Below are 225,948 nucleotides of genomic sequence, written 5' to 3' on the forward strand. Positions count from 1 at the left end.
CAGTTACTAACTGAACCTAGGAGCACTAAATGGGATCCCTCGACACCGGCTCGCTCAGCACCGAATCGCTCGAAGACCTGAACCTCGGCAAGATCAGCGAGCTGCTCAAGCTCGGCATCACCGCGGTCAGCTTCATCACGGCGCTGAACTCGCTCAGCTGAGCCTCGTTTCGGTCGACGACCGAAACACCGAAGGGCCGGACTCCCGCGGAGTCCGGCCCTTCTGCTGTGAATGAACTGTGAAGACTCGACTGCTACGACTGGGTACTGCTCGCCTCGGACAGGTTCTGGTCGCTGCCTGCCTGGTCGCTGCCTGCCTGGTCGCTGCCTGCCTGGTCACTGCCGTGGTGGGAACTACCCGACAACCATCCGAATCCGCCGTCCTCGAGCACGACGGTGTGCGGATCGCCGTCCACGGCCACAACAGGCTCGGTCCGGAGGTCGGGCCATGAGGAACCGAAGCCCGGATGCAGCGGCAGTGAGTCGACGTCGGCTTCGCGTACCCACCGCAACTCGGTGCTCTCACCATTGGCAACCGTCGACAGTGGATGCGCCGCGTCAGCCACGACGGTGGTGTAAGTCCACCCGCTCTCGGCGCGCATCGTCACTACTTCCCCGCGGACACGGACGGCGTCCTCGGCGATACCTGCTTCTTCGTGTGCCTCCCGGACGGCAGCGTGCGTCGTGCTCTCGTGTGAGTCCCGCGCTCCGCCGGGCAGTGCCCACGTTCCGCCCTGATGGCTCCACGCCGCACGATGCTGCAGCAAGACCATGGGTGATCCGTCCGAATCGGGGGCACGCAGTAGCAGTCCTGCGGCTCCGTGTTTACCCCAATGCCGAGTACCGTCCGATCCGATGGACCAACCGTCACCGTCACCACGCATCGACTACCTCGCTCCGCCTGCTCTCGCCGTTGTCCCACACTAACCGTTTCAATCTGCTCCAGGTGTAGGTGATGCTTATATGCTCGCGAAGATGCCCTGAATCATTTCTCGGCGGCATCATTTCTCGGTAGCCCGCCTACAGCGAAGTGAGGTGCTCGATGGTCGACCGTGTCGTCCCGTCCATCGAACCCCGGTCGCTGCCGCCCTCCGAGGCCACATCAGTGTCGGCGGAGGACGAGCAGGCACTTCTGCGGCGCGAACTGCAGGCCTTCATGTCCTCGACGCCTGGCCGGTTGACCGTCGTCGGACTGATCCTGATCGCGATCACTTTGATCGCCGGACTCCTCGCCACCGCAGCGATCGAGAATCGCCAGGCGAACCTCGACCTCCTCCTCGTCGAAACCGAGCCTCTCGCCAACTCGGCCCAGAATCTCTACAGTGCGTTGTCCTTGGCAGACGCCGCCGCGGCCACCGCCTTCATCTCCGGCGGCCTCGAACCCGCCGAAGTCCGCGACCGATACACGCAGTCGATCGGTGAGGCCTCTGCGGAGATCGTCCAGGCGTCGGCCGGTCTCGACTCGACTGATCTTGCCGGTCACAGCGCGTTGACCACTATCTCGACCGACCTCTCCGTCTACACCGGGCTGGTCGAAACTGCACGGGCGAACAATCGCGTCGGAAACCCGGTCGGGGCAGCATATTTGAGCGAGGCCTCCCAGTTGATGCAGACCTCGCTGCTGCCGATGGCCCAGCAACTGCACGCCTCGCAGGAGACGCTGGTCTCACAAGTACAGCGCGATTTCGAGACTCCACCGTGGTGGCCGATCGTGGCGTTCGTCTTCGTGCTGTGCGCGCTGGTGGCGACACAGATGTACTTCTCCCGCAAGAGTCGCCGACGCTTCAATCTCGGGTTGATCCTTGCCTCGCTGGCGGTCGCTGCAGCTCTGCTGTGGCTGCTCACGGTCGGACTGGTCTCCGCACTGGCCACCGGGCGCGCGCTCGACGCCGGGGCCGAGCCACTGCACGAACTGACCGAGGCACGAATCATGGCGCAGCAAGCACGCACCGTGGAAACCCTCACGCTGGCGAGGCGGGATTCGACCGCCGAGGACAACGTGACGTTCACCCGCAAGGTCGATGCTCTGCGGGACATCCTCGAGGGCCTGCAAAGCGACGAACGCGCCCGAGTGAACAGCGAAGTGCTGACCGCCGCACTCGACTCGCGCCAGCAGTGGGTGGCTGCGCACACGCGCATGTACGACCGTCTCGGAAACGGCGACTTCACGTCCGCCGCAGCCATCACCATCGGCGCCGGAGAACAGGATTCGGCCGCGGAGTACGGAAAGCTCGATCACGAACTCTGGCAGGGAATCGTGGATTCGCGCACGAATCTTCGGTCCGACGTCTCGTACGCCTCCCGGGTGTTGGCTGCCTCTGCACCGGGCATGTCTGTATTGGCAGTTCTCGGAGTTGCCGGAATCTTCATCGGATTCTGGCCTCGACTGCGGGAGTATCAGTGACGGGAGTACCGGTGATGCGGAGGAAGAGCCCGGCCGTATGTGTCGCGGTTCTGGCAGCGGCCATGCTGATGCTCGCCGGTTGCGGTGCGGATCGAGCCGAAGACTTGGACAACGCAGGCGCCACGTCGTACACGGAACCGCCGCTGCCGGCCGAGGCCACCATCGCTCCCAGCCCGACACCGACGACTACCGCGTCGTGCACCAACCTCACCGCGAGCCTGCGGCCCACCCCCGCAGACGCATCTCCGCAGCCACCCACGCCGAGCCTCGACGCCATCCGCGCCCGCGGGCGGCTGATCGTGGGCCTGGACACCGGTTCCAACCTCATGAGCTTTCGCGATCCGGCCACCGGGCGCCTCGAGGGTTTCGACGTGGACATCGCCCGCGAAATCGCCCGAGATCTGCTCGGTGACCCGGAGAAGATCGAGTACCGAATCCTGACGTCGGACGATCGGATCGCCGCACTCCAGGAATCGATGGTCGACGTGGTCGTCAAGACCATGACCATCACGTGCGAGCGGCGCGAGAAGGTCGACTTCTCGACGCAGTACTTCTCCGCTGAACAACGAATTCAGGTCTTGCAGGGGTCATCCGTCCGCGGCATCGACGACCTCGCAGGCAAGCGGGTCTGCGCTGCCCGGGGAACGACCTCGGCGACTCGAATCCAGCAACTCCAACCCGAAGCCACCGTCGTCACCGTCCCGATGTGGTCCGACTGCCTCGTCGTCCTCCAGCAGGGGCAGGTGGACGCGATCAGCACCGACGACACGATCCTCGCGGGCCTCGCCTCGCAAGACCCGTATCTGATGATGGTCGGTGGCTCACTGGGCGTCGAACCGTACGGAATCGGAGTGAACAAGGACAACCCCGACTTGGTCCGATTCGTCAACGGAACACTGGATCGGATCCGGAGCGACGGGACCTGGAACCGTATCTACGACCGCTGGCTCAGCGTCCTCGGTCCTTCGCCCGGTCCCCCGCCGGCCGTCTACCGGGATTGAGGCTGACATGACCGAAGAAACCGGCCCCGAGCCCGACGCCACGCAGGCTTCCCTGCGTCCCGAACCCGAAGCCACCGGCGCCTACGAGCGGCCCGAGCCCGAAGCCACGGGCGCCTACGAGCGTCTCGAACCGACCTCGGCCCAGATACGAGGAACCACGCCGTCCGCATCCTCCTCCCCGACCGGCCGCTCCACTCGATCCCGCCGCAGCCGGTCGGGACGAAAGCTGCGCCTCGGCGGCGGCCTGGTCGAGGTTCCCCCCGTCCCTCAGATCGACCCCGCATCTGCGGTGATGAGTGACCCGACCGTCCCCGAGCGGAAACGGTTCTGTTGGAAATGCAACGAACCAGTCGGTCGTAAGAGCGCAAGCACCAAGGCAACTCAGCACGGCACCTGCCCCAAGTGCGGTTCCACTTTCGACTTCCGTCCACTCCTCGAAGAGGGCGAATTGGTGTCCGGTCAGTACGAGGTTCAAGGGCCCATCGCGCACGGCGGCCTGGGATGGATCTACCTCGCGATCGATCGCAATGTCAGCGACAGGTGGGTAGTTCTCAAGGGGCTCTTGCATTTCGGTGATTCCGAAGCGCAAGCCGTTGCGGTGGCCGAGCGTCAGTTCCTCGCCGAGGTCGCCAACCCCAGCATCGTCAAGATCTTCAACTTCGTCGAGCATCCGCGCCCGGATGGCACACCCATGGGGTACATCGTCATGGAGTACGTGGGTGGGCGATCATTGCGCGAGGTGCTGGCCGAATTCCCGGACGGCAAGCACATGCCGATCGAGCAGGCAATCGGCTACGTACTGGAAATCCTTCCGGCGCTGAGCTATCTGCATTCCACCGGCCTGGCCTACAACGACCTCAAACCCGAGAACGTAATGGTCACCGAGGATCAGTTGAAGCTGATCGATCTCGGCGCCGTGTCCGGAATCGAAGACTACGGATACCTGTACGGTACCGCCGGCTATCAAGCACCCGAGATCATCGAGACCGGTCCGACCATCGCCTCCGACATCTTCACCGTCGGAAGAACACTCGCGGTTCTCACCCTCGACATGCCCTCGAAGCACGGACGGTACCTCGACGGCCTTCCCGAACCGGAGGACGAGCCACTACTGCGCGACCACGAGTTCTTTCACCGTCTACTGTTACGCGCCACCGACCCGGATCCGAAGAAGCGATTCCAGTCCGCCGAGGAAATCGCGGGACAACTCACCGGCGTTCTGCGAGAAATCCTCGCCGAGCAGACCGGGCAGGAGAATCCCGGACTCTCGCTCGTGTTCAGCAGGCAGCGAACGTCTTTCGGCACCGATGAATTGGTCGGGCAAACCGATGTGTACGTGGACGGTGTCAGCCACGACGCCGCTCTCGATCCGCGCGAAGTTGCGCACGCACTTCCCATTCCGTTGGTCGACCCCACCGATCCCAGCGCGCCGTTGCTGGCAGCGGCGGTGCACAGCGAACCGTCTCAGACTCTCGATGCTCTCAAGCATGCCCGCGAGAACGGAATCGACCGAACGTCAGGCACACCGGCGGCCGCCGTCTCGGGCGAAGTTCGACTGGCCGAGGCCAAAGCTCATCTCGATCTCGGTGATCCGGAAACCGCACTGACAGTTCTGGGCGAACTCCAGCAGAACATCGGGGACCACTGGAAGATCGAGTGGTATCGAGGACTTGCGGCGTTACAACTGGACCGATTCGAGCCCGCTTTCAGTCACTTCGAGGCAGTTCTCACCGCACTGCCCGGCGAGGCTGCCCCCAAGCTGGCGTTGGCAGCGACGGCAGAACTGATTCTCCAGCACTGGGAGAGCGACGACCCGGACCAATGGTGCCGATTCTCCGAGAAGTACTACCGCACCGTCTGGCGGACCGAACGAAACTACGTGAGCGCAGCATTCGGGCTCGCCCGACAACTCGCCGATCACGGCAACAAGAAGGCAGCCATCGCCGCCCTCGACGAAGTACCCACGTCTTCCCGGCACTACAACGTCGCACGGATGTCCAGCGCTCTGACGATGCTGTCCGGCGTTCCGATCGCCGAACTCGACGAATCGACTCTGCGGGAAGCCGCCCGTCGTGTTCGGGCGCTACCTGCTGAAGAGAGCCGAAGCCTGCAGATGCGAACCCTGGTGTTGGGCACGGCACTCGATTGGATTCGCTACGGCAATCGCTCGCACACCGAACTCGAACCCATCCTCGACCTGCCCTTCACCGAGCAAGGTCTGCGCACCGGAGCCGAAGCCTGCCTTCGCGCCCTCGCTCGCGCCACGACCTCCCGCACGCACCGCTACGCCCTCGTGGACCGGGCGAATGCGGTGCGTCCGCGCAGCAATTTCTGACGGACGCCCCGAGGTTTACAGTGCTGCAGAAACCTATAGTGCGGCCACCAAAGCCTTCGCCGCGCGGGCGATCGCCAACTCCTCGTTGGTGGGGACCACCAGCACCTCGACGGCCGACGAGGATGCGGAGATACGACGCTCGTCGCGACTCTTCGCCTCGTTGAGAGCCGGATCGACCTCGATACCGAGACGGGAAAGCCCGGCCAGGCTGTCGCGTCGTACGTCGACGTTGTTCTCCCCGACGCCGCCGGTGAAGGTGATGACGTCGACGCCACCGAGTTGAACGATGAAGGCGCCGATGTACTTACGGAGCATGTGCACGTAAACGTCGTACGCAAGTTGTGCGTCTTGGTCGCCGCCCTCGATCAGTGCGAGCAGGGCACGGAAATCGTTGACTCCCGACAGTCCCTTCAAACCGGAGCGCCGGTTGAGGAGGTCGTCGATCTCGTCGACCTTCATTCCCGAGTTGCGGTTGAGGTGCAAGATGATGCCTGGATCGATGTCGCCGCTGCGGGTGCCCATGACAAGACCCTCGAGCGGGGTGAGGCCCATCGTGGTGTCGATGGCCTTGCCGCCCTTGATTGCCGAGGCCGAAGCGCCGTTTCCGAGGTGCAGAACTATCTGATTCAGCTCGGCCGGATCCTTGCCGAGGAACTCCGCGACCCGTCCAGACACGTATTCGTGTGAGGTCCCGTGGAAGCCGTACCGGCGAATCTGGTTGGCCTTGGCCACATCCCGATCGATCGCATAGGTGGACGCCGCCGCGGGCAGTGTGTGAAAGAAGGCGGTGTCGAACACTGCGACGTGCGGAACGTCTGGCAGTTCTTCGCGCGCCACCTCGATACCGATCACGTTGGCTGGATTGTGCAGCGGCGCAAGGTTCGACAAATCCGCGATGGCTTTCACGACGCCGTCGTCGATGAGAGTCGGCGAATAGAAGATGTCACCACCGTGCACGACTCGGTGACCGACTGCGATGATTCCGGCCTCACTCAGCGGCCGCCCGACCTCGGCGACGATGTCGAGCACCATCTTCAGACCTGCGCGGTGATCGGCGATCGGAAGGCTCCGGTCTTCGACTCCGGTGCGGTGGTTGTAGACGATGTGGCCGTCGGGCTCACCGATGCGCTCGATGAGACCGTGCGCCACCGATTCCGCCGTATCCGGATGCACGAGTTGAAATTTGATGGATGACGAGCCGGAATTGATGACCAGTACGGTGCCGTCGCTCACGCTTGCGCTCCCTGTGCCTGTATTGCCGTGATAGCCACGGTGTTGACGATGTCCTGGACCAACGCTCCACGCGAGAGGTCGTTGACCGGCTTGTTCAGTCCCTGCAGAACCGGCCCGACGGCGATAGCACCGGCGCTACGCTGCACTGCCTTGTACGTGTTGTTGCCGGTGTTCAGGTCCGGGAACACGAACACCGTTGCTTTGCCCGCCACCAGCGAATCCGGCATCTTCTTGTCGGCGACACTCTGCTCGACGGCGGCGTCGTACTGAATGGGCCCTTCCACCAACAGATCCGGTCGACGCTCGCGCACCAAAGCGGTCGCGGTGCGAACCTTGTCGACGTCGGCTCCGCTGCCCGAATCCCCGGTGGAGTACGAGAGCATCGCGATGCGCGGATCGATCCCGAACTGCGACGCCGTCTGTGCGGACGAGATCGCGATGTCCGCCAACTGCTCCGACGTCGGGTCCGGAACCACGGCGCAGTCACCGTAGGAGAGAACGCGGTCGGCCAGGCACATCAGGAAGATGCTCGAGACCGTCGAGACACCGGGGGCGGTCTTGATGATCTCGAACGAGGGTCGAATCGTGTGAGCGGTGGTGTGTGCAGCGCCGGACACCATGCCGTCGGCAATTCCCAAGTGCACCATCATCGTTCCGAAGTACGAGATGTCGGCGATCACCTCGCGGGCCCGCTCGATGGTCATGCCCTTGTGAGCACGCAGCGCGGTGTATTCCTGTGCGAAGCGCTCGGTGTACTCGGACTGCGCGGGTGCGAGTACCTGCGCGCCACTGATGTCGACGCCGAGTTCCGCTGCGCGTCGACGCACACTGGGTTCGTCACCGAGGATCGTCAGGTCGGCAACCTGGCGCTGCAGCAACCGGCCGGCCGCGCGCAGGATCCGGTCGTCGTCACCCTCAGGCAGGACGATGTGCTTGCGATCGCGTCGAGCACGGTCGATCAGCTTGTACTCGAACATCTGTGGGGTCACGACGGACGGGATCGGCAGTGCCAGTCGGTCCATCAGGACGTCGGCGTCGACGCGCTGTTCCATCAAGCTCAACGCGGTGTCCACCTTGCGCTGCGAACCGACTGCCACGCGTCCGCGGGTTTGGGCTGCGGCGCTTGCGGTGTCGAAAGTGCCGAGGGTTGTCGTGAGAATCGGAAGACGCTGTTTGAGGCCGGCCATCAACGCCGCGATGGCCGGGTGCGGCGTGATCCCGCCATTCATGATGATGCCCGCGAGCGACGGAAATCCCTCCGCCTCATGCGCATTGAGCAACGCGAGCAGCACGTCCGAGCGGTCACCCGGTGCGATGACGACCATGCCCTCGACCAGACGCTCGAGGATGTGCTCGGCGGTCATGCCGCCCACCATCACCTTCAGCGCTTCGCGGTGCAGCAGTTCCGGGTCACCCGAATACAACTCGCCGCCGGTGGCCTCCATCAACTCGGCCATCGTGGGCGAGACGAGCAACGGAATCTCCGGCAGGCTCCACGTCGGAACACCGATGTCGGACAGCGCTGCGGTGACCTCGTCGAGCTTGTCGGGATCGCAACGATTGGCGACGACCGCGAGCAGATGAGCGTGGTTGGCGGCCAACTCGGCGGCGCATAGATGCGCGAGCTGGGCGACCTCCTCGACACTGCGCCGAGCGCCGCGTACCGCCAGCAGAACCGGCGCGCCGAGGTTCACGGCGATGCGGGCGTTGAAGCTCAGCTCGCTCGGGCTTGCTACGTCGGTGTAGTCACTTCCGATGATGACGACGGCGTCGCACTGCTCGGCCACGGTGTGGTACTTCGCGACGATGTCGGCCAGCGCGGCTTCAGGATCGGCGTGAACCTGCTCGTAGGTGACGCCGAGTGCGTCGGCGTAGGAGAGATCGGCGGTGGTGTGCTCGAGCAGCAGTTCGAGGATGTAGTCGGTTTCCTCGGTAGAGCGGGCGATCGGGCGGAAGACACCGACCCGGGCGACGGTCGCGCACAGCATCTGCAGCACGCCAAGCGCGATGGTGGATTTTCCGGTGTCACCTTCAGGAGAGGCAACGTAGACACTCGACACGGCAGCGGGCGCTTCTGGCATGCCCAACAGCCTAGTGTGGGCCGCCGCCCACCTTGCCACTGATCGTGGTCACGCTCACGCTCGTGCCGACAACCGGCGGCTACGAGAAAGACGAACGGTGCCTGCCACACGTCGAGTGGCAGACACCGTTCAGTTGATCTCGAGGATCAGCCCAGAGCACGCAAGCGAGGCGCGAGGTCACGCTCGAACAGTTCGAGGAACCGGCGCTGATCATGGCCCGGTGCGTGGAACACCAGGTGATTGAGACCGGCATCGACGTAGGCCTTGACCTGCTCGACGGCGTCGTCCGGATCGGAAGCGACGATCCAACGCTTGGCCACCTGCTCGATGGGCAGAGCGTCGGCAGCGGCTTCCATTTCGATCGGATCCTCGATGCTGTGCTTCTGCTCCGGCGTCAGGGACAGCGGAGCCCAGAAGCGGGTGTTCTCGAGTGCAGCCTCCGGATCGGTGTCGTAGCTGATCTTGATCTCGATCATCTTGTCGATGTCGGCGACGTCGCGCTCGGCCTTGGCTGCGCCCTCGGCAACGGCTGGAAGCAGCTTCTCGGTGTAGAGCTCCATGCCTTTTCCGGAGGTGCAGATGAAGCCGTCACCGGCACGTCCCGCGTACCGGGCGACAACGGGTCCGCCGGCCGCGATGTACACGGGAATGCCGCCCTCGGGAACGTCGTAGATCGACGCGCCCCGAGTGGTGAAGTACTCGCCTTCGAAGTCGACACGATCGCCCAGCCACAGCTCACGCATCAACCGCACGGACTCACGCAGCCGCGCGAAGCGTTCCTTGAACTCGGGCCACTCGCCCTGGAAGCCGGTGGCGATCTCGTTGAGAGCCTCACCGCTGCCGACGCCGAGCATGATGCGTCCCGGGTAGAGACATCCCATCGTCGCGAACGCCTGAGCGATGACTGCCGGGTTGTAGCGGAACGTCGGCGTCATCACGGACGTGCCGATCTGCACGCGCTCGGTGCGCTCACCGACGGCGGTCATCCAGGCGAGCGAGAACGGTGCGTGGCCACCGTTGTGGCGCCACGGCTGGAAATGATCGCTCACCGCAACGGAATCCATGCCGTGCTGCTCTGCCAGAACTGCCAGCTCTACCAGTTCGCGAGGGCCGAATTGCTCAGCCGATGCCTTGTATCCGAGCTTGAGTTCCTGCGCCACCGTGCACTCCCTTGTCGTCTGTTTCGTTTACTTCTCTGACATGCTTCACGTTCTTTGCAGACTATCCAGACACCGCTGGGACTTCTCTGCGTATCTCAGCGAGCGAGGCTGGTGACCACCGTTGCCACGCCGGCTGCGACGGCAACCCCGGCCAGTGCCAGTGCAAACAGCCACAATGCGTGCGGTTCCGGCATCGCCGCTCCGTCCTCGAGCGCCTTCTTCACCTGTAGCCAGCGTCGCATACCTACCAGTGCGGCTGCCGCCGCGAGTGCGATCAGGGTCAGACCGAGAGTCGTGCGAACCCACCCGGTACTCCATTCCGGTACCAATTGGACGACGGCGATGCCTCCGGCCAGCAGGGCGAGTGAGCTACGCATCCAGGCGAGGAAGGTGCGCTCGCTGGCAAGGGTGAAGCGCTCGTCCGGGCGGTTCGGTTCACTCATGCGTGCTCACCTCCGTGCGGTGCCACCAGATCCGGGTCCTGACGCCAGTCGTAGACGACCTCGGTGCGCAGAACGATGTCCTGCAACGAACGTCGTCGTCGATCGACCGCCGACCACAGCAATCCGAAGGCGAAGAGCACGCAGAGCACCGCACGGATGAAGGCCAACGGCCAGCGCACGAGGCGATGCCCGGACGTGATCACCCGCAGCCCCATCACGAGGGACCCGACGGTCCGACCGGTGGTCGCCCAGCAGGCGGTCAGATACGCCACCGAGACACCGAGAAATGCCGTCGTGGACAGGAAGATTCCCGGTTCCGAGAAAGTGAAGCTCTGTGGCGAGAAGAGCAGTCGGACGAAGGCGAAGCCCACGTACACGGAACCCATCAGGAGCAGGACGACGCCCAGGTCGATCAGTCCGGCGAGTCCACGGGTGACGATGCCGGCTGGGCCGGAACTCTCCTGGGCCACTAGCGTTCGCCTGCGTTCGTCTTCGGATCGGTCTCTGTCGACGGTTTTTCTGGTGACGGTTTATCTGATGACGGTGCGTTGTCGCGGCCGAAGAGTCGCCCGACGAAGCCGGCGACAGCGTCGTCCGCCTGCATGCCCTGCACTCGAGCTCCGTGCACGGCTTCCGTGGAGAGTGAACCGGTCGATTCACGAATCATCTGGGGCAGGTCGACGCCCTCGATGACCTGGTCGGCGATCTTGACGAGGTCGATGCGGTTGACCTGGCGTTCGAGGTCGACCGTGTCGACTATCCCGTCGAGATCGAGGCGATCGATCACCGCTTTGACGTCGAGGCGGCTTGCGATCTCGTCCACGTCGACCCGGTCGATGATCGGTTCGAGCGAGACCCGTTCGGCAATCTTGTCCACGTCGATGTTCTCGGCGATCTTGTCGATGTCCACGTGGTCGACGACGATCTTGGTGATGTCGACTTCGGACAGAGCAGCGTCGACGACAGCTTTGATCACCGTCCGCAAGGTCGAGTCGGCGAACTCCACGGTCGAGTGCATCGCTTCCGTGCCGCGAGTGGTGACCTGGGTGATCGCGCCGTCGAGTGCGTCACCGACGACAGGGATCCGCTGCACGGAATCAAGTGCGAGACCAGCGGTTCTGCGCGCCGCACCAGCCGTGATCGCGGCCAGCCCGAAGGCCAGCCGAATCACGTCGGATTCGGGGTGGTGCGACTGCGATCCCACGCAATTGTCTCCATCTTCTTATACGACTGTTACCCGGACATTCGTCACTCCTCTTCGCATTGTGCCACTGTTGGAAGGCACAAATACGCTGTCCGGCTTGCGCCTGGGGGGAAATATGAAGACACGTCGTTTCACGGTTCGGCTGACGATGGCGGTGGCCATGGCCGCCGGCTTTCTCGGCCTCAGCGCGCCGACCGCGAGCGCGGATTCCGTGGTCAGTCGCATCGACGTCTACTCCCCCTCGATGGACCGCTGGATCGCCAACGACGTGATTTCGCCGGCCGGAGGAGGCCCGGCCCCGACCTTCTATCTGTTGACCGGTGTCGGCGGCGGCGAGGACGGGATCTCGTGGTTCAACAACACCGGAGTTCGTGACTTCTTCGACGACAAACACGTCAACGTGGTCATGCCGGTCGGCGGCAAGTTCAGCATGTACACCGACTGGAACGCCGACGATCCGGTGCTGGGCCGTAACAAGTGGCAGACGTACCTCACCAAGGAACTACCGGCGGCGGTCAACGCTCGGTACAACACGACCGGTGTCAACGCACTCGGCGGTGTGTCGATGGCCGGCGGACCGGTTCTGGACCTCGCGATCCAGTCGCCGGGCACCTACCGCGCAGTCGGCTCGTACAGCGGCTGTCCGCGCGCCGGCGACCCGCTCGGCCAGGCAGCGGTGCGCTCGATGGTCGAGATACTCGGCGGCGGCAACGCGGCCAACATGTGGGGGCCGTGGGGTAGCCCGCAGTGGGCGGCGCACGACCCGTTGATCAACGCCGAGAAACTGCGTGGCACAGCGCTGTTCATCTCGACCGGCAACGGCCTCCCCGGCCCGGTGGACGGAATCAACTCGCTGGCTATGGCCGCCGGCGTCGTTCCCGGCGCGGTCCTCGAAGGCATCACCAACATGTGCACCGCTGCCCTGCAGGGGCGATTCGGTCAGCTCGGCATTCCCGCGACGTTCAGCTTCCGACCCGAAGGCACCCACACCTGGGGGCTCTTCGAAGCCGACATGCGCGCGTCGTGGCCGATGATCGCGGGCGCTATCGGGGCGTGAGCCTCACGGCCCTCCTTACAAGCCATGGCGTCAGGTGAGACTGCGCGCCCAGTCCCGCATCCCGGCGGGGCCAGTGCCGGTGGCGTATTCAGCGAACCACACCCGGGTCACACCGAGCGTGATCGCGGCACCCATACACATGAGACATGGTTCGAGATTGACCGCCAATGTCAATTCACCGGACGCTCGAGTAATTCCGAGAGCCTCGTCGGCCTGCAAGAGCGCTTGAAGGTCCGCATGGACTACCCGTCGGCCGAGTGCCCGTTCTTGCGTATACGCCCGCCCGAGCACACGGTCGTCGTCGAACACGACTGCGCCGATCGGCATCTCCCCGAGCTCCATGCCCTCACGCGCTACGTCAAGAGCAACCGCAAGGGCATCTCGAGGTGAAAACATCACTCGACACTAATGGACCAAGGCAAACTCACGCTGCCAGTAGTGCGGGTAGTCCCCATTCCTTGGCAAGCAGCTCGTACGAGCGCAGACGATCCTCGTGCCGATGGGTCACCCCGGTGATTACCAATTCGTCCGCTCCGGTGAGCTTCTGCAAACTGTCGAGCCTGTCGGCGACGGTAGACGGTGAACCGACGAACTGCGTGATCAGCCGATCCTCCACCACTGCTGTGTCGGCGTCGGAAAGTGGGAGCGCTGTGGCCGGATCGGGGTACGGGATGGCGCCGTGTCCGCTGCGAATGCTGTGCGTCCAGTGCGCGAAGGTCGACGCCAACTCTCTCGCCGTCGCATCGTCTTCCGCAGCAACAACATCCGCGGACACGACGACATACGGCTCCGACAGGACGTCCGACGGACGGAATGCTGTGCGGTATGCCTCGACGGCATCGAGCGTACTCGACGGCGCCACATGGTAATTCGCACCGAACGGCAATCCGAGTCGTCCGGCGAGCTCGGCACTGGGGCCCGCGCTGCTTCCGAACACCCACAGTTCGACGTCGGCATTCTCGCCGGGACTGGCGTGCAATTCGATGCCGTCGCGGGTTCTGTAGGTACCGTTCAGGAGCGAGCGTATGTCGTCGACCTGCTGCTCGAAATCGGGCGCCTGCGCGCCCGGAAACGCCAATGCCTCGAACGACGCCTGCAATCGCGGTGACGTGAGAAGACCGGTTGGATCGAAGGGCGCCGGGATCACGACGCCGTCGCGTACGACGTTCTCTCGCTTCGATTCTGCCGGCGCAGGCGTTCCGGCAGCGACCGCGCGAAGTGCCTCCACCCGACGCTGTCCGCTGCGCCCGATGCCGAGATCGATACGACCCGGATACAACGCTTCGACGGTACCGAAGGCCTCGACCACCTGAGCCGCCGTGTTGTTGCCCAGCAGCACGGCGGCCGAGCCGACGCGAATGGTGTTGGTGGCGGCCGCGATCAGCCCGACAAGCACTGCTGGCGACGAAGAGGCAACACCGACGAAGTGGTGTTCGGCGACCCAGTAACGCTTGTATCCCCACGCTTCGGCAGAACGAGCGAGGTCCAGCGAGTTCCGCAAAGCCTGGCGGGCCGTTCCGCCCTCACTGATCGGCGAGAGGTCGAGTACGGACAGCGGCGCGCTCACCTCGGTCCGCTTTCGGAGCGGGTGTCCGGTGTCTTCTCGCCGGCTTCCACCGCGAACGCCAGGCGGTTCTCGGCGGGGGCCACCGGGCACGTCGCGTAATCGGTGAACGCGCAGGGCAGGTTCGACGCCCGATTGAAATCGAGGACTACCGCGCCACCGGGTTCAGGTGCGCTCACGTGCAGCGAGCGGGCGGCCGGGTAGGTGGACACACCACTGGTCGCGTCGGTGAACAGGATGTGAAAGCCGTTGTCCCTGCCCGCGAACGCAATCAGCGTATGCGTTGCACCGTCGTGTTCGAAGCTGATGGTTCCGCGGGCGTCGTGATGATGCTCGAGGCGCTCGACGACCGCACCTGTCGTCACCGTGCGAGCCTCCTCGAAAGCTGTGAAGACACCCTCGATGCGCCACTGCGGGTTCGGCTCGAAGGTCGGGATACCACTGAACTGCGCCAAAGCCGGGGCCGACGAATCGTGGATCCGCAGAGCCACCTCGCCGGTGCGGCGGATGACCTCGACCAACCGCGCGCCCTGCTTGACGATCAGTCCCGGCGCCCCCTCGATCGGATTCAGAGTGGCCGAACCGTCTACTGCGACGCCGTCGATCGAGAGGTCGTCGGCCGGCGTCGCGGTGACGACAACGGCATTCGCGTCGGCGCGCCATGCACCGGGCAGGTCCGCGAAGGTGGAATCGGTATCCACCAGCCAATGCAACGCAGTCAGGCTCAGCCAGCCGAGGGGTTCGCCGAAGGTGGCGTCGCGTGAGGCGTGCCAGGCATTCCAATCGCCGGTGAAGGTGCTGGTGGAAGTGTCGGTAACGGTCATGATGCGCGGACTCCTTCAGCCTGCTCGTGCGGGTGGCGCAGCCCGAGATGGCTGCGCAGGGTGGTTCCTGAGTACTCGGTCCGGAAACTGCCGCGGTCCTGAAGTTCCGGTACGACGGTGTCGATGAACTCGTCGAGGCCCGCGGGGGTGATGTGGGGAACGAGGATGAATCCGTCGCTTGCGTCGCCCTGGACGTAGCTGTCGATCTCGGCAGCGACCTCGGCGGCGCTACCCACGAACTGTTGGCGGGCAGTCACTTCGATGATGAGTTCACGGATGCTGAGGTTTTCGGCCTCGGCCTTGGCACGCCACTGATCTGCGACCGCTCGCGGATCCTTGACGTGGCGGACGCGTCCACGGGTGATGTTGACGTCGTCCGACGGATCTTCCTTCGGCAACGGGCCGTCGGCGTCGTACTGGGAAAGGTCTCTGCCCCAAACCTGTTCGAGAAAAGCGATGGCAGTCTGGGGTCCGACCTGCTGCCGCCGGATGTGATACGCCTTCTCCTGTGCGTCCGCGGCGTTGTCACCGAGCACGAAGGTGGCGGCGGGGAGAATCTTGAGGTCTGCGTGCGTGCGTCCGTACTTGGCCAGGCGTCCCTTCACGTCGGCGTAGAACGCCTTGCCTGCTTCGAGCGTTCCGTGCCCGGTGAAGATGGCATCGGCCTTGGCCGCGCCGAACTCGCGTCCTTCGTCGGAGTCACCGGCCTGCAACAGAACTGGGTGCCCCTGCGGACTCCGTGGAACTTCGAAGCGTCCGGCGATGTCGAACTGCTTACCGGAGTGCTGGAACTGGCCGACCTGCTGGTTGGTGGCGAAAACACCGCGCTCACGGTCGACGATCGGACGGTCGACGCTCCAGCTGTCCCACAGCGTCCGTACTGCGTCGACCAACTCGTTGGCGCGTGCATACCGCTCGGAATGCTCCAGATAGCCACCGCGGCGGAAGTTCTCGCCGGTGAAGGCGTCCGAGGAGGTGACCAGGTTCCAGGCGGCGCGGCCGTCGGAGAGATGATCGAGCGTCGAGAACTGCTTGGCCAACTCGTACGGTTCGTTGAATGTGGTGTTGATCGTCCCGGCCAGGCCGAGATGCGTTGTCACACCGGCAACCGCATTGAGAATGCTGAAGGTGTCCGGGCGACCGACTACGTCGAGGTCGTGAATTTTGCCCTGATGCTCGCGTAGGCGCAAACCCTCTGCGAGGAAGAAGAAGTCGAACAATCCGCGTTCGGCACTGCGGGCGAGATGCTCGAACGAGCTGAACTCGATCTGACTCTTGGACGCCGGATCGGTCCACACCGTGGTGTTGTTCACGCCGGGAAAGTGAGCGCCCAGATGGACTTGCTTGCGAATCCTGTTCTGTGTCATCGGTGTTCCTGTTCTCTACTCGCGCTACGCGAACTGATTGACGGGCAACTGGAAGCCCAACCGCTCGCGCAGCGTCGGGGCGGTACTCGGTCGCGGATTGAGAGTTGGCACTACGTCCGTCGCGATCTTCTCCACGGCGGCGGCCAGCGCCAGTGGACGCAGAACCACACCGTCGATCCCGGCGAGCCCACCGATCTCACGCAGCAGCGCAGTCAAACCCGCGCTGTCACCGCGATAGAACAGCGAGTGCGGGGCATACGGCGCTCCCGCCCATTCCTCGAGTTCCGCCAAAGCGTCGTCGGCGGCACCGCGATCGGCGCCGAGGAGCACGTCGACGTCGAGGAGAACCCGCACGCTGCGCCCGAGGGCGGCGGCACTCGCGTGGACCAGCTTGGCCGTAGTTTTGGCCTCGGCGAGATCGGTTGCCGAGATCCGAATCAGATCTCCGCGCGCAACCGCGAGTTCGCGAGCCTCCGGCCTGCTCGCGTCGACGGCGATCAGCGGCTGCCCCTGCGGGGAGCGCGGCGTGATGGACGGGCCCTTGACGGAAAAGTTCTTTCCCTCGAAGTCGATGTAGTGCAGCTTGTCCCGATCGATGAATCGTCCGCTCGCAGCGTCACGTATCTCGGCGTCGTCCTCCCAGCTGTCCCACAGCCGACTGACCACCTCGACAGCCTCGGACGCTTCCTCCCACGCAGACTCAGGACCCTGCACTGTCTTTCGGCCGAACAACGCCGCCTGCTCGGCGGTGTCGGACACCGCGACCTGCCAACCGGCCCGCCCAGCAGACGAGTAGTCGATACTCGCGACGGCCTTGGAGATGTGGAACGGCTCGGTGTGCGTGACTGTCGCAGTGGGGATCAGACCGATGCGCGAGGTCACGGCACTCAGCCGCGCCGCAGTTGCCACCGCCTCCAATCTCCCGCGCACTGCGTGCCGGCCTTCGGATTGCAGTCCGAACGAGTCAGGGAGGAACGCCAGATCCACCCCACCCCGATCCGCGGTGGTCACCAGGTCCACCCAGTACGACGGTGTGAACAGATCTTCGGCGCGTGAGTCCTCGCGTCGCCAGGAGTACGGATGAGCTCCGGTGCCCTCGAATTCGAGACCGACCAGGAATGCTCCGGAACTACGCTCGGACATGTTCGGCCTTTCGTGTCGAATGATCCCGCCCGGGGATCGCCTCGAGAAGTGTGCGTGTGTACTCGTTTCGGGGATTGTCGAAAATCTCGGTGGTAGTGCCGATTTCGAGCAATCGCCCGGCCTGCATGACGCCGACGACGTCGCTGATCTGGCGAACAACCGCCAGATCGTGGGAAATGAAGAGATAGGTCAAGCCCAGTTCTCGCTGCAATTCGTCGAGTAGCGCCAGAATCTGCGCTTGCACCGAGACGTCGAGAGCGGACACAGGTTCGTCGAGAACGAGCAGGTCCGGCTTCAAAGCGAGCGCACGAGCGATCGCCACCCGTTGACGCTGGCCGCCCGAGAGTTCGTCCGGTTTGCGGCTCAGGAACTGCTCGGGAAGTGCAACCTGATCGAGCAACTCTGCTGCACGACTCTGCTGCTGGCTGCGTCCACCAACCTTGAAGGCCCGCAGCGGCTCCGCAACGATGTCCTGGACGGACAATTTCGGGTCGAGTGATGCATAGGGGTTCTGATACACGAGCTGGATCCTTCGGCGCAGCTCACGCAGGTCGCTGCCCTTGACCTTCGTGATGTCCTGGCCGTCGAAGGTGATGGTGCCGGCATCCGCCTGCTCCAATCGCACGACAATGCGTGCGGTGGTCGACTTGCCGGAGCCCGACTCCCCCACCAGCGACACCGTCTGACCCCTCGGAACAGTCAGCGACACTTCGTTCACCGCGGTGATCGAACTCCCGCGTCCGACGTTGAAGTGCTTGGTGATTCCCGTCAGGGTCAGCAGCGGGCTGGTGTCCTGGCGGACCGGGCGAACGACTGGTCCCGAGGACAGGCTCGGCGCAGAGCTCAGAAGTTTCTTCGTGTACTCGTCTCGCGGGTTGTCCAGAATATCCGCGGTGCGGCCGGATTCGACGATCCTGCCGCCCTGCATCACCAGGATCCGGTCCGCGCGGTCTGCGGCCACACCCAGGTCGTGCGTGATCAGGAGCACGGCGGCACCGGATTCGGCAATCCGCTCGTCGAGATGGTCGAGAATGCGCCGTTGAACCGTGACGTCCAGAGCACTGGTCGGCTCGTCGGCGATTACGAGGGCCGGGGTCGCGACAAGCGCGATACCGATCAGAACGCGTTGCCGCATACCGCCGGAGAGCTCGTGCGGGTACTGGCGTGCTCGGATTTCCGGCCGGTCGATACCCGCGCGCTCGAGCACCTCGACGGCGTCCAACCGGGCTTTGCGACGGTCTGCGAGGCCGTGGATCCGGAGGACTTCTGCAACCTGGTCGCCGATCCTCGTCACCGGGTTGAGCGAGGTCGTCGGATCCTGCGGCACCAAACCGATACGCGCGCCGCGGATTCGCTGCCACGCACGGTCGGAATACGAGTCGATCTGTTCACCCTCGAACTCGACGGTCCCGCCGGTGACGTGGCCACTGCCGGCGAGCAGACCCAATATCGCGTGGGCCGTGGTCGACTTACCGGAACCCGATTCCCCTACCACCGCAACTACTTCGCCCCGACCGACGGTGAAGCTCACGCCGGATACCGCGGGCTCGGCGCCGTAGGCGATCTGTAAGTCGGTGACGGAAAGCAACTGTTCCTCGGTCGTGCTCATCGCCGGTTGTTCCTTTCGATCTCGTGGCCGATACGGTGTGCCGAGATGACCACGGCGACAATCGCGAGACCGGGAAGTGTGGTCATCCACCAGGCATTGGCGAGGAAATTACGTCCCTCGGATACCAGCGATCCCCATTCCGGGGTAGGCGGAACGGCGCCGAATCCCAAGAAGCTCAGAGCCGACACCGCCAGTACTGCCTGCCCGAACTCGACAGCGGACAGCGCGACCACCGGCGCGTAGGAGTTGGGAAGCACGTGCCGACGCAGGACACCGAGCCACTGCACACCCGAACTGAACGCGGCCTCGACGTACTGAGCTCCGCGCACCCGCATCACTTCGGCACGCATCACTCGCGCGAAATTGGCGACCATACTGACGCCGACAGCAATGGCGACGTTGATGGTGCCGAAGCCGAGTGCGGTCACCAGTGCCAACGAGAGCAGCAGCGCCGGAATGGACAGCAGCACGTCGACGATGCGCATCAGCACGGCGTCGACGACGCCACCGACAAAGCCCGCGAGCAAACCGATTATCGATCCCGCCACCAATGCGATTCCGACCGCCACCAAGGTTGCGGTCAGGGACAGCGCGGCGCCGTGCACGAACCGTGTGTACAGGTCACGACCGAGATTGTCGGTTCCGAACCAGTGAGCCAGGCTCGGGCCCTGCAGTTTGTCCGCCGGGACACCGGACAACGGATCGCCGCTGGCAAAGAATCCGGGTGCGACGGCAAAGCCGATGGCAAGCAACACGATCAACACCGGAATCACCAAGCCGGGCTTTCGGATCCAGCCGATGGCCGTGGACTTTCGGCGCGAAACAACAGGTGCCTTCGCCTCGACGGTCGGATCGAGGAGTAGGGGTTCGATCAATGTGTCAGACATGAGCCGGCTCCAGATCGGTCGAGCTTTCGGTATTCGACTTTTCGGTGTGACTCTTCTTCGTCTGGATGATCCGTGGATCTATCAAGGGGTAGAAGAGGTCGACCGCGAGGTTGACGAGCACGAACACGAGAGAGGCGAACACAACGACTCCCTGCACCACCGGGATGTCCTGCGCCATCACCGACGTCTGTGTCAGACGGCCGACGCCCGCGCGGGAGAACACCGTTTCCACAACCACCGAGCCCGCCAGCAGCGTGCCGACCAGCACACCGGCAATGGTGAATGCCGGAATGCTCGCCAGTCGCAACGCGTGACGGGTCTGCACGCGCCAACGGCTTGCGCCCTTGGCGTACGCAGTCTCCACGTGCGGCGAACGTAGCGTCGACTGCAGGCTGGTCGTGAGCACCTGCGCGATCACCGCGCCGGTCGGGATCGCCAAGGTGATCGCCGGAAGAATCACCGTTGCGAATCCCTTGTCTCCGAAAGCGGGGAAGATGTGCAGACGGAACGAGAACAGCTGCAGAAGAATCAGGCCAACCCAGAAGGTAGGCACCGCCACACCCAGCGGCGGCAGCGAGAACAACAGATTCGCGAGCCACCGCTTGCGGGTGTAGGCAGCGAAGAACGCGATCGCCACTCCGAACAACACGGCCAGAACCAAAGCGGTGGTTGCCAAGACCAGAGTGCTCGGCAGCGCCGAGAAGATGGCATCCGTCACCGACTGACCGGTGGAGATGGACGTACCGAAATCGCCGCGAAGAGCATTCGTCAGCGACGTCCAGTACTGCACCCACACCGACTCGTCCAAGCCGTACCGTGCCCGAAGCTGATCGAGCGCAGCCTGATCCACTGCAACACCCTGACCGGACGAGTCGGCAGCCATGCTGACGGGATCACTCGGCAGGAGGAACAGAATCACGAACGAGATGGTGAAGGCGGCCCACAGAACCACTGCGGCCTGGCCCAGTCGGGTGAGTACGTATCGAGTCATGATTACTTACCCGACAACCATGCGTCGTAGAACTGCAGGCGCGAGGAGGCTTCGAAGTTCAGGTCCTGCACACTCGATCCGGCGCCGATGGCCTGCGAGAGCTCGATGGTGGGGATGGAGAGTCCACGGTCGAGGATCAATTCCTGTGCGGTGGATACCAGTTCGCCGCGTTGGCCGTTGTCCGTGGCTGCAAGCTGGTCTGTGAGTACCTTGTCGAGCTCCGGATCTGCGCCGCGACGGTTCAGGTTGCGGCCTTCGGTGCTGAACGATGCCCGCAAGATGTCGGCGTCCGCGCGAGTGCTGTTGTAATACAGCGAATCGTAATCACCCGATACTCCCTTCTCGGTCCATTCACCGTTCGAGACCAAGTTGAGCTGCAGGTCGACGCCGACCTTCTTGAGCTGCTGCTGCACGAGCTCGAGGATGGCCTGGTTACCCGAGAACACCGGACTGAAGGTGACGCTGAAAGTGAGCTTCTGCCCGTCCTTCTCGCGGATACCGTCGCTGCCGGTCTTCCAACCAGCCGCGTCGAGGAGTTTCGCCGACTTGTCGGCGTCGTACGTCACGACACTGGATTCGTCGCTGTAGAGCGGAGTGGTGTGAGCCAGCGGGCTCGTGGCCGGGAAGAACGACGGATCCAGAACGGTGTCGACGAGTTCTTGGCGGTTGATCGCGGGAATGATGGCCTGACGAACAGCCTGATCAGCGAGAACGCCGCGACTGACGTTGGGCTGGAAGAAGAAGCTCACACCCGGGTTCGGCCTTGTGAGGATTCGTCCACCCGCGCCCTCGATTTGCGGCGCATCCTGCGGAAGCGCATCGCTGACCGCATCGAGCTGGCCGGAGGCCACGCTGCCCGCCCGCACACCGGATTCGGGAACCACCGTGAAGTCGACGCCATCGAGGTACGCCTCGCCCTGATGCGCGACCGCATCCGAGGCCCAGTTGTATCCCGCACGCTTGGCGATCTTGACGCTCTTGTCCTGCTGCCAGTCGGTGTACACGAACGGTCCGGAGGCGATCACCGCTGCACCGGGGCAGCGCTGCTCGGATGCCAGCGCGGTGGTGGAATCGGCGAGGATTCCGAGCTGTGGCGTCGAAGTTGCTTGCAGGAACTGAACATTGGGTCCGGAGAAATTGATCTTCGCCGTGTGAGCATCTACGACGTCGGTACCGGTGTACGAGGACAGGTAACTCTTCGCCAACGACGCGTTCGGTCCCAGGTTCTTGACCGAGTCGAAGGTCTTCTTCACCGAATCCGCCGTCACCGGTGTGCCGTCACTGAAGGTGGCGTCGTCGCGAAGGACGAACGTGAAGCTAGCGGCGTCGGGGCTGATCTCCCAACTCTTGGCGAGCCACGGGGTGATCTCTCCGGTGTCGGGATTTTGATCGGTAAGCGAATCCACCACTGTCCGAGTGACATACACGGTCTGGTTACTGCCGGCCTGGGCCGGATCGGCGCACGTCGGCGCCTGCGACAGACCGTAGCGAAGGGTTCCGCCGGACTGGGCGGGGCCTGCGTCGGCAGCACTGTCACTCCCGCTGCTGCAGCCGGCGAGGACGGTGCCGAGAACCGAGACAGCACCGATACCGGCGATTACGGTCGCGCGTTTGCGGGCACCGAATGAGGGCGAAGACACCAAGAACTCCTAAAGAGGCATGCCGAAGAGCGCACCCGTCGCCTGAGACGAAAAAGGCGATCGAGCACGAATCACTTGTGAGAGAAGAGAAAACAGACTTGTCGACGACTCGCCTGAGTGTGAATGACTGACCGAGAGGTCAGTTGGTACAGAAAGATCCCGCGGTGCGGCACAGGTCTACGTGACGACGCGACCAGGCGGTATCGAAACCGCCTTCGACTGCCTTCATTTCGTGTTCCTCCATCGGTCCTGGCGGTAGCACCCGCACCCGATCACTCGGGGGGTTGCTGCGACGTCAATGAGCCAGGTCTCTCGGTCGCTCTGGATGGTCGTTCGCAAGTGTACGAGGTCAAACCCGGGTGTTGTCAACCCGGTCGGTAGGAATTGCTGCTCGAGTCACATTTTCGAGCACCCGAAGTTGTTTCTCGAACGGGTGGACGCCCACCTCTTCGGGCGAGAGTGAAGCGTCGTAAAGCGGTGTGTATCCACTGGACAGATACAGCGCGACGGCCTCCGGCTGCCGAGGACCCGTCGTGAGAAACACACGGTTGTATCCACGAAGTTCGATCTCTCGTTCCAACTCGCGAACGACGGCCTTGCCGAGGCCGCGCTTCCGATAGTCGACCGACGTCCAGATTCTCTTCAGTTCGGCAGTGGTGGAATCGAATTGACGAAACGCACCACCGGCGATCGGCAGACCGTCGTGGGTGAGCACCAGAAGCGCACCCTGCGGGTAGGCAAATTCTTCTGCCGGATACGTCGTGAGATCATCGAGCATCGCTTCGCGAGTCCCGCCGTAACGCGAACTGTATTCGAGTGCCAACTCCGCGATCAGTGGAGCTGCCAAGGGATCGTCCTGCGATACCGAATAGACCTCTACCGCTCCGACACCCTCGAGCTGTCGAGTTCCGAGCTCCAGTGCCACAACACTTTCCTCCATGAATCTGGTCAACGCTCCCCCAGCCTGAAAACTTCCGGAGCGAGGGTGGTTCCGTCGACGAGGTCCGCCACAAGTTCACCCAAGGCCGGACCGAACTTGAACCCGTGCCCCGAGAATCCCGCCGCCACCGTGACGGCGCCGACTCGGTCGATGACGAAGTTACTGTCCGGCGTGCTCGTGTACAGGCACGTGATCGACTCGACACGGGTGGAATCGACGCCGGGCAACCACGACTCGGCGTACTGGGCCAATCGCCGCTCTCCGTCGACGTCAGGGGTGTAGTCACGGGTCTGCGGAGTCACCACCGGCCCGGTCGCGTGTTCGCCGATCTTGATCCCGTCCTCGGAACCGAGCCCGTAGATCCCCGCGGTCTCCAATTCTGCGCCGGTGTGGTGAACGAAACTCGGCCACTCGACTCCGGGATCGAGCGGTGCGAAGTGTGCTGGTTGTTCCTGTGTCGTGCGCAGTGTCGGCAATACGATCTCGGAGCCGAGACCGCTGTCTGCGATCAGGTCCGCAGTCCACGCACCGGCCGCGATCACGACCTGACGAGCTGCGAGCGTTCCACTGTCCGTCACCACGTCCACGCCGTAGGACGCCCGCGCGAGTGCCAACACCCGAACATCGTGACGGACCTCGGCGCCCGCAAACACCGCTCCTGCCTTCAGAGCGGTCACTGCGCGGTCCGCGTGCAACCGGCCTGCGTCGGGATGATGGAGCACCGTGGTGTCGAATCGCAGCCCCGGCCAACGGGCGGACGCCTCGGCAGGAGTGAGGATCTCACCCTTGATGCCCGCCTCGCGAAGTATCTTCGCCTTGGACTGCACTGCCTGCGGCAGGCCGTGATCGACGGCACCGGTGAGTTCCAGGAACCCGATGTCCGTCGTGGTCTCCAACTCCCGCCACAGCGGCAGCGCGCCGGCCGCCAAACCTGTGTACAGGTGATTGTCGTACGCCTGCCGGTAGATACGCGAAGTACCGTGCGACGCACCGAGCTTGTGACTCGGCCCGAACTGTTCCAGCTGAACTACGCTACGTCCGCGTGCCGCGAGCCGCCATGCGGCGGAGGACCCGACGAGTCCTCCGCCGATGACGATCACATCGAGAATCTCACTCATGGACGAGAGCTCACTTGGTCTTCGGAAGGCCGGGCGGGTTGATCAGGGACGTGTCGACGGCTTCGCTGGTGATGTTCCAGCGCTCGAGGATCTGCTGGTACGTGCCGTTCTCGATCGTGTGGTTGATCGCGTCGTTGATCGCCTTGATCAGGCCGTTGTCCTTCTTCACCAGCACCGCGATCTGCCCCTGCAGGGTGTCGCCGGCCCCGGAGAACTCACCGACAACCTCGGTCTCCCCCGACTGCTTGGCGTGGAACTGCGACGACGGGTTCGGGCCGAAGTAGGCGTCGATCCGGCCGGACTGCAGCGGGAGGTAGTAGTCGGTGGTGTTCTGGTAGTAAGAGATGTCGGTAGGCGCCAGGCCGGCCGCGACGTTCTGCTCACTCCACTTGACCAGCAGCGCTTCCTGATTGGTGCCCGAGGAGACGGCGATCTTCTTGCCCGCGACGTCCTTGGGTTCCTTGATGGAGATTCCGGCACCCTTCTTGGCTTCGAAGGCGAGGGTGTCGAGACGGTAGGTCGCGAAGTCGTACTTCTCCTTACGCTCTTCTGTGACAGTCACATTGGAGAGGAAGGCGTCGGCCTCACCGGAGTCGATCCGGACGAAGTTCTGTGCCCAATCTGCTGTCTGCAGGTCGACCTTCAAGCCGAGAACGTCACCGATCAGATAGGCGAAGTCGGTCTCGGAACCGATGAGGGTGGTGTCGTCGTCGGCGTAGAAACGGAGCGGCGGAGCGGAACCGGCACTACCGGTGACGCGCAGCGTGCCACGATCGCGGATGTCCTGAGGTAGCTCGGCGGCGATGGAATCCACCTTGTCGGTGGTGATGCGGTTCTGATCGGCCGTGAGGTTGTAACCCGCAGCAGCGGTGACCTGGGCGCCGTCGGACTCGGCGTCCGCGCTGCTGCATGCGGCGCTGAGCAATCCGACGGTGGCAAGCGCCGAGATCAGAAAAGTCGCGCGACGGGATGTGGAGAACATCAATTTTTCCTTCCGGGAATGAGTCTGGGTCGCGTCAGAGGACGCGGGAGAGAAAGGCTTTGGTCCGTTCGTGGACCGGATTGTCGATCACCTGCGAAGGCGGGCCCTGTTCGACGATGACGCCGCCGTCCATGAAGACCGCAGTGTCCGCCACTTCCCGAGCAAATCCGACCTCGTGTGTGACGATCACCAAGGTGGCGCCGTCACGGGCCAGCTGAGCCAGGACTTCGAGAACCTCGCCCACCAGTTCCGGGTCGAGCGCCGACGTCGGCTCGTCGAAGAGAATGACCGCCGGCCGCAGTGCCAGCGCTCGCGCTATCGCGACGCGCTGTTGCTGTCCACCGGAGAGTTGGCGGGGATACTCGTCCGCCTTGTCCCCCACTCCCACTCGCTCGAGCAGTGCGCGGGCCTCGCGGTACACCTCGTCACGATCACGCTTCTGGGCCGAGAGCGGCGCTTCCACCACGTTTTCCAACGCGGTCAGGTGCGGAAACAGGTTGAAGTTCTGGAACACGAATCCGATGTGCGAACGCTGTTTCAGGATCTCGCGGTCACGCAGTTCGTGGAGTCGATTTCCCTTGCGCCGGTATCCGATCAGCTCTCCGTCGATCCGTACGGTTCCGCGGTCGACTTTTTCGAGGTGATTGAGGGTGCGCAGCAAGGTGGACTTACCGGAACCCGACGGACCGAGAATGACGGTCACTTCGCCCTTGCGAACCAGGAGATCAACGCCGGCAAGTACTTCCAAGGCACCGAAAGACTTGTGAATTCCGCGTGCTTCGACGGCGTACACCGTATCTTCGGCCAGTTCTGCGGTCATCGGGTCGCACCTCTCGGAATATCGAGACGCGCATCGCGAATCTCTTCGAACTTCTTGCGCGCCTTCTGTACCGGAGTCAACGGAAGCGCACGGGCGGATCCTCGTGCATAGTGGCGCTCCACGTAGTACTGACCGATCGAGAGCAATGTCGTGAGGATGATGTACCAGATCGTGGCGACCATCAGCAGGGGCACGACTCGTCCGTTGCGGCCGAAGATGACCTGCACCTGGTAGAACAGTTCGGCGATTGCCATGGTGGAGACGATCGACGTTCCCTTGAAGAGTCCGATGACCTCGTTGGCGGCGTTGGGGAGGATCGCCCGCATTGCCTGAGGGAGAACGATCTTGAAGAACTGGCGACTGCGCGGAATACCGAGCGAGTGAGCAGCTTCGATCTGACCGTGATCCACCGAGATGATTCCGGAGCGAATGATCTCGGCCGAGTATGCAGCCTGGTGCAGCGCCAAACCGATGACTGCTGCGGTGAATCCGCCGATCACACCGCTGACCTGGAAGGTGAAGAACTCGGGACCGAAAGGTATTCCGAGAGAAAGTGTCTGGTACAGGTAAGTGATGTTGAACCAGAAGAGCAGCTGCACGATGAGTGGAATCGAGCGGAAGGCCCAGATGTAGGTCCAGGCGATCACCTGCAGGACCGGATTCTTCGACAACCGACCGAGTGCCAGGAAGACACCGAGACCGAAACCGAGGATCGTCCCCCACAGGGTCAGTTTGATCGTCATCCACAACGCGGCGAGCACTGATTTCGCGGTGAAGTACTGCGCGAACGTCGGCCAGTCCCAGCCGGGGTTGACGACGAGTCCGTGGATGAACTGAGCAAGCAGAACCAGCACGACCGCACTGATCACCCAGCGCAGCGGGTGCCAGGTGCGAGCAACGACAAGCTCCGAGTCGGGAAGTTGCGGCTCGGACACCGACTTTTCGGGGCGGACATCGGTGGGCGCGCTCACGGCGCGCTACCTGACGGAGTGGACATCACGAATAGACCTTTCGGGGAAATGGGAACGCAGCTGTGTCCTCGAGTTGGTGTGCTCGAGTTGCGAAGACGACGAGAGTTCGGTCAGCGACAGTGACACGAAGCGGTGCGGCACAGATCGATGTGACGTCGCTTGTGCGCAGCGTGCGAAGTGGTACCCATGTGATGCCTTCCATCGGTCCTGGCGGTAGCACCCGCTCCCGATCACTCGGGGGGTTGCTGCGACGTCGACGAGCCAGGTCTCTCGGTCGCTCTGGATGGTGAGCAAAGACTAGACGCGAAATGTCGAGTCGTCAAATGTTGTATTTCCCTGCACTGCAAGGGAAATGAAGGGTCCACGATGTTGAAATCGCATTGATTCCAACGGTGTCCGCAGCCGCGTTCGGCGTGTTCAATGGAGCGTTCGAATGAAGACCGGGACCGCCGTCCGGACTGACTTTTCCTCTGCCGTACCGTCTGCGGAGTGAGTGGACTCGACGCTTTCTTCATCTTGTTGGCCGGTATCGGCGCGGGCGCGATCAACGCCGTGGTCGGCAGTGGAACGCTGATCACGTTCCCGACGCTGGTCGCCTTCGGCATGCCGCCCGTGACCGCAACCATGTCCAACGCGGTCGGGCTCGTCGCCGGCGGAGTTTCGGGTACCTGGGGCTACCGACGTGAGCTGTCCGGACAGTGGGATCGACTGAAGTGGCAGATTCCGGCGTCACTCGCCGGGGCACTACTCGGTTCGTGGTTGCTCATGCATCTACCCGAGAAACTGTTCGAGACCATCGTTCCGGTGCTGCTGGTCCTCGCTCTCGCGCTCGTCCTCCTCCAACCACGCATCCAGGCGTGGGCCAAGAAGCGTTCCACCGAAGAAACGACGCTGTCCACCAAGAGGCTGATGCTCCTGACCGCCGGCACTTTTGCAGTCGGCATCTACGGCGGGTACTTCACTGCCGCGCAGGGCATCCTTCTCATCGGTGTGATGGGTGCCATCCTCCCGGAAACCCTCCAGCGCATGAACGGCGCGAAGAACCTGCTGTCGCTGCTCGTCAACATCGTTGCAGCAGGGATGTACATCACTCTGGCATTCGATCAGATCAATTGGGCAGCAGCCGGTTTGATCGCTGTCGGGTCACTCGGTGGTGGCGTTCTCGGCGCCCGCTACGGACGGCGCCTGTCCCCCACTGCATTGCGATACACGATTGTCGTCGTCGGCCTGATCGGACTGTGGCGCCTTCTCGCTTGACCGCCCACATCGGGCGCCACCCGCACATACTGGAGTAATGACCAGTACAGAAGATCAGACCGGTTGGACCTACCTCATGGACATGGACGGGGTTCTCGTCCACGAGGAGCACTTGATACCTGGAGCGGACACGTTCCTGGCAGAGCTGGCGTCGAACGACATCCCGTACATGGTGCTCACCAACAACTCCATCCGCACCCCGCGTGACCTGCGAGCACGCCTGCTCAATTCGGGACTCGACATCCCGGAGAAGTCGATCTGGACGTCAGCGCTCGCAACCGCGACGTTCCTGGCCAACCAGCGGCCGGGCGGCAGCGCCTACGTGGTCGGCGAATCGGGCCTGACCACTGCCCTGCACGACATCGGTTACGTCCTGACGGACAGCGACCCCGACTACGTCGTCCTCGGCGAGACGCGAACGTACTCCTTCGAGGCAATCACCACCGCCATTCGCCTGGTCGAGCGTGGATCGCGGTTCATCGCCACCAACCCGGACGCCACCGGACCGTCGCGAGACGGCTCGCTGCCGGCCACCGGCTCTGTCGCGGCACTCATCACCAAAGCGACCGGTCGCGATCCCTACTACGTCGGCAAGCCCAACGCCTTGATGATGCGCTCAGCCCTGCGGTCCATCGGCGCTCATTCCGCCAATACGTTGATGATCGGCGACCGCATGGACACCGACATCGTCTGTGGCCTCGAAGCCGGACTGCAGACGATTCTGGTGATGACCGGGATCTCGACCCGCGCGTCGGTAGAGCTCTATCCCTACCGCCCGACCATCGTCCTCGAGTCGGTCGCCGATCTTGTGGGAACAACAACCGATCCATTCCGTAGCAACACAAACAATTGATTCAAATTGCAAAACAAAACCGAAACTCGGTAATTAACTGGTAAAAAACAGCAGATTTGCCAAGTTCCGACTCGTCCGCTTTGTCCAACTGAACAAACCAACGGTTTTATTCGCACCAAACTTACAAACGAGTAGTTAGACGCAGGTCAAAGATCATTTCGACACCGAGTGACAGTTGGACTCCAGTCGTAAAATTGATTTTTCGAAAAGTGGTAACGAATCGTTTGCCGTGTCTGATACTCATGTCTGAATGGCCCCATTTCGGGTCCCAGACATGAAATGAGATTTTCATGAAGAAGCAGACCAAGGGTGCGATCGCTGCTGCGGCGGCCGGTGCCCTCCTCCTCGGCGGTGCCGGCTCGCTCGCAGTCTGGAGCGATTCGGCCGACGTCAGTGGCGGCGGGCCCGTCACGTCCGGCGCCCTCGACCTGAGCTCTTGCGCACCGGTCGGCGGGGGTTGGAACTCCCTCAACCCGACGAAGACCGCGATCACCAACATTTCGGCCTACCGCATCGTCACGACCGAAAGCATCGAATACACCTGCGACGTCACTGTGACCGCAGTGGGCGATCGTCTCGCGGCTGTTCTGACCGCTGATACGGCCGGAATCGTTCCGGGTGCGAACAGCGCCGAGCTTGCCGCTGCTGTCGTGCCCGTGACGACAATCAAGGACACTGGTGGCAACCCGATTTCGCAGATCACCAAAGCCCAGAACGGAACGATCGTCCACGTCGGAGTCCGGCTGAACTTCAACGAGGTGGCCAATCAGGTCGCGCAGAACCAGTCGCTGAACTTGTCGGCGATGAAGTTGGTCGTCACTCAGACAGCACTGACACCGGCCCCGTAATTTCATGAGGAAAAAGGTCTGGGGAGCGATCGCAGTCGCGGTGGCTGCTGTAGCGGTGTTTGCATCGTCACAGCAGTCGCTCGCGCTGTGGTCCGATTCGGCGAGCGCGAATGGCGGTACGGCGACAGCCGCCAGCGTCAACCTCACGGTTGGTACAACTGCCGGAACCAGTGCGGCGTACACCCTGGCGAACTTGACGACGGCCGCGACGCCCGTTGTCCCGGGAAACACGGTGCAAGCACCGCTCACCGTCAAGAATTCGGGGACTGATCCTCTGCAATGGCGAATGCAGTCGACGACCGCACTTACGGGATTCACGTTGACCACGTACGGAGTCGCCAACGAAGGCGCCTGCCCGACCGGCGTGAACACGGCAGCTCCTGCCGTTCCATCCCTGATGTCAGCACCGATGACCGCGTCGCTGCAGCACCCGGTTTCACCGGCGTACATGCCGGATCCGCTCGTGCCTGGCGGCACCTACGTCTTGTGTCTGCGGCTCGCGGTGGACTCTGGTGCGGTCTCCGGTCAAACGAACAAGGCCACCTTCACGTTCCAGGCAGGTCCGGTATGACAAAACACTCGACCAAACGCGGTGAACGTACCGGCCCTCTGTGGTGGGTCACCTCGATTGTCAGCTGGACACTGCTGCTGGCAATTTCGGCAGTCATCGTCGCAACCATTGTCGTTCCCTTCTTTGCCGGAGCGCAGCGCTTCACGATTCTGACCGGTTCGATGCGCCCGACGTACAACCCTGGATCACTGGTAGTGGTCAAACCTGTCGATCCGTCCGAACTGGGGATCGGTACACCTATTACGTACCAGCTGGAATCGGGTCAGCCGACCGTCGTCACGCACCGGATCATCGCCACAAGTGAAAACCAGAAGGGTGAAAGAACTTTCATCACCCAGGGCGATGCGAACGGTGAGCCTGACGAGAAGGAAGTACGGCCGGTGCAGATCCGGGGAAAGGTCTGGTACAGCCTGCCTTATCTCGGTTACGTGAACACCTGGCTGACGGGAGAGCAGCGCACCGTGATCGTGGTGATAGTCGTGACCGCTCTACTGCTGTACGCGTCGTACATGATGATCAGCGGCATCCGTGACGGCCGGAAGGAGCGAGCTCGAGCCCGATTGGCTCCTGACCCTGCAACTTTCGCGCCCGCAGACTCCGCCCAGATCGAGAAAGGCCAGCACGATGCCCTCGCGCCCTGACCGTCCGGCCCATCGGATTCGTCACCTGTTGACCAGCACGCGTTTTCGCGCGCTGCTCGCGCTGGGGATGGTGCTTGGTGTCGGCGGAGTGACCACGCTCGCGGCCTGGACGTCTTCCGCCACGGCAACCTCGGGCAACATCACGACGGGTTCTATCAATCTGCAGTTGAACAGCACCGCCCAGCCCACCCTGACCAAGTCCCTGAATTTCAGTGAGCTTGGCAAGTCCGGAATGATTCCCGGTGATTCGAACACCGCTCTGATCAAGGTCAACAACCTGGGCACAGCGTCAACTGTCCCACTGAAGTACACGATCACGTCTACGAGTGATGGTGCGTTGACGACTTCTCTACGAATGACGGTTTCCTCCAACGGAACTGTTGCCAACAAGTGCACTGACGGCACCAACGTGGTGTCCTCGCTCGCGCTGACACTCACCGCGAATCAAGCCATCGGTAGCCCCGACCGCCCACTGGCGGTAGGGGCTACCGAGAATTTATGTGTCTCGGTGCAGCTTCCGACGACACCGACACCGCCGACGAACAGCACGTCGAACATCGTCCTGACCTTCACGGCAAAGGTGTGATGGCAATGGCTCGACACACGAAAAAACATGCAAAGGCCTCGATGCCGAACCGGGTACGGGAAGTCCTGCTCAGTCTGGGAGCCCTCGCAGGCTTGGTATCCATCATCATTTTCATCGCCGGTCTGGCTTTCGGTATCACCCCGCTGATCTTTCGGAGTGGATCGATGTCACCCACGATCGATACCGGTGCTCTCGCGTTCGCGCGCACCGTGCCTGCTTCGGAAGTGCTGGTCGGTGACATCGTCAGCGTCTCCGACAGCCAAGGCACGCGCATCACCCATCGTGTGGAATCAATAGATCAGCAGGGCAACAACCTTGCCGTCGCACAACTGCGTGGTGATGCAAATCCGATCGCCGATCCCGATCCCTACGTCATCACCGAAGCCGATCGCGTCTTCTTCAGCATCAACCGCCTCGGATACGTGGCAGTCTGGCTGTCCGGACCGAGTGGGCTTGTGCTTGGTGCGATTACCGTCGGAGGACTGCTGTACATCGCATTTCGCCCACGAAAAAGACCGGATGAAGGGGAACCCAGCCTGGATCGTCAGGACGCGCACGGCGATTCCCACGCCTTCAAGGCAATCGTCGCATTGGCAACGGTCGGCCTCACTGTTGTCGGTGCGTCCCAGATCGGTGGCACCAAGGCGGGGTACACCGACACGGCCACGGCAACAAGCATTCAGTTCGGCACTGCTGCAACCTTTCCCACGTCTCCAAGCACAGCCAGTTGCGCGGTGAATTTTGCGCTCGTTGTTCCGGTCGCGGTGACAATCACCTGGCCCGCGACTGTCGGAAGCTCATACCGTCTCATTGCCCGCGATAGCAACGGATCCTGGTTGGGATCGAATGACTACACCGCAACGTCTACTACAGGCTCCATGAGATACGGCTCGGGCGGTACAACAGTCGCGTTCCCGCTCATCGTCGGCACCTACAACATCGAAATCCATGGACTGAGCGGCACGTCGGTCACGCCGTCGTACTCCGGCTACCAATTCAGCATTCTCGTCGGCCTGCTCTACTCGTGTGGCGGTCCGATCAGCGGGACATCTGCTCTCAGTCGATCGGCAGCGCCGGCACTGGCGGCAGACGCTCCGAGCACTCCTACCACGGCCGTCACTTCCACGGCCGTCACTTCCACGACCGCCTCATCCACCACGCCCACCACGACATTGGCGCCGGCTGTGACAACCACCAGCACAACTGCACCGTCGACAACCACCAGCACAACTGCACCGTCGACAACCACCTCGTCACCGGCTACAACTACGGCGCCCCAGACGACGACCGCTACAACGACAACGACAACGGTGCCACCAACTACGACCACCCCGAGCGAGGTTCCCGTCGACGCCCCGGTGACCACTACCGGTCACAGTGCACAGAAGCTCTCGACTTCCACTGGAACCGTTGTGTCCGTGTCGAATTCATCAGGTACTGAAGTCTATCGAGGTACCGTCGACAGCGACGCTGTCCTGCATTGGCTCACCGGTACCGATCAGCTATACGTAATCACCCCTTCCGGAGTCGCCGTCATCGACACGTCAACGGGAGTCTGGGCCGAATCTCCTACCCCGAGCGAACTGCCGGACGAGATCAAGGCGCTGGTGCCGTGATGAGAAAGACAACGAAAGCTGCCATGGCAGTTGCCGCGGCCGGAGCCGTATTGCTCGGCGGTTCGGGCACATTGGCGAAGTGGACCGACAGTGCGACCCTGACAAGCGCCGCTGTCCAGTCCGGGACCCTGGATCTGGGAGCATGCGTGACCACGAGCGGCGGGGGCTGGTATTCGCAGGTCTACGTCAACGCGCCCACCAATCCGAATCCACTCGTATATATCCCGGACATCACTACCTACCGGCTCAAGCCCGGATTCAACTACACGTATTTCTGCGATTCGAAGGTGATGGCCACCGGCCCACGTCTGAAAGCGAACGTGACAGTCGACAAGACCAAGTTGAGCGGCGGGCTCGCGGCCGCCAACATCGACCTTCGCACGTACGTCACGGATCAGAGCAACAATCTGCTGTACGACAGCACAGCACCGACGCCGAACCTCATCGCGGTCACGTCGGCCCTGAACAACACCAATCTGACGGCGCAGGTGTTGTTCACGATCTACCCCACCGACACGACAAGCTCAGGTCTCACACTGAATACGACGGCGTTGACGATCGACGTCAAACAACTGGGTCTCACGCCCGCACCGTAGAACGCCTTGCCGCCGGAAGTTCGAGGCAAGGCGCTCCAGCGATTCAGCCGAGTGCTCGCTTCAGATCAGCCAACAGATCAGCCGTGTCTTCGAGCCCGACGGACAGTCGGACAACGCCGTCTGTAAGACCCACTGCTGCACGGCCTTCCGGACCCATGGCCCGGTGCGTCGTCGTGGCGGGGTGAGTGATCAACGACTTGGAATCTCCCAAGTTGTTGGAGATGTCGATGACGCGCAGACCGTTGAGAACCTCGAACGCCCGCTTCTTGCCCTCTCCGTCAGGCGCATCGAGCTCGAACGTGACAACCGTTCCGCCACCGCTCATCTGAGACTTCGCGAGCTCGTGCTGCGGATGCGACGTCAGGTACGGATACTTGACCCACTTGACGCCGGAGTGTCCTTCGAGGAATTCGGCGATCTCGAGTGCCGAAGCCACGGAGTGCCGAATACGGACCGGCATCGTCTCCAGGCCCTTGAGCAGAGTCCACGCATTGAATGGACTGAGCGCAGGACCGGTGTGCCGCATCAGTTCTCGAACGGGACCGCTGATGTATTCCTCGGTACCGAGGATCGCGCCACCAAGCACGCGGCCCTGACCGTCGATGTGCTTGGTGCCGGAGTACACCACGACGTCGGCACCCAGATCGAGGCTGCGCTGCAGAAGCGGCGTCGCGAAGACGTTGTCCAGCACTACCTTTGCACCGGCTGCATGAGCAAGCTCCGACACCCGTCGAACGTCGACGAGAGATTGCATCGGGTTGGACGGCGTCTCGAAGAACACTGCCGTGGTAGGCACGGACAGCGCCTCTTCCCACTGCGCGTTGTCCTCACCGTCGACGAAGACGACCTCGACTCCCCAGCGCGGAAGAATCTCGTTGCACACGACGAAGCAGGATCCGAAGAGGCTGCGCGCAGCCACCAATCGGTCGCCGTTGGCCAACAGTGCGCCCAACGCCGTGAAGACTGCCGACATTCCGCTGGCAGTCGCAAAGCAGGCTTCCGCGCCTTCGATGAGACGCAGACGCTCTTCGAACATCTTGACGGTCGGGTTGCCGTAGCGGGAGTAGACAAAATGATCCACCTCGCCGGTGAAGGCTTGTTCGGCGGCTTCTGCACTCTCGTAGACGAATCCGGAGTTGAGGAACAGCGCTTCGGAAGTCTCCTCGAACCCGGTACGCATCAGTCCGCCGCGAACACCGAGGGTGCCGAGACCGACGTCGTCCGGCAGCGCTCGTTGAAATGCGCCACCCTGGGGAATTCCGCTCACTGCTGCCTCCATGGCAAGCCGATGGCCCGCCAACCTACAAGTCCGCGATGTCCGTCGGCACCCAATGCGCCTTCGAACCCGTCGAGCACGTTGTACGACGGGCCGATGCCCGCCGCAGTCGCAGCTTCCGCCGCACCGATGGAACGCTGTCCGGATCGACACAGGAAAATCACCGGACGCTCCGACCCGGAGGAATCAGCAGTGATGCCGGCTTCCTTCAACTGGTCGACGAAGTTGTCATTGCGCGCGCCGGTCGGGTGGCTCACCCATTCGATCAGTGCGGCCTGCTTGCCGAGGGAGGACACATCGGGGACGCCGACGTACTTCCACTCCGCATCGGTCCGCACGTCGACCAGCACGGCGTCGGGGTTTTCGCGGAGCAGCTCCCAGGCTTGCTCCGGCGTCAGATCGCCTGCGTAACTCACGTAGTCCATGTTTTCACAAGACTGCCGTGAGCGCCTGAGCGGGCCGTCAGTTGCAGACGACCCAACGGTTGCCGTCACGGGTCAGGGCCCAGGTCGAGACTCGCTCGCCCGCTCCGCCACCGGTGATCGTCACGTCGGCCCGGGCGCGATCGCCGTTGACCGCGACCCCGTCCACACCCTTCAACTCGACCGTCCCGTCGACGCCGGCCATAGGACCGTTGCTCGAATTGAAGCTCGCGCAGGTCAGGGTCTTGATCGTCTCCGCGTCATTCCGATTCTCGGCATCGACGTAGTCGGTGACGGAGCGGCTCACGCGGTCCGACTCGGTGACGTTCTCCTCGGCCGGCGAGATCCACGAGGCGACGAAGATTCCACCCAGGATCAAGGCGACGATGGCGACAGCCAAGAGGAACGGCCCCGCAGACGCCTTCTTGCCATCGATGTTGTCGGATTCGCGCAGCTCGTCACTCATAACGCCAATAGTCCCCCACAACTTGAAATTGTGGCCCGTCAAGGATCAGGCCCCTACCCCGGATACCCGAGACAACATGAGAATGGGAGGAAAGAATAGGTTTACCCACAACCGATCGAGTGAGAGTGTGGATCCGTTCGGCCGCAACCGAGGCACTGTGCTTAGGTTCGGCTAAATTGGATACTTGTCGATATGTTGTCCGAACTTCGAAGAAGGTAGCTGTCCTCACGATGACTGACTCCAACCGCCCACTCCGGGTCGCGATCGTCGGCGCCGGCCCCGCCGGCATCTACGCCGCCGACGCCCTCATGAAATCCGACACCGCAGTTTCCGGCCGCGGCGTCAGCATCGACCTCTTCGAGCGCATGCCCGCGCCCTTCGGCCTGATTCGTTACGGCGTCGCGCCCGATCATCCGCGCATCAAGGGCATCATCACCGCCCTGCACAAGGTGCTCGACAAGCCTCAGGTACGCCTGCTCGGCAACATCGACTACGGCACCGACATCACCCTCGACGACCTGCAGTCGTTCTACGACGCGGTCATCTTCTCCACCGGCGCCAACGCCGACCGTGCGCTCGGCGTCCCGGGCATCGAACTCGACGGCAGCTACGGCGCGGCCGACTTCGTCTCCTGGTACGACGGCCACCCCGACGTACCGCGTACGTGGCCGCTCGAAGCCGAGAAGGTCGCCGTCCTCGGCGTCGGCAACGTTGCCCTCGACATCGCCCGCGTTCTCGCCAAGACCGGCGACGAACTGCTGCCGACCGAGATCCCCGCCAACGTCTACGAGGGCCTCAAGAACAACAAGGCCGTCGAGGTTCACGTCTTCGGACGCCGCGGCCCGGCCCAGGCCAAGTTCACCCCTCTCGAACTGCGCGAACTCGACCACTCGCCGACCATCGAGGTCATCGTCGACCCCGAGGACATCGACTACGACGAGGGTTCCGAGCAGGCTCGCCGCAACTCCAAGCAGGTCGACATGGTTGCGAATACGCTGCAGGACTGGGCAATTCGCGACGTCGGAGCCCGTCCTCACAAGCTGTTCCTGCACTTCTTCGAATCTCCCACGGAGATCCTCGGTGAAGACGGCAAAGTCGTCGGCCTGCGCACCGAGCGCACTCAGCTCGACGGCACCGGCAACGTCAAGGGCACCGGCACGTACAAGGACTGGGATGTCCAGGCCGTGTACCGCGCCGTCGGTTACCTCTCGCAGAACATCACGCAGTTGCCGTTCGACGACCAGGCCGGCACCGTCCCCAACGACGCCGGACGCGTCGTCGCCGACGACAACGCCGAGGGCGCAGCCCGGTTCATGCCGGCCACCTACGTCACCGGCTGGATCAAGCGCGGCCCCGTCGGCCTCATCGGCCACACCAAGGGTGACGCCAACGAAACCGTCGCGAATCTTCTCGAGGATTCCGTCGACTTCGCGGGCGCCGCGAACCCCGACGAGAACGCCGTCATCGAGTTCCTCGAAGGCAAGCAGGTTCCGTACACGACCTGGCAGGGCTGGTACCGCCTCGACGCGCACGAGCGCAGCCTGGGCGAGCCCGAGGGCCGTGAGCGCATCAAGGTCGTCGAGCGTCACGACATGCTGAAGGCATCCGAGCCCGACCGCGCGAACTGAGTGCGCGGAAGTAACTGAACAGAAGCCCTCCACCGGCCCGACGCGACCCAGGTCACATCGGGCCGGTGGTGTGTGCAGGGACCCAAGGCAACAGGGCAAAATAGACCCCGTGTTTGACGCCCATGTGCATATCATCGACCCGCGCTTCCCGCTGGTCGAGAATCACGGGTACCTGCCTGAGCCCTTCACCGTGGCCGATTACCGGGCCCGGATTGCCTCGCTGAAGGGCCTCAGCGTTGACGGCGGCGCGGTGGTGACCGCGTCGTACCAGGGCAATGACCAGGAATACCTGAAAGCTGCCTTGTCCGAACTCGGCGAAGGCTGGGTGGGCGTCACTGCTTTGCCGCTCGATGCGACGGATGAAGACATCGTTGCCCTGGACGCACTGGGAGTGCGTGCCGTCCGGTTCAACCTGCGCCGCGGCGCCACCGACCTGCGTCTGCTTGCCGATCTTGCCAACCGCGCTTTCGATCTGGTCGGCTGGCACGCCGAGTTCTACGTCGATGCCACGCTGTTGCTGTCGTTGGAACCGGTCTTCGCCAAATTGCCCGCGGTGAGCATCGACCATTTGGGAATGTCCACCCGCGGACTGCCGTATCTCCTCAACCTCGTCGACCGCGGAGTGCGCGTCAAAGCCACCGGGTTCGGCCGCACCACCATCTCCGACGTCAGCGATGTGCTGCGCCAGATCCACGCGGTCAATCCCGCTGCGCTGATGTTCGGCACCGATCTACCCGGCACACGGGCACGTCGAGCGTTCGAGGTCCACGACCTGGACGTGATCGCCGACGCTGTCGGCGACGACCTGCCCGCGGTCATGTGCGACAACGCCCGCTCCTGGTACCGCTGCGCTCAGGTGAACGCAACGGCTCCCAGCCACAGCCCCGCCGCGATCAGCGCTCCGAACAGTTCCACCAGCATGGACAATCCGACTGCCTTCACCGCGTGAAGCGTCGACGACCAAGCGATGTCGTAACGGCGCAGCCGCGCTAGTTCCGCGAAATACGTTCCGACGATGAATCCCAGGAACAAGCCCACGACCGGAATCACGAAGAACCCGATGATGCCGACGACGCCGCCGACCACAACCGACAGGTTGGGCACTCCCCCGGACTTCATCCGCTTGCCCGGCCACGTGTACTTCACGATCCCGGTGACCACCAGTGCCAGCGCGGACAGCGCGAACACCGTCCACGCCGTGGCACCACCGGTCATGATCGCCCACACCAGAATTGCACCGAAAACGAGAAGCGTCCCCGGGAGAATCGGAACGACGACACCGATCAGACCGACCAGGATGACCAGCCCGACGAGGACCTCGGCCGCTGGACTCATCCGACGGGACGCACCTTCGACGCAGCCTCGCGAGCACGGTCGCGTGCAGTAGGCACATCGGCGGCCGTCGACACTGCAACACCCATGCGACGACGCGTGAAGCTCTCCGGCTTGCCGAAGAGCCGCAGGTCCGTCTCGGGAACCGCGAGCGCCTCGGCGACGCCGTCGAATCCGATCCCCTTTGCCTCCACTCCGCCGTAGATCACTGCCGATGCTCCCGGAGACGTGAGCGTCGTGTCGACCGGCAAGCCCAGGATCGCGCGGGCATGCAGTTCGAACTCCGAAAGTCGCTGCGTCCGCAGAGTCACCAATCCGGTGTCGTGCGGCCGTGGGCTCACTTCGGAGAAGAAGACGTCGTCGCCCTTCACGAATAGCTCGACGCCGAAGATGCCTCGCCCGCCCAGAGCCGTGGTCACCTTCTCGGCGACGTCTCGGGCCGAGGCGAGGGCAACCGCGGACATCTGCTGCGGCTGCCACGATTCGATGTAGTCTCCGGCCTCCTGCAGGTGCCCGATCGGTTCGCAGAACGACGTCTCGACCTGACCGCTCTCACCGACGGCTCGAACTGTCAATTGCGTTATCTCGTAATCGAAATCGACAAAGCCTTCGACGATCACCCGGCCGTGATTCACACGACCTCCGGCCATCGCGTAATCCCATGCGGCGTCGAGATCTTCGGCGGATCGAACCGTCGACTGTCCCTTCCCCGACGAGGACATGACTGGCTTGATGACGCACGGGAAACCGATTCGGTCTGTCGCTGCCTGCACTTCGGCAAGCGAGTCCGCGAAAGCGTACGGCGAAGTGGGCAGGCCCAACTCCTCGGCCGCGAGCCGACGGATTCCCTCACGGTTCATCGTGAGCTGGGTGGCTCGGGCGGTCGGAATGACCACCGCACCCCCGCGTTCTTCGACGAGTGCAAGCGCATCCGTCGCGATGGCCTCGATCTCGGGAACCACGAAGTGAGGCTTTTCCAACTCGATGACGGCAAGCAGTGCTTCCGGATCGGTCATGTCGACGGTATGAGCACGATGAGCCACCTGGTGCCCAGGGGCATCGGGATACCGATCCACCGCAATCACTTCGACGCCCAGACGCTGCAGCGCGATGACAACTTCCTTGCCCAACTCGCCTGATCCCAACATCATCACGCGGATGGAGTTCTCGGTCAGTGGGGTTCCGAATCGGAGCGGAAGCGTCGGCAGGGGCGAAGGCGTCGAATCAAGCTGCATGGGTGCGACTATATGCCAATCCCGATGCAGGTCAGCGCGGTTATCGGCCGTCCACCACACCTTCGCGGCCAAATCCTCGCCGGATCGTTCGGGGTAGCGCAGGTTTGCGATAGGTGCGGGTGGCAGTGTCCGGCTCGGAATTCCGTTGCGGCACGGTGTCGTTGCCGACGCGGTGCACTTTCACGAGGTTGCGCCCAGCACGCTTGGCGTCGTACAGAGCCTCGTCTGCGACGCTCATGAGGGTCGACAGCGCCGGCGTCGCATGATCGACCCACGCGACGCCGACGCTGACGGTGCTCGTCACATCTGATTCGGCCGAGTACTCGACTTGCGCGCCGCGGACCGCCTCGGCGACATCGATTGCTCGCGCGTAGCTGCAGTCCGGAAGCAGAACGGCGAACTCCTCGCCGCCGAGCCTTCCGATCAGATCGCCGTCCGACAATCGGTCAGCGGCCCGCTCGGCGAAGTTCGCGAGAACGCTGTCACCGGTCATATGTCCATGCGTGTCGTTGATGCTCTTGAAGTGGTCCAGGTCGAGCATCAGCAGGCCGACCGGAGATTGTGTGCGAGCCGCGTCGGCAAGTTCCGCTTCCGCGTGGCCGAGGAACGCACCACGCGAGAGGACCCCGGTCAGATGGTCGAATTCGACGGCAAGGAAGAGCTCACGCTCGGCAGCACGGCGTTCCTCGGTCGCACAGGCAACCGCTATCGGCCCCAACGCGATCAGTGTGACCGCTATGGATGTGATGACGTCCTCGTTCCACGTCGAGGCGGCTTGATCTCCGATGTCGAGTCGACCGCTACCCGCCATCATGAGTGACCACACCGACCAGACCACTGAAACGAAGGCAGTGCTCGGAACCGAGATGCGAGTGGCACACCAGAGGAGAGCTGGAATCGGCAAGACCAGCGCAATCGGCCCTTCGATACTGAGGGCGATCGGCACGCAGGCTGCAGTGGCGAGTAGCGGAACGCTCAGAGCGGCGACAGTTCTGGCGGTCAGTTTCCTGCGGAACTCGGCAAGGCTCGACGGGATGGTGAGAGTGAGAATGAGAGGAAGGACCAGCAGGTACGCCATGACCTCGGTGGCACCCCAGTGGAAAAACGTGTCGGCAAAGGACTGACCGCGTAAGAGCCGGTCCAAGGCGCCGGCCGTGGCCGCGGTACCAGTCGCCGCCACGAACGAGACGAAGACCATCCATACCAGCGACTGCGAATCGACCAATCGGAACGGTGTGCGCTTCAAGTAGTACAGAACGAGAACACCGAGCGTCACTCCGGCGAGGTTGGCCCCGTTCAGCTGCAGGGCAAGCGACAGCGAGTTGCCCGTAATCAGGTCAGCGCAGACGTATCCGACGGCCGCGGCGATCCACGTCCGCCATTCGATCAGGACCGGCCATCTGACCATCATTCCCAGCAGAATGGCGTTGGCGCACCAGAATGTCGCGAGCAAACCTGGTGGGCGCGTGAGGATGCCGATCAACGATGCCGCAAGTACGACGGCCAGCACTAGGAGAAGGCGCAGAAAGCGACTCGTCCCTATCATGCGTCACCTCGCGGTCGGCTACCTCTGAATTCGGGAGCACCGGACGTCGCGGTGACCGTATGCCGATGTCGTCGAACCATCGTACGCAGGTGCTGCCACTCGCAGTTCTGTGTTCACATGCCAAAACGGCAGCTGCGACCATCTCCGCAAACGCGAGTGCCCTCCGGCCACGACAGTGGACAGAGGGCACCTGCATGCAATCCGATCGGCAGAGCCGAATGGACCTGCCGGAAGGGATGACTACTCGGCGGATCCGCTGGACAGACCCGAGAGTGAACCGGTGGACGAGCCCTCGCCCTTGCCGGACAGCGATTCGGTGGGAACGGACTTGAGGAAAGCTCCGAGCGCGGTGAGCAGGGGTCCGAGGGTGCTGAGTGATCCGAACATAGGAGGTTCTCCTGTATGTGAGGTGGTGTGATGTTCCAGCGCCATTCCGGCCGCAGGCGGTGGCCGAGATGGTTCGGGAACTTCTGCCGCACGGATGGCTGAACCGCCCCCCGAACAACATCCCGAGCTGTGATGTAGCGCACTTACTTGGCGCTGCCTGCATTTATAGACCGGCTTTCCACACTTGTCTAGCTACCTAATAGCTATCAATGCGGACTTTCGGTCACACCTTTACGGATAATTGCAGTTCAAAGCGCAAATTCACCCTCTAGAATGTCCCATAATGTGATTTAGCTCACAGCGAAAAGCCGAAAAGTGTGACCCGCAGACAACTGCGAGCCACACTTTCGGACAAACTGGACTTACTTATCGGCCGCCGATCCCGTCCCAGGGGTGAGAGAGCCACCACCGAGTGCCGTGAACAGGTCCTTGAGCACCGGAATGAACGTCTTGACGACGCCGCTGAAGTCTTCGAATGAACCCATGTCGGGCCTCCTTTTGTCGGAATGCAGTTGAGTTGAAGTGAGGACCGAGAACTACTCGGCGGCCGAACCGGCCGAACCCGAGCCGTCTGCCGATCCTGCGTTCAACTTGGTCACGAATGCAAGAACGCTCTTGAGGAAGGCGTCGAGATTCTGAATCGAGGTCATGCGACTACTCCTGTGTTGTTTCGGAAGATTTCTCGAGGTCGAACGTCAGGAGTTCGAGCTCGCGGTGTCCAGCCCCTGAAGGGTTTTGAGCATGTTGACCAGGGGAAGAAGCTGGAGAATGCCCCAGCCCATGCCGTTGGCCTTGAGAAGGTTTCCGAGGGATCCCATATGTGACTCCTTGCATGAATATCTATGACGCGGCGCACGTTTTGTTCGCTCCACGTCTTTGTAGCCAAGCTAAATACGTACGTCCAGTTTGTTTCTGTCCAAGCGAAAACGTGACACATTGGATGAATATGTAAACCTGCAGTTCAGGTGCTGTGACCTGAATCCAATCTCGAATTCGAGTGTGTTCGAGATCACAGCCAATTAGGACAAAAGGATGCAATCGTCAGAGTCGGTGCCAACCTCGACCGCGATCTGTCATACCGTGTGCGTGTGATCAATCGCGAACGAGCGGCAACCGAGGCAACTCACCGGGAACCGTCGTGCTAGCAAAACTCCTCAAGACGTACCTGCCGCCGTACCGCTGGTTGCTTGCCGGGGTCCTCGCACTGCAACTCTTCGGGGCCATCGCGTCGTTGGTCCTCCCCACACTCAACGCGCGGATCATCGACGACGGCGTCGCCCGAGGCGACACCGGATTCATCATGTCCACCGGCGGGATCATGCTCCTGGTCTCGCTTGCGTCGATCATCGCGTCGGTCGCATCGACCTATCTGGCTGCAAAATCGTCGATGGGCTTCGGCCACGACGTTCGAGGCGCCTTTTACAAGGCAGTCGGCAGTTTCTCGGATCGCGAATTCAACAGTTTCGGTGCGCCGACGCTGATCACACGCAACACCAACGACGTCCTGCAGATCCAGGCCCTGGTCATGCTGACGTCCTCGATGCTCGTCAGCGCCCCACTTATGTGCATCGGCGGCATCATCATGGCTCTGCGCGAGAACCTGCAGATGTCCTGGCTCCTGACGATTTCGGTACCACTGCTCGGCATCACCGTCTCGGTCGTGGTGGCCAAGCTGATCCCGCATTTCCGGACGATGCAGACGCGGATCGACAACATCAATCGATCACTGCGCGAACAGCTCACCGGTATGCGTGTCATTCGCGCCTTCGTTCGCGAACCCGACGAAACGATCCGCTTCGACAAGGCCAACAAGGAACTGACCGACACTTCGCTCCTCATCGGCCGGTACCAGGCGGTTCTGCTGCCCACCGTCATGTTGATCGCCAACCTGTCGAGCGTCGCGGTGCTGTGGTTCGGCGCGCATCTGGTCGATACCGGAGACATGCAGATCGGACAGATCAGCGCCTTCCTCGCCTACGTCATGCAGATCCTGATGTCGGTGGTCATGGCGACCATGTTGGCCGTCGTGATCCCCCGCGCCGCCGTGTGCGCCGACCGCATCACCGAAGTACTCGACACCGAGGCGACCGTGCCCGCGCCGGCCCAGCCCCTTCGCCCGACCAGCCCATACGGCGTGGTCGAGTTCGGTGGAGCCGGATTCACGTATCCAGGAGCAGAAACGCCGGTTCTGTCGAATGTTTCGATGCGATGCATGCCAGGCACGGTCACCGCGATCGTGGGCAGTACGGGCAGTGGCAAATCGACCCTCGTCTCACTCATCCCCCGGCTCTTCGACGTCACAGCCGGCGCCGTCCTGGTCGACGGCTTGGACGTCCGTGGCTGGGATCAGGACGAACTCTTCGCCAACTTCGGATACGTGCCCCAGAAGGCCTATCTGTTCGCCGGCACGATCGCGAGCAATATCCGCTACGGAAACCCGACCGCCACCGACGACGACATCTGGGCAGCCCTCACCATCGCCCAGGCAGACGACTTCGTCCGGGAGCTGTCCGACGGTCTCGAGTCACCGATCGCCCAGGGCGGCGGCAATCTCTCGGGCGGACAAAAACAACGTCTCGCCATCGCCAGAGCGGTGGTCCGCAGACCCCGGATCTTCGTCTTCGACGATTCGTTCTCCGCTCTCGACATGCATACGGACGCCGCGGTCCGACGCGAACTCCGGACGGTTTCGACTCATTCGACGGTCATCATCGTGGCTCAGCGCGTCGCATCCATCATCGATGCCGACCAGATCATGGTCCTCGAAGACGGTGCGCCGGTCGGCCTCGGCGACCATCAGTTCCTTCTGGCCAACTGTCCGACGTACCAAGAGATCGTGGCTTCCCAGATTCCCGCGGAGATGAGCGCATGACCAGCCCGCAGGACCCGACATGGGGCGGCCCCAACAGCCAGTACTTCGACGATGCCCCGACGGTGGTGTTCGCCAAGATCCCGAGCGAACCTGAATCCGCGGACGGGGATGCGAAGTCGAGTAACCCCGAGACCCCCGACAAAGAGCCGAAGCCCGCGCTGACCGCGACTGACACCAAACCTCGCCACTTCAAGGCGACGATGAAGCGGCTTCTCTCGCTTCTGCAGCCGCACAAGTTTGCGGTCTTCTGTGTCGTCGTTGCGACGATCGCCAGCATCGCGCTGTCGGTCGCAGTGCCGAAAATCCTCGGTCACGCGACAGACCTCATCTTCGCCGGGTTCATCGGCAAGAGCCTGCCCGCCGGACTGACCCGCGAGCAGGCCGCAGACGCCATCCGGGCATCAGGGAATTCGACGTTCGCCGATCTTGTCGCCAACTCGACCGACGTCGTTCCCGGTGTGGGTCTGAACTTCGACGCCATCGGCAAGGTCGTCATGCTCGCGATCGGCGTGTACTTGCTCTCGTCGCTGCTTGCCTGGTTGGAAGCATTCCTCCTCAACATCATCGTCCAGAAGACCATCTACAACCTGCGTGCCTCGGTGGAGGCGAAGCTTCACCGTCTCCCCCTTCCGTATTTCGACAAGACACCGCGCGGCGAGATCCTCAGCCGCGTCACCAACGACATCGACAACATCTCGTCGACGCTGTCGTCGACGTTGACCTCGCTCCTGACGTCGGTGCTCACCGTCCTCGGCGTCCTGACGATGATGTTCGTCATCTCTCCGATGCTCGCCCTGATCGCACTGATCGCGGTGCCGGTATCGGTGCTCCTCGTTGCCAGGGTCGCCAAGCGAGCACAGGTGTTGTACAAGGCTCAGTGGACCGAGACGGGCAAGATCAACGCGCAGATCGAGGAGAACTACAGCGGTCGCGACCTGGTACGCGTGTACGGGCATCAGGCCGAAGCCGAGCGTGAATTCGCCGAGCAGAACAAGAAGCTCCTCGACGCGTCCTTCGGCGCACAGTTCCTCTCCAGCCTGATCATGCCGGTCATGAACTTCGTCGGAAACATCACCTACGTGCTGCTCGCTGTGGTCGGCGCTCTCAAGGTCGCCAGCGGCAACATGTCACTCGGTGACGTTCAGGCCTTCATCGTCTATTCGCGCCAGTTCAGCCAGCCACTGACGCAGATCGCGTCCATGTCGACCAGCCTGCAGTCCGGAGCCGCGTCGGCGGAGCGGGTCTTCGAGCTTCTCGACGAACCCGAGCAGTCGCCCGACATCGACGTGCCGCTCCTCCCCGAGCCCGCCGGACGTCATCGCAACGTCGGTCACATCGAGTTCGAGAACGTCTCGTTCCGGTACGAGCCGGACAAGCCGTTGATCGAGAACGTGTACCTCACGGCCCGGCCCGGGCAGATGGTCGCCATCGTCGGGCCCACCGGTGCCGGCAAGACCACCTTGGTCAACCTGCTCATGCGCTTCTACGAAGTCGACTCCGGCCGAATCACTCTCGACGACGTCGACATCTCGCAGATGCGCCGCTCCGACTTGCGCAAGCACGTCGGCATGGTTCTGCAGGACACCTGGCTCTTCGGCGGCACGATCCGCGACAACATCGCATACGGCCGACTCGACGCCAGCGAATACGAGATTCACGAAGCCGCACGCGCTGCCTTCGTCGACCGCTTCATCCACACCCTCCCGGACGGGTACGACACCGTGCTGGACGAGGAGGCGTCGAACATCAGCTCCGGCGAGAAGCAGCTCATCACGATCGCTCGTGCATTCCTGTCGGAGCCGTCGCTGCTGATTCTCGACGAGGCGACGAGCTCGGTCGACACACGTACGGAACAGCTTGTGCAGCAAGCAATGTCCGCGTTGCGCGTCGGGCGGACCAGCTTCATCATCGCGCACCGGCTCTCCACCATCCGTAACGCCGATCTGATCGTCGTGATGGAGGCGGGCAAGATCGTCGAGCAGGGCACACACGACGAACTCATCGCAGCGGCGGGCGCGTACTTCCGTCTCTACAACGCTCAGTTCGAGGGTGCCGCCGTCTAGTGATCGGCGCCTCCCTCGGCGGACACAGTGCCCCGGAGCACACCTGATCGATTCGACACGTTACCGTCGGGTCAGAAGTGTTGTCACCGTCTGAATTGGGAGTGCGTGTGTCTGCAGAAGCTGTGGAGAAGAAGGGCCCGCTCGCGGGCATTCGGATCGTGGAATTCGCTGGATTGGGACCGGGCCCGCACGCCGCGACACTGTTGGCGGACATGGGCGCCGACATCGTCATCGTGCAGCGCGCAGGGCAGATTCCGCAGGACTCGAACGCAACCGACCAGATCAAGCGCGGCCGCCGCATCGTCGAGGCCAACCTGAAGGACCCGGCCGACGTCGCGAAAGTGCTCGATCTCCTGGGCCGCGCCGACGTCCTCATCGAGGGTTTCCGCCCCGGCGTCATGGAACGCATGGGACTCGGACCCGACGTGGTCTCGGAGCGCAATCCGCGCCTCGTCTACGCCCGTATGACGGGCTGGGGACAGGAAGGACCGCTCGCCAACGCCGCCGGTCACGACATCAACTACATCTCACTGACCGGTGTCCTCAACGCCATCGGACGCAAGGGTGAACGTCCCGTCCCGCCGCTCAACATGGTCGGCGATTTCGGCGGCGGTTCCATGTTCCTGATCTTCGGCATTCTGTCGGCTCTCGTCGAGCGCTCGACGTCCGGTAAGGGCCAGGTCGTCGACGCGGCAATGGTTGACGGAACCCTCGCGCTCTCCCACATGATGTGGGCATTCCGCGGTCGCGGCGTCTGGTCCGACGAGCGCGGCGTCAATCTCCTCGACACCGGCGCTCCGTTCTACGACACCTACGAGACCTCCGACGGCAAGTACATGGCCGTCGGATCCATCGAACCCCAGTTCTACGCATTGCTGCTCGAGGGCCTCGAACTCGATCCCGCGACGCTCCCTCACCAGATGGACACGTCCAAGTGGGACGACATGACGAAGCTCTTCACCGAAAAGTTCCTGTCCAAGACTCGCGACGAGTGGGCCAAGATCTTCCTCGGCACCGACGCCTGCGTCTCCCCTGTCCTGACTTTCGCCGAGGCTCCGTCCAACGAACACATCGCGGCTCGCGGTTCGCTCATCGAACTGGACGGCGTCACCCAGCATGCTCCCGCACCGCGCTTCTCGCGCACGCCCACCACGACGCCTGCTGCGCCGGCGCGTGAGGCGACGGATATCGATACGGTCTGGACCTAGGGCCTTCGGCCCCTGTGCGCCTTTTTGGTAGTTACTGCAACCAAAAAGGCGCACGGGGTGTCAGCCCAACCTGTAGAACCTGAACATCTCGTGCTCGATCGGCAGCACGTCCACCCGCTCGAAACCTGCCGCCTTGGCATAGCTTTCGAGTGTCGAGTGCCTCATCACCGTCCCGGTGGCAATGCTTCCCGGATGCGAAAGACTGTCCGGTAAGCAGCAGGTCAGCGAAAATCCGTACAGCAATTGCTCGATCGGACCCGCCTCGGGATCGAACTCATCCGCCGTTCGTTCGTCCATCACGATCACCGGAGCGCCCGGCTGGGCAATCGCCCGAGCCGTGGAAAGAAAACCCACCGGATCCGGAACGTCGTGAAGGCACTCGAAAGCGAAGACGGCGTCGTAGGTCCCGGCATCGGCTCGCCCGGCCTCAGGAGCCTGTCCGGCGACGTCGACCAACGAGAAATGCACGCGGTCGTCCACCCCCCGATCATGAGCGTTACGACGGGCAGCGTTCACCGACGCCGCGTCGACGTCGAAGCCGTGCACTTCGATCTTCGGGTATCCGAGGGCGAGCGCGATCGACGACCAGCCCTCCCCCATCCCGAGATCAGCGACCTGCCCGCCGTCCGAAAGTGTGGCGTGCAGGTCGGTGACTACCGGCAGAAACTGCTGACAGAGCTGATGGAGATACATCGGCCGATTCAGTAGCGCCTGACCCTCGCGAGCATCGGGGCCCATCGATTCCCACGTGACTCCCCCACCGTGACGATAAGCGTCGAGTAGACGTGGCATCGACGACGTCGTCGCGACGAACAGCCTCGCCAGCGGCGCCAGGAAAAGTAGGTTCTCGTCGTCGACCAGAACATCGGCGTGGGCCTGCGGCAGGCTGTACCGGCGATCGGCATCCGAATTGACGTCCACATAACCGGCGACGGCCTGCTGCTCGAGCCACTCCCGCGCATATCTTTCGACGGTCCCTGTCCGGTCCGCCAGCTCCGTCGACGTGAGCGGGCCGTGATCGCTCAGCGCGCGGTACCAGCCCAACCGGTCGCCCAGATACACGGACTGCAGCTCCGATGCCCCGAGCGTGGCCGCGAACAATCGTTCTGCGAGCGCTTCCGCCGCACTGGTTCCCGCTGCGCCTGTACCGTCTACCGCCGTCATGCCCTACCTCCTGGTTTCACACCACTTTCAGGGTGTGTACCCAGTTCTCAGACGACGACCATTCGTTGGTCTGCCGTGTCGCGATCCGTCGCGAGAGTGTCGTACGCAGCGGCGATGGACGCAACGCCGCGAATGAGGTCCTCGGGAGAACGTGCGTACGGCACGCGGATGAATCGTTCGAACGCACCTTCTACGCCGAAACGGGGGCCGGCGGCAAGGAGTACGCCGAAGTTGGGTGCCACCGCCGCCAACGCCGTCGAGACGGGCGCGGACATTCGCATCCAGACCGACATTCCGCCGGAACCGATGGTGGGACGCCAGTCCGGCAGATGCTCGGCCACCGCACCGAGGAGTACCGCACGCTGTTCTCGCAGAACTTCGCGACGCTGTTCGAGCAACGAGCGGTCGTCGGCGAGCAAGTAGGCGGCTGCCAACTGATCCATGACGGGAGTACCGAGGTCGACCGCGGCACGCGCCCCCACCAACTGGGTGATGAGCGCGGCATCGGCGCGAATCCAACCGACACGTAGCCCGCCCCACAGCGACTTCGCGGTCGAACCGAGCGTCACCACTTCGGTTTTCGCTGCGCCTCGCCCATGTGAGGCGACCGGCGCCGGCGGTGGTGCGTCGAGCCACAGATCCACCATCGTCTCGTCGACGACCAGAGTCATTCGCGTTTCGTGCGCAATCTTCGCAAGCTCGGCGCGGCCGGAAGAGTCCATGCAGAGGCCGGTCGGGTTGTGAAAGTCGGGGATCAGGTATGCCATTCTGGCAGCGGTTTGCCTTGCTGCACTACGAATCCCGTCGAGATCCCAGGCTCCGGCTGCTGCGAACTCCGGTCGGACCGGAACCGGTACGGGCCGAGCGCCGTTTCGCCGAATCGCTTCCAGCGCATTGGGGTACGTCGGATGATCGACCAGCACTCGCTCGCCGGGTGAGGTGAGCACCGACAGCAACAATCGAAGCGCGTGCTGCGCACCCGAGGTCACCATGATCTGTTCGGCGGTGGTGGGAAGACCCCGCGCCGTGTAGCGCTGCGCGATCACGTCACGCAAGTCGGCGATCCCGACCGGTTCCATCCCGTGCGTGGGCAGGAAGTTCGGAAGTTCCTGCAGCGCAGACGCATACGCCAGTTCGACCTGAGCGGCGGGAGCTGCCATCGCCGCGTAACTGAGGTCGACGACGGGTCCACTCGGCCCGGGTTGATGGGAGCGGAACATCAACCCGTTCGGCCGCGCGCCGGCAGGCAATGCCACGGTGCTTCGCGAACCCTGCCTGCTGATCAGGTACCCCTCGTCGCGCAGCACCGAGTACGACGACGTGATCGTGGTCCGACTGAGTTCGAGTACCGCCGCAAGTTCACGCTCACTCGGCAGTGCGACCCCCAGCGGAACGCGACCGTCGTGCACAAGCAGGCGGATACCGTCGGCGAGCGCACGGTACGCGGGCCTGCGTCCGGACTCTTCCTGCCAGGATCCCAGATCGCGCGCAAGCGAACGGGCACCGAGAACTCGAGTCATCATGCAGTCCAGTATCGACAACTTGGCTATGTAACTCAATACCAGTCAAGTTGATCATATGTCCATGACTACCTTCGCAACCCTGATCGGCATCGGACTCTTCGTGGCACTCGTCTACTTCTTCGCGCCCGCCGAAGGTGAAGGTACATACATTCGTTTGGAGCAGTTTCGCCTGGCAGCACCCCTCGGCGGCATCTTCCACGACAAGACTTCAGACCGCGAGAACGACGCTGTCAGACCCCCGTGCGATTGTGATCAGGGGGAAGAATTCACTGATCTCAGTCCAGTTGCGTAAAACTGGACTCTTTCGCACTCAGAAAGTCTCCAGAGAGGGTTCCCATGCCGGCTTCCAAAAAGATTCTCTACGTCGATCTCGACAACACCTTGGTCAACTTCCAGTCGGGCATCGATCGCCTGACCGACGGCGTCCGAGAGAAGTACAAGAACGACCTCGACGAAGCGCCGCACATCTTCTCTCGCATGGATCCTCTCGACGGCGCTATCGACGCCTACCACCAACTGGCACAGCAGTTCGACACCTACATCCTCTCGACAGCGCCGTGGAAGAACGCCACAGCCTGGCACGACAAGGTTCTGTGGGTACAAGAGCACCTCGGAATGGAGGAAGGCAGCGTCGCGTACAAACGTCTGATCCTCTCGCACCACAAACACCTCAATCGGGGCGACTACCTCGTCGACGACCGCGGAGCAAACGGAGCAGATCGATTCGAGGGCGAGTGGATCAAGTTCGGCAGCACCAAGTTTCCCGACTGGAAGACCGTCACCGCACACTTGTCGAAGCTGGCTTGAAACACGAAATCCCCGCTCATGCTTGCATGAGCGGGGATTTCGAGGGAACGAACTAGCGGACGATCTCGCGCCGGACGATCGTTTCGTCGCGGCCGGGGCCGACACCGATGCAGGAGATGAACGCACCCGAAAGCTCTTCGAGACGAAGCACGTAGTTCTGCGCATTCTGCGGCAGTTCCTCGAAGGTGCGAGCCTCCGAGATGTCTTCCCACCAGCCGGGCATCTCTTCGTAGATGGGCTTGGCGTGGTGAATGTCGCTCTGTGACATCGGCATTTCGTCGTGGCGGACACCGTCCACCTCGTACGCGACACAGATCGGCACGGTGTCGAGGCTGCTCAGCACGTCCAGCTTGGTGAGGAAGTAGTCGGTGATGCCGTTGACGCGCGTCGCGTAGCGCGCGATGACAGCGTCGAACCATCCCGTACGACGAGCGCGTCCGGTGGTGACACCGACCTCGCCGCCCTGCTTCGCTAGGTATGCGCCGTGATCGTCGAACAGCTCCGTCGGGAACGGACCGGAACCGACACGCGTCGTGTACGCCTTCAGGATGCCGAGCACGGTGGTGATCTTGGTGGGGCCGATTCCCGAACCGACCGCCGCACCACCCGAAGTGGGGTTGGACGAGGTCACGTACGGGTACGTGCCGTGGTCGACGTCCAGCAGAGTGCCCTGCGAACCTTCGAGCAGAACGGTCTCGCCGCGCTCGAGGGCGAGGTTGAGTTCCAGGCGCGTGTCCGAGATGCGGTGCTTGAAACCCTCGGCCTGCGTCAGTACTTCTTCGACGACCTGCTGCGGGTCGAGTGCCTTGCGGTTGTAGATCTTGACCAGCACCTGGTTCTTGAATTCGAGTGCTGCTTCGACCTTCTGGGTCAGGATCTTCTCGTCAAGGACGTCCGCGGCACGGACACCGACACGGGCGATCTTGTCCTGGTAGCACGGGCCGATACCGCGGCCGGTCGTGCCGATCTTCTTCGCTCCCAGGAAGCGTTCGGTGACCTTGTCGATGGCCACGTGGTACGGCATGATCAGGTGCGCATCAGCAGAAAGCAGCAGGCGGGACGTGTCCACGCCGCGCTCTTCCAGGCCTGCCAATTCGGTCAACAACACACCCGGGTCGACGACGACACCGTTACCGATGACGTTGTTGACGGCGGGGGTGAGGATTCCGGACGGGATGAGGTGCAGTGCGAACTTGTCACCGTTCGGCAGAACCACGGTGTGTCCGGCGTTGTTACCGCCCTGGTATCGCACGACCCACTGAAGCTGCTCGCCCAGTAGATCTGTAGCTTTGCCCTTACCTTCGTCGCCCCACTGGGCGCCGATCAGGACGATTGCCGGCATGACGTTGTCTCCTACGGTCGACGTGCAGCAGTTGTCCCGCCGCATTGGTACTGCCTGGCTTCCGCGCACATGATGCAGCGCCGAACTGTTGCAGTGACCGAAGGAGCAGTCTAGCCCAGAGCACCAGACCAGACCTGACGGTCCAGAATTTGGCCGGTGACCATCACGATTGCGAGTCGACACAGAGACTCGCACTAAGATCGTCGGCAGTGATTCGGACGGCCATTTCGGGGAAGGGTGGCGAGGTCCCACTACCCGAAAAGAAGTCTGATCGAGCTAGGAGTGGCTTTGACCCCTGTGGTGCTCAAATGTGGCGATTCGCCGGTTCCACTCCCCCTGGGTGAACTCACGTCGTTCACTGTCCCTGAACTTCCGGAGAAGCAAGACTTCGACGAGGCACTGTCCCAACTGCAGGTCGTGGCGGAGCCGCGCTTGATCGTCGTGGGCAACGACGGCGCGTTTGCCGCGGCATTGACGCGGTTGATGCGATTGGAGCGACTCAACGTCGAACTCGCCTACGTCACCGAGAACAGGTCCGACGCAACCGACGCGTACAAACTCGCGACCGGTGCACGAGCTGCGCGCACGGCCTTGAAAGGCACAGTTCACACCGTGCCGCTCATTCGCGACGACGCCGGAATCGCGCTGGTAGGTGCAGCAACTGTCACGGGTCCGGCGGATGCAGACGAACTTATCGGCGAGGCCTACGTCGACGACAACAAGCTGTTCTCCGGCACAGTCCCCGGCATCCGGATAGTGCCGAGCCCCAAGCTCCCCGGGATCAAGGCATCAGTCGACCGCAAGAGCCGCTGGAGCGGGCGACGCTGGCTGGAAGGCCGAGCCATTCAACTGGGCTCGCCGGCAGCGCGACTGGTTCGCGACGGGGTGGCCAACCCACGCGATCTCAAGCGTTCGACCTTCTACCGGCACGACAAGACTTGGTTGTTGGTCAGGTGAGAACCGGAGCAGCACGGTCGGCGGTTCGGCCGAGCCCTGTCTTCCTCGGCGTCGTTGCGATCACTGTCATCGCCGGAATCGTCGCTTGGAACTCGACGTGGGGTTCCATCGCGGGCCGCGCGGGTGTTTTTGTCCTCGTGGTTGCCGGCTGGGTGGTCACGCTCTGCTTGCACGAATTCGCGCATGCCTATCTGGCGTGGCGTCATGGAGACACCGACGTCGGGGCTCGTGGCTACCTGACGCTCAACCCGCTCAAGTACAGCCATCCGATGCTCTCGATCGGTCTGCCGGTGCTGTTCATCGCATTGGGCGGCATCGGGCTTCCCGGCGGCGCCGTGTACCTGCGCACCGGGATGTTCCCGCCCAAGGTGCAGGCCCGAATATCGCTCGCCGGTCCGTTCACGAATGCCGTCGCCGCCGTGATCCTCCTCGTCGTCATACGTACGTACGGCTCATCGGCCGAGCATCTGACGTTCTGGGCCGGCCTCAGTTTCCTGGCTTTCTTGCAGGTCATGGCAACAGTTTTGAACCTGCTCCCAGTCCCGGGTCTGGACGGTTACAACGCGCTGGAGCCCTACCTCGCACCCAATACACGGCACCAACTCGACCAGTTCAAGCCGTACGGACTGCTCCTGCTGGTTGCGCTCCTGTTCGTCCCACAGATCAATGTCGTCTTCTTCGACGCGATCTACTGGATCTTCGAATTGAGCGGTGTGTCCGACTACTACGCCATGCTCGGTAACGCCCTCATGCGTTTTTGGACGTGATCGAGTGCGCTGGAGGAGACTCGTGAGAGTCTGACATTTCAGACATTCATTCTTCTTCAGGGGAGCATCGATGATTGCGACGTCATTTCAGTCCGGCGGAGTGGAGTACACCCTCACGCGGGCCGAGATTCGACACGTGGAGGCACTGATCGACTTGCTCGCCGACGACCCGATCGGCAGCACCCGGGAGACGACCAACCCCGAAGCCCGAACGATCTACGAGGACGCGTTCAAGCGAATCGACGAGGATCCGGCTCAACTTCTCGTCACCGTTCTGGTCGGCGACGCGGTAATCGGCACAATGCAATTGACCTTCATTCCGGGTATGAGCCGGATGGGTGCCACGCGACTGCAGATCGAAGCTGTTCGCGTCCACGAGGACTACCGAAGTAAAGGCATCGGCAGTTCGATGATCCGATGGGCCTGCGAAGAAGGTGCCCGGCGCGGCGCGTTCCTGGCGCAGCTCACCTCGGATCAAACTCGCAAGGAAGCTCACGACTTCTACGAGCGACTCGGATTTGTGGCCTCCCATATCGGGTTCAAGAAGTCACTGAGCTGACGCCCTGCCACAAAACTCCCAAGCGCGGGGACTCCCAAACGCGAGCTCGAGCACCGGGGCGTAGAGGTGCCCCGGTGCTCACGTCTTCAGTTGTCGCGGTTCACGCCGCGGTGGGTGGGCTGTTCCCGCCGATCGGCTGTTGATACGGATCGATCGACATCGGTGGATAGAACACCGATTTCCGATCCGGTCCGATCTCCACCCGCCACTCCGTGTGGTGCAGCGTCCGATGGTGATGACCGCACAACAGAATCAGATTATCGAGATCCGTTGGGCCACCATCGTTCCAGTGAACAATATGATGGGCATCGCACCACCCCGACGTAGTCCCGCACCCCGGAAACGCACACCCACCATCACGAACCGCCAACGCCCGCCTCTGCGGCACCGTCGCCGTTCGCGCTTCCTTACCGCACTCGAGCGGAACACCACTCTCGTCCAACAAGATCCGGGTGACCGTGCAGTCGCACGCCAACATCCGGGCCGTGTCGATACTGATCGGGCCCACCCAATCCGTCCACGCGAACCCCAACTCCTCCGTGGACGGCAGGAGGTCCTTCAACGCCTTGAGGTCCGTCATGTCTTTCGCAGACACAGTCACCGTGACGTGCGGTTTCACCCCGCCCTCGATCGGACCCAACCCCGCCCGCTCATACCGCCGCAACAACTCGCAGAACCCGTCCGCCCGCCGCAGTGCCGGCGTGCGGGTGTCCTTGACCCCGTCCTTCTCCGGCGTCGGCGCAGACAGGCTCGACAGCAACGTGATCAGACGGGCCCCGTTCACAGCATCCAAGTCACCCTTCACAGTGACCCGCCCGTACAAGCCTTTCGACGCGTAGAACTCGTTACGCTCCGAATCCTCGCCGACCGGAACGCCGTCCTCACGCTTGCCGTACTGCTTCTCGATCCGCCGAATCGCCGCCCGCACCGCATCACAATCGGCAATGTTCTGCGACGCCAAACCCAACAGAATCCCGCGAGCCTTGTCCACATCCGCCAGGGTCATGTTCTTGGGTGGATGCTGACAAAACGACGCCACCTGACGGGCTTTCAACGCATCCACGTCACCACGATGAAACGCATCCGCGACAACAGGTTCGAGCATCAACAACCGCGCCAACCCGACCAGCAGACTGCACTCACCGATCTCCAAATTCGTCGAACCGTGCAACCACTGCGCGATCGCCCGAAAACCCTTCCCACCGAGAACGTCCCGGGAAAACATCTCCACGATCAGCAACACCATCCGCGACTGCAACTCGTGCCGGGCGCGCACCAGATCCAGAACCTCACCCTTGAGGTCCTCGCCATCCAGCTGCCACGCATCCCGACTGTCCATGCCCAAAGTTTAATCGAACATACTTTCGATAACCAGAGACAAACCGGACAACTTCAAGAAGACCTACACTCGAGAGCTGTTGAGATGCATCGCTATTCGCGCAACCGCCGACGCGATTCGTTGACAGAGACTCGCAACTCCCCCAAAGGCACTTCACGACCCGACTCACTGCGCACCTCGACGCGAACGCGCTCACCAGTAGCGTCGTCGGCCACCTCCAACGGTCCACCTTTTCCGCCGTGCAGATACTTGTCGCCCCACTGCATCAGCGCGAGAACCGCCGGCAGCAGGTCACGGCCCTTCTCGGTGAGCACATACTCGTGCCGCGTCCGCTTTCCAGGCTCCTTGTACGGCACACGCTCGAACAGTCCCGCCTCAGTGAGTTCTCTCAGCCTCGCCGACGCAACCGCCTCGGTGATGCCGACTCGCGACGCGAAGTCGTCGAAACGCGTTGTGCCGTAATAGGCCTCTCGCAGAATGAGCATCGCGGATCGAGTGCCGACCACTCCCATGGCCCGCCCGATCGAACAGTGCGTGGCCCGCCAGGCGTCGCGATCTTCGAGCACTCCGGTCAGTCGTACAGCGTCCATGCAATTCACCATACCCCCTGGCTTGCCATAACCATAGCCAGAGTCTAGATTGCTGACTATGGAACTTCATAGCCAGCCGGTGCGGATCGGACCCCTGCTCGCGATACTGTCGGGGGCGCCGTTTGTCGCCAGCCTCGATCTTTTTGTGGTCAACGTGGCCTTCGGCGACATCGCCAAGAGCTACCCGGGTCACTCGCTCGGCGAGTTCAGTTGGATCCTCAACAGCTACGCGATCGTCTACGCCGCACTGTTGATACCCCTCGGACGCTGGGCGGACAGGATCGGGCACAAGCGCGCCTTCATCGCCGGCCTCGCACTGTTCACCCTCGCCAGCGCCGCCTGTGCCTTCAGCCCGTCCTTGTGGGCACTGGTGGTCTTCCGTATCGTCCAGGCAGTCGGCGCCGCAGCGCTCACCCCGGCCAGCCTCGGGCTTCTGATCAATGCGCTTCCCGCCGCGAAACGTCAATCCGGCGTTCGCATCTGGGCAGCCGCCGGCGCTGCAGCAGCTGCATTCGGCCCTGTCGTGGGCGGCATCCTCGTAGAGGCCTCGTGGCGCTGGGTCTTCCTGATCAATGTTCCAGTGGGCATCGTGTTGCTCTACTTCGCAGTCCGACTCGTACCGGATACAACACACAAGGATCCCGATGCCGGTATCGACTTCGTCGGCGCTGCCCTCCTCACCGTCGGAATCGGCTCTCTCGCCCTGGCACTCGTCCAGGGTCCGGACTGGGGATGGACCGACAATCGCGTTCTGATCGCCTTCGCCGTGGCTGCCGTGACACTACTCTCGTTCTGGTGGAGCAACTCTCGTCACCGGACTCCGTTGATTGCTCCGGATCTTCTGAAGATCCGCTCGTTTGCCTGGTCCAACGTCACCGCCATCCTGTTCAGCGCAGCATTCGCCGCGGGTCTTCTCTCGAACATCCTGTGGCTCCAGGAAGCCTGGGGATACTCCGCTCTGCGAACCGGTTTCGCCGTCTCACCGGGTCCGCTTCTCGTTCCGCTGTTCGCCATCGCCGGCGGATCGCTGACGCGCAGGTACTCGGCGGGACGCGTCGCCGCACTCGGCAGCCTTCTGTGGGCAGTCGGAACCGTACTCGTTCTCGTCTCGGTTGATACGACGCCCAACTACGCGACCGGACTCCTACCAGGCTGGATCATCGCCGGGATCGGTGTCGGCCTTGCCCTGCCGACCATCCTGTCGCAGGCCACGGCGGATCTGGCACCTGCCAGATCGGCCACCGGTAGCGCAATCGTCAGCATGAGCCGACAGATCGGAACCGTTCTCGGCGTGAGCGTTCTGATCGCGGTTCTCGGCTCTGCTGTCGACTACGACACCTTCCGCCAGGCCTGGTGGGTGATCTTTGGCGTCGCGCTTGTGTCTGCCCTGGCATCACTGGGAATGACGCCTGCGACCACACCCACCCCGGTTGTCCCTGCTGAATCCGCCATCCCTGAAAGGAATTTGTCATGAGAGACGCAGTTATCGTCGAAGCCGTTCGCACTCCGATCGGCAAGGGAAAGGCGAACGGCGCCCTGCACGGCATCAACGCCGTCGACCTCCTCGCCCACAGCCTCAAGGCGGTAGTCGAACGCACTGGAATCGATGCAGCATTGATCGACGACGTCATCGGTGGAGCGGTAAGCCAAGTCGGTGAACAGAGCCAGAATGTCACTCGCACTGCCCTTCTCGCCGCAGGCTACCCTGAGTCGGTACCGGGAACCACCGTCGACCGACAGTGTGGAAGTAGCCAACAAGCAGTTCATTTTGCCGCTCAGGGCGTCATTGCCGGTGCGTACGACATCGTTGTCGCTGCCGGAGTCGAGTCGATGAGCCGAGTCCCTATGGGCTCGAGCAGCATCGGGCGCGAATCACTCGGCGTGGATTTCGAAGAGCGCTATCCGGACGGTCTGGTACCGCAGGGCATCAGCGCCGAATTGATCGCTGCCAAGTGGGGACTGAGCCGCACCCAACTCGACGAGTTCTCGGCGTCGAGCCATCGGAAAGCCGCGCTGGCAACCGAGAGTGGTTACTTCACCAAGGAACTCGCCACGCTCCCGCAGCTGTCGGTCGACGAGGCAATCCGCCCCGGCACCACGGTCGAGACCCTGGCCGGCCTACGGACCGCCTTCGAATCCGACTACTACGCACAGCGATTCCCACAGATCGACTGGTCCATCACCGCGGGCAACAGCAGCCCGCTTTCGGACGGCAGTTCGGCGGTGATGATCACGACCAGTGAGATCGCCGCGAAACTCGGCCTCACCCCGAAGGCACGATTGCACAGCTTCGCAGTTGCCGGCGACGATCCGCTCTACATGCTCACCGCGGTCATCCCGGCTACGCAGAAGGTCCTGGCCCGTGCGGGATTGACGGTCTCGGACATAGATCTGTTCGAGGTCAACGAGGCCTTTGCCCCAGTGGTCCTCTCGTGGGCAGCGGACACCGGCGTCGACCTGTCCAAGGTCAACGTCCACGGCGGCGCCATCGCGCTCGGCCACCCACTGGGCGGCAGCGGAACGCGGATCATGACCACCCTGGTCAACGCGATGGAGCAGCGCGGCGCGCGCTACGGACTCCAGACCATGTGTGAGGCAGGTGGGTTGGCCAACGCGACCATCCTGGAGCGCCTGGGCTGAGCAATCCCCGATGGACGGCATTCCGACATCAGTGACCGAGTGCCGTCCATTCGGGATCCGGCTTGCGCGCAACGACCCGAAACACGATTCCGCCCCGGCCGCTGCGCTGCACCTCGTCGATCAGGAAACCGGCGTTTTCGAGGTATTCAACCGGTTCACGGGTGAGATGATCGGCACCGAACCGAACAAAAAGCGGTTCGACGACCTTCATCAACGTACGAGCAACAACGTTCTTGCTCGGTCCGTGCTCGGCGAGGACGAATCGACCACCGGGTACCAGGACTCGAAATGCTTCGCTCGCAACTCGGTCCGGATCGGGGATCGTGCAAAAGGCGTAGGTCGAGACCAACGTGTCCACGCACTCGTCGGGAACATCGAGTGCTTGCACGTCTCCGAGTCGTAGGTCGACTTCGGTCTTCACTCCTTCGGAGACCTTGAGCCTGGCCTGATCGAGCATCGCAGTCGAGATGTCCACGCCGATGACGTAATCGACGTCGTCTCCGTAGAGAGGCAGGTTCAGTCCGGTACCCACGGCGATCTCGACCACGCGGCCATGCGCCTGGTCCACGGCCCATTTCCGGGCGTCACCGAGCACAAAGCGTTCGAAGCGCCCGATCTGTCGGTCGTAGTGCGCCGCCATTGCGTCGAAAGTCTTGGCGACCTGTGCAGTGTCTGGTTCACGCATAGTGCCCCGTTTCGATCGATCTTCTGTGCAGTCTTACACGCGAGCACCGGGTCGGGAAGACCTTTCGTGACGAAGGGCAACCGACCTCGCGAGGTCGTCCCTGACGGATGCCCCCGGTATCGTTCCAGGTGACCTGACCTCACCTACGACGATCATGGATAGAGACCTCGTGCGATCAAGTAACTGCGTCACCGGTTCGGTCCGGCCACCTTTTTCCACTGATTCCACTGGAGGTCTGTGATGGCCGGCGGACTCTTCGCCCTGCTCGACGACGTCGCAGCCCTGGCTCGCATGGCTGCCGCCTCGATCGACGACGTTGCCGCCGCAACCGGTAAGGCGACCGCCAAAGCGGCCGGCGTGGTGATCGACGACGCAGCCGTCACGCCGCAGTACGTCCGTGGGCTCGCAGCCGAACGCGAGTTGCCCATCATCAAGCGCATCGCCATCGGATCGCTGCGCAACAAGCTGCTGATCATCCTTCCGATCGCTCTGCTGCTGAGTCAGTTCCTCCCCTGGCTGCTGACGCCACTGTTGATGGTCGGCGGCTGTTACCTCAGCTACGAAGCGGTTCACAAGATCTGGGGTGCAATCTTCGGCCACGGTGACCACCACGAGGCCGCTGACGAGCATCCTCGCGACGAAGAAGCAGTGGTTTCGGGCGCCGTCCGCACCGACCTGATCCTGTCCGCCGAGATCATGGTGATCGCACTCAACACCATCGCAGGCGAAGGCTTCTGGAGCCGATTGGTGATCCTTGCCGTCGTGGCGGTCGTCATCACCGTGGTCGTCTACGGCGTCGTCGGACTGATCGTGAAGATGGACGACATCGGATTGAAGATCGCCGAGACGTCGTCTGGCTTCACCCACAAGGTCGGCCGAGGCCTCGTTCGCGGCATGCCTCACGTGATGTCAGTGCTCTCGGTCGTGGGTACCGCCGCGATGCTGTGGGTCGGTGGCCACATCCTGTTGGTCGGCATCGACGAACTGGGCTTCCACCCGCTCTACGACGCCGTTCATCACGGCGAAGAAGCAGTCAGTGACATCGCCGGAGTCGGTGGCGTGCTGGCGTGGATCGTCAACACACTTGCCTCGGCAGCACTGGGCCTGGTGGTTGGCGCCGTTATCGTCGCCGCTCAACTGGGTATCACCCGCATGCTCGCAAAGCGTTCTGCGACGGCTTAGCTGTCGTGCCCGTGGCGGAGCACCATCTGCTCCGCCACGGTGCGTATCCCTTCACGCAAAGACGAGGGTTCGAGCACCTCGACGTCGGCTCCCAGCCCGATCAGCTGCGAGAGCGCGACAGCTTCGCTCTCGAGTTTCAGCTCGGCACTGACCCATCCGTCGTTGTCCTCTGGCCCCACTTCGACTGCAGCGGCAAGCTCGCCCACCACATCGGGGAGCCGGCGCCTGCCCTCTGGTGTCAATCGCACGCGACACTCGAAGCGAAGCAGCGACCGGTCGAACTCGGCCATCGACGCCGCCCACCACGACGGCAGGTCGAAATCCACCGGCCGAGTGAACGAATCATCTTCTACCACGGCATTTTTGATGCGGCCGACTCGAAACGACAGCGTTCGACCGTTCATCCCCGCCACCAGATACCAAACACCGGCTTTGATGACCAGACCCAGCGGTTCGACCGTCCGCTCGCGATCGCGATAGACGAAGCGCAGTCGACGCGAGTCCAGCACAGCGGATGTGACGATCGGAAGCGCAGAGATGTCGTCGACGCCGCCGAACCAACCCGGAACGTCCACGAGAATGCGGTCCTGCCACAGTCGTGCACTCTCGCGCAGGGGACCGGGCAGGGAGCGGAGCAGTTTGGCCCCCGCCGAACCGACGGCGTCGGATCGCCCGAGATCTGCAGCGATGGACGGCACACCCAACAGCATGAGTGCGGACGTCTCGTCGTCCGTCATGCCGGACAACTTGGACTGCCATCCGTCGAGCAGACGGATGCCACCACCAGGGCCGCTCTCGGTCCAGATCGGCACACCGGCAGCCGACAACGAGGCCACGTCGCGGTAGATCGTCCGCACTGACACACCGAACTCGTCGGCCAACTGCTCGGCGACGACGCCGCGACTCCCCTGCAAACGCAGCATGAGTTGGAGTAACCGCGCGGATCTCATGGACCGAACATTACCGAGAATCACTGACAGAAGTTGTCAGGAATAGGGGTGCACAATGACCGTCATGGTCACCTGGAAGCAGTTCTCCGAAGAAGTACCCGCTCTTGCCGACGCGGTCCAAGCACGATTCAAAGCCCACAAGCATCACGTCCTCGCAACGCTGCGCAAGGACGGTTCACCACGGGTCAGCGGCACCGAAGTCGAAATCCTCGACGGGCGTCTGGTGCTCGGTTCGATGTTCGGCGCACTCAAGGCGAAGGACCTCATCCGTGACGGGCGCTACGCCCTCCACAGCAATCCCGGTGAGCACACCATGGAGGGCGGTGACGCGAAGATCGCCGGAATCGCACGCGAGGTGACCGGCGACGAGTTCGAAGCCGTGCTCGCAAGCTACACCTACGAGGTTCCGAAGCCTCTGCACCTCTTTGTCCTCGACATCGATGAGGTGGTGCACACGACTGTCGACGACGAACACATGTATGTCGACCTCTGGAAGCCGGGCAAAGATATCACCCGCTTCACCAAGTGACGTTCTTCTCGCAGTGCTCTCCGTTGGCACACGATTCCACCTGGACGGTGGCGTGAGAAAGACCGTGACTCTCGAGGACGGTGCGCGCGGATTCCAGAACGTTCGACGAATTCGCGTCACTGGTCAGGTGGACCGTCGCGACATCCATGCCGGTGGTGAGCGTCCAGACGTGTAGGTCGTGAACACCCATCACGCTCGGCAGCGCCGCCAGGTCGGCCTCGACTGCTTCGACGTCGACGTCGGCCGGCGACGCCTGCGTCAGAATGCGCAGCGATGCTGCGGCCAGTTTGATCGCGCGCGGCACCACCCAGAGCGAGATGAGAACACCGACGACGACGTCTGCCCACGTCCAGTTGAACAGCAGGACAAGGCCACCGGCGATCAGAACGCCGACGCTACCGACGGCGTCGGCAAGCACTTCGAGGTAGGCGCCACGCACGGCCAGGCTGTCCTTGGAATCGCCGCGCAGCATCAGCATCACGACGATGTTCGCGGCCAGGCCGGCGGCCGCCGTGATGATCAGGGCGCCGCCCGGGATCTCGGGTTCGTTACCGATGCGGCCGATTGCCTCGTAGAAGACCCAGGCGGCGACGGCCAGCAGCATCACCGCATTGGCCATGGCGGTCAGCACTTCGGCGCGGTGCCAACCGAAGGTCCTGGCCGCGGTGGTGCTGCCCCTCTTCGCGAGCAGCAGCGCCGTCAGTCCCATGGCCATACCCACCACGTCTGTGAGCATGTGACCGGCGTCGGCAAGCAGAGCCAACGAGTTGATCAGGATGCCGACCGTGGCCTCGAGCACGAGGAACGCAACGAGGATCGCAAGCGCGATCGCCATTTTTCTGATGCGTTGCGGTGACGGTCCTACGCCGACCGAATCTGCTGCCGAGTGGCCATGTGAATGACCGTGCCCTGCTCCCATTTGTCCTGTTCCCTCCCAAGTCCTTCTCAGAGCATATGCATACATTCGCATACATACAACGAGTTGCTCAGTGAGCGGGAAACGGCAGAGGTCAGTGATCCGGCTCGTAGGCGGGATGAGGCACGGTGGGCGGCAGAGTGGCGATCGACGAGATTCGCTTCATGCCCGCGACCTGCAACAGGTCGACGACCAGCGATCGAATCTGGGCGAACACCACCGTCGAGGACAAGCCCGCGTTCTCCACTATCGCCGGTTTCAGTTCCTTCGCGACCGAGCGCAGGACGCGCGCTGCTTCGGCCTGATCAGGCTGCTCCCCCGGCTCCGCCAGGATCATGTCCTTGAGAACTTCGACGGCTTTCGACAAGCGCTCGACCTGAGCCACCAGACGCGGATCGAGGATCTCGTCGTCCCTGACCAACGTCAACGAACGACGCGCGAGCACTCGAATGTTGCGCATCGCGTTGTCGATGGGATCGGCTGTCGCCATGAGCCTTTCGAGGCGAGGCCGACTGTTCCAGTACAGCGGGGAGATTCGGCTGATCTCGCGACCGCCGAGAAGGTTACTGCGCAACCCGTCGATGGCACCCTGAGTTGCGCGCGCCTTCTGCAGTGCCTTGACGATCGGGTCCGGGTCATTCGCGACGAGGCCGTCTGCCACCAATTGCAGTACCTCGGAAGCTGTTCCGAGGATCGATGCAGCATCCTTGCGCGCGCGTCGTACCGGGTGGGTGGGGATGATCGCGACCACCGCGATACCCACCAGACCACCGACAAGGGCATCGATCATGCGATCGGGACCGCCGCTGCCGCCCGGCGGGATCAGCGTCGCCACCAGCACAGCCGAGTTTCCCGCCTGCATGGAGAAGATCGGCCCGCTGTTGAGAAGCACCGCGACGGACATCGCCAGCACGACAACCAAACTGATCTGCCACGGTCCGCTCCCGATACCGGAGATGATCAGATCACCGATTCCGATACCGACCGTGACTCCCGCAACCAACTCGAACGAGCGTCGTAGTCGTGCACCCAACGACAGACCGAGCGAGACCACAGCGGCAATCGGCGCGAAGAACGGCGCGTGGTGCCCGATCACCGTGGTGGCAACCCACCACGCCAATCCGGCCGCCAAGGCACATTGAATGATCGGTAGCGCCGACGTCTGAAGCCGACGCACCGATTTGCGAGCCCGGTCCTTGATGCCGGCCCGGCTCGGACGGAAACTGCTAACCGAGGCCAAGCGCTTCGGCGGCGTTGGGATCGCAGTCTTCGAGCAGATCGAGGCAACGCGCGTACTCGTCGGCTTCACCGATCGTCTTCGCGGCCTTGGCCAGGACTGCGACGCAACGCAGGAAACCACGGTTCGGTTCATGGCTGTAGGGCACGGGACCGAAACCCTTCCAACCGTTGCGACGCAGTTGGTCGAGTCCGCGGTGGTATCCGGTACGCGCGTAGGCGTAGGCCGTGATGGTTTCGCCCTTGTCCAGGGCAGCCTCGGCCAGGTAGGCCCACGCAATGGAGGCAGTGGGGTGGTCGGCCGCTACCTGGGCCGGTTCAGCGTGGTTGAGCAGTGCCGATTCCGCGTCGTCGTCGCCGGGAAGCAGAGTGGGCTTGGGTCCGAGCAGGTCACCGAATTGGGTCATGCGCTCATTGTGCCCGCTACGCCTTTCTGCCACAGGACCGCCTCGCCGACGGTCGGAGTTATGCAGGCTACATACCGGTCGTTACCCTGACATGGTCATTGCTGCATAAGACCGAAGGGTTACCCGTGCCGGACTCGAAAGACGACAACTCGAAAAAGAGCGCAGCACCGAAGGGTGCGCCCGAGAAGTCGGCCCCGACCGAACCTGCGACTGTGGCGATCCAGAAGACAGACAAGGCCTCGAAAGCGGACGGCGACGCCAAAACTGCCAGCGCACCAACCGTCGCGATCCCCAAGGCAACTCAGGCAACCACAGCAGCACCGACACCCCGGCCCAAGCCGGAGCCTGCCACCGTCGCGATTCCGAAAGCCACGCAGCCGACACCACCACCCCGGCAGGCTCCGACCCCACCACCACCGCAGCGCGCCGCGCCTCAACCACCGCAGCGCGCCGCGCCTCAACGTGTGGGTGTCGCAGCGACCCCACCGCCGGCTCAGCCGATGCCGACTCGCATCGAGCCCGCCGCGCCGGAGAAGACCAAGCGCAGCGGCAAGGGCTGGTACATCGCGGCAGCAGCGGCCGGCGTCGCCGTCCTCGCGGCGATCGGCGTCGCCGTATTCGTCTCGTCCAACAGCGGTAGCGGTGAAAGCTCACCCGAAGCTCAGGTCCAGACCGCCATCTCGACGTATGTCGACGCTCTGCAGACCGGCGATCTGGCAACGCTGCGAACGTCGACCTGTGGGGCGTTGGGCGAGTACTACCGCACCATTCCCGACGCAGCGTTCGCTCAGGTCCACGACAATGCCGTCGCTCAGAAGACGATCCCGCAGGTCGGAGCCGTCGACGCGGTGCGCATCACCGACGACACCGCGATCGCTCAGGTCCAGGCGAGTTTGCCGAGCACGGGCGAGCAGTCGTGGCGCACGTTCGACCTCGAGCGCCAGGACGGCACGTGGAAGGTCTGCGATCCCAGCAAGTAGGTACCTGAACAGAAAATGCGCGCCGGCGAGAATTTCGCCGGCGCGCATTTTGTTCTGTGAAGCGCAGTTGTGAAACCGATCAGCCTGCCGACACCGAGCGTCCGGCCGACTTCAGGTCGTTGCACGCCTCGACGACGCGAGCCGTCATGCCGGCTTCGGCCTTCTTGAGGTAGCTGCGCGGGTCGTATGCCTTCTTGTTTCCGACCTCGCCGTCGACCTTGAGGACGCCGTCGTAGTTGGTGAAGAAGTGTCCGGCGATCGGACGGGAGAACGCGTACTGGGTGTCGGTGTCGACGTTCATCTTGACGACGCCGAAGTTCAGCGAGTCCTCGATCTCCGACTTCAACGATCCCGATCCACCGTGGAAGACGAAGTCGAAGGGCTGCGAACCGGAAGCCAGGCCGAGCTTGGCGGCGGCGACCTTCTGGCCCTCTTCGAGAACCTCGGGCTTGAGCTTGACGTTGCCCGGCTTGTAGACGCCGTGGACGTTGCCGAAGGTGGCGGCAAGGAGGTACTTGCCCTGTTCGCCGATGCCCAGAGCATCGACCGTCTTCTCGAAGTCTTCGCTCGAGGTGTAGAGCTTGTCGTTGATCTCGGCTTCGACGCCGTCTTCTTCGCCGCCGACGACACCGATCTCGACCTCGAGGATGATGCGTGCAGCCTTCGAGAGGGCGAGCAGTTCCTTGGCGATGGCCAGGTTCTCGTCGATCGGGATAGCCGAGCCGTCCCACATGTGCGACTGGAACAGCGGGTTGCGACCGGCGTCGACGCGCTCCTGCGAGATCGCGAGCAGCGGACGCACGTAGGTGTCCAGCTTGTCCTTCGGGCAGTGATCGGTGTGCAGCGCGATGGTGACGTCGTACTTTGCCGCGATCACGTGTGCGAACTCGGCGAGCGCAACAGCGCCGGTGACCATGTCCTTGACGCCCAAACCGGAACCGAACTCGGCGCCGCCCGTCGAGAACTGGATGATGCCGTCACTGCCGGCGTCCGCGAAGCCCTTGATGGCTGCGTTGATGGATTCGGAGCCGACACAGTTGATGGCGGGGAAGGCAAAGGAATGCTCCTTGGCCCGACCAAGCATCTCGGCATAGACCTCGGGAGTTGCGATAGGCACGGCGGGAGTCCTCCATATACGTGTCGTTCGGAGCGCTCGGCGATGTGAAAGCGCTTCGTGTGGTCCTAGCAGTATGGCAAGTCCGACTCGTCACGTCTCTTTGCGGTCTCGGCCCGCCGCCACCGACGCGATGACCTGCGGTGGTGGGAAACACTCAGATTCGGCCGGTACTCTGGCCACCGTGAATGTGCAGGCAGCAACTGAATCCGTGACGAACCTGGCCTTGCTGCCCGGCTTCCTCGATCCCGTGAACCTCTTGAATTCCTTCGGAACGTGGGTTCTGGTGGGATTGCTTCTGGTGGTCTTCATCGAATCAGGCCTGCTGTTTCCGCTCTTGCCCGGCGATTCGCTCCTCTTCACCGCAGGGCTGATCGCGGCGTCCAAGTCCACCGAGATCGAACCGTTCGCGCCGCTGTGGGTGCTCCTGGTGACCATTCCGATCGCCGCGATTCTGGGTGACCAAGTCGGGTTCTACATCGGCGCCAAGGGCGGAACTGCCCTGTTCAAGACGGACGACGCGCGGTTCTTCAAGAAGAAGTACATCGACGAGTCACACGCCTTCTTCGAAAAGCACGGCCCGATCACCATTATCCTGGCTCGGTTCGTGCCGATCGTGCGTACTTTTGCTCCGGTTGTCGCCGGCGCTTCGAAGATGAAGTACTCACTGTTCCTGACGTACAACATCGTCGGCGGCATCCTGTGGGGTGCCGGCGTGACTTTGCTCGGCTACCTCCTGGGGCAGATCGAATTCATCCGCGACAATGTCGACTACATCTTCATCTTGATCGTCCTGGTGTCGGTTCTGCCGATCGTCTTCGAAATCGGGAAACGAATTCTGGCGTCGAGACGTGGTGAAACGGCGAATACTTCCACTACGGACAATTCGACGGTGACAGTCCCCGAAGACCCCACCCCCTGATTGCAGAACGAGGCGAAGAACTGACGACGATGACGCTCGCATCCGGCAGTTTCTCCCCGCTCGAGACTGCCGGGCCTCTGTTGGTCTGGATCATCGTCGTCACGTTCGTCTTCATCGAGTGCGCGATCATCCTCGGGTTGTTTCTCCCCGGTGATTCGCTTCTGATCACAGCCGGAATCGTTCTTGCCGGCCACGAATCCGGCGCGGGCCACGTGTGGGCGTTGTCTGTCGGTGCGATGATCGCGGCCATTGCCGGCAACCAGGTCGGGTACGTCATCGGCCACCGGACCGGCAATCACATCAAAGCCCGTAAGGGCGGCAAGTACTTCACCGAGAAGAACCTGCACCGCGTGAACATCCTGTTGGAAAAACACGGGTTCTGGGCGGTCCTGATTGCTCGCTGGGTTCCGTGGGTGCGCACCCTGTGCCCGATGGTCGCGGGCGCAGCCAAGATGAACCACACGCGCTACACCATCGCGAGCACCATCGGCGCGATCATCTGGGCGCCCGTGCTCCTGCTACTCGGTTTCTACGGTGGCTCGTTCCTCGATCGCGTGCCGTGGTTGCTGCCCGCCGTGCTGATCGTGATGATGGTCAGCTTGGTCATCGGTACTGCGCTGGGAATCTGGCAGTACCGCAAGGAGATGGCCCGACCGGCCGAAGACGTCGAGGTCGAAGAAGTCCTCGACTAGAAGCTGACTGCTCAGTGCAGGTGGCTCTGGTCCCACGCCGGCAGCGGGTCTTCGTAGCGAGTCCATGCCCGCGGTCCTTCACGTAGTTCGTCATCGGTCAGCAGAGCCGGATCGAGGATTCGTGACGGCTCCGCCGGGTCCAGTTTCACTCCGATGAACACGATCTCCTGCCCTGGCACCTCCGCCGCCGACGCCCACAGTTGAGCCGGTTCGATGACGAGGTTGGGGCCTGCCTGCGACCAGATCGCGGCGAACTCGGGCCGACTGGCGATCCAGCAGAATCCCTTGCTCCGCAGGAGTCCGGCGAACTGACCGAGCGCGGCCTCGAGTCGCGCCGGATGAAAGGGTCGCGAGGCGCGGTATGTGACGCTGCGTATTCCGTATTCCTCGGTTTCCGGGGTGTGCCCACCGGCCAGTTCCTCGTCCCAACCGGGTACCTGCGCAGCAAGTTCCGGGTTGTAGAGACCGGTTTCGAGGACACGGTCGAGGGTGACGTTGCCGTGATCTGTTCGAATCAGTTGAGCGGTGGGGTTGAGCCTACGAAGCGTCGCCTCGACGGTTCCTGCCGCCCGCGGGCTCACCAGGTCGGTTTTGTTCAGCAAGATGACGTCGGCGAACTCCACCTGATCGACCAGGAGATCGGAGATGCTGCGTCCGTCCCCCTCCCCGGCTTCGAGGTTGCGCTCGTCCAGTCGTTCGCCTTTTGCCAGCTCGCCGAGGAAGGTCGACGCGTCCACCACGGTCACCATGGTGTCGAGCTTCGCGAGCGAGCCGAGGCTGAAACCGTCCTCGAATTCCCAGTCGAAGGTGGCCGCCACCGGCATCGGTTCGGAGATGCCGGTGGACTCGATCACCAACTGATCGAATCGCCCCTCTCGGGCCAGGGCGCCGACGGCGTCGATCAGATCCTCACGCAGCGTGCAGCAGATGCATCCGTTGGTCAGCTCGACCAACTTCTCTTCCGTGCGGTCGAGATGACCCTGGCCCGCGACGAGGGCCGCGTCGATGTTGATCTCGCTCATGTCGTTGACGATGACGGCGACCCTACGGCCATCGCGATTGGCGAGAATGTGGTTGAGGAGTGTGGTCTTGCCTGCGCCCAGAAATCCGGACAGCACGGTTACCGGTAGCTGCTTCATTCCTTAATGGTAACCATTGTCATTATCGACAACAGCAGGCGGGCCTACTGCGCTGCAGAGGCACTACCCGAGAACTGGCTCTCGGGCCTCGGCAAACCGAAATGATCACGAAGGGTCGTACCCGTGTATTCAGTCCGGAAAAGACCGCGATCCTGCAGGATCGGGACCACACGCTCGGTGAAGATCTCGAGCCCACCCGGGTAGTACGGCGGCATGACGTTGAAGCCGTCAGCAGCACCGCTGGTGAACCATTCCTCGATCGTGTCAGCCACCTGCTCGGCGGTTCCGGCAAACACCCGGTGTCCGCGCGCACCCGCCAAACGATGAAGCAGTCCCCGAACCGTCGGACGCTCACGCTCGACGATGCCGGCGATCACCTGCAATCTACTTTGCTTGTTGTCGGTGACATCACCTGCCGCCGCGAACAATTCGACGGGAACCGGTGCATCCAGTTCCAGATTCCGAACATCGGTCCCGGTGAGTGCACCGAGTTGCGCGAGCCCGTACTCCGGCGAGGTCAACTCGTTGAATTCTCGCTCGAGCGCCTTGGCTTGTTCCTCGGTGTCACCGATGAACGGGCTGATTCCCGGCAGAATCTTGACATGATCGGGGTTGCGCCCGAACTGCGCAGCCCTCGACTTGATGTCGGTGTAGAACGCCTGCGCATCGGAAAGTCTCTGGTGCGCTGTGAAAATCGCCTCCGCATACTGACCGGCAAACGCGCGACCGTCGTTGGACGCACCGGCCTGCACCAGCACCGGGTATCCCTGCGGCGTTCGCGGTGCGTTGAACGGTCCCCGCACCCGAAGATGCCGCCCGACGTAGTTGATCTCGTGAATCTTGTTTCTGTCCGCGTAGATTCCGTTCTCCCGGTCCAGACTGATCGCGTCGTCCTCCCAGCTGTCCCACAACCGCACCACCGCGTCGACGAATTCCCTTGCACGCGAATACCGGTCCCCGTGATCCGGGTGCTTGGCCAGCCCGAAGTTGGCTGCCGCCAGATCCGTACCCGTGGTGACGATGTTCCACCCCGCGCGTCCGTTCGAGATGTGGTCGAGCGAGGCGAACAGCCGAGCCAGGTTGTACGGCTCGTAGTACGTGGTCGACGCCGTCGCGATCAATCCGATTCGCTCGGTCACCACTGCAATGGCCGTCAACAAGGTGATCGGCTCCAATGTCCCTGCGGGACCGTGCTCGACGTCGCTGCGCAACGCGGGACCGTCGGCGAAGAAGATTCCGTCGAACTTCGCCGCCTCAGCAGTGCGAGCGATCTCCTGGAAATACGTGACGTCGAACAGACGTTCCGGGGTTGTCCACGGATGACGCCACGCCGCTTCGTGATGACCGGCGGGGTGGATGAACGCGTTGAGGCTCAGTTGGCGCGGAGAATCAGACATGCCTGAATGCTGGCAACTGCCGCCGCAGTCCGACAGGGTTAGGGTTCGCGTGATTCCAACTCAGGGTGGGCAGGTCGGTATCGTCACATGGGTGAGCCGCGTAGTTGTAGCCGAGTTCGTACCGTCCGGAGCGACAGCAACTGTTCTTCATCAGTGGTGTGAGGTGTTCGCCGAAGGCCAGCGTCACCTGTCCGGGACTGCGCCGACAGCGACTGCGCTGATGGAAATGATCGAGGCCGAGGACAATTCGGCCGATGTACGGCGTTGGATTGCACGCGACGCCGGCACCGACGAGGTCCTCGGCATCGCCCAGGCACGACGCAACTCGGCCGAAGCCGATCTCGCAGAGTTTCGGATGTACGTGACACCCCACGCGCAGCGACGAGGGGTAGGACGAGCGCTTGCCGAACTCGTCGAAGTCGACATCGCCGGGTTCGGCGTGCGAAGAATCAGAGTGACGGCGCTCGTCGGAAGCGCAGCCGAGCATTTCCTGCGATCGTTCGACGGTCACCGCGTGTTGCTTCGGTTGGCCAACCAGGTTCAGCACCTCAGCCCTCCCACCGCACACAGCACCCGCCCCGGCTATCGAATCGTCAGTTGGCGCAACCGAACCCCGGACGAGCTGATCCACTCCTTCTCGGAGGCATTGAACCGACTCCTCGACGCGCCGGGCGCTGAACTGCAGGTGCCCGAACGTAATTGGGGAGCCGACGAGGTCAGATCGTGGGAACAGAAGATGACGGGTGGCTCTCAAGTACTCCTGGTGTGCTGCGCGGTCGACGACAGCGTCGGCGAAGTAGCCGCAGCGACAGTGGTGACGGTGGACGAACATGACAGCACCCACGCATCGCAGCACGACACCGTGGTACTTCCCCAGCACCGCGGACACGGTCTCGCTCAGTGGGTCAAGGAGCAACAAGCGTCTGTGTTGGCAGCTGAATTTCCCTCCGTGCGAAAGATTTACACAACGGTGAACGCGGAGAATCACCCGATGCTGACCGTCAATCGGAGCCTGGGATACCAGACCGTCGCGGAGCGGATCCTGGTGGAAATCAGGAGAGCCGAGAGTGCGCAGCACAAGCCTCGGTGACGATCTTCCTCCACAGGAGCGGGTGAGACTGCCAGAAGTTGTGCGCGACACCGTCGACGACCTCGAAACTACCGTTAGGCACGAGCTCGGCCAGTTGCTGCAACGGCCACGACGGGCGAATGTCGTCGGCCGCCGCGAGAAATGTCATGGGCACTGGTGAGTCGGCCAACTGCCGAAACAGCTGTGGTTCATGGATCCATTCGATGAACGATTCTTGAAGCGATTGCCAGACAACAGGTTCCCAAGGTATCTGCGGGTCCGGCTCGATTCCCGCTTCGTACTGCTTCGACCATGTCCGGTCCTTGTGGAGGCCGTGCCCCGCGATGCCGACGACGCCGGACACCGATTCCGGACAGTCGAGTGCGTACCGCACCGCCAAGTCGGATCCCCACGAGTGCCCCAGCACGACCCAGCTGTCGATCTCGAACGTGCGTCGGACGAGTTCGAGGTCCGCAACGGCCTGCGCCATCGTATGAGCGCCGCCACCGGACCGGCCGACTCCGCGTGGCTCAGGGCACCACGCGCGCATTCCTTCCGGAACCAGCTCGTCGTGAGCAAGATAGTGAACGCATCCCGGGCCGCCGGAGAGAACCAGAACGTCCGCCCCTGCCCCACCGACATCGATGTGAAGACGTACGCCGTCCGTGTCGACCACGTGCCGGGATTCCATGAGGGAAAAGCCTAACGCTTACGCGGGTATCCAGCCGCCGAGACGACAAATGCCGCCTCCATGAGCATCCACCCACCTACCTGCACCGAGAGGTCTCGCTCGGGCACGCTCGACGAGCGCACCGTTCCGGCGGCGAAGGTGGCGATGTCGCCGGACAGACTCGGCAACTGAGCATCCTTGGTCCAGTCGTGCCCGAACAGCGGCAGACCTTCGATCTGCAGTCTGTTGTTCCAGGCCGCTTCCGCGGAGGACAGAACGATCTGCGCTGCGAGTTCGCGCGCTCGCAGGTCCTCGTGAGTCTCCCAGGACAGGTTCACCACCACGAACGCGAGGTAGCGAGCCAGGATTGCGTTGAACAGTCCGCCGTCGCCTCCGCCACCGCCCGTGATGACTCCGTACTCGGTCATGCCGTCGTACACGGCGTCGACGAGTTTGTGGACTCGCTCGCGGTGACGCGGCTCGCCCAATCGCGTCGACAACTCGGTTTCCAACCCCAGCGTGACGCCCTGACAGTACGAATAGATCGCGCGCTCGAGGGTGCCGTCGCGGCGGATACCGTCGAAGATCAGTCCGGAGTCCGGATCCCGCAGTGTCTCGTCGATCCAGTCGGCCGTTGCCTGCGCACGCCAGAGTTTTCCGGTGCGCGCCAGCATGATTCCGGCGGGTCCGTTTGCCGGTGTGTTGTAGAAATCGGAGCCTTTGCACCACGGAATACCGCCGCCGTCGGCCGGGGACCACGAATCGAAGAGTTGCGATTCGAGCGCCTGAACCGCGGTTCGGTGATCGACCGAGAACATGCGTTGCGCACGTTCGAGCGAGAGGCCCAGCCACGCCATGTCGTCGTAGTAGTTGTTGGTCCACGCCGAGACGTTGCGGACCCGCACACTGCGGGCAACCTTCGCGACCCGGCGACGACGCTTGGGGGTCGGGTCACGTTCGAGTGCGTCGATCGCAGTATCGAGCAGGTGCGCTTGCCACCAGTAGTGCCACGGCTTGAACATCCGCTCGCGTCGAACAGCAGGCCAGGCAACCACGCCGAGTGCTGTCCGGGGCATTCCCCACAGGCGCCGAAGGTGACGACTGACTATCGCGCCCTCAGCCGCATCGGCCCGCTCTGCCCACACTTCCTGCATAACTACCTATCCTGTCTGGTCGAGGCGCTACACGCTAGCCGGAATTCGCGAGCGAGATCAGCGGGAATCGGCGAGATCGGCATGCTCACGTACCCACGCGTGCATCGCGATGCCGGCCGCGACACCGGCGTTGATGCTGCGAGTCGAACCGAATTGTGCGATCGAGACCGTCATGGACGCAACCTCTTTCGCATGATCGGTCACTCCGGGGCCTTCTTGACCGAACAGCAGGATGCACTCCCGCGGCAGGCTTGCCGTTTCCAGCGGCACCGACCCCGGGGTGTTGTCGACGGCCACGATCGTGAGTGAATTCTCACGGGCGTACTCGACGAGTTCGCCGATGTCTGCATGGTGAACGATGTGTTGGTATCGATCGGTCACCATGGCGCCCCGCCGATTCCAGCGCCGACGCCCCACGATGTGGACCGCGGCCGCGGCAAACGCGTTGGCCGTGCGGACCACCGTGCCGATGTTGGCGTCGTGCGCGAAGTTCTCGATGGCGACATGCATCGTGTGACGGCGCGAGTCGATATCCGCGACTATCGCTTCCCGCGTCCAGTACCGATACTCGTCCAAGACGTTTCGACGATCACCCTCGGCCAGAAGTACCGGGTCGTAGCGCGCGTCGGTCGGCGGTTCCGTGTCGTGCTCCTCGGCCCAGGGTCCGACGCCGTTGGGATTCTCGCCCCACTCGGTGGGTCCCGGTTCACCGGCTCCGCCGGACACGTCGTCGGCTGCGACTTCGGACATCAGAACACCTCGTTGGAATCTGCAGCCACGGTGAAGCCGTGCGTGGTCTGATCGTTGACACACGAGACGTCTGTCGCGGTGGTCGTACAGGTGAAACCCAGTTTGCTCAGCGGTTGACCGGCCGCCAACACCGGATCGGCGTCGGGGCCGCCAGAGGTGTACACCTCTCCGCCCGAACACATGAAAGCACCCTCACCCTCGTCGGTGACGCGAATACCGTTGCCCCAGTTGACCATGCAGCTCTCCGGCCGCGGCGGAACGGGAGTGGTCGTTCCCTCGCACCCGGCTTCGATTCTGGTGGGCAACTTGATGATGCCGCACTGGAAGTTTCCGTCTGGAGTGGTGAAGTAGTACGACTCGTTGCGCTCGAACTGCACGTCCGTGAGTGTCGTCGTCGGTGGCAGCGTCGTGGTCGGTGGTTCGGTGGTCGTGGGGACGACGGGCGCGACGGTGGTGGTCGTCGTCGGCACTGCGGTAGTGGTGGACGAACTGGGCTGCGCCGCTACGGTCGGCGCTGAATCCGCCTCCCCGCTGCACCCTGCGAGCACGAGCGCCGACCCGACGCCCAACAAGACGAACCCCACCCGAACACGAACCACCCGACTACCTCCACACACGTCATCTTGGCCCAGCAACAGCCGACAGTGCACTCTATCGTGTGGTCGACTAAGTGCTGGTGACGCGCTTGTTCATCAGCCGTGAGAGCCACGCGGGCGAGAACCGCGACGCGCTGAGGAAGAGCTTCGCCTGAGTTCCGACCGGGTAGTGAACCTTGTGCATCCGTCCGGCGCCGCGTGTGGCCGCCCACAGTTCCTGCGCGACGTCGGTTGCAGTCAGCTTGATACCCAACGATCTGGTGGCTCCGGTGTCCATTCCAGTGACCATCGCGGTCTGGACGAACAACGGCCAGAGCGCGAGAACACGGATGTCGTGCTGTGCCCATTCCAGATCGAGCGCCTCGGTCAGGCCGCGGATCGCGAATTTGGTTGCACCGTACGTCGCCAGTTCGGGCTGGCCGTAGATCGCCGAAGCGGAGCACAGATTGACCACCTGGGCGCCGACGGTATCGCGGAGGTAAGGGAAAGCCGTGTGCGTGCCGTTGAGGGTGCCGGTGATGTTGATGTCGACCATTCGGCGATGCGCCGCAAGAGAAATATCCTCGAACCGTCCCGACGAGAGCACGCCCGCATTGTTGATCAGGATGTCCAGACGCCCGGACTCCCCGGCAAAATCGGCCAGACGCTGCGCCCATCCCGCCGGATCGGTGACATCCAGGACACCCGTCACGACACTGCCGCCGAAACCGTCGATCTCGGCCTTCAGGGAGGCAAGGCCGGCGTCGTCGATGTCGAACGCGCCGACGCGGTATCCGTTGCGCGCGAACAACAGCGACGTCTCCCGCCCGATTCCAGCCGCAGCACCGGTGATGAAGACGTTCGGTTCGCTCATCCGGTCAGGCTATCCTGGATGTGGAGGAAATCTGATGAATCACCGTCGCGTCGTACACACCGTGTGTTTCATCGCGGTGGGGTATCTGATCGTGCTCGCCGTGTGGCTCGGATGGCTGGTCGAGCACACTCCGCCTGGCACGCTGCCCTATCAGATCGGCGGGCTGCTCGCCGCTTTCGGCTCGGTTCTCGGATTCGGAATGGCATGGGCCAACCGCCCGACCCGCGCCGAGCGCAAACTCGAAAAGCACGGCCTCGAAGGGTGGGCACGAATCGACACCGTCACACCCCTGCGCCGAACCGTCGACGGCGAATTGGCCAAGCTCGCACTCCACCTCACGGTTCCAGGTTCCGATTCGTACTCGGGCCGGATCGAGTACGAGATCCGACCCGAGTACAAAGACAAGATCACTCCCGGATCCACGGTCACCGTCATGGTGGACCCGAAGAACCGAGACCGAATCATGCTGTGCCCGTGAAAGACTAGACGCTCTTCTTGCGCCCCAGCGCCAACATGCCCTCCACCAGCATCAGCTGCGCTCCCGCGTACGACGCCAGGATCACACCCTCGGCAGCAGCGCGGCCGGCGGTCCCGCGGATGAACAGACGACGCACCACGATCAGTCCGTCGGATGCGGTGAAGAGCACTCCGCCCAATCCGAGCCAGGAGCGTCGATCCTTGTTCGGGACGACCACGTCGAGCACGGCCTTGGACTGCGGTGCCAGAGCGGGGTCCGCCGACAACGTCGAGGTGGTTCCCAACATCAATCCGTATCCGGTGAGCGGCGTCGACACGCTCGGGGCCTTGGCACGGAGCAGTCCGGACGCCGTCGACCAACCGCTGATGCGGGGCCGCAGGGCAGCGCGGGTCGGCCGAGCGCCGCGGCGCAGCAGGAGCGCCGAGTAACTGGCCTGCATCACCGCGAACGAGGACGCGCCCTTGATCAGACGAGCATCGTTGTCCGGGTCGATCATGAACACGTCGCCGACAGTTGCAGCGGCGAGACCGGCCAGAAGCAGTGCGGTATCGGCAGTTTCCGTCTCCGAGCGCTTGCGCAGCACTCGGGCGGCCAGAGCGGGTGCGATCAACGGCTTCGCGATCTGCTGAACCCGCTCGTTACCGACTACTGCCCCGACCACTGTCGCTGCCGTCGCCGCCGCAAAAACTGCGTGCTCGATGCCCCACTTGCCCGCCATCACAATCCTCCTGTTGGTTACACGTCCAACAGCGACCGTACTGGGTCACTCAGGCGGCATCGCCGGATTTGACGTCCGCGCCGTAGACATCGACGTATTCCTGCCCCGACTGGTCACAGAGCACTGCCATCAATTCGTCCGTCGCCGCACGCACGACGGCCTGGTAGCCACGAAGTTCGCGGTACCGAGAGAAGTCGATCGGCTCCCCTACCGTGATCCGGACCTTGCTGAAGCGCCACATCCGCGTACCCGGCGGGTTGACTGCGTCGCCGCCGTGTACGACGACGGGAATGACCGGCGCCCCGGTTTCCAATGCAACTCGAATCGCTCCGGTCTTTCCCTTGTACAGGCAACCGTCGGGTGATCGTGTTCCCTCGGGGTAGATCCCCCAGACACCACCCTTGTCGAGAATCCCGATGGCCGTGTCCAACGCCGCACGGGAGGCGTCGGCGCCGCTACGGTCGATCGGCACCTGACCGGCCCCACCGAAGAACCAGCGCTGCATCGCGCCCTTCACACCGGTCCCGGTGAAATATTCACTCTTCGCGACGAAGGTGATGCGTCGGCGCACCATGAGAACCAGGAAGAACGAGTCGACGACTGCCCGATGGTTGCCGGCGAGAATCACCGGCCCTTTCTTGGGGATGTGGTGCTGACCCTCGATCGTCGGCCGCCCGAACAGCCAGAGGACCGGGCCGATCAGGACGTATTTGAACAGCCAATAGAGCACAGGGCATCACCTTTTCCGTCTAGTAGACAGTGTCTACGACGAGAATAGTAGACACTGTCTTCCATGACTGTCAGCAGCCTTCGCGAAACACTCGTCGCCACCGGCGTCGAGATTCTCGATGCCGACGGCGCCACAGAACTGACGCTACGGGAGATAGCGCGTCGGGCGGGCGTGTCGCACGGCGCCCCGCGGAGATACTTTCCGACCCACAACAGCCTGCTAGCCGCAATTGCCTCACACGGCCTGTGCGATCTCGCCGACAGACTCGATCCCGTCCTCGCCGGCAAACAACCCGCTCGTAGCCGATTGATCTCGGCAGCAATCGAATACGTGTCATTCGCCCAGGAGCGACCGGCGATGTTCGAGTTGATGTTTCGCCACGACCTCCTCGAGGGCGCAGGCAGCAACCTCCGAGAGTCTTCACTCCCGCTCTTCGCCGCCCTGCAATCCCTGACCGAAGAGGCCGACGCCTCCGATCCCACCACATCTGCGTTGAACATCTGGACCGGAACCCACGGCATCGCAGTGCTGGCGGCAAATCGAAGCCTCACACTCGTCGCACCCGACCTCGATGTGCCGTCGCTGGTAGCCACCGCCGTGACGGACCACCTTCCACGGACTCGTTGATTTACATAGTTAACCTATGCAATAATATTCTTCGTGACAGACGAAGAACAGCAACTGCACGAACTACTCGTCGACCTCGTGAGCAATACGCACCGCTTCGCGAAGCTGGCAGGCTCCTTCGCGTCTGATCAGTACCCACGCGCCTGGCTGCGCGCACTCTCGCTACTCGAGGAATACGGCGAAATGCGGATCAGCGACTTCGCTCGACTCGACAGAAGCTCGCAGCCCTCTGCCACTGCACTACTGCGCAAACTCGGCGAGAACGGTTACGTCGAACGCCGCGCCGACCCCGAGGACGCCCGGGCAGTTCGAGTGGCCATGACGGACAAGGGACGAAAGATCTTGAACGACGGCCGAAACGAGATCGCCGACGCTCTAGTCCCCCACTTCGTCGAACTCGGGCCCGAGCAGATCAAGAAACTGGCCGACGGATTGGCCGAATTGCGTTCCATCATCAAGACTTCCGATCCCAGCTGAAACACCCACCACTGAAAAAGGAGGTGGCCGTGAGCAACACGACCGCGACATCAACGCACCAGAACGAGGCTCCGCCGAGCCTCCTGAAACAACCGAAAGCGGTGTGGGCGGTAGCCTTTGCCAGCGTCATCGCCTTCATGGGCATCGGATTGGTCGATCCGATCCTCAAACCGATCGGCGAACAACTCGACGCCACACCGTCGCAGGTTTCGCTGCTGTTCACCAGCTACATGCTCGTCACCGGCGTGGCCATGCTCATCACCGGTGTGGTGTCCAGCCGCATCGGCGCCAAGAAAACACTTCTTGCAGGCCTTGCCATCATCATCGTGTTCGCTTCTCTGGCAGGCGCTTCCAGCACCATCGGCCAGATCGTCGGATTCCGTGCGGGCTGGGGACTCGGCAATGCACTGTTCATCGCAACGGCGCTCGCGGCAATCGTCGGCGCGGCCAGCGGCGGCGTGGCACGGGCGATCATCCTGTACGAGGCTGCACTGGGAATCGGTATCGCAGTCGGACCGCTGGTCGGCGGAGTTCTCGGTGACATCAGCTGGCGCGCACCGTTCTTCGGCGTCGCAGCCCTGATGGCGGTCGCCTTCATTCTCATCGTCGTGATGCTTCCGAGCGCACCCAAGCCCGAACACCACACGTCCATCGCTGCGCCCTTCCAGGCGTTGCGGCACCGCGGGCTACTCACCGTTGCCATCACCGCGCTGCTCTACAACTACGGATTCTTCACGCTGCTCGCGTACACGCCGTTCCCCCTCGACATGGGGGCGTACCCGATCGGATTCATCTTCTTCGGTTGGGGCCTGATGCTGGCGATCTCGTCGGTTTTCCTCGCCCCTCGCCTGCAACGACGCTTCGGCACCCTGCCGATGATGATGCTGGCACTGACCCTGTTCGCACTCGACCTGGGCATGATGGCGCTGTTCACCGAGAACAAGATCGTATTGATCGTCGGTGTCGTCCTCGCCGGTTTGTTCCTCGGCGTGAACAACACACTCATCACCGAAACCGTCATGATCTCAGCTCCCGTGGAGCGGTCGACCGCCTCGGCTGCTTACAGCTTCGTTCGATTCGTCGGCGGCGCCGCTGCTCCGTGGGTAGCCGGCAAGCTCGGCGAATCCAACGTCCACATGCCGTTCTGGGTCGGCGCGGTGCTCACCCTCGCCGCCGTATTCGTCCTGTCGAGCGGACGTAAGGTTCTCGCTCACGTCGACGACCACGATCCCGCGCCGCACAGCGTCGACGAAGCACTCGCCGTCACCGTAGGCGACTGACCCATGTGAGTGGTTGAGGAGCGCAGGGACTCCTTAACCACTCACGGGGCGTCAGCTCAGGTTCAGATCTTCCAGGCCCAGCAGCGAGCGGTACTCGACGCCCTCGGCACCGATCACCGCATCCGCACCCGTGGCGCGATCTACGACCGTAGCGACTCCGACCACGGTGGCCCCTGCCTCGCGCAGGGCCTTCACTGCTGTCAACGGCGAATTGCCCGTCGTGGTCGTGTCCTCGACAACCAGGACACGCTTGCCGACGATGTCCGGGCCCTCGATCTGGCGCTGCATCCCGTGGGCCTTCGCAGCCTTGCGGACGACAAACGCATCGATCGGTCGGCCGGGAGCGTGCATCACCGCCATGGCAACCGGATCGGCGCCCATCGTCAAACCACCGACGGCGTCGAAATCCCAGTCCGCGACCAGTTCACGCAGCAGCGAGCCGATCAGCGGCGCTGCCTTGTGGTGAAGTGTCGCGCGGCGAAGGTCGACGTAGTAATCGGCTTCCTTGCCCGAGGACAACGTCACCTTTCCGTGTACAACAGCCAATTCGCGCACCAGCGCAGCCAAATCCTCACGATCGCTCATGAGTGCTCAGCCTACCGACCACTGCCTTGTGTTCGGCTTCTGCCTCTGGGCTACGTCCGGCTTCCGCCTCTGGGCTACGTCCGCCCGCGGCCTCGTCCGACGATGTTGGTCAGCCGGCGAACCAGCCCCTTGGGAACGAGACGCCCGGCCGTCGTGAGGACCTTGTACTGGAATCCCGGAATACTGATGACCTTGTCGTCACCGAGATCCTTCATCGACGCCGCAACCACCTGGTCGACGCTCAGCCACATCGGCTTGGGGATCGTGGACATCTCGATGCCCGCGCGCTCGTGGAACTCGGTGCGAATGAAGCCCGGGCACAGCGCCTGCACGCGCACTCCCGTCCCGGCCAACCCGCCGGACAGCCCTTCGGTGAACGAGATGACATAGGCCTTGCTTGCCGAATACGTCGAACCCCGCCCGGACAGCAGGCCCGCGACGCTCGCCACGTTGACAATCGTTCCGTGCGCCGACGCGATCATGCTGGGCAGCGCCGCACGGGTCAGCCGCATCACGGCGGTGACGTTGACGTCGAGTTGAGACTGAAGGAGCGCCGGATCGGCGGTCCAGAACTCGCCGGAGGTACCGAATCCGGCGTTGTTCACCAACACCTCGACGCCTTTCTCCAGACGAAGCGCGACCGTGTCGCGTCCGGCCTCCGATGCGAGATCGGCAACCAGAATCTCCGACTCGGTGCCGAACATCGTCTTCAACTCGGACGCGAGGTCGTGCAATCTGACCTCGTCACGTGCGACGAGAACCAGGTCGTATCCGAGGGAGGCGTATTTCTTGGCGAAACCGGCGCCGAGACCAGAGGTGGGTCCGGTCACCAGGGCAACGGGACGCACAGGGCGATCCGAGTGGGAAGTCGACATACCGGCCACGCTAGTGGTTATCGCGCCTGGACGGGAACCTTAAAGGTCAGTCGACCGGGCGAATTGTGCCCGAGCGCTGCGACGCCGGGCGCTGAGCCGGCTTGTCAGCCGCCTCGGGCTTGCGCAGCGATTGATCCGGACGTGGCGCAGATTCCCGCGGTGCGGGCTCACGCGGTGCGGACTCACGCGGGGCAAATTCACGCGGCGGAGCGTCACGGGGCGGCTGCTCTTGACGCGAACGGGGCTGTTCTACCGGATCCGGAGTTGGGCGAGACTTCTCGGCGCCCGGCCGCGGGCGGCTCGGATCGTGATCGACCTCGAGTTCGTTGGGATCGGTGACGGGAGGCAGGACATGCAGAATGCCGGACAGGCGCGCAACCGACTCGATTGCCGCGTCCCAGTCCCGGCCGTTACTGGTCACCGGAAGCGAACCGAGCGTCCACTGCCCTTCGCTCCACAGCATGCTGATCGACGGCGGAACCGATTCGGTGAACGCCACCATGCGCTGATCACAGACACGACGTGCGATCTCGAGATCGGTCGCGAAGACGACTCGTGAACCGATCGCACCCAACAGGTTCAGGTCGCCGTCCTTGGGCGGAGCCGTCGACTTCAACCGAAGATCGATGTCGACGTCCGACCCGATCTCGCGGCGAACAGCCACGATGGTTGCGGTCTCCTCCAGGTCGAACAGCACGAACTGCTCTCCGCGACGGCGGCCGCGGACGACGTCGGTAGCAGTCAGGTAGTCCTGCTTGGCCATGACCGCGCGGTGCCATTCGCCTGCCAGCTGATCGTCAGTGGCCGTGTACGTGTAACCCTGCGCCTTGGCCCAGATCTGACGCACTCGCCCGGATTGATCTCGCCTCGTCCTGTCGACGTACAGAAGCGCACCCGCGCCTGCGAGTGCAATTGCTGCCAGTCCGAACCACATTCCAGTCATCACCCTCCAGGGTAGCGACTCGCGGCCTCAACCTCCCGCGACACCCTGGTGGACTCGCCCGATGTGTCGTGAACGACTCAGTTGCCGAACTTCGGCAGCGACGTACTCAGAATCGTGTTGGCGGTCATCGTGCCGTTCTCCACCGGCGTGCCGTCGACGACGATGTTGTCTCCCGGTTGCAGATCGGCGATGGTGGCGCGGTTGAGCGCGATGAGCGTGGTGTCCGCGGTGGTCAGAATCGTCACCTGCGAACCCCCGATCGAATCGATGACCAACGTGCCGCCGTCGTTCGACTTCACGGTGCCGACGGCTCCCCCGGCGTCACCGATGACTTCGCCGAGCCCGCCTGGAAGCTGGCTGAGCGGAGAATCCGTCGTCGGAGTCGGCGCCGTGGTGCTGGCCTTCGGCGGTGTCGTGGTGGGCGCCTGCGTCGTGGTGGTCGGGGGAACGAAAGCGGTCTGGGTGCCCTTGTCGTTCGAGCCGAACGCCGAGAACGCGATGATCGCGATCACGGCGACCAGGATCCCGACCACACCGGCGGCCACCCACGTCGCGAGCTTGCGCTTCTTACCGCCGCCCGACGATCCATCGTCGATGAACGGCTGTTCCGGCGGAACTCCACCGCCACCACCGGCAACCGGATACTGCTGTGTATTTCCGTACTGCTGCGTGTTCCCGTACTGATCCGGGTTCCCGTACTGCTGAGCGGTGTACGGCGGATAGGCCTGCGTCGCACCAGGCGGCGGGGCCTGCGGATCGAACTGCGGGTTGTAGGCAGGGAACGCCTGAGTGGGATTCGGCTGCTGCCCCTGCTGCCCCAAGTACTCCGTGTTCTGATCCGGTCCGCCGTAGGGATACTGCTGTGCCCCCGGATACTGCTGTGCCCCCGGCGGCTGACCGAAATACTCCGTCGGCTGGTTCGGATTCTGGCCGGACACCGTCCCGTACTGCTCCGTCGGCTGGTCGGGCGTACGCCCCCACACCTCGGTCGCCTCGGGATCCTCACGGCGCGGCCCACCCGAGTTACGCGGATCGTTCTGATCGGTCATGCCTGGCTCACCTTCGGTTGGGACGAAAGAGCGTCGGAGTCGTTCGGAGAGGCGCGGGTGCACTCGTCCCCGGTTCGAGCATCCAGCCATCCAGGGTAGAACAAAATGCGAATGCCCCGCCGATCCAAGTGGATCGACGGGGCATTCCGCTTACCGAATCAGGAGAGAACCAACTGATCCGCGTCCTCGCTGACACCGACGTGCACGGTGTCGCCGTCCTGGACCTTGCCGGCCAGGAGCAGCTTGGCGAGCTGGTCGCCGATCGACTGCTGAACGAGTCGACGCAATGGCCGAGCGCCGTACAGCGGGTCGTAGCCGCGCACTGCGAGCCACATCCGAGCCGCACCGTTCACCTCGAGGGTGAGACGACGCGCAGCCAGACGCTTCTGCAACTGCTCGAGCTGGATGTCCACGATGTGCTCCAACTGCTCCTCGGAGAGCGAGTCGAAGATGACCACGTCGTCGAGACGGTTGATGAACTCCGGCTTGAACGCGTGGCGTACCGCATCCATGACCTGCTCCCGCGTGCCACCGGATCCCAGGTTGGAGGTCAGGATCAAGATGGTGTTGCGGAAGTCCACCGTGCGGCCTTGACCGTCGGTCAGTCGGCCTTCGTCGAGTACTGCGAGCAAGACGTCGAACACGTCGGGGTGTGCCTTCTCGACCTCGTCGAAGAGGACCACCGAGTACGGGCGTCGTCGAACTGCTTCGGTGAGCTGGCCACCGGCTTCGTAGCCGACGTATCCCGGAGGAGCACCGACGAGTCGGGCCACCGAGTGCTTCTCACCGTATTCGCTCATGTCGATGCGGATCATCGCGCGCTCGTCGTCGAAGAGGAAGTCCGCCAAGGCTTTGGCGAGCTCCGTCTTGCCGACGCCGGTCGGGCCGAGGAACAGGAAGGAACCGGTGGGCCGATTGGGGTCGGCGACACCTGCTCGGGCGCGGCGAACCGCATCCGAGACGGCGACGACGGCGTCGGTCTGGCCGACGACGCGCTTGCCGAGTTCGGACTCCATGCGGAGTAGCTTCTCGGTTTCGCCTTCCATCATCCGGCCGGCGGGGATTCCGGTCCAGGCTGCGACCACGTCTGCGACGTCGTCGGGCCCGACCTCTTCCTTGAGCATCACGTCACCGTCGGAGGCAGCTCCGGAAGCGGCTGCTGCCTCTTCCAGTTCCTTCTCGAGCGCCGGGATACGGCCGTAGCGCAACTCGGCTGCCTTGCCCAGATCGCCGTCACGCTCAGCGCGTTCGGACTCTCCTCGCAGGGTTTCGAGCTGTTCCTTCAGCACGCGCACCGAGTCGATGGCCTGCTTTTCGTTCTGCCAGCGGGTGCTGAGCTGATTGAGCTTTTCGCGGTCGTCCGCGAGTTCCTGACGCAGCTTCTCGAGCCGAGCCTTGGACGCGTCGTCGGTTTCCTTCTCGAGTGCCACTTCTTCGATTTCGAGTCGGCGAACCGTGCGTTCTACCTCGTCGATCTCGACGGGACGCGAGTCGATCTCCATACGAAGTCGCGATGCGGCTTCGTCCACGAGGTCGATGGCCTTGTCCGGCAGGAACCGCGACGTGATGTAGCGGTCCGACAGCGCGGCAGCCGCCACCAACGCGGAGTCGGTGATGCGCACGCCGTGGTGCACCTCGTAGCGCTCCTTGAGGCCGCGCAGGATACCGATGGTGTCCTCGACCGAGGGCTCACCGACGAGCACCTGCTGGAAACGACGCTCGAGTGCTGCGTCCTTCTCGATGTACTTGCGGTACTCCTCGAGTGTGGTCGCACCGACCAGCCGCAGCTCACCACGGGCGAGCATCGGCTTGATCATGTTGCCTGCGTCCATCGCGGATTCACCGGTGGCTCCGGCGCCGACGATGGTGTGCAACTCGTCGATGAAGGTGATGACCTGTCCGGCACTGTTCTTGATGTCGTCGAGGACAGCCTTGAGGCGTTCTTCGAATTCACCGCGGAACTTGGCACCGGCGACCATGGACCCGAGATCCAGGGACACGACGGTCTTGCCTCGCAGCGATTCCGGGACGTCACCCGCGACGATGCGTTGGGCAAGGCCCTCCACGATCGCGGTCTTGCCGACGCCGGGCTCACCGATGAGTACCGGGTTGTTCTTGGTACGACGCGAGAGCACCTGCACGACACGGCGAATCTCGGTGTCGCGACCGATCACCGGGTCGAGCTTGCCGCTACGTGCAGCTTCGGTGAGGTCGGTGGAGTACTTTTCCAGCGCTTGGTAGGTGCCTTCGGGCTCCGGGCTGGTGACGCGAGCGCTACCGCGGACGGTGGTGAAGGCTTCACGCAATGCGTCCTGGGTGGCGCCGTGCCGTACGAGCAACTGTGCGACGTCGGAGTCGCCGCCGGCCAGTCCGTAGAGGACGTGCTCGGTGGAGACGTATTCGTCGTCCATCTCGGTGGCGAGGTGCTGAGCAGCAGTGAGTGCCGCGAGTGCCTCACGCCCGAGTTGCGGGGTGGAGCTTGCGCCGGTTGTCTTGGGTAGGCGATCGACGATTGCCTGTGCTTCACGGTGTACGACCGTGGGGTCGACGCCTACAGCTTTGAGTAGTGGGGCAGCGATGCCGTCGGTCTGGTCGAGCAATGCGACCAGCAGATGGGCAGGCCGGATATCGGGGTTACCCGCCGACGACGCCGACTGCAGTGCAGCCGTCATCGCAGCCTGGGTCTTGGTTGTTGGTGTGAACGAGTCCACTTGTCACCTTTCTGGCGAAGTCGAACGGGAAGAGCCGCGACCGGTTGGTATTGCGACTGTGTCAATATGCTCAACGCGGACAAACTTGAGTCTATTCCGCTCAAGTTTGTTTTCGCCAGGCCGAGTTGGTTTCGTAGGTCACATTTTCAGCCGTACTAGAATTGTGGCGAGAGTTGCAGCTGGTGCGAAAGGGGGATGGATTGGATCCGACAGTGATCGCCCGTCTGCAATCCAGCCTCGATTCTCTGACCGACGACGAAGAGAGCCGTGCGCACTTCTCGGCAGTGTTCTACACCGGCCTCTTTGCGGAACATCCTCTGTACCGCTCATTGTTCCCCGCCGGGATGGAATCGCAGGGCCACCGTTTCTTCAGAGCCATCGAGTTCGTCGTGAAGAATCTGCCCCAGCATCGCCGAATCCGGAAGTTCCTCACCCAACTCGGCCGCGACCACCGTCGCTACGGCGTCGAGCGTGAGCACTACGAGGCCGCCGGCGTCGCTCTGAAGCGTGCGGTTCGGTCGATGTACGGCACGAGCGCGCACAGCCGCTACAAGTGGACGCCGGAGCTGGACGAGGCCTGGTCTCAGTTCACCGACCTCGTCGTCGGCACGATGGCCGACGGCGCCGAATCCGATACGACCCCGGCGCTCTGGGGCGCAACCGTGGTCAGCCACGAACGAGTCCTCGACGATCTGGCGATTGTGCGCCTCGAAGCCGACCCACCCATTCCGTACGGAGCGGGGCAATACGTAGGTGTTCAGATTCCCCAGCGCCCGAAAATGTGGCGGTACTACTCACCGGCGATTCCGACCAACCCTTTCGGTCAGCTCGAGTTCCACATCCGCAAGGTGTCGGGAGGATGGGTCAGCCCCGCGATCGTCAGCGAGACCAACGTCGGTGACCGCTGGGTCATGTCCACTCCCCTCGGCGGTCTCGAGGTCGACTTCACCAGCGACCGTGACGTTCTCATGATCGGGTCCGGCACCGGTATCGCTCCACTGCGGGCACAGGTGATGGAAATGTCTCAACGCGCGCACAACCCGCGCGTGCACCTGTTCGTCGGCGGCCGCTATCCGTGCGATCTCTACGACCTCGAAACCCTCTGGCACATCTCGCTCAGCAACCCGTGGTTGACCGTCGTGCCGGTTTCCGAAGAACCCGAAAACCCTTGGTGGCACAACGGACCGGTGCTCGAACCACCGTTCGGAATGCACAGCCGGCTGATCGGACCGATCGGAAAAGTGGTCGCGCAGTTCGGTTCGTGGGCCGACCGTCAGGTGCAGATCTCGGGGTCACCGTCGATGATCAAGACAACCGTCTACGCCTTGCGTGCCGGCGGAACTCCGCTCGACCAGATCCGGCACGACCCGCTCTACTGACTACAGGAGAACTTTCATGGCCCAGCGAACCTGGTCGAGCACAGTCGTCGAACATCACCGTCTCCGTGAGGATCTGGCGGTTGTTCGTCTTGTCGGCGACGTCGTCCCGTTCCGACCGGGCCAGTACGTCGACGTCAGCGTCCCGCAGAATTCGCGGTTGCTCCGTCGACTCTCCCCCGCACTGCCTCCCTCACACGACGGGAAGTTGGAGTTTCACGTCAAGACGGTTCCCGGTGGTTGGGTCAGCGGTTCGATAGTCAAGGACACCCAGCCTGGTGACGTCTGGCAGATCCTCGACCCGCGCGGCAACCTGTCCGTCGACGAGAACGGCCCCACCGTCATCATGGTCGCGGGCGGAACCGGTTTGGCCCCACTCCGGTCGATCATTCTCGATCTGGCTCAGACCCCGAACCCGCCGCAGGTGTACCTCTTCTTCGGTGGCCGAACGCTTCGTGATCTCTACGCTGCGGACATGCTGTGGCTGCTCGCCGACCAGTTTCCGTGGTTGCAGCCCATTCCTGTCGTCGAAGATCTCTCCGACGGCGGCCCGCCCGACGGATGGTTCGACCGGTTGAACGTCGACATCGGATTCGGCGACGATCATCTCATCGAAGGCACGCTCGCCGACGTCGTCGCGTCGTACGGTGCGTTCACCGAACATCAGGTCCTGGTGTGCGGATCGGCGGCCATGGTTCGGTCGACGCGTGATCGATTGATCGAGGCCGGAACGCCGGCCGAGGTCATTCAGTTCGATCCGTACTGACGGTCAGTACGTCGGGTCGTTGCGAACGGTGTCGACGTCGATGCCCACTGCGCGAAGCCTGAATTTGGTGCTGTTGACCATGGATTCGCTGCCGACGACCTGAATGTCGTAGCCCGCCCAGTCCCCGAACGAGGTCACGACCTTACCGACCTTGCCGACGATGCGCCGCTTCATGCCGATCGGCGGCAGTGGCTCCGCTTCGGTGTGCCACCAGGGATTCTCGTCTTCTTCGGAGACCGGGATGATCGTGAGCCACGGGTACTTCTCGGCCAGCTTCCACAGATGCGGAAGGTCGTAGAGATCGCACGGATGCTGTCCGGAGTAGAACAGTTGGACCTTGCGAGTGTTGCCGCGTCGGATCAGTTCGAGGATCTGAGCGCGAAGAGGCGCGACACCTGTTCCCGACGCGATCATCAAAAGGTCCTTGGAGTTCTCCGGAATCCCCAAGGCGCCGATGGGCGAACCGACCACCCAGGTGTCACCGACAGCGGTCTGGTTCACCATGACCGGGCTGACCCACCCGCCGGTGACCTGGCGGATGTGGAACTCGAGGATTCCGGTCCCGTCGTACGGCGCGGCCGGAGAGAGGTAGCGCCACATCCGTGGCCTCGCGGCGACCTGCACGCTGACGTACTGACCGGCGCGGTACTCCATCGTCTGGTCGAGTTGCAGCCGCACGACGGCGACGCCCTTGATGACCGGGCGGCATTCGATGACCGTGGCACTCCACGCGGGCGGACCGTCTTCCGCGTTGGCGGCATCCATCATCGCCGCCGAGATGATCGCGAGCGCGTTACGCCACGCGCTGTCGACCTCGTCGGTCCACATTTCGGCGCCACCGAAGGTCTCGAGTGCTTCGATCAAGGCATTGCCGACTGCCGTGTAGTGCTCGTCGGTGACGCCGTACTTACGGTGATCGCGGCCGAGCTGTGCGAGGTACTCGAGTATCGCGTCGGACTCGTCGAGGCGTTCGACGACGTGAGCGATAGCGCTGACAAGCCGGTCACGCTGCACATCCATCGCTGCCGGAAAGAACTCCCGGGTTTCGGGCGATCGAGCGAACAGGATCGAATAGAAGGTACGGGCGAGCCGTTCCGGACCATCTTCTACCGCAGCGACGGATTTGAAGCTCGACCGGACCAGAGAGATTGCTTGCGAATCCACGCTCATCCTCGTCCCGACTAGACGCGGCAAGACCCGCCGCGGAATTTCGTCTGCAGCTTATGTCACAAATGTCTGACTCGTAAATCATTCTGGACAAGTGTCACAATGCGACCCCATTTCGCGGTGTGACCGTCCCTTTCTTATTCTTGCGTGCAAGATAAACAAGAGCTTCGACACTCTCGATCGCCGAGCTAACGTTCAGCGAAATCTCAACCAGCCAAACAGGAGTCGTGCCGTGGATTTTGTTCGACAGGACGAATTGCCCACCGATAGCGGGCTTACGTCCCAGATCGCCTCCACTACCCCGACGCTGACCGAGCTTCAACGTCGGGAACTCGAGTGCGTCGAATTTTTCGACTCTCCGGAACTGGGCCACCTCCCGACGTCTCGGCGGCGTGAGGCCTTGCGTGAACTCCATCGGACCGGCACCTACACGCACACAGCGGAGGAATTGCTCGTCGGCGCCAAACTCGCGTGGCGAAACCACGCCAGGTGCGTCGGTCGCGCGCATTGGCGGACCCTCAAACTCATCGACGCGCGCGATGCCGTCACGGCTTCCGCTCTCGCCGAAGCATGCTGGGAGCACCTGCGACTGTCGACCAACGGCGGCGCTCTGCAGTCGGTCGTGACGGTCGGACCACTCCCCCGCGAGGACGGTCAGGAGTACCGAATCCTCAGCCCGCAACTGATCCGCTACGCCGGCTACCGGCAGCCTGACGGCACCATTCTGGGCGACCCGTGGCACGTCGATCTGACTGCTCAGGTCACCGCGATGGGGTGGAAGGGCGCCGGTACGCCGTTCGACGTTCTCCCCGTACTGATTTCGGTTCCCGACGAACCCCTGCAGTACTTCGACGTCCCGACCGACCTGGTTCTCGAGGTCGAGATCGAGCATCCCGAATACAGCTGGTTCGCTGATCTGGGGCTTAAATGGCATGCCGTCCCTGCGGTCTCGGACATGAACCTCGACATCGGCGGAATCGTTTATCCCTGCACGCCGTTCAGTGGTTGGTACGTCAGCACCGAGGTAGGCGCACGCAACTTCAGCGACACCGATCGCTACAACATGTTGCCCACCATCGGAGCGATGATGGAGCTCGACATGAGCCACGACCGCACGCTCTGGAAGGACCGCGCACTGGTCGAACTGAACCGTGCAGTTATCCACAGCTACCGCAAGGCCGGCGTCATCATGGTCGACCATCACACTGTCGCAAAGCAATTCATCGATCACATCGCGCGTGAGGACAAGGCCGGGCGCAAGTGCCCGACCGACTGGTCATGGGTGAACCCGCCCATGTCCAGCTCGCTCACGCCGACGTTCCACCGCCTGTACGACGAGCCCGATCTCGACATCCGGCCCAATTTCGTGACAAAAAAGAAGAAGGGCACCGACCAAGGCCGGTGCCCCTTCCACAACTGATCGCGCTCAGAAGGGGATCTGCCCCAATCCGACGCCGACCACGAGCATCGTGATCGAGATCAGGCCCGCTCGCCACAGAACCTTCTTGTGGTGATCCGCCAGAGAAACACCGGCGAGTGTGACCAGTAGCAGGATCGCCGGGACCAGCGGGCTCTGCATGTGCACGGCCTGCCCGGTGATCGAGGCGCGCGCCATCTCCACCGGCTCGATGCCGTACTGCGCTGCAGTCTCGGACAGCACCGGCAGCACACCGAAGTAGAACGCGTCGTTGGTCATGAAGAACGTGAGCGGGATACTCAGGACGCCCGTGATGACGGCGAGGTGCGGGCCCATCGCGTCGGGGATGACCTGAAGCAGCCACTCTGCCATCGCCTCGACCATGCCGGTTCCCTGGAAAACGCCGGTCAGCACCGCTGCTGCCAGCACCATCGCGACCACCGAGACGATGCTCGACGAATGGCGTGCGATTGCTTCACCCTGATCCTTGACCGCCGGGAAGTTCACCGCGAGGGCGATCGACGACGCGATCATGAACAGCACCGGGATGGGCAGGATGTCCATCACGAGTACGACGAGAAGGATCGTCGTCAGCGCAGCGTTGAACCAGAGCAATTTCGGCCGCAAGGTGTCCCGCTTGGGGTCGAGGCCGTCGATGAATCGTCCGGTGTCGCCGCCGTCGTCCTCGGAGTCGTTCGAGCCGCCGGTGCCGGCGCTACCGGTGCTGGAACTTCCACCGTTTCCGACCTTTTCGAGGATGCGCTCAGAAGTCAGGACCAAAGTCCCGATCCTGCGGCGCTCCATGATCCCGAGGTGAATCGCGAATCCGAGCACCATGATCAGGCCGACGATCAACGACGGCACCATCGGCACGAACACGTCGGAGGGTGAGAGTCCCAGCGCGCTCGCGGCCCGGACGGTCGGGCCGCCCCACGGAATGATGTTCATCGTCGCGTTGGACAGGCCGGCGATCACCGTCAGAACGACGGGACTGACACCGAGTTTGAGGTAGAGCGGAAGCAGCGCCGAGGTCACGATGATGAAGGTCGTCGAACCGTCTCCGTCCAGCGAGACCACCATCGCGAGCACTGCGGTTCCGACCACGAGCCTCATCGGATCGTCTCGCACCATCCGCAGGATGAGCTTGACCAGCGGATCGAAGAGGCCGACGTCGATCATGATTCCGAAGAAGATGATCGCGAAGAACAACAGCGCCGCGGTGGGTGCGAGCGACTTGATGCCGTCGGTGATCATGTCGCCGATTCCGAGGCCGGCCCCGGCAAGTAGTCCGAAGGCCACCGGAACCAGAGTCAGTCCCACCACCGGGGTCGCGCGTTTGGTGAGAATCAGGAACATGAACACCGCAACCATGAGGAAGCCGAGTGTGACGAGCATGATGAACTCCTTTAGTGCTGAATTGCCGAGAAAAACGGCACGGCAAATCGAGCCGGTGACCTTCGTGGAGGTGAAACGAAACTTCGGTAGTGCTCAGTTGATGCCGGGCGGATCGAGTGTTGCGTCGACGAACCGGGATTGATCGGTGAGGAATGCGGAGAACTCGGGTTCGGTGAGAACTGCACTGTTCCAACCGTTTCGGCGAGACAGCTCGTTCCAGCGCGGGCTTGCCGCCAGATCCCGCACCAAATTCTGCAAGTGCTGACGCTGATCGTCCGTCAGGCCCGGCGGCGCCATGAGACCCCGCCAATTGGTGAACGTGACGTCGACGCCAGACTCCGCCATCGTGGGCGCATCCACCGCCGGGGTACGGGCCGGCGAACTGACCGCAAGGACCCGAACCGTGCCTGCCGCAATCTGATCGAGGTATTCACCGATACCGGTGGCGGCTACGTCGACCTGCCTCGTGAGCAGTGCGGGAAGCAGTTCGCCGCCGCCGTCGTAGATGCGGTACGGGGAGCGCGACGGATCGACGCCGACCGCCCGTGCGAACAGAAGGCGGAACAACCCGTCCGGTCCACCTTCACTCGAACCACCGCCGATCGAGATCGACGACGGATCCGCCACCCAGGCCTGCGTCAGATCGGCGAGAGTTTTGTACGGTGAATCTGCTGGAACCAGTAGCGCTTCCGGTTCTTCGACGAGTCTCGCAATCGGTGTCACGTCGGCAAGTGTGTGCTCGGACGGCAGTATCTCGAGCGAACCGAGAACTCCGAGCCCCATGACCATGAGTAGGTCGGGATTCCCGCTTTCGAGAGCCAACCGGTTGAGTCCGACGATGCCGCCCGATCCGGGCAGCACAACGACGTCGGCGTCGACGGTCCCTTCGTCGGCCAGTGCTTGCACCATGGTCCGGGCGGTCAGGTCGTAACCACCACCGGCCACCGAGGGCACCAGTACGCGCAGTTCTTCGGAACTCTCACCCGCTCGGCCACCGGCGAAGAAGGACTCGACCGGAGTGCATCCGGTCGAGAGCACGAGAGTCATCGCGCAGGCACCGAGCAGGGCGATATGCCTGCTCAGCCGCTTCGATGTGCTCATGGCTTCGTCCTTGTCTGCCGGTACCGATGTGTGAACAGGTTTCATACTGACGCACTTTGTGACTGGGGTCACCATTGGGAAAGCAAATTGATTTGTGCTCATTGTGCTCACGAACGGCCACTTTCCCGGCATCGAACTGAAGGCTAGGGTCTGGCTGGTGTCCTCAGGAAACGAGCAGGCGGAGCGAGAGAGCAAGTCGTCTCTGTTTGCCCGACTGTTTCGCCGCCGGCACACTCTGGCGACACAACTTCTCGAACTGCAACTTCTGATCGTCGTTGCAGTTCTCGTGTGCGTCACCGCCCTCTCCCTCGCACAGTCGTCCGCGAGTTTCCAACGCGAGGAGGGACGTCGCGCACTCTCGGCAGCGGAATCGCTCGCAGCCAATCCGGCAGTACGCGAGCTACTCCCCCAGGCGCAGACCCGTCTCCGCTCCGGACTACAAGGTTCGGTCGACTCGGTACGCGCCATCTCGGGCGTCACCTACGTCTCGCTTGCCGACGCCGACGGCAGTGTCGTCATTTCGACGCGTCCCGGTGATGTCGGCATCGACGCACGTCAGACGGAGGATCGGTCGTGGACGGGTTTGGTCGACACGCCCTCCGGCAAGGCCGTGGAGGCGCACGTTCCGATTCTCGGCAGCGAAGGAGCGATTACCGGAACCGCGATCGTCGGCATCGAGTACCCCTCGATCTGGACACGGCTGCTGCAGTCTGCACCGAATCTCCTGGTATACCTCGCGGTGGCATCCCTTCTCGGCGGCGTCGGGTCGATCCTGTTGGCCCGCAGGGTAAAACGGCAAACCCTCGGCATGGAAGCCGGCGAGATCCTGGACCTGGTTCGCCAACGTGAAGCAATGCTGCGCGGTCTCAAGGAAGGCGTCATCGCATTCGACGCGCAGGGAAAGGTGGTGCTGATGAGCGACAGTGCCCACCAACTCCTCGACATCCCACGCGGCAGCGCCGGTAGATCGGTGCGGGACCTCGGTCTCGACGACCGCCTCCAGAGTGTACTGACCTCCGGCACAACCGAATCCGATCAGTTGGTTCTTGTCGGCGATCGCCTGCTCGTCCTCAACACCGTCTTGATCGAATCGAAAGGCCGCACCATCGGGTCGGTCACCACTTTCCGCGACCGCACCGAATTGCGCTCCGTGGAAGAAGAACTCGACGTGACCAAAACCAGCACCGACGCACTACGCGCCCACATCCACGAGTTCGACAATCAACTGCACACCATCTCCGGCCTCATCCAGCTCGGCGAGTATGACGAGGTGGTCGGCTACGTCGAGGGTCTGACCATGGAGCGCGCGCAGGTCAGCGCGACCGTGACCGAGAAGATCGCCGACGTCGGCACCGCCGCACTCGTGATCGCCAAGATAGGTGCTGCTGCACAGGGGTTGGTCACGGTCGAGCTGGCGGCGGACACGCATCTGGAACCGGTGGACCGCAGACTCGGACGAGATCTCGTGACAGTGGTCGGAAACCTCGTCGACAATGCCGTCGACGCCGTCGGTGAGATGCCGGAAGCCGCGCGCCGCAAGGTTCGGTTGTCGATTCGGGGCCGCGGCACCGCGGTCGAAGTGCGGGTCGAGGACGCCGGCCCCGGTATCGCGCCGGAGAATCGCGACAGGGTGTTCGGCCAGGGTTGGAGCACCAAGGGACAATCGAGTGACGGACACGGTTTCGGTTTGGCGCTGGTGCGCCTGACGTGTCGTCGGCGGGGCGGCGACGTCACCGTGAGCACTCGTTCGGCAGAGGACATCGAGTGGACTGTCTTCAGCGCAGTCCTACACGACGGAGAGGGCGCATGATCCGGGTACTGGTGGTCGACGACGACTTCATGGTGGCGAAGGTGCACAGCGGATTCGTCTCACGGATAGACGGTTTCGAAGTGTGCGGCGTTGCCCATTCGGCCGAGACCGCGCTGGCCGCAGTCGGTGAGTTGCAACCCGACCTGGTGCTTCTCGACGTCCACCTGCCCGGCACCACCGGACTCGATCTGATCGCCCCGTTTCGCGAGCTGGCACCGGAGCTGGATGTTCTTGTCATCACTAGTGAGCGCGAGGCCGGCTCGGTCAAGAAAGCGCTGCGCAGCGGCGTCGTGCATTACCTGATGAAGCCCTTCACGTTCGAGGTTCTCCGTGAGCGTCTCGAGCGTTACCGATCGACATATGCGAATCTCGACAGCTCCGGCGAAGCAGAACAGGAGGCGGTGGACGAGGCTTTCGGCGTGGCAGGTGGCGCGACAACGGCGTCGTCCCTCAAGGGTCTACCGAAAGGACTCAGTCCTGAGACCCTTCAGCTGGTCGAGGCAGCACTACGAGACGAAACCGAACCCGCCTCGGCCACAGATATTTCCGAGAGGGTCGGCATCTCACGCGCGAGCGCGAGGCGCTACCTCGAATACCTCTACGAAACCGGGCGGTCCACCACTTCGCTGAAATACGGAGTGGTGGGCCGCCCGGAACGTCGTTACGTCTGGAAACGCTGACCCTTCGCTACACGACGCTGGTTCCTAGACCGCGCGGGCGCTGGTCTCCCAGTACCGCGCGCGCAGCGCCTTCTTGTCCAGCTTGCCCAGCGGTGTCAGCGGGAGTGATTCCACGAAGTCGATGCTCTTGGGAGCGTGAACCGAACCCTTGGCTGCCTTCACCTTGTCGACCAGTTCCTCGGTGTCGACGGTCAGTCCGGCACGAAGTACGACACAGGCCTTGACGGCTTCGCCCCACTTGTCGTCCGGCACACCGACTACCGCCACCGACGCGACGGACGGATGCGCCGAGATCACGTCTTCGATTTCGCGGGGGAACACGTTGAAACCACCGGTCACGATCATGTCCTTCTTGCGATCGACGATGGACATGAACCCGTCCTTGTCCTTGCGCGCGATGTCGCCGGTGTGCAGCCAACCACCCCGGAACGCCTCGGCGGTTTCGGCCGGCTTCTTCCAGTAGCCCTTCATGATCAGCGGGCCACGGACGCAGATCTCACCGAGTTCTCCCTGCGGCACCTCGTTGAGGTCGTCGTCGAGCAACCGGACGTCGAGCCACGGCACCGGACGCCCACACGTGGCGAGGCGGGCCGGATCGTCGGCGAGGTGTTCTTCCTTGCGCAGCACCGAGATAGTCATGCCGCACTCGGTCTGACCGTAGAACTGGAAGAAGATCTGACCGAACTTCTTGATGCCCTCCTGCAGTCTGGCGGGAGACATCGCGGACGCTCCGTAAAACAGCGTCTGCAAACTCGAGACGTCCCGCTTGGGCAGATCGGGGTGGTCCATGAGCATGTAGATCATGGTGGGCACCAACATGGTTGCCGTGATCTTGTGCTTCTCGATCGCTTCGAGCACAGCACCTGGCTCGAAGGCAGGCAGGACGATCAACGCACCGCCGCGCAGCAAGGTCGGGATGAAGAACGCTGCACCTGCGTGTGAGAGTGGCGTGCAGATGAGGAAGCGATTGTCCTCGGGCCACTGCCACTCCGACATCTGGATCTGATTGAGCGCAGCACCCGAACGGAAGGATCCGACAACACCTTTGGGCTTGCCGGTCGTTCCACCGGTGTACACCATGCTGCTGGCGTCTTCGGCGTCGACGTGCGCTGCCTTCAGCGGCGCGGGCTCGAACGTGGCAGCCAGCGCGAGGATGTCGATTCCCACCTCGGACGGCCCCATCGAGAGCACGTTGGTCAACGAGGGTGACGACGCCTTCAACTCGGCGGCACGCTCTTCGAAGGCATTGGGATCGAAGATCAGCGTCTCGATCTCGGCGTCGTCGACGATGTACTTGTGGTCGTCGAGCGATCCCATCGGGTTCAAGGCGCTCGCCCGGCAGCCGGTGATCATGGTCGCGCCCATACTGATCAGAACCTCGGGGCGATTCTTCGACAGCATCGCGGTGCTGGTGCCCTGAGTGATTCCCAAAGACGCGAGCGCCTGGGCGAAGCAGCTGATCTGATCGCGCATCTGACCGCCGGTGAGGATCACGTCGCCGAGGTACAGCGCGGGCTTGTCGTGATTGCGTTCCAGAGCGGTGATGAGCAGGTCCGGACCGTATACCGGTCGGTGCAGGTCAGCGAACTCGTCTGTCATCTGGTCTTCCTTCTGCTCGGCGCGTGCAGTCATCGAGATGTGCTCCCGGTCACGGATACGATATCCAGAATTGCACAAAACTGGAACAGGTTCCACCTCTTCGATCGAATCCGAGAATGCTCCCGATCAGCGGGAAGCCCGTCGTCACCCGCGAGAGCGGTGGTTAGCGTCGATGTACCCACCGAGACGACAGCGTCTCGGTCGCGTCCAACGGAGAGTGTCATGACTACCAACCTCGGTACCGCCCACTTCACGGCAACTGCTCCGCGTACTGCCACCACGCTCCTCTCCGATTTCGACTCGTTGTACGGCACCGTGCGCTCGGCACCCGACGGGGCCGTCGTCGAGCAGGACGTCGTGTTCTTCGGACGCCCCGATCCCGGCGCACTGCTCACCGGATCCGTGAGGGCGTTGAGTTCGACACTCGAGCGGATCACCGAATACCACGACCAGACCGGCCATCTGGTGGCCGAGGTCTTCGTCCGGGAAGCCCCGACAGCGGGCACCGGAACCGATTCCGTTGCCGCCCTTGCTGATTTCGCTGCTCGTCGTTACGGCTCGGCGTCACTACGACGCTTCCGCGGACGTTGCACCGCGACTTCCACGGGAACAGATCTGCACTGCTCCGTGACAGTGCTCGCGACGTACGAGAAGGACCACGAGAGCGTGGCCGACGTAGCTCTGGTCGCCACCGATCCCGCTGGGGTGGTCACTGCCCGGGCCTGGGCGACTTACGCGATCGACGATGTGGCGACACTCGCGAGCTGAATCTCTGCAGGTCACCGAGTAGGCGTTCCATCCAGCGGGAACTGCCGTATCTCCAGCGGACGCTTCGTCGTTGTATGAGACGGATCACATCACTGGAGCGTCGCAAGACGCGGCTCGGAGGAAGACATGGCACTCGGAACCGGCCCACTCACCACTACGGACACCCCGACGCAGACGGGCGCCGGCGAGGAAATTCGAGAAATCGAAGCGGCAGCGCCTCCCGCACGGTTCGCACGTGGATGGCACTGCCTCGGACTGAGCAATACCTATCGCGACGGTCAGCCCCACCAGATCGAGGCATTCGGCACCAGCCTTGTCGTCTTCGCCGACAGCAAGGGCGACATCAAGATTCTCGACGCATACTGCCGCCACATGGGTGGCAACCTTGCTCACGGAACCGTCAAGGGCGATTCGATCGCCTGCCCGTTCCACGACTGGCGTTGGGGCGGTAACGGAAAATGTACGGCGATCCCCTACGCACGACGCGTTCCGCCGCTGGCCAAGACGCGGGCATGGATCACTCTCGAGAAGAACGGTCAGCTGTTCGTCTGGCACGATCCCCAGGGAAATCCCCCGCCCGCCGAGGTCACGATCCCCGACATCGAGGGCTTCGGAAGCGATGAGTGGAGCGCCTGGAGCTGGAACACGCTCACCATCGAAGGCTCTCATTGCCGCGAGATCGTAGACAACGTCGTGGACATGGCCCACTTCTTCTACGTTCACTACTCGTTCCCCAAGTACTTCAAGAACATCTTCGAAGGTCATGTCGCGAGCCAGTACATGGAATCGGTGGGACGTGAGGACGTCATCAGCGGCACCAACTACGGCGATCCCAACGCTGTGCTCCGTTCGGATGCTTCATATTTCGGACCGTCGTACATGATCGACTGGATCAAGAGCGAAGCCAACGGGCAGATCATCGAGACCGTCCTGATCAACTGCCACTACCCGATCTCGAACAATGCGTTCGTCCTGCAGTACGGCGCGATGGTCAAGAAGCTACCCGGTATGGACGACGAGTCCACTGCCGCGATGGCCGCGCAGTTCACCGAGGGCGTCGAGATGGGATTCCTTCAGGACGTGGAGATCTGGAAGAACAAAGCTCCGATCGACAACCCCCTGCTCTCCGAGGAGGACGGCCCGGTTTACCAGTTGCGTCGCTGGTACAACCAGTTCTACACCGACGTCGAGAATGTCACGGAAGACATGACGAAGCGCTTCGAATTCGAGATCGACACCACCCGCGCAGTGGAGAGCTGGAAGCGGGAAGTCGCCGAAAACGTTGCCGCACGCGACGCCCAGGCACTCGAGACAACCTCCTGATCCGCAGTCGAAAACACTGCTGAGACAACCAGACTGGATGCAAGGAACAACATGACGTACGAAGTGCTCGAACAGATCAACGCGATGGCCGACGACATCTTCGCCGAAGGCATCGAGGCCGAGCGGATCGGCCGGGTGGCCGACGACACCGCCAAGAAGATGAAGGCAATCGGTTCCATCCGCATGCTGCAGCCCAAGGAGCATGGCGGCATGGAGGCGCATCCGCGCGAATTCGCCGAAACCGTCATGCGCATGGCTTCACTGAACCCGTCGGCCGGCTGGGTCCACGGGATCGTCGGAGTTCACCCGTGGCAACTCGCGTTCGCGGATCCCAAGGTGCAGCAGGAGATCTGGGGATCCGATGCCGACACCTGGATGGCATCGCCGTACATGCCCGGCGGAATGTGTATCCCCACCGACGGCGGCTACAAGTTCTCCGGCCGCTGGCAGTTCTCCTCCGGTACCGACCATTGCGACTGGGCATTCCTCGGCGCGATGGCGTGCGACAAGGACGGCAACATGGAGATGCCGCCGCGCATGCTCCATGTGATCATTCCGCGCACCGACTACGAGATCATCGAAGACTCGTGGGATGTCATGGGACTTCGCGGCACCGGCTCCAAGGATCTCGTAGTCAAGGATGCGTATGTCCCCGATTACCGCGTCATGGACTGCGACGAGGTCATCGACGGCACGGCAGTGCGCAAGTACGGGCGCACCGAGACGCTGTACCTCATGCCGTGGTCGAACATTTTCCCCCTCGGAATCACCGCCGCCACGATCGGCATCTGCGAGGGAATGCTCTTCCACGCCAACGAGTACCAAGCCGATCGCATCAACGCGCAGGGCACGGCGATCAAGGACGACCCGTACACCTTGTTCGCCATCGGTCAGGCAACCGCCGACATCCGGGCTGCGCGCGACACCCTGCTTGCCAACGTCGACCGCATGTGGGATCGAGTGGACGCTGGCAAGGAAGTGACCTTCGAGCAGCGCGCGGAGGGACGTCAGACTCAGGTACAGGCCGCCTGGCGCGCCGTCAACGCAATCGATCAGGTCTACCCACGCTGCGGTGGCAACGCATTGCGGATGGACAAGCCGCTTCAGCGATTCTGGCGCGATGCTCATGCTGGACAGCATCACGCAATTCACGTGCCGAGCACCGTTTTCCACGCCGCATCACTGAGCCGTCTCGGCGCAGACCCGCAGGGTCCGCTGCGGGCGATGATCTGATCAGACTTCGACACAAGAAATCGACAGGAAAAAGACACGATGACACGCACTGACATCAAGGGACTTGGCTACGTCAAGATCTCGACCAACGACATGGCACGTTGGCGCACTTTCGCTTTCGACGTTCTCGGCTTCGCCAAGGGCAGTGGGCCGGACGAGAACGCGCTCTACCTACGACTCGACGAGCGTGCTGCTCGCATCGTCGTCGTCGAGGGTGAGCGCGACGAGATCGTCAACATCGGTTGGGAGGTCGCCGACCACGCCGCACTGCGCCGCGTTCAAGAAGCACTCGAAAAGAACGGCACCGAGGTCGAGCAGCTTTCGCTCGCCGAAGCAGATGCTCGACGGGTCGAAGAGGTCATCGCCTTCACCGATCCCGGCGGAGCAGCCATCGAGGTCTTCCACGGAGCGATCCTCGACCACAGCCCCGTGGTGACGCCCTTCGGCGCTCGATTCGTCACCGGCTCACAGGGTCTCGGCCACGTCGTACTCCCCGTCATGGACAGTGCTGCGAGCTTCGACTTCTACACCGAGGTGCTCGGCTTCTACCCGCGCGGCGCCTTCCGCCTGCCGGCCCCGCCTGAATTCGGGCCGCTGCGAATCCGTTTCATGGGCGTCAACGAGCGTCACCACAGCTTGGCCCTGTGCCCGGCACCGCACGGCGGCGCACCCGGCCTGATTCACATCATGGTCGAGGTGGACACCCTCGACGCCGTCGGCCAGGCACTCGACCGCGTGATGAAGGACGGATTCTCCGTGTCGTCGACCCTGGGTCGTCACACCAACGACAAGATGATCTCCTTCTACGTCCGCGCACCCGGCGGCTGGGACATCGAGTTCGGCACCGAGGGCGCGAGGGTGGATCAGGACTCGTACTCCTCCGAGGAGATCACCGCTGACAGCTACTGGGGCCACGACTGGTCCGGAAGCGAACCACTGGCAGCTATGTAGTACCCGCCGGTGGCGATCAATACCTGCCGGTGGCGATGTAATACCTGCCGGTGGCGATGTAATACCTGCCAGTAGTTAAACGACGAGGGGGTTTGCGCGAGCATTCGCGCAAACCCCCTCGTCGTTTCCACCGCGACGCGCCCGAAAACAGACCGGTGATCCACTTCACAAATCCGTAACTCTATGACACTATTTCTAATTGAAATAGCCAGTTCACTGGTTGTGGAGCTCTAAGAGAAGTGAGGTACACGATGACACTGCAGGCTGTGGATGCTTTAGGCGCCGATTCGGCCCCGACAGCAATTCTCGATCGCGTCTCGCTGGTTCTCGACGCCTTCGACGGTCCCGGCAGGTTGACGCTCGCTCAAGTCGTTCGGAGCACAGGCCTTCCCCGCTCGTCTGCCCACCGCATGCTCGAACGTCTCGTCTCGATGCGTTGGCTGCGTCGCGACGGCCGTGACTACGAACTCGGTATGCGCCTCGTCGAACTGGGATCGCTCGCGGTTCATCAGGACCGCCTCCACGCTGCAGCCATGCCCCTTCTCCATGAGCTCTACCGAGTCACCGGATTCGTGGTTCACCTCGGCATCCTCGACGGGCCCGATGTGGTCTACATGGAGAAGATCGGCGGACGCCTCGCCGCCGCAGTGCCGACGCGTGTCGGTGGTCGACGCCGCGCCGAGACCACTGCGATCGGTCAGGCACTGCTCGCGTTCGGTTCGCCGAAGTCCTCGGGCTACGCACTGCCCCACCTCGCCAGAATCCGCGAGTCCGGGGTGGCCTTCGAATCCGGAAACGGCCTACCGGGATTCAGCTGTCTTGCGGCACCGATCGGCCCCATCGGCCGCGCCGTCGCCGCGGTATCCATCTGCGCGCCGTCGAAGGCCCTCCGCCTCGACCACGTCAGCGCAGCGCCGGTCCGTATGGCGGCCGCTGCCATTTGGCGAGGCATCGACGGCGGATCGCTGAGCGTCACTCCGACTTTGCAACGTCGTCATTTGCTGCGCAACATGCCGACCGCAGCCGGGGCCTGACTCAGATACTCGAACCGTTGCCGGTGAGCCCGGCTTGCTCGAGCGCCAACACGTACTCCTCGACGTTCTTCCATCTGCCAGGCGTCGAGGGCAACGGTGATCCCAGTCGGTCGTGCTCGGCGACGTTCGCGAACTCGGCGGTCGCACGATCGATGTCGTCGAGCAGTTCGCGAGCAAGTTCGATCTCGGCTCGGAAGTACCGTTCCGACCATCGCAACGTCATGACCGGGAACGACCAGGCCGGCTCGTTCTCGGCATGATCTGCGTGGAGTTTCGCGCGTCGAATCTGCTCTTCGACATTGGCGATGTGGGCTTCCACCAGCGCCTTCAGTCGCTCGGGCTCGTTGAGGTGTCCCATCCACAGACGCAACATCACACCGTGCTTGAGCACCGGAACTTCCACCGGTGCCTCCCGTGACCACGTCCGGACGGCGTCGGTTCCTGACTGAGTAATGGAGTAAAGGCGCTTGCCTCGCACCCCTGGTTCGGAGACGACCCGGGACTCCACGAACCCGATGCTTTCGAGCTTCTTCAGTTCTGCGTACACCTGGCTGATGGACGGGCTCCAATAGAAGAAGCCGACACTCCAGTCAGCCCACTTCTTCAAATCGTTTCCGGTCAGCTCCTCCCCGAACGTCAGCATCCCGAGCACTGCCCAGCTGGTAGCGGGAAGTCCTCGGGACACGTCATCAGGTTCGGACATGCCCGAAGTCTAACAATCACTGGTCATTTGCTGGTTTCGTAGAATCCGAACGGACCGCTGAGCGGGATCAAATTTGCTCGAAACCCCTCCACCTGCCACTCGGTCGGTCCTGACCCGTGCCGAGAAGCCATTGCTGCCATTGAGTGGGACTGCCGCTGGATTACGGCCGCGGCGCCACACATCGTTGCTTCTGAAGCTGTTTGCAGAGTTTTGAACAAAAGATTTGAACAAGGAGACGACATGACCGTGGAAAACGCCGAGCCACCAGTTCTGGACGGACGCACACTTCGCAACGTGATGAGCAATTTCTGCACCGGCGTCACCGTCATCACCGCTCACGACGGAAATTCACCCCTCGGTTTCACCTGCCAGTCCCTGGTCTCGGTATCGCTTGATCCCCCGTTGCTCTCGTTCTGCCCGGCGAAGACGTCGACAAGTTGGCCGAAGCTTCGCGAAACGGGAACTCTCTGCATCAATGTTCTCGCCCACGATCAGCAGGACATGTGTTCGGCGTTCGCGCGCGGCGGGACGGACAAGTTCCTCGGCGTCGAGTGGGATGCCGCCGGCAACGGTGCTCCGGCGCTGAGCGGCGCGCTCGCCCGCATCGAAGCAACGGTCGAGCAGGAGCACGACGCCGGTGATCACACCATCGTCGTCGCGCGCATCACCGATCTGAATGTGCTGCGCCACGACGGTCCGCTTCTGTTCTACCGCGGCGGGTTCGGACGCTTCGACGCCTGAGTGCTCAGGCTGTCCCGCTGCGTGGGAGATGCCGGCGCCGAATCGAGCCCGCACCGATAGCGTCCGAAGTAGTTGTCAGACCCTGAACTTCTCGACTGATCGGACTAACTCGATGACCACTCTCGAACCAGACACCACGGCCGCGATCACGGCGACGGTTACCACCTACCTCGACGCCGTGGCTCGCGGATCGTCAGCGGACATCGCCGCCCTCTACGCCGAGAACGCGACGCTCGAAGACCCGGTCGGCAGCGAACCCCGCGTCGGCAAGGCCGCGATCACCGAGTTCTACGGCGCTCTCGAGGGCGGTTCGCAAGAGACAGAACTGCTTACCTTGCGGGTGAGCGGATCCAGCGCGGCCTTCCACTTCCGCGTCGTCACACCGGTGGGCGATCAGGTCTACGAGGTCGAACCGATCGACGTCATGACTTTCGACGAGGACGCCAAGATCACGAGCATGCGCGCCTTCTGGTCACCGGCCGATCTGATTGCACGCTGATGCGTCAGGTCAGTTGCCGCAACTGCGGAAATCGCGTCCTCGTCGAGAAGTACAGCGAAGCGCACACCAGCGTCCAATGGCTCGAAGAGTCGCAGGAAGTGTGCCCGGAGTTGGGTCGCGTGAACAGCCGTGCCAACGCTCAACGGACGTGTGGCGCTCTGCGCCAGACGATCAACGACCTTGCCGACGCCGGTGAGCTGGAGATGAGCCTGCGCAGCTACCCGGTGCCGGGCAAGCTGTCCTGAACGCTTCCGCGTAGCATTTCGGCGAACATGCGCGCCGATTCCAGGTCGTCGGCGTTCGGCCGCCCCTTCCGGATACCGCCGAACGGCTTGAACGGGAGATAGGTATCCCACGCACGGGACGAGAAGGCTGCGACCACATCGAAGCCCTTCTGTTCGAGCAACTGAACCAGTGGACGCGAGAAGCGATGAATCCCCTTGTCAGGAAAACCACTGGTGGCGAAGACAAAAGCCTTGGATCGCCGTTCTTCGGGGAGTGCCTCGACGAACGAGCGTAAATCTGCGTGGTACGAGCGTAGGTAGATGCCGGAGCCGAACCCCACGAGGTCGTAGTCGGCGAGCTGCGCGGCGTCGATGTCACCGGGCTCGACCACGCGAGCATCGAGAACTTCTCCGATGACGTCGGCGATCAGCTTCGTATTGCCATGGGAGACAGAGGTACACACGATGATTGCTTTCATCGGCTGAGTTCTCTCATTTTGGACATACGCATCCCTCCGCCTGGTTTGTCACTGACAGTTCCAGGATAGAGGCCCCGGCGAAGCTACGGAGAAGGGTGGCGATGGGGAATGATGCCGGTATGTCAGCACGATTGAAGGGGCGAAGACGTGCGGTGAACGCGCTGCTCGTCGACGTCGAACGATGGGCCGCTGAGCACGATGACGTCAAAGCTGTAGCGCTGGTCGGGTCCTACGCGCGCGGCGCGGAGCGTATGGCGAGTGATCTTGATCTGATGATCCTGGCCGACGACGCGAACGCGCTCGCAAATGAAGACTGGTTCGACCGGCTCCGCCCCGACGCGCGATTCATCAGAGCCGCCAACTGGGGACCAGTCCGAGAACGACGCTTCCGCCTACGGTCCGGTCTTCTCGTCGAACTGAATTTCGCGAGCGAGAGCTGGGCCGACCTTCCGCTCGACGCGGGCACTCGACGCGTCCTCGAAGACGGCCACCGAATCCTGTACGACACCGGGCCTCTTCGCGTCGCTACGAGCGCGGGAAGAACTGCTCGATGAGCACCAAGACGGTCTTCGAGACCTTGGCCGCCGAAATAAACGCGCTGCGCGGCTCTCCCGTCGTCGCGATCGACGGCGTCGACGGGAGCGGCAAGACGACATTCACGAAAAGTCTTGCAGCACAGCTGAATGAACGCCCCGCCATTGTGATTCACGTCGACGACTTCCTCAATCCGCCGGAGATTCGCCATCGCAGAGGTCGGCTGTCACCGGAAGGCTTCTGGCTCGACAGCTACGACTACGACGCCCTCGAGCGTCATGTTCTCGCCCCTCTGAGACCGGGAGGTAACCGCGAGTACCGACCACGACGGGACAGCGACGCGTACTTGCATGCAGCCGACGGAGCCGTAGTCCTCGTCGAGGGACTCTTTCTGCATCGGGACGAACTTGCTTCCCGATGGGACTATTCGATCTTTCTCGACGTGCCCTTCGAGATCACCGCCGAGCGAATGAACCTTCGCGACGGAACGAACGCGGATCCGGAACACCCGTCGATGAACCGTTATGTCGGCGGCCAACGTCTGTACTTCGCGGCTGCAGAGCCCTGGACCCGCGCGGACAGTGTCATCGACAATTCAGACCCGAAACTGCCTCGAATCACGACACATGCCGCCCACTGGAGTTGGCAGTCCGCATCGCCGGCCCCGCGTTTCATCGGTGCGCTGTGGATGTGAATTGGAAGGTTGCGGCATCCACGATCTCAGCGGGCGTGATGTCGATTTCGCCGTTGAGCCAGGCCGTCACCAATTCGGACAGGCCGCCCACGAACAGTAATCCGTTGATCTCACCCTGATGGGGAGGCCAAGCTCGATCGCCGTACAAGAGCGCAGCCTCGTCGGCCACCATCTGCGCGAACCCACGCAGCGCTCCCCGCCGGTGAGTGCGCAGCGGCTCGTAAGCCACCGACTCGACCATCGCGACACGCCCTTTTCGAGGATCGTCCGTCAGGATGTTGACGAACGAAGCAATGGCGCTCCGCACGCGCTCCTCCCGTGTCCCCTCGGTCGTTCGGAGTGCAGCCATTCCGGCCACGCGCACCTCGTCGACGATTCCGTCGAAAACCTGCTGGAGGAGTTCGTCCCTGCTGGCGAAACTCTCGTAGAAATATCGCTCTGTCAGCTTGGCATGCGCACAGATGGCGGTCATGGTGGCACCCTGCCTGCCCGCGGCCGCAAACACGTCCAGTCCTGCTGCGAGCAAGCTTTCACGCCGAAGCGCGGCCCGCTGCTCACCACTCAGACCGGCATATCGACGGGGTGTGGGAGAAGCCATGAGTCGATCTTGACAGACGACGCGACTGTGACGCAGACTACCCCCATCTGACAGGCGCCACTGTCAGATGCAAACGGAAGGCAGGTACGTGATGTCGAAAATCCTGGCCGCTCCACCCATCCGGTCGCAGTTGCGTCCCATCTCAGGCAACTCGGGACTACCCGGAATAGGGCAAACTTTCGAATACATCCGCGACCCTCTCGCTCTGATGCAAAAACGCTGGGATCGTTACGGCGAAGTCTCGTGGTTCTCGATGGCCGGTAGACGATGGGTCGCAGCCCTCGGGCCCGACGCATGCCAAGAAGTTCTCCAGAACAAGGACCGCGCTTTTGTCAACAGCGACGGGTGGTCAGTGCTCATCGGTCCCTTCTTTCACGGGGGTCTGATGCTTCTCGACTCCGAAGAGCACCTACGACAACGACGCATCATGCAACAAGCCTTCACGAGATCGCGTCTCGAAAAGACCGTGGACGTGCTGAATCCCGCGATCGCCTCCGCGCTCGACGCCTGGACTCCGTCCGATGGCTTCCGCGCCTACACCGCTCTCAAAGCTCTCACACTCAACCTCGCGACCGACATCTTCATGGGCGGCGCGGAAGGGACCACTGAAAGCGAAATCGACTCTGTGAAAAAAGCTTTCGTCGATTGCGTGCAAGCTGCAACCTCGGTGATCCGTTATCGAGTTCCCGGCACCAGATGGAAGCGCGGCCTCGACGGGCGCCGAACCCTCGAAAACTTCTTCCGCCGCTACCTACCTGCGCGCCGTTCACGCGAAACCGACGACCTGTTTTCCGTTCTCTGTCACATCGAATCAGACACCGGACAGCGCTTCAGCGACGGCGAGGTGATCGATCACATGATCTTCCTGCTGATGGCCGCACATGACACCTCCACCATCACCATCTCGACAATGATGCAATATCTCGGCCAGAATCCTCAGTGGCAGAACAGATGTCGGGCGGAATCACTCGCACTGAGTACGTCGACGCCGAGCTATGCCGAACTCGACCAACTCGCAGGCTTGGACCTGGTGATGAAAGAATGCCTCCGACTCGTCGCTCCCGTGCCGGTCATGGCTCGCCGAGCGGTGTGTGACACCCAGATACAGGACCACTTCGTACCCGCTGGGACCTACGTGTCAGTGGTGCCACATTTCACTCACCACATGCCGCAGTACTGGCCCGACCCCGAACATTTCGATCCCGAACGTTTCGCGGACCACCGACGTGAAGACAAGGTGCACCGGTATGCCTGGGAACCGTTCGGTGGAGGCGTGCACAAATGCCTCGGCATGCACTTCGCCGGCGTCGAAATCAAAGCGATCATGCACCACCTGCTCACACGCTTCGATTGGCAGGTCGCGCCCGGCTACACCGCCCCTCTCAACTACATGTCCTTGCCGTTCCCCTCCGACGGACAGCCGATCGATCTGAAACCACTCACGACTTCTCATGACCGGTAGCGACCGAACAGACGTCAGGATCAACTCGCACATGACTACCGGCACAGACGCTTTCGAAATCCAGAGGAAAACATGAGCACTCGGCCCGCCCGAAACCGGCATGCACGCGCTGCTCCGAAACCAGAGGTCGTCTCAGCGGCGGAGTTCCTACTCGCAGAATCCGACGCCCATGTCTTCCGTCGCCGCTATCTCGAACTGCTCACCCACACCACAGCACCGGATGGCGCAACCGTCACGGACTACACGGTCGCCGAAAGGTATCTACTCAACTCTGCAGCAAAGAGACGTGCTGCGCGGCGCCCGGCCAATCCTTAGCCACGATCGCCGGTCGGGCAGCGCTCGCGGCGAACGTCGAGAACCTCGGCACCGGTTTCACGAATTCGTCGTGGGGTAACGACGAAGAATAGAGTGCGCTGCCTGGGTGACGGCGGTGCGATCGTAGGTTTGCACGAAGTCGAAGGTCCGCTCGAGATCTGGACCGTTGTCATGAAGATCTCGCGCCGACAGCATCGCCGCATGGTGCGGTCCCAGAGTGACGACCGTCCACTCGTTGACGAGATCATCACCCGGGTCGAGCGGCGCGTGTTGAACTTTACCGTCGAGCATCACGGACAGTCCGACACCGTAGACACCGGCAAACCCTACGGTGTCGGCGAGGTGACGCCACCGTGCTGTTGTGGATGCGGTGAAATGCTCGGCTTGTTGAAAGGTGCCCAGAACAAGCATCGAGGAACCCGATGTGGCGGCTTGCGCTTCGAGGGACTTGCTCAGTTGGATCAACAGACGCTTGGTACCGCGCCGGATCCGGCTGTGAGCAGACACGATCGAGTAGGGAGTGCCCACCTCGGGGATGGGATCACTCCACACCGGACTGTCGGGCATCGCGACGACCGGTTCGGACAACAGTGAACTCGGATCGTCGACTGCGGGATACAACTCACCCGTTCCGTATGTGGCTCCGATGGTGATTGCGGCAAGACGGGACGATTCCGAGTCGACACCCTCGGCAAGGATAATCGCGTTCGATCGCTCGACGTAGGCGCCGAGCGCGTGCACCGTCGTTCCCACTTCGAAATATGCCGCCTTGGAAAGCAATTCAGCGGAAGTGATAATGATGTCGGGTTCGACCAAAGACAGAAGTGTCGCCGAGTGCCTGTCGATGCCGACACCGTCGAGTGCAATCAGACGCCCGCCCGCGCGGGCTTCTCTGATCACTGCCAGAGAGTTGTGGGGATCGGTAAGCACCGATGCGCTGTCAACCGTGATGACGATCCGTTGCAGATTTCTCGTCGCTCCTTCGATACCAGGAGCGTTCAGAGCTGCTCGGGAAGCCGAGTCGACTGCCACCAGCAACGGCAGGCGATCCGCGACGGTGCATGCGAGTGCAGTACGGGACATGGCCAGTTTGTGACTGTCGAATTCCGAGCGTTGCTGCATCAATTGCGAGGCGCGACGAAGGGCATGCGCCGAACACAGAGAGGAATTGTCAGGCCCACGCAATTGCAACTCGGCGCCTGCAAGTGCGTGGTCGTCGAGGCGGCGTATCGGTGCGAACTGCATGCTTACTTCCAGACCAATCACATCGGAGAACTGGGTGATCGGAGAATTCGACGATGTCGAACCGTTGCTGGTGTCATACGCCATGGTGTGGCTCTTCACTACGAGTCGGGACCACCAAGCGTTCATGCGGCCGGACGCGTCGATGGCAGCGCCGGCTGCTCGACACCGAACGAGACTACCGCAAATCTCGGCGCAACCCGGTGACGACAACCTGACCCCGCGCCGCAAAGTGCACATCGACACGCAGATCAGACCAGAAACCAAGTCAACGCGTATCGAGCACTGCTCACTTCACATCGTTCGTGGGAGTTGTTTCCGGCTCAAGCACCGAGAGCATCAGCAGTCGACGTGGCATCGCCCGCAATGAGTTCGGAGGCGCCGAGAGCCTGAAAGATCATGGAGACCGCTCGCGTCGGGGCAAACAAGCGAATGCGGTTGTTGCCACGCCCCGCAGCATCGACAACGGCATTCGCCACTCCGGACGACATGAAGGTCACGCCGGAGAGATCGACGTGAATATCGGTTCCGACCAGGAGAAGTCGGTCGAGCGCGTGCACCAATTCCACCCGCTGACCCATGTCCAATTCTCCGGCAAGTCTCAGTACCGCATACGAAGGGGTGTAGCTTTCCACGTCGATACTGTACCGATGCCCTTCTCGGCCGGCGCTGTCAAAGAGATCGAGAACATTTGCAGCTGAAGAACGTTCGTTGATCGTAGTCATGAAAGCCTCTTGTCTGGACTCGGCGTGCCCCACCGCCCGAATCAGCGATGAATCACTGTGCGTCGGATAACCAACCGTGTCGGTCACTGCGTTCCAGACGAACTCTGCCACCGGCAGGTTTCGCCGACACAACCACATCTATAACGCTAGGGTCTCGAAAACGTCACAGCGCGATATCGCACTTTTGGCGCCACCCCCGACGCACTGAACCGCTACCTCGCCTGGCCCCCGACGTGCCTGCGGGGCGACGTCTCTGCGGCGTCGACCACTGGCTTTCTCGCTCATCGGGAAGGTGGGTTCGCCGCACCACCATTCCGCAATACCTTCTGTGACATGGATAACATTGTCGACGTACTCGTCATCGGATCGGGCGCTGCTGGATCGGCCGCAGCGCTCCAAGCGCACGCCGACGGCGCATCGGTCGTGATTCTGGAAAAGAGCGGACCTGATTCCGCGGGCGGCAACACTCGACTGTCCGGCAGTGGATGGTTCGTCAACCAGGACCCCGCTGCCGCCCGAACCTTCCTGCGTTCGTTGAACGGGGAGTTCCCCGTTGCCGAGGACGTCATCGATGCCTGGGCCGAGAACACTCACGGACTGTCCGACTGGATCCGCAGTCTGGGTGCAACTGTAGCGATGACCGGCGATTTCCATTCCACGGCAGAGTTCGCCGAACTTGACGGAAGTTCTTGTTACGCAGGGATGGACACCGTCGAAGGGAAGATGGGCAATGAACTTCTCTACCGGTTCCTCGTCTCCGCTCTCGCTGAACGCGGCGTCACAACACTATTCGACACCGAAGCCACCGGACTGCTGACGGATGAATCCGGAGCGGTGACCGGAGTCGAGATCCGTTCGGGTGAAAAGACTTCGCAGATCCAGGCACGCCGGGGCGTCATCCTTGCCACCGGAGGATTCGAAGCAAATCCGACGATGGTGCGCGACTACTTGCGTCTGGAGAATCCGAAGATCTGGGGCTCACCATCGGCAACCGGCGACGGTCACCGCATGGCACAGGCCGTGGGCGCCGATCTGTGGCACATGAACAACATGATGACCATTACGGGAATTCCCGGCGACCTCGAAAATCCGACTGGATTCTTCCTCGCACTGTGGAACGCGCACAACTATGTGTTCCTCAGCCGGGAAGGTAGACGCTTCACCGACGAGTCAGCCGAAATGCGGCATGGTCATGTGTTCAGAGAGGGTTCTTACCAACACTTTCCGGTGCAACCGATGAACGTCGTCTTCGACGAGACGATGAGGTTGGCCGGACAGCTGAGCCCCGGCCGCGACGCACTGCCCGTCGGCCACAGGGTTCTCGACGAAGGGTACGAGTGGAGCTCGGACAATCAAGCCGAGATCGACAAGGGATGGATCCTAAAGGCGGACACGCTCGCCGAACTCGCCGAGAAACTCGGACTGGACCCAACAGTCGTGGAAACGAGCGTGCGACGCTACAACGAGGCGTGCGCGGACGGCATCGACCATTCGTTCGGCCGCAATCCCGAAACTTTGGCCCCGGTGGCCACCGCTCCGTTCTACGCCGTCTCCGGGTCGCCACTGCTGGGATGGAGTAGCGGTGGGCCGCGCCGCGACGGTCATTCCCGCGTACTCGATACTGCCCGCAATCCGATTCCTGGCCTCTACGCCGCGGGCGCGGTCAGTTCCACCTACAGCGCGGCGAAGGACGGCGGATTCCACATTGCCGACGCCTTCGCATTCGGCCGTGTCGCCGGGGCCCATGCCGCCGCGCGTAAAGCTTGATATCGCCGGCCTTTCGACTGACTAGCCACGCACGATTACGTGGCTGGTCAGTTGTGGTCGATCGTCACGCAGATGAATCCTCTGCGCCGGATGAAACCGGGATTCGTACCGGGACGCTATCGTGGCAGCGTACGACATGCTCGCCGAGAGAATCCGAATCATCCGCGCCGAAGGTCTTCTGCCGATTCACACCCGAGCAGCCTTGACCTCGTCGAAGAACGCGATGACGGCTGCCTCGTTCTCCGGCGGAACAGTCAGCGATGCCCGTGGACCCGCTACCGCGATCGAGTCGTCGGCGAGCCTGTTCCCGATGGTGAGTTTCAGTCCCGACTTCGACGGTTTCGCCTTCACCGCAATGTGTTCGACATGCCAACGAGCCACTTCGCTCGTGCTCGCGGCGGTGCGGTCGAAGACCTCCACCGTGCGGTGGTCGAGGACCATCACGATGTTGATCCCGACGGTGACTTCCAGATAGCGCCGTTCCGCCACGGTGTACGCCTTTCGGTTAGGTGAAACCGACGCTACACACCGTGGCGGAACTCAGCGTGTCAAAACCTCAGCTGTTCAAGATTTCAGCTGTTCGAAACCTCAGCGGGACGAACTTCCTGCATCCACCGGCAGGGCGACCGACGTGATGTAGCGAGCCTCGTCGGAAGACAGGAACAGAGCAGCGTTCGCTACGTCCACCGGTTCGATCCACGGAATGGCGAGCATGTTCATCGTCATCGCTGCGGCAGCAAATTCTTCGCGCGTCGGGTTCTCGAGATCGGGGCGGAACTTGCCGCGCACCAACGGGTTTTGAATCATGAGGGTGTCGACGTTGGTGGGATGGACCGTATTGACGCGTACGTTGTGCGGAGCCAGTTCCTTTGCCAGCGAACGCATCAGACCAACGACTCCATGCTTGGCTGCGGTGTAGTGCGCGACTCCGACCAGCCCCCGAAGTCCGGCGATGGAGCTTGTGAGTGTCATCGATCCCCCGCCCCGCGCGATCAAGTGCGGAGCCGCGACGGTCGTGGTGTGCCACACGCCGGTCAGATTGACGTCCAGCATGGTCTGCCACATCGTTTCCGACATGGTCAGGGCCCCGTCGGAGGACGTGATACCAGCTGTAGCGCAGACGATGTCGAGACCACCGAGCATTCCGACGGCCGAGTCCACGGCACTGCGTAGTGCCTCGAGATCCCGAACGTCCACTACCGCAGATTCGACCTTTCGCCCCAGCGCCCGGATCTGCGCCACTGTCTCATCGAGATCGGCCTCCGTCGCGGGCGGCGTGACTGTGGTTTCCACCGAAGTGCACACGTCGACCGCGATGATGTCCGCGCCCTCTTCGGCAAAACGCACGGCCTGAGCCCGCCCGATTCCTCGTGCCGCACCCGTGATCAGCGCGATCTTGCCTTCCAATCGAGAAGTCATCAATTCATACTTTCTGGGTCAGGCCGGCGTCGACAACCAACTGACAGCCGGTCATGTAGCGGGACTCCGCGGATGCGAGAAACAGGACCGCATTACTGACGTCCACCGGATCGACCCAGGGAACGGGCAGCAAGTTGCGAGCGCTGAGCACTGCAGCAGCGTCTGCTTCGGTGGGATTCTCGATGTCCGGGCACAGGTTCGCGAACACTCGCTCGTTGATGATCATCGGGGTACGTACCGAACCCGGATGCACGGAGTTGACGCGGATACTCTGCGCCCCCAACTCGTTGGCCAGCGTTCTGGCCAGGCCCACCACGGCATGCTTGGCTGCGCTGTAATGACTTGCTCCGGCAATACCTTTGATTCCCGCTGTCGAGCTGACCAGAACGACGGATCCACCGTCGCCGAAGTGCGGAACGCAGGCCTTGACGGTGTGCCACGCGCCGGTCAGATTGACGTCCAGCGAGCGGTTCCACACTGCAGGATCGATGGTCCACGACGGTCCCGGCGTGTCGTAGACGCCTGCATTCGCGACCACGACGTCCAACCCGCCGAGTTCGGTAACGCACTCGGCCACGACGGCGGCCAGACCGTCGAAGTCCCGAATATCCGCCACACCGGTGACCGCGATACCGCCTCGATCACGCACTGCCTGAGCGGTTTCCGCCAACCCCGATTGTGCCTGTTCGACATCCAACGCGATCACGGACGCGCCTTCCTCGGCGAGCCGCTCACAGTGTGAGCGTCCCATTCCTCCGGCAGCACCCGTCACGAGTACCCGCTTGCCCTCCAGCCGGCTCATGCGTGCACCGCGCTGTTCAGTTCGAAGCCTCGGTATCCCGCTGCTGCCACGTCTGCACAGATGTCGGAGTAGACACCGAAGCCTCCGATGAAGGGCATGAATATCCTCGGCTTTCCCGGGATGTTGGCTCCCATGTACCAGGAGTTCGCGGATGGGAACAATGTTGCCGACGCCCGGCGTGAGCACTCCTCGAGCCAGTTGTCCACGGCTTCGGCACTCGGCTCGATGGTGTCGATCCCCGCCGAATCGAGGTGGTTGATCGCGTCGGCGATCCAGTCGACGTGCTGTTCGGCAGCGAGAATCATGTTGGACAGCACACTCGGGCTACCCGGCCCGGTGACGATGAACAAGTTCGGGAAGCCGTGAACTCCCAAACCAAGATAGGTTCTCGGACCCGCATGCCAGTTCTCTCGCAAGGTCTCGCCGTTGCGGCCACGGATCTCGATGCGATCGAGTGCCCCGGTCATCGCATCGAAGCCGGTGGCGAACACCAATGCGTCGAGTTCGTAGTGCGAGTCGGTCGTCTTGATCCCGGCCTCGTCGATTGCCTCGATCGGTGCGCTCTTGAGATCGACCAGGCTCACGTTGTCACGGTTGTAGCTCTGGTAGTAGTCGGTGTCCGTCACGATCCGCTTGGTCCCGATGGGGTGGTCGTTCGGGATCAGCAGGTCGGCGATGGCCTGATCTTCGACCACCGATCTGATCTTGGCCTCGGCAAATGCGGCCGCCGTCGCGTTGGCGTCGATGTTGCTGGTCTGGTCTGCGAAGGTTTTGGCGAACAGAACACCGCCGAGCTTCCACCGCTCCTCGTAGGCCGCGTTCCTCTCGGCCTCGGACACCTCGAGCGCGCTGCGAGGATCCGAAACGAACGGAGATCCACCGCCACTGCGCTTGGACAGCGCTCGACGCTCGGCGTAGTCGGCCTTGATCTCTGCGCGTCGTTTGTCATCGAGAGGCGTGTTTCCCGCCGGCACACTGTAATTCGCGGACCGCTGGAACACGAAGAGGTGATCGGCCTGCTCGGCGATCAACGGAACGGACTGGATGCCCGACGATCCGGTGCCGATCACTCCCACTCGCTTGCCGGTGAAATCGACGCCCTCGTGCGGCCAGAAGCCGGTGTGGAAGACCTCACCGCCGAAAGTCTCGCGACCTGCAATGTTCGGAACGTTCGCGGTCGAGAGGCTGCCCGTGGCGCACACCACGAACCGCGAGGTGACGTCATGACCACCGTCGGTGTGCACTCGCCACGTCGACGAGTCCTCGTCGAACTGTGCGCTCAGGACACGGGTATCGAAAGTGAACCCACTGCGTAGGTCGAAGCGATCGGCGACGTGATCGAGGTAGGACAGGATCTCCGGCTGCGCGGCGTACTTCTCGCTCCAGTCCCAATCCTGTTGCAACTCTTCGGAGAACGAGTAGGAGTAGTCGAAACTCTCGACATCGCAGCGTGCGCCCGGGTAGCGGTTGAAGTACCACGTGCCGCCCACTCCGGAGCCCGCCTCGAAGCCGTGGACACGCAGCCCCTGCTCGCGAAGTCGGTGCATGGCGTACATGCCGGCGACGCCGGCGCCGATGACTACGACGTCGAGTGGTGCGGTGGAGAAGTCAGGATCGGTCATGGTGGCCACGCTACGAGTGGGTTGAATGGTAGAGGAACAGGTTCTCCCGCTGGGTGGGCGGAGCCTCCACCCCATGACGCTGGGTGGGCGAAGCCTCCACCCCATGACACTGGGTGGGCGAAGCCTCCACCCCATGACACTGGGTGGGCGGAGAGCGCTGTGTCCACCGATCGGGGGACAGCGATGTCGTCCAGCACTCGGACCCGTAGGTGGACAGACCCGAAGGGATTTCGGGGCCATAGTTGTCTCATCACAGAAACACACGGTCACCGAGACCGACAAATCGAGGAGAACATGATGAGCACCAACACAATTCGACCTGAAGCACTTTCCTTCTCCGGCCTCAGCATGGCAGCTCTGGTTGCCCGCTCCGCCGGTGCGAACACGGTGAAGTCGATGACCGACACATCCGTCACGACGGCGATGATCAGCAATTCGGGTCGCGGGGCCCTGTATCTGGTCCACGCGTCCAATCCGAACGGCGACTGGGTCGTCCCGCCGGCGGACTACATCCTCCCCAACATGAACGTGAACGTTGTGGCCACGAGCAAGAACCAGAACGACTTCCCCATCGTGCTCACGTACCGCTCCGACGACGGTGGAGTGTTTGTCTTCAGTGCCACCAACTCGAAGACCAGGGCGGATGCCGGCGGTACGTACGCCCCCGACAGCCACGACGTCACGGTGACGATGACCTCGGGTTACCCGGCCATGAACGTCACGTACGTGCTTCGGTGACGCTTGCTCACTCCAACAATCCCTGCCGCATTGCAGCGGCGACGGCGGCGCCTCGATCGTTGACTCCGAGTTTCTCGTAGAGGCGCTGCACGTGGGTTTTGACGGTGGAGGGCGCAAGAAAGAGTTGTGAGGCAATGGCCGGGATGCTGGCGCCCTGCGCGATCAATCCGAGAACCTCACGTTCGCGCGCGCTGAGCGTCGGACCGGACGGTTCACTACGACGCCGAACCTCTCGTACCAATCCGGCGGCGATACTGGGCGGCAACACATCTCGTCCCGCAGCACAGTCGAGCACGGCACTCACGATCTCGGCGCGAGTGGATTCCTTCGGCAGGAATCCGGCAGCACCGGCTTGCAGGGCCTGGTACACGACAGACGATTCGTCGTGAGCGCTGAGCAGAAGCACACGCGTCGGAAGCTCGTCTCGAACGACTGCGGCGGCGACCTGAGTTCCATCCAGGTGCGGCATCCGGAAGTCGAGCAGCGCGACCTGCGGGCGTAGTTCGCGGATCATTGCGAGCGCTGCTGCGCCGTCGTCGGCCTCGCCCAGGACGTCGATGCTGTCACTGCCGGTCAGAGCCCGAACCACGCCCTCACGGAACAGTGGGTGGTCGTCGCCGACCACCACGGAAACCTTGCCGGCCAGCGGCTTCGTGCCTTCGCGCATTGCTCACTTTCTCACGCCCGTACCAGCAATGCGAGCACTTACGCCTCCCCCGATCGGGGGACATGAGATTCAACCCCGCCACGGCCCCGTCGGCGGACATACAGCAGCACTCCTTCGCGACAAGATTGATTCATCGCCGAGAACGGCAACCACACACCATCCCAGGAGCAGACATCATGCGTACCAACACCACTCGCTTCGTAGCAGTCACCGCAATCGCCCTCGCTGTCGGCGGAACCGCACTGGGAACCGCAGCGATCGCCAACGCCGGCACCATGCCCACCGACGGCCCGACGGTTGCCATGACCATCACCAACAACACCGACAACCCGATGCTGCTGGACAGCGCGTCCAACCCCTACGGACAGTGGATCAACGGCCCCCGCTCCTACCTGGCCCCGCACACCACCGAGATCGTCACCGCCTACAGCAGCGATCCCCGCGGTATCGGTGTCGACGTCACCTACAACGTCGCCGACGGCGTCCAGACGGTCATGGCTGCCAACAACTACGTCGGCAACCCCACCCTCGACGGGACTCGCATCATCGGCGACCCGACGCACGTCATCCTCACCGACTACATGGCCACCGGCTACCCCACGATGAACGCCTCCTACGACGTCTTCACGCAGAACTGAACCAAGCGTTGATGCAACCACGAACTTGATCCGCTACGGCCCACGACCCGGTATCCGCATGGATGTCGGGACGTGGTGTGCGCTGACCAGCTCAGACGCGTTCGACCAACACGCAGCGGGCGCCACTGAAGATCGTGGGCATGCACTTGTTGCAGTGGATGCACAGTGATTGGGTATCGGATTCGGCCGCGATCCGATTGATCAGATCCGGTTCTCTGAGCAGCGCCCGTGCCATGGCGACGAACTCGAACCCTTCCGCCATTGCGGTATCCATGCCCGCTTTGTCCGTGACACCCCCGAGCAGCACGAGCGGCAACTTCACCGCAGCACGAATCTGCCGAGCCTCTTCCAGCATGAACAACGGCTTGTACGGATAGGTATGCAACATGCTCTTCCCCACCAACTGCACACCGAGTCGAACAGGTTGCGGCATCGCGGCGGCGAACTCGCGGATCGGCGCATCGCCCTTGAACAGGTACATCGGGTTGAGCAGTGAACTGCCCATCGTCAACTCGAGCGCGTCGACGCTTCCGGATGCTTCGAGCCACTGCGCCACCTGGATTGCTTCGTCCACCCAGAATCCGCCTGGCACACCGTCGTCCATGTTCAGCTTGGCCAAGATCGCGATCTTGTCACCGACGGCATCGCGCACACTGCGTGCAGTTTCGAGTACGACGCGAGCCCGGTTCTCCAGCGATCCGCCGTAGGAGTCCTTACGACGGTTGAGTTTCGGGCTCAGGAACGAGCTCGCGAAATAGTTGTGACCGAAGTGGATCTCGACGGCGTCGAATCCTGCCTCGACGGCAAGTCGCGCAGCGCTCCCGTGCGCCGCCGCAATTCTGGTGATGTCCGCTGTCGTGGCAGTGCGAATCATCCTCATGCTCAACGGATTGAACGAACTCGACGGTGCCAGCGCGGGCAGTCCGGTCGACTTCTGATTCGCCACGGGACCGGCATGGCCGAGCTGCGCCGACGCAGCAGCACCTTCGGCGTGAATGGCATCGGTGAGCCGCCGAAGCCCGGGGAGGGCATCGGGCCGCATCCAGAGCTGGCCGTATTCGGTGCGCCCTTCCGGTGCGACGGCGCAATACGCGACGGTGGACATCCCGACTCCGCCGGCGGCTGGGCGACGATGGAACTCGATCAGCTCGTCGGTGACCAGGGCGTCGGGAGTTTCGCCTTCGAATGTCGCGGACTTGATGATTCGATTTCGAAGGGTCACCGGGCCGAGCTTCGCCGGGGCGAGCACGTCGGGAGCAGTGGTCATCGAGTTTGCCTCTCGCGGGAGTTGTTTGCAGGACGGTAGATCGATGGCCCCGAGCCGGCTAGGGCCCGTGCCACGGAGCGGGAAACGGCTTCAGCCCGGCCGAGGAGGCCGGGCTGAAGTCGTCATTGCCGTTCAGACGCGTCCGAAGTACGCATCCTTGAGCACTGCCAGGTCGTCGATGTCCTTGGCATCGGCGTCGAGAACCACCTTGCCGATGTCGAGGACCGTGACATGATCGGCGACGCTCATCGCGGCCTCGACTGCCTGCTCGACCAGTAGAACAGCCAGGCCGGTTTCCTTGAGTTGTTGGACGCGGTCCATCACCTCACCGACGATCACGGGAGCGAGACCGCCCGAAGGTTCGTCGAGAAGGAGCAACCTAGGCTGCGCCATCAGCGCTGCGCCGATCGCGAGCATCTGCTGCTGACCGCCCGACATGGAACCGGCGGGAAGCGAACGCTTCTCCCCCAGGATCGGGAACATCTCGTACAAAAATTCGACGGATTCCATAAGCTCGCCGCGCTTTGCCTTGCGGGTGTACCCGCCCAGCAGGAGGTTCTGCTCGACGGTCTGCTTGTGGAAGACCCGCTTGCCCTCCTGCACGTACGCCATCCCCTGTCGTACCCGTTTGTGCGCGGGGACTCCGGTGATGTCGGCGCCGTCCATCTCGACGGTTCCGGAGGCCACCTTGTTGAGGCCGGACAGGGCACGGAGCGTGCTCGTCTTGCCTGCGCCGTTGCGTCCGAGCAGGGCGGTCACCTGACCGGGATAGACGTCGAACGAGACATCCCAGACGACGCGCAGATCGCCGTACCCGGTCTGCAAGTTTCGGACCTTCAGAATCGGTTCCATCACTTCACCTCACTGGTCTGATGGTCTACCGCGCCGATTTCTTCGAGAAGTGCTTCTTCGTCACCGGACTTGACTCCGAGGTACTCGCTCAAGACGCGTGGGTGATGTTCGATGGTTGCCGCATCGCCGGTGGCGATCACCTGCCCTTGCGCCAGCACGACTATCTCGTCGGCCAGCGAGAGGACGAGGCGGAAGTTGTGCTCCACCAACACCACTGTCGCCCCGGCATCTCGCAGTACCCGGATCAGATCTGCCAGGCGTTCGAGTTCGTCCTCGTCGAGTCCGGATGCCACCTCGTCGAAGAGGACGACCCTCGGTTCGGCGATGACGGCGCGAGCAACCTCGAGCATGCGACGCATCCCCAGGGGCAGCGACGTCGCGATCTCGTTGCGCAAGTGCGACATCCCCACGAGTTCGAGGACACGCTCGGCCTCGACGATGTCGGCCTTCGCGATCCTGCGGAAGCTGGGCAGGCGAAGCACAGCCGACGCCATCGACGCTCGGTGCACCGAATAACGTCCGGATGCAACAGCTTCCAGAACCGTGATGTTTTCCGGAATCGTCGGAGTTTGGAACGTGCGCGCCACACCCACGCGCGCCACCTTGTGCGGCGACGACTGCGAGACCACCGTGTCACCGATCGTGATCACGCCCGCATCTGCGGTGTAGAAGCCGCAGATCATGTTGAGCATGGTCGTCTTACCCGAACCGTTGGGCCCGATCAACGCGGTGACCTTACCGGCCTCTGCGGTCAGGGTTGCCGCATTGAGCGCCTGGTTGCCACCGAACGCTTTGGACACTCCGTCGACCACCAACCGTGCTCCGTTGATCGGCGCCAGTTCCGGTGTCCCACCGCTGTTTTCCTTTGCAGTGACTACGCCCAGGCCGGCCTTGCGATCGAGTTTCGAGACGATCGCTCGCCCGACCTTGGTCAAACCCCCGGAGAGAAGCACACCGCCGATGATCAGGAAGCCGCCGTAGAAGATCAGCGAATACTCCTGGAACGCCGTCGACTGGTTGGGACCGAGCTGCATGATCGCGGCACCGACCACGGCGCCGTACACACTTGCCGCACCGCCGAGGATCGACGCCGCCAGAACTGCTGTGGCAAAGGTGAACCCGAAGGCTTCCGGCGAGATGAACAGGTCGGTGTTGGCGAACAGCGCACCCGCCAGACCGGCGGGGAACGCACCGATGGCATAACCGAGCAGCTTCATCCGGAACACCGATACACCCTGCGACGACGCCAGAACCGGCGACTGCTTGAGCGTGCGGAACGCGATGCCGTGCCGCGAGACCACCAGGTTACGCATCACCGCGAACCAGAGCACGGTCACGACGACGACCACCATGTAGTACTGCTGGGTGTCGAGTTCGGAACCGAAGAACGTCGGCGGCTCCATACCGGTGAGGCCGTTTCGGCCGCCGGTCTTGCCACCGAAGATCGCCAGTACGTCCGGTACCAGCAGAACCAGGAAGAACGACGTCATCGCCAGGGACCAGTTGCCCAGGCGCAGACCGGGAACACCGGTCAGGATTCCGACCGCCAGTGCCACTGCTCCGGAGGCAGCAAGCTGAAGCAGAATGTCGGTGTGACCTGCCTGGGACATCAGACCCGCGGTGTAGGCACCGGCCGCGTACATCGCTGCCTGGCCGAGTGCCAGTTCACCGGCAAAGCCGAGGCTCAAGTTCAGGCCACTGACCACAAGTGCCAGGATGCAGGCCAATTGAATCTGACGTGATGTCGACAGGTCGAGTCCCATCACGGGCAGCAGCAGGATCACCACGGCCAGGACGAGTGGGATGATCCAGCTCGGTAGGGAACGGAAAGTCCGCCACGCACTTACCATCTCACACCACCCGTTCTCGGACATTGCCGAACAGTCCAGCCGGTTTGACCATCAAGATGACGATCAGCACCGTGAAGACGGCGATATTGCTGTACTGACTTCCCGCCCACAGGGCGGTGAACGATTCCACCAGGCCGACGGTCAGACCGCCGATCAAAGCGCCAGGCAGAGAGCCGAACCCGCCGATCGCCAACGCCACGAATCCCTTGAGGGCCAACGCTGCACCCAACGTCGCAACTGCAAACGTCTTGGGGCCGACGAAGAGTCCGAGGACACCGGCCAAGGCACCCGAGAAGGCAAACGCTCCCAGTGCCAACCGTCGTACGTTGACTCCTCGCAGCATCGCCGCTTCACGATCCTCGGAGATGCCGATCAGAGCCAGACCCGTCATCGTTTTCTTCGAGACGTAACTCAACCCGACGACCAGTGCGATCGCCGCAACCAGCAGAGCGATCTCGACCGGGTAGGTACGGCCGCCGAGCAGGGTGATCGGTTCGTTCGATCCGAAGAACGGAACCGTGAGAGGTTCACTACCCCAGATCAATTGAGTGGCGCCGTTGAGCAGAGTTGCGACACCCAACGTCGTGACCAACTGGTTCTGGTGATCGGCCACCGGTCTGATCGCGACGATCTCCTCGACCGAGGCGAGGAGCATCACGGTCACGGTAGCCATGACGGCCACCACGAGAACGGGGAGTTTCAGGGTCACCAGACCCGTGTAGGCGACAAAGGTGCCCACCATCATCAGCTGAGCTTGAGCGAAGTTGAATGTGTTGGAGGAAACGAAAACGATGTTGTACCCGATGGCAACCAGCACGTAAACCGCGCCGAGCGCCAATCCGGACCACAGAATGGTCATGACGCAGCCGGGTTTCCGAACTGACCGTTGAGGATCTTCGTCGGGCTGATGAACTTCAGCTCGCTGGTGTCCGGGTTCGGGCCGTGGTTGTCGGAGCTGAAGTTGTAGCGCGAGAGGAATGCGGTCTTGGCATTCTCCTGGACCTCAGTGGTTTCCAGTGCTTCGGCGAGCTTCTTCGGATCGGTCGAACTGCCGACCTTCTCCGCTGCCGCCGCGACGAGGGGGAATGCGTCGTAGTTGTCCGCGAGGATCAGCGTCGACGGGATGGAGCCCAGCGAAGCCATCGTGTCCACCATCGTGTTGACGAGTGCGTTGTTCGGATCGAACACCGTGCTGCTGAACACCTGCGTCACCAGGTTCTTCACCTGCGGGGTGCCGAGCACACCGGCGGGCGGATCATTGGCGATGAGGTTGGTGGCAGACACCGAGGTGTTTCCGACCAGCGGCACGTCCCAGCCGAGTCGCTCGAGGCTTTGCAACACGTATCCGAGAGGAGCGCCGTACGCATCCAAGGCGATTGCCGCGGCGCCCGAATTCTTGAGCGACTGCAACTGCGCCGTCATGTCCAAAGCGGCGGCGTCGTACTCCTCGTTACCGGCGGCCTTCAGACCTGCGGATTGCAAAGCACTGGTCATTTCTTCGCCGAACAGCTCACCGTAAGCGGTGCTGCCGTGCAAGACTCCGACGCTGCTGTAACCCTTGGACTTCGCGTACTCGGAAATTCCGCGAGCGGTATCGGTCGCACCCGGAGCCAGATCGAAGTTGAGCGGGAACTTCGAGGGGTCCGTCGAATCGGGAGAGGGAGCCATGCTCATCGAGAGAATGTTGTTCTGCTTGAGGATCGGCAGAACCGCAGCCGCGATCGACGACGGACCCGAGTTCAGGTAGAGGTCAGGCTTGTTCCCCGAATTGATGGCTTCGCGCAGCTTGGTGACGGCGATGGTTGCGTCACCCGCGTCGTCCACCGTAGTGAGCTCGATCTGACGGCCACCGATCCCCCCGGCTTCGTTCTGGACCTGAACGCCCGCCTTGGTGGCGAGCAGCGAGGTCTGCGAATTAGCCGCGAGGACTCCCTGTGCACTGATCCCGCCGGTCAGCAGCACACGGTAGGGCGAGTCCGCACCTCCGTCGGACTCCGAAGAACCACTGCACCCTGCAAGAGCCAGAGCCGTCACGGCAACTGCCGCAACAAGAATGGGCCGACGATTCATGTCTGCACTCCTAGAACACATGTATGCACCGAACGTCAGGCGAATACCTGACGAAAGAATGATCGGCCGGTGGACGTGCCTGATTTCGAGCACCAGCCAACCAAGCACCCGCTTGATGATCTAGCAAGCAGTTGCTTGGGATGGAGCATAGAATGTGATCTGGATAACGTCAAACGCTGAAAAGTGGAGTCATGGAAGCGGACGCTATGCACATTGAGGCGGCGTCGACAGATCTCTTCCCGCTGGGTGGAAACGCCGAAACGGCTCCACGCCCTGGCGGATTCGACGAAATGAATCCGACAGGGCGTGGAGCCGTTTGTGTAAAGGTCCGACTATCGCTGGTTGCGGGGCTTCCAGACCACCAACGCGTTGTTGCGCGGAATCGGCACGAGATCCCGGCGATAGCCCGCATGGACTTTCGCGATCTCCTCGGCCAATTCGCGGACGCGATGCTGCAGAGCCTCGACCTGGTTGGTCAGTTCGATGATTCGTTTGATTCCGGCAAGGTTGACTCCCTCGTCCTGCGAAAGCCGTTGTACTTCACGAAGAAGCGCAACATCGCGCGGGGAGTAGCGTCGTCCGCCACCGGTGGTTCGATGCGGGGTGACCAACCCGAGTCGGTCGTAGTTACGCAAAGTCTGCGCGTGCATTCCGGCCAACTCGGCTGCCACCGAGATCACGAAGATCTGAGCGTCAGGATCGACCGTCGCATCCCATTGATTCTGCGGTCGCTCTGTCATCATGCACCGGCCCACCCGGCCCGTGGATCGAACCCGCTCGCCTTCTCGGCTTCGAGATAGGTTTTCAGCGCTTCGATCGCCGGGTCGTCCAACTTCTGCGGAACGGATACCTTGACCGTGACCAGAAGGTCACCGGCACCGTCCGGCCGCTTGGGGATACCGCGTCCGCGAACTCGCAGAATGCGTCCGTCCACCGTTCCAGCCGGAACCTTCACTCCGACACGGCCTTCCAAAGTCGGCACGGACAGTGTCGTTCCCAGCACCAGCTCGCCGTAGCTCACCGGAACCGTCAGTGTCAGGTCGTCGCCGTTGCGTCCGAAGACACTGTCCGGCTTGACGCGGATGTTGACGAACAGGTCGCCGGCCGGAGCGCCGCGGAGTCCCGCTTCGCCCTTGCCCTTGAGTCTGATCTTCTGACCGTCGCTCACACCGGCAGGCACGCGAACCGTGATGGTCCGTGTGCGATTGGTGACTCCGCTACCGTGGCAGTCTTCACACGGCGAGTCGATGATCGAGCCGGTTCCCCGGCAATCGTCACACGGCTCACTGAATCCGAAGGCGCCCTGGTTCCGGCTGACCACGCCGGTTCCGTTGCAATGTGGGCACACTCGCGGGCTGGTGCCTGGCTTTGCGCCGCTGCCGTGACACGTGGTGCACGACGTAGGGCTGGTCAGACGAAGAGGGACGGTGACACCGAGCGCTGCTTCACGAAAGGCGAGCGTCGTCTCGGTCTCGAGATCCTTGCCTCGACGCGGGCGGTTGGGCGCAGCTGTTCGCTGGCCCGCTCCCCCGCGGTTGAACAATCCGCCGAAGATGTCTCCGAGACCCGAGTCCTGCCCACCGGCCCCGCCGCCGAACAGGTCGTTGATGTCGAAACCACCAGCGCCGGGGTTGAATCCGCCGCCGCCCTGCGCGCGGGGGCCGAAGCCGCCGCTGGCAAAGAGGCGCCGAGCCTCGTCGTACTCCTTGCGCTTGTCCGGATCAGACAGAACGGCATGAGCTTCACTGACGGACTTGAAACGCTCTTCGGCCTTCGCATCGTCAGGGTTGGCGTCGGGATGAAGATCCCGAGCCAGCTTGCGATACGCCTTCTTGATTTCGTCGGCCGTCGCGGTGGACGAGACGCCCAGCTCCTTGTAGAAGTCCTTCTCGATCCACTCCCGTTGACTCACTGGGCGTCTCCTCCTCTCACTCTTACTTCGCTTCTTGTTCCGAACCGTCTGCAGGCTTGTCGCCTACCCGGTCCGTCACGGCCACCATTGCGGTCCGAAGGACCCGGTCGCCGAGCTTGTATCCCTTGCGCATGACCGTCCCGAGTACCGGGTCGTGGCCTTCGCCTTCATGTTGCACCGCTTCGTGGAGTGCGGGATCGAAATCGTCACCCTCGCTACCGAAGTCGGTCAAACCCAGACCCGTCAGAGTCGTGTTGAGTTTGTCTGCGAGTGCACGCAGTGGACCCGATTCGAGGTCACCGTGTGCCCGAGCGCGATCCAGGTCGTCGAGAATTCCGATGAGCTCGGTGATGACCGAAGCCCGCGCGGTTTCCTTGATGACCTGCTTGTCACGCTCGACGCGACGACGGTAGTTGGTGAACTCCGCCTGAAGTCGCTGCAGATCCGCAGTCCGTTCGGCGAGCTGATCGGTGGCGGATGCTTCCTCCACGATCGACTCTGCTTCCTGAACTACCCCTGTGTCTTCCGAGTCGAGCGGCGGCAGGGATTCCCCCGCCGCCTCTCCCTGTGCACCGGTCTCGGGGTCGACCGGGTTGTTCTCGGGGTTGTCCGAGGTCACTTCTTGTCCGAGTCGGTGGGCTCGTCGACAACCTCGGCGTCGACGACGTCGTCGTCATTGCCTGCGCCGTCGGTGTTTCCGGCCTCGTTTGCAGCGGAAGCCTCGTAGATGGCCTGGCCCAGAGCCTGCGACTCGGTGCCCAGCTTCTCCACTGCGGTCTTCACTGCAGCGATGTCGGTGCCTGCCAGGGCGTCGTTGACGTCCTTGACCGCTGCCTCGACCTTGGTCAGGATCTCCTCGGAGACCTTGCCCGCGTTCTCACCTTCACGCTGCTCCTTGACGAACTTCTCCGTCTGGTGGACCAGCGACTCGGCCTGGTTGCGAACCTCTGCCTCTTCGCGACGGGCCTTGTCTTCCTCGGCGTGAGCCTCGGCATCCTTGACCATGCGCTCGATCTCTTCCTTGGACAGACCGGAGCCGTCCTGGATCTTGATCGTGTTTTCCTTGCCGGTGCCCTTGTCCTTCGCCGTCACGTGCACGATGCCGTTGGCGTCGATGTCGAAGGTGACCTCGATCTGCGGAACGCCACGCGGGGCGGGCGGCAGATCGGTGAGCTCGAAGGAGCCGAGCAGCTTGTTGTGCGAAGCGATTTCGCGCTCACCCTGGAAGACCTGGATCTGCACCGAAGGCTGGTTGTCGTCAGCGGTGGTGAAGGTCTCGGAACGCTTCGTGGGGATCGTGGTGTTGCGCTCGATGAGCTTGGTCATCACGCCACCCTTGGTTTCGATGCCGAGGGAAAGCGGCGTGACGTCGAGGAGCAGAACGTCCTTGACCTCACCCTTGAGCACACCGGCCTGGAGTGCGGCGCCGACGGCGACGACCTCGTCCGGGTTGACGCCCTTGTTGGGCTCACGGCCACCGGTCAGTTCACGAACCAGATCGGAGACGGCCGGCATACGGGTGGAGCCACCGACGAGCACGACATGGTCGATGTCCTTGACGGCGATTCCGCTGTCCTTGATCACTGCCTGGAACGGCGCACGAGTGCGATCGAGCAGGTCCGAGGTGATCTTCTGGAACTCGCTGCGGGTGAGCTGCTCGTCCAGGAAGAGCGGGTTCTTGTCCGCGTCGACCGTGATGTACGGGAGGTTGATGGAGGTGCTCTGCGAGCTGGAGAGCTCGATCTTCGCCTTCTCCGCAGCCTCACGCAGACGCTGCAGGGCCATCTTGTCCTTGGTCAGATCGATGCCGTTCTGAGCCTTGAACTTGTCGACCAGCCAAGCGACGACGCGCTCGTCCCAGTCGTCGCCACCGAGGTGGTTGTCACCGGAGGTTGCGCGAACCTCGACGACACCGTCGCCGATTTCGAGCAGGGAGACGTCGAAGGTGCCGCCACCGAGGTCGAAGACCAGAATGGTCTGCTCGGTGTCACCCTTGTCGAGTCCGTATGCCAGTGCAGCCGCGGTGGGCTCGTTGACGATACGAAGGACGTTGAGGCCGGCGATCTGGCCGGCTTCCTTGGTTGCCTGACGCTGTGCGTCCTCGAAGTACGCGGGGACGGTGATGACGGCGTCGGTGATGTCTTCGCCGAGGTAAGCCTCCGCGTCACGCTTGAGCTTCATGAGCGTGCGGGCGCTGATTTCCTGCGGCGTGTACTTCTTGCCGTCGATTTCCACGTTCCAGTCAGTGCCGATGTGGCGCTTGACGGAGCGGAGGGTGCGGTCGACGTTCGTGACTGCCTGGTTCTTCGCGGGCTGACCGACGAGAACCTCGCCGTTCTTGGCAAATGCGACCACCGAGGGGGTGGTACGTGAGCCTTCGGCGTTGGCGACCACTACGGGCTCGCCGCCCTCCAGCACTGCAACTACCGAGTTGGTCGTACCGAGATCGATACCGACTGCACGAGCCATAGTGTTCCTACCTTTCGTTCTGCGGTTCTCTGCCCGAGTGGTTGATCTCGAACATGACCGCGAGTTTTTCGCTTGGTGAGCGTCCTCCGCTCAAGTTTGCCTCCGACCGTGGCCGGGAGTCAACTTGAAGTTGAGCCGAGGGCGCTCAAGCTTGTCGAAATGGTCAACTACAGCCCACGTAGATTTGTTCCCGCCTTCCCCGAAAAGCCGGAAAAGTGCGCCACATCACTTCCGTATCTCTCCGAATGGCTACGATCGGCCGGTGACCGATCCCGACAATTCTCCCGCGCGACCTCCTCGCCCGTCACCTCCACGCCCGGCACCCGAGCGACCCGACGTCTCGGTTCGGCCGCTCCGACCTGCAGCGAGCGACGAGACACCCAAAGCCGTGACATTGTCTACCTCTGCCTGGATCGGCTCGTTCGTCGTCCTGGCCGGAATCGCCGGAGTGGTAGTCACCAGCCTCGACGACGTCCGGTCGGCTCTCGAAGAATCGACTGCGCGCGACAATCCCGGATACTCGTCCACCGACATCTCCGATGCCGTGACCGTCGTACTCGCGGGCAGCGGCGGCGGCGCTCTCGTCCTGGTCCTGCTCGCACTCATGAGCCTTCAACTCCTCCGCGCACGCAAGAACGCCGGGCGGGTGATGACGGCGATCGTGGGAGTCGTGAGCATCGCGGCCGGACTCGGCTTCATGTCTCTGGTCGACGGCGCAGCAGACATCGGCGCCGGAGTTCTGAGATGGGGCCCGATTCTCTACTGCGCCCTGGTCGCGGTGGCGGCGATCGCTCCGTTCGCTCCCGGTGTCAGCACCTGGCTGCGGGGACGCCGATGAAGGTTCACGTACAACTGGACTCCGCGCCGGGCGCGGGCGCTGCTCGTAGCCGTGAACTCGCGGAGACCGGCGCCGGTGGCCTGTTCACGTTCGAGGGACCACACGACGTGTTCTTCCCGCTCGTCGAAGCAGCATCGGCCGTCGACCTCGACCTGATGACCAACGTCGCCATCGCATTCCCCCGCAGTCCCATGCATCTGGCGCATTCGGCCAACGACCTGCAGTTGCTCAGTCGCGGCCACTTTCGACTGGGTCTCGGATCGCAGATCAAACCGCACATCGAAAAACGCTACAGCGCAACGTGGTCGCGTCCGGCGGCCCGCATGAAGGAGACGGTCGCAGCGGTCAAGGCGATCTTCACTGCGTGGGAGAACACCTCGACGCTGAACTTCCGCGGCGAGTTCTTCACCCACACGTTGATGCCTCCGACGTTCGATCCCGGCCCCAACCCCTATGGGCCGCCGCCCATCCTGATGGGTGCGCTCGGACCGGTGATGACCAGGACGGCTGCCGAGGTGGCCGACGGACTACTGGTCATGCCGTTCCACACGCAACGTCATTTCCTCGAACGAACACTTCCGGCCGTCGATGCCGGTCTTCGCGAATCCGGCCGCACCCGAGACGAATTCACGATCATCCCGCAAGTCATCGTCGGCGTCGGCCGCGGCGACGATCAACTTGCCGCGGCCGCCAGAGGCGTCCGAGCCCTGCTCTCGTTCTACGGTTCGACGCCCGCATACCGTCCGGTGCTCGACGTCGAAGGGTGGGGCGAGGTCCAACCGGAACTCAATGCCCTGTCGAAGCGAGGTGGCTACACCGAGATGGCGTCGCTGATCACCGATCCGATGCTGACCACACTCGCCGTCGTCGGCACTCCCGAAGAGTGCGCCACCGAGATTCGGCGGCGGTTCGGCGAACATGCCGACGAAGTGTGCTGCTATTTCCCCGGTTACGACGTAGAACCGTCAGACGTGGCGTCGATGATCTCGTCTCTCACCTGAACCCGGTCGAACTTCTTGATCAGGCCCCCAAGGTACGGGCCAGCTCGGTCAACGACTCCCGGGCAGCACGCAGGCTCGCGTCACCCTGCTCGATCAGAGGTGCCATCGCCGGAATACGTTGCGCCAAAGTCAGTTCCGCGGTGATGACGGAGACATCCATTCCCATCGACACCCCGAGCACCTGAACGAGTGGCGGGACGGTGTGATCGTTGGCCTCGTTTCCCGAGCCCGGCGCATAGGTGTTTCCGCGGCTGGAGACGATCACCACCGGCTTAGCTGCCAGAGGCTGAGTACGCGTGTCGAAAGGCACCGTAGTCCCCAGGACGTGTACGTAGTCGATCCACGCCTTCAACGTGGACGGGATCGACCAGTTGTACATCGGCGCACCGATCACGACGACGTCTGCAGCGGTAAGTTGCTCGATGACCCGAGCCTGGAGTGCTTCCGCTGCGGGATCCGGAATCTCGCCCTCGACTCGCAAGCGTGGTGCATAGTGCAGGGCCGCGTCCGCGAGGTGCGGCAAGGGATCCCGGTGCAGGTCCAACGTCACCGTCGTGTGATCCGGGCTGTTCTTCGACCACTGCTGAGCGAACAGTGCGGTCAGATCACGTGAGGTCGAGTGGTGGAGTTCGGCGGACGAATCGATGAGAAGTAGCTGTGGCATCCCTCATCACTACCAGAGCGCGCTCAACTCTTCTCCGCGGCTAGATCGGATTCCGCCGCGTACTGCGCCAGCAGGACTCGTTCGCGCTCGCGACGCGGATAGAAGAACGTCACCACCGCGGCACCGGCACACACGATGATGATCGCCGCGATGTAGGCGTTTGTATCCCCGTCCAGGAAGGCGTTTTTGGCGGCGGTCATGATTTGCTCCGCGTATTGCGGGTAGCGATCCGCCAGAACTTCGGCGCTGGAGAAGGATTTGGTGAGCGCGGCCTGAGTTTCGGGAGTCACTTCGGATGCGTTCGGCGAGGACGAGATCGCATTTCCCAACGATTTTGCGTACCCGGCCGTGAGTATTCCGCCGAGAATCGACTGCATGATGGCGCCGCCCAGGTCGCGTTGCAGGTCCGAGGTTCCCGACGCCATACCAGCGCGGTGCACGGGAACGGATCCGGTCAGCGAACGCGATGCCGGTGTGCCGGCCAGACCGACGCCGATGCCGACAAGCGCATAGGCCAGCGCGACCTGCCAATACTGTGTGCTTTCGTTCCACAGGAACAGCGCGACGAACAACCCGAGAACCACGAACAGGTAGCCGGCGAGCAGCGTGACGCGGGCGCCGTACCTTTCGATCATGGTCGCCGAGCGCGGCGCAACGATCACCATCGCCAGCGCAGCCGGAATGATCGCCGCACCGGCTGCCAGCGTCGAGTACCCGAGGACGTTCTGCAGGAACTGCTGGCCGATGAACATCGCGCCCATGAGCGAACCGAACACGACCAACCCACCCACCGCCGCGACCCAGAAGGTCGGGCGCGCAGCTACGTGAAGATCGAACAGCGGATTGACCGCGCGTCGCTGTTGCAGGAAGAACCCGATACCCGCGACAACTGCTATCGCCCCGAGCACCAGAGCCAACGTGCCCGAACCCTTCACCGGCGCAAAGTTGATGGACAATACCAGCGCCCCGATGAAGACGATCGACACTATGCCGCCGAGGTGATCGACTCGCTCGGTCGTCTCGTTGACGTGAGCGGGAACCAACACCAGGGAACAGATCAGTGCCACAAGGGCCAAGGGAAGGGTGACGAAGAAGACCGAACCCCAGTGAAACTGCTCGAGCAGCGCCCCCGAGACGATCGGACCGAGTGCTGAAATCGCGCCACCGATTGCCGACCACATGGCAATCGCCTTGGTTCGTGCCGGTCCGGCCCACAACGCCGTGATGATTGCCAGCGTGGTCGGGAACGCCAGACCTGCCGAGACGCCTCCGACTATCCGAGCGAGGAACAGCACTTCGAAGTTCCCGGCGAATCCCGCCACGATCGACGCCGGAATGGACAGCGCCATGCCGGTGACCAGCAACATCTTGCGGCCGTATCGGTCTCCCAAGGCCCCCAGGTAGAGCACCGTTCCGGCCAGGCCCAGCGAGTAGCCGACCGCGATCAGGTTCAGTTGCGTCTGACTGGCGTCGAAAGCCCGCCCGATATCGGGCAAAGCGACATTCGCGACCGAGAGATTGAGGTTCGCGACCGCAGCGACCAGGATGAGCGTCCCCAGGACGAGGGTGGCTCGATCCGGTGAAGCGGACTTGATGTCACTCGCCATGCGCGTGCTCCCATCGAGGTGGGACCCGAACCTGGGAGTTATGTCCGGATCATCCCGAACTCAAGATAGAACCCTCGTCCGGCGCTCGCATAGTGAACGGGTCCCTATTCGGGCACAATTTCAGCCAGGACGCCCTCGGCGCTGCGGGCGGCGACCAGGCAGGCGCGCGAGGTGAACCTGTCGAAGAGCGGATGTCTGGACAACTCGCGCCATCTGCGGACAGCCGCCGTGGCCCGCGCACGCTGCACCTCCGGCGATTCTTCCGGTTCGCAGCCCAACCGGTCACTTGCCCGGATTCCGTAGCCGCCGATCAGTCTTTGCAGTTGTGCCAGGTCGTCGGGTGGCAGATCCGTGTGTACCGAACGAAGACGCCCGAGCAGGCGAAGTTCGTGAAAGCCGTGAACATCGGCAAGCAACCGTTGCGCCTCCGCCGCGATCTGATCGCCTTCCTCGCTCGGATCGGCTTCGAGGATTCTTCCCAGCGTCACCAGCGCCGTGTGCGATTTGAGCTGATCTGCCCGCTGCCCGAATTGAACGTCGATCACCTGACGCAGTTCGTCCAGGCCGCTGCGCTCCAACAATTCGGCCGCCAGGGACGGTGAATCAGTGGCCCCCAACTTGATCGACGTCACGGCGAGGCGAATTCCGAAGAGCCCGAACCGATCGGCCAATTGCGCCCGCATGGCCGCATCGACCGGCAGCGGACTGTCCTGCCTGGCAAAGCGATCCGCGGAGAGGAGCGCAAGGCTCAGATCCTCGGCCGGAACCTGCGCGAGCGCCGAGAAGGCCGCGAACTCGCTCTGCCTCATCGTCCGAGCAGCGAGCGCGAGCAGACCTGCCACCGGAACCACCGACTGGCACAGGCCGGTTCGCTCCAACTCCTCGGCAAATCGCGCCGCGACGTCCTTCGCCGAAGACAACGCGTCGAGCCTGCCTGCGCCGACCTCATCGGCACGCGAGAGAACTCCGATCACTCCGAGTGGCCCGGATTCTCCGCCCACGTGATCCGCGATCTTCCCGAGGAACTGCATGTCACTGGCGTTGAGAGCCCGCAGGAGGTAGACCACTGCATCCGCGCCCGGTGCCTCACCGTCGGGAACGAGCATGTCCCAGGTGCGGGCCGAGACCTCGGTCGAGAGCGACGAGGTGCCCGGTGTGTCGATGATCGTCGTACGAGCCAATGCCGAAGACGGCCAGTCGACGTCGATGCGGTCCACCGAGTCTGCGGTGTACTCGCCCAGATCGAACGTGAGCCTGCCGTCGCGGCGCGTCACCGGCACGTTGAACTTGGCACCGTTCTCGGCCGTCGCGGTCACCTGCGGCGTCGTCCCGTTCCGATACCAGGTGACGACGCGTGTGCATTCCGTCGCGTCGGTAGGCGCTATATCCTGTCCGACAAGCGAATTGAGCAGCGTCGACTTACCCGCTTTGAGGGAGCCGGCGAGCGCCACCCGGAGTGGCTCGTCGAGCCTGGCCGCACATTCTTCCAACTGGGCGCGCGTCTGCGGCTGATCGGCGTAGGCACGTCTGGCGTGGTCGATCAGGGCGTGTGCCGACTCCACTGCGGTCACGGTGGTCGTGGCATTCATGCGTTGGTCACCTTTGCCGAGGCAGGAGCGGGAGTTTCGCCGATCAGCGTTCCGGCAACGGCGTCGAGCTCCGCGACGACGCGCATGTCGGTCTCCAGACGCTTGATCCGAGCGGCATGTTCACTCGACTCCAACTGCGCGGCTTCCTGAGTGGCGCGGAGGGATTCGTTGATCGAGCGCAGCGCCTGCTCGGCGATGTCGGTGAAGTGATCACGCAACAGCCGCTGCACCAGGCGTAGGCGATCCTTCGACTCCTTGCCCACCTGGAAGCTGACGTCGTCGGCAAACCGTCGGATAGCCGCTTTCGCCTCAGCGCGACGCTTGAGCACCTGAGCCTGCTTGTCTTCACGATAAGCCTTAGTGCCCAGCAGAACCCCGGCGCCGATGGAGATCGGGTTGACCAGAGCCATGCCCATCATCGTGGTGATCAAGCCGAACATGAGCACGCCGCCGTACGAGCCGCGCATGCCGACCAGGACTTTCTGAGTGATGCCGATTCGGCCGGATTCGAGGTCCGCCAATGCACCGACCGGTTCCAGGAAACCGTCGGTGTCGGCGACGTCGAGATGCGGGAGCGCGACGTCACCGGTCTCCGCAAAGTGCTGCGCCACAACTTCTGCCAGCCACTGTGCGCGATCATGCGCCCACACGAAGTTGTCACCGATCGCGGTGGCGATCTCCTGTTCGAGCCACTCCCCCACGACGTCCCAGTCCTTACCGGGATCGCCTTCGTCGACCGTCTCCTCGGCCTGGCGGGTCACCCGGCGCAACCGGTCCCGGAGGTCGTGATCGATGTCGGCGGCGAGGTCTGCGATGCCGTCACCGAGGCTCTGCTGCCACAGTGAGGTCTTCTTGTGCAGTTCCTCGGCCGCTGCCCGGGCACGCTGCAGTCCCGCGACCGCTGCCTGAGCGGTCGACGGATCCTTCAGCGCCGCAAGCTCACTGCCCATCTCCAACGTCAGATGCGCTGCCGCAGAACGCACATCCATCGCAACTGCGCGTCGAGTATTCGATTCGGCACGCGCAACGACGTTGTCCCGCAAGAACTGATAGAGGTCCAAGAATCCGGATTCCGCTTCGAGTTCCTTGTCCCCCAGCCTCAGCGCGTGCGAGCGCAGTACCGAGGAGATCGGAATGAGCGGCAGATCCAACCCGGCACGCTGGAGATGTCCGCGATCGGCGTCGAGGATCTGCCGCCAGTGCGGGTACAGATCGGTCTTGCTGATCAGCCCGGCTACCGCAGGACACAGATTGACGACCTGGCGGATGAATCCCAGCTCCGGTTCGGTGAACTCCTGGCTGGAGTCCGACAGAACCAACACTGCATCGGCCGCAGTGATCAATCCCAATGTTCCTGCAGCATGAGGATTTCCATGACCGCCGACACCAGGGGTGTCGATCAGAACCAAACCGTCGGCCAACAGCGGACTGGGAACACCCACTTCCACACGCAGAACCTCACGCCCTTCGGCGCGAGGCGTGGCCGGGGTGATCCCCATCAGTTCCTCGAGCGGGAGGGGCACCCGAATGGGCGCCGCACCCGGATCGGCGAGAATCAGTTCGGCGACCGCGGTCTCCGCGTACTGAACTACCGTCGCCACGGCCGTGGTCTCGTCGTCACCGACCGAGCACACGTCGATGCCTAGCAGAGAATTGACGAACTGGCTCTTGCCCTGCTTGAGGGGTCCGACCACCACGATGCGAATACGCGGGTCGTTGACTCTCACCTGAGCGTTCTCGAGTCGGCGCACCAGATCCGTGCGCCCGAAATCCTTCGCCACGACGGCTGTTCGTTCGAGCAACGACGCCGTCGACGACGCGACGCGCGCCTTCCGGCTGCTTACCTGACTCGCTGAATCACTCATGAGCTACGTTGACCCGCAATTCTTCCCGACTCGAATATCCGGCCCTGCGAACGCATAGCGCACGCAGGGCCGGATTTGTTACATCAGGTCATTTTGACCGATTTCAGTTCCTGCGTCAGCAGATCAGGGATGCAGGTGATCGACAACCGCAACCGGGTCGATGTGATCGACCGGCGCTGCAACCGAATCCTCGGCGAAGAGCGAGTGTTCGGTATCGGCGCTCAGACCCGAAGTGGAACCCGAACCGAAAGCATCGGTCGCATCGATCGACGACCACGGGTTCAGCGCACCGGTCAACGAACTCGTCAGGTCGGACACTCCGCTCACTGCTCCACCGAGGGATCCGCCCAGGTCAGCGACTCCACCGCCGCCAACGGTACCGCCGCCGTCGACTGTGCCACCGGCAGCTGCGGCTGCGTCGGCTCCGATCGAACCGGTCACGTCGGTGACTGCTCCGACAGCCCCGCCGAGCGATCCACCGAGATCGGTGACGCCGTTCAGTGCGCCGCCGAGCGACCCACCCAAACCAGCCGCAGCGTTCGTGGCCGCGTCGAGACCTGCTGTTGCGTCGAGACCTGCTGTTGCGTCCAGCGCGCCGCCCACAGTTGCTCCGAGGTCGCCGGTCACACCGCCGAGGTTCAGGCCTTCTGCCGCGATGCTTCCGAGGTCGACGGAAGGCAGTTCAGCGGAGATCGGGCCGAGGTTCACAGCGCCGAGGTCGACGGAGGGCAAGTCGGCACCGATCGAACCGGTGTCGATTCCGCCGAGGTTCAGTGCCGTGTCCAGCGCTCCACCGAGTGCACCTTCGGCACCGAGAACGCTGTCGAGAGAGCCCCCCAGCCCGAGGCCCGCGCCCAGCGCACCGTCCAGCGCGCCGGTCAGGTCCGTGCCCACGGAACCGACAGCACCCAAGCCGCCTGCACCTGCGAGGGCGGTGTCGAGAGCCGCAGCGACACCGGCTGCCAAGCCTGCTTCACCGCCCAGACCGAGTGCACCACCGAGGTCGATTCCGGTAAGTCCGCCTGCGCCCAGCGCTGCGTCGAGAGCGCCGCCGAGACCGCCCGCGAGCCCGGCATCGACGCCGAGTGCCGAACCGAGAACACCCTCGAGGGCCGTCGACAGATTCGCGCCTCCGGCCAGAGCTGCCGCGAGGTCTGCGCCGAGACCGCCTTCGAGGTCGAGTGCTCCCCCGAGCAGTCCACCGAGTGCGCCACCCAGGTCGGCTCCGACCGTTCCCCCGGCACCGAGGGCGCCGGAGAGTGCCGCGCTGAGCTGCGCGCCGAGGTCTGCTCCGCCGCCGAGTACGGCGTCGAGGTCGAGTCCGCCGCCGAGACCCAGTGCTGCGTCGAGTGCGCCGCCCAATGCAGTTTCCAGACCGCCGCCGACGCCGAGTGCTCCGCCGAGGGCGCCACTCAGGGCAGCACCGAGATCGAGGCCGCCCGCGATATCGGTGAGAACGCTGACATCCGTGATCGCGCCGAGGACGCCGCCGAGCGATGCACCCAGATCGGCGCCGATCGTGCCGCCGGCTCCCAGGACGCCCGAGAGCGCGCCGGACAATGCCGTGCTGAGGTCGCCTGTCAGAGCGCCGGCAAGATCCAGGCCGCCGCCGAGTGCAAGAGCGGATTCCAGTGCGCCGGTCAGGCTCGTGCCCAGTTCGCCGCCGATGTCAAGGAGACCGCTGAGGTCTGCTGCGCCGCCGAGGAGTCCACCGAGAGCCAGGCCGAGATCGGCTCCGAGGTCACCACCGATGGCGAATACGGGTGCGAGAGCTCCGCTGAGCCCTGCCGTCAGGTCGAGTCCGCCGACTGCGCCGATCGCGGCGTCGAGGGCTGCTCCCAGCTCCGCAGTCAGGCCGCCGGTCACACCGAGGGCGCCGCCCAGAGCCGCGCTGAGCTGTGCGCCCAGATCGAGAGCTCCTTCGAGATCGAGTGCGCCGCCCAAACCGAGACCGGCTTCGATCACAGCGCCGAAGGCTGCGCCGAGTTCGGCACTGATCTCGCCACCGATGGCAAGCGCAGCGCTGAGGGCTGCTGCGAAGTCGCCGACCAGGTCGAACTGGCCGCCGAGGGCGCCTCCGACTCCGATTCCTGCACCGGCGCCGAGACCCAGGCTGCCGCCGAGGCCACCACCGAGACCACCGGTGAGTCCACCACCGAGACCACCGCCGAGTCCGAGACCACCGCCGATTGCACCGGCAGCGGACGCACCGGCGTTGACGATCGCGGACAGGTCGGCGCCACCACCGGCAAAGAGTCCGGACTCGGCCACCAGCGGAGCGACCGCGACGATGTCGGCGGGGCTGACGTCGCACAGACCGGCAGCATCGAGTGCCGCGGTCGGGTTGGCGCAGTAGTTGGCAGCTGCCTCGTCGTCACGAAGTAGCCCGAGGATGAATTCGAGTACGGCGTTCGTTGCCATGGCGGGTTCTCCTGAAGTTCGTTGACCGGGTTGTTGCCGGTGGGTAGTTGCCGGTGGTCCGGAAACTGGTGCGCTGCCAGAGGTAGCGAGTGGAATCAACGCTAAGAACTTTTGCGACTGGGGCCAACGGGGAGCACCCCCCTCTTCTCCAGGGACAGGTGGGGAAGCCCCCCATTGGGCTACGCCCGGTCGGAATAGGGGATTTGCCCCGATTAGGGGATCGGTCCCCTACTTCGTCGCGACGCCTCCGATCCGGTAACGATCTAGGTCCTGAAACCGACATCGCAGACAACCGCGACAGTCCTTCTGTCGCCCACGACCAGGGGAGTTCGTTCATGGCGGCAGGGCTCGGCATCAGCATCGGTTCGGCCACTCTCGTAGCTGTCACCGACGGCTCGACCGGTGAAACGCAACAGGTCCGCTTACCCAGTGCGCTGCAATTGGACGACGGATCCGTCATCACCGGATTTGTCGAGCGCGTCGGAGACCCGATTCCGATACTTGCGGCCGACGGTACCGAGTACCGCGGCGAGGCTCTCGCGGCGACAGCGGTCGGCGCACTGGTAGACCAGGCAGGCGGTAACGAAGGGCCAACTGTCGTCCTGGCTCACCCGGTGGGGTGGAACCGCCACACGGCACGCACCATGGAGTCCGCTCTGGACCACGTCGGAATTCACGGGGCGACTCTCGTCGCCGAACCCGCAGCCGTCATGGCGTGGCTCGCCGCTTCCGGAACTGTCGTCAGCGACGGTCTGACCGTCGTCTACGACCTCGGTGCTCGCTCGCTCGACGTCACGATGATGTCCACGACCGACGGACGAAGCGAGATCTTCGGTAAGCCGCTGCGCAGCGAGGACATCGGCGGCGACGAATTCGATCACCTCGTCACCGTTCACCTGCTCGATGCGGTTTCCGACCAGTTCGCAACCCTTGATCCCTTTGCACCCGAGACGATTGCAGCGCTGGAAACTCTGCGCGAGCATGCCCGCGCAGCCAAGGAGGAACTTTCCACCGAGACGGAAACCGTTGCCCGCGTGGCGCTTCCCGGTGCCGTCAGCGACGTTCGACTCGTTCGTTCCGAACTCGAAGATCTGATCCGGCCCGCCCTCACCGAATCGGTGGCATTGGTTCGCGAAAGCCTGCGATCTGCCGGCGTCGAGTCCAGTGACGTCAATCAGGTTGTCCTGGCCGGCGGAAGCTCGTCCATTCCCCTTGTCGCCGAACTACTGTCCGCGGAGCTTCGTGTCCCGGTGATCGCCGACGCCGATCCAGCGTCGTGCGCGGCGTCCGGCGCCGCGGCCCTCGCACTCGACGCCAGAGACTCGCAAGTACCGGCCGCCGCCACTGCAGTGATTCCCGCCGAGCCGTCTCGCAAGCCCGCACCAGTTCCCGCCTTCTCCACTCCGTTGCTTGCCGAGCCGACCGAAGAAGAGAACACGGCGACTCGACGCTCGTCGAGGGTCGGCGTCGTTGCTGCAGTGGTGGGAGCATTCATCGTGCTCGCCGCAGGCGGGCTCGGAATCGGAACTGCCATGGACAAGATCAACGTTCCGTCCAGTTCGGCGAACACCACCAGCGAGTCCACCTCCTCGACCGCTTCGACCACCGCGGGCTCTACTCCCGGCAGCACCACGGCAGCGGAAGCGGCAGGCACCGGATCCACGACTGCGAACAACGGCACTCAAAGCAATCAGCCCGGTTCTCCTGCTGCCGCAGGCGGCTCGACGACGGCGCCGGGGGCAGTTCCGGTTGCCGGCGCACCGGCGGGATCCTCGCCCGCACCGGGCGAGACCGCTCCGTCGGCGCCTGCACCTGCCGCACCCGGCGCCCCGGCGCCCGCACCTGCTCCCGCCCCGGCACCAGCACCCGCGCCTGGAGCCGGCGTCGGGACCGGTGTCGGTGACGCTGCGACCGGCATCGGAAACGGAGTCGGCGGTCTGGTCGACGGTGTCGGCAACGGAGTCGGCGGCGTGGTCGGAGGTCTCGGTAACGTCGTCGGTGGTGTCGGAAACGTGGTCGGTGGTGTCGTCGGCGGCGTCACCGCACCGATCCGCTGACCGGCGGTCTTTCGATGAACCGTGACAACGGCACCGAATCGTCGTTCATCGCAGGACTTTTGCGCGACGTCGACCTGACTGCATCGCCACTGCGCCTGTTCGTCACCGGGACCGATGCCAGCGCTCGGCCCCAAGTGACGAGGGTTGTACGGAAGCGAATCGAATCGGGTGACAAGCCCGTGGTCACCGCAGTCACGCATGACGTCCCCGCCGACGCGATTGTGGTGATCGCGGACGCGCAAGCTCTGACCTCCGATGAAATCCGTGCCCTGAAAGAGCTTGTCCAACGTGACGACCTCGGAGTTGTCGTAGCCTCCGATCGGATCGATCCACCACTCGCACCGATCTACTCGAACATCTCGAGTTTCGGCACCGTGTTGCATCTGAACCCGTTGAACCGAAACGATATTCGGAAGATCGCGGCCGAGCGAAGAGTCCCGCTCGACGACCGCGCCGTGGTGGCGCTCGAGCATCTGTCCGGTGGTTCCTTCGGGGCGATCGAAGCGTACTTCGCCGCCGCCTCGGCAGGCCGCCTGGAAATGCCGAACGCCATACGCACACACATCCTCCACCAGGTCACCGCTCTGCATCCGATCGAGCGCGAGATCCTCGAAGTTTCACTCGCCGTCCCGGACATCGACGCCTTCGAGCTCGATCTGGGACAGGAGAAGTTCAGCCTCACAGCTGCATTCGACCGGGCACTGGCGACCGGACTGTTCGGTTCGCGATCACCACTCGTCGCGAGCGTGCTCGCCGAGTCGACGAGCACCGGGCGTATCCGCAGCGAGCTGATCAGAATCGTCGCATCACGCGCACACACGAGAACCCTCGATATCGACACAGCACGAAGACTTTTCGACTCCGGAATCCGCCACCGCGATCTCACGGGTGTACTACGAGACGCAGTCGAGGCGAGCACGCCGGCGGTCGCGGCAGATCTCTTTCGCCGCGTGAATTCGATCGAGCCTCTCGGCGTGGCCGACACGCTGCTGTACGCCCAGGTCTCGGCTCGCAGTGGTGACCTCGACACTGCCTGCCGTCTGGCCGATTCCGTCATCGCCGCACCCGATCTCGACGACGCGAGATTGGCTGCGGCGGTGCGAATCCGCGCAGCTTCGTCCGCAGCATGCGGCCAACTCGGCGCCGCTGCAGATCTCTACACCTGGCTGGGGCCAGGGCGCACCGGAAACGAATCCCCCTTCGCCGCAATCACTTTCCTCGGCATCGGCAAGGTCGATGATGCGAACGCGGCGCTCACCGGACACACCGGATCACCGTCGAGCTCGACGGTCGGCGCTACCACACTGGCCAACGGACTGATGCAATCGGTCACCGGGAGCGCACCGAGTGCGCTCAACACGATGTCGCGCGCACTCTCGCTCCCCGGCGGAGCCGACACATCTGAATTCCAGCCTGATTCCGCCCCGGCGCTGGTAGCTCTCGCACTCCTGCACAACGGCGCCCATGAACGGGCCGCCGCTGTCGTCACGTCCGCGATCGCCGCCGACGACGCAAGCAGCCACACGTGGGCGCGACTTCACCTTCTCGGCGCCTGGATCGCGATGGTCCGCGGGCAGGACACGATTCTCGAAGACCTACCGCAGGAGGTAGTCCGCGGCCCCCTCCGTGAGCGTGACGCACTGTTTCTGCATGCTCTGATCGTGGGTCTCGCTCGGCGTTCCGGCGATCTCGCCCAGCTGCGTCGAGCTTGGTCGGGCGCGGCAGGCACCCTCTCGTCCTGCAGCGTTGATCTGTTCAATCTGCTTCCCATCGGCGAACTGTGGCTTGCGGCAGTACGGCTCGAGGAGACCGAGCAGGTCGAGCATCTCGTCGACGACGCGCGCTCACTCCTCCGCGCGCTCGGCGAGCCGCCGCTGTGGTCGTCGCCGCTGCATTGGTACGGCGTCCAGGCGTCGATCCTCTCGCAGTCGCCGGCCGATCTCCTCCCACACGCCCACACACTCGCCGAATCAGCCAAAACTCACACTTACGCAGCCGGTTTGGCGATCGCCGGACGCCAGTGGCTCCTACTGATGCAAGGCAACGTCGACGCAGACGGTGTCGAAGCCGCCGCACGAACGCTCAGTCGGATCGGACTCCCGTGGGACGCCGCTCGCCTCGCCGGCGAAGCAGCGCTGCGCACCCCGGACACCAAATCGGCCACGGCACTGCTCCACGTTGCGCGCTCGCTACGCACAACGTCGACGGCCGAGACAAGTGCAACCGATACCGCCACAAGTGCGGCGCCACCGTCGGTGTTGACCGAGCGCGAACAAGAAGTTGCCGAACTCGTCGTCGTCGGACTGACGTATCGGGAAATCGGCGAACGCCTCTACATCTCCGCTAAAACCGTCGAGCACCATGTCGCACGGATCAAGCGGCGCGTCGGGGCGCAGTCTCGTTCGGAACTGCTCACCATCCTTCGCAGCATGACACCGCCGAACAAGTAGTTAGCTGCATATTGTCCAGAGGGTTGCATATATCCGTTTAAGTGATAGTTTTCACAGGAATCAGGACATGCCTGCCGAGCAAAGTTCGGTAACTGTGAAACGGGGATCGCTATGAAGTGGGGAGTCGGACTCGCCGTCGGCAACAAACGAAGCATTGCTGCGATCGCGAGACCTGACTCGGAGCTGGTGACCCTCGAACGCGAATCGGTTCTGCACCACGCCCCCGACGGCACCGTGCAGCTAGGCGGAACCGCGGCGGGGTCCACCGGGTTGCGCGGGTTCCTCGACAGGGTCGGCACCGACGATACCGACAACTTCTCCGAGCACATGACGCGAGGGGAGGAACTGGTAGCGACAGCGATGTATTGCCTGGTCAAGGAAGTCCGAACACTCACCGATCAGAACCTGAACATCTCTGCGGTGATCCCCGCGGGTTGGTCGAGCGATTCAATCGACGTACTGCGCGGCGCACTCGACAGCATGAATCTCGACGGCGTCGAACTGATTTCAGAAGATGAAGCCTCTGCGGCTTGGCTCGCGGATCCTGACGCCGACGACCGTGCTGCTCGCGGAGCCGCAGCGTTGGCCGCACCCTTCTCGATCACCTCTACCTGTCCCGAACCCCAGCCAACCGATTTTGCCGAGCCAGAGGACACCCCCGAAGAGTTTCCGCCGTTCGCTCTGATCGAACCGGAGCCGGAATCCGGCGTGGAGGCACCGGTCACGAAAGAACCGAGCATCGACGGTTGGCTGAATCGCCAGTGGCGGTCGGAGCGCCGACCGATCATCGCCGCAGCAGCCGCCGCAGTCTTTCTGACGGTGTCGGGTTGCGCGGCCGCGGTCATCATCGGACACACTCCGACCATTTCAGCACCCAGGATTCTCGACGCACAATCTTCCCTGTCCCCCGGGACGGACACAGCTGCCACCCCGACGAGTTCATCCGGGACAGGCACGCAATCAGCGACCTCACCTCCACCGGAAGTACCCGCTCTCGGCGCGCAGCCGACGGCGCAGTCGTGGGCATCCGAAGCAGAATCGACCTCATCCGAATCCCAGCCCATTCCGGTGAGTCCGGGCACCGGTACAGAGAAATCCACTACGGCGAACGTCCCCGCGCAACAGGGATCGCCGATCACCATCCAGATCGATCCCCTTCGGATCGAGAACCTGCCGCCGGTCGTCGGACCGCTGGATCCGGTCGATCCGGATACCCCGGACACTCCCGCCGTGACCGACCCCACTGATACACAGACAACGCCGACGCAGCCGTCCAACCCGACCGACACAACCGATCCGGTGGTTCCGAATCCCGACATGCCCGTCATGCCATTGGCCCCGAGACCCGGAATGCCAAGTTAGACAGAATAATTCGACTTGCCGACAACAGGCACATATTCCTCGTCGAAACTTTTCCCCTATGGTGGGTGCGGTACCTACCGGCTCGGTGCCGGGGACTTGAAGGGATTTCATGCGTAACTCGTTGGCGATCCGCACCGCTGTGGTCGGCGCCTCGGCACTACTGCTCGCAGCTCCATTCACCACGACGGCATCGGCAGAGCCCGCCTCCGACACGCATGTCGAACAGCTCGGGGCAGATCAGCTTCCGGCTGAGCTGGTCGAGGCGATCACACGCGATCTGAAGATCTCCCCACAGGAGTATCTGGACCGCGCTGCCAAAGCTCAGGAACTCGGTGCATACGCCCAGGAATTCAAGTCCGAGCGCCCTGGCGACTACGCCGGCTCGTGGATGGGACTCGACGGTCAACCCGTCGTAGCCGTCACCACCACCGAAGCTGCACGCATCGCGGCCGACGACGGTTACCGCACGCACGTCGCCCCCGTCTCCGCCGACACCCTCGAGAAGACGCTGGCCGACGTCAACGGATGGATTGCCGGGCTGCCCAAGGAAATCTCACGCGCAGTCAATTCGGCGACTATCGACGTCCTGAACAACCAGGTCGTCATCGACGTCGCGAACAGCCCCGTCGGGCAGGCGCTCAATCTTCCGACCCTGCTCGAGAACACCAAGATCGTTCTCAGCCCGGACGGTGGCGGATCGGTTGATCCCGGAGCACTCGGCGGCGACACCTACATCACGTCGACAGGCCCCATTCGCGAGACACCGACCGAGAACATCTCGGTCTGCTCGTTCGGGTTCAACGCCGTCGACGATCAGAACAATGCTCTCAATATCAGTGCCGGACACTGCAATCCGGCCGAGGGTTCGAAGTCGCCCGTCTACCTGCCGAATCACGCGAACGTCGACGACAGTCAGTTGATCGGAGCATTCTCACAGTCTTCCGTCGGCAACAACGCCGGCGATCTCGATTACTCGGTCATCAAGTTCGACCAGTCCGGCATCGACGCGGGCCTCGACCGTGCTGCCGTCCGCGGTGCCAACGGGACCACCCTCGCGATCACCGGAACGGCACGTCCCGTGATCGGCGCTCCCATCTGCAAGTCCGGCCAGACGTCGTCCTTCACCTGTGGTGTCGTGGCAGCCGATCGCGTCGAAACTCAACTGGTCATGGCGGACGGTGATTCACGAACCGTTCGCGGATTCGCCGGCACCGCGTGCACCCTCGCCGGGGACAGTGGCGGCGCCATCGTCTCCGGAACCTTGGCTCTGGGCATCACCAGCGGCTCCAACAGCAGCGGAGCACCCAGTTGCAACGAAGCGAACCTGGTACTGGCGACCTCCGGTGGAACCTCGAATCTGGGTATTCCGGTCGGAGACATCCTCGACGCGGCGGATCGCGCTTCCGGTGGCGGTGTCGGTGCCGGAATCCGCGTCCGCACTGCAGGTTGACCAACCACTGATTCACGCACTGTGCCCGCCGATCCGTTTCGCGATCGGCGGGCACAGTGCTGTTGTCGGTCGGGGTCAGCGCTGTCTGCTCATGTAACGGGTGGGAATAGCGCGTTCGAACCCATATAGTCATGGTCGACTGTGATCGGCTCACCACAAGTCCGTGAGCCGTATCCGTGTGCTCCCAGGGGGGTGGTACGCGGTCAACGAAGTGGAAAGGCCCACATGCGAAGCTCCATCGCACGTCGCGCCGCAGTGTTCGGTTCGGCCGCGCTGCTGCTCCTCGGACCGATTACCGCGGTCGCGAACGCAGAACCGAACGAATCCGGGGTATCCGATCAGGCAGCCCATCTGCCCGTCGAACTCGCCGAAGCCCTACAGCACGACTTGGCGCTGACGCCCGACCAGTTCGTCTCGCGTTCCGAACTCGCGCAGAAGCTCGCGGAGTTCGCCGCCATCGCGCGCGTCCAGTTTCCCGACTCTTTTGCCGGAGTGTGGCTCGACGACCTCGGCAAGGGCATCGTCGCTCTCGCTGACGGTCGCGACAAGGATGCTGCCCGCGAGGCCGCCGAGAAGGCCGGTTTCGAGGTCAAGGACGTCGCGCAGAGCGAGCAGGCTCTGCAAGGTCAACTCTCGGCACTCAACACCTGGCTCGATTCGCAGCCTGCCGAGGTCGCAGACCTCGTGCGTGGCATCGCCGTCGACGTCGTCGGCAACGGAGTCGCCCTCACGGCCGATCCTGCCGCCGGCATCGAATTGCCTGAATTCCTGAAGCGGACCGTCGTCCATACCGCTGCTCCGCTACTGGTTCCCCCGATCGTCGCGGACCTCATCCCCGCAACCGGATCCGCAACCGGCGACGCTGCACTGGGCGGAGACGCCTTCGGCGCAACCTCCGGTAACACAGGACTGCGTTGTTCATTCGGCTTCAACGGCACCGACGGTTCAGGACGCACAGTCAACATCAGCGCCGGTCACTGCGATCCCAACCGTGCCGCTGCCGGCACCTCGAACTCCAGCCAGGTCTTCCCGATGGTGAACAACCAGACCGGGCCCCGCGTCGGGTACTTCGCCAAGAGCAGCTTCGACGGGCGCGACTACTCGATCATCAACATCGACGACAACGCGAAGTACCGCTTCGAGAACAACAGCGTGCGGGTCCCGTTCAACCGCTCGGTCAACATCACCGGTACCGCCGATCCTGTCGTGGGCGCCCCGGTCTGCAAGGCAGGATCGACCACAGGCTTCAGCTGCGGCGTCGTCACCGGCGTCAACCGCGTCGCAAAGGTTTTGGATCACACCCTCGACAACGGCTTCACCACCAACATCTGCGTCCTGCAGGGTGACAGCGGTGGCCCGATCGTCTCCGGAACGTTGGCAGTGGGCATCACGAGTGCGTCCAACGTCGCCACCTCTCCCCTGTGCGAGATCGCTCAGGCAGAGACACTGTTCGGGCAAGAAGCCCCGACCCAGTACGCGACGCCGATCAACGACATCCTCGCCGCCAACCCAGGCCTGAAGGTTCGCGACTACTGATCACACGCATTCCTCGAGACAGCAAAACGGGCGCCACACCTTCTGAAGGTGTGGCGCCCGTTTCGGCGTTCGTGACGTTCTACTGGAAGAGAGTTGTTCCAGCCGGAGCGTTCAGAACCTTGATCAGGTCCAAGCCCGCGACGACGGCGGTTCCGCCACCGGCGAGGATGGTACCGGCGACTCCACCGATACCGGCCCCTGTGACCATGCCGGGCAGGCAGCCGACGACCAGGCCGGGCAGACCCACGATGCAACCGATGACCGCCCCGACGATCGTGCCGGTGAGGCTACCGATCTGCGTGGCAAGCCCGAGCTGTGACTGGAACTTCTCGATTGCCTTCTGATCCTCGTCAGGCGAAGCAACCGGGGTGAACTCGGCAGCGACCGGCTTCGGCTTGGAGCTGGCCGGGTCCAGGTTCGGCTTGAGGGTGAGGGTCTTGCCGTCCTCACTGACGGTCTCGTCGAACGGGAACTGAACGTCGCCGAGGTTGAACGCGAGCGGAAGGCTCACGAGAGTTGCGCCCTGGCTGTTCTGCAAGTCGACGTGAGTTCCGTCGCCCGAGACCCGGAATGCTCCGGCGTCGATGGTGGTGACAACGGCCTGGTCGACGACCTCGGCGGTGTACGAAACGTCGGGTGACGTCTCCGGAGCTGCGTAAGAAGTACCTGCAGCGATGCCCGTAGCGGCAATGGTCATCGCTGCGACGGCCGCAGCTTTTCGAATGAACATTTTTGATCCTCCCCGGGATCGGGCGGGCGTCAGTCGATGACTCACACCACCCGTTTCCCCTGTGCGTGACGGGCGTAACGATAACAGCCGGTCGGTTGTTCTCACCTGCCCGGAACCCGAGTTAGGGCTGCCTGACAGATGGACACCTGACGGGCACCGCCTAACGTGACGACCAGACATGTCTGCGTCTGGCCCAGCCCGTCCGACGCAGAAGATCGATCTCTCCAGGCCACGAGCGGTTACCAGCCGGTACCTACAGGCTGGTAATGCTAGTTACTGGCGGGTAACATAACGCAGGTTAGTATCAGTGGGCTGTCCCGAGGTGGCCGACGCGTCGCCCTGAAACGAAAGGCCGCGACATGAATGCCCTGACGATTACGTTGGGCACGATTGGTGCTCTGCTGAGCTTGGTGTGTTGGTACATCTTCCTCTCAGGCGCGCTGAGGATGTTCAACACCGTGCGCATCGGCCAGTCGGCACCCGATCGATGGCGCCCGTTCTTCCCTCGCTTCAAGCAGATGATCATCGAGTTCATCGCGCACACGCGCATGAACAAGTTCCGCAGCGTCGGCTGGGCCCACTGGCTCGTCATGGTCGGCTTCCTCGGTGGGTTCCTGCTGTGGTTCGAGGCCTACGGCCAGACGTTCAACCCCGAATTCCACTGGCCCATCTTCGGTAACACGTGGGCGTGGCACCTGTGGGACGAGATCCTCGGCCTGGGCACCGTCATCGGTATCACCACGCTGATCGTGATCCGTCAGCTCAACCACCCGCGTCTGCCTGCACGCCTGTCCCGTTTCGGCGGCTCCAACTTCAAGGCTGCCTACGTCATCGAGGGCATCGTCCTGCTCGAGGGCCTGGGCATGATCATGGTCAAGGCAGGCAAGATCGCGACCTACGGTCACGCCAACCCGTGGACCGACTTCTTCACCATGCAGGTCGCGAAACTGCTTCCCGCCAGCCCCGTCATGATCTCGGTGTTCGCATTCGTGAAGCTGATGACCGGCATGATCTGGCTCGCGATCGTGGGCCGCAACATCACCTGGGGCGTCGCGTGGCACCGCTTCTCGGCGTTCTTCAACATCTACTTCAAGCGTGAAGACGACGGCACCGTCGCCCTCGGCGCGGCAAAGCCCATGATGTCCAAGGGCAAAGTCCTGACGATGGAGAACGTCGACCCCGACACCGACACTCTCGGCGCCGGAAACATCGAAGACTTCTCCTGGAAGGGCTGGCTCGACTTCACCACCTGCACCGAGTGCGGTCGTTGCCAGTCCCAGTGCCCCGCGTGGAACACCGGAAAGCCGCTCTCGCCCAAGCTGCTCATCATGTCGCTGCGTGACCACGGCTACGCCAAGGCCCCGTACCTGCTCGCTGGTGGACGCAAGGACATGGGCGGCGACGAGATCGGTCTCGTCGACAGCGAAGGCAATGTCAAGGAAGGCGCCCTCGCAGCCATCCCCGAGGCGGCACGCCTCGAGGCCGACCGCAAGCTCGTCGGTGAAACCGTCGAAGGCGAGATGGCCCCGGTCATCGACGCCGAAACCTTGTGGAGCTGCACCAACTGCGGCGCCTGCGTCGAACAGTGCCCCGTCGACATCGAACACGTCGACCACATCATCGACATGCGTCGCTACCAGGTCCTGATCGAATCGGAGTTCCCCTCCGAGCTCGCCGGCCTGTTCAAGAACCTCGAGAACAAGGGCAATCCCTGGGGTCAGAACTCCAAGGATCGCCTCAACTGGATCAACGAGATGGACTTCGAGATCCCCGTCTTCGGCAAGGACGCCGACAGCTTCGAGGACTACGAGTACCTCTTCTGGGTCGGCTGCGCCGGCGCCTACGAAGACCGTGCCAAGAAGACCACCAAGGCCGTTGCCGAACTCCTCGCCACCGCGGGAGTGAAGTTCATGGTCCTCGGCGCCGACGAAACCTGCACCGGCGACTCCGCACGTCGTGCCGGCAACGAGTTCTTGTTCCAGCAGCTCGCGATGCAGAACATCGAGATGCTCAATTCGGTCTTCGACGGTATCGAGCAGAAGAAGCGCAAGATCGTCGTCACCTGTGCGCACTGCTTCAACGCCCTCGGCAACGAGTACCCGGAGGTGGGCGGCGACTACGAGGTCGTGCACCACACTCAGCTGCTCAACCGTCTGGTGCGCCAGAAGAAGCTGATCCCGGTTGCGTCCGTGAGCGAAGACGTCACCTACCACGACCCGTGCTTCCTCGGACGCCACAACAAGGTTTACGACGCTCCCCGTGAACTCATGGAAGCCTCAGGCTCCAAGCTCGTCGAAATGCCGCGTCACGGCGAACGTTCCATGTGCTGTGGTGCCGGTGGTGCTCGCATGTGGATGGAAGAGAACATCGGCAAGCGCATCAACGTCGACCGCGTCGACGAAGCGCTCTCCACCAACCCCAAGAAGATCGCCACGGGTTGCCCGTTCTGCCGCGTCATGCTCACCGACGGCGTCACTGCCCGCCAGGAGCAAGGCCAGGGCGAAGGCGTCGAGGTCGTCGACGTCGCGCAGCTGATGCTGAACTCCGTCACTCGTCTCGATCCCGCCCAGCTCGGCGAGAACATCAAGGTGATCCCACGCGAGAAGGCACCGGTCGCTGCTGAGGCAAAGGCTGAGACCGTCGAGCAGGATCGGGTCGCCGAAGTCGAGGAAGCCGCCGCGACTCCGGAAGCCAAGGCTGCACCGGCAGGCAAGGGTCTGGCCATGAAGGGCCTCGCCAAAGCACCAGGTGCAAAAGCTCCCGGCGCCAAGGCACCCGGCAAGGGGCTCGGAATGGCCGGCGGGGCCAAGGCTCCCGGCGCCAAGAAGGCGGCTCCCGCCGCAAGCGCGGAAGCTCCCGCTGACGAAGCTGCTGCACCGGCAGCACCTGTCGCAAAGCCCAAGGGTCTCGGCTTGGCAGGCGGGGCCAAGGCACCCGGCGGCAAGGGACTGCAGATGAAGGGCGCCGCCAAGGCACCCGGAGCAAAGGCCGCTGCCGCACCGGCAGCGGAAGCTCCGGCTGCTGAGGCTGCTGCACCCGAAGCTGCTGCACCCGTCGCCAAGCCGAAGGGTCTGGGCCTGGCGTCCGGCGCCAAGGCACCCGGCGGCAAGGGACTGCAGATGAAGGGTGGGGCCAAGGCTCCTGGTGCAAAGGCTGCTCCTGCTTCTGAAGCACCTGCTGCTGCTCCGGCAGAGGCTCTGGCAGAGGCTCCGGCTGCACCGGCAGAGGCTCCGGCCGCCGAGGCGGAAGCCCCGAAGGCTCCGCCTGCCGCCAAGGCCGGCGGACTCGGATTCAAATCGGGCGCAAAGGCTCCCGGTGCCCGGAAGGCAGCTCCCGCTGCGGCCCCGGCGCCGGCTGCTGAGGCCCCGGCTCCCGAGGCCGAACCTGTGAAGGCAGAACCCGCCGCCGAACCTGTGAAGGCAGAACCCGCCGCTGAAGCGCCTGCTGAGGCGTCCGCACCCGCGGAAGCTCCGGCGCCTGCTGCCGCGCCGCCCGCCCCCAAGGCAGGCGGACTCGGATTCAAGGCCGGCGCGAAGGCTCCTGGCCGCAAGAAGTAAGCGCACCACACGCGAATGCCCTCACCGTCACGGTGAGGGCATTCGTGTTTGTGCGGGAGCCTTTGCCGACCGAGCACCCTTTCCCTCGACCCGACACACCGTCCAGCACACGGAAACCGGTGCTCGCCCTGTGCAAGTGGTGCTCACTCCCCCGCCAACTCGAGGCCGGCGTGTCAATCGGCGACAAGCATCACCGCACCGCGCGTACGCCCGACGCCCCTTTCCTGCTGCCGGCCGATGACGTATTGTCCCGGAGCGATGCCGGTCGCGCCGTGCTCCGGGTGGATGAGGTACGCGGTCACTCGGGTGTCGAGCATGCCGAGTGCAAGGCCCCGAGCATCTTTCACCGGCGTCGACCACGTGCACTCCCCTTCGTCTGCAACCAGACTGTGGGGGTTCCCTCCCGCCGCACTTCGCAGCAGTTCCACGCCGGAGAGCGGCACTCTCACAGAGCGTGTCCATGGCAGAGGCGCCACGATATTTGCGAGCAGCGAAAACGGGATCACGATGAGATCGCCTTGCGCCTGAAGTCCGTCGATCACAGGAATGGACACTTCCTGGTCCAGGTAGTCGAAGACATCGAGGCCGGTGAGGCTGGTGAGAGCGGACAAGGTCATGTTCGAGTTCATAAGTATCACCCAAGGTTTGAGGATTGAGGGTAGAGGGTTCGAGATTCAGGTTCGACGAACGAGACGGGAATAGTCGGTACCGGTGATGCCGTAAGTCCATCCGGCGGCATCCAACGCGGAGGTAAACCATCCGGGTACGTGAAGGCCGTATCGACGCCGATGCCCGTCGCGTTCGAGAGAACCGTTGACCGCGAGGAGAATCCGTCCACTTCGACCCCAGCCCTCCGGCGACGCGTAGAGCTGCAGCAGGCAACCGGCGTTACCGGGATCGTCGGTTTGGTCGACCAGTGTCAGGCCCGCCAGCTCGATGTAGGAATCCCACCCGATCCGCTCGATTGCACATCGACGGATCTCTACATTGCGCTCGTGTGCGATGCGTTCGGCGGTGGGGTCGAGCACCACCCAGTCTGGAACGATCGCTCCGTGTAGAACGAACGCCTTTGTACCGTCTACGAATTCGATTGCGGGGGAATCAGAATGATGCAAGCGCCGTGCCCCCTGCGCGCTGCCCGGAATCGGTTCGGCATGTAAGGCAGTGGGTCGTTCCGCCATGATGCACACGTCGTCGAACGCCCACCACCACCCGGTCGAGTCGGCCAGTGCGGTCTGCACGTCGAGGAGTTCACGGTCTTCCGAGCGGAAGGTCGCAAGACCGAATCGATGGCATGTGTCGTAGTACGCGATTCGATGTGCGTCCTGCTGCCCGTACCAGGTCACTTCCCCGGCCACCGGGGTCAACATCGTTCGTATCGCAGCTGCGACGCCGTCGAACAGCGTGGTGTGCAACGATTCCCAAATGGACGCCCTGATCAGGCGCTCCCCCTGCCGGCGTTCCATCTGCCAGCCAGTTCTCCGACATTCGATTCGCGCGTCCATGCGTCGGCGCGATGCCGCAAACATGCTCGCGATATACCCGGAAGCGCAGTCGAGGCCGGTGCCGTCCAATGACATCTTGGTCGACAGTCCTTCGGTGACGATCAGGTCCGAACCAGCAGACGGCGACGGGACCCAGACGAACTCCGGTTTCGGGAGCCCGGAACGTCGATACAGTTGCGCGACAGAGGCTTCTGCGGTGTTTCGATCAGCAGGACGAGTACACAATCCGCGTTCGAGCCACACGTCGCGGATCTTTTCCAGGGCCAGACTGTCTTCATCGAAGAGATTGAAGTTCTCGGGCAATGTCGCTCGATGTGATGCCGACGAGCGAATCGGTGCGGCGCTCACGAGACGGTGGCGGAGTCCGCCTTTCCTGTAGTCATAGTTGAACAGCCTGGCACGCGAACGCTCCGGACGCAAGGGTTTCCTAGAGCGCGACACCGGGAACCTGCCACCGTTTCCCCATACCGAACACCCTCTCCAGCGACGCGAAACCGGTTCGAACTGTGGACAAGTGGTGTTCACTCACGGCTATCCACACCCCCGGGGTCACGGCTTCCTTTCCAGCGCCGGGCGCAGCAAGATCGATCGACATGGGGGAACAGACACATATCATCCGCAGGCCGGACCAACTGTCGATCGGTCGCACCGATGCCGAGATCCGACAGGCCTGCGCTAGTGGAACCTGGGCCAGAATCCATCGTGGTGCGTACGTGGACAGCGGCCACCTGTCCCGCCTCGACGCATACGGACGACATCGATTGCGGGCAGAGGCCGTGGCCTGCGCCGCTTCACCCGGTGCCACTGTCAGCCACGTCTCGGCTGCGGTTCTGCACGGTTTCGAACTCTGGAACACTCCGCTCGACGTCGTTCACCTGTCCCGGAACCGGCGAGGTGGTGGCCGAAAGTCCGCTCGACGTCATGTGCACTCGACATGGCTGGCGGACAACGAGATCACCGAAGTCGATGGGCTGCGCGTCACGACTCCGGCACGAACTGTTGCGGATCTCGCGAGGACACTCACTTTCGAACAGGCTCTCGTCGTGGGCAATTCAGCGTTGCACCGTTCAAGGTTGACCAAGGACGCGGTTGCAGCCTCGCTGGCACTCAGCCCGAACCATCCGCGCCATCGACATGCGCTCCACGCGCTCACCGCGATGGACTCCCGTATCGAAAGCGTCGGTGAATCACGGAGCCTCGCATTGTTCCTGCACGAACACCTGCCGCTCCCCGAACCCCAGGTCGACATCCACGACGCTCGAGGGTTTGCCGGCCGCGTCGACTTCCTGTGGCGTGAGCAGCGCACCATCGGAGAGTTCGACGGCCGCATCAAGTACGGCCGACTGGTGCCCGCCGGTCGCAGCCCCGAGGACGCGCTCTGGAACGAGAAGCTCCGCGAAGACCGACTCCGTGACGCAGGGTGGGAGGTCGCGAGGTGGACGTGGGCCGACCTGTCGACCCCGTCACTGGTGGCAAGCCGGATCCTGGCGGCCTTCGCGCGCAGCCACGGGGCCGTCAGCTACTGATCGCAGGCTTCCACAGCTCGAGCGTCGGAATGCCGGGTGGAGTGAATCCGAGCACCTGCCCGTAGAAGGACAGCTCGGCGTTGCGTGAGCTGATGATGGTCGACTGCTTGCGGAATCCGTGAGATTCACCCTCGTAGGCCAGGTACGCGTGCGGAATGCCCTTGGCCACCAGAGCATCCCGGAATCGCTCCGCCTGCGAGGGTGGCACGATCGGATCGTCGAGACCCTGGAGAAGCAACACCGGGCAGTTCAACCCGTCGACGTTGTTGAGTGGAGCACGTTCCGCGTACAGGTCGGCAGATTCCGGCAGCGGGCCGATCAAACCGTCGACGTAACGCGATTCGAAATCGTGAGTTTCCTGCACGAACAGGTCCAGTTCAGCCACGCCGAAATAGGAAGCACCACAAGCGAACACGTCGGACGTCGTCAGTGCGGCCAGAACGGTCCAACCACCGGCGGATCCGCCTTCGATGGCAAGGCGGGCCGGATCGGCAAGCCCCTGCTCGGCCAACCCGTTGACGGCGGTGACGACGTCCTGCACGTCGACGACACCCCACTGACCACGCAATCGATTACGGTACTCACGTCCGTAACCGGTCGACCCGCCGTAGTTCACGTCGACGACGCCGATTCCGCGGCTGGTGAAGAAGGCGTAGACGAGGTTGAGGGCCGGTGCGACGTGCGCCGTCGGCCCACCGTGAACAAACGCGACATACGGCGGCAGTTCATCGTCGGGCCCTTTGTATCGCGGACTGCGCGGCGGATAAGCAACGGCGTGAACTTCTCGCCCGTGTCCGTGAGCCACGACGGCTCGCGCTTCCGGAAGATAGGCAGACTCGGGCAATTCTTCGACCGACGAACGGATTTCGGTGAGTTCGCCGGTACCGAGGTCCAGTTCACGTAGCGCGCCCGCCAGTTTCGCGCCTCCCGAGATGAGCAGTAACCGATCTCCGCGAACCTGCATGAGGCCGATGCTGGTGACACCCGGGATCGTGATGTCGCGCAGTTCCCCCGACGCCGGGTCGAGTACCGCCAGCGTGTCGGTTCCGACGGTGCGTGCGGTGAGCAGGTGCCCGTTGCCGAGTTCGACGAACCAGCGCCCACCGAAGCGCCACTGCGGGCCACCGAAATCCGCGTTCACCGGGCAAATCGGGCTGATCTTGCCGCCGACGCGATAGATGTTCCACCAGCCGCTGCGATCGCTGATTGCGTAGAGTTCGTCGTCGGTGATCCACTCCGGCTGCAGGACGGACTCTTCAAGTCCGCCGATCAGCACGGAATACGCCTGAGCGACGCCGTCGACGAGTGGAGCTACCCGCAGTTCGGTACCGTCCCAGGGCATTTGCGGATGGTTCCATGCGATCCAGGCGATCTTGGTTCCACTCGGCGAAAGCCTCGGTGACGAGAGGAAGTCCGAGCCGCCGACGATCGAGCGGATGTTGCCGGAACCGTCCAGCGGAATCGCGCAGATATCGCGAGTGATCGCCCCGTCCTCCGCGTGCGCTTCCCGAACCGCCCACACCTCGCCGTTCACGATCTGCAGGTCTGCGTATCGCCACGCGGCCGGCGACGCCGGTTCGGGCGTCAACGCCCGTGGAGTGACTCCTTCGAGGATGTACACCCGTTGATCGGAGAATTCACTGAAGACCAGTTTTCCGGACTCGGTGACCGTCCAGGCGCCACCGCCGTACTCGTGAACCCTGGTACGCGCGTTCCACGGCGCGGGGAGGATGTCGACGGGTTGGTTGTCGAGACCAGATCGACGGATCGAGGTCCGACCACCCTCGGTCGGACGAAGTTCAGCCCACCAGATCTCGTCACCGACGTATCGTCCACCCTCGACAGGGTGCCCACCTGCAGCCAGATCAGCTGCTCCGATCGGAGAAGTCCACGATCCGTACGGGGCTGCAATCTGCTCGCTGGGGGTCATCGCTCGACAATAGCCAACGGGGCGTGCGACACGGTCCCCGACAATGCACTTGCACAGTGGTGGAATCATGTAACTCGTGAGCACACCAGAACCCGTCCGCCACCGTCAGCCGCAGCGCGAGCTGGAGCAGTCGTCGAAGCTCCAGAACGTCCTGTACGAAATCCGTGGACCGGTACACGCGCATGCCGCCCGGTTGGAGGCGGAAGGACACCGGATCCTCAAGCTCAACATCGGCAACCCGGCACCGTTCGGATTCGACGCCCCCGATGTGATCATGCGGGACATGATCGCCGCCCTGCCCTATGCACAGGGCTATTCGGAGTCGAAGGGCATTCTGTCGGCGCGGCGCGCAATCGTGACGCGTTACGAGCTGGTTCCCGGCTTCCCCGAGCTCGACGTCGACGACATCTACCTCGGCAACGGTGTTTCCGAACTGATCACGATGACCATGCAGGCCCTCCTCAACAACGGCGACGAGGTTCTGATCCCAGCACCGGACTACCCCCTGTGGACTGCGATGACGAGCTTGTCCGGAGGCACGCCCGTCCACTATCTCTGCGACGAGGCCAACGACTGGAATCCCGATATCGCCGATATCGAATCCAAGATCACCGACAAGACCAAGGCTCTCCTCGTCATCAACCCGAACAACCCCACGGGTGCGGTGTACTCGATGGAGGTTCTGCAGCAGTTGGTCGATCTGGCACGCAAGCATCAGCTTCTGCTGCTCGCCGACGAGATCTACGACAAGATCCTCTACGACGACGCCAAGCACATCTCGCTGGCAACACTTGCCCCTGATCTGCTGTGCCTGACGTTCAACGGCCTCTCGAAGGCCTACCGCGTCGCCGGCTACCGCTCCGGCTGGGTGGCGATCACGGGCCCGAAGGATCACGCGGCCGGCTTCCTCGAGGGACTCGATCTCTTGGCGTCGACCCGTCTGTGCCCCAACGTCCCCGGACAGCACGCCATTCAGGTCGCCCTCGGCGGTCACCAGAGCATCGAAGACCTGATCCTGCCCGGCGGCCGCCTGCTCGAGCAGCGCGACGTCGCTTGGGAGCGATTGAACATGATTCCGGGCGTTTCGTGTGTGAAGCCTCGCGGCGCGCTCTACGCGTTCCCTCGTCTGGATCCGAACGTCTACGAGATCCACGACGACGAGAAATTGGTTCAGGACCTGCTTCTCCAGGAGAAGATCCTGATGGTTCAAGGCACCGGGTTCAATTGGCCGAATCACGATCACCTTCGGATCGTCACCCTTCCGTGGGCCCGAGATCTCGCCGTGGCCATCGAGCGATTCGGCAACTTCCTCACCAGTTACAAACAGTAGATTCTCACGCTGAATCCGGCTGAAATCGAGTAAACAATTCGTTGTACAAATGCCCCGTAAACGTAAAACTGCGGGGCATTTGTGCGACCTTGGTCACATTTTTCGCAAACCATGCGGTTTGATTGACTCTTTAACTATTTAGTGACCTGCCCCGATGTGAAAACGGTCCAACCGGTACGTGATTCGTTGTGAAATTGGTAGTTGGACAACGCGCCAAATCGGTTTGAAATTGGGTACATTAGTTAGCAGCACTTCGGTGCCGCGAGCACCTGGTATCCCTCCCCCCCCCTGTGGATACCAGGTTGGTGGCGGGGACAACCCCCCCTGTTCCCCGCCACCCAGCTCGACCAATCCCAGTTTCACAACCCCTCATCGGTAGCACCGGTTTTCGCCGACTCTGCCTTGCAGCGACACTGCCTTTCACCGACACTGCCGTCAGAAGCTGACCATTCGCTTCGGAGCCGATAACATTGCACCGGTGCAAATCCCCAGTCCGACACTCAGTTTCCGATGAGTCACGGCCACGGCCACGGTGGCCCCATTCAGATCGGCCCCACCGCATCACGCGTCGTCATCGGGTTGCTCGTCGTCATCGGCATGGTCGTCGTCGCGGCAGCTGTCGCACTGTGGCCGGACAAGAACACCATTCCCGTCCCACTCCCCTTCCAGAATGCCGACGGCAGCTCGGTGGAAACCGAGGCGGGCACCGTCACGATGCAGGATCTCGGCGACTGCGGAAGTTCCTCCGCCGGAAGGGTATTCGTCGGTGCCCCGCAACCGCCGCCTACCTCCGCCTACCAGTGCCAGCGAAGTATCGTCGATATCGAATCCGGGCCGAATGCCGGAACGAAGACATTGCTCGAGGTCATTCCGGGGGCCGGTCAGCCGGACCTTCGCGTGGGTGACCACATTCGGCTGGTGCGTCAGACCGACCCGAACGGAAACACGCAGTACTCCTTCGAAGACTATTCGCGTGGGCTCCCGCTGGCGTTGATCGTCATCGCGTTCGCCGTCGTCATCATCGCAGTCGCACGGTGGAGAGGGCTGCGCGCACTCGTCGGCCTGGTGATCGCCTTCGGCGTAGTCGTCGGGTTTCTCCTACCCGCTCTGCTCGACGGCAAGCCTGCGATACCGGTTGCGCTGGTCGCCGGGGCGGTGATCTTGTACGCGGTTCTCTATCTGGCGCACGGGGTCTCACTCAAGACCAGTTCTGCTTTGCTCGGCACCCTTGCCGCCATGGTGCTCGCCGCGGTTCTCTCCTACCTCTGCATTGAACTGACACACCTCACCGGTTTGTCTGAAGAGCAGAACACCAATGTTCAGACCTATATCGAGCACATAGACATCACCGGCCTGCTGCTGGCGGGCTTCATCATCGGCTCGCTCGGCGTTCTCAACGACGTCACCATCACCCAGGCATCCTCGGCATTCGAGTTGGCCGAACTCGACAAGCATGCGTCCCGTCGAAAAGTCTTCGGCGGTGCGATGCGGGTCGGACGTGATCACATCGCCAGCACGGTCTACACCTTGGTTCTCGCGTACGCGGGTGGGGCGCTGCCGCTGCTACTGCTCTTCAGCGTCAGCGGGCGCCCACTTCAGGACGTCCTGGTCGGTGACGCCGTCGCAATCGAGATCGTAAGGTCCGCTGTCGGCGGAATAGCCCTGGCGCTTTCGGTTCCACTCACCACTGCCATCGCCGTGATTCTCGCCCGTCCGCCCGGTAGCGCGGTCAAGGCCGGCCCCATGTCAGGTGGCCGACACTCCAAACGCTGAAAGCGAGCCTCAGAGTCCGGGAATCGGTGGGAGGACCGGCAACAGAATCGGCGGAAGCCCCGGGATGTAGATCGCCGGCGGTGGCGGCGCGGGCGCGGGCGCGGGAGGCACGTAAGTGTCCTGCACGACTGGCGGAGCCTCGACGACCGGAGGGGCTTCCTCCGTCGTCGTCGGGGGCGGGGTCGTTGTGGTCGTAGGCGGCGGAGTAGTCGTGGTCGTCGGTGCCGTCGTGGTCACCTCGGTTGCCACGGGTCCGGCGTCCTCGGAATCGAAGACCTTTCCTCCGTAGCCCAATCCCAGCCCCACGATCACGATCGCCGCGATCACACCGGCGCCGAGGCCCGCGAACCGTAGCGGGTTTCTCGGCTCTTTGGATGTCGATTCAACGGGTTGTGTCCCGGCGAGCCAGGACGGGTGTGCGGTTCCTGCCCCGGGTCCCTCGCCTTCGTACATCGCCGAGTACGCCTGGGCGTCAACCATCACGGCCTCGGTGTCTGCGTCATGTTCTGTGCCGAATCCGTCCGTGGCCGGGTCGCTGTCGGCGACCGCGAGATCTGCGGCCGGATCGAATCGTTGCTCGTGTCGGTTCGGTCGCGGCTGAGGCAGTTCCGCCGCGTAAGGGCTCGGCACCTGTTCCTGCGGAACGGACTTCGTACCGGAAGCGGCTTCGGACAAGGCATTCGGCCGCTCCGATTCCGCGAGCGTTGCGACCCCTCCGTGGCTGAACGCCTGAACCGGAACGGGTACCTCCGCCGGGGTGTGGATCGGATACGGCGCAAAGATCGGCGCTACAGCCGGAACCTGAACCGGGGCAGATACCGCGCGCGCCGATGGCGTCATCGACGACTCCGCGATCAGCGCAGCGCCTTGCGCAGTCACGAGTTCCGGCTGCTCGGGCGCGATGAGGGGGCACTCCAGCCACGCGGCGAGGGTCGCCCGCACGATCGGAATGCGTGCACCGCCACCGATCAGGAGAATCGCGTCGGGGTTACGGCCGGACGTTGCGATGACCTCTCGTATCTCGCGTGCGAAGGCCTCCACCGACGTGATGACCAACGAATCGAAAACTTCCCGCGATAGGAGGAGAAGCCCGCCGGGGCCGGGCAGGCACACCGCACTTCGTGAGGACAGCTGTTCCTTCGCGAGTCGGCATCGCGCCTGCAGTTCGGCATCGCCGCCCGGGTCGGCCGGCGTAGCTATACGGCGACGCACGGTCTGATCCGAGTAGACGAGCTCGTCGAAGTGATCTCCACTGACCCGCGTCGACCGGGCGGTGACGACGGTAGACCGCATCTGCCTGTCCACAATGCTGATCGTCGATCCAGAACTACCGATGTCGACGACGACGAGTGTGCTCTGGTCGGTCAACGCACCGGACTCCTCGAGCATTCGAAGCGTCGCGACTACTTCGGGAACCAGCTCGAAGTTGTCGATGCCTTTCTGTTCGAACGCTGTTTGGAGTGCTCCGGCCTGCGCTTGATCCCGGTAAGCGACGACCGTATTGCTGCCGAGGTCGGCATTCTCGGTCAAGGCCACGCCGGTTGCCTCCGCTGCGACTTCCTCGGGAATCTCGCGGCCTCGATCGACCGCTCTGGATCGGAACACCGGACCACTGTGGTCGGGCGTCCCCGGGCGCGCCAAACGCACAGCGCTGGCTCCCACCGTCACACCCAAAACCAAGTTCATGATCCACCTTCGTCGACCGTCGACGGGTTCCGTCACCAGACCCCGTCATTCCCCGGCCGGAAGTCTACCCACTGGGCATGGTCTGCGAGGTTCGCGCATCTCACCTAAGGCCTTCTCGCAGCTATTTTTTCGCTACCTGGACGTTCGACCTACCGCCCCAATCCGCGATAGTTCCAACCGGCGGCGCGCCACAGGTCCGGATCGAGGCAATTTCTGGCGTCAACGATCACCCGCCGCCGAACGAGTGGTTCCAAATCGGCGGGCATCAGTGAGGCGAACTCGTCCCATTCAGTGGCGATCAAGACCACATCAGCATTCCTGCAAGCTTCTGACGTGGAGGTTGCGTAGTGAAGGGTGGGAAACAGTCGGCGAGAATTATCCATTGCCTTCGGATCGAAAACGGTGACCGCCGCCCCGTGCAACTGCATCATTCCTGCAACGTTGAGCGCAGGCGAATCGCGTACATCGTCGGATTCGGGTTTGAACGCGGCTCCCAGCACCGACACGTTAGCTCCCAGCAAACTGCCATCGCAGGCTGCCGTCACCAGTTCCACAGCTTTTGTCCGTCGTCGCATGTTGATGCTGTCGACCTCGCGGAGGAAGTACAGCGCCTGGTCGACACCCAACTCCCCGGCGCGTGCCATGAACGCCCGAATGTCCTTCGGCAGGCAACCACCGCCGAACCCCAAGCCCGCATTGAGGAATCGTCTACCGATCCGAGCGTCGTACCCGAGAGCGTCGGCCAACATCGTGACGTCGGCGCCGGTCGCCTCGCACACCTCCGCAATCGCATTGATGAAGGACACCTTGGTCGCGAGAAACGCATTCGCAGATCCTTTGACCAACTCGGACGTCGCCAGATCGGTCACGAGGAAGGGCACCCCTGCGTCCAGTATCTCGGCATACACCTCGCGAAGAACGCCTTCGGCGTTTCCCGGCCGGTCACGATCGATCCCCAGAACCAACCGGTCAGGGCTCAAGGTGTCCGCGATGGCGTGTCCTTCACGCAGGAACTCCGGATTCCAGGCCACTTCTACCGAGCCACCCGCCGGCGCAGTCGCTCGGAGCCGCTCGCCGAGAGCCGCTGCCGTGCCTACCGGCACCGTCGACTTCCCGACTATCAGCGAAGGCTTTCGCAACAACGGTGCCAACATGTCGATCACCGAATGAACATGACTCAGATCTGCGGCGTACTCCCCCTTCTTCTGGGGCGTCCCCACACCGACGAAATGGATGTCCGCAAAATCCGCGGCATCGGAGTAGGAAGTCGTGAACTGCAGCCGACCCGACGCCAGATTCTTCTCCAGCATGTCGGTCAGACCCGGCTCGAAGAACGGGACCTCCCCACGAGACAACTTGTCGACCTTGGACTGGTCGATGTCGACTCCCAGCACGTCGTGGCCAAGTTCGGCCATACACACTGCGTGGGTCGCCCCCAGGTATCCCGTTCCGAACACGGTCATCTTCATGTGTTGTTGGTATGCGTCCGAACTTTCCGAAACGCGTACGCCAGGTGGGCGCGAAACCAACATCGGGCGTACGACGAGTGCGTCGCGTGTGCAACCTATGCTTCTGCCATGCACGTTCTCTTCGTTTGTACGGGAAACATCTGCCGATCACCCACTGGCGAACGCCTTGCACGTGCTTATGCCGCCGAAGCCGGGGTCACCGGATTCACCGCGTCGAGTGCCGGAACCCGGGCGATGGTCGGGCACCCGATCGAGCCAACTGCTGCGAGGGTTCTCGCGGGGCTCGGCGGCGACCCCAGGGAGTTTCAAGCCCGACGCATGACAACAGCGCTGGCCTCGGACGCCGACCTCATTCTCACGATGACCGAAAGTCAGCGAGACAAGGTCCTGGCGATGGCTCCGGCGCGGCTCAAGCGCACGTTCACACTTCGAGAAGCCGCACGGTTGGGCTCGCTCGCAGATGCAGGAACTGTCGAGGACCTCGCCGCCGCCAGACCCCGATTTCGTGCCACCGAACCCGAGGACGTCATGGATCCGATGGGTAAGGAAGAGAACGTGTTTCACGAGATCGGACTCGAGATCGCCGATCTCCTCGGCCCGCTGCTCAGCCGACTTCGCTTCGGTGAGCGTTGAGCGCGGGCACCGCGGTCAACTGCGGTAGCGACTTGTCCGACTCGTAGTAGTAGCTGTACTCGTACGCATTGCGTCCGCGAGACGGCGTCATCGTGATGACAGTGCCCAGGACGTGCGCACCCACACTCTGTAGGTTTCCGACCGCGCGCGCCAGTTGATCGCACTTCGTGGAGCCGTGTCGGGCGATCACCAGGGCACCGTCCGACATCGCGGCCAGGACCGCGGCATCCGTGACGGGTAGCAACGGCGAGGCGTCGATGATGACGTAGTCGTATCGCGCCCGCAGTTCCTCGAGAACATGTTTGGCCGTGTCCGTGCCGAGTAGTTCGCTCGGGTTCGGCGGGATTGGTCCGGAGGCGAGCACTGTCAGCCCGTCGAACTCGGTCGGCTGAAGCACATCGTCCAGCGTCGCTTGACCGGAGAGCACCGAACTGACGCCGACACTTCCGAGCAATCCCAAATACTTCGATACTCGCGGCTTCCGGAGGTCGCCTTCCATCAGGCACACTGATTTGCCGGCCTCCGCCAAGACGAGAGCGATGTTCACGGCCGTGGTCGTCTTACCTTCGGAGGGAAGCGAACTCGTGACGACGATGACACGCGGTGGATGGTCCACCTCGAGGAACTGAAGGTTGGTGCGCAACTCACGGAAGGCTTCGGCACTCACGGAACTTCCGTCACTGAAAGCGATCGCGTGATTGACTTCGACGTCCTTGTCGAACGGGATCGTGCCCACCATCGCCGAACCCGCGATCTCTTCTACAGTTCGACGATCTTTCACCGTGTTGTCGAGTCGATCACGAATCAACGCAAGCGCGATCCCCACAACCAGTCCCGCCACTGCGCCGAGCGCGAGGTTGCGCGAAGTCTTGGGTGACACCGGAACAGTCGGCTGTTGAGCCTGCTGTTCGACGACCACACGTGCAGGCGGTGTTCCGCCGTTCTCGGGTGTCTCCAGTTCCTTTGCCAATGCCACGAATTCGGATGAGAGAGTGTTCGCGATCTCGCGTGCGAGTTCCGGTGACGCGTCCTTGACTGCGAGGTCGATCAACACAGTGTCGGGCGCCGACGTCGCAGTGACCTTGGAGGCCAACCCGTCAGCCGACATCCCGCCGACCACCCTCGGTCCCAGTTCGTCGATCGTCCGCTGTGCGAGTGTTCGGCCGGTCAGGAGTTTTGTGTAGGACAGAACTCGCTGCTGTGAAAGTTGACTGCCCTGCAGTGCCTCGTTGACCGAGGTACCCGCCGACGTCGAAACGAACAGCCTCGTCGAGGCCTGGTAAACGGGCGTCGAAAGAAGAGAAGCGCCAAGGGCTCCGAGGATTCCGAGCACGGTTACAGCAGCGACGATTCGCCATCTGGCTTGCAATATCTTCAGGTAGTCGACAATTTCCATCTTGATGTCTCCTTCGGCTCACGCATGTCCACTGCGGGTCTGAGCGGTCTTTGCCGGTCGGACCGCGAGGGCGAACCGGGCTTTATCAATTTCGATATAGATCAGCTGCGACGGACGAGACGTCCTGTGCTCACGGGCGTCCCAGTCCGCGGTAGTTCCAACCTGCGCCTCGCCACTCGTCGGGGGAAAGGCAATTGCGCCCGTCGACGATCACTTTCTTGCGAACCACCGAATCGAGATCGGACGGCTGCAACTTCAAGAATTCGGGCCACTCGGTCAATACCAGGACGACATCGGCACCTTCGCAGGCCTCCAATGCATTTGCCGAGTAGGTCAGCGTCGGGAACAGCGCGCGCGAATTGTCCATGGCCTTTGGGTCGTACACGTTCACTGCAGCACCTTGGAGCTGAATCTGACCCGCGACGTTGAGCGCCGGCGAATCACGAACGTCGTCCGAGTCCGGTTTGAACGCGGCACCCAGAACTGCGACTCTCGCACCGAGAAGCGATCCGCATGCCTCCCGCGCCAGTTCGACCATGCGTGTACGTCGGCGCATATTGATGTTGTCGACTTCGCGCAGGAACGTCAGTGCTTGGTCGGCACCGAGTTCACCGGCGCGAGCCATGAAGGCGCGGATGTCCTTCGGCAAACACCCTCCGCCGAAACCAATTCCCGCGTTGAGGAATCGACGTCCGATCCGAACGTCGTGCCCGATCGCGTCGGCGAGCACTGTGACGTCGGCGCCAGCGGCCTCGCACACTTCGGAGATGGCGTTGATGAACGAGATCTTGGTGGCCAAGAAAGCGTTCGCTGACGCTTTCACCAACTCCGCCGTCGCAAGGTCCGTGACGAGAAACGGAATCTCCTCATCGAGGAGCTCTGCATAAACTTCGCGCGCAACAGATTCCGCTCGACCGCGGACATTTCGATCGACTCCGAGCACAAGTCGGTCCGGGTGCAACGTGTCCTGGACGGCAAATCCTTCACGCAGAAACTCGGGATTCCACGCGACTTCGACGCTGTCACCGATCGGTGCCAGTTCCCGCGCGCGCTTACCGAGCCGTTCCGCGGTTCCCACCGGTACCGTGGACTTGCCGAAGATGACCGCGGGCTTGGTGAGCAGCGGCGCCAAAGTCTCGATCACGGCATCCACGTAGACCATGTCCGCGGCGAACTCACCCTTCTTCTGCGGCGTCCCGACCCCGAGGAAGAACACGTCCGCAAATTCTGCAGCTTCCTCGTACGACGACGTGAACTTCAGTCTCCCTCGATCGATGTTTCGTCGTAGGACCTCGCCCAACCCTGGCTCGTAGAAAGGAACTTCACCTGCTGCCAGTTTCTCCAGCTTTGCCGCGTCGACATCCACTCCGAGGACCTCGTGACCGAGTTCGGCCATACACGCCGCGTGTGTCGCGCCCAGGTATCCCGTGCCGAATACTGCTATGCGAGTGCTCATGTTGCTCGATCTGCTTTCTCGAGAGTGTGCGAAGTGTGTTGATGGGAAAAGCGATTCAGGTACGTACGGCACCGATGTTGTCGCGGTACCACGAGATCGTCGACGCGATTCCTTCGCGCAATCCGATTGTCGGCCGCCATCCGAGTTTCCGAATCATGCTCACGTCCAGCAGTTTCTGCATCGTTCCGTCCGGCTTCGAGGTGTCCCACCGCGTCTCTCCGGTGTATCCGACCTCCGTGGCGACTATCGAAGCGATCTCACGAATTGTGTGGTCCTCGCCGGTTCCGACGTTGACATGCGATGCACCGTCGTAGTTGTCGAGCAGATGCAGACACGCCGACGCCAAGTCGTCGACATGCAGGAATTCACGTCGCGGATTGCCACTCCCCCAGTTGACAACCGACTGGACTGCCGACGACTGCGCCTCGTCGTAACGCCGAACGAGGGCGGGAAGTACGTGCGATCCGTGCGGCGAAAAATTGTCTCCCGGGCCGTACAGGTTGGTGGGCATAGCTGAGATCCAGGGGCGACCATGCTGCCGCCTGGCAGCTTGAACGTGGAGTATTCCCGCGATCTTTGCTATTGCATAGGCGTCGTTGGTCGGCTCGAGATGCCCGGTGAGCAGGTATTCCTCCTTGATCGGTTGCGGTGCCAATTTCGGGTAGATGCACGATGATCCGAGGAACAGGAGACGCTCGACGCCGTGTGCGAGGGCAGCGTCGAGCACGTTCACCTGGATGCGCAGATTCTCCGACAGGAAGTCGACGAGGAAAGTGCTATTCGCCGCAATCCCCCCAACTTTTGCTGCTGCGAGGATCACGTTGGTCGGCTTTTCGCGGGCGAAGAAATCGAAAGCAGCTTCCCGGTCACGTAGATCGAGTTCGGCCGACGTCTTTCCGAGCAACCTGGTGAAGCCCGCAGATTCCAGGTGTCGCCACACCGAAGAGCCGACCAGACCTCGGTGGCCGGCCACGTAGAACGGTGCGCCTCGATCGAGTGGTCGTGCTGCGAATGAATCACTCATCGCGTCGCCGACCAGTCGGGAAGTGCCGGAGTGTCGATCCACGGTCGCCCTTCGTGTTCGAGCGCTTCGATGTCTGCCTCGACCATGATCCGGGCCAGTTCGGGTGTGTGCACGCCGGCCTTCCAACCGAGTTTGCGCTCGGCATGACTCGGATCCCCGATCAGTGCGTCCACCTCGGTCGGCCGAAGATAACGTTCGTCGAATCGAACGTGGTTTTCCCAGTTCAGACCTGCATGTTCGAACGCGACGGTCAGGAAGTCGCGCACCGAGTAGTTGCCACCGGTGGCGAGCACAAAATCCTCAGGCTCGTCGACCTGCAGCATGCGCCACATTCCCTCCACGTACTCCGGCGCATATCCCCAGTCGCGAATCGCATCGAGATTGCCCATGTACAGATGATCCTCGATACCTGCCTGGATGCGTGCGACCGCGCGCGTGATCTTCCGCGTCACGAATGTCTCACCACGCCTAGGGGATTCGTGATTGAACAGAATTCCGTTCACAGCGAAGATCCCGTATGCCTCACGATAGTTCTTGGTGATCCAGTACGAGTACACCTTCGCCGCACCGTAGGGCGAGCGTGGATAGAACGGTGTCTCCTCGTTCTGCGGCGGTGGTGTGGCACCGAACATCTCAGAGCTCGACGCCTGGTAGAACCGGCAGTCGAGTCCGGCCATCCGAACCGCCTCCAGTAGTCGGATCGACCCGACACCTGTCGTGTTCCCCGTGTGTTCCGGTTCGTCGAAGCTGACTCTGACGTGAGACTGCGCAGCGAGGTTGTACACCTCGTCCGGATTGATCTGCGCGAGTAGTGTCACCAGGCGCGCTCCGTCACTGAGGTCACCGTAGTGAAGAAAAAGTCGAGCATCCGCATCGTGCGGGTCAACGTAGATGTGGTTGATCCTCGAAGTGTTGAACGTCGAGGATCGACGGATCAGTCCGTGAACCTCGTAGCCTTTGGAGAGCAGCAACTCGGCAAGGTAAGAGCCGTCCTGCCCCGTGATTCCGGTAATCAGTGCGCGTTTCATCCTGCGTTCCTTCCGTTGCGGGACAGCCCGCCTGATAGTTGCGAAACCACGGTTGTGGTCCGTAGTCCTCCGAATCGCTCGGCAGTCTTGATCTCGCTCATGCGCGTCCCCCCAAACGGCCGAAGACTTTTCGTATGTCACGTGATGCCAGCCGTATGAATGTCGAGTTACCGAACAGGTAGCGCCGCCACAGACGTTTGGGTTCGGATACAAGTCGATACAACCACTCGAAACCCGAGTTCTGGACGAAAGATGGTGCCTCCGAAACAGTTCCGGCCAAGAAGTCGAAGGCCGCGCCGACACCGACGGCCACGTAGTCGGTTCGATCCGCTATCGCCTTCGTGACAAAGTCCTGCTTCGGCGCACCCAGACCGACCCACACGATGTCCGGTGACGTCGGATCGACCTTCGTGATGATGTCGTCGACGAACTCCTTGCTGAACGCGGCAAACGGCGGGGCATATGTGCCGGCCACCTTGATTCCCGGGTATAACTCCTCGACTCGATCCGTCAAGAGACTCAACGTCTCTTCTGTCGTGCCGACAAAATGGTGACGAAGGCTGTCGCGGCGTCCCTTGTCCAGGGTGGCCTCGAAGAACGACGGACCCCGGACTGGTCGAACACCGACGTGATCGGCGGTGCCGCCGATCAGGCGCATCACCCAGCTGACCGGGGTTCCGTCTGCGAAGTTCACACCGGGACCCTTCAAAACCGCGGAGTAGTCGCGATCACTGTGCGCCGCCGACACGCAGTAGGAATTCGACAACCTCACGGAGACTCCGGTTCCGGCTCCCTCTCGTCTGTCGTTGACCACCCAATCGGTAGCTCTCTCGAGATTGGTCGCGGCAAACGGAATGCCACCCACCTCGATGACCTCGAACGGACTGCTCATCTGTCTCACCACTTTTCCGAGTTCGTTTGTCGACGTTCATTGCACTGGCCGTAGCTGCGCGACAAGACCGATGTCAACCGGGACCGAGTCCAATCACGTTGCGGTTCAAAGAGAGAAAGCTCGGTCTCGACAATCGATCGAGCGATACGAGAGGCGAGAGTCGACGCCGGAGCAACCGGGATCGTCACGGCGTTCCTACCTGCCAGTGTCGGCACACCGCCGAGATCCAAACAGACCACCGGCAGGCCCACCGCAGCCGCTTCGGCCGCCACCCAGCCGCCCGAATCGTGCATGCTCGGGAAGAGCAGAGCGGAGGAGGCCCCCATCTCGCCCACCACTTCCGATCTGTCGCGCCATCCGCGAAGCGTGATCTGACCGCGCCGATACGGAAGCGACTTCTCGATCCGCCCGCGGGCGGGTCCCTCCCCGACAAAGGTCATGGACCACTCGGTACCCAGCTGCTCGAGCGCATCCAGAATCAGGTCGATTCCTTTGTATTGCAACAGTCTTCCTACGAACAAGAGTCTTCGTTTCGGTCTGGGTACCGCTTGCTTCTCGATTCCGTCGTAGCCCAGAACACAATTGGGTTGGACGACGACGTTGCGTGCCCGCGGTGCGCCACGTCCGCTGTCGGAGTTCATCGCGATGAAAGTGTCAACTCGTCCGGACATGAAGATGTGTGTCAGTGACCGAACGGCTTTCGTCGAGCAGGTTCGAACTACCGTGGATGCCAGATACCGCATACCGATGCGCTTGGCGAGCCGCATCGGCGGGTAGGTGTTGCCCCCAGCAGGCCCCCATACCAGTCGTACTCCGCCGGCTCCACCGAACAGCACCGGTGGGGGCAGCCAGTCGGAGGCGAAAGTTGCATGGTGCAGGACGTCGAAGTTTGCCGCTTCACGCCGAACGAACAGTGAAGTGTGCCAGAGCCATCGGAGGTATCGACCGTACGATCCGGCTTCTTCCGCGGGCAAAGTCGCTATTCGCACGACACGAACTTCGCAACCGAGCTGTTCACACTCTGATTCCAATGCGGGAGCCTCACCGGAGCGAGTCACCACCGTGATCGACTCACACAGTTCGGAAGCTGCCGAGAGAAGCGCCCAACCCGCACCGGACTCACTCCCCTGATTCGGATCGCAGGCGTATGCCGTCATCAACAACCGTGTCATCGCGCTACCACCAGCCTCTGTGCGCGCGGCGTCCGAGAATCGCTGCGGCTGAATCGCTCTGAGAACCAACCGATGTTGCGTGCACCGTTGTCGAGAACCACGCGCTTGATCCGTGGACTGATCAAGGCAACGGGGATCAACGTCGCCGACGCGAGGACGAGCAGAGCGCGTTTGGCACTCTGAGCCGCCAACAGTGGCAGCTCGAGCTGTCCCTGACAGACCGCGAGGATTCGTCCGTTGTTGACATACCGGGCGAAGAGCCAGGAATCCCGACGCCGATCCTCGCCTACGGGTTCGTACGCAAGCGCCTCGTCGCACCACACCAACCGGACACCGCCGACGCTCATCCTGAGCGTGAACTCGGTGTCCTCGCCGCCAGGTAGATCCCAGTCGTCACTGAAGTTCAAGCCGTTCAAAGCCTTCAGGTCCAACAACAGATTTCCAGCGCCTGCAGACGCAACCGGGGTGCCGGTCGAATGGCGAACGCGAGTGTGCAATGGAAGTTCCGAGGCAGGCAGACCCACCGGAATCACAGGACCGGCCACAGCACCTGCGTCGAAATCTGCTGCGCAGGTGAGGAGATTCGACAGCCAGTCGACATCGACGTACTCGTCGTCGTCGACGAAGACGATGTAACGACGATCTCGTGCACGGGCGAGATCGACGAGCGCACGTCGCGCCGGAGATACCCCGCCGAATCCGAGATGCAGTCGTTCGATCCCGTCGGCAACATACGTCGGCGTGGTGGATTCCGGATCGTTGTCGCCTACTACGACCTGGGCGGAGGCACCGGAAGCCTGGATCGATGCCCGGACGCTGTCGATGCAGACAGCCAGTTCCGATTCACGACGGAAGGTCAGAATCGCCACTACGACGCCGTTGGGATTCTTCATGAGAGGTCAACTTTCGGTCGGGCGTCACGGTTCATCGAAACCAGAAGTGCGACGCTCGCGCTGACGCACGCCGACGCGGCCAATGCTCCTGCGACGGGTACGGCGCTGTCGGTCAGTCCCGCCCCGAGAACGATCAGAAACTGTAGAGGCAACAGCATGGCGCGAAATGTGTTGAGGTTTGCGGTCTTGTCCACGACGCGGATCGAGGTACCGACGCCCAGAAGAATCCCGTTGAACGCCACCGCCAACCCGCACAGCAGAATGACCGGTATCAAGTTCGGAAAGTGCGGCCCGACCAGATGATCCATCAATCGCACTCCCGAGAGTCGAATCTCGAGCGTGAGACAGATCAGCGAAACGCAGATGATCGAAACCCAGAAGATCTGCAAGCCCACTCGGCGGCCGAGTGCCATGCACTCGCTCGGGCTCATCGCTTCGACACCACTGCCGAACTTACGCATCAGAATTGGCGAGATGCCCGCGAACATCAAGGACAGCGGACCGAGCAGTGTCTGGACAGTTCTGATCTCACCGATCATCGAGATCGACGCCACCACAGTGAGTATCAAGAACATCGCCTGCTGAGCAGCTGATCCCATCAATATCTCGATCGCAAACGGCACTGATCTATATCGGTGAGTGCGCGAGTACCTGATCGACGGTACCGGCGGTACCAGACGCATGGATGCGTGACCGAGAGCGAGCGCGACGAAGACACCGACCGTATAGGTCACGAGTGCAAGTGTCAGATTCTCGACCAGGAAAGCTGCAACAAGGACGAACGAGAGTGTCACGATCTGTATCGACACAGAGATCCAACTCGCACCGTCGTGCATCAGCATCGTGCGTATCACGTCCAACACCACGAAACCAGCTGCAGCCAAGGCGTATACCGTGAGATTCATCGAGTCCGAGCCGGCGATCACGAACAGTGCCCACACCGATGTCACCGATACCGCCGCCAGCACGATCGTGGGCGCCAACGCCGGTCCACGCTCGTCGGACCCCGCCCCTCGCGACAGCCAGACGTCGACGCCGATCGCTCTCCCCAGTGCCAGTGCCAACAGACCCGCCGATTGAATCACGGCAACCTGGCCGACTTCGATCGGACCACCGAGTCGTGCCACCGAGGTGAGAACGACAAAAGTGAGGACGCTCGAAAGCCCTTGATCGGCCATGAATGTCACATGCCGAGTACGATCTTTCACGATCTCACCTCGTCGATGAGCTCACGCATCGACGTCGCCGCTTTGCGCGATGTGAAGCGATTCGAGTAGTGACGATAAGCGGATCTGCGTATCGCCGATCGATCGTCCGCTCCGAAGATTCGATCGAGGGCCTCGCGTATCGACGACTCTTCCAAGGTATTGAGAGGCGTTCCGCCCGGTCCGACGATGTCCGCGAGTGCACCGTTGGTTGCGTAGATGACCGGGGTGCCAACCGACATCGATTCGATCGCAACGCGTCCGAACGGTTCTGCCCATTGAGACGGCACCACGGACGCCGCACTGTCGCGAAGTATCTCGATCACATCTTCGTGCGAAGTGAATCCGGCCAGCGTGACGTTGTCGAGAGCTGCGCTTATGCTGGAGATCTCGCCGTACTGCGGTCCGTCACCGAGAACTGTGAGCGAGGGACTTCCAGCGCCCTGCGGCCAGTTGCGCACCAAATCCAGGACGCCCTTCTCCGGTGTCAGTCGGCTGACGCACACAACCGAATCAGTGCTCCGAAACTCGGGTTCATTTTCTTCGAATCCGAAGTTCGGACGAACCACGACGCGGCCAGAACTGATCAGTCGTCCTTCGACCAGACGTGCTGTCATCGCGCTCGTTGCGACGAACCTGTGCTGCTTCCACCCCAAGACGCTCAGCTTGACCGCCGTAGCGCTCAGGTAGCAGACAAGGCTCTGCAGTCGGCTGTTTCCGTAGCATCCGTTGCGGACACAACTCGTGAAGTATTTGGTGGAACCGCATTCGGTGCACGTGCCATCTGCGCGCAACTTGGCTGACGGTGTGGCGAGGCGATAGTTTCGAACCGCCTGCAACGTAGGAATTGCGGCGGCTCTTGCGGCCACGAGCAACGAAGCCGAGAACGCCGGCCAGAGATTGTTCACGTAGATGACGTCGGGGCGCTCCGAACGGATGATGCGCAACGCATCGACGAGTACGCGAGGACTGAACACTGCGGTGACTGCCGCCCACGGTCCCCGGGAGATCTTGGAATTCTCGGTGGTGCACTGAACCGTCTCGTATCCGATCGATTTCAGGAGCTTGGATTCGTTGGCGAAGCTCTGCTCCTCACCACCCGGATTCCGATAGATCGCATGGAACATCAAGGCTTTCGGCGGCGTGAATCCACCGGCGGACGTCGGGTTCACTTCGGGCTTCGAACGCGCTACATCGAACGACTTGTACATCTCAGTGACCTCCTCTTCGCTCCGGAGCGAACCTGTACGCGTCGTTCTTGTCGGCACGAACCCCACGGATCGACAACTCGGCGTTGCCCGCATTGTGGGAGCGGTGGGTCGAGGGTCCGTACGGCGCCAGGAAGACCCATGCGATCAGCCACATGGCGCCGAAGAAGAGCGTCGACTCCGTCAAGTCCATCGAGAAGACGAGAGCCATGATCGCGACGACGGCGATGTACTCCGTTCTGCTGCGGGCTCGCCCGAGCGCCGTGCTCAGAAGCAGGTAATAGCCGGCCAACAGCAGCAGGAATCCGATCCAACCGATCTGCAGCCGAATGTCGAGCATTCCGTTGTGTGCGCTGGTCGCCGGAAAGGACAGCTTTGACCGAATCATCTGCCCCACTGCACTGTCCGGCGCCCACACCGAGCCGAAGCCCCATCCGAGCAGAGGCCGCTGTTCGGCGTAGTAGTCGGATACCGTCCAGAGATGTAACCGGCCGGTCAGCGTGACATCTCGCGAGAGTAGCGCCGCGACATCGGGTCCGAGCACCTTCATCGCGCCGGACACCCCGAGGTACAGGCCGATGATCACAGTCGAGGCGAGGTGAGCGTTCGGTGTCCGTCTAAAGCACCTCAGAGCAAGCATTGTCGCCAGCGCAATCCCTGCAGCGACGAGACCGGTCTGGCTCCGGGCCTCGAACAACACGATGCCGGCGACAGCAAGCGCCGCCACCCACGGAATACGCTTGATGTCGGGAAGCATGAGCATGACACCGACAAGTACAACTTCGATGGCAGCCATTCGTCCCAAAGTGTTTTTGTGCGTGAAGATTCCGCGATAAGCAACGGCGCGGGTGTCCACGTCGATGCCAGTCGAAGGATCGAGGAACACGACCATCAGCGACAGCACGAGAAGTACCAGCAAGGTGAGGGCAACAGTCCGCACTCGCACCGCGAAGGTCAACTCACGGGCGACGATGATTCCCGTGATCGCCAGGCACACGACGACGATGCCGGCGACGGCGGAGTTCCGGGGCAGTGTCGACCAGTACCAGCTGGTTGCCGGGACGCCGGCCGAGATCATAAGCGTGAAGACAGGCCACGTCGTATTGCGTGAGTATCGCCGGTCGAGGAAGTAGACCAACGCAAGTGTCGCCGAAAGAACGGCCGAACCGTGTACGAGCAACGATCCGAGCGCTGTCCTCTGCGTGTACGCCTGAAAGGCTCCGCTCGCGCCGATGACCGCGATCACCAATGCCGTTCGCAAGATCAGCGGATTGTTCGGCGCCTCATTTTCGCAAGGCGCCGGTACCGCCTTCTTGTCAGTAGGCGCCATCACTTCCCACCACCGCCTTGAGCGTCTTCGCGACGATCATGACGTCACCCATCATCGACCAGTTGTCGACGTAGGAAAGGTCCAGGCGGACAGTGTCTTCCCACGAAAGATCAGAACGTCCACTGACCTGCCACAGGCCGGTGACACCGGGCTTGACCAGTAGCCGACGACTGACCGCGTCGTCGTACATCTCGACCTCGCGCCGAAGCGGTGGCCGCGGGCCTACAACGCTCATCTCACGCCGGAGGACATTGACGAACTGGGGCAACTCGTCGATCGAGTATCGGCGCATGAATCGACCGACCGTCGTCACACGCGGATCGTCTCGCATCTTGAAAAGCACTCCGGCGCCTTCGTTCTCCTTCATCAGCGCCGTGACCTGTGAATCCGCATTCTGGACCATCGAGCGGAACTTGAGCATGGGGAACGGCTGACCGTCCAACCCCATCCGCTCGGACTTGTACAGAACCGGCCCCTTGCTCGTGAGCTTGACGGCGATCGCAGCCGCCAGTAGCACCGGACTGATCACGGCGAGTACCACGGTTGAGAAGACGATGTCGAAGGTCGTCTTCGTGAACTTCTGCGCGCCGTGATAGCGCGGACGCTCGACATGGATCAGCGGAAATCCAGCGACCGGGCGCATCGAGAGCCTCGGCCCGGACACATCCAGAATCCCTGGTGCGACAACAAGGTCCACATGATCGCGCTCGAGATCCCAGGCCAACGTGCGCAGCCTTTCCGGTCCGAACCGCTCCGACGCCGTCACTGCCACCGTGTCGGCACCGACCTGTTCGATTGCGTCGGTGACACTGTGCTCGTCTCCGAGCACCGGAATGTCCCGACCGTTCACTGTGACAACTTCGCCCACGTCTCCTCCGTAGCCGGGTACGCAGACTCCGACAACTCGGTATCCATGGGCATCGTCGCGCTCGAGGTTGCGTGCAAGATCGACAACCGCCCCTCGCACACCGACCACAAGTACGGCAGTTCGAAATTCACCTCGGGCTCGCTCACGAGCAATCACCCGTCGCCAGATCCAACGACTCGCGATCAAGGCGGTCAATCCCATCGGAAACGCCACGGCAAGGTACAGGCGCGCGATCTCCAGGTGAAGGAGAAGGCTGGCGATCGCAATCAGTCCGAACAGGCGGAGCGTTCCGACAGCGATCAATCGGTACTCTTCAGGGCCGCTTCCGATCACGCGAGGAGATCTGGTCCGAAATACCCTCAGTACGGCAAACCAGCCGATAATCAGGGCGAAAGACAGTGCGGTGTAGCTGAAATGGCCGAATGCTTCACCGTCGACGACATCCGCGTCGCTACCGAATCGCCACCATTGAGCCAGAAACACAACTGCCGCAACGATGATCGTGTCGGTGATCGCCAGACGACGAAGATACGCAGATTGCCATTTCCTGCGTGCGGAAACTCCACCGGCCCTCTCCGGCGTTACTCGTCGGTGTTGTTGTGGCCGCTCTTTCGTGGGCGCGGCCATCTCGAGAACCGTCATGTGTTCAGAAACCTTTCCCCATGCACAGAATTCGGCCTGAAGATGTTCACCGGCCGAGGTCCATCGGACCGCCTTGCCGATTCCCGAAACTTCGACAGCGAAGCAACTGCTCCGCATTGCTGCGTTCAGTGCGTATGGTCGCATTACGTGCGCCTTGCAGTTAACCCGGCGACTATTGTCAGGCCTCGGCCCAACTGTCGATTATTGCGGCATTGCCGCAGCTCACACCCCGTGATTGAAGCAGAGTCCACTAACAACCCAAACACAGGACGATCGGCGATTTCTCCTCGCCCGCTGACGTCGCCGGCCTCAATATTGCCAGGACTCACATCTTGGCAACTCTTCGGCTAGCTGGTCAGTACCAGTGAGGAGTTTGCCACATTCCGGACAGCGTGGCAATAGCGCTTTCCGAAGTTCTTCCCAATGCCAGCATTGACGTCAGTTATTCACCCTCCGACAAGACGGAGCGAACATTGCTCACCATTACCATTGCGTACCTATAGTTTTCATCGCCTAGCCCATTTGGGCTCCGCGTTTGGACGGAAACCAGCACGCGGTTGGTAAACACTCTGCAATCCATACTTTGATGCGCTCAGCATCCACTCAGCCCTGGACGATTGTTCGGCACTTCGCCTCTGGGCGTCTTACCTACTCCTGGCCGGCATTGCGCGAACCTACGATCGGGCGACACCGAGAATTCAGACATGCAAAGGAGGAGTGTGGACCGCCAGCGATCGCCGGTGATGTCCTGAAATAGTTGCAGCACAGCCCAATTAGGGACATGCGAGTTGCGCAGCCGCTCGGCTGCAAAGCGGGGCGACTGCTACCGATGGCTATGGCTATGGCCATGGCAAACGTGTGTGGCCGTGTAGGGTCAACGGACGCTCGACACGCTCGTTCGCACCCAGTAGCGGAGCGTGTCTCTCGAACAACCGACATTGCGGGACAACTGATCAGCTGGGCGCACGCTCTCGAGTAAACCCCCGCACGCTTCGATTGCCTTACGCGAAACCGGGTTCCTTTCGTCGCAGGTAACCAGGACGCGACTGAGCCCCACCGGGTCGCCGACATACGCGAGCGCCTCACCCAGAGCAGTCGACGCTATCCCTTTCCGGCCCTCCGACCGACGGACCCGTGGCCGATATGACCACCGACATCGGCCAAGAACTCGTTCATGCTGAGTCGCAGCTGGCCGACAACCCCCGCACCCGCTGTCCAAATCCATCGAGGGATGCCAGATCGACACCTAGGCGTTGCGAAACTCTCGAGGCCGAATCGGGCTGGTCCGCCTGCGGTCCGCCACACTCGCTACGCGATTCCAACCAAGACGCCCAAGGCCCCGTCGGGCGCAACCAGATCGACAGTCATAGAGGCACTGGTCAAGCAGGGACAGCTCAGACCGCAGCGTCACATCCCGCATGCCCGTGCCTACCCAATTACTGCGACGGCCGATGAACCCGTATTCCGCACTGCGCGTCGCAGACTCAGAGGAACCGACTAGAGAATTGCGTCCGATTCACCACACAGAGAAGGGCCCTCGAGCATTGCTCGAGGGCCCTGTGAGGCGTCGGGATTTACCGTACGACCAGGTCAGATGACTGTCGACGTGACCTTTCGTTCGCCGACTGGATTGCTGTCCACGGACCCTTCCACGGCCACGTCAGCGACAACCGGATCGGAATCGTAGTAGTACTTGTACTCGTAGACACCACGACCGTTCAGCGGGGTCATCGTGATGACAGTACCGAGAATCGTCGCGCCCACACTGTGGAGATTGCCGACCGCCCTGCTCAGCTGTTCCCTCTTCGTCGTGCCGTGACGAGCAATCACTAGCGCACCGTCCGCCAGCGCTGAAAGAACTGCAGCATCCGTAACCGGAAGCAACGGCGAGGCGTCGATGATGACGTAGTCGAACCTTCTGCGGAGATCGGTAAAGACCGCATGGGCAGTGTCAGTGCCCAGAAGTTCGCTCGGGTTCGGGGGAATCGGACCTGAGGCAAGAACCGTCAGGTCAGCATTGCTCGTGACTTGAAGTACGTCGTCGAGATCTGCTTGCCCGGCCAGGACCGAGCTCAGACCAACGCTTCCGATAAGTCCCAGATACTTCGAGACGCGAGGCTTACGGAGGTCACCTTCGACGAGACACACCTTCTTGCCTGCCTCGGCCAACACGAGTGCGATGTTCACCGCAGTCGTGGTCTTTCCCTCGGAGGGAAGAGAACTCGTAACGACGATGACACTCGGTGGGCGATCCACGGCCAGGAACTGCAGATTGGTTCGCAGCTCGCGGTACGCCTCGGCACTTGCGGAGTTGCCCTCGTGGAAGTTGATCGCTTGATGAACTTCGCGTTCCTTGTCGAACGGAATTGTTCCCACCATCGCCGCGCCGGCGATGTCTTCGACCACCTTGCGCTCTTTGACGGTGTTGTCCAGGCGATCACGCACCACAGCCAACCCGATCCCCAGCAGAAGCCCGATCGCGGCACCGAGCGCCACGTTCCGCGAAGTCTTCGGCGACACCGGTTCCGCGGGAGTTTGTGCTCGCTGTTCGACAACGACGCGCGCAGGTGCTGTGCCACCATTTGCGGGCGTACCCAGATCTTTGACCATCACGACAAACTCGTCCGAGAGCGCATTTGCGATTTCACGTGCCAGTTCAGGCGACGCATCTTGCACGCTCAAATCGAGCAGTACTGTATCCGGCGCCGATGTGGCGGTCACCTTGGACGAAATCTCCGCAGCGGAAAGCCCGCCGAGTCGATCGGGCCCGACTGAATCGATCGTTCTCTGTGCCAGTGTCTCGCCGGTAAGGAGCTTGGCGTAGGAAGTGACCAACTGCTGTGAGAGCTGGTTACCTTGGTAAGCCTCGTTCACGGTTGTTCCGGTAGAAGTCGACACGAACAGGCGCGTGGAAGCCTGGTAGATCGGCGTGGCAATCAACGAGGCGCCCAATGCGCCCAAGATCACGACCACAGTGACGACAGCGACTATCTTCCACCGTGCCTGCAAAATCTTCAGGTAGTCCCGTACATCCATCGTCGAATCTCCTTCGGCTCGAACACGTATCACGTCTTCGAGTAGTAATCGACAGCCGCTGTCGAGCCGCTGCACTCAATGCAGGCTGAACGAGGCAGCCAATCTTCTATCGCGTGTCCCTGCGTCACAGCGCGAGGTATTTGCCGAAACAGCCAGGGGGGAGAGGCCTTCACGGCATCTCACACATCTCACTTCCTGGCCGATGCATGATCGGGAAGTGGCGAACACGCGACACTGACAAACCCGCGACACTGACATCGGGCCCACTCACACATCGCGCAGAGCAGACACAACGTGCAGCCAGGCTGAACTCTACTGCGTCATTGGTCTTTTCACCACCGCAACGGAGCCTCGAAACTTCCTAGACATCGTCAGTCGACTGTGCCGACCATGAAAGGGTCACATACCACCGCGGGCCGTAGGACCAACGTCCGTCGACGACCAACTACGCAACTTGCCGCCGGAAGTTGATGCATACCAACCGAACAAGGCAACATGCCCCTCACCCTGTGATGCACGAGCGGCTATCCCAGCATCTCCCCCGGCCACAGCTCGCTCGCTGACGGACTTTGGTCCCGGGCACACGGCCACTTCCCCTCGATGCCTACAACACCCACCCTCCGTGAAGGTTTCACCGGTTTACGGCCTTCCGAGACCTCGGTAGGTCCACCCTGCGTCGCGCCAGGTGGTCGGTTCCAGACAGTTACGTCCGTCGATGATGACCTTCTTGCGGACGACAGGTTCGAGGTCCGACGGCAACAACTTTCGAAACTCGGCCCACTCGGTCAGAACCAAGACGACATCAGCGCCTGCACACGCTTCAAGTGCGCTCGAAGTGTAAGTGAGGGTGGGGAACAACGCCTTCGAGTTTCCCATCGCCTTCGGGTCATAGACATTGACGGCAGCGCCTTGCAGCTGAATCTGCCCGGCAACGTTCAGCGCAGGTGAGTCGCGCACGTCGTCGGAGTCAGGCTTGAAGGCTGCACCGAGAACCGCCACATTGGCTCCGAGTAGAGAACCACACGCTTCTCGAGCCAGTTCGACCATCCGAGTACGACGACGCATGTTGATATTGTCGACTTCGCGTAGGAATGTGAGTGCTTGATCTGCTCCCAGCTCACCAGCACGTGCCATGAAAGCACGGATGTCCTTCGGTAAGCAGCCCCCACCGAAACCGATTCCGGCGTTGAGGAATCGCCTACCAATTCTCTCGTCATGGCCGATGGCATCGGCAAGAACGGTCACATCCGCACCTGAAGCCTCGCACACCTCCGAGATCGCATTGATGAACGAGATCTTCGTTGCCAGAAATGCATTGGCTGATGCTTTGACCAACTCCGAAGTCGCAAGGTCGGTCACAACAAAGGGAATACCTTCGTTCAAGAGTTGCTCGTACACTTCACGCGCAATCGATTCCGCACGTCCGGGTCGATTGCGGTCGACCCCGAGCACAAGCCGGTCCGGGTGAAGCGTGTCTTTCACCGCGTAGCCTTCCCGGAGAAATTCCGGGTTCCACGCCACCTCCACGTCTTGTCCGGCAGGCGCCAGTTCCCGTGCCCGCGCACCCAATCGCTCTGCTGTACCGACTGGCACAGTTGATTTCCCGAAGATTACGGTCGGCCTGGTCAAGAGGGGTGCGAGTGTCTCGATCACCGAATCGACAAAACGCATGTCGGCCGCGAACTCCCCCTTCTTCTGCGGCGTACCGACGCCGAGGAAGTGGATGTCGGCGAACTCTGCGGCCTCCTCGTAGGAAGCCGTGAATCGAAGACGTCCCGCGGCTATGTTGCGGCGCAGTACTTCCTCGAGTCCCGGTTCGTAGAAAGGAACCTCCCCAGCTTCGAGCATAGCGAGCTTGTTCGGATCAACATCCACCCCGAGAACCTCGTGACCCAACTCGGCCATGCAAGCTGCGTGTGTCGCCCCGAGGTAGCCTGTGCCGAATACCGCAATACGAGAAGTCATAACGATGTCTGCCTGTCGAAGTCGAGTTTACGTCGAATAATGCTGTAGTACTTCATGTCCTGATCGAATCGACGTTCTGTCGATACCACTCCACGGTCGATGCGATCCCCGCACGAAGATCAATCTTGGGCTGCCACCCCAAATCTCGAAGCTTCCCGATGTCAAGCAACTTCCGCGGCGTCCCGTCAGGTTTCGAATGATCCCATTCGATCTCGCCGTCGAACCCGATCTCGTCCGCCACGATCGCAGAGATCTCCGCGATGCTCTGGTCCTCGCCTGTACCAACATTGACGTGTTCTGCTCCGTCATAGTGGTCGAGCAAATGAAGGCAGGCATCCGCCATGTCGTCGACGTGGAGAAACTCGCGCCTCGGCGTCCCGCTGCCCCAGTTCACGACTGAAGCAGCTCCATCACGGCGCGCGTCGTCGAAGCGTCTGATGAGGGCTGGCAGCACATGAGAGCCCTTGGCAGAGAAGTTGTCACCCGGGCCGTAGAGATTGGTCGGCATCGCGGAGATCCACGGACGCCCGAACTGCTTTCGAACAGCCTGTACCTGCAGGATTCCCGCGATCTTGGCGATGGCATATGCATCGTTCGTCGGTTCCAAATGACCGGTCAGCAAATATTCTTCGCGAATCGGTTGAGGAGCGAATTTCGGGTAGATGCAGGATGATCCGAGGAACAGCAGGCGATCTACGTCGAACTCGGCCGCCGCGTCCATCACGTTCACCTGGATGCGAAGGTTGTCGGAGATGAAGTCCACCGGCAGTGTGCTGTTCGCCAGTATCCCGCCCACCTTGGCTGCAGCGAGGACCACGTTCTTCGGCCTCTCGGCGGCGAAGAACTCGAACACGGCACCGCGGTCGCGAAGATCGAGTTCGGCGGACGTGCGACCGACAAGGCGATTGAAACCGTCGGCCTCCAAACGACGCCAGATCGCTGAACCCACGAGTCCACGATGGCCCGCGACGTACACCGCATCGTTCCGATCGAGGGACTTCTGCGCGTACTCCCCCGTCATCGGGCATGCTCCCAATCCACCAGGTTCGGGCGGTCGATCCAGGGCTTGCCCTCACACTTCAGAGCCTCTATGTCCGCATCGACCATGATTCGAGCCAGCTCGGGGGTATGTACAGTCGCCTTCCAGCCGAGCTTCTGCTCCGCCTTACCTGCATCTCCGATCAACGCATCTACTTCCGTCGGCCGCAGATAGCGCTCGTCGAAGCGCACATGATCTTCCCAGTTCAGACCCGCGTGCTCGAAGGCCACCGTCAGGAAATCCTTGACCGAGTAGTTACCGCCTGTCGCGAGCACGTAATCGTCCGGCTCGTCGGCCTGAAGCATCCTCCACATTCCCTCCACGTACTCCGGCGCGTAGCCCCAGTCGCGGATTGCATCGAGATTACCCATGTACAAATCGTTTTCCAGGCCGGCCTTGATCCGCGCCACCGCTCGCGTGATCTTGCGAGTTACGAATGTTTCGCCTCGCCGCGGAGATTCGTGGTTGAACAGAATTCCGTTCACGGCAAAGATCCCGTACGCCTCGCGGTAGTTCTTGGTGATCCAGTACGAGTACACCTTCGCTGCACCGTACGGCGATCGCGGATAGAAGGGAGTCTGCTCGTCCTGCGGAGGCGGTGTCGCACCGAACATCTCGGAGCTGGACGCCTGGTAGAACCTGCATTCGAGACCAGCCATCCGGACTGCTTCGAGCAACCTGATCGACCCGATTCCCGTCGTGTCTCCGGTATGTTCGGGCTCGTCGAAACTTACCCGTACATGTGACTGCGCTGCGAGGTTGTAGACCTCGTCCGGGCGTATCTGTGCGAGAAGAGTGACCAAACGCGCCCCGTCGCTGAGATCTCCGTAATGAAGGAACAGTTTTGCATCCGGCGTGTGGGGATCCACATACATGTGATCGATTCGAGCCGTATTGAACGTGGACGATCTACGAATAAGTCCGTGGACCTCGTATCCCTTGCTCAACAACAGCTCGGCCAGGTATGAACCGTCTTGGCCTGTAATTCCGGTAATCAGTGCACGTTTCACTTGAAACTCCGTCCTCGAAGCAGATACTTGTCTGCGAGTAGTCATCGGCCGAATTGTGTTGTGTGGGAGCAGCGAACCCACAACCAGAACTGAGAAACCCTCACGGCATTACTGCCTCCTTGATCCGCGATCTCAGATCCTCCAGTTCCGCGGCAGCGGAATCCATTCCGCGAGAGATTCGGGTAGATTCGTCGTGCCCTAGATTCAAGCTGCCACCCGTCGCATCGTCCATCCAGGAGGCCTGCGGTGCGAGTACCGGTTCCAGCGAATCCCTCAGCTTCGGTACCGAACTACTACCCGACATCACCGGTATCGATCCGCCTCGAGCGCTCAGGATCAAAACATGGAGGCGGTCACTGACGGTTACGGCGGCGCGCTCGTACAGGGCGCGGACAGCCGACTCCTGTTGCCGATGGGTCGTGTCATCGTCCCATCCCACGTAGGGAATACCCAGCGTCGCAGCAACTTCGCGGTTGTGGCTGTCGTCCTCGACAACCTGGCAACAGGCCATCAAATCCAAACCATTTGCCGAGAACTGACTTTGGATCGACCGAAGGGACGCGTAGTTCACCGGTCGGTCATGCCGAAGTGAAAGCAAGGCTATTTCTCGGCGCGCAGATTCTCGGCCAGCAGACTTCGCTCCGTCGGATACACCGGCCCCGAACGCGAGATCGGGATAGAACCGACTCTTACCTCGCAGGTACTCACACGTCCTTTTGTCACGTGCCGCGTAGACGTCGGCTACGCCGACGAGGATCTTCTCGGGTACTGCCGCCATTGGGCTTCGTACCTCGATCGACCGTCCCAAAACGAGGACTCGTGTACCGAAGATGCGAAGCGCCGCAAAGACTGTCACCAACAACGAGTGCTTGACGACGCTTGCTGCTGATGCCCCCAGAACCGCCGGCCCAGGTGCCATCACGATCACTGCCCGCTTTCGGCGCACTGTATCGGACAAAATCGCTCGCCAGAAGTTGATACCCGAATCCATCACCTCGTCGGTTGGTTCCCAATCGAAGGCATCGACGTACTCCGCGCTCATACTGCCCGAAAATACAACGGGTCTGAACCCCAGTTCACGCATGTAGTCGACTGCTGTTCGGCGTATCTCGATGTCACCCAGATTGCCCTGAGCTGCTGCGATACTCATGAAGAACCTACGCATGGGGATCCCTCCTCATTGCAACGACAACGACACAGGTCAGCAATGCGGTTTGAAGTACATAGCTGAGCGAGAGCGACCACCCCGCTCCGAGCGCCCCGTAACGGGGGGCAGCCAGCACGATTCCGACGAGGCAGATCAAGGTGCTCACAACCGTTATGTAGGAGACGATTTCAACTCTGCCCGTACCTTGCAGGATCGCATTCAATTGGGACGAGATCGCTGCGAAGATCAAACTGAAGCAGACGACCTGCATTACCGGTACCGCGTCTACGTACGCATCGCCCAAAATCGGTGGAACAAGTACAGGGATGACAGCTGCGATCACACCGAAGATCACCGCGCTTGCGATGCATACGTACATCGCGGGTCGCAGAATGCCCTGGGTGATTCGCCCGGTCGTCGAGCGCGCCGCCGCAGGCATGAGAACTGCCGCAAACGATGTGGGAATCAGCCGCAACGGAGTGGTGATACGACTCGTCACGCCGTAGATTCCGGAGACGGCCGGTGACGTGACAAGTCCAACCAGCAGTACGTCGAAGTTGCGCGTCTGAGTAGCAACGGAATTCAACCAGAAGTGCGAGGACTTGCCGATGATCGACTTGTACGAGCGTCTCGATCTGACACGAGTGATCGCCGGTCCGAGCCGAATGGCCACGAAGACAGCGATCATCGAAGAGAACGCGAGGCCCACGGAATACCAGAACACTGCGTCGACTCCTGCGAGCCAAGCGGCCGCAACAAAAACGAGAGCAAGTGCTCGCCGGAGGAGCAACGACACCGCGTTCTGCCAGGTATTCCCGTCAGCGAGTGGTAGCGAGAGCAGCGTCTCGACGTAATTGTCCAGAACAACCCAAGCTGTCAACGGCACTACGAACCAAAGCTTCGGCTCGAAGACCGCGGCTACCGCCGCGGTAAATGCCAGCAATGCACCGACGGCCAGGTTGGCGCGGCGCGAGAACTCCAAGGTCGACGCGATGAGGGGTTCCTGGTCACCCAACGCACGGATCCGAACCAGAAATGGGGTGAACCCGAAGTTCAGAATGGTCTGAAGCACCAGTCCGACACCATAAGCCGCAGCGAAGATTCCAAAGCCGGACGGACCGGAGATACGCGCGAGTAGGACCATACTCAGTGCCTGAATCAACGCACCGACAAGACGTCCGCCGGCGATTCCCGTGAACTGAACCACCAAGGGGTTCGTCATCACCTTCATGTTCCACCACCCGGGCACTCGAACGCGTGCGGAACCCCGGCGCAGCGCGGTCGTGCGCCCTTCATGGTCGTCCGATCGACGAAACCGGGGCGCGGACGATCGAACTCGCCGGAACATCGGATGTAACAAGGCAATTTGCGCCGATAACCGAGTGGTCACCGACCGACGTGCCGCGGAGAATTGTGGACCTGGCCGCAATCCACACTCCGTTGCCGATGACGATCGGTCCGTTGTCGAACTCGAAAGTCCGTGACTGTCTGCTGTGACTGCCCGCGCACAGAAAGACGTCCTGCGAGACACAACTGTTCGACCCGATACTCACCGGTTCGAGATTGAGGATCCATGCTCCCTCACCCACCCAAGTGTTATCACCGATCGACAGTTTCCACGGCCAATGGATCTTCACGCCGTGCCGAATCAGGACTCCATCACCGATCTCAGCGCCGAACAGTCTGAGAATGGCAACTCGTATGCGTGCCGGCACGAACCAGGCCCGGAACAGTGGTGCCACCGCGAGCCAGGCGACCTGCACTGATGCCGGACGTCCCTTGTCGTATCCTGCCCCGGTGAATTCGCCGAGGGAGAGCTGCGGGTGTGTCATCGCGCTCGGGCTTGCGTCGGTCGAGTCGGCAAACTGTCTCGATTGATGAGTCCGTCGAAGAGGTCACCGAACGCGGTGGTGGCAGAGCCGGGAGACAAGGTTTCGTGCACGTACTCCCCCCCGTTTCGCGCGAGTTGAGCGGCACGGACGGGGTCGGAAACCAGCATCTCTATTTCACGTACCAATGCTTCCGGATTTCCGGCGTCAACACGTACTCCCGCCCCGGACAGGGCGATCTCCTCGCCGGAGGCACTGTCCGAAGATGTAGCCGCGACGACAGGTACCCCTGAAGCGAAATACGATGTAAGTTTGCTCGGAACGGCCATACTGCGAAGATCGGCCAACTCGTTGAGAAGTAATGCGTCCGCTGCTCGCAGCACATCGGTGAAGTCCTCGCCGCCAACAGGATCCATGAATTCGATCCCGGTGCATCCCTCGGACAGCTCTTCGAGATGGGCCCGCTGATTCCCATCCCCCATCAGTACGAATTTGATGTCGGACTGGCGCGGCCCAAGTAAATGCGCGGCGTTCACCACGTTCTCGAGCCCTTGCTTTGCACCCATATTGCCGGCATGCAGAACTATCTTCTGTTCCGGCCCCCAGCCCAATCGCTTTCGCGAATCTTCTCGGGTGCAGGCAGACTGGGAGAGATCCAGGTGGGTCCAGTTCCTGATGACTGTGACGCTGCTCGAGTCGACTCCGAGGTTGTCCTGCGCATGCTTCGCGAACCGCGGGTGGATCACGACGACGTGATCGGACTTTCGCAAGATCCAGGATTCGGCTCGATCGACGAGAGACGACAGGCCTCCGCTCAGCTGACCGGTCTCGGACGCGCCCAGTCCGTAGAAGTCCTGCACCCACAGCACCACGGGTGTGCGCGATCGAAGGAGCCTGGTCCTGATGACAAATGCCGCCGAGGACAAAAGTGTAGGACTTAAACACAGTATGAGGTCTGCTCGATGGAAAAGAGTCGCCCAGGTCGCCCTCAAAGCGAAACTTGCCTCCATCAGAATTCTTCGCAGGAAGCTGGGATTCCGGGGGATGTAATGACGAAGTCTTTGAACCGTCAGATTTTCTGACTGCTCTACGGAAGACAGACCTGAGAAGCCATCCATCTTTCGCCAGAATGGATAGTGCGGATACCCTGTCACTACCCTGACGTCAGCACCGGCATCCGCTATCGCATTTGCCAAACCCTCCGTGTACGGAGCGATACCGGTTGGCTCAGGAGAATAGTTGATTCCCACGATCAGGATTTTATTTCCCTGATTATCCATCGTGCTCATTTCCCTTTTCAGCTAACTCAGGACGGCAGTCCGTGCACAGCTTGCAGGTGTGCACTTCTCTGCGTGTCACTCTCGAATCGTTCGGCGACTTTCCGTGCCGGAACTCCGACATTCACCGAGAAACTCTCGACGTCGTTCGTCACGACCGAACCGGCTCCGATAACCGCACCGTCACCGATCTTCACACCGCTCAATATCACCGAACAGGCGCCTATCCATACGTCTGTTCCAATTTCGACAGAATCGCGTGCACCAGGCTGACGGTCCCCCACCCACGTCGACGCGAGCATCGGAATACCCACCTCGTCGATCGCGTGGTCTTCGCGCCCCACGATGTAGACGTTCATTCCGATCATGACGTGGGATCCGATGGAGCCGTCTACCTGAATAACGGTTCGGGGTCCGACGCTGACATTATCGCCGATATTCAGCCGGTGAGGCGCACTGATGATGGCTCCACGGCCGGCGTTGAAGTCGCGCCCTACTGAAACATTCCCGTTCGATATTGCGAGTCCATTCATTATTCCGCGAAGGGCTCGCCTGACACCTGACGGTAGGCGTGATCGGTTGCTCATCGTACGACCATCTCCTTGGGCCATCCCTCATTGTCGAATTCGACGACCTGACCTCGCAACGCAGCAGAGATCCCCGATGCCATGGTTTCGGCGGAATAGAGATCCCCTACCTTCGCTGAAACTTTCTCCGCTGGAACGGGATTGGAGACAAGATGCAAGAAGTAGTCTCGCAGCGCCGCAGCCAGCGACTCCTCGGTCGTCGGTGAGTAACTCTGCATAGGACCGACAGCAGCAAGTTCGATCTCGGGGGCGTGCGGGGCGTCCTCGGGGTACAGCATCGGGACTCCGAATCCCAAACTCTGAGTGACACTCAACCCGACGTATCCGGGAGAGATCGACATGATTGAGCGTGCGTAGATTTCAGCAAGTTCGATCGGACTTTCAATGCGTCCGTGTACCACAACGGACTCTTCCAGACCTAAATCGAGAATTTGCCGTTCTATCGTTTCCACCGCATTGCCGAAACCCACGATTTCCAACACGGCACCCTCGTCGACGAGGCCTGATTGGTGGAAAGCCGGAACCAATTGATCGACGTTCTTCTCGGCAACCAATCGGCCGACATAGACAATTGATTTACGCGATTCACCGGTGTTACCAGCGTTGATGTCAGCGCGTTTGTACAAAGAATTGGGTGCAACCCAAACTGGTTGGCCTGGAACCTCGAGCTTGGCTGGGACCACACTGGCGTACCCGTAAAGAATGGTCCCCTGAGACAAGCGGCGCATCGTTCTACGAAGGAAAGCCGTCTTCGACGAAGAACCTTGCCTGGGATGCAAATGGCCCCAAAGAAGAGTACGGCGACGCGCTATTCGTCGGAGGACCAAAATACTCCACGATGTGAGACTACGGGGGTTCAAATCCAGGATAGTCACGGACGCTGAAAGCGGATTTTTCCAAGAACCCACCTGAAGAAGAACCTTGTCACCGAAGATTCCGATCCGTCGAACGCGGTCGTAGAAATCCGTGTCGATGCCAGTTCGTACCGTGGAATCCAACCCGTAGTCCGAAGCCAGAATATCGAGATTTCCTTCCTCCATCTCACGCAACACCTCGATGCACGGATTCCGATACGTTGGAATCACCGCCAAATACATCGAGTATTTTTTTGATGACATCGAGCCTGCTCCCCCAAAGTTCTCATCGAGCACCACCGATTGGCCAGTGTGCATTGCGCAGTTCCCTTACTTCGGATCCCAGGCAGGGTTCGCCGGGAATGGCGAATCGGATTCGCGATACGAATACGAAAGACTGACTGAACGGATCAGTATGCGCCGTCACTAGCCATTACGGCTTTGAGCGTCTTCACGACGATCATCACGTCCCCGACCATCGACCAGTTGTCGACATAGGACAGATCCAGCCGAACGGTTTCTTCCCACGAAAGATCCGAGCGCCCGCTCACCTGCCACAAACCGGTGATACCCGGTTTGACCAGCAGTCGCCTTTTCACGGCCCCGTCGTATGCCTCTACCTCACGCCTCAACGGCGGTCTCGGACCAACTACGCTCATCTCGCGCCGGAGCACATTGACGAACTGAGGCAACTCGTCAATCGAAAACTTTCGAATGACGCGCCCCACCTTGGTAACCCGAGGATCGTCACGCATCTTGAACAGGACACCGGCGCCCTCGTTATCCGACAGCAGGCTGTCGACCTGCGTATCTGCGTTCTGAACCATCGATCGGAACTTCAGCATCGGAAAGGGAACCCCGTCCAATCCCATTCGCTCCGACCGATAGAGCACAGGACCCCGACTGGTGAACTTGACTGCCAACGCCGTCACGATCAAAACGGGACTGATCAAAATGAGAATTACAGATGCGAAAACGACGTCGAAGGCTGTCTTGGCGAACCGTTGAGCACCGTGGTATCGCGGACGTTCGACGTGAATCAGTGGAAGGCCCGCCACCGGCCGCATCGACAGTCGCGGACCGGAAACATCCAGGATTCCCGGTGCCACAACAAGATCGACGTCCTTACACTCCAGATCCCAGGCCAGTTTCCGCATACCGTCGTAGCCGAGGTGTTCCGTCGCCGTAACCGCCACCGCATCGGCTCCGACCAAGTCGAGTGCGTCGGTCACATCGTGCTCGTCCCCGAGGACCGGTATTTCGTTGCCGTCGACCACGATGACTCTGTCGCGACGACCTAGTTGACTGGGTTGGCAGACGCCCACGACCCGGTACCCGTCACCGGGAGCTCGTTCGAAGGTTTGGGCCATTTTCTTGACTGCAACCGGGCTTCCCACGACTAAGACGGACGTCTGGAAATCGCCGCGCGAGCGCTTCCTCGCAATCACCTTTCGCCAGATCCAGCGGCTCGCCATCAGCGCGGTCAGACCGACAGGAAATGCGAAGGCCAGATAGAGCCGCGCGATGTCCAACTGCAACAGCAAGCTGACAATCGCAATGAGTCCGAAGAGGCGAACTGTCGCGACGAAGATTCGCCTGTACTCTTCGGGTCCGCTGCCGATCACACGAATCGAGCGAGTGCGAAAGATCCCCAACGACGATAACCACATCGCCGCCAATGCAATTGACACACCGGTGTAGCTGAGTTGCCCGAGGATTCCGGGGCTCACTGCGCGGCTGTCTCCACCGAATCGCAGCCATTGAGCCAGGAAAACCGTCGCCACGATGATCACCGAATCGCCCAGGAACAGCCTTCTGCGGTACGCCGTTTCCCATTCCCTCCGAGAAGTCGATCCGCGGCGGAGGTCGGGCACTGCGCGGGGAAGCGTGTGCTTGGTCTTGCCCAGTGTGGACACGTCGAGCGCCGTCACGTGATCAGCCCCTTCCTCATTCGTGGAATCCGTGTGTCGTTGAATCCGTGTGTCGTTGACAGGTGTTGAGCGTGATTCACCAGATTTGAGCAATCCACTGGAACAGCAAATTGCTCGCTTCGATCCGAAGAGTGCAATTGTTCGAGAATCGGAACGCTCTCACGCTCCGAGTGGATTACATTTCAGCACTGTCCGCGCGCAGGATCAAACGCAAAGTCGCCCCAGTTCAGGCCTGTAGTCGCCCGCACCCCTACCTATTCCAATGTGGCCGCAACGCAAGCGCTTTGCCTCTCACCGTTCGGAGGCGGAGCGCCTGGAACAACAGAACGAAAGATCGATTCAGAGGCAACTATCGCGTTACTTCGACGAAAGTGCGGCAAAGCGAAGGACCTTACTCGTCAGTAGGCGGTTGCCACAGGGCAACGCATTACCGATACGGCCTGAATAGAGGATCATTTCCATTGGTAACCAACGCAATGACTTTCGCCGACATAAGGTGCCTGCGCCGTTGGGGACCTACGTCCCCGGCAGGGATCTTGGTCCCTATTGCCGATTCGATGTGCAATTCGAAGGCGAATAGCCCTACAGCCCTTGCTGATACAGGCTTCAACATCGAAACAAGATCAGGTCACTCGTCCAGTTCGCAACAAGCAAGCTCCGAAAAGAAAACTTTCCTTCGTCTCAATATGTGGGATTTCTGCCCCGCTTCGGCCGTTCCGCAGCGGCCGGTGCTCGGATTCGCACCTTGTGATCGATCACGTAAGGTCGACCAAAGTCGGGTTCGCTGACACAACCTCGCTGCAGCCGACACAGCCGGAGTGGACGACCAGTTCGAATAGGACTACATATCTTGAAGATTCGCGACCTACGCACGCAGTCGGGAATTATCCCCCGCCTCACAGTACGTTGGCTGATGATTGCAGCCGCGACAATCTTTGCTTTCTGGCCCACCTGGACCAATTTGTGGAGGAGCACCGCGAGCGGTACCGCCATCGGATACGTTTTTGTCCTCCCTTTGCTCTGCCTGATAGCCGCCGTCGGAACAGATTTGCGACGCGGCCCGGACCTTCCGATCCACGACCGTGAGACGGACAAGATTGTCGGTGGTATCGGCTTACTTGTTTCTCTGGGTTTACAGGCACTCCTCATGCCACGTTTTGCCGAGAACTATGAATTGATGCATATCGATGTAATCGCGGCATGGGTATTTGTCTGGAGCGCAGCGGTTCTCATGTTCGGGCTGCGTCCGGTGAACCGCTACTGGGCAATCTGGGTTGTTCCGATCGTCCTGGCGCCGCTCATCTACCGCACGCTGGCGACCGAACTCGGCGGCACGCGATTCGACTACAGCATCATCATGGTGCTGGTCGCCTCGGCCGCAACGACGATCGCCGTCAGTAGGACCTGGAGACGGGGATTCGCCGGGTTCGTCGCTTCGTCCGTCCTGGGTGCTGCCTTGGTCTACTACCTCTCGCGGCAGTACCCGACTGCACCCTTGTTCAGCGTCCAGCTGCTACCAGCAATAGGTAGTGCGTTACTGGTAGGCGGGTTCTTCTACCTGTACGAGCGACGTGGAAGGTCATGGAAGCCGTTCGAGCGTCCGCTCCGGAATCCCTCGACGTCAACCAGCAACTGGACGATCCTGGTGGTGTTCGCCGCGGCAATCGTGATGTTTTTTACGCCAGTGCCCACCACTCAGAGCGTTCCGGTCTCAGTAGGTCCGCCGGCGACTGCTGATCCACGCCTCATCGTCCCCGCCGGTTGGCGTGAGATCTCAACCGACGAATACGATTGGCCGAGAAAATACTTCGGTTCCACCTCGGCACTCACTCGCCAGACAATTCGTGCTGACACACCCAACCCTGCCTGGGACACCCAGATGCGACCACGCACCGTCCAAATGGACGTTGTTCAAGTGCGTCGCCCGTCTACTCTGTCTGTCTATCCGAGCAATACAACCTATGATCTCCAGAACGCACGTGTCAGCCCCACCGTACGAGTTGAGTTGACTCGTGGAGTTGTCGCGGAAATGTACACAGTTGTCGACGACTCCCTCCTACTCACCTGGAGCAACCTCAATTTCGTGTGGACACGCGGCGACGGTGCCGCACAACGCGTCACACTCTTGACAGTGGACAATCATGAACCGAATGCCTTGTTCCCCGAACCGAAACCATCGATGGCTTCGAATGGAAGCAACACCTTGGCAGTTCTACTCAGAGGCAGGATATCTACTGTCGACAGCGAATCTCAGTACAAGGATCTAGGTATGCTCCAGTCCCTCGGAAGGCTTGTCGTGGAGGCACAGAAGTGGTAGATCCCGATCTCTCGGTTGAGGACGAAAGCTCGGAAGAATTCAAACGAGTTGCACTTCACGATGCTGTGAACGGACTGCGTGAACGTAAACCGATTTCGTCGGCATCAGTTGCGTTCTATCCGTGGCAGCGCAACATCCTGTTCCTGATTCTCGTGATCACCGTTGTGTGTCTGGTCTTCTTCCTTACTCCCACGCTCATCGTTCTCACATTGGCATGCACGCTCGGGTACGTATGGGCGATGGTGGATCGCCTAGTGCTGTTCACACGAGGTCTGGATGCCTCCTCGATCGTGACGATCAGCGATCAGGAGGCAAGCTCGCTTTCCGATGAAGAACTACCGCACTACACAATCCTTGTGCCGGCGTACAACGAGCCGGAAGTAGTCGGAGACCTGATTTCCGCTATGCGTGCGATCGACTACCCCTCGAACAAATTGCAGGTGCTGTTGCTCCTCGAAGAGGATGACACCGTCACCATCGACGCGGCGACTGCCGCCGGAGTCGATGCCGTGGTGAGTATCTTGAAGGTCCCTGCTGCAGATCCGCGCACCAAACCCAAAGCCTGCAACTACGGATTGCACTTCTCTACGGGCGAGATAATCACCATCTACGACGCCGAGGACTCACCGGATCCGCTCCAGTTACGCCGTGTGGTGGCAACCTTCGCGAAGCTTCCATCGAATACCGCGTGCGTTCAGGCGAAACTCGCATTTCACAACGGGACTCAGAATTTGTTGACCGCGTGGTTCACGGCCGACTACGCCCTCTGGTTCAATTTCATCCTCCCAGGACTGATGCGCAGTCAGTCACCGATTCCCTTGGGAGGCACGTCCAATCACCTTCGACGAAGTGTGCTCGACGAGATCGGCGCCTGGGACCCCTTCAACGTCACGGAGGACGCAGATCTCGGAGTTCGCATCGCGGAGAGCGGCTACCGGACCGCTGTTCTGAACTCGACGACGCTGGAGGAGGCCAACAGCGACACGATCAACTGGATCCGACAACGCTCACGCTGGTACAAGGGTTACCTGCAGACTTGGTTGGTTCACATGCGTCAACCTGTGAAACTGTGGCGCGGACTCGGCACGGTCGGATTTCTACGCTTCACCATCTTGATGGCGGGGACACCCATTGTGGCGACACTGAACATGGCGTTCTGGCTGATCAGTCTGGGTTGGATTCTCGGCCAGCCCGAGGTCATCCACGACGTGTTTCCCAACTACGTCTATTTTCCCGCCCTCGTGTCACTCGTATTCGGTAACGCCGCAGTCCTTTACATGAACCTGGTGGCATGCCGAGAGACGCGAAATCCTATGCTGCTGATAGCTTGCCTGACCGCTCCGCTTTACTGGGTCTTGATGAGCATCGCAGCCATCAAAGGCACATATCAGTTGATACGCAACCCGTCTTACTGGGAGAAGACCTTCCATGGCTTGAACACGTAAGCTCAATTCCCGATCAACTCTTGTTGCGCGGGTGAGCTTTGAAGCTTGCGGTCCGATCACTGCCGGCCGAAAGACATGCAAACGCGAGTACGACCGGTAGCCAGTAGTACGCCTGCTCGAAAAATGCCGAGGTCAGTGCGAATGTCATCATCGCGACCAGCACGCCGGCCGCGGCGGCGTTCTTGCCGGACTTCATCGATCTGAACGCAACCAATGCCGTCGCGCAGATGATGAGTCCCACAGCCAGGGCAAGCACCACCCCGCCTTGGTACCAAGACCGTAGAAACACATTGTGGACGACTGTGACGTTGTCGAACGAGGCCGCATTGGCAGCGTTCAGACCCACCCCGGACAGCGGATGCGCGCGAATAGCATCCCAAGCGAATCCGTAAGTGTCGTTACGGATCTCGAGTGTGCTGACGGCTTTGGTCTGCCCTGTGACCTGAAGGTATCGATCGGCCGGCGTCTCCAGGTGCTTTCCGAACTCGGTGTAGGTGATTGCGACCCAGAAGAGAACAGAGGCGCCGACAAAACTCTTGACGATGGTGGTGATCTTCACTCGCGAAGAAATCGCCACGACGATCAATCCGATCGCGCATGCCGACAACGAACTCAAACTACCGGTTGCCAGCAGTCCCACCGCGTTCACAATCGATATCAGCACCAGAACGACCCGATTTCCTACCTTTCGCACTGCAGCCCCCAGGCACAGAATCAGCGCAAGTGAGGACATGATGCCCAGAACGTTCGGGTGACCTGCCAGACCTGGAGCACGACCGTTCACAACACCGAAACCGAAGACGGATGAACCGGCCAATTGGATAGCGGCGGCCAGAGCAGAAACCGATTGGCTTGCTATGAACGCAATGCATACACGCCTGACAAAACCCGGATCACGCCGGACATTGGCGACCATCACAAATATTCCGAGCCCGAGAACTATGAAAAGTTGGATTCCAACATAAAGATTTCCGCCGATATCATTGCCACGCGTCGCTGTTACCGTTGCGACGAGAGCGGCGTAGCCGGCGGTCAACCAGACGCCGACAAACTGCGGCCGAGCAACTCGTCCCAGCGCTACTGACGCCACGATGACCGCAAGCACTGCCATCGCCCACAACTGCGTGACGGCGCCGGGCAACGAGCGGTATATCGGAACTGCGATCGCGATCGCCATCCACACAGCGGTAGTCGGCGACAAAGGAATTCTGCCTGTTCGCCCTGCCGTCGAAGCGGCATCATTCCGAAGACCTTGAGGTCTGACTTGACTCGGCGTTGTCATTGAGTTCCTGCTTCCGACAATCGAATTTTTTGCATTTCACCCTCGATTTCACCCTTCGCCGACGCCGGGCTGAATAATCCCCGCTCAGCGCAGAAGTCATCCTCTGTCGGCAACGTCGCGTAACTGCAAATAAGCGAATCGTCGACGCAAAACTTTGCCACGACATGGCAGATATCCAATTGTCCTCGACTCGTGGCCGAAAGGAAGTGGCATATACGTCTCGGCTCAGGCAATATGACCGCTATGAGTGGTTTCTCCGCATGGGTCGAGAATCAACTGGAACTTCGCTCGTTCGGCGACATCCAGGAAGCTGCGCGTGCGCTGAAGATTCGACCTTCCGAGCTGAGTCGATGGCTGTCGGCTAAACGCCCTCCCACGCAGGACACGATGCGGACGGCATGTCAGGTCTTCGACGCTCCGATCATGGAGGTCCTCGTAGCCGCCGGTTATCTGACCTCTGAGGAAGCGGAGCCGGGGATGACTCCACCGTCGATCGTCGCGACGATTTCGACACAGTCCCTGGTGGACGAACTCACCCGACGCGGTATCGACCGACAAAGTGAATGAATCCGGGCTACCGACATTCGCATACGCGCTAGCCGAACATGGTGCAGATTCTCGTGCACCAAAACATATTTCGACCTCAGCTGTCATGGACGGCATTATTCAGTACGTCAACTGCGGATCCGGCTGATCCAATCGTTCCTTGAGCCAGACTCGCAACTCCGGTCCGTACTCGGTGCGACTGAGCGCATGGTCGAGAGATGCTCGCAGAAAGCCTCCCGGGTTACCAAGATCGTGGCGGGTTCCGTGATGGACGACGACGTGAACCGGATGCCCCTCCGCGATCAACAGCGCTATCGCATCCGTCAGTTGTAGTTCGCCACCCTGCCCGGGTGAGATTCGTCTGAGCGCGTCGAACACGGCGCGATCGAGAAGGTATCGTCCGGCCGCGGCGAGAGTGGACGGAGCATCCTCAGGAGCCGGCTTCTCGACCATGCCGACGACGGCAAGTACATCGGGATCGCTGCCCTCCACAGGTGTTTGGACGTCGAATACTCCGTAGGCCCCAACACGATCGGGCGCGACGTCGAACGCGCACAGCACAGAACCACCACGCTCGACACGTACCTTCGCCATCGCGTCGAGAATGCCGCAGGGGTGGACCAGATCGTCGGGAAGCAGCACCGCGAACGAGTCCTCGTCCGCATCCAGCACCGATTCGACCAGACCGACAGCGTGTCCCAATCCCAGCGGAGACTCTTGCACAACCGGCTCCACCGAGATCAGGCCCGGGGCCCGACGCACACGCTCGAGTAGATGGTGCTTCCCGCTGGCGGCGAGCTTGCCCTCGAGCACCAGGTCCTCGACGAAATGCCCGACGACCGATGCCTTGCCCGGCGCAGTGACAATTACCAGACGTTCCGCGCCTGCTTGCGCCGCTTCGCTTGCGACCAGCTCGATCCCGGGTGTATCGACCACGGGGAGCAACTCTTTCGGAACCGTCTTGGTGGCCGGGAGGAAACGAGTCCCCATCCCGGCAGCCGGCACCACAGCAGTCTTGAAAGGCCGTTCAGCGCACCCAGTCATCGTTCACCTCTCCGCTCACACGATGCTCCACACACTTACCGTTACGCGCATGCAGCGGTCGTCCCCTCATTTCGACGACCGAAAGCTCACATCGCATGTACAGCCTGCGCACAAGGTCTACCGGGCGGCCGATGCCGCCGCAAGTTGACTCGAACTCGGAATTCGTTGCGCGGGAGAGCTACACACCACCCCTCGATGTCACTTCCACGAGGGGCACGCCGCACTCCGCGCACTACCCGTTACCGCGGCGAACGGTTGTGATCGTATTTCGACGTTGACCACGGCGGGACGTAGCAACTGGCCAAAGAGACAGGTACGACACAACTTCCGAACTCAGCACCTCAACCGGACCGTCCCCAGCCGACCCGGACGAAGGTCCTGGAAGCGTCGCATCGATGGTCCCGTGCGACTTCACCCGTCTTCAAGTTCGGTTATCCACAGGTGAATGCCACTGAATACCATTGAATACGAACGAAATACGGTCATCACGCCACAACACCAGATTCAGGTTGTTATCAAATCGTGACCATACTCCCACTGGATGGAACTCCCAGTGGACTACTAGCAGTGTCCTAACTTGCCAGTGAAGCAATCACGTCGAAGAGTGGATCGTCAGGCCCGATATCCATTGTGCATTCGTTCGGCCGTGGATCCGGCACGAATGCCCACAGGAGAGCTCCAGCCGTACCGGCCACCTTCTGCCCCGTCAGCTTCGTCTCGATATTCGTGGCTCTGGTCGCCAGTGATTCACAACTGCCTGCCAATTCGCCTGTCTCGGCGACCAACAACGGCTTCCCGACGTTCGCGGCCTGTTCGATGCGACGCGCCAGTCCGTTCCACTGGTCGCCCGGAAGCGGAACCCCGTCTGCTCCGTAGTCGTGATACTGCAGAACGTCGACGAAGTCGGACTCGCTCACGTACTGGTAGTCGTCACCCGCAGTGCCGCACTGACCGCCCCCGACGTATCCGGCCGTGATCAGGGTGTTCGGATCGATCGCCCGAAGTTCGGCGCCTGCCGTGTCGAAGAACTCCCGCAACACCTGCGCGGAATCAGACGGGCACGTTCTTGTCCACCAATTGCAGGCGGCATCGGTACACAGGCTCGGTTCCGGCTCCCCCACCAATTCCCACGCCGCGACGGAAGGCTCGTTCTTCCAACGGTCGACGGCGGTGTGCATCCAGTCCTGGAAGCTCATGGTGGCTCGACCTGGGATCAGGTTCGCGACCTTCCACTCGTCGGTGTACCAGTCCCTGGATTTGAACAGCCCGTCATCACACCCGCTGTCCTGGGGTGAGAGCACCGGAATCGTGAACTGATTGTGTCGCGCCGCAGCGTCGAACACCGCGTCCATCGGGCCGAAATCCATCTCCCCGGACACCTTGTTCACCGCGAGCGCCTGGAACGCGTTGAAACGCGTGACGGAGTTCGGTGGCAGAGAACCGAAGTAGGCATCGAGATCGACCATGGCGCCACAGCCGAAGTTCACCGACCAATCAGTGGCCAGTTGATAAGCATTCAGCCCGGTAGGCCACCATGGTTGTCCGTCGAGCGTCAGTCCGCTCGACGACGCTCCCACCCGAACCGTCTTGGGCGAATCGGCAACCACCGGCGTCGTGAACATTCCTGTCACCACCGCGACGGTTGCGAAGCTGACTACAGCGGCAGCGATGCGGCGACGCACTGTGCCACGCACACGCGGACGCACTTCTTCAGAAGACATCTACAACCATCCACGTCATACGGACAATCCTCCCACACGAATTGCCTCATCGACCCGTTTGCCGTTCACCGGTGACGCGATACAAACGCCAGGCCGAAGGGTCCATGCCGCCGTCGTTGGGAACCTCGAGTACCAGCGCTCCCACACCGCCGGCCCCGGTGTCGTACATCGTCGGATAGCGCCGATTGACCGCGTCCGACACACCGCGACCGGTGTTCGGCACCGACAGGATGTATTCGACGTGATGTTCGGCGGGGTTGTTCAGTACGCGCACGAAGTCCGCATCGGAAGGCACGACGAATTGCCGAGGGTTGTCCGACGACGCCACGACGGCATAGCTCTGCACGGTGTCGAGCAGAACCGACCCCTCCGGCAGAGCCAAGTCGTCCAGGTATCTGGCGATGCGACGCTCGGCCGCAAACGTGCGCAGATTCGTCTGCTCCTCCAGGTTCTGCCGGCCCGGAATGATCGCACTGGCAATGGAATGCTCGAGCACTGCGATCCGCGCATTACCCATCGCGACAAACGTGACCAGCGTCGACCCGACCAGCAAGCACAGAGAGATCACAAGGGGCAGAGAGGGTCCCGACTGCTCGGGGTACGTCGATACCGAGCGTGACGCAGTAGCCCCCGGTCGACGCGTGACGACCGGCGCTCCGCGAGGTGCGATCAGGACGACCAACACGAAACACAGCGGAATGATCGAAATGTAGAAGCGCAGAAGGGGAAACGTCGATCCCATCACGTAGAGCAAGGTTTGGGCACCGAGGATGGCGCCGAACAACACAAGAGGCACGACCACTTCGGTGTCGCGCCGCCGAAGTGCGTAGATGATTGCAAGGACCGCGAGCACCGGGAGCGCCGGGCCGAGTACGGCCATTTCGGTAATCGAGAACGCAAGACGGGCGATCGGTGAGTCGGTTCCGGCACCAGCCTGCTCCAGGATGGAACTGTTCCCGTAGACCGACGAGAACTGTTGGAACGCTTGACCTGTGATGAGCCAACTGGCAAACGACCACAAGGCGAAGGCAAGGAATCCCGGCATCAGCACTACGGCACCGTCGAGGGCTGCTGCCCAGAGCCGCAAGCCAGGCCCCGCGCCCTCGCCGCGCTCCTCAGCAGTCGGACGGAAACGAAGCCAACTCACCACGGTCACCAGCACCACCGCGACGAACAGCGGGGCCAATGCGTCGTATCTGGTGAGGTACGCCAGAGCGAAAGCGAGGCCGGCACCGATGAGGTCGTGTACGTCGTCGCTTCGCATCCACCGAATCAATCGACGTGTCGCCCACAGAACGAAGAAGAGGAACGGAGCTTCGCTCATTCCGCTCGCCGCGTACATGACGATCATCGGGTTGACAGCGAACAGCACGGTCAGGACGACGGTGACCCATCGCGCACACCCACGGTCGCGGCTGATCCCACGTACCTGAATCACAGCACCAGCCATGAAGGCCGCGGACATCACGACCGCAGTGATGTTCCACCGCAGCAGATCCGGCCACCAATGACCCATCAGGCCCATCGGAATCTGGACTGCCGCCGTCAACGGGGTGAACACGAACCCGATCGCCGCGAAGTGCGGATCACGGCTGAGCAGCATCGCCGACACCGCGGCGACGCGGCTGAGCGAATCGGTGAAGATGAACCCGATACCCGCGTTCATCCACACGCCCAACGCGGTGTAGATCGCGAAGAGCGCGACGAACATCCGCCATGGCTTGCGGCCCGGTAGATCGTGGACCGCGACGGACAGGCCCGGGCGATCGGTGACGGTCACTGTCCGCGACGCCGAGCCACGAGCACACCACCGACGGCAACAGCGATCAGAACCACGGTCCCGAATCCGATCCAGCCGATCGTGACCGCGCTCAGTCCGGTCTCCTCTTCGGCCGAGGTCGCGGTGCCCAACGGGGCGACGTTGACTCCGACATCGAAGGGCTCACTTCCCCGAGGCGCGACCAGGAGATCGCCGGTCAGTTCTGCGAACCGGTCCTTCCCACCTTCCAACCAGTTGAGCAGACCGTCGGCATCGGCCGCATCACCCTCAGAGGTCAGCGCCACCACTTCGTTGTGCGAACCCGAAACCACCTGCAAGGCACCGTATTGTCCACCGAATTCCAGACCCTGCAAGCGCAGGAGCCCTTGATCTGCTGTGTCCATGGGTAGAGCCACCGGAGTGGGAAGCTTCCCGTCCGCCGCGATCAACAACGCCGGCAGCGAACTGGTCGCCGCGTCGCCGAACGGGAGCACACGCGGTTGCAGCGGCAGATAGCTCAACCGCTGCATCGCCACAACGAGGCGCTGCGCGCGAACGAGATCTGCGAAATCACCGTGACTCAAACCGACATCGAGTGTGGGCAGCATCGACTGCGGTAATGCCTGGAATCCTCCAGGCGTCGGCGGGAATCCGGTAGTGGACGTGATGGTGCTTGCCGGATCGACAGTGAGCGAAGACGGGCTACTGGTGCCGCATTGGAAGTCGCCGGTCACATCCATCGAGACCTCGAAGGTCAGGTCACGACGCAGGAGTTCGTTCGGAACATCGACGCCGATGTCGAAGCGCCCTGTCTCGTTCACCGTCTGCGAAGCAAGCCGTGAGTCCCCCAGCGAAATCGACAGTTCTCCGTTGCGTGAATTCGGCAGCGGTACATAGGAACCGATCATTCGGATCGACACGTCCTTCATCGGACGCCCCAGTTGCGACTGGCTGAACGGGACGTCGACCTCGATGTGATTGAGACCGGAAGCCGTCAACGTTCCGAGCTTCAGCTCACCGACGGTGATGGCGTCCTGGGAAATCTGGGCAACTGTGTTGTCCGGTGACGCGAGCGCCCTGCTCGCCGCCCAGTAACCGTCGAAGTTCGCCGCCAACAGACTGACCTGAGGAACGAGGGTCTTGTCGTCCCCTGAAATTCGCAGCACTGGTGCAGCACTCGGAGCAGCCGCGAGATCGATGCCGGCGTCCCCACTGTTGCCGAGCACTACAGCTCTCTCGAAAAGTCCCGGCTCAGCGGACGGCAGACTCTGGCCGTTCGGCAGTTGCTCCACCACCACGGCGTCAGGCTGACTTCCGTACTTGTTGACAATCGCTGCACTCAGCTGCAGAGCCGCACTCTGCTGTGACCGTGACGAACCATCCGTGACGTAGATGGTTGCCTTCCTCAAAATCGGCGGAAAGAAGGTTGCAACAGTCGTGGGCTGCTGCTCGGCACCGTCGTAGGCGACAAAGGCATCCCGGAGCGCAAGGGGCTGGTATCTCGTTCGGTCGTAGCAGCGGTCGTCGACGGGAACGAGGTGAGCGATCATCGACACGGTCACGCTCCGGTCGACCACTTCGAGACCTTGCAACGGAACCGAAATCGGTAGGCCGGTTCCGGCCTGCCCGGCGTCGAAGTCGACGCGGCTCACCAATCTGCCGTCCGCAGTCACTTCGAGCCAACCCCTACTGAAGTCGGTCGGGGCGGTCAGGATTCCGGTCACGGCTGTTGCGGTGAGTCCGTCCGGCACCGGCACGGTCACCAAGACGGGTGCGTCATCGGAGGAGAACACGATGTCTGTTCCTCGTCCGAGTTCGGTGAAGGAGATCGGAGTTGTGGCTGCGGCGGCCACCGAAGTATCTGCGTCGTCCTCGAAATCCTGGGCGGAGGCGACACTCCCGAGCGGAAGCAACAAAGTGACCGCGACAGCCACCGGCATTGCCAGCGCGCGCGTCAGCCAGGTTCGAGAGTGGCCCATCAGCGTGTCTCCTCGACATTTCTTGTTTCCGCGCAATCACCAAACACAAATCACGAGTAGCAATCTCGCCAGTTCGCGACGGTCGCAGGTCCGATCGCACCGTTACGGACAAACAAACCATAACGACCAATTTATGCGTTTGGCTAATTATCCCGGCGGGCGAGACTTTTGTTACGGCATGTCACATGATTAGCAATCACCACCACCGGGAAGTCGAAAGACGCCACTGAAAAGCCCGTCAATACGCCTGAACGTCCGTCCAGTCCGGGCGCTTCACGGGCGGAGAATTCTCAGATAAAGGAAGCTGTGACGATCAATTCGATCATCCCCGCCGGCAAGAGTGCGATCGGAAAGCTAGTCGGTGCGCCGTTCCACTTCGCATCATCGCTGCGCATGGCCAGGGTTTTTCACCCTCACGGGATCGAACTGAAGGGAACATTGAAGCCGGCCACCCCATGGTGGCCGGTATCGGAGTCGTCGACGATTACCGTCACCGCTCGAATGTCGAAAGCCCTCGGAACACCCGGAGACCTACCCGACGTACTCGGCCTGGCGCTTCGGTTGCACGATGTCGGCGCAGATGAAAACCCGTGGGACATTCTTCTCGCAACATCAGGACTTTCTACCTTCTCGAAAATGTTTCCAGCTCCGGCTTTCTCGTGGAACGGCGCGAGATACAGCACACTGGTTCCTTACTCACGCGCGGGCGGTGCCGCGGCGTGGCTGATCGTGACACCGCGCGGTGTCCATCCGGCCGGCACTTCTTTGTCTGCATTGAAAGCTGCGGTCGATCATTCCCCGCTGCACTTCTCCGTGTACCTCGCGAGAATTCAACTTCAGTTGATACCGATCGGGCATCTCTGTCTCGACGAGGTCGAGGACCACCCGGATTGCCTCCAGCCGTCCTTCGATCCGATTCTGAACAGGCCGGCCCACATGCGCATGCTTCCGGAGTGGCTCGCAGAAACGCGCAAGTTCGTGTATCGCGGTAGCCGCAACGGCCGAGGAGACACACAAAAGCGCGGTTGACCGGACGTGCCGATCAACCGCGCCGAAGCTCACTCAGCTTGTGAACTTGTCCTTGATATCCGAGACCTTGTCACTGACAGTGTCTCCGGCCTTCTTGACCTTCGCCTCGCCCTGATCGGCAACACCCTCGGCAGCCAGATCATCGTTGCCCGTGGCGTTTCCGAACTTTTCCTTCGCCTCGCCGATGAGATCCTCAGCGCGGTGCTTTGCCTTGTCGATGAAGTCAGACATGTATTTCTCCTTCTTGAATTCGGTGTGGATTCGGTCGTGCGTTCGGCCGTGGAATTCGGTCGTGGATTCAGTCGAACTCGAACTGCGTGGACAAATGCGTGTCAGCGTTTTCCGGTGACTGCCTTGACCAGGAACAGCAAGATGACAGCGCCGAGGAGGCAAGTGAGGAAGCTGAAGATCCAGCCCGCGCCCTCGACATCGACGCCGAAGACTCGAAGCAGGAAACCACCGATCAGACCGCCGATGACACCGACAACGATGTTGAGGAAGATCCCCTGCTGCGCATCGGTTTTCATGATCTTACTGCCGATCCAACCCGCCAGTCCACCGATGATGATCCAGGCGATGATACCGAGAGGAAGCATTTGGACTCCTTAGAGTAAAGAGGGGCGGCGCAATGAGAGACTGCCGGTAAAGGGAGAGTTCCGAGCGATCGGCCCGCGCAACTAGACCGTGATCGCGGGTAGTGTTTGCACACAACCGGACTCTCCACCGCACGACGCGGGGGATCGTGCACTCAGTAGCAGCCACATTGTCTGCTTACCTTTCTATCAGGTGTTCACGACAGAACCAAAATGACTGGCGATTCACCACATACGAGAAACGACACTCACCGACGCACACATGATCAGCGTCACGACGATCGCGATCGCCATCGAGGTCACGGTCGCCAGGAGCACCGTGACGCACAGTGCCACAGCAACATCCATGACTCTGTGCACGATCGGGAGGTCTACCAATACCCGGCCGTCGGGAGGCTCAAACCTCGATTGATCAGAGAGTTCTCGGCTCATCGCGTTTCGCGCTTTCCACGGCGATGTGAGTTCTGGTCGCGACGGATGGATCACCGACCACCGCAGCGACTTGATCCCCCGTGTCGGTGACGCGAGAAATCAGCTCGGACAACGTTTCCGATCCGGATACGACGCTACGTCTCAATGTCACTCGCAAATCGATCGTGCGAACTCCACGATCGAGCAACGCTTTTCCTCGGACACGCGACACTTCGTCGAAGCCCTCCAGTGATGCGCTCGCCCCTTCCGCCACCGCACCCAGATCCGCGGTGATGGAATTGTGTGAGTTCGACCCATGGACGGCGATCTCCTTCACCCGACGCAGCGGCACATGCGCGATCAACCACCGCAACGCGAGGAGGACTAGCAATACTCCCCCAGCTCCGACAGCCCATGGCCACCACGAGTGATCGACAAGATCTTCAGCCCACGGGATCTCGATACGCGCCGGGAAATCCTTGATCACGTCGCGATTCCACAGGATCGCTGCAACTCCCAGCGCTATCGCGAGCATCCCCACGACGCATGTCGCCACGCGATCCATCGCCGTCGCCGTCCGAGTCATGACAGCGATCCCGTCTGGATACGAACCTTGATTCGCGGCGATGGTGACAGCGACCCGGCCAAGTCCCCCAGCACCGCACGGATTTCCGATTCAGCGGTGGCGGCTCCATCGGGCGTGACCGAGGCCTTCACTTCCAGCTTGCGCCGGGTCGCGTGTGACGAAGCGGATCGAACCTGGGCCAGTGACTCGACGCGAACAGACGCTATCGCCGCTACATCGGCGGGATCGATCCACGTATTCGCGACTCCGACCAAGGCATTGGCAGTCTTTCGTCGCGGTTTGAGTCCGAGGATGACGAACCACAGGCCGAGAACGACGGCTGCGATCCCCGCCGGCAACATCCAACCCTCGTACGCGAGCCCGTCCACATATGCGGCAGCACTTGGTATCCACTGCGACCCGGTAATCACGCCGGTATCCACCAGCGCGTCGCGGACGCCGACCACGCCGAGCGCAAGTAGCGCCGCGGCGATGAGGAATCCCGTGACGGCCGATCCGGGCGCCGCAAGGGGAACAGGAGCAGCAGCCCTCGAGGCAGTGGGTGGTGCGACCTTGTCGGCGGTCATCGCACTTTCCTTCCCGCGTCACGCGTGGTCGATGCCGGGAGAACGCTCACGATCGCCACGTCCACGCCGTCTACGTCCAGGCCCGATACAGACTGCAACTGGGTTGTCACGTTCTCTCGCACCGCGGTACCGATGACCGACAAGGATCCGGGCCACTCGATCGCGATGTCCACCTTGGCCCGTACCCGCTTACCGGATACCAGCACTCGCGCCCTCGGCAGTTCACGCCCGGTCAGTTTGTCCATGCCGCCGGCGTGATGACGCACCCCTGGGGTCCCGCGCGTCGCCTCGAGAACCAACTTCTGCGCGACTCTGTCTCGAATCGTCAGCGTTCCGCGATCGCCCGGCTCGGCAAGCACAGACGACTCCGGTCGAGCTGTCTCAGCCACGTCCGCGACCCTTCAGCATCACACCGAGATCGAACTCGCCGTCACGCTGACCACCGACGAGGTATCCGATCACACCGAGAACCAGAGCGATGAGGAATCCGGTGAAACCGCCTGCAGCAGCTGCGACTCCTAGAAGTAGTCCTGCCAGTAGGCCGACAGTCGAGGTGGTCATGTGAATCCTCCGTTGTGGATGATGTTCGTTGGTGCGAGTCAGATCTCGGTGTAGGTCTTGGCACCCGGAAACCGAGCGCGCAAACGCGTGTACTGGGTCCGAGCGGGTTTCGCTATCTGCCGCATCGTGCCGCGCAGTGTCCTGCGCACACCCACACCGATCGGGGACGCGAAGTCCCGGTCGACGCGTTCGAGCGCTCGATTGAGCGCGTCGGCAGATCCGCCCACGTCGGGGTGGTAGTTCCTGATCGCCTCTCGGCGTGCGGATCGTCGATCGGGAAGTGAACCCCGAGAGTGCTCAGGCATCGTGCGCACGACCGACTACGTCTTCCACGGTCACGTTCACGGGGCCTGTAACGAGTCCTGAAACCGCTTGGCGGATACGTAAAGCCGTGTCTCGAACGGCAGCGTCGGCGAAGATGCACACATGGATGTCTGTCGACGACTCCGTCACCCGCACGCCGACGACGCGGCGACCGGGGAGGTACGTGCCAACCTCGCCGAACATTCCGGCATGAAGCGAGGCGACCCCAGGTATCCCCGTCACAGCCGCCGCGATGGTGTCGGCGATTTCGGAACTCACTGCACCCGTGCAGTCTTGGGCTCGCCGGTTTCGTCGTCACTGCCCTCGTCGAGGTGAACGTCGTGAACCGTGATGTTCACCTCGGTCACTTCGAGACCCGTCATCCGTTCGAGCGCCGCAATGACGTTGCGGCGAATGCCGGTGGCCAGATCGGCGAGCGATACGCCGTACTCGGCCACGATGTCGATGTCGACCGCTGCCTGCTTTTCGCCGACCTCGACCGATACTCCCTGGGAGTGGTTGACACTCGCGCCGGGGATCCGCTCGCGCAGTGCCCCGACAACCCGCGACGCTCCGCCGCCGACGTCGTACACGCCGCTCACCTCTCGCGTAGCGATGCCGGCAATCTTCGAGACAACGGTGTCGGCGATCGACGTCTTTCCTTGCGAACTCACGAGAGCCGAGTCGTTCGATGATGCAACATCCTTCGTAGATGCTGTCGCAACCTGCGTGCTGACCATTGTCATCTCCTCCTGTTGATCGATCTACCTGTGTAGTCGTCACTCGAAGGCAAAACCGAATGCCCCAGTCAGGTGACGTGCATCACTGACACTTGTTAGTTACTGTCCGTAACATTCAACGCCCCGGCCGGGCGAACAATCTTCGAACGCAGCCGAGTTTTCCGCATTTCCGCGAGAGGAGCGACTGTGGCGTTACCGCATACACAGGGGCTCACCGAAGCACCTGACGGTTTGGACACCGCGACAGTGAACGCTGCGATACTCGGCGACCGAGAAGCATTCGAGTCACTGGTGCACTACTACGGACCTGCACTTCACCGCTATGCGCGTCGCATGCTCGCAGACGAAGGTGACATTCTCGAGGTAGTCCAGGACACCTTCGTGGCCGCCTGGCGTCGACTCGATTCGTTTCGTGGCGAATCGTCGATGCGAACATGGCTTTTCGCGATCTGTTCCCGAAAGATCGTGGACAGCTATCGAATCAAGAGAGCTCAACCGATCGACGACAGATTGCTCGATCCTCTCGTGCCGTCTCCCGAGGCCGGCCCGTTCGACACGACCTCGAACTCCGCGTTCCTCGAGGCACTGGAAGAAGCGTTGGGTGAACTGCCTTATCGCCAGCGTGCGGCATGGACGCTGCGAGAGGTGGAGATGCTCACGTTCGTTCAAATCGGCAAGATTCTAAGACTCACCCCGGATGCGGTGCGCGGGCATCACCATCGTGCACGGGCTAACCTGAGTGAACGAATGACGAGGTGGCGATGACTGAATCACGAACCGACGCATTGATGGCGCACGCATCCGACGTCCTGCGGAACGCTCCCGAGCCGGGCTGGGATCGAATCAGCGACAAGGTGATCCGGGCGCTACGGTCGACCTCGGCGTCCGGTTGGCCGCTCGACGCACACGCGTCGGAAGGTCCACGTCTAGGCACGGTGTCGGTGAGCGATCACGTACTCCGCACCCACTTGGCCGCCGAGATACGTTCTCGGCACCACTGCTCGCCGAGCAGCATCGAGTTCTTCGTCGACGGCCACGAAATACGTTCACTACGTATCGAACTGGCAGCGCCATACGGAGTGGATCTGGCCGAACTGTCGGACCGGGTTCGATTCACCGTCGTCGATGTCGTTCACCTGATCCTCGGCGAGACGGACCCACCGGTCTCTGCAGAGAGCATCCACGTCGCCGTAGTCGACATCGTCGATGATCTACCTGCCGAAGGGAACACCAAAAGCCACTCCGAACACTAGGTGTTTGTTCGGCAAGTGTTTGGGAACCCGGCACTCATGACCACTCCCCCACCACCGGATCCGGGCCCCGCCCCCGACCCGGGGCCGCCGACACCACCGGCGCCGACACCACCCGATCCGATGAATCCGCCGCCCGTGCCACCGACTCCGACGCCACCGAACCCGTACCCTCCGGATCCGATCCCGCAGATCTGACGTCGGCTGACCCGAACTTCGGAGTTCAACCGCCGAGTTCGGCGATCATCTCGCTCAACGATTCTGCGGCGATACGTAGTTCACCTTCGTCGGGGTTGTCGGGTGAGGACGGTAGACGTTCGGCCAACTGCTCGCGAGTGACAAGCGAGATACCCTCGAGACCGAACCCTTCTTCATCGGGGACGTAGATCTCGATCTCGCCCCCGACCGCTACCAGTTCCGAATGGGGGCCACTGCCCAGCAGTGCACGCAGGTGTTCGGTCGTCACGGTCATATGGTTCACGTGAAATCTCCTGCTTCGGTGACAGCTGACTTTGCCGGTATGGACTCGACGTGACGTACTGGCTCGACGTGACGCACTACCCCCTACTGAGTACCCCTCGCGGGTGAGCAGGAAACGACAAGTACATGAACAACGACTTCCCGAAGGAAACGCACACCATGAGTGAACAGAATTCCACCGACCGCACGGATCAGACGGACGAGCCGCAGACCACCGGCACCGACCACGGTCCGGGAACCGGCTCCGACACCGCACCCAAGGACGTTCAGACCGATCCGTCGGGCGAACGTACGTGGGCCGACGAGGGCGGAGCCTCGAGCACCGGCCCGGCGACTGACACCGACTGATCCCGGAAGGTCTGAACCATCGGGACCAAGGTCCCGTGGGCCGACGCTCACGGGACCTTGAAATCCGTACGGATCTAACGCTTTTCACCTGGGTTTTCGCGATGCGGTAAGGTAGGCACTCAGCACGGTTGAGTACCCAGCCGTTGAAGACGAGCACGGTTCGTGCGTTGCTTCCCGTGCCGTTTCCCGGTTTCGAACGAAACCGTTTCGAACCAGACCGTTCGAACGAACCGTTTCGAGCAATCCGTCAGGAGTTTCGATGAACGAGTTTTCGAGAACTACAGATGAGCGTACGGACAGTCCCCCCACCTTCACGACGACCTGTGCCGAAAACATTCAGTCGCTCGTGGTCAGCGGCGAGATCGACGTCCGGTCCCGAGCTGATTTCGCTGCCTGCGTCGACGACCTGATCGGTGAGCGACACCCGTTCGTACTCGACTGCTCGGACGTCCAGTTCATCTCCGTCGGAGGTCTTTCCATCATCGAGACTCTGTCGGCCAAGGCACGGAGGCTCGGCGTGCCGTGGACGCTCGTCGCAGCGCACCCTGTCAGGCGTCCGCTGTCTCTTCTGAAGATGGACACCGACATCGTGTACACCGACTCGACAGCCGATGCAGTCGCGTACCTGTCCTCGACCTCCGTCCTGGACGAGACCCTGGCGGAGCCGATGTCGGCGTGAGTACCGATCTCGAAAAGCTCTCCGAATTCGTCGTCGTCGCAAACCGACTGCCGGTCGATCTCGAAACCGACGAAGACGGAAGCAAGAACTGGAAGCGAAGTCCGGGTGGGCTCGTCACTGCGCTCGAACCCATCCTGCGACAGCGGGATGGCGCCTGGGTCGGCTGGCCGGGGGTCGCGGACGAGAAGGTCGATCCGATAGTGGTTGACGGCCTTCGTCTGTTTCCCGTCGAGCTGACCTCTCAGGACCTCGCCGAGTACTACGAGGGGTTCTCCAACGACACGTTGTGGCCGCTCTACCACGACGTTCTGGTGGCTCCGACGTTCGAGCGGTCGTGGTGGCACACCTACGTCGCAGTCAACCAGCGGTTCGCCGAGGAAACCGCGCGTTGCGCCGCGGACGGAGCGACTGTCTGGGTGCAGGACTATCAGTTGCAACTTGTGCCGGCGATGCTGCGCGAGCTGCGGCCAGATCTGACGATCGGGTTCTTTCTTCATATCCCGTTCCCTCCGGTCGAGCTCTTCATGCAGCTTCCGTGGCGCAAGGAGATCGTCAGGGGAATGCTGGGCGCCGATCTGATCGGCTTCCACTTACCTGGTGGCGCAAACAATTTCCTGTTCTTGGCCCGCAAACTTCTCGGCCTCAAGACGACGACCGCGGGCGTCGGTGTTCGAAGTGCGCTCGGGCATGTGGATTTCGATTCTCGCGTCGTCAAGGTGGGCGCCTTTCCCATCTCCGTCGATTCTGCCGAACTCGAGCGCCAGTCGAAAAGCGATTCGGTCCTGCGTCGCGCGCGCGAGTTGAAGGAAGAGCTGGGAAATCCCGAGAAAATCTTGCTGGGAGTCGACCGGCTGGACTACACCAAGGGTATCGACCTGCGGCTTCAAGCCTTGAAGGAACTCCTCGACGAGGATCGTCTGGATCCGGAGAAGTACACGATGGTGCAGCTCGCGACGCCCAGTCGTGAACGCGTGCAGCACTATATCGACCTGCGTAGCGTCATCGAAGAGCAGGTGGGCCGCATCAACGGTGACCACAGTCAGATCGGCCGCCCCGTCGTTCACTACCTGTATCAGCCGGTCGACCGTGAAGAACTGATCGCACTGTTCGTCGCTGCCGACGTCATGCTCGTGACGCCGATGCGCGACGGGATGAATCTGGTGGCCAAGGAGTACGTGGCCTGTCGTGGCGACCTCGGAGGTGCTCTCGTTCTCAGCGAGTTCACCGGTGCCGCAATGGAATTACGACAGTCATACCTGGTCAACCCGCACGATTTGGACGGCGTGAAGAATACGATCCTGACCGCGGTTCATCAGGATCCGAAGGAAGGCCGTCGCCGTATGGCTGCGCTGCATCGACAGGTCATGACACACGATGTGCATCAGTGGGCCGAGTCGTTCCTGACTGCGCTTGCCCCACCCGGACCGCTTCCGGACGATCAGTTCGTCACGGAGCGTGAGTCGAACTTTGCGCGCAACAACTGACCCTCACGGGCTTGCGTCAGTGCGCTCGGAGACTCGAGCTAGGATTGGTTTCAGTTCATCGTCAAGCAGCGGCTGCGAACTGATCTCCTCGACATAGCCGTGCAATGCTGCATCGGCCCAGAAAGACAGGCCGACCATGCCCCTCACGATGAAGTACTCCGAAACCTACAACGACGCTCTCATTGCGCTCGCTGCCGCTACTCATCGGCCGGCCAACGTGGTGAACCTGTTCGGCGAGTACGCCATTCGTGTTGACCTCGAATACAACCGGTTCCTTCTGGCGACCAATACCGCGGCTGGACTCTCCGATCGACCCGACAACGGAGAATCATGGCTGGTGCGGTTCTTCCAATCCGAGAACACCGACACTCCGGATCGCCTCCTCGCGGAGGCGTCGCATCAATGGTTGGTCGATGCGTTGGACGCCGCGCTCGAACAGATCGCAGCGGCAGGGAACAAAATCTCCGCCGACGCGGACTTCGGCGACCCTACCCGCACCGAAACTCCATCCTGAACGGCATCGTCTCGAGCAGCACCACTAGTCCCCCTCGGCGGTCAACTGGCTGATTCGAGCCGCTAAGACTGCATTCTCGGCCTCGAGGGACAGAATCAGACGAATACCGACGAGATTGACTCCGTCGTCGATCAGCGCGGTGATTCGTCCGAGCGTGTCCAGGTCGGCCTCGCTGTACCGGCGCGTACCGCCATCGGTGCGGGTTGGTGTGAGCAAGCCCCTTCGCTCGTAAAGGCGCAGCGTCTGAGGTCCTACCCCGGACAGTTCAGACATCACTGAGATCCCGTACACGCCGCGCAGCGCCCGGGTCTGGGATTCCGACGTCACTGGAACCTCCTAGTTCGGTGTCGGCTGTCTCAATCGGCGTCACCCGACCTTAGCACCATCACGCAGTGAATCTGACGCCCAGGACATAGATTCAAGCGTGTCCAGGACCACTGACAACAAGAATCGTCGAGCAGAAAAGGCGTGAAATGGCAGATCAAAGCCGATTTCGACAAGATTGCACAATGCGCTTTCCTTCGCCCGCGAATCGAAGTAGCCTTGCCAATTATCTACATCGGCTGATATAGATTTTGTAGCACCTGAAAGCGCCATAACTGGAGCTCGAAGGCGCAGAACACCCAGACGTCGGAGTCGGTGGTTCAGCCGACTCCCTCACGGCACACTCTTCACCGGGAGCAAGATGACGACGATCGACATCCCGCCCACACAGGGCGAGAGCACCACCGGCATCGGAATCACTGTCGCAAGTGCGACTTTGACAACCGAAGAGGTCAAGCGCCGAATCGCGATGATGTACGGCGACCCGGTGACAGAGGAGCCAGTAGCACTCGCGCACTGAACCTGACCGACACGCGATCCGATTGACGATGGCGCGAGACCGCCCCACCGGAGGGCGATCCCCATCAAGACGAGAGGAAAACATATGTCCGAGTTCACCGTACCGGGACTGAGCAGCGCAGACGGTTCGTCCGTCGCCGATATTCTGCAGGAACGCCTCAGCGCCTACAACGATCTTCACCTCACGCTCAAGCACGTTCACTGGAACGTCGTGGGTCCCAACTTCATCGGCGTGCACGAGATGATCGACCCCCAGGTGGAGTTGGTTCGCGGCTACGCCGACGATGTGGCCGAACGTATCGCGGCACTGGGTAACTCGCCCAAGGGCACCGCGGGAGCAATCGAGCGCGATCGAACGTGGGACGACTACTCCGTCGGCCGCGACGACGCTCGTGCGCACCTCGCTGCGCTCGACCTCGTCTACACCGGGATCATCACCGACAGTCGCACCGCAATCGACAGCGTCGGCAAGATCGATCCGATCACCGAGGACATGTTGATCGGCCAGACGGCGCAGTTGGAAAAGTTCCAGTGGTTCGTTCGTGCTCACCTCGAGAACTCGGGTGGCAGCCTCGTACACGAAGGCGCGTCCACCGAGCAGGATGCCGCAAATGAGGCGCGTCAGAACTGACGCACCGTCCGCGGTTTCGGCCGATCGGGGGTCGGCCGAAATCGCACTCCCCACAACAGGAAAGGGCAAGAGCATGTCTGCGGACTCGCGCGGCACGTCGACACAAACACGTCGCGAGTATCAGATGTTCGTGTTGCAGCAGCGTTTGTTGTTCGGATCGATCTTGGCAGGCACCGCCCTTGGAGTTCTCGCGATCACCTACTTCTGAAATATCAGGGGCCGCAACCGTCGAAGACAGGACAGAAACGACACAATCATGAGTTCGAGCACTCTCCGCTCGATCGTTCGTAGCGATCGATTTGCGGCAAGCAGTTCTTCTCTTCTGCTCGTGGACAGCGATTTTCGTATCCAGGGCGCAAACGACGAATACCTTGCCGTATCCGGTCGCAGCCTCGATCAATTGCACCGAGTGGAAGTGTTCGAAGCCTTCCCCGACAATCCCGACGACTCGTTTGCCGATGGAATCTTCTCGTTGACAGCGTCATTCGAGCGCACGATGCGGTCCCGAACTCGGGACACACTGCCGACTCAGCGTTACGACGTGCGCGACGAGCGCGGGAGCGGGATGTTTGTCACCCGATATTGGAATACGGTGAATTCCGCCGTCACCGATGATGACGGCAGAGTCATCGGTGTGCTTCATCGTGTATACGAGGTTCAACGACCGCTGGCTCAGCAGTCCAGTTCGGCGTCAGACGTCCTCACCCGCCTTCGCGCGGAAAATGACGAACTGAGAAGAGCTTTGGATTCTCGGCCCTTGATCGAGCAGGCCAAGGGATTACTGATGGCCGAGCGTGAGTGCTCGGCCGACCAAGCCTTCGACTTTCTGGTCCAGATGTCGCAGGAATGGAACGTCAAGGTGCGCGACATCGCCGGTGGTCTTGTCGCCGCAGCAGAACGACGTGCCGTGGATCAAAAGAATTCCTGACGACCGGGATTCAAAAGTTGTACGGCTGGGTAATGACCGACCAGAGGTACCCCCGAAATCTTCCCCCTCGAGGGAGGAGCCTCGAAGGTCCCGCCGGTTCAGGCCGGCGGGACCGAGCTTTGCCTTAACACCCGACCTGGATCCGCGATCCGAGTCGAGTTCGTCACGCAGCGAAGGGAACGTCCATGTTCATGCGCTCCTACACATCTCCCAGGCCCCTTGCCGACGAGTGGGATTGGCAACTGTCCGGCACCTGCCGCGACACCGACCCCGCTCTGTTCTACGACGACACGAACGAGCGCGGCTCCAGGCGAGCGAAGCGCGAGAGTTCGGCGAAGCTGGTGTGCGCCAGATGCCCTGTCGTGCAGAGATGCCTGGTGCACGCCATCCAGACCGGGGAACCCCACGGTATCTGGGGCGGCATGACGGCGACCGAGCGAGAATCGTTGCGCAAAGCTCGAACTGAACCACTGATCAGTGCCGCGACGAGCTCACGAGAGTAGACAGGAACCTCAGGGCCTGGCCTCGTGGTGCCGCAAACCGTGCGTGCGGCGTCGCTCCTTCATCTCGGCTTCGAAGAGGTGCGGCACTCCGCCTGCCAGCTTGTCGCGCACCACTTTCTCGCATTCACGAAAAAACGACCAGTAGTTCTCGTCGAACTCTTCGACCAACTGGAAAGTCCAGCGCCCCTCGACCACGTTCCGGCCCATCAACTCGCCCTCGACCTGATCGGCCAGGTCGTCGTTGCCGCTGGATCGCAGTAGCTCGACGACCTCGTCGAGCATCAGATCGGCATGCCCTATCAGCTGATGGAAGTCGTACAGAGCACCGCGTGCCCGTTCCACCGTTTCAAGGGCGTTCGACAGCGCTCCTGCCGCCTTCACCTCGTCATCAGTGACACCTTCCGGTCGTATGTGTACGGGGATCTGTCTGTCCGAATGGGTGTCCATGAAGCGGCTGTACCCGAACGACGCGAAAATGAAAGATGAGGATTCGGTACGTCCGCACCACAGGTGATGTGTCTCACAATTCATCCTCTAGTTCGGGTAAAGAGGGTTAGTTCGCCGGGCGAAGGGTAATCCAAGGCCATGAATACTTCCGGGGTAGAGATGGCTGGCACGCACGGCCGGTACCGGTCCTTGCCTCGGTCCGCCGGAATTACGCCACATCTACCTACAGGAAGCCCCTTGATCCCTCTGTCGAGTCCGACCGAAACCGAACTAACTCACGACTCCATCGCCTCGCTCCGCGTCCGCGCGTCGTACTCTCAACTTCCCACTCTGCGCGGAATCACCCGAACGGTTGCCAACAACACCGGACTCGATGTCGACGGAACAGCCGACCTTGCTCTGGCGATGGACGAAGTCGCGAGCATCCTCATCGGCCACGCGATACCGTCCAGCGACTTGACCTGCCGATTCGACACCGTCGGCCGCACACTTCGGACCGTCGTGTCCGTGATCGCGCACTCCGAGATACCCGACAAGTCGCACAGCTTCGGATGGTTCGTTCTCGAAGCGCTGGTCGATTCCGTCCGCTTGGAACAGTCGGAAATCGACGCGGACGGTCACATCACCCTGACGATGACGCTTGAAAAGGGCTTGCCCCAGGAGCGTGCGTGACCGCTGTCCCACCGGACAAGAAGGACCAGTACGAAACAGCTGTCGAACTGTTCGTCTCGATGGCCTCGCTTCCGCCGAATGATCCCAGCCGAGAAAAAATAACCACCTCGATCATCGAACTATGCCTACCCCTGGCCACACACGTCGCTCGCCGATACCAGGGGCGTGGCCAGCCTTTCGAGGACTTGGAGCAAGTTGCTCGCGTCGGGCTCATACAGGCCGTGCAGCGATTCGACGTCGACAAAGGATCGGATTTCCTCTCGTTCGCCGTCCCGACCGTCATGGGGGAGGTTCGCAAGCATTTTCGCGATCACGGCTGGTCCGTGCGAGTGCCTCGTAGCCTTCAGGAACGGCACCTTGCCCTCAACCGGGCGCTCACGACTTTGTCCCAGACGCTCGGCCGTGCACCGACAGTCGCGGAACTCGCCAAGGAACTCGACATCGAACCGGACGAGGTCGAACAAGGTTTGACCGCCGGTAATTCGTACCGAACCACACCGCTCGACACCGCTTCCGCCGGCGACGGGAGTGGTCTGACTCTGATAGACACTTTGGGACAGTACGACGAAGCGATCAGTCGGATCGACAATCACGAAACCCTGCGGCCCGCGCTCCTGGCACTACCGGAGCGCGAGCGCACGATCGTCGTTCTCAGATTCTTCGGCCATCTCACCCAATCCCAGATTGCCGAAAAGGTCGGCATCTCTCAGATGCATGTATCCAGAATCCTCACTCAGTCACTGAAGCAGCTACGCACCGAGATGGGTGAAATCTTCTGAAGGTACGTCTCGAGGATCAGATGTATTCCTGTGCAAGACGTTCCAGCTCGTCTCGATCGATGAGGCCGGGCTGGCCGATGTCGAGGGCCTCGAGATACTTGTTGGCGAGGCGGTAATCGTGCCCCCACCGGCCGTGCTCGCCATCCTGCTCGGTGCGCTGCACACTGGAACCGGGCGGAACCTCGTCCCGCAAACCGTTGGTCTCCGCGCCGATCAGTGTGTCGAGCTTGGTCGAGATGGCCGTGAGTGCATCGCGGTCGTTCATCTGATTCCCTTCGTCCGGTGACGCTGATCTTCCACCATACCGAAGCGTCGAGCCAAAAACATTGCACCGCTTAATATTCGACCTCTCACCTGGACCGATTCACGCCCTCGAGCTACACTGAACGGTACCGAGGTTGAGAATACAGCCGGGGTTGAAGCCACTGGCGCTCGGTTCGCATCAAGGCTCTGGATCAGGTGAGTATTTCCTGCGCACATCTGTACTGTTCATTTCCATTGAGCTCTAAAGCTTTCCACGCCTGGACGCATTCACTTTCCGCGCCGCCAGATCGGTCGTCAGCCTTTCGATGAAAGCACACAGACCGGATCTGCCATGAATCTGAATGAACTCGACCACACACCGATCGATTCCATCGATCCCTCAACACAATTGGGGCCGATCGTGGAAACGCATGGTTTCGCGGCCTGGCGGATAGCGCCCTCGACAGTCTTGATCCAGGTCGACGTCGACCTCGACAAACTCTCCGCCCCAGCACTACGAGAACTTCTCAACTCGTACGCTGCGGAGTGGTCTCGCGTCATTCTGGACTTGTCCAACTCACTGTTCGTCGGTGCGGTCTGCCTCGAACTGTTCGCCGAGCTGAACTCCCGTTCGCGAGCCCACGACTTCCAGTGGGCCGCGATCGGGTCACACCCGCTTCGACGCTTGCTTCGCGCGGCGCGGGCAGAAGAGGAATTCCCGGTCACCAACTCTGTCGAGGGAGCAATGCGCGCGCTCGACGAAGCAGAGAAGTCACTCGAAGCCTCCTGACGCGACGGCTGCACCGGCGTCGAGCGCCGGGCGCTCGCAGCGACTAAGGTTCGTCGGGCTGTCCGACGAGCTGAGAGAGACCGAGAATGACAATCGCCAAGCGCCTCGATGCCTTGCAACAGAAGCATCCGGCCCTGGGGTTCCCGATAGCGGTCCTCTACAAGTTCCTCGACGATCAAGGTGTTTATCTAGCCGCGCTGATCGCTTACTACGGCTTCGTCTCGCTCTTTCCTCTTCTTCTGTTGCTCTCGACCATTCTCGGCTTCGTGCTGTCGGGCAACCCTGAGCTTCAGCAACAGATCTTGGACTCCGCGCTGCATCAGTTTCCGGTGATCGGTGACGACCTGGGCAATGCGCAACAGATCGGCGGCGGTGTCACGGGTCTGGTGATCGGAATCGTCGGTGGTCTCTACGGTGGCCTCGGTGTCGCTCTGGCTTGCCAGAACGCGATGAACACGGTGTGGTCGGTACCCCGAAATATGCGACCGGATCCCATCCGCGGGCGTCTCCAAGGGCTACTACTCCTCGGCACGATCGGTCTCGCGATCTTGGGGACCACCGCTGTCTCCAACATCGGCGGTGCGCTTCATCTGGGCGGTTCGTTCAGCTTCCTGCTGACCCTTGCGGTAGTCGTCTTGAATGCGGGCATCTTCATCGTCGCTTTCCGGCTCACCTGCGCCCGCCCGCTCTCGGTAGCCGATGTGGCACCTGGAGCGATCGCCGCTGCTGTTCTCTGGCAAGCACTTCAGTCCTTCGGTGCCCTCTATGTGACCTCTGTGGTGCGGGGTGCCTCCACCACCAATGGCGTCTTTGCCATCGTTCTGGGTTTGTTGGCCTTCTTGTTCCTCGCTGCAGCCTCGATCGTCATGTGCGCGGAAATCAACGTCGTGCGAGTCGACAAACTCCATCCGCGGGCGTTGTTGGCTCCGTTCACCGACAACACCGAACTCATCGAAGGCGATCGGCGCACCTTCGCCGATCAAGCAAAAGCACAACGCGCGGTTCCCCACGAGAACATCCATGTGACGTTCGACGGGCACACCAAACCCGACGATTCGGACTGATCTCGACCCCGATCGAGTTGGGTATTTGGTCCCCTCCTCGGTATCGGGGTGGCATTCTGCGCCGCGAATCCAGATTTAACACAGGTGTTGTCATTTCGCGCTGCATCGAAGGGACGAATACATCACAGCAGGTAAACGCGCATAGTTGAACAATCACCTGCTTCCGACGTGGTCCCGGAACGGGACAAAGCCGTCAAATACTGCAACTCGCCATGCATGTAATTGGAGACAGAAAAAGAAGAGCATGGCAGGATCAGGTGTGAGACCGGACTCTCGATGGGAGGGCTCGGCTCGATGGATCCAGGAGAATTTGGTTATGGCTCAGGGCAGTGTCAAGTGGTTCAACGGTGAAAAGGGCTTCGGATTCATCGAGCAGGAAGGTGGCGGACCGGATGTGTTCGTTCACTACTCGGAGATCCAGGGCAGCGGCTACAAGTCCCTCGACGAGGGCCAGAAGGTCGAGTTCGAGATCGGACAGGGCCAGAAGGGCCCCCAGGCTCAGAACGTTCGCGCCATCTGAGTTCGATCCCAGTCTGACTTCAGACTGAAAAGGCTGGACGCTGCACCGCATGGTGCCGGCATCCAGCCTTTTCTTGGTTTCCGGGTCGTCTTGGTTCACGGGTCGGGCTTGTTCCCAATTGGCACCGGTTACGTCGCTCGCGCCCGCTTCTTCTTGTGGGAGCTGTCGCAGAACGGCGCGATGCCGGTCCGCCCACATCGACACAATGCAACCGTAGAGCGCTTGTTCTCTATCGGAGTGCCGTCTTCACTGAGCAACTCGAAGTCACCACGCACCAGCAGCGGGCCGTCCGTGCAGGCGGTTATGGTGGTGTTGTTACCGGGAACACTCGGTGTTTCGGCAGATGACGATTCGGGAAACGCGGTCATATGTCCTCTTCAGTTCTCGATTCGGCCACTGGTGTGCCCACTTCCATGCCTGTTCCACAGGCCCGCGGCCCATTGAGCGCCACTCTCGTTTCCATTCTGCGCTCCTCGGCCGATCCGAGGGAGATTACGGCTGCCGCTGACGCGTACGAGGATGCACAGTCCACCGACCTCACCTACGACATTCTTCGTGACGACGACGCTCAGCTGACCCTGACGGTCCTCTACGAGCTTCATTTGCAGGGAATCGAGAACGTCTCGGACAAATGGGAGTGGAATCCGGACCTGCTCGCGGTGCGGTCTCGGCTCGAAGAGCGTTTCGAGTCCGCCATCGCGCAACTCGTGGGGACAGTGGAGTCGTCTGGCGACGTCGTGGCCGACCTCTGGTCGATGACCGCCCCCAGTGCAGGCCCAGGTCTTGCGTCCTTCATGGCGAAAGATGCAACGATCGATCAGTTCTCGGAGGTGCTGATTCACCGTTCCCTCAATCAGCTCCGCGAGGCGGATGTGCACACCCTCGGAATTTCGCGTCTCTCCGGCGCCGTCAAGGCCGCCCTCGTCGAAGTGCAGAGCGACGAGTACGGAGGCGGCCGCGCAGAGCGAATGCATTCGCGTCTTTTTGCCGACACCATGCGGGCTGTGGGTCTTTCGGACCGCTACGGCCACTACATCGATTCTGTTCCCGCGGTAACGTTGGCGTCGTTGAATGCTCTCTCGCTCTTCGGTTTTCATCGCCGCCATCTCGGAACGCTGGTCGGGCACCTGTGCGCTGTCGAGACCACGTCTGCGCTGCCGAGCAAACGATACAGCGCAGGACTGCGCCGACTCGGATTCGGTTCGGGCGCGACACTGTTCTACGACGAGCACGTGGAAGCGGATTCCGTTCACGAACAGATCGCCGTTCGGGACCTTGCCGGCGGTCTCGCTTCTTCGCAGCCGCACCGCACTGATGACATCTTGTTCGGCGCCGCAGCGTGCCTGGCGTTCGACGATCTTCTCGGCGATCACCTCACATCGAGTTGGGAGAAGGGCAAGACTTCGTTGCGCGAATGATCACGAGTTGTTCGATTTCCTGACCGGTGGTGATCAACCCTCGTGCCTCGAGCATGGTGCGCCTCTCGCGCATCACGGGCCCGAAGGGAACGTACTTCCGGGCTGAAATCTCTACGGCCATACCGTGTTCTTCGAGTATCGCCTCGGTCTTGTCGACCCCACACAGCACCGATTGCAGGAGAAGCAGTGTGCCGCCCGGGACGAGCACCTCGTGAACGGTGGCTGCGATCCTGTCGATGAGGGCGCGTCCGTCCTTGCCTGCGTCCCAAGCACGTTCGATTCCAGCGGTAGGGAGATCATCTGCAAGAGCAGGGACGTACGGCGGGTTGGAGATCACCAGATCGAAGAGTTCGCCGTGCACCGCCTCGGTGAGGTCGCCACGACGGGAGTCGATCGAGGTTCCGTTGAGGATCCCGTTGAGACGAGCATTGGCACACGCTCGGCGAGATATGTCGACCGCGACGACGTGGCCTGCGCCTGCCGCGGATGCCGCGACAGCGAGGGCGCCGGTCCCCGTGCAGAGATCCAGCACCCGACTGCGAGCGGTGAGGCGCTCGAACAGCAGCGCATCCGCCAGTAACGACGTGTCGTGTTGCGGTGGATACACACCAGGTAAACGCAGGATCATCATCGGCTCCTCTTTTTCAGGCGACATCGCACATCGCTGCGTGCGGCTACCCAGGAACCTCGGATTTCATGCAACATCGAAGCAAAGACCGCCTGGAACGGTTACATCGCCGCACTTTGCGGAGTAGACCTGAATCATGACAGGCAATGCGGACACCCCACAGGGAGCCGCGGCGTTTGCTTCCGCAGCAGATTCGCTCGACACCCTCGCCGAAGCGATTGCCGGACTCCGGTCCACTCTGAACACGGACGCGCATCTCGACTCCATGCTCCAACGTCTGGCCGAGACGGCGGTCAAAGCGCTGCCGGATGCCGATGCTGTCAGCGTGACGGTGCTGTCCGCCGATGGCCCACGAACTGCTGCATCTACCGCGGACTACCTTTCCGCGATAGACGATGCCCAGCATTCCGCCGATCGTGGTCCGTGCGTTGACGCCGCGCGCACCATGTCGTCGGTTCGGTCGAAGGTGGGTGATCACGACGACAAATGGCCGGAATTCACCGCCGAGGCCCGGAAACAAGGTGTCCGGTCCTACTTGTCCGTGCCGCTCACCATGGGCGAAGGAAGCACCGAACTTCTCGGCGCGTTCA

General features: G+C 62.2%; 224 protein-coding genes and 2 riboswitches (1 of these 226 cut by a window edge). Of the genes, 89 read left to right on the forward strand and 135 right to left on the reverse strand.

All coding sequences use genetic code 11. The features are described 5' to 3' along the window. Positions 1–29 precede the first annotated feature (29 nt). Complete coding sequence (locus ATN37_RS32430) at positions 30–161, forward strand: hypothetical protein (RefSeq protein ID WP_003944354.1); 132 nt, start codon at positions 30–32, stop codon at positions 159–161. 92 nt (positions 162–253) lie between these two features. On the opposite strand, the gene ATN37_RS06930 is transcribed toward ATN37_RS32430, so the two are convergent. Continuing rightward, the gene (locus ATN37_RS06930) at positions 254–883 is read right to left on the reverse strand and encodes an NUDIX hydrolase (RefSeq protein WP_065454904.1); all 630 of its coding nucleotides are present in this window, start codon (positions 881–883) and stop codon (positions 254–256) included. Positions 884–1,041: 158 nt separating this feature from the next. On the opposite strand from ATN37_RS06930, the gene ATN37_RS06935 reads away from it, so the two are divergent. Genes ATN37_RS06935 through ATN37_RS06945 form a run of 3 tightly spaced genes read left to right on the forward strand, consistent with a single transcriptional unit; the run spans position 1,042 to position 5,739 of the window. Next, complete coding sequence (locus tag ATN37_RS06935; RefSeq protein ID WP_042452116.1) at positions 1,042–2,403, forward strand: hypothetical protein; 1,362 nt, start codon at positions 1,042–1,044, stop codon at positions 2,401–2,403. A 14-nt stretch (positions 2,404–2,417) separates the two neighbouring features. Continuing rightward, the gene (locus ATN37_RS06940) at positions 2,418–3,404 is read left to right on the forward strand and encodes a glutamate ABC transporter substrate-binding protein (protein WP_042925914.1); all 987 of its coding nucleotides are present in this window, start codon (positions 2,418–2,420) and stop codon (positions 3,402–3,404) included. A 7-nt stretch (positions 3,405–3,411) separates the two neighbouring features. Then, entirely contained in the window at positions 3,412–5,739 is a 2,328-nt protein-coding gene (locus tag ATN37_RS06945; RefSeq protein WP_075832562.1) for a serine/threonine-protein kinase, read from the forward strand. A gap of 33 nt (positions 5,740–5,772) precedes the next feature. Here ATN37_RS06945 and ATN37_RS06950 read toward each other — a convergent pair whose 3' ends face one another. From ATN37_RS06950 to ATN37_RS06975, 6 genes are all read right to left on the reverse strand, one after another. Further along, complete coding sequence (locus tag ATN37_RS06950) at positions 5,773–6,972, reverse strand: acetate kinase (protein ID WP_047269457.1); 1,200 nt, start codon at positions 6,970–6,972, stop codon at positions 5,773–5,775. Beyond that, entirely contained in the window at positions 6,969–9,053 is a 2,085-nt protein-coding gene (gene pta, locus ATN37_RS06955; protein ID WP_042452123.1) for a phosphate acetyltransferase, read from the reverse strand. The genes ATN37_RS06950 and pta overlap by 4 nt, the downstream gene beginning before the upstream one ends. A 146-nt stretch (positions 9,054–9,199) precedes the next feature. Continuing rightward, complete coding sequence (gene fgd, locus ATN37_RS06960; protein ID WP_003944371.1) at positions 9,200–10,213, reverse strand: glucose-6-phosphate dehydrogenase (coenzyme-F420); 1,014 nt, start codon at positions 10,211–10,213, stop codon at positions 9,200–9,202. A 95-nt stretch (positions 10,214–10,308) separates the two neighbouring features. Continuing rightward, positions 10,309–10,656, reverse strand: coding sequence for a YidH family protein (locus ATN37_RS06965; RefSeq protein WP_003944317.1), 348 nt, complete (start codon positions 10,654–10,656; stop codon positions 10,309–10,311). Continuing rightward, entirely contained in the window at positions 10,653–11,126 is a 474-nt protein-coding gene (locus tag ATN37_RS06970; RefSeq protein ID WP_003944375.1) for an RDD family protein, read from the reverse strand. Before ATN37_RS06970 ends, ATN37_RS06965 begins: the two co-directional genes overlap by 4 nt. Further along, a complete protein-coding gene (locus ATN37_RS06975; protein WP_003944326.1) occupies positions 11,126–11,860 on the reverse strand; it encodes a hypothetical protein in 735 nt (244 codons plus the stop codon). The genes ATN37_RS06970 and ATN37_RS06975 overlap by 1 nt, the downstream gene beginning before the upstream one ends. Positions 11,861–11,975: 115 nt before the next feature. Here ATN37_RS06975 and ATN37_RS06980 point away from each other — a divergent pair, with 115 nt between their 5' ends. Further along, entirely contained in the window at positions 11,976–12,917 is a 942-nt protein-coding gene (locus ATN37_RS06980; protein WP_003944347.1) for an alpha/beta hydrolase family protein, read from the forward strand. A gap of 30 nt (positions 12,918–12,947) precedes the next feature. On the opposite strand, the gene ATN37_RS06985 is transcribed toward ATN37_RS06980, so the two are convergent. The 16 genes from ATN37_RS06985 to ATN37_RS33125 all read right to left on the reverse strand — a co-directional run bounded on the left by ATN37_RS06985 (position 12,948) and on the right by ATN37_RS33125 (position 27,961). Continuing rightward, positions 12,948–13,313, reverse strand: coding sequence for a nucleoside deaminase (locus tag ATN37_RS06985; RefSeq protein ID WP_256933184.1), 366 nt, complete (start codon positions 13,311–13,313; stop codon positions 12,948–12,950). 28 nt (positions 13,314–13,341) lie between these two features. After that, positions 13,342–14,484 (reverse strand): LLM class flavin-dependent oxidoreductase, encoded by a 1,143-nt coding sequence (locus ATN37_RS06990; protein WP_075832550.1) that lies wholly within the window; start codon positions 14,482–14,484, stop codon positions 13,342–13,344. Continuing rightward, complete coding sequence (locus ATN37_RS06995; RefSeq protein WP_042452128.1) at positions 14,481–15,305, reverse strand: DUF1684 domain-containing protein; 825 nt, start codon at positions 15,303–15,305, stop codon at positions 14,481–14,483. The genes ATN37_RS06990 and ATN37_RS06995 overlap by 4 nt, the downstream gene beginning before the upstream one ends. Continuing rightward, positions 15,302–16,672 (reverse strand): NtaA/DmoA family FMN-dependent monooxygenase, encoded by a 1,371-nt coding sequence (locus ATN37_RS07000; protein WP_063314816.1) that lies wholly within the window; start codon positions 16,670–16,672, stop codon positions 15,302–15,304. Before ATN37_RS07000 ends, ATN37_RS06995 begins: the two co-directional genes overlap by 4 nt. 24 nt (positions 16,673–16,696) lie before the next feature. Further along, positions 16,697–17,815, reverse strand: a complete 1,119-nt coding sequence (locus ATN37_RS07005) for an LLM class flavin-dependent oxidoreductase (protein ID WP_063314817.1) — start codon at positions 17,813–17,815, stop codon at positions 16,697–16,699. Then, on the reverse strand, positions 17,802–19,424 hold the full coding sequence (locus ATN37_RS07010) for an ABC transporter ATP-binding protein (RefSeq protein WP_063314818.1): 1,623 nt from the start codon (positions 19,422–19,424) through the stop codon (positions 17,802–17,804). The genes ATN37_RS07005 and ATN37_RS07010 overlap by 14 nt, the downstream gene beginning before the upstream one ends. Next, a complete protein-coding gene (locus tag ATN37_RS07015; RefSeq protein WP_042925872.1) occupies positions 19,421–20,311 on the reverse strand; it encodes an ABC transporter permease in 891 nt (296 codons plus the stop codon). The genes ATN37_RS07010 and ATN37_RS07015 overlap by 4 nt, the downstream gene beginning before the upstream one ends. Then, positions 20,304–21,302 (reverse strand): ABC transporter permease, encoded by a 999-nt coding sequence (locus tag ATN37_RS07020; RefSeq protein ID WP_063314819.1) that lies wholly within the window; start codon positions 21,300–21,302, stop codon positions 20,304–20,306. Before ATN37_RS07020 ends, ATN37_RS07015 begins: the two co-directional genes overlap by 8 nt. Before the next feature lie 2 nt (positions 21,303–21,304). Next, positions 21,305–22,942, reverse strand: a complete 1,638-nt coding sequence (locus ATN37_RS07025) for an ABC transporter substrate-binding protein (protein WP_003944291.1) — start codon at positions 22,940–22,942, stop codon at positions 21,305–21,307. Positions 22,943–23,081: 139 nt separating this feature from the next. After that, positions 23,082–23,186 carry a putative leader peptide gene (locus tag ATN37_RS33120; RefSeq protein WP_019749498.1) on the reverse strand — a complete coding sequence of 35 codons (105 nt, stop codon included), beginning with the start codon at positions 23,184–23,186 and terminating at the stop codon, positions 23,082–23,084. Next, positions 23,180–23,274: riboswitch (SAM riboswitch) on the reverse strand. Its footprint overlaps the gene before it by 7 nt. A gap of 17 nt (positions 23,275–23,291) precedes the next feature. Then, on the reverse strand, positions 23,292–23,882 hold the full coding sequence (locus ATN37_RS07030; protein WP_042925869.1) for a GNAT family N-acetyltransferase: 591 nt from the start codon (positions 23,880–23,882) through the stop codon (positions 23,292–23,294). Positions 23,883–23,890: 8 nt separating this feature from the next. Further along, positions 23,891–25,000: an FAD-dependent oxidoreductase gene (locus ATN37_RS07035; RefSeq protein WP_218694943.1), complete on the reverse strand. Its 1,110-nt coding sequence runs from the start codon at positions 24,998–25,000 to the stop codon at positions 23,891–23,893. Positions 25,001–25,010: 10 nt separating this feature from the next. Next, a complete protein-coding gene (locus ATN37_RS07040; RefSeq protein ID WP_007726832.1) occupies positions 25,011–25,982 on the reverse strand; it encodes an ABC transporter substrate-binding protein in 972 nt (323 codons plus the stop codon). A gap of 34 nt (positions 25,983–26,016) precedes the next feature. Next, on the reverse strand, positions 26,017–26,802 hold the full coding sequence (locus ATN37_RS07045; RefSeq protein ID WP_003944418.1) for an amino acid ABC transporter ATP-binding protein: 786 nt from the start codon (positions 26,800–26,802) through the stop codon (positions 26,017–26,019). Beyond that, entirely contained in the window at positions 26,799–27,773 is a 975-nt protein-coding gene (locus ATN37_RS07050) for an amino acid ABC transporter permease (protein WP_020906669.1), read from the reverse strand. Before ATN37_RS07050 ends, ATN37_RS07045 begins: the two co-directional genes overlap by 4 nt. Positions 27,774–27,883: 110 nt before the next feature. Continuing rightward, positions 27,884–27,961: a putative leader peptide gene (locus tag ATN37_RS33125; RefSeq protein ID WP_350318888.1), complete on the reverse strand. Its 78-nt coding sequence runs from the start codon at positions 27,959–27,961 to the stop codon at positions 27,884–27,886. Positions 27,962–27,968: 7 nt separating this feature from the next. Further along, positions 27,969–28,063: riboswitch (SAM riboswitch) on the reverse strand. A gap of 199 nt (positions 28,064–28,262) precedes the next feature. Here ATN37_RS33125 and ATN37_RS07055 point away from each other — a divergent pair. From ATN37_RS07055 to ATN37_RS07090, 8 genes are all read left to right on the forward strand, one after another. After that, entirely contained in the window at positions 28,263–29,030 is a 768-nt protein-coding gene (locus ATN37_RS07055; RefSeq protein ID WP_003944404.1) for a sulfite exporter TauE/SafE family protein, read from the forward strand. A gap of 37 nt (positions 29,031–29,067) precedes the next feature. Beyond that, positions 29,068–29,883, forward strand: coding sequence for an HAD-IIA family hydrolase (locus tag ATN37_RS07060; protein WP_003944345.1), 816 nt, complete (start codon positions 29,068–29,070; stop codon positions 29,881–29,883). A gap of 290 nt (positions 29,884–30,173) precedes the next feature. Next, positions 30,174–30,731, forward strand: a complete 558-nt coding sequence (locus ATN37_RS07065) for an alternate-type signal peptide domain-containing protein (protein WP_047269467.1) — start codon at positions 30,174–30,176, stop codon at positions 30,729–30,731. A gap of 4 nt (positions 30,732–30,735) precedes the next feature. Further along, positions 30,736–31,302, forward strand: coding sequence for a hypothetical protein (locus tag ATN37_RS07070; protein ID WP_064443278.1), 567 nt, complete (start codon positions 30,736–30,738; stop codon positions 31,300–31,302). Then, on the forward strand, positions 31,299–31,943 hold the full coding sequence (locus tag ATN37_RS07075; RefSeq protein ID WP_214514580.1) for a signal peptidase I: 645 nt from the start codon (positions 31,299–31,301) through the stop codon (positions 31,941–31,943). Before ATN37_RS07070 ends, ATN37_RS07075 begins: the two co-directional genes overlap by 4 nt. Continuing rightward, positions 31,927–32,529, forward strand: coding sequence for a SipW-dependent-type signal peptide-containing protein (locus ATN37_RS07080; protein ID WP_218694945.1), 603 nt, complete (start codon positions 31,927–31,929; stop codon positions 32,527–32,529). Before ATN37_RS07075 ends, ATN37_RS07080 begins: the two co-directional genes overlap by 17 nt. Positions 32,530–32,534: 5 nt before the next feature. Further along, positions 32,535–34,145 (forward strand): signal peptidase I, encoded by a 1,611-nt coding sequence (locus tag ATN37_RS07085; RefSeq protein WP_218694947.1) that lies wholly within the window; start codon positions 32,535–32,537, stop codon positions 34,143–34,145. Then, entirely contained in the window at positions 34,145–34,741 is a 597-nt protein-coding gene (locus ATN37_RS07090; RefSeq protein WP_047269470.1) for an alternate-type signal peptide domain-containing protein, read from the forward strand. The genes ATN37_RS07085 and ATN37_RS07090 overlap by 1 nt, the downstream gene beginning before the upstream one ends. A 43-nt stretch (positions 34,742–34,784) precedes the next feature. Here the strand turns inward: ATN37_RS07090 and ATN37_RS07095 are convergent, their stop codons facing one another. From ATN37_RS07095 to ATN37_RS07105, 3 genes are read right to left on the reverse strand one after another with little or no spacing between them, the layout of a single operon-like run. Further along, positions 34,785–36,008, reverse strand: coding sequence for an O-succinylhomoserine sulfhydrylase (locus tag ATN37_RS07095; RefSeq protein ID WP_172403504.1), 1,224 nt, complete (start codon positions 36,006–36,008; stop codon positions 34,785–34,787). After that, positions 36,005–36,433, reverse strand: a complete 429-nt coding sequence (locus ATN37_RS07100) for a rhodanese-like domain-containing protein (protein ID WP_007726822.1) — start codon at positions 36,431–36,433, stop codon at positions 36,005–36,007. The genes ATN37_RS07095 and ATN37_RS07100 overlap by 4 nt, the downstream gene beginning before the upstream one ends. 46 nt (positions 36,434–36,479) lie before the next feature. Continuing rightward, positions 36,480–36,905, reverse strand: a complete 426-nt coding sequence (locus ATN37_RS07105; protein WP_007726820.1) for a hypothetical protein — start codon at positions 36,903–36,905, stop codon at positions 36,480–36,482. Between the two features lie 230 nt (positions 36,906–37,135). On the opposite strand from ATN37_RS07105, the gene ATN37_RS07110 reads away from it, so the two are divergent. After that, the gene (locus ATN37_RS07110) at positions 37,136–38,533 is read left to right on the forward strand and encodes an FAD-dependent oxidoreductase (protein WP_218694950.1); all 1,398 of its coding nucleotides are present in this window, start codon (positions 37,136–37,138) and stop codon (positions 38,531–38,533) included. Positions 38,534–38,642: 109 nt separating this feature from the next. Further along, positions 38,643–39,482, forward strand: a complete 840-nt coding sequence (locus ATN37_RS07115) for an amidohydrolase family protein (protein WP_223304639.1) — start codon at positions 38,643–38,645, stop codon at positions 39,480–39,482. On the opposite strand, the gene ATN37_RS07120 is transcribed toward ATN37_RS07115, so the two are convergent. The 6 genes from ATN37_RS07120 to ATN37_RS32440 all read right to left on the reverse strand — a co-directional run bounded on the left by ATN37_RS07120 (position 39,386) and on the right by ATN37_RS32440 (position 43,851). Next, positions 39,386–39,868: a DUF456 domain-containing protein gene (locus ATN37_RS07120; protein WP_042924222.1), complete on the reverse strand. Its 483-nt coding sequence runs from the start codon at positions 39,866–39,868 to the stop codon at positions 39,386–39,388. The two genes, ATN37_RS07115 and ATN37_RS07120, sit on opposite strands and share 97 nt — an antisense overlap. Then, the gene (gene purT, locus ATN37_RS07125) at positions 39,865–41,100 is read right to left on the reverse strand and encodes a formate-dependent phosphoribosylglycinamide formyltransferase (RefSeq protein WP_003944342.1); all 1,236 of its coding nucleotides are present in this window, start codon (positions 41,098–41,100) and stop codon (positions 39,865–39,867) included. Before purT ends, ATN37_RS07120 begins: the two co-directional genes overlap by 4 nt. 40 nt (positions 41,101–41,140) lie before the next feature. Beyond that, positions 41,141–42,646: a GGDEF domain-containing protein gene (locus ATN37_RS07130; protein ID WP_231915014.1), complete on the reverse strand. Its 1,506-nt coding sequence runs from the start codon at positions 42,644–42,646 to the stop codon at positions 41,141–41,143. Between the two features lie 240 nt (positions 42,647–42,886). Further along, positions 42,887–43,033, reverse strand: coding sequence for a hypothetical protein (locus ATN37_RS07135; RefSeq protein ID WP_007726811.1), 147 nt, complete (start codon positions 43,031–43,033; stop codon positions 42,887–42,889). Positions 43,034–43,395: 362 nt separating this feature from the next. After that, positions 43,396–43,518, reverse strand: a complete 123-nt coding sequence (locus ATN37_RS32435) for a hypothetical protein (protein ID WP_019749478.1) — start codon at positions 43,516–43,518, stop codon at positions 43,396–43,398. A gap of 210 nt (positions 43,519–43,728) precedes the next feature. Beyond that, positions 43,729–43,851 carry a hypothetical protein gene (locus ATN37_RS32440; RefSeq protein ID WP_003944443.1) on the reverse strand — a complete coding sequence of 41 codons (123 nt, stop codon included), beginning with the start codon at positions 43,849–43,851 and terminating at the stop codon, positions 43,729–43,731. A gap of 320 nt (positions 43,852–44,171) precedes the next feature. Between ATN37_RS32440 and ATN37_RS07140 the strand changes: the two genes are divergently transcribed. The 3 genes from ATN37_RS07140 to ATN37_RS07150 all read left to right on the forward strand — a co-directional run bounded on the left by ATN37_RS07140 (position 44,172) and on the right by ATN37_RS07150 (position 49,176). Further along, positions 44,172–45,905, forward strand: a complete 1,734-nt coding sequence (locus ATN37_RS07140) for an ABC transporter ATP-binding protein (protein WP_007726810.1) — start codon at positions 44,172–44,174, stop codon at positions 45,903–45,905. Next, positions 45,902–47,968: an ABC transporter ATP-binding protein gene (locus ATN37_RS07145; RefSeq protein WP_003944426.1), complete on the forward strand. Its 2,067-nt coding sequence runs from the start codon at positions 45,902–45,904 to the stop codon at positions 47,966–47,968. Before ATN37_RS07140 ends, ATN37_RS07145 begins: the two co-directional genes overlap by 4 nt. Before the next feature lie 107 nt (positions 47,969–48,075). Beyond that, positions 48,076–49,176: a CaiB/BaiF CoA-transferase family protein gene (locus tag ATN37_RS07150; protein WP_218694952.1), complete on the forward strand. Its 1,101-nt coding sequence runs from the start codon at positions 48,076–48,078 to the stop codon at positions 49,174–49,176. A gap of 60 nt (positions 49,177–49,236) precedes the next feature. Here the strand turns inward: ATN37_RS07150 and ATN37_RS07155 are convergent, their stop codons facing one another. Both ATN37_RS07155 and ATN37_RS07160 read right to left on the reverse strand, forming a co-directional pair. Then, the gene (locus ATN37_RS07155; RefSeq protein ID WP_064688848.1) at positions 49,237–50,340 is read right to left on the reverse strand and encodes a bifunctional 2-polyprenyl-6-hydroxyphenol methylase/3-demethylubiquinol 3-O-methyltransferase UbiG; all 1,104 of its coding nucleotides are present in this window, start codon (positions 50,338–50,340) and stop codon (positions 49,237–49,239) included. 47 nt (positions 50,341–50,387) lie between these two features. Beyond that, complete coding sequence (locus ATN37_RS07160) at positions 50,388–51,863, reverse strand: PLP-dependent aminotransferase family protein (RefSeq protein ID WP_019749471.1); 1,476 nt, start codon at positions 51,861–51,863, stop codon at positions 50,388–50,390. 61 nt (positions 51,864–51,924) lie between these two features. On the opposite strand from ATN37_RS07160, the gene ATN37_RS07165 reads away from it, so the two are divergent. After that, on the forward strand, positions 51,925–52,155 hold the full coding sequence (locus tag ATN37_RS07165) for a hypothetical protein (protein ID WP_003944349.1): 231 nt from the start codon (positions 51,925–51,927) through the stop codon (positions 52,153–52,155). Positions 52,156–52,199: 44 nt separating this feature from the next. Further along, a complete protein-coding gene (locus tag ATN37_RS07170) occupies positions 52,200–52,670 on the forward strand; it encodes a hypothetical protein (protein WP_058227532.1) in 471 nt (156 codons plus the stop codon). A gap of 52 nt (positions 52,671–52,722) precedes the next feature. Here ATN37_RS07170 and ATN37_RS07175 read toward each other — a convergent pair whose 3' ends face one another. Then, positions 52,723–54,012 carry an adenylosuccinate synthase gene (locus ATN37_RS07175; protein WP_003944351.1) on the reverse strand — a complete coding sequence of 430 codons (1,290 nt, stop codon included), beginning with the start codon at positions 54,010–54,012 and terminating at the stop codon, positions 52,723–52,725. 282 nt (positions 54,013–54,294) lie between these two features. On the opposite strand from ATN37_RS07175, the gene ATN37_RS07180 reads away from it, so the two are divergent. The 3 genes from ATN37_RS07180 to ATN37_RS07190 all read left to right on the forward strand — a co-directional run bounded on the left by ATN37_RS07180 (position 54,295) and on the right by ATN37_RS07190 (position 56,295). Beyond that, on the forward strand, positions 54,295–54,969 hold the full coding sequence (locus ATN37_RS07180) for a hypothetical protein (RefSeq protein WP_082654884.1): 675 nt from the start codon (positions 54,295–54,297) through the stop codon (positions 54,967–54,969). Further along, positions 54,966–55,736, forward strand: a complete 771-nt coding sequence (locus ATN37_RS07185) for a site-2 protease family protein (protein WP_058227533.1) — start codon at positions 54,966–54,968, stop codon at positions 55,734–55,736. The genes ATN37_RS07180 and ATN37_RS07185 overlap by 4 nt, the downstream gene beginning before the upstream one ends. Before the next feature lie 70 nt (positions 55,737–55,806). Continuing rightward, positions 55,807–56,295 carry a GNAT family N-acetyltransferase gene (locus ATN37_RS07190; protein WP_020968817.1) on the forward strand — a complete coding sequence of 163 codons (489 nt, stop codon included), beginning with the start codon at positions 55,807–55,809 and terminating at the stop codon, positions 56,293–56,295. Positions 56,296–56,395: 100 nt separating this feature from the next. Here the strand turns inward: ATN37_RS07190 and ATN37_RS07195 are convergent, their stop codons facing one another. Together ATN37_RS07195 and ATN37_RS07200 are read right to left on the reverse strand one after the other, a co-directional pair. Then, positions 56,396–57,634: an HNH endonuclease signature motif containing protein gene (locus ATN37_RS07195; protein ID WP_058227534.1), complete on the reverse strand. Its 1,239-nt coding sequence runs from the start codon at positions 57,632–57,634 to the stop codon at positions 56,396–56,398. 92 nt (positions 57,635–57,726) lie between these two features. Beyond that, the gene (locus tag ATN37_RS07200; protein ID WP_058227535.1) at positions 57,727–58,224 is read right to left on the reverse strand and encodes a helix-turn-helix domain-containing protein; all 498 of its coding nucleotides are present in this window, start codon (positions 58,222–58,224) and stop codon (positions 57,727–57,729) included. A 58-nt stretch (positions 58,225–58,282) separates the two neighbouring features. On the opposite strand from ATN37_RS07200, the gene ATN37_RS07205 reads away from it, so the two are divergent. Next, positions 58,283–59,698: an MFS transporter gene (locus tag ATN37_RS07205; protein WP_054187141.1), complete on the forward strand. Its 1,416-nt coding sequence runs from the start codon at positions 58,283–58,285 to the stop codon at positions 59,696–59,698. Beyond that, positions 59,695–60,864, forward strand: coding sequence for a thiolase family protein (locus ATN37_RS07210; protein ID WP_218694953.1), 1,170 nt, complete (start codon positions 59,695–59,697; stop codon positions 60,862–60,864). The genes ATN37_RS07205 and ATN37_RS07210 overlap by 4 nt, the downstream gene beginning before the upstream one ends. 28 nt (positions 60,865–60,892) lie before the next feature. Here the strand turns inward: ATN37_RS07210 and ATN37_RS07215 are convergent, their stop codons facing one another. Next, positions 60,893–61,549 (reverse strand): class I SAM-dependent methyltransferase, encoded by a 657-nt coding sequence (locus ATN37_RS07215; protein WP_007726788.1) that lies wholly within the window; start codon positions 61,547–61,549, stop codon positions 60,893–60,895. A 240-nt stretch (positions 61,550–61,789) separates the two neighbouring features. On the opposite strand from ATN37_RS07215, the gene ATN37_RS07220 reads away from it, so the two are divergent. Beyond that, complete coding sequence (locus tag ATN37_RS07220; protein WP_007726787.1) at positions 61,790–62,731, forward strand: DUF808 domain-containing protein; 942 nt, start codon at positions 61,790–61,792, stop codon at positions 62,729–62,731. Here the strand turns inward: ATN37_RS07220 and ATN37_RS07225 are convergent. After that, positions 62,728–63,681, reverse strand: a complete 954-nt coding sequence (locus ATN37_RS07225; protein ID WP_116057079.1) for a YafY family protein — start codon at positions 63,679–63,681, stop codon at positions 62,728–62,730. The genes ATN37_RS07220 and ATN37_RS07225 overlap by 4 nt on opposite strands. Positions 63,682–63,745: 64 nt before the next feature. Here ATN37_RS07225 and ATN37_RS07230 point away from each other — a divergent pair, with 64 nt between their 5' ends. Continuing rightward, a complete protein-coding gene (locus ATN37_RS07230; protein ID WP_039972744.1) occupies positions 63,746–64,210 on the forward strand; it encodes a pyridoxamine 5'-phosphate oxidase family protein in 465 nt (154 codons plus the stop codon). Here ATN37_RS07230 and ATN37_RS07235 read toward each other — a convergent pair. From ATN37_RS07235 to ATN37_RS07245, 3 genes are all read right to left on the reverse strand, one after another. Next, positions 64,200–65,129, reverse strand: coding sequence for a cation diffusion facilitator family transporter (locus ATN37_RS07235; RefSeq protein WP_007726784.1), 930 nt, complete (start codon positions 65,127–65,129; stop codon positions 64,200–64,202). The genes ATN37_RS07230 and ATN37_RS07235 overlap by 11 nt on opposite strands. 91 nt (positions 65,130–65,220) lie before the next feature. Further along, on the reverse strand, positions 65,221–66,366 hold the full coding sequence (locus tag ATN37_RS07240) for an aromatic acid exporter family protein (protein WP_019749453.1): 1,146 nt from the start codon (positions 66,364–66,366) through the stop codon (positions 65,221–65,223). Next, on the reverse strand, positions 66,353–66,769 hold the full coding sequence (locus ATN37_RS07245; protein WP_007726781.1) for a DUF3151 domain-containing protein: 417 nt from the start codon (positions 66,767–66,769) through the stop codon (positions 66,353–66,355). The genes ATN37_RS07240 and ATN37_RS07245 overlap by 14 nt, the downstream gene beginning before the upstream one ends. A gap of 125 nt (positions 66,770–66,894) precedes the next feature. Between ATN37_RS07245 and ATN37_RS07250 the strand changes: the two genes are divergently transcribed. Further along, positions 66,895–67,749 (forward strand): nuclear transport factor 2 family protein, encoded by an 855-nt coding sequence (locus ATN37_RS07250; RefSeq protein ID WP_064074652.1) that lies wholly within the window; start codon positions 66,895–66,897, stop codon positions 67,747–67,749. A gap of 79 nt (positions 67,750–67,828) precedes the next feature. Here the strand turns inward: ATN37_RS07250 and fbaA are convergent, their stop codons facing one another. Further along, positions 67,829–68,866, reverse strand: a complete 1,038-nt coding sequence (fbaA, locus tag ATN37_RS07255) for a class II fructose-bisphosphate aldolase (protein ID WP_007726777.1) — start codon at positions 68,864–68,866, stop codon at positions 67,829–67,831. A gap of 181 nt (positions 68,867–69,047) precedes the next feature. Between fbaA and ATN37_RS07260 the strand changes: the two genes are divergently transcribed. Together ATN37_RS07260 and ATN37_RS07265 are read left to right on the forward strand one after the other, a co-directional pair. Beyond that, a complete protein-coding gene (locus tag ATN37_RS07260; protein WP_003944390.1) occupies positions 69,048–69,785 on the forward strand; it encodes a VTT domain-containing protein in 738 nt (245 codons plus the stop codon). 29 nt (positions 69,786–69,814) lie between these two features. Then, complete coding sequence (locus ATN37_RS07265; protein ID WP_003944306.1) at positions 69,815–70,477, forward strand: DedA family protein; 663 nt, start codon at positions 69,815–69,817, stop codon at positions 70,475–70,477. A gap of 11 nt (positions 70,478–70,488) precedes the next feature. Here ATN37_RS07265 and ATN37_RS07270 read toward each other — a convergent pair whose 3' ends face one another. Continuing rightward, on the reverse strand, positions 70,489–71,616 hold the full coding sequence (locus ATN37_RS07270) for a GTP-binding protein (protein ID WP_064074651.1): 1,128 nt from the start codon (positions 71,614–71,616) through the stop codon (positions 70,489–70,491). Between the two features lie 44 nt (positions 71,617–71,660). Next, positions 71,661–73,013 (reverse strand): LLM class flavin-dependent oxidoreductase, encoded by a 1,353-nt coding sequence (locus ATN37_RS07275; protein ID WP_064074650.1) that lies wholly within the window; start codon positions 73,011–73,013, stop codon positions 71,661–71,663. A 91-nt stretch (positions 73,014–73,104) separates the two neighbouring features. Between ATN37_RS07275 and ATN37_RS07280 the strand changes: the two genes are divergently transcribed. Then, positions 73,105–74,103 carry a GNAT family N-acetyltransferase gene (locus tag ATN37_RS07280; protein ID WP_231915013.1) on the forward strand — a complete coding sequence of 333 codons (999 nt, stop codon included), beginning with the start codon at positions 73,105–73,107 and terminating at the stop codon, positions 74,101–74,103. Here the strand turns inward: ATN37_RS07280 and ATN37_RS07285 are convergent. The 5 genes from ATN37_RS07285 to ATN37_RS07305 all read right to left on the reverse strand — a co-directional run bounded on the left by ATN37_RS07285 (position 74,066) and on the right by ATN37_RS07305 (position 78,105). Next, positions 74,066–74,773, reverse strand: coding sequence for an alpha/beta fold hydrolase (locus ATN37_RS07285; protein WP_081557523.1), 708 nt, complete (start codon positions 74,771–74,773; stop codon positions 74,066–74,068). The two genes, ATN37_RS07280 and ATN37_RS07285, sit on opposite strands and share 38 nt — an antisense overlap. An 11-nt stretch (positions 74,774–74,784) precedes the next feature. Further along, a complete protein-coding gene (locus ATN37_RS07290) occupies positions 74,785–75,906 on the reverse strand; it encodes a glycoside hydrolase family 76 protein (protein WP_003944321.1) in 1,122 nt (373 codons plus the stop codon). Positions 75,907–75,963: 57 nt separating this feature from the next. Continuing rightward, positions 75,964–76,656, reverse strand: a complete 693-nt coding sequence (locus tag ATN37_RS07295) for a TrmH family RNA methyltransferase (protein ID WP_218694954.1) — start codon at positions 76,654–76,656, stop codon at positions 75,964–75,966. Then, the gene (locus ATN37_RS07300; RefSeq protein WP_003944380.1) at positions 76,656–77,255 is read right to left on the reverse strand and encodes a DUF6636 domain-containing protein; all 600 of its coding nucleotides are present in this window, start codon (positions 77,253–77,255) and stop codon (positions 76,656–76,658) included. The genes ATN37_RS07295 and ATN37_RS07300 overlap by 1 nt, the downstream gene beginning before the upstream one ends. A gap of 67 nt (positions 77,256–77,322) precedes the next feature. After that, on the reverse strand, positions 77,323–78,105 hold the full coding sequence (locus ATN37_RS07305; protein WP_063314839.1) for an SDR family oxidoreductase: 783 nt from the start codon (positions 78,103–78,105) through the stop codon (positions 77,323–77,325). Positions 78,106–78,139: 34 nt separating this feature from the next. On the opposite strand from ATN37_RS07305, the gene ATN37_RS07310 reads away from it, so the two are divergent. Next, positions 78,140–78,583: a hypothetical protein gene (locus tag ATN37_RS07310; protein WP_007726759.1), complete on the forward strand. Its 444-nt coding sequence runs from the start codon at positions 78,140–78,142 to the stop codon at positions 78,581–78,583. A gap of 4 nt (positions 78,584–78,587) precedes the next feature. Here the strand turns inward: ATN37_RS07310 and ATN37_RS07315 are convergent, their stop codons facing one another. Together ATN37_RS07315 and ATN37_RS07320 are read right to left on the reverse strand one after the other, a co-directional pair. Further along, positions 78,588–79,301: a lysoplasmalogenase gene (locus ATN37_RS07315; protein ID WP_007726757.1), complete on the reverse strand. Its 714-nt coding sequence runs from the start codon at positions 79,299–79,301 to the stop codon at positions 78,588–78,590. 49 nt (positions 79,302–79,350) lie between these two features. Beyond that, complete coding sequence (locus ATN37_RS07320) at positions 79,351–80,031, reverse strand: 1-acyl-sn-glycerol-3-phosphate acyltransferase (protein ID WP_003944312.1); 681 nt, start codon at positions 80,029–80,031, stop codon at positions 79,351–79,353. 63 nt (positions 80,032–80,094) lie between these two features. On the opposite strand from ATN37_RS07320, the gene ATN37_RS07325 reads away from it, so the two are divergent. Genes ATN37_RS07325 through ATN37_RS07335 form a run of 3 tightly spaced genes read left to right on the forward strand, consistent with a single transcriptional unit; the run spans position 80,095 to position 82,415 of the window. Further along, positions 80,095–80,658: a TetR/AcrR family transcriptional regulator gene (locus ATN37_RS07325; protein WP_218694955.1), complete on the forward strand. Its 564-nt coding sequence runs from the start codon at positions 80,095–80,097 to the stop codon at positions 80,656–80,658. Between the two features lie 33 nt (positions 80,659–80,691). Beyond that, a complete protein-coding gene (locus ATN37_RS07330; protein ID WP_003944339.1) occupies positions 80,692–81,135 on the forward strand; it encodes a MarR family winged helix-turn-helix transcriptional regulator in 444 nt (147 codons plus the stop codon). Positions 81,136–81,158: 23 nt separating this feature from the next. Further along, positions 81,159–82,415, forward strand: coding sequence for an MFS transporter (locus tag ATN37_RS07335; RefSeq protein WP_003944384.1), 1,257 nt, complete (start codon positions 81,159–81,161; stop codon positions 82,413–82,415). Positions 82,416–82,466: 51 nt separating this feature from the next. Here ATN37_RS07335 and pyrE read toward each other — a convergent pair whose 3' ends face one another. The 5 genes from pyrE to clpB all read right to left on the reverse strand — a co-directional run bounded on the left by pyrE (position 82,467) and on the right by clpB (position 88,578). Continuing rightward, positions 82,467–83,000 carry an orotate phosphoribosyltransferase gene (gene pyrE, locus ATN37_RS07340; RefSeq protein ID WP_003944385.1) on the reverse strand — a complete coding sequence of 178 codons (534 nt, stop codon included), beginning with the start codon at positions 82,998–83,000 and terminating at the stop codon, positions 82,467–82,469. Between the two features lie 74 nt (positions 83,001–83,074). After that, the gene (locus tag ATN37_RS07345; RefSeq protein ID WP_037131478.1) at positions 83,075–83,875 is read right to left on the reverse strand and encodes an SDR family oxidoreductase; all 801 of its coding nucleotides are present in this window, start codon (positions 83,873–83,875) and stop codon (positions 83,075–83,077) included. 46 nt (positions 83,876–83,921) lie between these two features. After that, on the reverse strand, positions 83,922–84,809 hold the full coding sequence (locus ATN37_RS07350) for a hypothetical protein (RefSeq protein ID WP_003944407.1): 888 nt from the start codon (positions 84,807–84,809) through the stop codon (positions 83,922–83,924). Positions 84,810–84,895: 86 nt separating this feature from the next. Then, the gene (locus tag ATN37_RS07355) at positions 84,896–85,867 is read right to left on the reverse strand and encodes a hypothetical protein (RefSeq protein WP_064688856.1); all 972 of its coding nucleotides are present in this window, start codon (positions 85,865–85,867) and stop codon (positions 84,896–84,898) included. A 158-nt stretch (positions 85,868–86,025) separates the two neighbouring features. Next, the gene (gene clpB, locus ATN37_RS07360) at positions 86,026–88,578 is read right to left on the reverse strand and encodes an ATP-dependent chaperone ClpB (protein WP_007726750.1); all 2,553 of its coding nucleotides are present in this window, start codon (positions 88,576–88,578) and stop codon (positions 86,026–86,028) included. 182 nt (positions 88,579–88,760) lie between these two features. Here clpB and ATN37_RS07365 point away from each other — a divergent pair, with 182 nt between their 5' ends. Further along, complete coding sequence (locus ATN37_RS07365; RefSeq protein WP_007726748.1) at positions 88,761–89,957, forward strand: FAD-binding oxidoreductase; 1,197 nt, start codon at positions 88,761–88,763, stop codon at positions 89,955–89,957. A gap of 16 nt (positions 89,958–89,973) precedes the next feature. Next, positions 89,974–90,720, forward strand: a complete 747-nt coding sequence (locus ATN37_RS07370; RefSeq protein ID WP_003944435.1) for an FAD-binding oxidoreductase — start codon at positions 89,974–89,976, stop codon at positions 90,718–90,720. A gap of 3 nt (positions 90,721–90,723) precedes the next feature. Here the strand turns inward: ATN37_RS07370 and ATN37_RS07375 are convergent, their stop codons facing one another. Then, entirely contained in the window at positions 90,724–91,884 is a 1,161-nt protein-coding gene (locus ATN37_RS07375; RefSeq protein WP_218694956.1) for a globin domain-containing protein, read from the reverse strand. A 235-nt stretch (positions 91,885–92,119) separates the two neighbouring features. Here ATN37_RS07375 and ATN37_RS07380 point away from each other — a divergent pair, with 235 nt between their 5' ends. After that, positions 92,120–93,307, forward strand: coding sequence for a nitric oxide synthase oxygenase (locus ATN37_RS07380; protein ID WP_042924169.1), 1,188 nt, complete (start codon positions 92,120–92,122; stop codon positions 93,305–93,307). Positions 93,308–93,313: 6 nt separating this feature from the next. Here ATN37_RS07380 and ATN37_RS07385 read toward each other — a convergent pair whose 3' ends face one another. Continuing rightward, positions 93,314–94,699: a CitMHS family transporter gene (locus ATN37_RS07385; protein ID WP_003944372.1), complete on the reverse strand. Its 1,386-nt coding sequence runs from the start codon at positions 94,697–94,699 to the stop codon at positions 93,314–93,316. A gap of 93 nt (positions 94,700–94,792) precedes the next feature. Continuing rightward, positions 94,793–95,845 carry a tripartite tricarboxylate transporter substrate binding protein gene (locus ATN37_RS07390; RefSeq protein ID WP_058038573.1) on the reverse strand — a complete coding sequence of 351 codons (1,053 nt, stop codon included), beginning with the start codon at positions 95,843–95,845 and terminating at the stop codon, positions 94,793–94,795. A gap of 112 nt (positions 95,846–95,957) precedes the next feature. On the opposite strand from ATN37_RS07390, the gene ATN37_RS07395 reads away from it, so the two are divergent. Next, the gene (locus ATN37_RS07395; protein WP_230359592.1) at positions 95,958–97,610 is read left to right on the forward strand and encodes an ATP-binding protein; all 1,653 of its coding nucleotides are present in this window, start codon (positions 95,958–95,960) and stop codon (positions 97,608–97,610) included. Then, positions 97,607–98,290 (forward strand): response regulator, encoded by a 684-nt coding sequence (locus ATN37_RS07400; protein ID WP_003944308.1) that lies wholly within the window; start codon positions 97,607–97,609, stop codon positions 98,288–98,290. The genes ATN37_RS07395 and ATN37_RS07400 overlap by 4 nt, the downstream gene beginning before the upstream one ends. A 24-nt stretch (positions 98,291–98,314) precedes the next feature. Here ATN37_RS07400 and ATN37_RS07405 read toward each other — a convergent pair whose 3' ends face one another. Beyond that, positions 98,315–99,889 (reverse strand): AMP-binding protein, encoded by a 1,575-nt coding sequence (locus ATN37_RS07405; protein ID WP_039972740.1) that lies wholly within the window; start codon positions 99,887–99,889, stop codon positions 98,315–98,317. Between the two features lie 222 nt (positions 99,890–100,111). Between ATN37_RS07405 and ATN37_RS07410 the strand changes: the two genes are divergently transcribed. The 5 genes from ATN37_RS07410 to ATN37_RS07430 all read left to right on the forward strand — a co-directional run bounded on the left by ATN37_RS07410 (position 100,112) and on the right by ATN37_RS07430 (position 105,198). After that, on the forward strand, positions 100,112–100,657 hold the full coding sequence (locus ATN37_RS07410) for a hypothetical protein (RefSeq protein ID WP_003944299.1): 546 nt from the start codon (positions 100,112–100,114) through the stop codon (positions 100,655–100,657). 126 nt (positions 100,658–100,783) lie between these two features. Further along, a complete protein-coding gene (locus ATN37_RS07415; protein WP_058038551.1) occupies positions 100,784–101,980 on the forward strand; it encodes a Rieske 2Fe-2S domain-containing protein in 1,197 nt (398 codons plus the stop codon). Positions 101,981–102,031: 51 nt separating this feature from the next. Next, entirely contained in the window at positions 102,032–103,213 is a 1,182-nt protein-coding gene (locus ATN37_RS07420; protein WP_218694958.1) for an acyl-CoA dehydrogenase family protein, read from the forward strand. A 39-nt stretch (positions 103,214–103,252) separates the two neighbouring features. Next, positions 103,253–104,164, forward strand: a complete 912-nt coding sequence (gene bphC / locus ATN37_RS07425) for a biphenyl-2,3-diol 1,2-dioxygenase (protein ID WP_007726736.1) — start codon at positions 103,253–103,255, stop codon at positions 104,162–104,164. A 251-nt stretch (positions 104,165–104,415) separates the two neighbouring features. Next, a complete protein-coding gene (locus ATN37_RS07430; protein WP_007726735.1) occupies positions 104,416–105,198 on the forward strand; it encodes an IclR family transcriptional regulator in 783 nt (260 codons plus the stop codon). Position 105,199: 1 nt separating this feature from the next. On the opposite strand, the gene ATN37_RS07435 is transcribed toward ATN37_RS07430, so the two are convergent. Then, positions 105,200–105,901: a PadR family transcriptional regulator gene (locus tag ATN37_RS07435; protein WP_081557518.1), complete on the reverse strand. Its 702-nt coding sequence runs from the start codon at positions 105,899–105,901 to the stop codon at positions 105,200–105,202. A 240-nt stretch (positions 105,902–106,141) separates the two neighbouring features. Between ATN37_RS07435 and ATN37_RS07440 the strand changes: the two genes are divergently transcribed. The 3 genes from ATN37_RS07440 (at position 106,142) to ATN37_RS07450 (ending at position 107,386) form a co-directional block, all read left to right on the forward strand. Then, positions 106,142–106,642 carry a flavin reductase family protein gene (locus ATN37_RS07440; protein ID WP_007726733.1) on the forward strand — a complete coding sequence of 167 codons (501 nt, stop codon included), beginning with the start codon at positions 106,142–106,144 and terminating at the stop codon, positions 106,640–106,642. A gap of 112 nt (positions 106,643–106,754) precedes the next feature. After that, complete coding sequence (locus ATN37_RS07445) at positions 106,755–107,141, forward strand: nuclear transport factor 2 family protein (RefSeq protein ID WP_003944423.1); 387 nt, start codon at positions 106,755–106,757, stop codon at positions 107,139–107,141. Further along, the gene (locus ATN37_RS07450; RefSeq protein WP_003944366.1) at positions 107,141–107,386 is read left to right on the forward strand and encodes a hypothetical protein; all 246 of its coding nucleotides are present in this window, start codon (positions 107,141–107,143) and stop codon (positions 107,384–107,386) included. The genes ATN37_RS07445 and ATN37_RS07450 overlap by 1 nt, the downstream gene beginning before the upstream one ends. On the opposite strand, the gene ATN37_RS07455 is transcribed toward ATN37_RS07450, so the two are convergent. Beyond that, positions 107,359–107,844, reverse strand: coding sequence for a flavodoxin family protein (locus tag ATN37_RS07455; protein WP_003944338.1), 486 nt, complete (start codon positions 107,842–107,844; stop codon positions 107,359–107,361). The two genes, ATN37_RS07450 and ATN37_RS07455, sit on opposite strands and share 28 nt — an antisense overlap. Positions 107,845–107,963: 119 nt before the next feature. Here ATN37_RS07455 and ATN37_RS07460 point away from each other — a divergent pair, with 119 nt between their 5' ends. Together ATN37_RS07460 and ATN37_RS07465 are read left to right on the forward strand one after the other, a co-directional pair. Further along, entirely contained in the window at positions 107,964–108,398 is a 435-nt protein-coding gene (locus ATN37_RS07460) for a nucleotidyltransferase domain-containing protein (protein WP_037131485.1), read from the forward strand. Then, positions 108,395–109,072, forward strand: coding sequence for a uridine kinase (locus tag ATN37_RS07465; RefSeq protein ID WP_007726723.1), 678 nt, complete (start codon positions 108,395–108,397; stop codon positions 109,070–109,072). The genes ATN37_RS07460 and ATN37_RS07465 overlap by 4 nt, the downstream gene beginning before the upstream one ends. Here the strand turns inward: ATN37_RS07465 and ATN37_RS07470 are convergent. Next, positions 109,050–109,670 carry a TetR/AcrR family transcriptional regulator gene (locus ATN37_RS07470; protein WP_218694959.1) on the reverse strand — a complete coding sequence of 207 codons (621 nt, stop codon included), beginning with the start codon at positions 109,668–109,670 and terminating at the stop codon, positions 109,050–109,052. The two genes, ATN37_RS07465 and ATN37_RS07470, sit on opposite strands and share 23 nt — an antisense overlap. A gap of 91 nt (positions 109,671–109,761) precedes the next feature. Between ATN37_RS07470 and ATN37_RS07475 the strand changes: the two genes are divergently transcribed. Both ATN37_RS07475 and ATN37_RS07480 read left to right on the forward strand, forming a co-directional pair. Next, on the forward strand, positions 109,762–111,132 hold the full coding sequence (locus ATN37_RS07475) for a cytochrome P450 (RefSeq protein WP_080726744.1): 1,371 nt from the start codon (positions 109,762–109,764) through the stop codon (positions 111,130–111,132). A 72-nt stretch (positions 111,133–111,204) separates the two neighbouring features. Beyond that, positions 111,205–111,447, forward strand: a complete 243-nt coding sequence (locus ATN37_RS07480; protein ID WP_065352072.1) for a hypothetical protein — start codon at positions 111,205–111,207, stop codon at positions 111,445–111,447. Between the two features lie 57 nt (positions 111,448–111,504). Here the strand turns inward: ATN37_RS07480 and ATN37_RS07485 are convergent, their stop codons facing one another. Both ATN37_RS07485 and ATN37_RS32990 read right to left on the reverse strand, forming a co-directional pair. Further along, complete coding sequence (locus ATN37_RS07485) at positions 111,505–112,692, reverse strand: DICT sensory domain-containing protein (RefSeq protein ID WP_064114263.1); 1,188 nt, start codon at positions 112,690–112,692, stop codon at positions 111,505–111,507. Positions 112,693–113,012: 320 nt separating this feature from the next. Further along, entirely contained in the window at positions 113,013–113,324 is a 312-nt protein-coding gene (locus ATN37_RS32990) for an STAS domain-containing protein (RefSeq protein ID WP_228232503.1), read from the reverse strand. A gap of 423 nt (positions 113,325–113,747) precedes the next feature. Here ATN37_RS32990 and ATN37_RS07495 point away from each other — a divergent pair, with 423 nt between their 5' ends. After that, positions 113,748–115,181 (forward strand): FAD-dependent oxidoreductase, encoded by a 1,434-nt coding sequence (locus ATN37_RS07495; protein WP_081557515.1) that lies wholly within the window; start codon positions 113,748–113,750, stop codon positions 115,179–115,181. Positions 115,182–115,367: 186 nt separating this feature from the next. On the opposite strand, the gene ATN37_RS07500 is transcribed toward ATN37_RS07495, so the two are convergent. The 4 genes from ATN37_RS07500 to ATN37_RS07515 form a co-directional block, all read right to left on the reverse strand. Continuing rightward, the gene (locus ATN37_RS07500; protein WP_042452216.1) at positions 115,368–115,670 is read right to left on the reverse strand and encodes a hypothetical protein; all 303 of its coding nucleotides are present in this window, start codon (positions 115,668–115,670) and stop codon (positions 115,368–115,370) included. Positions 115,671–115,769: 99 nt separating this feature from the next. Next, positions 115,770–116,600 carry a mycofactocin-coupled SDR family oxidoreductase gene (locus ATN37_RS07505; protein WP_042924153.1) on the reverse strand — a complete coding sequence of 277 codons (831 nt, stop codon included), beginning with the start codon at positions 116,598–116,600 and terminating at the stop codon, positions 115,770–115,772. 4 nt (positions 116,601–116,604) lie between these two features. After that, a complete protein-coding gene (locus ATN37_RS07510) occupies positions 116,605–117,402 on the reverse strand; it encodes a mycofactocin-coupled SDR family oxidoreductase (RefSeq protein ID WP_007726713.1) in 798 nt (265 codons plus the stop codon). Beyond that, a complete protein-coding gene (locus tag ATN37_RS07515; protein WP_007726712.1) occupies positions 117,399–119,024 on the reverse strand; it encodes an NAD(P)/FAD-dependent oxidoreductase in 1,626 nt (541 codons plus the stop codon). Before ATN37_RS07515 ends, ATN37_RS07510 begins: the two co-directional genes overlap by 4 nt. 297 nt (positions 119,025–119,321) lie before the next feature. Between ATN37_RS07515 and ATN37_RS07520 the strand changes: the two genes are divergently transcribed. Next, positions 119,322–119,762 (forward strand): hypothetical protein, encoded by a 441-nt coding sequence (locus ATN37_RS07520; RefSeq protein WP_039972735.1) that lies wholly within the window; start codon positions 119,322–119,324, stop codon positions 119,760–119,762. Positions 119,763–119,769: 7 nt separating this feature from the next. On the opposite strand, the gene ATN37_RS07525 is transcribed toward ATN37_RS07520, so the two are convergent. Further along, positions 119,770–120,429: a response regulator transcription factor gene (locus ATN37_RS07525; protein ID WP_218694960.1), complete on the reverse strand. Its 660-nt coding sequence runs from the start codon at positions 120,427–120,429 to the stop codon at positions 119,770–119,772. A 176-nt stretch (positions 120,430–120,605) separates the two neighbouring features. Here ATN37_RS07525 and ATN37_RS07530 point away from each other — a divergent pair, with 176 nt between their 5' ends. Next, complete coding sequence (locus tag ATN37_RS07530; RefSeq protein WP_007726708.1) at positions 120,606–121,067, forward strand: hypothetical protein; 462 nt, start codon at positions 120,606–120,608, stop codon at positions 121,065–121,067. Between the two features lie 91 nt (positions 121,068–121,158). Here the strand turns inward: ATN37_RS07530 and ATN37_RS07535 are convergent, their stop codons facing one another. The 9 genes from ATN37_RS07535 to dnaK all read right to left on the reverse strand — a co-directional run bounded on the left by ATN37_RS07535 (position 121,159) and on the right by dnaK (position 131,487). Further along, positions 121,159–122,334, reverse strand: a complete 1,176-nt coding sequence (locus tag ATN37_RS07535; RefSeq protein ID WP_218694961.1) for an NADH:flavin oxidoreductase — start codon at positions 122,332–122,334, stop codon at positions 121,159–121,161. 132 nt (positions 122,335–122,466) lie between these two features. Next, entirely contained in the window at positions 122,467–123,186 is a 720-nt protein-coding gene (locus ATN37_RS07540) for an ABC transporter ATP-binding protein (RefSeq protein ID WP_218694962.1), read from the reverse strand. Next, positions 123,186–125,036, reverse strand: a complete 1,851-nt coding sequence (locus ATN37_RS07545) for an ATP-binding cassette domain-containing protein (protein WP_003944379.1) — start codon at positions 125,034–125,036, stop codon at positions 123,186–123,188. The genes ATN37_RS07540 and ATN37_RS07545 overlap by 1 nt, the downstream gene beginning before the upstream one ends. 1 nt (position 125,037) lies before the next feature. Then, positions 125,038–125,895 carry a branched-chain amino acid ABC transporter permease gene (locus tag ATN37_RS07550; protein ID WP_007726703.1) on the reverse strand — a complete coding sequence of 286 codons (858 nt, stop codon included), beginning with the start codon at positions 125,893–125,895 and terminating at the stop codon, positions 125,038–125,040. Then, a complete protein-coding gene (locus tag ATN37_RS07555) occupies positions 125,892–127,106 on the reverse strand; it encodes an ABC transporter substrate-binding protein (RefSeq protein ID WP_007726702.1) in 1,215 nt (404 codons plus the stop codon). The genes ATN37_RS07550 and ATN37_RS07555 overlap by 4 nt, the downstream gene beginning before the upstream one ends. Positions 127,107–127,438: 332 nt before the next feature. Continuing rightward, a complete protein-coding gene (locus ATN37_RS07560) occupies positions 127,439–127,849 on the reverse strand; it encodes a heat shock protein transcriptional repressor HspR (RefSeq protein ID WP_003944355.1) in 411 nt (136 codons plus the stop codon). Beyond that, positions 127,846–129,018, reverse strand: coding sequence for a molecular chaperone DnaJ (gene dnaJ, locus ATN37_RS07565; RefSeq protein WP_003944329.1), 1,173 nt, complete (start codon positions 129,016–129,018; stop codon positions 127,846–127,848). Before dnaJ ends, ATN37_RS07560 begins: the two co-directional genes overlap by 4 nt. A gap of 22 nt (positions 129,019–129,040) precedes the next feature. Further along, entirely contained in the window at positions 129,041–129,637 is a 597-nt protein-coding gene (gene grpE / locus ATN37_RS07570) for a nucleotide exchange factor GrpE (RefSeq protein WP_003944430.1), read from the reverse strand. Next, a complete protein-coding gene (gene dnaK / locus ATN37_RS07575) occupies positions 129,634–131,487 on the reverse strand; it encodes a molecular chaperone DnaK (RefSeq protein WP_003944365.1) in 1,854 nt (617 codons plus the stop codon). Before dnaK ends, grpE begins: the two co-directional genes overlap by 4 nt. Before the next feature lie 262 nt (positions 131,488–131,749). On the opposite strand from dnaK, the gene ATN37_RS07580 reads away from it, so the two are divergent. Together ATN37_RS07580 and ATN37_RS07585 are read left to right on the forward strand one after the other, a co-directional pair. Further along, positions 131,750–132,325, forward strand: coding sequence for a hypothetical protein (locus ATN37_RS07580; protein ID WP_039972689.1), 576 nt, complete (start codon positions 131,750–131,752; stop codon positions 132,323–132,325). Continuing rightward, positions 132,322–133,326 carry a TIGR03617 family F420-dependent LLM class oxidoreductase gene (locus tag ATN37_RS07585; protein WP_042452226.1) on the forward strand — a complete coding sequence of 335 codons (1,005 nt, stop codon included), beginning with the start codon at positions 132,322–132,324 and terminating at the stop codon, positions 133,324–133,326. Before ATN37_RS07580 ends, ATN37_RS07585 begins: the two co-directional genes overlap by 4 nt. 19 nt (positions 133,327–133,345) lie before the next feature. Here ATN37_RS07585 and ATN37_RS07590 read toward each other — a convergent pair whose 3' ends face one another. From ATN37_RS07590 to ATN37_RS07610, 5 genes are all read right to left on the reverse strand, one after another. After that, positions 133,346–133,990 carry an FMN-dependent NADH-azoreductase gene (locus ATN37_RS07590; protein ID WP_054187124.1) on the reverse strand — a complete coding sequence of 215 codons (645 nt, stop codon included), beginning with the start codon at positions 133,988–133,990 and terminating at the stop codon, positions 133,346–133,348. Positions 133,991–134,013: 23 nt separating this feature from the next. Further along, positions 134,014–135,597: an MFS transporter gene (locus tag ATN37_RS07595; protein WP_218694965.1), complete on the reverse strand. Its 1,584-nt coding sequence runs from the start codon at positions 135,595–135,597 to the stop codon at positions 134,014–134,016. Positions 135,598–135,701: 104 nt separating this feature from the next. Continuing rightward, entirely contained in the window at positions 135,702–137,186 is a 1,485-nt protein-coding gene (locus tag ATN37_RS07600; protein ID WP_054187122.1) for a dynamin family protein, read from the reverse strand. Beyond that, positions 137,183–139,051 (reverse strand): dynamin family protein, encoded by a 1,869-nt coding sequence (locus tag ATN37_RS07605; RefSeq protein WP_007726689.1) that lies wholly within the window; start codon positions 139,049–139,051, stop codon positions 137,183–137,185. The genes ATN37_RS07600 and ATN37_RS07605 overlap by 4 nt, the downstream gene beginning before the upstream one ends. Positions 139,052–139,174: 123 nt before the next feature. Beyond that, positions 139,175–141,472, reverse strand: coding sequence for an IniB N-terminal domain-containing protein (locus ATN37_RS07610; RefSeq protein WP_007726688.1), 2,298 nt, complete (start codon positions 141,470–141,472; stop codon positions 139,175–139,177). 335 nt (positions 141,473–141,807) lie between these two features. Here ATN37_RS07610 and ATN37_RS07615 point away from each other — a divergent pair, with 335 nt between their 5' ends. The 5 genes from ATN37_RS07615 to ATN37_RS07635 all read left to right on the forward strand — a co-directional run bounded on the left by ATN37_RS07615 (position 141,808) and on the right by ATN37_RS07635 (position 150,327). Next, positions 141,808–143,529 carry an Hsp70 family protein gene (locus tag ATN37_RS07615; RefSeq protein ID WP_218694967.1) on the forward strand — a complete coding sequence of 574 codons (1,722 nt, stop codon included), beginning with the start codon at positions 141,808–141,810 and terminating at the stop codon, positions 143,527–143,529. A 14-nt stretch (positions 143,530–143,543) separates the two neighbouring features. Next, positions 143,544–145,979: a LuxR C-terminal-related transcriptional regulator gene (locus tag ATN37_RS07620; protein WP_064114246.1), complete on the forward strand. Its 2,436-nt coding sequence runs from the start codon at positions 143,544–143,546 to the stop codon at positions 145,977–145,979. A 111-nt stretch (positions 145,980–146,090) separates the two neighbouring features. After that, entirely contained in the window at positions 146,091–147,341 is a 1,251-nt protein-coding gene (locus ATN37_RS07625; protein WP_218694968.1) for a hypothetical protein, read from the forward strand. Positions 147,342–147,450: 109 nt separating this feature from the next. Next, entirely contained in the window at positions 147,451–148,791 is a 1,341-nt protein-coding gene (locus tag ATN37_RS07630) for a S1 family peptidase (RefSeq protein WP_042452237.1), read from the forward strand. A 225-nt stretch (positions 148,792–149,016) separates the two neighbouring features. After that, positions 149,017–150,327 carry a S1 family peptidase gene (locus ATN37_RS07635; RefSeq protein ID WP_054187117.1) on the forward strand — a complete coding sequence of 437 codons (1,311 nt, stop codon included), beginning with the start codon at positions 149,017–149,019 and terminating at the stop codon, positions 150,325–150,327. Positions 150,328–150,406: 79 nt separating this feature from the next. Here ATN37_RS07635 and ATN37_RS07640 read toward each other — a convergent pair whose 3' ends face one another. Then, a complete protein-coding gene (locus ATN37_RS07640; protein ID WP_003943407.1) occupies positions 150,407–151,057 on the reverse strand; it encodes a glycine zipper family protein in 651 nt (216 codons plus the stop codon). A gap of 359 nt (positions 151,058–151,416) precedes the next feature. Here ATN37_RS07640 and ATN37_RS07645 point away from each other — a divergent pair, with 359 nt between their 5' ends. Next, complete coding sequence (locus ATN37_RS07645) at positions 151,417–154,614, forward strand: (Fe-S)-binding protein (protein WP_058038563.1); 3,198 nt, start codon at positions 151,417–151,419, stop codon at positions 154,612–154,614. Between the two features lie 173 nt (positions 154,615–154,787). Here the strand turns inward: ATN37_RS07645 and ATN37_RS07650 are convergent, their stop codons facing one another. Together ATN37_RS07650 and ATN37_RS07655 are read right to left on the reverse strand one after the other, a co-directional pair. Further along, positions 154,788–155,243, reverse strand: coding sequence for a hypothetical protein (locus ATN37_RS07650; RefSeq protein WP_218694970.1), 456 nt, complete (start codon positions 155,241–155,243; stop codon positions 154,788–154,790). A gap of 45 nt (positions 155,244–155,288) precedes the next feature. Continuing rightward, entirely contained in the window at positions 155,289–156,467 is a 1,179-nt protein-coding gene (locus tag ATN37_RS07655; protein ID WP_218694972.1) for a DUF6745 domain-containing protein, read from the reverse strand. 245 nt (positions 156,468–156,712) lie between these two features. Between ATN37_RS07655 and ATN37_RS07660 the strand changes: the two genes are divergently transcribed. Next, positions 156,713–157,645: a hypothetical protein gene (locus tag ATN37_RS07660; protein WP_042452245.1), complete on the forward strand. Its 933-nt coding sequence runs from the start codon at positions 156,713–156,715 to the stop codon at positions 157,643–157,645. Here ATN37_RS07660 and ATN37_RS07665 read toward each other — a convergent pair. Beyond that, entirely contained in the window at positions 157,635–159,575 is a 1,941-nt protein-coding gene (locus ATN37_RS07665; protein WP_058227559.1) for a prolyl oligopeptidase family serine peptidase, read from the reverse strand. The two genes, ATN37_RS07660 and ATN37_RS07665, sit on opposite strands and share 11 nt — an antisense overlap. 76 nt (positions 159,576–159,651) lie before the next feature. On the opposite strand from ATN37_RS07665, the gene ATN37_RS07670 reads away from it, so the two are divergent. Both ATN37_RS07670 and ATN37_RS07675 read left to right on the forward strand, forming a co-directional pair. Beyond that, the gene (locus ATN37_RS07670) at positions 159,652–160,905 is read left to right on the forward strand and encodes a pyridoxal phosphate-dependent aminotransferase (RefSeq protein ID WP_003943683.1); all 1,254 of its coding nucleotides are present in this window, start codon (positions 159,652–159,654) and stop codon (positions 160,903–160,905) included. 510 nt (positions 160,906–161,415) lie between these two features. After that, positions 161,416–162,678 carry a YibE/F family protein gene (locus ATN37_RS07675; RefSeq protein ID WP_065456010.1) on the forward strand — a complete coding sequence of 421 codons (1,263 nt, stop codon included), beginning with the start codon at positions 161,416–161,418 and terminating at the stop codon, positions 162,676–162,678. Between the two features lie 9 nt (positions 162,679–162,687). Here ATN37_RS07675 and ATN37_RS07680 read toward each other — a convergent pair whose 3' ends face one another. After that, entirely contained in the window at positions 162,688–164,364 is a 1,677-nt protein-coding gene (locus tag ATN37_RS07680) for an Hsp70 family protein (RefSeq protein ID WP_254593768.1), read from the reverse strand. A 149-nt stretch (positions 164,365–164,513) separates the two neighbouring features. Continuing rightward, entirely contained in the window at positions 164,514–165,833 is a 1,320-nt protein-coding gene (locus ATN37_RS07685) for a UDP-glucose/GDP-mannose dehydrogenase family protein (RefSeq protein WP_054187546.1), read from the reverse strand. A 108-nt stretch (positions 165,834–165,941) separates the two neighbouring features. Here ATN37_RS07685 and ATN37_RS07690 point away from each other — a divergent pair, with 108 nt between their 5' ends. Further along, on the forward strand, positions 165,942–166,466 hold the full coding sequence (locus tag ATN37_RS07690) for a protein-tyrosine-phosphatase (RefSeq protein WP_007726647.1): 525 nt from the start codon (positions 165,942–165,944) through the stop codon (positions 166,464–166,466). Here the strand turns inward: ATN37_RS07690 and ATN37_RS07695 are convergent. The 23 genes from ATN37_RS07695 to ATN37_RS07805 form a co-directional block, all read right to left on the reverse strand. Then, entirely contained in the window at positions 166,438–167,862 is a 1,425-nt protein-coding gene (locus tag ATN37_RS07695) for a polysaccharide biosynthesis tyrosine autokinase (RefSeq protein WP_218694974.1), read from the reverse strand. The genes ATN37_RS07690 and ATN37_RS07695 overlap by 29 nt on opposite strands. A gap of 130 nt (positions 167,863–167,992) precedes the next feature. Then, complete coding sequence (locus ATN37_RS07700; RefSeq protein ID WP_054781077.1) at positions 167,993–169,318, reverse strand: UDP-glucose/GDP-mannose dehydrogenase family protein; 1,326 nt, start codon at positions 169,316–169,318, stop codon at positions 167,993–167,995. 55 nt (positions 169,319–169,373) lie between these two features. Further along, positions 169,374–170,342, reverse strand: coding sequence for a GDP-L-fucose synthase (locus ATN37_RS07705; protein ID WP_054187595.1), 969 nt, complete (start codon positions 170,340–170,342; stop codon positions 169,374–169,376). After that, positions 170,339–171,370 carry a GDP-mannose 4,6-dehydratase gene (gene gmd, locus ATN37_RS07710; RefSeq protein ID WP_003943655.1) on the reverse strand — a complete coding sequence of 344 codons (1,032 nt, stop codon included), beginning with the start codon at positions 171,368–171,370 and terminating at the stop codon, positions 170,339–170,341. The genes ATN37_RS07705 and gmd (ATN37_RS07710) overlap by 4 nt, the downstream gene beginning before the upstream one ends. A 97-nt stretch (positions 171,371–171,467) precedes the next feature. After that, a complete protein-coding gene (locus ATN37_RS07715) occupies positions 171,468–172,262 on the reverse strand; it encodes a WecB/TagA/CpsF family glycosyltransferase (RefSeq protein WP_063314866.1) in 795 nt (264 codons plus the stop codon). 5 nt (positions 172,263–172,267) lie between these two features. Continuing rightward, positions 172,268–173,434 (reverse strand): glycosyltransferase family 4 protein, encoded by a 1,167-nt coding sequence (locus ATN37_RS07720; protein ID WP_054187550.1) that lies wholly within the window; start codon positions 173,432–173,434, stop codon positions 172,268–172,270. Continuing rightward, positions 173,431–174,327 (reverse strand): glycosyltransferase family 2 protein, encoded by an 897-nt coding sequence (locus tag ATN37_RS07725; RefSeq protein WP_218694976.1) that lies wholly within the window; start codon positions 174,325–174,327, stop codon positions 173,431–173,433. The genes ATN37_RS07720 and ATN37_RS07725 overlap by 4 nt, the downstream gene beginning before the upstream one ends. Continuing rightward, positions 174,324–175,535 (reverse strand): hypothetical protein, encoded by a 1,212-nt coding sequence (locus ATN37_RS07730; RefSeq protein WP_218694978.1) that lies wholly within the window; start codon positions 175,533–175,535, stop codon positions 174,324–174,326. The genes ATN37_RS07725 and ATN37_RS07730 overlap by 4 nt, the downstream gene beginning before the upstream one ends. Next, on the reverse strand, positions 175,532–176,743 hold the full coding sequence (locus ATN37_RS07735; RefSeq protein WP_007726630.1) for a glycosyltransferase family 4 protein: 1,212 nt from the start codon (positions 176,741–176,743) through the stop codon (positions 175,532–175,534). Before ATN37_RS07735 ends, ATN37_RS07730 begins: the two co-directional genes overlap by 4 nt. Before the next feature lies 1 nt (position 176,744). After that, positions 176,745–178,070, reverse strand: coding sequence for an O-antigen ligase (locus ATN37_RS07740; RefSeq protein WP_064074617.1), 1,326 nt, complete (start codon positions 178,068–178,070; stop codon positions 176,745–176,747). Further along, entirely contained in the window at positions 178,057–179,580 is a 1,524-nt protein-coding gene (locus ATN37_RS07745; protein WP_075835176.1) for a sugar transferase, read from the reverse strand. The genes ATN37_RS07740 and ATN37_RS07745 overlap by 14 nt, the downstream gene beginning before the upstream one ends. Before the next feature lie 874 nt (positions 179,581–180,454). After that, entirely contained in the window at positions 180,455–180,805 is a 351-nt protein-coding gene (locus ATN37_RS33130) for a GNAT family N-acetyltransferase (RefSeq protein WP_075832471.1), read from the reverse strand. Between the two features lie 365 nt (positions 180,806–181,170). After that, a complete protein-coding gene (locus ATN37_RS07755; RefSeq protein ID WP_007726623.1) occupies positions 181,171–182,616 on the reverse strand; it encodes a polysaccharide biosynthesis tyrosine autokinase in 1,446 nt (481 codons plus the stop codon). Between the two features lie 639 nt (positions 182,617–183,255). Beyond that, the gene (locus ATN37_RS07760) at positions 183,256–184,581 is read right to left on the reverse strand and encodes a UDP-glucose/GDP-mannose dehydrogenase family protein (RefSeq protein ID WP_007726621.1); all 1,326 of its coding nucleotides are present in this window, start codon (positions 184,579–184,581) and stop codon (positions 183,256–183,258) included. Between the two features lie 52 nt (positions 184,582–184,633). Continuing rightward, positions 184,634–185,602: a GDP-L-fucose synthase gene (locus tag ATN37_RS07765; protein WP_054187555.1), complete on the reverse strand. Its 969-nt coding sequence runs from the start codon at positions 185,600–185,602 to the stop codon at positions 184,634–184,636. Next, positions 185,599–186,630 (reverse strand): GDP-mannose 4,6-dehydratase, encoded by a 1,032-nt coding sequence (gmd, locus tag ATN37_RS07770; RefSeq protein WP_181991934.1) that lies wholly within the window; start codon positions 186,628–186,630, stop codon positions 185,599–185,601. The genes ATN37_RS07765 and gmd (ATN37_RS07770) overlap by 4 nt, the downstream gene beginning before the upstream one ends. 100 nt (positions 186,631–186,730) lie before the next feature. Beyond that, complete coding sequence (locus ATN37_RS07775; protein WP_158170309.1) at positions 186,731–187,795, reverse strand: polysaccharide pyruvyl transferase family protein; 1,065 nt, start codon at positions 187,793–187,795, stop codon at positions 186,731–186,733. Next, complete coding sequence (locus ATN37_RS07780) at positions 187,788–188,999, reverse strand: lipopolysaccharide biosynthesis protein (protein ID WP_158170310.1); 1,212 nt, start codon at positions 188,997–188,999, stop codon at positions 187,788–187,790. Before ATN37_RS07780 ends, ATN37_RS07775 begins: the two co-directional genes overlap by 8 nt. Positions 189,000–189,069: 70 nt before the next feature. After that, positions 189,070–189,609 carry a DapH/DapD/GlmU-related protein gene (locus tag ATN37_RS07785; protein WP_064443236.1) on the reverse strand — a complete coding sequence of 180 codons (540 nt, stop codon included), beginning with the start codon at positions 189,607–189,609 and terminating at the stop codon, positions 189,070–189,072. Then, positions 189,606–190,895 carry a glycosyltransferase gene (locus ATN37_RS07790; protein ID WP_075832469.1) on the reverse strand — a complete coding sequence of 430 codons (1,290 nt, stop codon included), beginning with the start codon at positions 190,893–190,895 and terminating at the stop codon, positions 189,606–189,608. Before ATN37_RS07790 ends, ATN37_RS07785 begins: the two co-directional genes overlap by 4 nt. 17 nt (positions 190,896–190,912) lie before the next feature. Next, a complete protein-coding gene (locus ATN37_RS32910) occupies positions 190,913–191,416 on the reverse strand; it encodes a DapH/DapD/GlmU-related protein (RefSeq protein ID WP_080657158.1) in 504 nt (167 codons plus the stop codon). 50 nt (positions 191,417–191,466) lie between these two features. Further along, positions 191,467–192,642 carry a glycosyltransferase gene (locus tag ATN37_RS07800; protein ID WP_082661466.1) on the reverse strand — a complete coding sequence of 392 codons (1,176 nt, stop codon included), beginning with the start codon at positions 192,640–192,642 and terminating at the stop codon, positions 191,467–191,469. Positions 192,643–192,734: 92 nt separating this feature from the next. Further along, entirely contained in the window at positions 192,735–194,255 is a 1,521-nt protein-coding gene (locus ATN37_RS07805; RefSeq protein ID WP_064443494.1) for a sugar transferase, read from the reverse strand. 850 nt (positions 194,256–195,105) lie between these two features. On the opposite strand from ATN37_RS07805, the gene ATN37_RS07810 reads away from it, so the two are divergent. Both ATN37_RS07810 and ATN37_RS07815 read left to right on the forward strand, forming a co-directional pair. Continuing rightward, positions 195,106–196,572 (forward strand): hypothetical protein, encoded by a 1,467-nt coding sequence (locus tag ATN37_RS07810; protein ID WP_223304619.1) that lies wholly within the window; start codon positions 195,106–195,108, stop codon positions 196,570–196,572. Further along, the gene (locus tag ATN37_RS07815; protein ID WP_058038950.1) at positions 196,566–198,017 is read left to right on the forward strand and encodes a glycosyltransferase; all 1,452 of its coding nucleotides are present in this window, start codon (positions 196,566–196,568) and stop codon (positions 198,015–198,017) included. The genes ATN37_RS07810 and ATN37_RS07815 overlap by 7 nt, the downstream gene beginning before the upstream one ends. A 13-nt stretch (positions 198,018–198,030) precedes the next feature. Here ATN37_RS07815 and ATN37_RS07820 read toward each other — a convergent pair whose 3' ends face one another. Further along, complete coding sequence (locus ATN37_RS07820) at positions 198,031–199,194, reverse strand: O-antigen ligase (protein WP_064443233.1); 1,164 nt, start codon at positions 199,192–199,194, stop codon at positions 198,031–198,033. Between the two features lie 348 nt (positions 199,195–199,542). Here ATN37_RS07820 and ATN37_RS07825 point away from each other — a divergent pair, with 348 nt between their 5' ends. Further along, positions 199,543–199,866: a helix-turn-helix transcriptional regulator gene (locus ATN37_RS07825; RefSeq protein ID WP_223304618.1), complete on the forward strand. Its 324-nt coding sequence runs from the start codon at positions 199,543–199,545 to the stop codon at positions 199,864–199,866. Positions 199,867–199,965: 99 nt separating this feature from the next. Here the strand turns inward: ATN37_RS07825 and ATN37_RS07830 are convergent, their stop codons facing one another. From ATN37_RS07830 to ATN37_RS07845, 4 genes are all read right to left on the reverse strand, one after another. Continuing rightward, complete coding sequence (locus ATN37_RS07830) at positions 199,966–200,889, reverse strand: UTP--glucose-1-phosphate uridylyltransferase (protein ID WP_058038947.1); 924 nt, start codon at positions 200,887–200,889, stop codon at positions 199,966–199,968. 572 nt (positions 200,890–201,461) lie between these two features. Continuing rightward, positions 201,462–202,610 carry a cellulase family glycosylhydrolase gene (locus ATN37_RS07835; protein WP_209907879.1) on the reverse strand — a complete coding sequence of 383 codons (1,149 nt, stop codon included), beginning with the start codon at positions 202,608–202,610 and terminating at the stop codon, positions 201,462–201,464. Between the two features lie 46 nt (positions 202,611–202,656). Beyond that, entirely contained in the window at positions 202,657–204,390 is a 1,734-nt protein-coding gene (locus tag ATN37_RS07840) for a glycosyltransferase family 39 protein (protein ID WP_218694980.1), read from the reverse strand. Then, positions 204,387–206,348, reverse strand: coding sequence for a hypothetical protein (locus ATN37_RS07845; protein ID WP_064074612.1), 1,962 nt, complete (start codon positions 206,346–206,348; stop codon positions 204,387–204,389). Before ATN37_RS07845 ends, ATN37_RS07840 begins: the two co-directional genes overlap by 4 nt. Before the next feature lie 306 nt (positions 206,349–206,654). Between ATN37_RS07845 and ATN37_RS07850 the strand changes: the two genes are divergently transcribed. Then, positions 206,655–207,377, forward strand: a complete 723-nt coding sequence (locus tag ATN37_RS07850) for a hypothetical protein (protein ID WP_064074611.1) — start codon at positions 206,655–206,657, stop codon at positions 207,375–207,377. A 33-nt stretch (positions 207,378–207,410) separates the two neighbouring features. Here the strand turns inward: ATN37_RS07850 and ATN37_RS07855 are convergent, their stop codons facing one another. From ATN37_RS07855 to ATN37_RS07895, 10 genes are all read right to left on the reverse strand, one after another. Beyond that, the gene (locus ATN37_RS07855; protein ID WP_007726588.1) at positions 207,411–207,608 is read right to left on the reverse strand and encodes a CsbD family protein; all 198 of its coding nucleotides are present in this window, start codon (positions 207,606–207,608) and stop codon (positions 207,411–207,413) included. 101 nt (positions 207,609–207,709) lie between these two features. Next, positions 207,710–207,973 (reverse strand): GlsB/YeaQ/YmgE family stress response membrane protein, encoded by a 264-nt coding sequence (locus ATN37_RS07860; RefSeq protein WP_003943661.1) that lies wholly within the window; start codon positions 207,971–207,973, stop codon positions 207,710–207,712. A 222-nt stretch (positions 207,974–208,195) separates the two neighbouring features. Beyond that, a complete protein-coding gene (locus tag ATN37_RS32450; RefSeq protein WP_003943707.1) occupies positions 208,196–208,318 on the reverse strand; it encodes a hypothetical protein in 123 nt (40 codons plus the stop codon). Between the two features lie 64 nt (positions 208,319–208,382). Then, complete coding sequence (locus ATN37_RS07865; protein ID WP_218694982.1) at positions 208,383–208,967, reverse strand: hypothetical protein; 585 nt, start codon at positions 208,965–208,967, stop codon at positions 208,383–208,385. Beyond that, positions 208,964–209,533: a DUF6286 domain-containing protein gene (locus tag ATN37_RS07870; protein WP_007726582.1), complete on the reverse strand. Its 570-nt coding sequence runs from the start codon at positions 209,531–209,533 to the stop codon at positions 208,964–208,966. Before ATN37_RS07870 ends, ATN37_RS07865 begins: the two co-directional genes overlap by 4 nt. Beyond that, a complete protein-coding gene (locus ATN37_RS07875; RefSeq protein ID WP_042452300.1) occupies positions 209,530–209,922 on the reverse strand; it encodes an Asp23/Gls24 family envelope stress response protein in 393 nt (130 codons plus the stop codon). The genes ATN37_RS07870 and ATN37_RS07875 overlap by 4 nt, the downstream gene beginning before the upstream one ends. Continuing rightward, positions 209,915–210,094, reverse strand: coding sequence for a hypothetical protein (locus ATN37_RS07880; protein ID WP_003943629.1), 180 nt, complete (start codon positions 210,092–210,094; stop codon positions 209,915–209,917). Before ATN37_RS07880 ends, ATN37_RS07875 begins: the two co-directional genes overlap by 8 nt. A gap of 38 nt (positions 210,095–210,132) precedes the next feature. Continuing rightward, positions 210,133–210,399, reverse strand: coding sequence for a hypothetical protein (locus ATN37_RS07885; RefSeq protein ID WP_256933189.1), 267 nt, complete (start codon positions 210,397–210,399; stop codon positions 210,133–210,135). Beyond that, positions 210,392–210,676: a hypothetical protein gene (locus ATN37_RS07890; protein ID WP_042452304.1), complete on the reverse strand. Its 285-nt coding sequence runs from the start codon at positions 210,674–210,676 to the stop codon at positions 210,392–210,394. Before ATN37_RS07890 ends, ATN37_RS07885 begins: the two co-directional genes overlap by 8 nt. Continuing rightward, positions 210,673–211,137, reverse strand: a complete 465-nt coding sequence (locus ATN37_RS07895; RefSeq protein ID WP_003943699.1) for an Asp23/Gls24 family envelope stress response protein — start codon at positions 211,135–211,137, stop codon at positions 210,673–210,675. The genes ATN37_RS07890 and ATN37_RS07895 overlap by 4 nt, the downstream gene beginning before the upstream one ends. Before the next feature lie 186 nt (positions 211,138–211,323). Here ATN37_RS07895 and ATN37_RS07900 point away from each other — a divergent pair, with 186 nt between their 5' ends. Both ATN37_RS07900 and ATN37_RS07905 read left to right on the forward strand, forming a co-directional pair. Next, entirely contained in the window at positions 211,324–211,902 is a 579-nt protein-coding gene (locus ATN37_RS07900) for an RNA polymerase sigma factor (RefSeq protein ID WP_007726571.1), read from the forward strand. After that, positions 211,899–212,390, forward strand: a complete 492-nt coding sequence (locus tag ATN37_RS07905) for a hypothetical protein (RefSeq protein ID WP_256278632.1) — start codon at positions 211,899–211,901, stop codon at positions 212,388–212,390. The genes ATN37_RS07900 and ATN37_RS07905 overlap by 4 nt, the downstream gene beginning before the upstream one ends. Before the next feature lie 220 nt (positions 212,391–212,610). Here the strand turns inward: ATN37_RS07905 and ATN37_RS07910 are convergent, their stop codons facing one another. Beyond that, complete coding sequence (locus ATN37_RS07910; RefSeq protein WP_007726566.1) at positions 212,611–212,859, reverse strand: hypothetical protein; 249 nt, start codon at positions 212,857–212,859, stop codon at positions 212,611–212,613. 167 nt (positions 212,860–213,026) lie between these two features. On the opposite strand from ATN37_RS07910, the gene ATN37_RS07915 reads away from it, so the two are divergent. The 4 genes from ATN37_RS07915 to ATN37_RS07930 all read left to right on the forward strand — a co-directional run bounded on the left by ATN37_RS07915 (position 213,027) and on the right by ATN37_RS07930 (position 215,892). Then, positions 213,027–213,215, forward strand: a complete 189-nt coding sequence (locus ATN37_RS07915) for a PI-type proteinase (RefSeq protein ID WP_136472457.1) — start codon at positions 213,027–213,029, stop codon at positions 213,213–213,215. Between the two features lie 259 nt (positions 213,216–213,474). Further along, positions 213,475–213,894, forward strand: a complete 420-nt coding sequence (locus ATN37_RS07920; protein ID WP_007726563.1) for an STAS domain-containing protein — start codon at positions 213,475–213,477, stop codon at positions 213,892–213,894. After that, positions 213,891–215,378 carry a trehalose-6-phosphate synthase gene (locus ATN37_RS07925; RefSeq protein WP_064075809.1) on the forward strand — a complete coding sequence of 496 codons (1,488 nt, stop codon included), beginning with the start codon at positions 213,891–213,893 and terminating at the stop codon, positions 215,376–215,378. Before ATN37_RS07920 ends, ATN37_RS07925 begins: the two co-directional genes overlap by 4 nt. Before the next feature lie 136 nt (positions 215,379–215,514). Further along, positions 215,515–215,892 carry a hypothetical protein gene (locus ATN37_RS07930; protein WP_007726560.1) on the forward strand — a complete coding sequence of 126 codons (378 nt, stop codon included), beginning with the start codon at positions 215,515–215,517 and terminating at the stop codon, positions 215,890–215,892. A 24-nt stretch (positions 215,893–215,916) separates the two neighbouring features. Here ATN37_RS07930 and ATN37_RS07935 read toward each other — a convergent pair whose 3' ends face one another. Beyond that, positions 215,917–216,219 (reverse strand): MerR family transcriptional regulator, encoded by a 303-nt coding sequence (locus ATN37_RS07935; RefSeq protein ID WP_003943719.1) that lies wholly within the window; start codon positions 216,217–216,219, stop codon positions 215,917–215,919. Positions 216,220–216,577: 358 nt separating this feature from the next. Here ATN37_RS07935 and ATN37_RS07940 point away from each other — a divergent pair, with 358 nt between their 5' ends. The 5 genes from ATN37_RS07940 to ATN37_RS07960 all read left to right on the forward strand — a co-directional run bounded on the left by ATN37_RS07940 (position 216,578) and on the right by ATN37_RS07960 (position 218,797). After that, the gene (locus tag ATN37_RS07940) at positions 216,578–216,736 is read left to right on the forward strand and encodes a hypothetical protein (RefSeq protein WP_003943664.1); all 159 of its coding nucleotides are present in this window, start codon (positions 216,578–216,580) and stop codon (positions 216,734–216,736) included. 84 nt (positions 216,737–216,820) lie between these two features. Next, on the forward strand, positions 216,821–217,366 hold the full coding sequence (locus ATN37_RS07945) for a Dps family protein (RefSeq protein ID WP_003943731.1): 546 nt from the start codon (positions 216,821–216,823) through the stop codon (positions 217,364–217,366). 73 nt (positions 217,367–217,439) lie between these two features. Further along, positions 217,440–217,574 carry a hypothetical protein gene (locus tag ATN37_RS32455; protein WP_256261806.1) on the forward strand — a complete coding sequence of 45 codons (135 nt, stop codon included), beginning with the start codon at positions 217,440–217,442 and terminating at the stop codon, positions 217,572–217,574. 48 nt (positions 217,575–217,622) lie between these two features. Further along, positions 217,623–218,294 (forward strand): ANTAR domain-containing protein, encoded by a 672-nt coding sequence (locus tag ATN37_RS07955; protein WP_007726556.1) that lies wholly within the window; start codon positions 217,623–217,625, stop codon positions 218,292–218,294. A gap of 191 nt (positions 218,295–218,485) precedes the next feature. Continuing rightward, the gene (locus ATN37_RS07960) at positions 218,486–218,797 is read left to right on the forward strand and encodes a WhiB family transcriptional regulator (protein ID WP_277921635.1); all 312 of its coding nucleotides are present in this window, start codon (positions 218,486–218,488) and stop codon (positions 218,795–218,797) included. Positions 218,798–218,806: 9 nt separating this feature from the next. Here the strand turns inward: ATN37_RS07960 and ATN37_RS07965 are convergent, their stop codons facing one another. Further along, positions 218,807–219,244, reverse strand: coding sequence for a hypothetical protein (locus tag ATN37_RS07965; RefSeq protein ID WP_218694986.1), 438 nt, complete (start codon positions 219,242–219,244; stop codon positions 218,807–218,809). A gap of 237 nt (positions 219,245–219,481) precedes the next feature. On the opposite strand from ATN37_RS07965, the gene ATN37_RS07970 reads away from it, so the two are divergent. Beyond that, positions 219,482–219,916: an anti-sigma factor gene (locus ATN37_RS07970; RefSeq protein WP_003943620.1), complete on the forward strand. Its 435-nt coding sequence runs from the start codon at positions 219,482–219,484 to the stop codon at positions 219,914–219,916. Next, positions 219,913–220,695 carry a SigB/SigF/SigG family RNA polymerase sigma factor gene (locus tag ATN37_RS07975; RefSeq protein WP_003943639.1) on the forward strand — a complete coding sequence of 261 codons (783 nt, stop codon included), beginning with the start codon at positions 219,913–219,915 and terminating at the stop codon, positions 220,693–220,695. Before ATN37_RS07970 ends, ATN37_RS07975 begins: the two co-directional genes overlap by 4 nt. 16 nt (positions 220,696–220,711) lie before the next feature. Here ATN37_RS07975 and ATN37_RS07980 read toward each other — a convergent pair whose 3' ends face one another. Then, positions 220,712–220,960, reverse strand: a complete 249-nt coding sequence (locus ATN37_RS07980; RefSeq protein ID WP_003943680.1) for a hypothetical protein — start codon at positions 220,958–220,960, stop codon at positions 220,712–220,714. A gap of 330 nt (positions 220,961–221,290) precedes the next feature. Here ATN37_RS07980 and ATN37_RS07985 point away from each other — a divergent pair, with 330 nt between their 5' ends. From ATN37_RS07985 to ATN37_RS07995, 3 genes are all read left to right on the forward strand, one after another. Then, entirely contained in the window at positions 221,291–221,728 is a 438-nt protein-coding gene (locus ATN37_RS07985; protein ID WP_007726553.1) for an STAS domain-containing protein, read from the forward strand. An 86-nt stretch (positions 221,729–221,814) separates the two neighbouring features. Continuing rightward, positions 221,815–222,792 (forward strand): YihY/virulence factor BrkB family protein, encoded by a 978-nt coding sequence (locus tag ATN37_RS07990; protein WP_003943713.1) that lies wholly within the window; start codon positions 221,815–221,817, stop codon positions 222,790–222,792. Positions 222,793–223,108: 316 nt separating this feature from the next. Further along, the gene (locus ATN37_RS07995) at positions 223,109–223,312 is read left to right on the forward strand and encodes a cold-shock protein (RefSeq protein ID WP_003943666.1); all 204 of its coding nucleotides are present in this window, start codon (positions 223,109–223,111) and stop codon (positions 223,310–223,312) included. 128 nt (positions 223,313–223,440) lie between these two features. Here the strand turns inward: ATN37_RS07995 and ATN37_RS08000 are convergent, their stop codons facing one another. Then, positions 223,441–223,680 carry a CDGSH iron-sulfur domain-containing protein gene (locus ATN37_RS08000; protein ID WP_192712042.1) on the reverse strand — a complete coding sequence of 80 codons (240 nt, stop codon included), beginning with the start codon at positions 223,678–223,680 and terminating at the stop codon, positions 223,441–223,443. Between ATN37_RS08000 and ATN37_RS08005 the strand changes: the two genes are divergently transcribed. Further along, on the forward strand, positions 223,681–224,730 hold the full coding sequence (locus tag ATN37_RS08005) for an iron-containing redox enzyme family protein (protein ID WP_218694988.1): 1,050 nt from the start codon (positions 223,681–223,683) through the stop codon (positions 224,728–224,730). Here ATN37_RS08005 and ATN37_RS08010 read toward each other — a convergent pair. Then, on the reverse strand, positions 224,687–225,385 hold the full coding sequence (locus ATN37_RS08010; RefSeq protein ID WP_037131016.1) for a HemK2/MTQ2 family protein methyltransferase: 699 nt from the start codon (positions 225,383–225,385) through the stop codon (positions 224,687–224,689). The genes ATN37_RS08005 and ATN37_RS08010 overlap by 44 nt on opposite strands. 109 nt (positions 225,386–225,494) lie before the next feature. Here ATN37_RS08010 and ATN37_RS08015 point away from each other — a divergent pair, with 109 nt between their 5' ends. Next, positions 225,495–225,948, forward strand: partial view of a GAF and ANTAR domain-containing protein gene (locus tag ATN37_RS08015; protein WP_218694990.1) — the 5' portion only. The gene runs 314 nt beyond the window's last position; 454 of the gene's 768 nt are visible here — the first part of the coding sequence; it begins with the start codon at positions 225,495–225,497; its stop codon lies off the right edge, out of view.

The organism is Rhodococcus sp. MH15 (genome assembly GCF_019266045.1).
GTDB classification, from domain to species: Bacteria; Actinomycetota; Actinomycetes; order Mycobacteriales; family Mycobacteriaceae; genus Rhodococcus_F; species Rhodococcus_F qingshengii.

What these genes read in the sequence shown, in the direction of transcription:
- ATN37_RS32430 (WP_003944354.1), top strand. Translation starts at nt 30, where the DNA reads ATGGGATCCCTCGACACCGGCTCGCTCAGCACCGAATCGCTCGAAGAC.
- ATN37_RS06930 (WP_065454904.1), bottom strand. Translation starts at nt 883, where the DNA reads ATGCGTGGTGACGGTGACGGTTGGTCCATCGGATCGGACGGTACTCGG.
- ATN37_RS06935 (WP_042452116.1), top strand. Translation starts at nt 1,042, where the DNA reads ATGGTCGACCGTGTCGTCCCGTCCATCGAACCCCGGTCGCTGCCGCCC.
- ATN37_RS06940 (WP_042925914.1), top strand. Translation starts at nt 2,418, where the DNA reads ATGCGGAGGAAGAGCCCGGCCGTATGTGTCGCGGTTCTGGCAGCGGCC.
- ATN37_RS06945 (WP_075832562.1), top strand. Translation starts at nt 3,412, where the DNA reads ATGACCGAAGAAACCGGCCCCGAGCCCGACGCCACGCAGGCTTCCCTG.
- pta (WP_042452123.1), bottom strand. Translation starts at nt 9,053, where the DNA reads ATGCCAGAAGCGCCCGCTGCCGTGTCGAGTGTCTACGTTGCCTCTCCT.
- ATN37_RS06965 (WP_003944317.1), bottom strand. Translation starts at nt 10,656, where the DNA reads ATGAGTGAACCGAACCGCCCGGACGAGCGCTTCACCCTTGCCAGCGAG.
- ATN37_RS06980 (WP_003944347.1), top strand. Translation starts at nt 11,976, where the DNA reads ATGAAGACACGTCGTTTCACGGTTCGGCTGACGATGGCGGTGGCCATG.
- ATN37_RS06985 (WP_256933184.1), bottom strand. Translation starts at nt 13,313, where the DNA reads ATGTTTTCACCTCGAGATGCCCTTGCGGTTGCTCTTGACGTAGCGCGT.
- ATN37_RS06995 (WP_042452128.1), bottom strand. Translation starts at nt 15,305, where the DNA reads ATGACCGTTACCGACACTTCCACCAGCACCTTCACCGGCGATTGGAAT.
- ATN37_RS07000 (WP_063314816.1), bottom strand. Translation starts at nt 16,672, where the DNA reads ATGACACAGAACAGGATTCGCAAGCAAGTCCATCTGGGCGCTCACTTT.
- ATN37_RS07005 (WP_063314817.1), bottom strand. Translation starts at nt 17,815, where the DNA reads ATGTCCGAGCGTAGTTCCGGAGCATTCCTGGTCGGTCTCGAATTCGAG.
- ATN37_RS07010 (WP_063314818.1), bottom strand. Translation starts at nt 19,424, where the DNA reads ATGAGCACGACCGAGGAACAGTTGCTTTCCGTCACCGACTTACAGATC.
- ATN37_RS07015 (WP_042925872.1), bottom strand. Translation starts at nt 20,311, where the DNA reads ATGTCTGACACATTGATCGAACCCCTACTCCTCGATCCGACCGTCGAG.
- ATN37_RS07020 (WP_063314819.1), bottom strand. Translation starts at nt 21,302, where the DNA reads ATGACTCGATACGTACTCACCCGACTGGGCCAGGCCGCAGTGGTTCTG.
- ATN37_RS33120 (WP_019749498.1), bottom strand. Translation starts at nt 23,186, where the DNA reads ATGGAGGAACACGAAATGAAGGCAGTCGAAGGCGGTTTCGATACCGCC.
- ATN37_RS07030 (WP_042925869.1), bottom strand. Translation starts at nt 23,882, where the DNA reads ATGGAGGAAAGTGTTGTGGCACTGGAGCTCGGAACTCGACAGCTCGAG.
- ATN37_RS07035 (WP_218694943.1), bottom strand. Translation starts at nt 25,000, where the DNA reads ATGAGTGAGATTCTCGATGTGATCGTCATCGGCGGAGGACTCGTCGGG.
- ATN37_RS07040 (WP_007726832.1), bottom strand. Translation starts at nt 25,982, where the DNA reads ATGTTCTCCACATCCCGTCGCGCGACTTTTCTGATCTCGGCGCTTGCC.
- ATN37_RS07045 (WP_003944418.1), bottom strand. Translation starts at nt 26,802, where the DNA reads ATGACCGCAGAACTGGCCGAAGATACGGTGTACGCCGTCGAAGCACGC.
- ATN37_RS33125 (WP_350318888.1), bottom strand. Translation starts at nt 27,961, where the DNA reads ATGGGTACCACTTCGCACGCTGCGCACAAGCGACGTCACATCGATCTG.
- ATN37_RS07060 (WP_003944345.1), top strand. Translation starts at nt 29,068, where the DNA reads ATGACCAGTACAGAAGATCAGACCGGTTGGACCTACCTCATGGACATG.
- ATN37_RS07065 (WP_047269467.1), top strand. Translation starts at nt 30,174, where the DNA reads ATGAAGAAGCAGACCAAGGGTGCGATCGCTGCTGCGGCGGCCGGTGCC.
- ATN37_RS07070 (WP_064443278.1), top strand. Translation starts at nt 30,736, where the DNA reads ATGAGGAAAAAGGTCTGGGGAGCGATCGCAGTCGCGGTGGCTGCTGTA.
- ATN37_RS07075 (WP_214514580.1), top strand. Translation starts at nt 31,299, where the DNA reads ATGACAAAACACTCGACCAAACGCGGTGAACGTACCGGCCCTCTGTGG.
- ATN37_RS07080 (WP_218694945.1), top strand. Translation starts at nt 31,927, where the DNA reads ATGCCCTCGCGCCCTGACCGTCCGGCCCATCGGATTCGTCACCTGTTG.
- ATN37_RS07085 (WP_218694947.1), top strand. Translation starts at nt 32,535, where the DNA reads ATGGCTCGACACACGAAAAAACATGCAAAGGCCTCGATGCCGAACCGG.
- ATN37_RS07090 (WP_047269470.1), top strand. Translation starts at nt 34,145, where the DNA reads ATGAGAAAGACAACGAAAGCTGCCATGGCAGTTGCCGCGGCCGGAGCC.
- ATN37_RS07105 (WP_007726820.1), bottom strand. Translation starts at nt 36,905, where the DNA reads ATGAGTGACGAGCTGCGCGAATCCGACAACATCGATGGCAAGAAGGCG.
- ATN37_RS07110 (WP_218694950.1), top strand. Translation starts at nt 37,136, where the DNA reads ATGACTGACTCCAACCGCCCACTCCGGGTCGCGATCGTCGGCGCCGGC.
- ATN37_RS07120 (WP_042924222.1), bottom strand. Translation starts at nt 39,868, where the DNA reads ATGAGTCCAGCGGCCGAGGTCCTCGTCGGGCTGGTCATCCTGGTCGGT.
- purT (WP_003944342.1), bottom strand. Translation starts at nt 41,100, where the DNA reads ATGCAGCTTGATTCGACGCCTTCGCCCCTGCCGACGCTTCCGCTCCGA.
- ATN37_RS07130 (WP_231915014.1), bottom strand. Translation starts at nt 42,646, where the DNA reads ATGATAGGGACGAGTCGCTTTCTGCGCCTTCTCCTAGTGCTGGCCGTC.
- ATN37_RS07135 (WP_007726811.1), bottom strand. Translation starts at nt 43,033, where the DNA reads ATGTTCGGATCACTCAGCACCCTCGGACCCCTGCTCACCGCGCTCGGA.
- ATN37_RS32435 (WP_019749478.1), bottom strand. Translation starts at nt 43,518, where the DNA reads ATGGGTTCATTCGAAGACTTCAGCGGCGTCGTCAAGACGTTCATTCCG.
- ATN37_RS32440 (WP_003944443.1), bottom strand. Translation starts at nt 43,851, where the DNA reads ATGGGATCCCTCGGAAACCTTCTCAAGGCCAACGGCATGGGCTGGGGC.
- ATN37_RS07145 (WP_003944426.1), top strand. Translation starts at nt 45,902, where the DNA reads ATGACCAGCCCGCAGGACCCGACATGGGGCGGCCCCAACAGCCAGTAC.
- ATN37_RS07155 (WP_064688848.1), bottom strand. Translation starts at nt 50,340, where the DNA reads ATGACGGCGGTAGACGGTACAGGCGCAGCGGGAACCAGTGCGGCGGAA.
- ATN37_RS07160 (WP_019749471.1), bottom strand. Translation starts at nt 51,863, where the DNA reads ATGATGACTCGAGTTCTCGGTGCCCGTTCGCTTGCGCGCGATCTGGGA.
- ATN37_RS07165 (WP_003944349.1), top strand. Translation starts at nt 51,925, where the DNA reads ATGACTACCTTCGCAACCCTGATCGGCATCGGACTCTTCGTGGCACTC.
- ATN37_RS07170 (WP_058227532.1), top strand. Translation starts at nt 52,200, where the DNA reads ATGCCGGCTTCCAAAAAGATTCTCTACGTCGATCTCGACAACACCTTG.
- ATN37_RS07175 (WP_003944351.1), bottom strand. Translation starts at nt 54,012, where the DNA reads ATGCCGGCAATCGTCCTGATCGGCGCCCAGTGGGGCGACGAAGGTAAG.
- ATN37_RS07190 (WP_020968817.1), top strand. Translation starts at nt 55,807, where the DNA reads ATGATTGCGACGTCATTTCAGTCCGGCGGAGTGGAGTACACCCTCACG.
- ATN37_RS07195 (WP_058227534.1), bottom strand. Translation starts at nt 57,634, where the DNA reads ATGGACAGTCGGGATGCGTGGCAGCTGGATGGCGAGGACCTCAAGGGT.
- ATN37_RS07200 (WP_058227535.1), bottom strand. Translation starts at nt 58,224, where the DNA reads ATGGACGCTGTACGACTGACCGGAGTGCTCGAAGATCGCGACGCCTGG.
- ATN37_RS07205 (WP_054187141.1), top strand. Translation starts at nt 58,283, where the DNA reads ATGGAACTTCATAGCCAGCCGGTGCGGATCGGACCCCTGCTCGCGATA.
- ATN37_RS07210 (WP_218694953.1), top strand. Translation starts at nt 59,695, where the DNA reads ATGAGAGACGCAGTTATCGTCGAAGCCGTTCGCACTCCGATCGGCAAG.
- ATN37_RS07215 (WP_007726788.1), bottom strand. Translation starts at nt 61,549, where the DNA reads ATGCGTGAACCAGACACTGCACAGGTCGCCAAGACTTTCGACGCAATG.
- ATN37_RS07220 (WP_007726787.1), top strand. Translation starts at nt 61,790, where the DNA reads ATGGCCGGCGGACTCTTCGCCCTGCTCGACGACGTCGCAGCCCTGGCT.
- ATN37_RS07225 (WP_116057079.1), bottom strand. Translation starts at nt 63,681, where the DNA reads ATGAGATCCGCGCGGTTACTCCAACTCATGCTGCGTTTGCAGGGGAGT.
- ATN37_RS07230 (WP_039972744.1), top strand. Translation starts at nt 63,746, where the DNA reads ATGGTCACCTGGAAGCAGTTCTCCGAAGAAGTACCCGCTCTTGCCGAC.
- ATN37_RS07235 (WP_007726784.1), bottom strand. Translation starts at nt 65,129, where the DNA reads ATGGGAGCAGGGCACGGTCATTCACATGGCCACTCGGCAGCAGATTCG.
- ATN37_RS07245 (WP_007726781.1), bottom strand. Translation starts at nt 66,769, where the DNA reads ATGACCCAATTCGGTGACCTGCTCGGACCCAAGCCCACTCTGCTTCCC.
- ATN37_RS07265 (WP_003944306.1), top strand. Translation starts at nt 69,815, where the DNA reads ATGACGCTCGCATCCGGCAGTTTCTCCCCGCTCGAGACTGCCGGGCCT.
- ATN37_RS07270 (WP_064074651.1), bottom strand. Translation starts at nt 71,616, where the DNA reads ATGAAGCAGCTACCGGTAACCGTGCTGTCCGGATTTCTGGGCGCAGGC.
- ATN37_RS07275 (WP_064074650.1), bottom strand. Translation starts at nt 73,013, where the DNA reads ATGTCTGATTCTCCGCGCCAACTGAGCCTCAACGCGTTCATCCACCCC.
- ATN37_RS07285 (WP_081557523.1), bottom strand. Translation starts at nt 74,773, where the DNA reads ATGGAATCCCGGCACGTGGTCGACACGGACGGCGTACGTCTTCACATC.
- ATN37_RS07290 (WP_003944321.1), bottom strand. Translation starts at nt 75,906, where the DNA reads ATGCAGGAAGTGTGGGCAGAGCGGGCCGATGCGGCTGAGGGCGCGATA.
- ATN37_RS07295 (WP_218694954.1), bottom strand. Translation starts at nt 76,656, where the DNA reads ATGTCCGAAGTCGCAGCCGACGACGTGTCCGGCGGAGCCGGTGAACCG.
- ATN37_RS07305 (WP_063314839.1), bottom strand. Translation starts at nt 78,105, where the DNA reads ATGAGCGAACCGAACGTCTTCATCACCGGTGCTGCGGCTGGAATCGGG.
- ATN37_RS07310 (WP_007726759.1), top strand. Translation starts at nt 78,140, where the DNA reads ATGAATCACCGTCGCGTCGTACACACCGTGTGTTTCATCGCGGTGGGG.
- ATN37_RS07315 (WP_007726757.1), bottom strand. Translation starts at nt 79,301, where the DNA reads ATGGCGGGCAAGTGGGGCATCGAGCACGCAGTTTTTGCGGCGGCGACG.
- ATN37_RS07325 (WP_218694955.1), top strand. Translation starts at nt 80,095, where the DNA reads ATGACTGTCAGCAGCCTTCGCGAAACACTCGTCGCCACCGGCGTCGAG.
- pyrE (WP_003944385.1), bottom strand. Translation starts at nt 83,000, where the DNA reads ATGAGCGATCGTGAGGATTTGGCTGCGCTGGTGCGCGAATTGGCTGTT.
- ATN37_RS07345 (WP_037131478.1), bottom strand. Translation starts at nt 83,875, where the DNA reads ATGTCGACTTCCCACTCGGATCGCCCTGTGCGTCCCGTTGCCCTGGTG.
- ATN37_RS07350 (WP_003944407.1), bottom strand. Translation starts at nt 84,809, where the DNA reads ATGTGGTTCGGACTGGCAGCAATTGCACTCGCAGGCGCGGGTGCGCTT.
- ATN37_RS07355 (WP_064688856.1), bottom strand. Translation starts at nt 85,867, where the DNA reads ATGACCGATCAGAACGATCCGCGTAACTCGGGTGGGCCGCGCCGTGAG.
- ATN37_RS07370 (WP_003944435.1), top strand. Translation starts at nt 89,974, where the DNA reads ATGGCCCAGCGAACCTGGTCGAGCACAGTCGTCGAACATCACCGTCTC.
- ATN37_RS07385 (WP_003944372.1), bottom strand. Translation starts at nt 94,699, where the DNA reads ATGCTCGTCACACTCGGCTTCCTCATGGTTGCGGTGTTCATGTTCCTG.
- ATN37_RS07390 (WP_058038573.1), bottom strand. Translation starts at nt 95,845, where the DNA reads ATGAAACCTGTTCACACATCGGTACCGGCAGACAAGGACGAAGCCATG.
- ATN37_RS07400 (WP_003944308.1), top strand. Translation starts at nt 97,607, where the DNA reads ATGATCCGGGTACTGGTGGTCGACGACGACTTCATGGTGGCGAAGGTG.
- ATN37_RS07405 (WP_039972740.1), bottom strand. Translation starts at nt 99,889, where the DNA reads ATGACAGACGAGTTCGCTGACCTGCACCGACCGGTATACGGTCCGGAC.
- ATN37_RS07410 (WP_003944299.1), top strand. Translation starts at nt 100,112, where the DNA reads ATGACTACCAACCTCGGTACCGCCCACTTCACGGCAACTGCTCCGCGT.
- ATN37_RS07415 (WP_058038551.1), top strand. Translation starts at nt 100,784, where the DNA reads ATGGCACTCGGAACCGGCCCACTCACCACTACGGACACCCCGACGCAG.
- ATN37_RS07420 (WP_218694958.1), top strand. Translation starts at nt 102,032, where the DNA reads ATGACGTACGAAGTGCTCGAACAGATCAACGCGATGGCCGACGACATC.
- bphC (WP_007726736.1), top strand. Translation starts at nt 103,253, where the DNA reads ATGACACGCACTGACATCAAGGGACTTGGCTACGTCAAGATCTCGACC.
- ATN37_RS07430 (WP_007726735.1), top strand. Translation starts at nt 104,416, where the DNA reads ATGACACTGCAGGCTGTGGATGCTTTAGGCGCCGATTCGGCCCCGACA.
- ATN37_RS07435 (WP_081557518.1), bottom strand. Translation starts at nt 105,901, where the DNA reads ATGTCCGAACCTGATGACGTGTCCCGAGGACTTCCCGCTACCAGCTGG.
- ATN37_RS07440 (WP_007726733.1), top strand. Translation starts at nt 106,142, where the DNA reads ATGACCGTGGAAAACGCCGAGCCACCAGTTCTGGACGGACGCACACTT.
- ATN37_RS07445 (WP_003944423.1), top strand. Translation starts at nt 106,755, where the DNA reads ATGACCACTCTCGAACCAGACACCACGGCCGCGATCACGGCGACGGTT.
- ATN37_RS07450 (WP_003944366.1), top strand. Translation starts at nt 107,141, where the DNA reads ATGCGTCAGGTCAGTTGCCGCAACTGCGGAAATCGCGTCCTCGTCGAG.
- ATN37_RS07455 (WP_003944338.1), bottom strand. Translation starts at nt 107,844, where the DNA reads ATGAAAGCAATCATCGTGTGTACCTCTGTCTCCCATGGCAATACGAAG.
- ATN37_RS07460 (WP_037131485.1), top strand. Translation starts at nt 107,964, where the DNA reads ATGTCAGCACGATTGAAGGGGCGAAGACGTGCGGTGAACGCGCTGCTC.
- ATN37_RS07465 (WP_007726723.1), top strand. Translation starts at nt 108,395, where the DNA reads ATGAGCACCAAGACGGTCTTCGAGACCTTGGCCGCCGAAATAAACGCG.
- ATN37_RS07470 (WP_218694959.1), bottom strand. Translation starts at nt 109,670, where the DNA reads ATGGCTTCTCCCACACCCCGTCGATATGCCGGTCTGAGTGGTGAGCAG.
- ATN37_RS07475 (WP_080726744.1), top strand. Translation starts at nt 109,762, where the DNA reads ATGTCGAAAATCCTGGCCGCTCCACCCATCCGGTCGCAGTTGCGTCCC.
- ATN37_RS07480 (WP_065352072.1), top strand. Translation starts at nt 111,205, where the DNA reads ATGAGCACTCGGCCCGCCCGAAACCGGCATGCACGCGCTGCTCCGAAA.
- ATN37_RS07485 (WP_064114263.1), bottom strand. Translation starts at nt 112,692, where the DNA reads ATGCAGTTCGCACCGATACGCCGCCTCGACGACCACGCACTTGCAGGC.
- ATN37_RS07495 (WP_081557515.1), top strand. Translation starts at nt 113,748, where the DNA reads ATGGATAACATTGTCGACGTACTCGTCATCGGATCGGGCGCTGCTGGA.
- ATN37_RS07505 (WP_042924153.1), bottom strand. Translation starts at nt 116,600, where the DNA reads ATGACTTCTCGATTGGAAGGCAAGATCGCGCTGATCACGGGTGCGGCA.
- ATN37_RS07510 (WP_007726713.1), bottom strand. Translation starts at nt 117,402, where the DNA reads ATGAGCCGGCTGGAGGGCAAGCGGGTACTCGTGACGGGTGCTGCCGGA.
- ATN37_RS07515 (WP_007726712.1), bottom strand. Translation starts at nt 119,024, where the DNA reads ATGACCGATCCTGACTTCTCCACCGCACCACTCGACGTCGTAGTCATC.
- ATN37_RS07520 (WP_039972735.1), top strand. Translation starts at nt 119,322, where the DNA reads ATGAGCACCAACACAATTCGACCTGAAGCACTTTCCTTCTCCGGCCTC.
- ATN37_RS07525 (WP_218694960.1), bottom strand. Translation starts at nt 120,429, where the DNA reads ATGCGCGAAGGCACGAAGCCGCTGGCCGGCAAGGTTTCCGTGGTGGTC.
- ATN37_RS07530 (WP_007726708.1), top strand. Translation starts at nt 120,606, where the DNA reads ATGCGTACCAACACCACTCGCTTCGTAGCAGTCACCGCAATCGCCCTC.
- ATN37_RS07535 (WP_218694961.1), bottom strand. Translation starts at nt 122,334, where the DNA reads ATGACCACTGCTCCCGACGTGCTCGCCCCGGCGAAGCTCGGCCCGGTG.
- ATN37_RS07540 (WP_218694962.1), bottom strand. Translation starts at nt 123,186, where the DNA reads ATGGAACCGATTCTGAAGGTCCGAAACTTGCAGACCGGGTACGGCGAT.
- ATN37_RS07545 (WP_003944379.1), bottom strand. Translation starts at nt 125,036, where the DNA reads ATGGTAAGTGCGTGGCGGACTTTCCGTTCCCTACCGAGCTGGATCATC.
- ATN37_RS07550 (WP_007726703.1), bottom strand. Translation starts at nt 125,895, where the DNA reads ATGACCATTCTGTGGTCCGGATTGGCGCTCGGCGCGGTTTACGTGCTG.
- ATN37_RS07555 (WP_007726702.1), bottom strand. Translation starts at nt 127,106, where the DNA reads ATGAATCGTCGGCCCATTCTTGTTGCGGCAGTTGCCGTGACGGCTCTG.
- ATN37_RS07560 (WP_003944355.1), bottom strand. Translation starts at nt 127,849, where the DNA reads ATGATGACAGAGCGACCGCAGAATCAATGGGATGCGACGGTCGATCCT.
- dnaK (WP_003944365.1), bottom strand. Translation starts at nt 131,487, where the DNA reads ATGGCTCGTGCAGTCGGTATCGATCTCGGTACGACCAACTCGGTAGTT.
- ATN37_RS07585 (WP_042452226.1), top strand. Translation starts at nt 132,322, where the DNA reads ATGAAGGTTCACGTACAACTGGACTCCGCGCCGGGCGCGGGCGCTGCT.
- ATN37_RS07590 (WP_054187124.1), bottom strand. Translation starts at nt 133,990, where the DNA reads ATGCCACAGCTACTTCTCATCGATTCGTCCGCCGAACTCCACCACTCG.
- ATN37_RS07595 (WP_218694965.1), bottom strand. Translation starts at nt 135,597, where the DNA reads ATGGCGAGTGACATCAAGTCCGCTTCACCGGATCGAGCCACCCTCGTC.
- ATN37_RS07600 (WP_054187122.1), bottom strand. Translation starts at nt 137,186, where the DNA reads ATGAATGCCACGACCACCGTGACCGCAGTGGAGTCGGCACACGCCCTG.
- ATN37_RS07605 (WP_007726689.1), bottom strand. Translation starts at nt 139,051, where the DNA reads ATGAGTGATTCAGCGAGTCAGGTAAGCAGCCGGAAGGCGCGCGTCGCG.
- ATN37_RS07610 (WP_007726688.1), bottom strand. Translation starts at nt 141,472, where the DNA reads ATGGCAACGAACGCCGTACTCGAATTCATCCTCGGGCTACTTCGTGAC.
- ATN37_RS07615 (WP_218694967.1), top strand. Translation starts at nt 141,808, where the DNA reads ATGGCGGCAGGGCTCGGCATCAGCATCGGTTCGGCCACTCTCGTAGCT.
- ATN37_RS07620 (WP_064114246.1), top strand. Translation starts at nt 143,544, where the DNA reads ATGAACCGTGACAACGGCACCGAATCGTCGTTCATCGCAGGACTTTTG.
- ATN37_RS07625 (WP_218694968.1), top strand. Translation starts at nt 146,091, where the DNA reads ATGAAGTGGGGAGTCGGACTCGCCGTCGGCAACAAACGAAGCATTGCT.
- ATN37_RS07630 (WP_042452237.1), top strand. Translation starts at nt 147,451, where the DNA reads ATGCGTAACTCGTTGGCGATCCGCACCGCTGTGGTCGGCGCCTCGGCA.
- ATN37_RS07635 (WP_054187117.1), top strand. Translation starts at nt 149,017, where the DNA reads ATGCGAAGCTCCATCGCACGTCGCGCCGCAGTGTTCGGTTCGGCCGCG.
- ATN37_RS07640 (WP_003943407.1), bottom strand. Translation starts at nt 151,057, where the DNA reads ATGTTCATTCGAAAAGCTGCGGCCGTCGCAGCGATGACCATTGCCGCT.
- ATN37_RS07645 (WP_058038563.1), top strand. Translation starts at nt 151,417, where the DNA reads ATGAATGCCCTGACGATTACGTTGGGCACGATTGGTGCTCTGCTGAGC.
- ATN37_RS07650 (WP_218694970.1), bottom strand. Translation starts at nt 155,243, where the DNA reads ATGAACTCGAACATGACCTTGTCCGCTCTCACCAGCCTCACCGGCCTC.
- ATN37_RS07660 (WP_042452245.1), top strand. Translation starts at nt 156,713, where the DNA reads ATGGGGGAACAGACACATATCATCCGCAGGCCGGACCAACTGTCGATC.
- ATN37_RS07665 (WP_058227559.1), bottom strand. Translation starts at nt 159,575, where the DNA reads ATGACCCCCAGCGAGCAGATTGCAGCCCCGTACGGATCGTGGACTTCT.
- ATN37_RS07675 (WP_065456010.1), top strand. Translation starts at nt 161,416, where the DNA reads ATGAGTCACGGCCACGGCCACGGTGGCCCCATTCAGATCGGCCCCACC.
- ATN37_RS07680 (WP_254593768.1), bottom strand. Translation starts at nt 164,364, where the DNA reads ATGAACTTGGTTTTGGGTGTGACGGTGGGAGCCAGCGCTGTGCGTTTG.
- ATN37_RS07685 (WP_054187546.1), bottom strand. Translation starts at nt 165,833, where the DNA reads ATGAAGATGACCGTGTTCGGAACGGGATACCTGGGGGCGACCCACGCA.
- ATN37_RS07690 (WP_007726647.1), top strand. Translation starts at nt 165,942, where the DNA reads ATGCACGTTCTCTTCGTTTGTACGGGAAACATCTGCCGATCACCCACT.
- ATN37_RS07695 (WP_218694974.1), bottom strand. Translation starts at nt 167,862, where the DNA reads ATGGAAATTGTCGACTACCTGAAGATATTGCAAGCCAGATGGCGAATC.
- ATN37_RS07700 (WP_054781077.1), bottom strand. Translation starts at nt 169,318, where the DNA reads ATGAGCACTCGCATAGCAGTATTCGGCACGGGATACCTGGGCGCGACA.
- ATN37_RS07705 (WP_054187595.1), bottom strand. Translation starts at nt 170,342, where the DNA reads ATGAGTGATTCATTCGCAGCACGACCACTCGATCGAGGCGCACCGTTC.
- gmd (WP_003943655.1), bottom strand. Translation starts at nt 171,370, where the DNA reads ATGAAACGCGCACTGATTACCGGAATCACGGGGCAGGACGGCTCTTAC.
- ATN37_RS07715 (WP_063314866.1), bottom strand. Translation starts at nt 172,262, where the DNA reads ATGAGCAGTCCGTTCGAGGTCATCGAGGTGGGTGGCATTCCGTTTGCC.
- ATN37_RS07720 (WP_054187550.1), bottom strand. Translation starts at nt 173,434, where the DNA reads ATGACACGGTTGTTGATGACGGCATACGCCTGCGATCCGAATCAGGGG.
- ATN37_RS07725 (WP_218694976.1), bottom strand. Translation starts at nt 174,327, where the DNA reads ATGAAGAATCCCAACGGCGTCGTAGTGGCGATTCTGACCTTCCGTCGT.
- ATN37_RS07735 (WP_007726630.1), bottom strand. Translation starts at nt 176,743, where the DNA reads ATGTACAAGTCGTTCGATGTAGCGCGTTCGAAGCCCGAAGTGAACCCG.
- ATN37_RS07740 (WP_064074617.1), bottom strand. Translation starts at nt 178,070, where the DNA reads ATGGCGCCTACTGACAAGAAGGCGGTACCGGCGCCTTGCGAAAATGAG.
- ATN37_RS07745 (WP_075835176.1), bottom strand. Translation starts at nt 179,580, where the DNA reads ATGACGGTTCTCGAGATGGCCGCGCCCACGAAAGAGCGGCCACAACAA.
- ATN37_RS33130 (WP_075832471.1), bottom strand. Translation starts at nt 180,805, where the DNA reads ATGGATTTGGACAGCGGGTGCGGGGGTTGTCGGCCAGCTGCGACTCAG.
- ATN37_RS07755 (WP_007726623.1), bottom strand. Translation starts at nt 182,616, where the DNA reads ATGGATGTACGGGACTACCTGAAGATTTTGCAGGCACGGTGGAAGATA.
- ATN37_RS07760 (WP_007726621.1), bottom strand. Translation starts at nt 184,581, where the DNA reads ATGACTTCTCGTATTGCGGTATTCGGCACAGGCTACCTCGGGGCGACA.
- ATN37_RS07765 (WP_054187555.1), bottom strand. Translation starts at nt 185,602, where the DNA reads ATGACGGGGGAGTACGCGCAGAAGTCCCTCGATCGGAACGATGCGGTG.
- ATN37_RS07775 (WP_158170309.1), bottom strand. Translation starts at nt 187,795, where the DNA reads ATGCGTAGGTTCTTCATGAGTATCGCAGCAGCTCAGGGCAATCTGGGT.
- ATN37_RS07780 (WP_158170310.1), bottom strand. Translation starts at nt 188,999, where the DNA reads ATGACGAACCCCTTGGTGGTTCAGTTCACGGGAATCGCCGGCGGACGT.
- ATN37_RS07785 (WP_064443236.1), bottom strand. Translation starts at nt 189,609, where the DNA reads ATGACACACCCGCAGCTCTCCCTCGGCGAATTCACCGGGGCAGGATAC.
- ATN37_RS07790 (WP_075832469.1), bottom strand. Translation starts at nt 190,895, where the DNA reads ATGAGCACGATGGATAATCAGGGAAATAAAATCCTGATCGTGGGAATC.
- ATN37_RS32910 (WP_080657158.1), bottom strand. Translation starts at nt 191,416, where the DNA reads ATGAATGGACTCGCAATATCGAACGGGAATGTTTCAGTAGGGCGCGAC.
- ATN37_RS07800 (WP_082661466.1), bottom strand. Translation starts at nt 192,642, where the DNA reads ATGCACACTGGCCAATCGGTGGTGCTCGATGAGAACTTTGGGGGAGCA.
- ATN37_RS07820 (WP_064443233.1), bottom strand. Translation starts at nt 199,194, where the DNA reads ATGGCGATCGCGATCGCAGTTCCGATATACCGCTCGTTGCCCGGCGCC.
- ATN37_RS07825 (WP_223304618.1), top strand. Translation starts at nt 199,543, where the DNA reads ATGAGTGGTTTCTCCGCATGGGTCGAGAATCAACTGGAACTTCGCTCG.
- ATN37_RS07830 (WP_058038947.1), bottom strand. Translation starts at nt 200,889, where the DNA reads ATGACTGGGTGCGCTGAACGGCCTTTCAAGACTGCTGTGGTGCCGGCT.
- ATN37_RS07835 (WP_209907879.1), bottom strand. Translation starts at nt 202,610, where the DNA reads ATGTCTTCTGAAGAAGTGCGTCCGCGTGTGCGTGGCACAGTGCGTCGC.
- ATN37_RS07845 (WP_064074612.1), bottom strand. Translation starts at nt 206,348, where the DNA reads ATGGGCCACTCTCGAACCTGGCTGACGCGCGCGCTGGCAATGCCGGTG.
- ATN37_RS07855 (WP_007726588.1), bottom strand. Translation starts at nt 207,608, where the DNA reads ATGTCTGACTTCATCGACAAGGCAAAGCACCGCGCTGAGGATCTCATC.
- ATN37_RS07860 (WP_003943661.1), bottom strand. Translation starts at nt 207,973, where the DNA reads ATGCTTCCTCTCGGTATCATCGCCTGGATCATCATCGGTGGACTGGCG.
- ATN37_RS32450 (WP_003943707.1), bottom strand. Translation starts at nt 208,318, where the DNA reads ATGGATGTTGCTGTGGCACTGTGCGTCACGGTGCTCCTGGCGACCGTG.
- ATN37_RS07865 (WP_218694982.1), bottom strand. Translation starts at nt 208,967, where the DNA reads ATGACTCGGACGGCGACGGCGATGGATCGCGTGGCGACATGCGTCGTG.
- ATN37_RS07870 (WP_007726582.1), bottom strand. Translation starts at nt 209,533, where the DNA reads ATGACCGCCGACAAGGTCGCACCACCCACTGCCTCGAGGGCTGCTGCT.
- ATN37_RS07880 (WP_003943629.1), bottom strand. Translation starts at nt 210,094, where the DNA reads ATGACCACCTCGACTGTCGGCCTACTGGCAGGACTACTTCTAGGAGTC.
- ATN37_RS07885 (WP_256933189.1), bottom strand. Translation starts at nt 210,399, where the DNA reads ATGCCTGAGCACTCTCGGGGTTCACTTCCCGATCGACGATCCGCACGC.
- ATN37_RS07895 (WP_003943699.1), bottom strand. Translation starts at nt 211,137, where the DNA reads ATGGTCAGCACGCAGGTTGCGACAGCATCTACGAAGGATGTTGCATCA.
- ATN37_RS07905 (WP_256278632.1), top strand. Translation starts at nt 211,899, where the DNA reads ATGACTGAATCACGAACCGACGCATTGATGGCGCACGCATCCGACGTC.
- ATN37_RS07910 (WP_007726566.1), bottom strand. Translation starts at nt 212,859, where the DNA reads ATGACCGTGACGACCGAACACCTGCGTGCACTGCTGGGCAGTGGCCCC.
- ATN37_RS07915 (WP_136472457.1), top strand. Translation starts at nt 213,027, where the DNA reads ATGAGTGAACAGAATTCCACCGACCGCACGGATCAGACGGACGAGCCG.
- ATN37_RS07920 (WP_007726563.1), top strand. Translation starts at nt 213,475, where the DNA reads ATGAACGAGTTTTCGAGAACTACAGATGAGCGTACGGACAGTCCCCCC.
- ATN37_RS07930 (WP_007726560.1), top strand. Translation starts at nt 215,515, where the DNA reads ATGCCCCTCACGATGAAGTACTCCGAAACCTACAACGACGCTCTCATT.
- ATN37_RS07940 (WP_003943664.1), top strand. Translation starts at nt 216,578, where the DNA reads ATGACGACGATCGACATCCCGCCCACACAGGGCGAGAGCACCACCGGC.
- ATN37_RS07945 (WP_003943731.1), top strand. Translation starts at nt 216,821, where the DNA reads ATGTCCGAGTTCACCGTACCGGGACTGAGCAGCGCAGACGGTTCGTCC.
- ATN37_RS32455 (WP_256261806.1), top strand. Translation starts at nt 217,440, where the DNA reads ATGTCTGCGGACTCGCGCGGCACGTCGACACAAACACGTCGCGAGTAT.
- ATN37_RS07955 (WP_007726556.1), top strand. Translation starts at nt 217,623, where the DNA reads ATGAGTTCGAGCACTCTCCGCTCGATCGTTCGTAGCGATCGATTTGCG.
- ATN37_RS07960 (WP_277921635.1), top strand. Translation starts at nt 218,486, where the DNA reads ATGCGCTCCTACACATCTCCCAGGCCCCTTGCCGACGAGTGGGATTGG.
- ATN37_RS07965 (WP_218694986.1), bottom strand. Translation starts at nt 219,244, where the DNA reads ATGGACACCCATTCGGACAGACAGATCCCCGTACACATACGACCGGAA.
- ATN37_RS07980 (WP_003943680.1), bottom strand. Translation starts at nt 220,960, where the DNA reads ATGAACGACCGCGATGCACTCACGGCCATCTCGACCAAGCTCGACACA.
- ATN37_RS07985 (WP_007726553.1), top strand. Translation starts at nt 221,291, where the DNA reads ATGAATCTGAATGAACTCGACCACACACCGATCGATTCCATCGATCCC.
- ATN37_RS07990 (WP_003943713.1), top strand. Translation starts at nt 221,815, where the DNA reads ATGACAATCGCCAAGCGCCTCGATGCCTTGCAACAGAAGCATCCGGCC.
- ATN37_RS07995 (WP_003943666.1), top strand. Translation starts at nt 223,109, where the DNA reads ATGGCTCAGGGCAGTGTCAAGTGGTTCAACGGTGAAAAGGGCTTCGGA.
- ATN37_RS08000 (WP_192712042.1), bottom strand. Translation starts at nt 223,680, where the DNA reads ATGACCGCGTTTCCCGAATCGTCATCTGCCGAAACACCGAGTGTTCCC.
- ATN37_RS08005 (WP_218694988.1), top strand. Translation starts at nt 223,681, where the DNA reads ATGTCCTCTTCAGTTCTCGATTCGGCCACTGGTGTGCCCACTTCCATG.
- ATN37_RS08010 (WP_037131016.1), bottom strand. Translation starts at nt 225,385, where the DNA reads ATGTCGCCTGAAAAAGAGGAGCCGATGATGATCCTGCGTTTACCTGGT.